182 protein-coding genes, 10 tRNA genes, 6 rRNA genes, 2 pseudogenes and 2 riboswitches (2 of these 202 running past the window's edge) are annotated in these 230,686 nt (G+C 55.0%); of the genes and pseudogenes, 68 read left to right on the forward strand and 132 right to left on the reverse strand.

What is annotated here, in order from left to right:
* Together EM595_RS15550 and EM595_RS15555 are read left to right on the forward strand one after the other, a co-directional pair.
* Window positions 1-1,127, forward strand: partial view of a glucose/quinate/shikimate family membrane-bound PQQ-dependent dehydrogenase gene (locus EM595_RS15550; protein WP_067434117.1) — the 3' portion only. 1,255 nt of this gene lie to the left of the window's left edge; the window shows 1,127 of its 2,382 coding nt (coding positions 1,256-2,382); the start codon falls outside the window, past its left edge; the stop codon is at window positions 1,125-1,127.
* Between the two features lie 320 nt (window positions 1,128-1,447).
* On the forward strand, window positions 1,448-2,314 hold the full coding sequence (locus EM595_RS15555) for a nucleoside-specific channel-forming protein Tsx (RefSeq protein WP_067434119.1): 867 nt from the start codon (window positions 1,448-1,450) through the stop codon (window positions 2,312-2,314).
* Between the two features lie 68 nt (window positions 2,315-2,382).
* Here EM595_RS15555 and yjdN read toward each other — a convergent pair whose 3' ends face one another.
* Both yjdN and EM595_RS15565 read right to left on the reverse strand, forming a co-directional pair.
* Window positions 2,383-2,820, reverse strand: coding sequence for a VOC family metalloprotein YjdN (yjdN, locus tag EM595_RS15560; RefSeq protein ID WP_067434120.1), 438 nt, complete (start codon window positions 2,818-2,820; stop codon window positions 2,383-2,385).
* Window positions 2,821-3,088: 268 nt separating this feature from the next.
* A complete protein-coding gene (locus EM595_RS15565; protein ID WP_067434122.1) occupies window positions 3,089-3,730 on the reverse strand; it encodes an RpiB/LacA/LacB family sugar-phosphate isomerase in 642 nt (213 codons plus the stop codon).
* Window positions 3,731-3,858: 128 nt separating this feature from the next.
* Between EM595_RS15565 and EM595_RS15570 the strand changes: the two genes are divergently transcribed.
* The gene (locus EM595_RS15570; protein ID WP_067434124.1) at window positions 3,859-4,179 is read left to right on the forward strand and encodes a cupin domain-containing protein; all 321 of its coding nucleotides are present in this window, start codon (window positions 3,859-3,861) and stop codon (window positions 4,177-4,179) included.
* A gap of 37 nt (window positions 4,180-4,216) precedes the next feature.
* Here EM595_RS15570 and EM595_RS15575 read toward each other — a convergent pair whose 3' ends face one another.
* From EM595_RS15575 to EM595_RS15585, 3 genes are read right to left on the reverse strand one after another with little or no spacing between them, the layout of a single operon-like run.
* The gene (locus EM595_RS15575; protein ID WP_067434127.1) at window positions 4,217-5,539 is read right to left on the reverse strand and encodes a c-type cytochrome; all 1,323 of its coding nucleotides are present in this window, start codon (window positions 5,537-5,539) and stop codon (window positions 4,217-4,219) included.
* Window positions 5,540-5,550: 11 nt separating this feature from the next.
* Window positions 5,551-7,335 (reverse strand): GMC family oxidoreductase, encoded by a 1,785-nt coding sequence (locus tag EM595_RS15580; RefSeq protein ID WP_067434130.1) that lies wholly within the window; start codon window positions 7,333-7,335, stop codon window positions 5,551-5,553.
* Window positions 7,336-7,337: 2 nt separating this feature from the next.
* Complete coding sequence (locus EM595_RS15585) at window positions 7,338-8,072, reverse strand: gluconate 2-dehydrogenase subunit 3 family protein (protein ID WP_067434132.1); 735 nt, start codon at window positions 8,070-8,072, stop codon at window positions 7,338-7,340.
* Window positions 8,073-8,365: 293 nt separating this feature from the next.
* On the opposite strand from EM595_RS15585, the gene sbmA reads away from it, so the two are divergent.
* Window positions 8,366-9,598 carry a peptide antibiotic transporter SbmA gene (gene sbmA / locus EM595_RS15590; RefSeq protein WP_067434135.1) on the forward strand — a complete coding sequence of 411 codons (1,233 nt, stop codon included), beginning with the start codon at window positions 8,366-8,368 and terminating at the stop codon, window positions 9,596-9,598.
* A 41-nt stretch (window positions 9,599-9,639) separates the two neighbouring features.
* Here sbmA and EM595_RS15595 read toward each other — a convergent pair whose 3' ends face one another.
* From EM595_RS15595 to gltP, 6 genes are all read right to left on the reverse strand, one after another.
* Window positions 9,640-11,277, reverse strand: a complete 1,638-nt coding sequence (locus EM595_RS15595) for a dihydroxyacetone kinase subunit DhaK (protein ID WP_067434138.1) — start codon at window positions 11,275-11,277, stop codon at window positions 9,640-9,642.
* Between the two features lie 128 nt (window positions 11,278-11,405).
* The gene (gene yncE / locus EM595_RS15600) at window positions 11,406-12,464 is read right to left on the reverse strand and encodes a 7-bladed beta-propeller protein YncE (protein WP_067434140.1); all 1,059 of its coding nucleotides are present in this window, start codon (window positions 12,462-12,464) and stop codon (window positions 11,406-11,408) included.
* Between the two features lie 1,030 nt (window positions 12,465-13,494).
* Window positions 13,495-15,039, reverse strand: coding sequence for a methyl-accepting chemotaxis protein (locus tag EM595_RS15610; protein WP_067434146.1), 1,545 nt, complete (start codon window positions 15,037-15,039; stop codon window positions 13,495-13,497).
* Window positions 15,040-15,251: 212 nt separating this feature from the next.
* Complete coding sequence (locus EM595_RS15615) at window positions 15,252-21,323, reverse strand: autotransporter outer membrane beta-barrel domain-containing protein (RefSeq protein WP_067434149.1); 6,072 nt, start codon at window positions 21,321-21,323, stop codon at window positions 15,252-15,254.
* 429 nt (window positions 21,324-21,752) lie between these two features.
* A complete protein-coding gene (gene murQ / locus EM595_RS15620; RefSeq protein WP_067434153.1) occupies window positions 21,753-22,670 on the reverse strand; it encodes an N-acetylmuramic acid 6-phosphate etherase in 918 nt (305 codons plus the stop codon).
* A 106-nt stretch (window positions 22,671-22,776) separates the two neighbouring features.
* On the reverse strand, window positions 22,777-24,078 hold the full coding sequence (gene gltP, locus EM595_RS15625) for a glutamate/aspartate:proton symporter GltP (protein WP_067434156.1): 1,302 nt from the start codon (window positions 24,076-24,078) through the stop codon (window positions 22,777-22,779).
* A 501-nt stretch (window positions 24,079-24,579) separates the two neighbouring features.
* Here gltP and acs point away from each other — a divergent pair.
* The 3 genes from acs (at window position 24,580) to actP (ending at window position 28,690) form a co-directional block, all read left to right on the forward strand.
* Window positions 24,580-26,535: an acetate--CoA ligase gene (acs, locus tag EM595_RS15630; protein ID WP_067434159.1), complete on the forward strand. Its 1,956-nt coding sequence runs from the start codon at window positions 24,580-24,582 to the stop codon at window positions 26,533-26,535.
* Window positions 26,536-26,723: 188 nt separating this feature from the next.
* Complete coding sequence (locus EM595_RS15635; RefSeq protein WP_067434162.1) at window positions 26,724-27,035, forward strand: DUF485 domain-containing protein; 312 nt, start codon at window positions 26,724-26,726, stop codon at window positions 27,033-27,035.
* A 2-nt stretch (window positions 27,036-27,037) separates the two neighbouring features.
* Window positions 27,038-28,690 carry a cation/acetate symporter ActP gene (gene actP / locus EM595_RS15640; protein ID WP_067435564.1) on the forward strand — a complete coding sequence of 551 codons (1,653 nt, stop codon included), beginning with the start codon at window positions 27,038-27,040 and terminating at the stop codon, window positions 28,688-28,690.
* 44 nt (window positions 28,691-28,734) lie between these two features.
* On the opposite strand, the gene EM595_RS15645 is transcribed toward actP, so the two are convergent.
* The 7 genes and pseudogenes from EM595_RS15645 to soxR form a co-directional block, all read right to left on the reverse strand.
* Entirely contained in the window at window positions 28,735-29,280 is a 546-nt protein-coding gene (locus EM595_RS15645; protein ID WP_067434166.1) for a YfaZ family outer membrane protein, read from the reverse strand.
* A 141-nt stretch (window positions 29,281-29,421) separates the two neighbouring features.
* Window positions 29,422-29,964 (reverse strand): YfaZ family outer membrane protein, encoded by a 543-nt coding sequence (locus tag EM595_RS15650; RefSeq protein ID WP_067434168.1) that lies wholly within the window; start codon window positions 29,962-29,964, stop codon window positions 29,422-29,424.
* Window positions 29,965-30,097: 133 nt separating this feature from the next.
* On the reverse strand, window positions 30,098-31,747 hold the full coding sequence (locus tag EM595_RS15655; protein WP_067434170.1) for a Na+/H+ antiporter: 1,650 nt from the start codon (window positions 31,745-31,747) through the stop codon (window positions 30,098-30,100).
* Window positions 31,748-31,924: 177 nt separating this feature from the next.
* The gene (locus tag EM595_RS15660; protein ID WP_067435565.1) at window positions 31,925-33,274 is read right to left on the reverse strand and encodes an NCS2 family permease; all 1,350 of its coding nucleotides are present in this window, start codon (window positions 33,272-33,274) and stop codon (window positions 31,925-31,927) included.
* Between the two features lie 311 nt (window positions 33,275-33,585).
* Window positions 33,586-33,879: a glutathione binding-like protein gene (locus EM595_RS21540; RefSeq protein WP_419190155.1), complete on the reverse strand. Its 294-nt coding sequence runs from the start codon at window positions 33,877-33,879 to the stop codon at window positions 33,586-33,588.
* A 153-nt stretch (window positions 33,880-34,032) separates the two neighbouring features.
* Window positions 34,033-34,254 (reverse strand): annotated as a pseudogene (locus EM595_RS21545) (glutathione S-transferase N-terminal domain-containing protein); the annotation flags it as partial.
* A 48-nt stretch (window positions 34,255-34,302) separates the two neighbouring features.
* Entirely contained in the window at window positions 34,303-34,776 is a 474-nt protein-coding gene (soxR, locus tag EM595_RS15670; protein WP_067434174.1) for a redox-sensitive transcriptional activator SoxR, read from the reverse strand.
* An 84-nt stretch (window positions 34,777-34,860) separates the two neighbouring features.
* Between soxR and soxS the strand changes: the two genes are divergently transcribed.
* A complete protein-coding gene (gene soxS, locus EM595_RS15675) occupies window positions 34,861-35,313 on the forward strand; it encodes a superoxide response transcriptional regulator SoxS (RefSeq protein ID WP_067434177.1) in 453 nt (150 codons plus the stop codon).
* On the opposite strand, the gene dgcN is transcribed toward soxS, so the two are convergent.
* Window positions 35,301-36,587: a diguanylate cyclase DgcN/YfiN gene (dgcN, locus tag EM595_RS15680; protein WP_067434180.1), complete on the reverse strand. Its 1,287-nt coding sequence runs from the start codon at window positions 36,585-36,587 to the stop codon at window positions 35,301-35,303. The genes soxS and dgcN overlap by 13 nt on opposite strands.
* 856 nt (window positions 36,588-37,443) lie before the next feature.
* Between dgcN and EM595_RS15685 the strand changes: the two genes are divergently transcribed.
* Window positions 37,444-37,725 carry a YjcB family protein gene (locus EM595_RS15685; RefSeq protein WP_067434183.1) on the forward strand — a complete coding sequence of 94 codons (282 nt, stop codon included), beginning with the start codon at window positions 37,444-37,446 and terminating at the stop codon, window positions 37,723-37,725.
* Window positions 37,726-37,786: 61 nt separating this feature from the next.
* On the opposite strand, the gene EM595_RS15690 is transcribed toward EM595_RS15685, so the two are convergent.
* Window positions 37,787-38,746, reverse strand: coding sequence for an ATP-grasp fold amidoligase family protein (locus tag EM595_RS15690; protein ID WP_067434186.1), 960 nt, complete (start codon window positions 38,744-38,746; stop codon window positions 37,787-37,789).
* Complete coding sequence (locus EM595_RS15695) at window positions 38,743-39,999, reverse strand: MATE family efflux transporter (protein ID WP_067434189.1); 1,257 nt, start codon at window positions 39,997-39,999, stop codon at window positions 38,743-38,745. Before EM595_RS15695 ends, EM595_RS15690 begins: the two co-directional genes overlap by 4 nt.
* Window positions 40,000-40,528: 529 nt before the next feature.
* Here EM595_RS15695 and EM595_RS15700 point away from each other — a divergent pair.
* Entirely contained in the window at window positions 40,529-40,924 is a 396-nt protein-coding gene (locus EM595_RS15700) for a transposase (RefSeq protein ID WP_067434192.1), read from the forward strand.
* 958 nt (window positions 40,925-41,882) lie between these two features.
* Here the strand turns inward: EM595_RS15700 and EM595_RS15705 are convergent.
* A complete protein-coding gene (locus EM595_RS15705) occupies window positions 41,883-42,839 on the reverse strand; it encodes a DMT family transporter (protein ID WP_067434195.1) in 957 nt (318 codons plus the stop codon).
* A gap of 75 nt (window positions 42,840-42,914) precedes the next feature.
* Entirely contained in the window at window positions 42,915-43,745 is an 831-nt protein-coding gene (locus tag EM595_RS15710; RefSeq protein WP_067434199.1) for an AraC family transcriptional regulator, read from the reverse strand.
* 108 nt (window positions 43,746-43,853) lie between these two features.
* On the opposite strand from EM595_RS15710, the gene EM595_RS15715 reads away from it, so the two are divergent.
* Window positions 43,854-44,378, forward strand: coding sequence for an isochorismatase family protein (locus tag EM595_RS15715; protein ID WP_067434202.1), 525 nt, complete (start codon window positions 43,854-43,856; stop codon window positions 44,376-44,378).
* Between the two features lie 77 nt (window positions 44,379-44,455).
* Here EM595_RS15715 and treS read toward each other — a convergent pair whose 3' ends face one another.
* Both treS and ssb1 read right to left on the reverse strand, forming a co-directional pair.
* Entirely contained in the window at window positions 44,456-46,537 is a 2,082-nt protein-coding gene (gene treS, locus EM595_RS15720) for a maltose alpha-D-glucosyltransferase (protein WP_067434205.1), read from the reverse strand.
* Window positions 46,538-46,833: 296 nt separating this feature from the next.
* The gene (ssb1, locus tag EM595_RS15725; protein WP_067434207.1) at window positions 46,834-47,397 is read right to left on the reverse strand and encodes a single-stranded DNA-binding protein SSB1; all 564 of its coding nucleotides are present in this window, start codon (window positions 47,395-47,397) and stop codon (window positions 46,834-46,836) included.
* Window positions 47,398-47,625: 228 nt separating this feature from the next.
* On the opposite strand from ssb1, the gene uvrA reads away from it, so the two are divergent.
* Window positions 47,626-50,454, forward strand: coding sequence for an excinuclease ABC subunit UvrA (uvrA, locus tag EM595_RS15730; RefSeq protein WP_067434209.1), 2,829 nt, complete (start codon window positions 47,626-47,628; stop codon window positions 50,452-50,454).
* 227 nt (window positions 50,455-50,681) lie between these two features.
* Window positions 50,682-51,746: an NAD(P)-dependent alcohol dehydrogenase gene (locus EM595_RS15735; protein ID WP_067434211.1), complete on the forward strand. Its 1,065-nt coding sequence runs from the start codon at window positions 50,682-50,684 to the stop codon at window positions 51,744-51,746.
* 70 nt (window positions 51,747-51,816) lie between these two features.
* On the opposite strand, the gene EM595_RS15740 is transcribed toward EM595_RS15735, so the two are convergent.
* From EM595_RS15740 to dnaB, 7 genes are all read right to left on the reverse strand, one after another.
* Window positions 51,817-52,146, reverse strand: coding sequence for an MmcQ/YjbR family DNA-binding protein (locus EM595_RS15740; RefSeq protein WP_067434212.1), 330 nt, complete (start codon window positions 52,144-52,146; stop codon window positions 51,817-51,819).
* Between the two features lie 2 nt (window positions 52,147-52,148).
* Complete coding sequence (locus EM595_RS15745) at window positions 52,149-52,562, reverse strand: secondary thiamine-phosphate synthase enzyme YjbQ (RefSeq protein ID WP_067434214.1); 414 nt, start codon at window positions 52,560-52,562, stop codon at window positions 52,149-52,151.
* Between the two features lie 171 nt (window positions 52,563-52,733).
* Window positions 52,734-54,284, reverse strand: a complete 1,551-nt coding sequence (locus EM595_RS15750) for a catalase (RefSeq protein WP_067434216.1) — start codon at window positions 54,282-54,284, stop codon at window positions 52,734-52,736.
* Between the two features lie 158 nt (window positions 54,285-54,442).
* A complete protein-coding gene (locus EM595_RS15755) occupies window positions 54,443-55,636 on the reverse strand; it encodes an amino acid aminotransferase (protein ID WP_067434221.1) in 1,194 nt (397 codons plus the stop codon).
* Between the two features lie 39 nt (window positions 55,637-55,675).
* Window positions 55,676-56,290 (reverse strand): YitT family protein, encoded by a 615-nt coding sequence (locus EM595_RS15760; protein ID WP_067434223.1) that lies wholly within the window; start codon window positions 56,288-56,290, stop codon window positions 55,676-55,678.
* A 227-nt stretch (window positions 56,291-56,517) separates the two neighbouring features.
* Window positions 56,518-57,000, reverse strand: a complete 483-nt coding sequence (locus EM595_RS15765; RefSeq protein ID WP_067434225.1) for an Lrp/AsnC family transcriptional regulator — start codon at window positions 56,998-57,000, stop codon at window positions 56,518-56,520.
* Between the two features lie 105 nt (window positions 57,001-57,105).
* Window positions 57,106-58,512 (reverse strand): replicative DNA helicase, encoded by a 1,407-nt coding sequence (dnaB, locus tag EM595_RS15770; protein ID WP_067434228.1) that lies wholly within the window; start codon window positions 58,510-58,512, stop codon window positions 57,106-57,108.
* 98 nt (window positions 58,513-58,610) lie between these two features.
* Here dnaB and EM595_RS15775 point away from each other — a divergent pair, with 98 nt between their 5' ends.
* Window positions 58,611-59,594: a quinone oxidoreductase gene (locus tag EM595_RS15775; RefSeq protein ID WP_067434231.1), complete on the forward strand. Its 984-nt coding sequence runs from the start codon at window positions 58,611-58,613 to the stop codon at window positions 59,592-59,594.
* A gap of 194 nt (window positions 59,595-59,788) precedes the next feature.
* Here the strand turns inward: EM595_RS15775 and pspG are convergent, their stop codons facing one another.
* From pspG to EM595_RS15790, 3 genes are all read right to left on the reverse strand, one after another.
* Window positions 59,789-60,022, reverse strand: a complete 234-nt coding sequence (pspG, locus tag EM595_RS15780) for an envelope stress response protein PspG (protein WP_067434234.1) — start codon at window positions 60,020-60,022, stop codon at window positions 59,789-59,791.
* A gap of 179 nt (window positions 60,023-60,201) precedes the next feature.
* A complete protein-coding gene (gene dusA / locus EM595_RS15785; RefSeq protein ID WP_067434237.1) occupies window positions 60,202-61,197 on the reverse strand; it encodes a tRNA dihydrouridine(20/20a) synthase DusA in 996 nt (331 codons plus the stop codon).
* Between the two features lie 114 nt (window positions 61,198-61,311).
* A complete protein-coding gene (locus tag EM595_RS15790) occupies window positions 61,312-62,601 on the reverse strand; it encodes a conjugal transfer protein TraF (RefSeq protein ID WP_067434243.1) in 1,290 nt (429 codons plus the stop codon).
* A gap of 449 nt (window positions 62,602-63,050) precedes the next feature.
* Here EM595_RS15790 and zur point away from each other — a divergent pair, with 449 nt between their 5' ends.
* Complete coding sequence (zur, locus tag EM595_RS15795) at window positions 63,051-63,566, forward strand: zinc uptake transcriptional repressor Zur (protein ID WP_067434245.1); 516 nt, start codon at window positions 63,051-63,053, stop codon at window positions 63,564-63,566.
* Between the two features lie 67 nt (window positions 63,567-63,633).
* Here the strand turns inward: zur and EM595_RS15800 are convergent, their stop codons facing one another.
* The 4 genes from EM595_RS15800 to EM595_RS15815 all read right to left on the reverse strand — a co-directional run bounded on the left by EM595_RS15800 (window position 63,634) and on the right by EM595_RS15815 (window position 66,631).
* A complete protein-coding gene (locus EM595_RS15800) occupies window positions 63,634-63,846 on the reverse strand; it encodes a CsbD family protein (RefSeq protein ID WP_067434248.1) in 213 nt (70 codons plus the stop codon).
* 241 nt (window positions 63,847-64,087) lie between these two features.
* Window positions 64,088-65,410 (reverse strand): MATE family efflux transporter DinF, encoded by a 1,323-nt coding sequence (gene dinF, locus EM595_RS15805; protein WP_067434252.1) that lies wholly within the window; start codon window positions 65,408-65,410, stop codon window positions 64,088-64,090.
* Between the two features lie 131 nt (window positions 65,411-65,541).
* Window positions 65,542-66,156, reverse strand: coding sequence for a transcriptional repressor LexA (gene lexA / locus EM595_RS15810; protein ID WP_067434255.1), 615 nt, complete (start codon window positions 66,154-66,156; stop codon window positions 65,542-65,544).
* Between the two features lie 91 nt (window positions 66,157-66,247).
* On the reverse strand, window positions 66,248-66,631 hold the full coding sequence (locus EM595_RS15815; RefSeq protein ID WP_067434258.1) for a diacylglycerol kinase: 384 nt from the start codon (window positions 66,629-66,631) through the stop codon (window positions 66,248-66,250).
* A gap of 128 nt (window positions 66,632-66,759) precedes the next feature.
* Here EM595_RS15815 and plsB point away from each other — a divergent pair, with 128 nt between their 5' ends.
* Window positions 66,760-69,183: a glycerol-3-phosphate 1-O-acyltransferase PlsB gene (gene plsB / locus EM595_RS15820; protein WP_067434261.1), complete on the forward strand. Its 2,424-nt coding sequence runs from the start codon at window positions 66,760-66,762 to the stop codon at window positions 69,181-69,183.
* 145 nt (window positions 69,184-69,328) lie between these two features.
* Here plsB and ubiA read toward each other — a convergent pair whose 3' ends face one another.
* The 5 genes from ubiA to malK all read right to left on the reverse strand — a co-directional run bounded on the left by ubiA (window position 69,329) and on the right by malK (window position 74,362).
* The gene (ubiA, locus tag EM595_RS15825) at window positions 69,329-70,195 is read right to left on the reverse strand and encodes a 4-hydroxybenzoate octaprenyltransferase (RefSeq protein ID WP_222938579.1); all 867 of its coding nucleotides are present in this window, start codon (window positions 70,193-70,195) and stop codon (window positions 69,329-69,331) included.
* 22 nt (window positions 70,196-70,217) lie between these two features.
* Window positions 70,218-70,742, reverse strand: coding sequence for a chorismate lyase (gene ubiC / locus EM595_RS15830; protein WP_067434267.1), 525 nt, complete (start codon window positions 70,740-70,742; stop codon window positions 70,218-70,220).
* Window positions 70,743-70,886: 144 nt separating this feature from the next.
* Window positions 70,887-71,810, reverse strand: coding sequence for a maltose operon protein MalM (gene malM / locus EM595_RS15835; RefSeq protein ID WP_067434269.1), 924 nt, complete (start codon window positions 71,808-71,810; stop codon window positions 70,887-70,889).
* Window positions 71,811-71,897: 87 nt separating this feature from the next.
* Window positions 71,898-73,217, reverse strand: coding sequence for a maltoporin (locus tag EM595_RS15840; RefSeq protein ID WP_067434273.1), 1,320 nt, complete (start codon window positions 73,215-73,217; stop codon window positions 71,898-71,900).
* Entirely contained in the window at window positions 73,214-74,362 is a 1,149-nt protein-coding gene (gene malK, locus EM595_RS15845; RefSeq protein WP_067434280.1) for a maltose/maltodextrin ABC transporter ATP-binding protein MalK, read from the reverse strand. The genes EM595_RS15840 and malK overlap by 4 nt, the downstream gene beginning before the upstream one ends.
* Window positions 74,363-74,699: 337 nt before the next feature.
* On the opposite strand from malK, the gene malE reads away from it, so the two are divergent.
* From malE to malG, 3 genes are all read left to right on the forward strand, one after another.
* Entirely contained in the window at window positions 74,700-75,896 is a 1,197-nt protein-coding gene (gene malE / locus EM595_RS15850) for a maltose/maltodextrin ABC transporter substrate-binding protein MalE (RefSeq protein ID WP_067434283.1), read from the forward strand.
* Between the two features lie 78 nt (window positions 75,897-75,974).
* Window positions 75,975-77,510, forward strand: a complete 1,536-nt coding sequence (gene malF / locus EM595_RS15855; protein ID WP_067434285.1) for a maltose ABC transporter permease MalF — start codon at window positions 75,975-75,977, stop codon at window positions 77,508-77,510.
* Between the two features lie 12 nt (window positions 77,511-77,522).
* Window positions 77,523-78,413 carry a maltose ABC transporter permease MalG gene (gene malG, locus EM595_RS15860; protein WP_067434288.1) on the forward strand — a complete coding sequence of 297 codons (891 nt, stop codon included), beginning with the start codon at window positions 77,523-77,525 and terminating at the stop codon, window positions 78,411-78,413.
* A gap of 88 nt (window positions 78,414-78,501) precedes the next feature.
* On the opposite strand, the gene psiE is transcribed toward malG, so the two are convergent.
* From psiE to yjbE, 5 genes are all read right to left on the reverse strand, one after another.
* Window positions 78,502-78,897 (reverse strand): phosphate-starvation-inducible protein PsiE, encoded by a 396-nt coding sequence (gene psiE / locus EM595_RS15865; protein WP_067434291.1) that lies wholly within the window; start codon window positions 78,895-78,897, stop codon window positions 78,502-78,504.
* 135 nt (window positions 78,898-79,032) lie between these two features.
* On the reverse strand, window positions 79,033-81,123 hold the full coding sequence (locus tag EM595_RS15870; RefSeq protein WP_067434294.1) for a YjbH domain-containing protein: 2,091 nt from the start codon (window positions 81,121-81,123) through the stop codon (window positions 79,033-79,035).
* Window positions 81,123-81,866, reverse strand: coding sequence for a capsule biosynthesis GfcC family protein (locus EM595_RS15875; protein WP_067434299.1), 744 nt, complete (start codon window positions 81,864-81,866; stop codon window positions 81,123-81,125). The genes EM595_RS15870 and EM595_RS15875 overlap by 1 nt, the downstream gene beginning before the upstream one ends.
* Window positions 81,863-82,510, reverse strand: a complete 648-nt coding sequence (locus EM595_RS15880) for a YjbF family lipoprotein (RefSeq protein ID WP_067434302.1) — start codon at window positions 82,508-82,510, stop codon at window positions 81,863-81,865. The genes EM595_RS15875 and EM595_RS15880 overlap by 4 nt, the downstream gene beginning before the upstream one ends.
* 75 nt (window positions 82,511-82,585) lie before the next feature.
* A complete protein-coding gene (gene yjbE, locus EM595_RS15885) occupies window positions 82,586-82,834 on the reverse strand; it encodes an exopolysaccharide production protein YjbE (RefSeq protein ID WP_067434305.1) in 249 nt (82 codons plus the stop codon).
* 876 nt (window positions 82,835-83,710) lie between these two features.
* Between yjbE and treZ the strand changes: the two genes are divergently transcribed.
* The 3 genes from treZ to glgX all read left to right on the forward strand — a co-directional run bounded on the left by treZ (window position 83,711) and on the right by glgX (window position 90,172).
* Window positions 83,711-85,498: a malto-oligosyltrehalose trehalohydrolase gene (treZ, locus tag EM595_RS15890; protein WP_067434310.1), complete on the forward strand. Its 1,788-nt coding sequence runs from the start codon at window positions 83,711-83,713 to the stop codon at window positions 85,496-85,498.
* Window positions 85,495-88,026 carry a malto-oligosyltrehalose synthase gene (gene treY / locus EM595_RS15895; RefSeq protein WP_067434318.1) on the forward strand — a complete coding sequence of 844 codons (2,532 nt, stop codon included), beginning with the start codon at window positions 85,495-85,497 and terminating at the stop codon, window positions 88,024-88,026. Before treZ ends, treY begins: the two co-directional genes overlap by 4 nt.
* Before the next feature lie 70 nt (window positions 88,027-88,096).
* Window positions 88,097-90,172 (forward strand): glycogen debranching protein GlgX, encoded by a 2,076-nt coding sequence (gene glgX, locus EM595_RS15900; protein WP_067434323.1) that lies wholly within the window; start codon window positions 88,097-88,099, stop codon window positions 90,170-90,172.
* Window positions 90,173-90,226: 54 nt separating this feature from the next.
* On the opposite strand, the gene pgi is transcribed toward glgX, so the two are convergent.
* Window positions 90,227-91,873, reverse strand: coding sequence for a glucose-6-phosphate isomerase (gene pgi / locus EM595_RS15905; RefSeq protein WP_067434325.1), 1,647 nt, complete (start codon window positions 91,871-91,873; stop codon window positions 90,227-90,229).
* 218 nt (window positions 91,874-92,091) lie between these two features.
* On the opposite strand from pgi, the gene EM595_RS15910 reads away from it, so the two are divergent.
* From EM595_RS15910 to panS, 4 genes are all read left to right on the forward strand, one after another.
* Complete coding sequence (locus EM595_RS15910; protein WP_067434327.1) at window positions 92,092-93,912, forward strand: cation:proton antiporter; 1,821 nt, start codon at window positions 92,092-92,094, stop codon at window positions 93,910-93,912.
* Between the two features lie 37 nt (window positions 93,913-93,949).
* Window positions 93,950-94,145: riboswitch (Lysine riboswitch) on the forward strand.
* 202 nt (window positions 94,146-94,347) lie between these two features.
* On the forward strand, window positions 94,348-95,703 hold the full coding sequence (lysC, locus tag EM595_RS15915) for a lysine-sensitive aspartokinase 3 (protein WP_067434330.1): 1,356 nt from the start codon (window positions 94,348-94,350) through the stop codon (window positions 95,701-95,703).
* A gap of 197 nt (window positions 95,704-95,900) precedes the next feature.
* On the forward strand, window positions 95,901-96,596 hold the full coding sequence (gene aqpZ / locus EM595_RS15920; RefSeq protein ID WP_067434333.1) for an aquaporin Z: 696 nt from the start codon (window positions 95,901-95,903) through the stop codon (window positions 96,594-96,596).
* A gap of 174 nt (window positions 96,597-96,770) precedes the next feature.
* Window positions 96,771-97,688, forward strand: a complete 918-nt coding sequence (gene panS, locus EM595_RS15925) for a ketopantoate/pantoate/pantothenate transporter PanS (RefSeq protein ID WP_067434336.1) — start codon at window positions 96,771-96,773, stop codon at window positions 97,686-97,688.
* A 39-nt stretch (window positions 97,689-97,727) separates the two neighbouring features.
* Here the strand turns inward: panS and EM595_RS15930 are convergent, their stop codons facing one another.
* From EM595_RS15930 to EM595_RS15955, 6 genes are all read right to left on the reverse strand, one after another.
* Complete coding sequence (locus EM595_RS15930; RefSeq protein WP_067434339.1) at window positions 97,728-99,353, reverse strand: Na/Pi cotransporter family protein; 1,626 nt, start codon at window positions 99,351-99,353, stop codon at window positions 97,728-97,730.
* Window positions 99,354-99,463: 110 nt separating this feature from the next.
* Window positions 99,464-100,456: an ABC transporter ATP-binding protein gene (locus tag EM595_RS15935; RefSeq protein ID WP_067434342.1), complete on the reverse strand. Its 993-nt coding sequence runs from the start codon at window positions 100,454-100,456 to the stop codon at window positions 99,464-99,466.
* 2 nt (window positions 100,457-100,458) lie between these two features.
* Window positions 100,459-101,244, reverse strand: coding sequence for an ABC transporter permease (locus EM595_RS15940; RefSeq protein WP_067434345.1), 786 nt, complete (start codon window positions 101,242-101,244; stop codon window positions 100,459-100,461).
* Between the two features lie 13 nt (window positions 101,245-101,257).
* Window positions 101,258-102,097 (reverse strand): ABC transporter permease, encoded by an 840-nt coding sequence (locus EM595_RS15945; protein ID WP_067434349.1) that lies wholly within the window; start codon window positions 102,095-102,097, stop codon window positions 101,258-101,260.
* The gene (locus EM595_RS15950) at window positions 102,094-102,906 is read right to left on the reverse strand and encodes an alkaline phosphatase family protein (protein ID WP_067434352.1); all 813 of its coding nucleotides are present in this window, start codon (window positions 102,904-102,906) and stop codon (window positions 102,094-102,096) included. Before EM595_RS15950 ends, EM595_RS15945 begins: the two co-directional genes overlap by 4 nt.
* Window positions 102,907-102,915: 9 nt before the next feature.
* Window positions 102,916-103,971 (reverse strand): ABC transporter substrate-binding protein, encoded by a 1,056-nt coding sequence (locus EM595_RS15955; RefSeq protein WP_067434355.1) that lies wholly within the window; start codon window positions 103,969-103,971, stop codon window positions 102,916-102,918.
* A 179-nt stretch (window positions 103,972-104,150) separates the two neighbouring features.
* Between EM595_RS15955 and EM595_RS15960 the strand changes: the two genes are divergently transcribed.
* A complete protein-coding gene (locus EM595_RS15960; RefSeq protein WP_067435568.1) occupies window positions 104,151-104,861 on the forward strand; it encodes a UTRA domain-containing protein in 711 nt (236 codons plus the stop codon).
* Between the two features lie 727 nt (window positions 104,862-105,588).
* Here the strand turns inward: EM595_RS15960 and metH are convergent.
* The 6 genes from metH to EM595_RS15995 form a co-directional block, all read right to left on the reverse strand.
* The gene (gene metH / locus EM595_RS15970; RefSeq protein ID WP_067434358.1) at window positions 105,589-109,272 is read right to left on the reverse strand and encodes a methionine synthase; all 3,684 of its coding nucleotides are present in this window, start codon (window positions 109,270-109,272) and stop codon (window positions 105,589-105,591) included.
* Between the two features lie 120 nt (window positions 109,273-109,392).
* Window positions 109,393-110,322 carry a homoserine O-acetyltransferase MetA gene (gene metA / locus EM595_RS15975; protein WP_067434361.1) on the reverse strand — a complete coding sequence of 310 codons (930 nt, stop codon included), beginning with the start codon at window positions 110,320-110,322 and terminating at the stop codon, window positions 109,393-109,395.
* A 389-nt stretch (window positions 110,323-110,711) separates the two neighbouring features.
* Window positions 110,712-110,827 (reverse strand): 5S ribosomal RNA (gene rrf / locus EM595_RS15980).
* A gap of 98 nt (window positions 110,828-110,925) precedes the next feature.
* Window positions 110,926-113,830 (reverse strand): 23S ribosomal RNA (locus EM595_RS15985).
* Between the two features lie 212 nt (window positions 113,831-114,042).
* Window positions 114,043-114,117: transfer RNA gene (locus EM595_RS15990), tRNA-Glu, on the reverse strand.
* A 90-nt stretch (window positions 114,118-114,207) separates the two neighbouring features.
* Window positions 114,208-115,749 (reverse strand): 16S ribosomal RNA (locus EM595_RS15995).
* Together the 16S, 23S and 5S rRNA genes with 1 tRNA gene alongside form the textbook arrangement of a ribosomal RNA operon.
* 645 nt (window positions 115,750-116,394) lie before the next feature.
* Here EM595_RS15995 and purH point away from each other — a divergent pair.
* The gene (gene purH / locus EM595_RS16005) at window positions 116,395-117,984 is read left to right on the forward strand and encodes a bifunctional phosphoribosylaminoimidazolecarboxamide formyltransferase/IMP cyclohydrolase (protein WP_067434364.1); all 1,590 of its coding nucleotides are present in this window, start codon (window positions 116,395-116,397) and stop codon (window positions 117,982-117,984) included.
* A 19-nt stretch (window positions 117,985-118,003) separates the two neighbouring features.
* Window positions 118,004-119,284, forward strand: a complete 1,281-nt coding sequence (gene purD / locus EM595_RS16010) for a phosphoribosylamine--glycine ligase (RefSeq protein ID WP_067434367.1) — start codon at window positions 118,004-118,006, stop codon at window positions 119,282-119,284.
* Between the two features lie 35 nt (window positions 119,285-119,319).
* Here purD and EM595_RS16015 read toward each other — a convergent pair whose 3' ends face one another.
* The 6 genes from EM595_RS16015 to nudC form a co-directional block, all read right to left on the reverse strand.
* Window positions 119,320-119,967: a DUF1481 domain-containing protein gene (locus EM595_RS16015; protein WP_067434371.1), complete on the reverse strand. Its 648-nt coding sequence runs from the start codon at window positions 119,965-119,967 to the stop codon at window positions 119,320-119,322.
* A gap of 110 nt (window positions 119,968-120,077) precedes the next feature.
* Window positions 120,078-120,350: a nucleoid-associated protein HU-alpha gene (gene hupA / locus EM595_RS16020; RefSeq protein ID WP_067434374.1), complete on the reverse strand. Its 273-nt coding sequence runs from the start codon at window positions 120,348-120,350 to the stop codon at window positions 120,078-120,080.
* Between the two features lie 188 nt (window positions 120,351-120,538).
* Window positions 120,539-121,129, reverse strand: a complete 591-nt coding sequence (locus tag EM595_RS16025; protein ID WP_067434377.1) for a YjaG family protein — start codon at window positions 121,127-121,129, stop codon at window positions 120,539-120,541.
* Between the two features lie 51 nt (window positions 121,130-121,180).
* The gene (gene nfi / locus EM595_RS16030; protein ID WP_067434379.1) at window positions 121,181-121,849 is read right to left on the reverse strand and encodes a deoxyribonuclease V; all 669 of its coding nucleotides are present in this window, start codon (window positions 121,847-121,849) and stop codon (window positions 121,181-121,183) included.
* Between the two features lie 2 nt (window positions 121,850-121,851).
* On the reverse strand, window positions 121,852-122,919 hold the full coding sequence (gene hemE, locus EM595_RS16035) for a uroporphyrinogen decarboxylase (protein ID WP_067434382.1): 1,068 nt from the start codon (window positions 122,917-122,919) through the stop codon (window positions 121,852-121,854).
* 38 nt (window positions 122,920-122,957) lie between these two features.
* Window positions 122,958-123,731: an NAD(+) diphosphatase gene (gene nudC / locus EM595_RS16040; RefSeq protein ID WP_067434385.1), complete on the reverse strand. Its 774-nt coding sequence runs from the start codon at window positions 123,729-123,731 to the stop codon at window positions 122,958-122,960.
* An 88-nt stretch (window positions 123,732-123,819) separates the two neighbouring features.
* Between nudC and EM595_RS16045 the strand changes: the two genes are divergently transcribed.
* From EM595_RS16045 to thiE, 3 genes are all read left to right on the forward strand, one after another.
* Complete coding sequence (locus EM595_RS16045) at window positions 123,820-124,326, forward strand: Rsd/AlgQ family anti-sigma factor (protein ID WP_067434388.1); 507 nt, start codon at window positions 123,820-123,822, stop codon at window positions 124,324-124,326.
* A gap of 99 nt (window positions 124,327-124,425) precedes the next feature.
* Window positions 124,426-124,524, forward strand: a riboswitch (TPP riboswitch).
* Window positions 124,525-124,616: 92 nt separating this feature from the next.
* Window positions 124,617-126,518, forward strand: coding sequence for a phosphomethylpyrimidine synthase ThiC (gene thiC, locus EM595_RS16050; RefSeq protein WP_067434390.1), 1,902 nt, complete (start codon window positions 124,617-124,619; stop codon window positions 126,516-126,518).
* Window positions 126,518-127,147, forward strand: a complete 630-nt coding sequence (gene thiE, locus EM595_RS16055; protein ID WP_067434393.1) for a thiamine phosphate synthase — start codon at window positions 126,518-126,520, stop codon at window positions 127,145-127,147. Before thiC ends, thiE begins: the two co-directional genes overlap by 1 nt.
* A 196-nt stretch (window positions 127,148-127,343) precedes the next feature.
* On the opposite strand, the gene EM595_RS16060 is transcribed toward thiE, so the two are convergent.
* The gene (locus EM595_RS16060; RefSeq protein WP_067434396.1) at window positions 127,344-128,795 is read right to left on the reverse strand and encodes an aminotransferase-like domain-containing protein; all 1,452 of its coding nucleotides are present in this window, start codon (window positions 128,793-128,795) and stop codon (window positions 127,344-127,346) included.
* Window positions 128,796-128,994: 199 nt separating this feature from the next.
* Between EM595_RS16060 and EM595_RS21550 the strand changes: the two genes are divergently transcribed.
* Window positions 128,995-129,150: a DUF1127 domain-containing protein gene (locus EM595_RS21550; RefSeq protein ID WP_419190156.1), complete on the forward strand. Its 156-nt coding sequence runs from the start codon at window positions 128,995-128,997 to the stop codon at window positions 129,148-129,150.
* Between the two features lie 68 nt (window positions 129,151-129,218).
* On the opposite strand, the gene rpoC is transcribed toward EM595_RS21550, so the two are convergent.
* The 13 genes from rpoC to EM595_RS16130 form a co-directional block, all read right to left on the reverse strand.
* A complete protein-coding gene (gene rpoC, locus EM595_RS16070) occupies window positions 129,219-133,439 on the reverse strand; it encodes a DNA-directed RNA polymerase subunit beta' (protein WP_067434401.1) in 4,221 nt (1,406 codons plus the stop codon).
* Window positions 133,440-133,536: 97 nt separating this feature from the next.
* On the reverse strand, window positions 133,537-137,565 hold the full coding sequence (gene rpoB, locus EM595_RS16075; protein ID WP_067434405.1) for a DNA-directed RNA polymerase subunit beta: 4,029 nt from the start codon (window positions 137,563-137,565) through the stop codon (window positions 133,537-133,539).
* Window positions 137,566-137,893: 328 nt separating this feature from the next.
* Window positions 137,894-138,262 carry a 50S ribosomal protein L7/L12 gene (gene rplL / locus EM595_RS16080; RefSeq protein WP_067434408.1) on the reverse strand — a complete coding sequence of 123 codons (369 nt, stop codon included), beginning with the start codon at window positions 138,260-138,262 and terminating at the stop codon, window positions 137,894-137,896.
* Between the two features lie 62 nt (window positions 138,263-138,324).
* A complete protein-coding gene (gene rplJ / locus EM595_RS16085) occupies window positions 138,325-138,828 on the reverse strand; it encodes a 50S ribosomal protein L10 (RefSeq protein WP_067434411.1) in 504 nt (167 codons plus the stop codon).
* Window positions 138,829-139,212: 384 nt separating this feature from the next.
* Window positions 139,213-139,917, reverse strand: coding sequence for a 50S ribosomal protein L1 (rplA, locus tag EM595_RS16090; protein ID WP_067434414.1), 705 nt, complete (start codon window positions 139,915-139,917; stop codon window positions 139,213-139,215).
* A gap of 3 nt (window positions 139,918-139,920) precedes the next feature.
* Window positions 139,921-140,349 carry a 50S ribosomal protein L11 gene (gene rplK / locus EM595_RS16095; protein ID WP_067434417.1) on the reverse strand — a complete coding sequence of 143 codons (429 nt, stop codon included), beginning with the start codon at window positions 140,347-140,349 and terminating at the stop codon, window positions 139,921-139,923.
* Between the two features lie 152 nt (window positions 140,350-140,501).
* Window positions 140,502-141,047 (reverse strand): transcription termination/antitermination protein NusG, encoded by a 546-nt coding sequence (gene nusG, locus EM595_RS16100; protein ID WP_067434420.1) that lies wholly within the window; start codon window positions 141,045-141,047, stop codon window positions 140,502-140,504.
* A gap of 1 nt (window position 141,048) precedes the next feature.
* On the reverse strand, window positions 141,049-141,432 hold the full coding sequence (secE, locus tag EM595_RS16105; RefSeq protein WP_067434422.1) for a preprotein translocase subunit SecE: 384 nt from the start codon (window positions 141,430-141,432) through the stop codon (window positions 141,049-141,051).
* Window positions 141,433-141,658: 226 nt separating this feature from the next.
* Window positions 141,659-142,843, reverse strand: coding sequence for an elongation factor Tu (tuf, locus tag EM595_RS16110; RefSeq protein WP_067434425.1), 1,185 nt, complete (start codon window positions 142,841-142,843; stop codon window positions 141,659-141,661).
* Between the two features lie 111 nt (window positions 142,844-142,954).
* Window positions 142,955-143,030, reverse strand: a tRNA-Thr gene (locus EM595_RS16115).
* 5 nt (window positions 143,031-143,035) lie between these two features.
* Window positions 143,036-143,110: transfer RNA gene (locus EM595_RS16120), tRNA-Gly, on the reverse strand.
* A 195-nt stretch (window positions 143,111-143,305) separates the two neighbouring features.
* A tRNA-Tyr gene (locus EM595_RS16125) sits at window positions 143,306-143,390 on the reverse strand.
* Between the two features lie 10 nt (window positions 143,391-143,400).
* Window positions 143,401-143,476: transfer RNA gene (locus EM595_RS16130), tRNA-Thr, on the reverse strand.
* Between the two features lie 587 nt (window positions 143,477-144,063).
* On the opposite strand from EM595_RS16130, the gene coaA reads away from it, so the two are divergent.
* Window positions 144,064-145,014 (forward strand): type I pantothenate kinase, encoded by a 951-nt coding sequence (gene coaA, locus EM595_RS16135; protein ID WP_067434428.1) that lies wholly within the window; start codon window positions 144,064-144,066, stop codon window positions 145,012-145,014.
* Window positions 145,015-145,051: 37 nt separating this feature from the next.
* On the opposite strand, the gene birA is transcribed toward coaA, so the two are convergent.
* Window positions 145,052-146,011 (reverse strand): bifunctional biotin--[acetyl-CoA-carboxylase] ligase/biotin operon repressor BirA, encoded by a 960-nt coding sequence (birA, locus tag EM595_RS16140; RefSeq protein WP_067434431.1) that lies wholly within the window; start codon window positions 146,009-146,011, stop codon window positions 145,052-145,054.
* The gene (gene murB / locus EM595_RS16145; RefSeq protein ID WP_067435574.1) at window positions 146,008-147,045 is read right to left on the reverse strand and encodes a UDP-N-acetylmuramate dehydrogenase; all 1,038 of its coding nucleotides are present in this window, start codon (window positions 147,043-147,045) and stop codon (window positions 146,008-146,010) included. Before murB ends, birA begins: the two co-directional genes overlap by 4 nt.
* Before the next feature lie 690 nt (window positions 147,046-147,735).
* Between murB and EM595_RS16150 the strand changes: the two genes are divergently transcribed.
* From EM595_RS16150 to EM595_RS16245, 20 genes are all read left to right on the forward strand, one after another.
* Complete coding sequence (locus tag EM595_RS16150; RefSeq protein WP_067434434.1) at window positions 147,736-148,305, forward strand: winged helix-turn-helix domain-containing protein; 570 nt, start codon at window positions 147,736-147,738, stop codon at window positions 148,303-148,305.
* Window positions 148,306-148,451: 146 nt separating this feature from the next.
* Window positions 148,452-148,682, forward strand: a complete 231-nt coding sequence (locus EM595_RS16155) for a Flp family type IVb pilin (RefSeq protein WP_067434437.1) — start codon at window positions 148,452-148,454, stop codon at window positions 148,680-148,682.
* Window positions 148,683-148,782: 100 nt separating this feature from the next.
* Complete coding sequence (locus tag EM595_RS16160) at window positions 148,783-149,220, forward strand: A24 family peptidase (protein WP_067434441.1); 438 nt, start codon at window positions 148,783-148,785, stop codon at window positions 149,218-149,220.
* A 12-nt stretch (window positions 149,221-149,232) separates the two neighbouring features.
* Window positions 149,233-150,057: an SAF domain-containing protein gene (locus EM595_RS16165; RefSeq protein WP_067434444.1), complete on the forward strand. Its 825-nt coding sequence runs from the start codon at window positions 149,233-149,235 to the stop codon at window positions 150,055-150,057.
* 14 nt (window positions 150,058-150,071) lie between these two features.
* Window positions 150,072-151,445, forward strand: coding sequence for a type II and III secretion system protein family protein (locus EM595_RS16170; protein ID WP_071852535.1), 1,374 nt, complete (start codon window positions 150,072-150,074; stop codon window positions 151,443-151,445).
* On the forward strand, window positions 151,442-151,918 hold the full coding sequence (locus EM595_RS16175) for a hypothetical protein (RefSeq protein ID WP_067434447.1): 477 nt from the start codon (window positions 151,442-151,444) through the stop codon (window positions 151,916-151,918). The genes EM595_RS16170 and EM595_RS16175 overlap by 4 nt, the downstream gene beginning before the upstream one ends.
* Window positions 151,919-151,930: 12 nt before the next feature.
* Window positions 151,931-153,031 carry a CpaE/TadZ family protein gene (locus tag EM595_RS16180; RefSeq protein WP_071852536.1) on the forward strand — a complete coding sequence of 367 codons (1,101 nt, stop codon included), beginning with the start codon at window positions 151,931-151,933 and terminating at the stop codon, window positions 153,029-153,031.
* Window positions 153,028-154,308, forward strand: coding sequence for a TadA family conjugal transfer-associated ATPase (locus EM595_RS16185; protein ID WP_067434453.1), 1,281 nt, complete (start codon window positions 153,028-153,030; stop codon window positions 154,306-154,308). The genes EM595_RS16180 and EM595_RS16185 overlap by 4 nt, the downstream gene beginning before the upstream one ends.
* A gap of 3 nt (window positions 154,309-154,311) precedes the next feature.
* Window positions 154,312-155,184, forward strand: a complete 873-nt coding sequence (locus EM595_RS16190; RefSeq protein ID WP_067434456.1) for a type II secretion system F family protein — start codon at window positions 154,312-154,314, stop codon at window positions 155,182-155,184.
* Complete coding sequence (locus EM595_RS16195) at window positions 155,181-156,023, forward strand: type II secretion system F family protein (protein WP_225701267.1); 843 nt, start codon at window positions 155,181-155,183, stop codon at window positions 156,021-156,023. The genes EM595_RS16190 and EM595_RS16195 overlap by 4 nt, the downstream gene beginning before the upstream one ends.
* Window positions 156,010-156,747 (forward strand): tetratricopeptide repeat protein, encoded by a 738-nt coding sequence (locus tag EM595_RS16200; protein WP_067434462.1) that lies wholly within the window; start codon window positions 156,010-156,012, stop codon window positions 156,745-156,747. The genes EM595_RS16195 and EM595_RS16200 overlap by 14 nt, the downstream gene beginning before the upstream one ends.
* On the forward strand, window positions 156,747-157,238 hold the full coding sequence (locus tag EM595_RS16205; protein ID WP_067434465.1) for a TadE/TadG family type IV pilus assembly protein: 492 nt from the start codon (window positions 156,747-156,749) through the stop codon (window positions 157,236-157,238). Before EM595_RS16200 ends, EM595_RS16205 begins: the two co-directional genes overlap by 1 nt.
* A gap of 37 nt (window positions 157,239-157,275) precedes the next feature.
* Window positions 157,276-157,782: a tight adherence pilus pseudopilin TadF gene (tadF, locus tag EM595_RS16210; RefSeq protein WP_231938709.1), complete on the forward strand. Its 507-nt coding sequence runs from the start codon at window positions 157,276-157,278 to the stop codon at window positions 157,780-157,782.
* Window positions 157,783-157,889: 107 nt separating this feature from the next.
* Window positions 157,890-159,137: a vWA domain-containing protein gene (locus EM595_RS16215; RefSeq protein WP_067434468.1), complete on the forward strand. Its 1,248-nt coding sequence runs from the start codon at window positions 157,890-157,892 to the stop codon at window positions 159,135-159,137.
* A 219-nt stretch (window positions 159,138-159,356) separates the two neighbouring features.
* Entirely contained in the window at window positions 159,357-159,893 is a 537-nt protein-coding gene (locus tag EM595_RS16220) for a hypothetical protein (protein ID WP_222938651.1), read from the forward strand.
* Between the two features lie 48 nt (window positions 159,894-159,941).
* Window positions 159,942-160,454, forward strand: a complete 513-nt coding sequence (locus tag EM595_RS16225) for a hypothetical protein (RefSeq protein WP_067434473.1) — start codon at window positions 159,942-159,944, stop codon at window positions 160,452-160,454.
* 103 nt (window positions 160,455-160,557) lie between these two features.
* Window positions 160,558-163,008 carry a TcfC E-set like domain-containing protein gene (locus EM595_RS16230; protein ID WP_225701265.1) on the forward strand — a complete coding sequence of 817 codons (2,451 nt, stop codon included), beginning with the start codon at window positions 160,558-160,560 and terminating at the stop codon, window positions 163,006-163,008.
* Window positions 162,995-163,696 (forward strand): hypothetical protein, encoded by a 702-nt coding sequence (locus EM595_RS16235; protein WP_067434480.1) that lies wholly within the window; start codon window positions 162,995-162,997, stop codon window positions 163,694-163,696. The genes EM595_RS16230 and EM595_RS16235 overlap by 14 nt, the downstream gene beginning before the upstream one ends.
* 4 nt (window positions 163,697-163,700) lie before the next feature.
* A complete protein-coding gene (locus EM595_RS16240) occupies window positions 163,701-164,588 on the forward strand; it encodes a hypothetical protein (RefSeq protein WP_067434483.1) in 888 nt (295 codons plus the stop codon).
* Between the two features lie 6 nt (window positions 164,589-164,594).
* Complete coding sequence (locus tag EM595_RS16245) at window positions 164,595-165,104, forward strand: hypothetical protein (RefSeq protein WP_067434486.1); 510 nt, start codon at window positions 164,595-164,597, stop codon at window positions 165,102-165,104.
* Between the two features lie 518 nt (window positions 165,105-165,622).
* Here EM595_RS16245 and rrf (EM595_RS16250) read toward each other — a convergent pair.
* The 8 genes from rrf (EM595_RS16250) to pepQ form a co-directional block, all read right to left on the reverse strand.
* Window positions 165,623-165,738, reverse strand: a 5S ribosomal RNA gene (rrf, locus tag EM595_RS16250).
* A 98-nt stretch (window positions 165,739-165,836) separates the two neighbouring features.
* Window positions 165,837-168,741: ribosomal RNA gene (locus tag EM595_RS16255) — 23S ribosomal RNA — on the reverse strand.
* Window positions 168,742-168,955: 214 nt separating this feature from the next.
* Window positions 168,956-169,028, reverse strand: a tRNA-Glu gene (locus EM595_RS16260).
* Window positions 169,029-169,118: 90 nt separating this feature from the next.
* Window positions 169,119-170,660, reverse strand: a 16S ribosomal RNA gene (locus EM595_RS16265).
* Window positions 170,661-171,066: 406 nt separating this feature from the next.
* Window positions 171,067-171,603, reverse strand: a complete 537-nt coding sequence (hemG, locus tag EM595_RS16270; RefSeq protein WP_067434489.1) for a menaquinone-dependent protoporphyrinogen IX dehydrogenase — start codon at window positions 171,601-171,603, stop codon at window positions 171,067-171,069.
* A 16-nt stretch (window positions 171,604-171,619) separates the two neighbouring features.
* Window positions 171,620-173,071, reverse strand: coding sequence for a Trk system potassium transporter TrkH (trkH, locus tag EM595_RS16275; RefSeq protein WP_067434492.1), 1,452 nt, complete (start codon window positions 173,069-173,071; stop codon window positions 171,620-171,622).
* A 12-nt stretch (window positions 173,072-173,083) separates the two neighbouring features.
* On the reverse strand, window positions 173,084-173,713 hold the full coding sequence (locus tag EM595_RS16280) for an IMPACT family protein (RefSeq protein ID WP_067434495.1): 630 nt from the start codon (window positions 173,711-173,713) through the stop codon (window positions 173,084-173,086).
* Window positions 173,713-175,044 carry a Xaa-Pro dipeptidase gene (pepQ, locus tag EM595_RS16285; protein ID WP_067434497.1) on the reverse strand — a complete coding sequence of 444 codons (1,332 nt, stop codon included), beginning with the start codon at window positions 175,042-175,044 and terminating at the stop codon, window positions 173,713-173,715. The genes EM595_RS16280 and pepQ overlap by 1 nt, the downstream gene beginning before the upstream one ends.
* Window positions 175,045-175,229: 185 nt before the next feature.
* Between pepQ and fadB the strand changes: the two genes are divergently transcribed.
* Complete coding sequence (fadB, locus tag EM595_RS16290; RefSeq protein ID WP_067434500.1) at window positions 175,230-177,413, forward strand: fatty acid oxidation complex subunit alpha FadB; 2,184 nt, start codon at window positions 175,230-175,232, stop codon at window positions 177,411-177,413.
* 9 nt (window positions 177,414-177,422) lie between these two features.
* Window positions 177,423-178,586, forward strand: a complete 1,164-nt coding sequence (gene fadA, locus EM595_RS16295; protein WP_067434503.1) for an acetyl-CoA C-acyltransferase FadA — start codon at window positions 177,423-177,425, stop codon at window positions 178,584-178,586.
* 49 nt (window positions 178,587-178,635) lie between these two features.
* Here fadA and fre read toward each other — a convergent pair whose 3' ends face one another.
* Both fre and ubiD read right to left on the reverse strand, forming a co-directional pair.
* Window positions 178,636-179,337 carry an NAD(P)H-flavin reductase gene (fre, locus tag EM595_RS16300; RefSeq protein WP_067434506.1) on the reverse strand — a complete coding sequence of 234 codons (702 nt, stop codon included), beginning with the start codon at window positions 179,335-179,337 and terminating at the stop codon, window positions 178,636-178,638.
* A 41-nt stretch (window positions 179,338-179,378) separates the two neighbouring features.
* Window positions 179,379-180,863 carry a 4-hydroxy-3-polyprenylbenzoate decarboxylase gene (ubiD, locus tag EM595_RS16305; RefSeq protein WP_067434510.1) on the reverse strand — a complete coding sequence of 495 codons (1,485 nt, stop codon included), beginning with the start codon at window positions 180,861-180,863 and terminating at the stop codon, window positions 179,379-179,381.
* A 202-nt stretch (window positions 180,864-181,065) separates the two neighbouring features.
* Here ubiD and rfaH point away from each other — a divergent pair, with 202 nt between their 5' ends.
* Complete coding sequence (gene rfaH / locus EM595_RS16310) at window positions 181,066-181,554, forward strand: transcription/translation regulatory transformer protein RfaH (protein ID WP_067434512.1); 489 nt, start codon at window positions 181,066-181,068, stop codon at window positions 181,552-181,554.
* Between the two features lie 27 nt (window positions 181,555-181,581).
* Here rfaH and tatD read toward each other — a convergent pair whose 3' ends face one another.
* From tatD to udp, 10 genes are all read right to left on the reverse strand, one after another.
* Entirely contained in the window at window positions 181,582-182,364 is a 783-nt protein-coding gene (gene tatD / locus EM595_RS16315; RefSeq protein WP_067434515.1) for a 3'-5' ssDNA/RNA exonuclease TatD, read from the reverse strand.
* A gap of 90 nt (window positions 182,365-182,454) precedes the next feature.
* A complete protein-coding gene (tatC, locus tag EM595_RS16320; RefSeq protein ID WP_067434518.1) occupies window positions 182,455-183,207 on the reverse strand; it encodes a Sec-independent protein translocase subunit TatC in 753 nt (250 codons plus the stop codon).
* Window positions 183,197-183,718 carry a Sec-independent protein translocase protein TatB gene (tatB, locus tag EM595_RS16325; protein ID WP_067434521.1) on the reverse strand — a complete coding sequence of 174 codons (522 nt, stop codon included), beginning with the start codon at window positions 183,716-183,718 and terminating at the stop codon, window positions 183,197-183,199. The genes tatC and tatB overlap by 11 nt, the downstream gene beginning before the upstream one ends.
* A 3-nt stretch (window positions 183,719-183,721) precedes the next feature.
* On the reverse strand, window positions 183,722-183,973 hold the full coding sequence (gene tatA, locus EM595_RS16330; RefSeq protein WP_067434524.1) for a Sec-independent protein translocase subunit TatA: 252 nt from the start codon (window positions 183,971-183,973) through the stop codon (window positions 183,722-183,724).
* Window positions 183,974-184,075: 102 nt separating this feature from the next.
* Entirely contained in the window at window positions 184,076-185,713 is a 1,638-nt protein-coding gene (gene ubiB, locus EM595_RS16335; protein ID WP_067434527.1) for a ubiquinone biosynthesis regulatory protein kinase UbiB, read from the reverse strand.
* The gene (gene ubiJ, locus EM595_RS16340; RefSeq protein ID WP_067434530.1) at window positions 185,710-186,315 is read right to left on the reverse strand and encodes a ubiquinone biosynthesis protein UbiJ; all 606 of its coding nucleotides are present in this window, start codon (window positions 186,313-186,315) and stop codon (window positions 185,710-185,712) included. Before ubiJ ends, ubiB begins: the two co-directional genes overlap by 4 nt.
* A gap of 13 nt (window positions 186,316-186,328) precedes the next feature.
* Window positions 186,329-187,084: a bifunctional demethylmenaquinone methyltransferase/2-methoxy-6-polyprenyl-1,4-benzoquinol methylase UbiE gene (gene ubiE, locus EM595_RS16345; protein ID WP_067434533.1), complete on the reverse strand. Its 756-nt coding sequence runs from the start codon at window positions 187,082-187,084 to the stop codon at window positions 186,329-186,331.
* A 73-nt stretch (window positions 187,085-187,157) separates the two neighbouring features.
* Window positions 187,158-188,663: a DNA recombination protein RmuC gene (rmuC, locus tag EM595_RS16350; RefSeq protein ID WP_067434536.1), complete on the reverse strand. Its 1,506-nt coding sequence runs from the start codon at window positions 188,661-188,663 to the stop codon at window positions 187,158-187,160.
* Between the two features lie 82 nt (window positions 188,664-188,745).
* On the reverse strand, window positions 188,746-190,014 hold the full coding sequence (locus tag EM595_RS16355; protein ID WP_067434539.1) for a tetratricopeptide repeat protein: 1,269 nt from the start codon (window positions 190,012-190,014) through the stop codon (window positions 188,746-188,748).
* 108 nt (window positions 190,015-190,122) lie between these two features.
* Entirely contained in the window at window positions 190,123-190,887 is a 765-nt protein-coding gene (gene udp / locus EM595_RS16360; RefSeq protein WP_067434542.1) for a uridine phosphorylase, read from the reverse strand.
* Window positions 190,888-191,167: 280 nt separating this feature from the next.
* On the opposite strand from udp, the gene EM595_RS16365 reads away from it, so the two are divergent.
* A complete protein-coding gene (locus EM595_RS16365; RefSeq protein ID WP_067434545.1) occupies window positions 191,168-191,998 on the forward strand; it encodes a dienelactone hydrolase family protein in 831 nt (276 codons plus the stop codon).
* A 45-nt stretch (window positions 191,999-192,043) separates the two neighbouring features.
* Here the strand turns inward: EM595_RS16365 and metE are convergent, their stop codons facing one another.
* Window positions 192,044-194,311 (reverse strand): 5-methyltetrahydropteroyltriglutamate--homocysteine S-methyltransferase, encoded by a 2,268-nt coding sequence (gene metE / locus EM595_RS16370; RefSeq protein ID WP_067434548.1) that lies wholly within the window; start codon window positions 194,309-194,311, stop codon window positions 192,044-192,046.
* 190 nt (window positions 194,312-194,501) lie between these two features.
* Between metE and metR the strand changes: the two genes are divergently transcribed.
* Together metR and EM595_RS16380 are read left to right on the forward strand one after the other, a co-directional pair.
* On the forward strand, window positions 194,502-195,428 hold the full coding sequence (metR, locus tag EM595_RS16375) for an HTH-type transcriptional regulator MetR (RefSeq protein WP_067434551.1): 927 nt from the start codon (window positions 194,502-194,504) through the stop codon (window positions 195,426-195,428).
* 70 nt (window positions 195,429-195,498) lie between these two features.
* Window positions 195,499-195,957: pseudogene (locus tag EM595_RS16380) on the forward strand (YehS family protein); the annotation flags it as partial.
* A gap of 227 nt (window positions 195,958-196,184) precedes the next feature.
* On the opposite strand, the gene EM595_RS16385 reads toward EM595_RS16380, so the two are convergent.
* On the reverse strand, window positions 196,185-197,042 hold the full coding sequence (locus EM595_RS16385) for a carboxylate/amino acid/amine transporter (RefSeq protein ID WP_067434554.1): 858 nt from the start codon (window positions 197,040-197,042) through the stop codon (window positions 196,185-196,187).
* Between the two features lie 307 nt (window positions 197,043-197,349).
* Here EM595_RS16385 and glpT point away from each other — a divergent pair, with 307 nt between their 5' ends.
* Window positions 197,350-198,693, forward strand: coding sequence for a glycerol-3-phosphate transporter (glpT, locus tag EM595_RS16390; RefSeq protein WP_067434556.1), 1,344 nt, complete (start codon window positions 197,350-197,352; stop codon window positions 198,691-198,693).
* A 38-nt stretch (window positions 198,694-198,731) separates the two neighbouring features.
* Here the strand turns inward: glpT and yigL are convergent, their stop codons facing one another.
* Together yigL and pldB are read right to left on the reverse strand one after the other, a co-directional pair.
* Window positions 198,732-199,532, reverse strand: a complete 801-nt coding sequence (gene yigL, locus EM595_RS16395) for a sugar/pyridoxal phosphate phosphatase YigL (RefSeq protein ID WP_067434559.1) — start codon at window positions 199,530-199,532, stop codon at window positions 198,732-198,734.
* A 63-nt stretch (window positions 199,533-199,595) separates the two neighbouring features.
* Complete coding sequence (gene pldB / locus EM595_RS16400; protein ID WP_067434562.1) at window positions 199,596-200,591, reverse strand: lysophospholipase L2; 996 nt, start codon at window positions 200,589-200,591, stop codon at window positions 199,596-199,598.
* A 103-nt stretch (window positions 200,592-200,694) separates the two neighbouring features.
* On the opposite strand from pldB, the gene rhtB reads away from it, so the two are divergent.
* A complete protein-coding gene (gene rhtB, locus EM595_RS16405) occupies window positions 200,695-201,318 on the forward strand; it encodes a homoserine/homoserine lactone efflux protein (protein ID WP_067434565.1) in 624 nt (207 codons plus the stop codon).
* 230 nt (window positions 201,319-201,548) lie between these two features.
* Here rhtB and rhtC read toward each other — a convergent pair whose 3' ends face one another.
* Genes rhtC through pldA form a run of 3 tightly spaced genes read right to left on the reverse strand, consistent with a single transcriptional unit; the run spans window position 201,549 to window position 204,938 of the window.
* Window positions 201,549-202,172, reverse strand: a complete 624-nt coding sequence (gene rhtC, locus EM595_RS16410) for a threonine export protein RhtC (RefSeq protein WP_067434568.1) — start codon at window positions 202,170-202,172, stop codon at window positions 201,549-201,551.
* A gap of 28 nt (window positions 202,173-202,200) precedes the next feature.
* Entirely contained in the window at window positions 202,201-204,030 is a 1,830-nt protein-coding gene (recQ, locus tag EM595_RS16415) for an ATP-dependent DNA helicase RecQ (RefSeq protein WP_067434571.1), read from the reverse strand.
* A 29-nt stretch (window positions 204,031-204,059) separates the two neighbouring features.
* The gene (gene pldA / locus EM595_RS16420; protein WP_067434574.1) at window positions 204,060-204,938 is read right to left on the reverse strand and encodes a phospholipase A; all 879 of its coding nucleotides are present in this window, start codon (window positions 204,936-204,938) and stop codon (window positions 204,060-204,062) included.
* A 177-nt stretch (window positions 204,939-205,115) separates the two neighbouring features.
* On the opposite strand from pldA, the gene EM595_RS16425 reads away from it, so the two are divergent.
* Both EM595_RS16425 and rarD read left to right on the forward strand, forming a co-directional pair.
* Window positions 205,116-205,583, forward strand: coding sequence for a thioesterase family protein (locus EM595_RS16425; protein ID WP_067434577.1), 468 nt, complete (start codon window positions 205,116-205,118; stop codon window positions 205,581-205,583).
* 63 nt (window positions 205,584-205,646) lie between these two features.
* A complete protein-coding gene (rarD, locus tag EM595_RS16430; protein WP_067434580.1) occupies window positions 205,647-206,540 on the forward strand; it encodes an EamA family transporter RarD in 894 nt (297 codons plus the stop codon).
* Here the strand turns inward: rarD and EM595_RS16435 are convergent.
* From EM595_RS16435 to EM595_RS16475, 9 genes are all read right to left on the reverse strand, one after another.
* Window positions 206,517-207,566 (reverse strand): AbrB family protein, encoded by a 1,050-nt coding sequence (locus EM595_RS16435; protein WP_067434583.1) that lies wholly within the window; start codon window positions 207,564-207,566, stop codon window positions 206,517-206,519. The genes rarD and EM595_RS16435 overlap by 24 nt on opposite strands.
* Window positions 207,567-207,666: 100 nt before the next feature.
* Window positions 207,667-208,620, reverse strand: a complete 954-nt coding sequence (gene corA, locus EM595_RS16440) for a magnesium/cobalt transporter CorA (RefSeq protein ID WP_067434586.1) — start codon at window positions 208,618-208,620, stop codon at window positions 207,667-207,669.
* Window positions 208,621-208,955: 335 nt separating this feature from the next.
* Window positions 208,956-211,118 carry a DNA helicase II gene (gene uvrD, locus EM595_RS16445; protein ID WP_067434589.1) on the reverse strand — a complete coding sequence of 721 codons (2,163 nt, stop codon included), beginning with the start codon at window positions 211,116-211,118 and terminating at the stop codon, window positions 208,956-208,958.
* Between the two features lie 36 nt (window positions 211,119-211,154).
* Complete coding sequence (gene yigB, locus EM595_RS16450; RefSeq protein WP_067434591.1) at window positions 211,155-211,871, reverse strand: 5-amino-6-(5-phospho-D-ribitylamino)uracil phosphatase YigB; 717 nt, start codon at window positions 211,869-211,871, stop codon at window positions 211,155-211,157.
* Window positions 211,871-212,773 (reverse strand): tyrosine recombinase XerC, encoded by a 903-nt coding sequence (gene xerC / locus EM595_RS16455; protein ID WP_067434594.1) that lies wholly within the window; start codon window positions 212,771-212,773, stop codon window positions 211,871-211,873. Before xerC ends, yigB begins: the two co-directional genes overlap by 1 nt.
* Window positions 212,770-213,474, reverse strand: a complete 705-nt coding sequence (locus EM595_RS16460) for a DUF484 domain-containing protein (protein ID WP_067434597.1) — start codon at window positions 213,472-213,474, stop codon at window positions 212,770-212,772. Before EM595_RS16460 ends, xerC begins: the two co-directional genes overlap by 4 nt.
* Window positions 213,471-214,295 carry a diaminopimelate epimerase gene (gene dapF / locus EM595_RS16465; protein WP_067435583.1) on the reverse strand — a complete coding sequence of 275 codons (825 nt, stop codon included), beginning with the start codon at window positions 214,293-214,295 and terminating at the stop codon, window positions 213,471-213,473. The genes EM595_RS16460 and dapF overlap by 4 nt, the downstream gene beginning before the upstream one ends.
* Before the next feature lie 30 nt (window positions 214,296-214,325).
* Window positions 214,326-214,538 carry an LPS translocon maturation chaperone LptM gene (lptM, locus tag EM595_RS16470; RefSeq protein WP_067434601.1) on the reverse strand — a complete coding sequence of 71 codons (213 nt, stop codon included), beginning with the start codon at window positions 214,536-214,538 and terminating at the stop codon, window positions 214,326-214,328.
* A gap of 141 nt (window positions 214,539-214,679) precedes the next feature.
* Window positions 214,680-217,229 (reverse strand): class I adenylate cyclase, encoded by a 2,550-nt coding sequence (locus tag EM595_RS16475; RefSeq protein ID WP_067434604.1) that lies wholly within the window; start codon window positions 217,227-217,229, stop codon window positions 214,680-214,682.
* Window positions 217,230-217,517: 288 nt separating this feature from the next.
* On the opposite strand from EM595_RS16475, the gene hemC reads away from it, so the two are divergent.
* Genes hemC through hemY form a run of 4 tightly spaced genes read left to right on the forward strand, consistent with a single transcriptional unit; the run spans window position 217,518 to window position 221,556 of the window.
* Window positions 217,518-218,459 (forward strand): hydroxymethylbilane synthase, encoded by a 942-nt coding sequence (gene hemC / locus EM595_RS16480; RefSeq protein ID WP_067434606.1) that lies wholly within the window; start codon window positions 217,518-217,520, stop codon window positions 218,457-218,459.
* Entirely contained in the window at window positions 218,456-219,202 is a 747-nt protein-coding gene (gene hemD / locus EM595_RS16485; protein WP_067434609.1) for a uroporphyrinogen-III synthase, read from the forward strand. The genes hemC and hemD overlap by 4 nt, the downstream gene beginning before the upstream one ends.
* An 18-nt stretch (window positions 219,203-219,220) precedes the next feature.
* The gene (hemX, locus tag EM595_RS16490; protein ID WP_067434612.1) at window positions 219,221-220,363 is read left to right on the forward strand and encodes a uroporphyrinogen-III C-methyltransferase; all 1,143 of its coding nucleotides are present in this window, start codon (window positions 219,221-219,223) and stop codon (window positions 220,361-220,363) included.
* A 2-nt stretch (window positions 220,364-220,365) separates the two neighbouring features.
* Complete coding sequence (gene hemY, locus EM595_RS16495) at window positions 220,366-221,556, forward strand: protoheme IX biogenesis protein HemY (protein ID WP_067434615.1); 1,191 nt, start codon at window positions 220,366-220,368, stop codon at window positions 221,554-221,556.
* 666 nt (window positions 221,557-222,222) lie between these two features.
* Here the strand turns inward: hemY and EM595_RS16500 are convergent.
* The 12 genes from EM595_RS16500 to rfbB form a co-directional block, all read right to left on the reverse strand.
* Window positions 222,223-222,299 (reverse strand) — tRNA-Pro (locus EM595_RS16500).
* A 26-nt stretch (window positions 222,300-222,325) separates the two neighbouring features.
* A tRNA-Leu gene (locus tag EM595_RS16505) sits at window positions 222,326-222,412 on the reverse strand.
* Between the two features lie 17 nt (window positions 222,413-222,429).
* Window positions 222,430-222,505 (reverse strand) — tRNA-His (locus EM595_RS16510).
* A 106-nt stretch (window positions 222,506-222,611) separates the two neighbouring features.
* Window positions 222,612-222,688: transfer RNA gene (locus EM595_RS16515), tRNA-Arg, on the reverse strand.
* A gap of 168 nt (window positions 222,689-222,856) precedes the next feature.
* The gene (gene wecG, locus EM595_RS16520; protein WP_067434618.1) at window positions 222,857-223,597 is read right to left on the reverse strand and encodes a lipopolysaccharide N-acetylmannosaminouronosyltransferase; all 741 of its coding nucleotides are present in this window, start codon (window positions 223,595-223,597) and stop codon (window positions 222,857-222,859) included.
* A 24-nt stretch (window positions 223,598-223,621) separates the two neighbouring features.
* Window positions 223,622-224,971, reverse strand: coding sequence for an ECA oligosaccharide polymerase (gene wzyE / locus EM595_RS16525; protein ID WP_067434625.1), 1,350 nt, complete (start codon window positions 224,969-224,971; stop codon window positions 223,622-223,624).
* Window positions 224,968-226,038, reverse strand: coding sequence for a TDP-N-acetylfucosamine:lipid II N-acetylfucosaminyltransferase (gene wecF, locus EM595_RS16530; RefSeq protein WP_067434628.1), 1,071 nt, complete (start codon window positions 226,036-226,038; stop codon window positions 224,968-224,970). Before wecF ends, wzyE begins: the two co-directional genes overlap by 4 nt.
* The gene (gene wzxE / locus EM595_RS16535) at window positions 226,035-227,285 is read right to left on the reverse strand and encodes a lipid III flippase WzxE (RefSeq protein ID WP_067434631.1); all 1,251 of its coding nucleotides are present in this window, start codon (window positions 227,283-227,285) and stop codon (window positions 226,035-226,037) included. The genes wecF and wzxE overlap by 4 nt, the downstream gene beginning before the upstream one ends.
* 1 nt (window position 227,286) lies before the next feature.
* Window positions 227,287-228,417, reverse strand: coding sequence for a dTDP-4-amino-4,6-dideoxygalactose transaminase (rffA, locus tag EM595_RS16540; protein WP_067434634.1), 1,131 nt, complete (start codon window positions 228,415-228,417; stop codon window positions 227,287-227,289).
* Between the two features lie 4 nt (window positions 228,418-228,421).
* A complete protein-coding gene (gene rffC / locus EM595_RS16545) occupies window positions 228,422-229,111 on the reverse strand; it encodes a dTDP-4-amino-4,6-dideoxy-D-galactose acyltransferase (protein ID WP_067434637.1) in 690 nt (229 codons plus the stop codon).
* Window positions 229,089-229,970 carry a glucose-1-phosphate thymidylyltransferase RfbA gene (rfbA, locus tag EM595_RS16550; protein ID WP_067434639.1) on the reverse strand — a complete coding sequence of 294 codons (882 nt, stop codon included), beginning with the start codon at window positions 229,968-229,970 and terminating at the stop codon, window positions 229,089-229,091. Before rfbA ends, rffC begins: the two co-directional genes overlap by 23 nt.
* Before the next feature lie 20 nt (window positions 229,971-229,990).
* On the reverse strand, window positions 229,991-230,686 hold the 3' portion of the coding sequence (rfbB, locus tag EM595_RS16555; protein ID WP_067434642.1) for a dTDP-glucose 4,6-dehydratase. Its footprint extends 378 nt past the window's final position; only the last 696 of its 1,074 coding nucleotides appear in the window; the start codon falls outside the window, past its right edge; it ends in the stop codon at window positions 229,991-229,993.

Here is a 230,686-nt window from a genome sequence, read left to right on the forward strand (position 1 = left end):
CTATGGGCGTGTCTACACCAGATATCTGGGGTGGCAACCGTACGCCAGAGCAAGAGCGTTATGCTAACAGCCTGCTGGCGCTGAATGCATCAACCGGTAAGCTAGTATGGTCTTATCAAACCGTTCACCACGATCTGTGGGATATGGACCTGCCTTCACAGCCAACGCTGGCTGACATCACCGACAAAAATGGCAACACCGTACCGGTGGTTTACGCCCCGGCGAAAACCGGTAACATTTTTGTGCTCGACCGTCGTGATGGCAAGCTGGTTGTACCGGCACCGGAAACGCCAGTACCGCAAGGCCCGGCTAAAGGCGATCGCCTTTCTCCAACCCAGCCTTACTCTGAGCTGACCTACCGTCCGAAGCAGAACCTGAGCGGCAAAGATATGTGGGGCGCCACGATGTTTGACCAGCTGGTCTGCCGTGTGATCTTCCACCGTCTGCGCTATGAAGGTCCGTTCACCCCGCCATCTGAGCAGGGTACGCTGGTCTTCCCTGGCAACCTCGGCATGTTTGAATGGGGCGGTATTGCCGTAGATACCGATCGTCAGATCGCGATTGCTAACCCAATGGCGCTGCCGTTCGTCTCCAAGCTGATTCCACGTGGTCCGGGCAATCCGATTGAGCCACCAGAAGGCAGCAAAGGCGGTTCCGGTACCGAGTCAGGTATTCAGCCACAGTACGGCGTGCCGTTTGGCGTTGAACTGAACCCGTTCCTGTCGCCGTTTGGCCTGCCGTGTAAGCAACCCGCCTGGGGCTATGTCTCTGCGGTTGACCTGAAAACCAATCAGGTTGTCTGGAAAAAACGTATCGGTACCGTTCGCGACAGCGCACCTGTGCCGATGCCGTTTAAACTCGGCATGCCAATGCTGGGTGGCCCGGTAACTACCGCCGGTAACGTCTTCTTTATCGCGGCTACCGCCGATAATTACCTGCGCGCATTCAGCACCAACACCGGTGAACTGCTGTGGCAGGGACGTCTGCCAGCAGGCGGCCAGGCAACGCCGATGACCTATGAAGTGGATGGCAAGCAGTACGTTGTTATCTCTGCTGGCGGTCACGGTTCGTTTGGTACCACCATGGGCGACCACATTATCGCCTACGCACTGCCAGACAATAAGTAACCTTTCCAACGGTAATAAGGGGCGATGATTCGCCCCTTTTTTTTCGCCTGCAATTTGGCTTTGGAGGCAAAAAGGGAAACGTTTGCGTTACTTTTGTGAGTTGAGTCACATTTGAGCGGAATCATCATGAAACAAACTTTGACAATCGTGATCAAAATCTATTTTCTATCGTCTGGATATGGGCACCCTACGTCAGCGCTGGCGTAACTCCCCCTCGGCGGCCAGCGGAAATGGCAGCAGCCTCCTCCCGACTCCCTGGGATTTCTTTTAAAACTGACTCCCGCACCCATAAGCGAGAGCGATAGCAAGTGGTCACTTTCATGAAAAATAAACTGATGATTGCAGGCGCGCTGTTGAGCATGTCATACAGCGGCGTTTCTCTGGCTGCCGGGCCTTCTGACCCGCAGTATGTTTCCGACTGGTGGCATCAGAGCGCCAACGTGGTGGGCAGCTATCACACGCGTTTTGGACCGCAGTTTAATAACGACGTTTATCTGGAATATGAAGCCTTCGCTCACAAAGACTGGTTCGATTTTTACGGCTATCTCGATCTGACCAACTTCTTTGGCGCGGGTAACAGCAACGCCAACGGCGTATTTGACCACGGCTCACCGATGTTTATGGAGATTGAGCCGCGCTTCTCGATCGACAAGCTGACCGGCACCAACCTGGCTTTTGGTCCGTTCAAAGAGTGGTACTTTGCCAACAACTATATTTACGATATGGGTCGCAACAGCGATAACCGCCAGAACACCTGGTATATGGGCCTCGGCACCGATATCGACACCCACAGCGACATTGGCCTCTCCCTGAACGTCTACGCCAAATACCAGTGGGAAAACTACGGCGCGCCAAACGAGAACAGCTGGGATGGCTATCGCTTCAAGGTGAAATACTTTGTGCCGATCACCCAACTGTGGGGCGGTAATCTTGGCTACGTTGGCTTTACCAACTTCGACTGGGGTTCTGACCTCAACGACAACGGCAACTCGACGCGCACCAGCAACTCTATCGCTTCCAGCCACATTCTCTCGCTTGCATACGATCACTGGCACTATTCGGCGGTGGCACGTTATTTCCACAATGGCGGACAGTGGGCAGACGGCAGCGAACTGGCCTTTGCCAACAATCGTGAAGTGAAATCAACCGGCTGGGGTTACTACCTGGTGGTGGGATACAACTTCTGATAAAGCGGCGTTGATGATACAGACTCCTCACCCTTTCCAGTGCGGAAACGGGTGAGGAAAACCACGTCTTACTCTGGTTTCAATACGTTAATGCGCCATGGAATACCGAACTTATCGATAAACATGGCAAAACCGCCTTCGGCCCAGAAGGTTTTCTGCCAGGTCGTGGTCACTTCACCACCGGCCGACAGTTTCTCAAACCAGGCTTTACCCTGCGCTTCATCTTCTGTCGCCAGGCTCACCGCGTAGCCAGCATGTGACGAAGCCGGGCCTTTATCGGTGTTGCCATCGCTCAGCATGATTTCGCCTTCGCCAATGCGCAGACGAGCATGCATGATTTTTTCTGGTGGCTGCGGCGTCGCATCTTTATCGCCAATCTGCTCATCCTGATCCGGCATATCGCCAAAGGTCACTTTGCCCAGCAGCTCACCACCGGTTGCCTGCAGATAAAATTCGATCGCCTCTTCACAACGACCATATAAAAACAGATAAGGACTGACTTTCATCGCCACCTCCGTACGTGGGTTGTGTTAATTGTTTGCCTCGCACAGAGTGTAGACCATGAACGGAAACCGCCGCTTTCAGACGGGCAAAACAGCGTAAAAAGCCGCACTATTGCTTATTTTTCAGCCCACTTCGCAACAAGATGTAAATGGCATTACGCGTTAAATCGCCAGCAGGGAAACCGGGAATCAAGGAGGATAAGCAACGCTGAGAGGGAGAAGAGAATGCAGAAAAGTGCGAGCGGCAGCGCGCCGCCCGCGTCGGTTAGCATCAGGCCGCCAGCACCTCACGCACAAAGGCTTCGATGTTTTTATCCTGACACTGCTCAAAGAAACACTGCTGGAACCGCTGACCGCTGACCGCGGTTTTCACCAGCTCAGGATCGATGGCGCGCAGCGTATCAAGATAGTTATCTTTGATCACCGCGGCTTTCACCTGATTGAGCAGCCCGGCGTTGCGCACCTGCGGCTCTTTACGCTCCGGCGGATAGCCCTGGCCTTTTTCACCGGTAAAGGCTTTTTCAAAGATAAAGCGCAGGTTCAGCTCCGCACCCCAGCCAAAGCCTTTGGCAAACGGCAGCGCCAGCGCATTGCCATTGTTGATCTGCGCAAACAGATAGGCGTCGGCAGGATCGATACAGTAGCCGCAGTTGACGCCCGGATGGATGTTCAACGACATCAGCGCGCCCTGCCCGGTGCCGCAGCCCGCGACAATGAAATCCACCGCCTTGCTGTTCAGCAGCAGGCTGGCGATGATGCCAAGGTGAATGTAAGTAAGGTGGTGATCCTGTTCGTCGCTCATGCCGACGTTAAACACCGCGTGACCCTGCTGATCCGCAACGCCCTGCAACTCTTTCAGCACCACTGCATTTTTAGCGGCCTGGCTGTTTTCCATCATTAAGGCAATTTTCATATCACACCTGTCACTTTTTAATTGAAACGTTGTTTCATTTTAACGAAAAAGTTGTATTGTGCATGGTTTCCAGGCACTAAAAGATGTGAATGCCTTCACAAATTCATCGGATAACAGGCGAGGTAGCGATGTTCATCTATAGAGAGACGACGCAAACAGACGATCTGGGCAACGGCGTGACCCGACGCATTCTGGCGCACGGCGGCACCATGATGGCGGTGGAAGTCAGCTTTGAACAGGGTGCGGTGGGTCCGCTGCATCATCATCCGCATGAGCAGCTTACCTATGTGCTATCCGGTCGCTTTGCCTTTACGATTGATGGTGAGACCAAAGAGGTCAGCGCGGGCGATACGCTGTATAAGCGTCCCGACGTGGTGCATGGCTGTGTCTGTCTTGAGGCGGGCACGCTGCTGGATACGTTTACCCCGCAACGGGAAGATTTTCTCTGAGCAAAAAAAACCGGCGCGTCCTGCGCCGGTTGATTTATTAATGCAGCTGCGGCAGCTTCTCCAGGTTCTTGTTCCCCTGGTTCTCTTTCACGTACTCGAGCTTGCGCACTTCGGCAACATCCTTCGCCGTCACGCTGGTTTTCGCCGTATTGCCCCAGCTGGTACGAATGAAGTTCACCACATCCGCCACCTGCTGATCGTTCAGGCGCCAGCCAAAGCCCGGCATCACGATATCTGAAGGCGCACCTTTCAAGCCTGGCAGCGTGGAACCGGTCAGCACGATGTGGATCAGCGAGGTCGCATCGTCCGCCAGTACCACCGAATTGCCCTGCAGGGCCGGGAACACGCGCTTATAGCCGATGCCGTCTGAGCGGTGACAGGCGTTACAGTTATCGATATACACCGACGCGCCCGGTTTGCTGTCGTCACCGTTCCACAACGCCCGTGCCACGGTGTCATCCTTGCTGAAGGCCACCTGGTTCGGATCTTTCGCGCCCAGCGTCTTCAGATAACGGGCAATCGCCGTGATATCTTCATCGGTCAGGTATTGCAGGCTGTGCTCAACCACGTTGGTCATGCCGCCAAACACCGCAGTGTGATCGTTGCGGCCATAGCGCAGGAACTGCGCTAGATCGCTTTCGCTCCAGCGTCCAAGGCCATCACGGTTGTCGCCGCGCAAACTGGTGGCGGTCCAGCCATCAATCGGTGCGTTACTGCCCGCCAGGAAGTCGGTGCCTTCGCCATTGTTCAGCGCTTTTTCCTGCATGGTGATGCTGCGTGGCGTATGACACGCGCCACAGTGTCCCAATCCTTCCACCAGATACTGGCCGCGAGCCACCACCGCATCCTGCTGCGGAGCGGGCTGGAACGCCTTCACGTCCGGTGCAAAGATGCCGCGCCAGACCGCCAGCGGCCAGCGCATTGAGAGCGGCCAGGGAATATCATTTTTGCGATTGTCCTGCTCCACCGGCTGCACGCCGTGCATGAAATAGGCGTACAGCGCCTTCATGTCTTCATCGTTGACCACGGCATACGACGGATAAGGCATCGCCGGATAGAGCGTATCGCCATTTTTCGCCACGCCATGCCGCACCGCCTGCTGGAAATCGTCATAGCTGTAATCGCCAATGCCGGTTTTCTTATCCGGCGTGATGTTGGTGGTGTAAATGGTGCCGATTGGCGTGTCCATCGACAGACCACCGGCAAACGGCTTACCGCCGGTGGTGGTATGACAGGCGATGCAATCCCCGGCGCGCGCCAGATATTCACCGCGTTTAATCTGCTCGGCACCGCTGTTGTCTTCAGCCAGCGCCGTGAAGGCAACGGTGCTCAGCAGCAGAGCCATTACGCTTTTTTTCATCACCATTTTCCTTATGCCTGCACCATCGGACCGGGGTTTTTCAGGTACTGCTCCCGGATCGCTTTCGCCGCCCAGTAAGTCAGTGCCGCCACCATGCCGGTTGGGTTGTAGCCCAGTCCCTGCGGGAAGGCGGACGCGCCAGGCACAAAGACGTTGTGCACATCCCAGCTCTGCAGATAACGGTTCAGCGCACTGGTTTTTGGATCTTCCCCCATGATCGCGCCGCCGTTAAGGTGCGTGGTCTGATAGGACGTGGTGTCGAAATGGCTGTTGGCATTTTTGGCCGAGCCGGTCATGCCGACCGGATTCATCGCCCGCCCTAACTCCTGCTGACGCGCAAACATAAACTGCGACATCTTGATGTCGTTTGGCTGCCAGTCAAAGGTCATACGCAGCAGCGGCTGACCGTGCGAATCTTTGTAGTTCGGATCGAGATCGAGATAGTTGGCGCGATACGACTGGTGCGCACCGTGCGCATCCATGGAAACGTGGTGCGTATAGTGATCGGCCACCGCAGCTTTCCACTTGCTACCCCAGGCTGGCGTACCGGTTGGCGTCGGCATGCCGGAGATCGGCTTGGTACCGCCCTGATTCACCCAGATCGGTGAACCGCCAACAAAGCCAACCTTCGAGTGATCGAAGTTATCGGCGTTGAATTCATCGATGGCGATGCCCGCGCCGCCGGCACCGATAAAGTTATTGGTGTGCTCGTCGCCTTTTAACAGCACCTTCAGCGTAGAGATATTCTGGTAGGCGAAGTTACGGCCAACGGTGCCCTCGTTGGTGATCGGGTTGTACGGTTTGCCGATGCCGGAAAGCAGCATCAGGTGCACGTTGTGGAACTGGAACGCTGAGAGGATAACGATATCCGCGGGCTGTTCCACTTCACGGCCCTGCGAATCAACGTAGGTCACGCCGGTGGCGCGATTTTTCTCGTCGTTGAGGTTAACCCGCAGTACGTAAGAGTTGTCGCGCAGCTCAAACTTCGGCTCCTGGCGCAGCGCTGGCCAGATGTTGACGTTTGGCGATGCCTTGGAATACATGTAGCAGACATAGCCGCTGCAGTAACCGCAGAAGTTGCACGGGCCCATCTGCGCGCCATAAGGGTTAGTGTAGCGGCCCGAGGTGTTGGCGGAAGGCAGATCGTAAGGATGGTAACCCAATGATTCCGCCGCTTTGGCGAACAACTGGCCGGAATAAGTGCGCTTCTGTGCGGGCAGCGGAAACGGACTGGAGCGATCGGGCGCAAAGCGGTTGCCAAACTTGCCGTCGCCGACCAGCTTGCCCTTCACGGTGTACGGCGTGCCGGAGGTGCCAAACACTTTTTCCGCCTTGTCGAAAAACGGCTCCAGTTCGTCATAGCTGACGCCGAAATCCTGAATGGTCATGCCTTCCGGGATGAACTGCTTGCCGTAGCGCTCTTCATAGTGACTGCGCATTTTCAGCTCAATCGGATCGACGCGAAAATGCACGCCAGACCAGTGCAAACCGGCGCCGCCAGTGCCGTTGCCCGGTAGAAATGCCGCCAGCTGGCGATAAGGCTGAGCGGTTTGCGAGGCATTATGACGAATGGTTACGGTGCTTTTAGAGAGATCCTGAAACAGCTTTTTGCGGATGTTGTAGGTCAGCTCGTCAATCACCTGCGGATAGGATCCATCAGGATACGTATCGCGACGTGGGCCGCGCTCCAGCGCCACCACGTTGAGGCCCGCTTCGGTCAGCTCTTTGGCCATGATCGCGCCAGCCCAGCCGAAGCCAACCACCACCGCGTCTACTTTTTTCATTACGTTTGCCATGATTATGCTCTCTCTCCGCGAATGGAAACTGGCGGCAGAGGATAGCTAACGTCCCGTTCAACCCAGTCCATGAAATCAGCGCGTGCGCCTGGAAAACCGACCAGCTTCCAGCCGACCATATTTTGATTGCCACCGTGTACCGGATCGCAGAAAAAGCCCTCGCGGGTGTTTTGCAGCAGATAGGTGAAAAATGTTGCGGCAGGCACCTGTTTAAATTCAACTTTGCCCGCTTCCATCGCCTGTAGCAGCGCATCCTGCTGGCTGGCGTCGAGCTGCGCAAAAATTTTGCCGTACTGCGCTTTGGCTGCTTCGTCGGTATCGGCAATGCCCAGCCGATAGAGCTGTTGCGGCACCAGCGGCAGTTGATAACCCAGCTCTTTGATCGAATCGGGATGGAACGGTCCCTGCATATACCAGTTCGAGCCGGTGCCCCACGGCGTATTCATCTGGCGATCGATAAATTCCGGCACGCCCGCTTCCACGGCGCCTGGACCCCGATCGTCTTTCGGGATTAAGCGGCCTACCGCGGCGGCAACAAATGCATACTCTTCGGGAGTGAACCAGCTCGGCTGATACGCCCGCGCTTCCTGATCCTCAACCGGACGCACGTCGGCTGCAACGGCTGGCGTAATGGCCAGCGAGCCCACGGCGGAACTGCCGAGCGCCATGGCGGGCGCCAGCGTGATGGTACGCAGCAGGAAATCCCGACGCGAATGGCCCTGTTTCTCTTTTGACATGACATTGCCTTAGCACCACTGCGAAGCGGCACAAAATTGGGTGTTAGCGATTTATCTTTGTTATGAGGGGTAAATTATAGGGTAATCGCAAATGTTACTGGTAACAAAGCGCGATTGTAACACTCTTTTTTCGCAAAAATAGGACGACTTTTTCAAAATCGCACAAATTCATTAACATAATGAGCACATTAGCGCGGAGGCCTGCGCTGGGTTTGTAACCTCCTTTCATAACCTTCTGAAGACGGCAAAGCGGTTTGACGTTATAACAGTGCAGTCGCAACTGTGGAGTGCTTATGTTTACATCTTTTTTTCCGCGTCCGGGCCTGTTTTTCAGCTCCGCCGCTATCTGGAGTTTGCTGGTTATCTTATTCTGGTTCGCCGGTGGCAATGAGATCATTTTTCACCTGCCTGCGCTGGCGGAGTACGCTAACAAGCCGCTGCCGAATAGCGTGCTGCGTTTTGTGCAGCCGTCACAGCTCTGGTTTTATGCCTATTTTGTCATTGCGGTAGCGCTGTTCGCTGGCGTCTGGGCGGTGTGCAGCCCGCACCCGTGGCAGCGCTGGTCGGTGCTTGGCTCCGCGCTGATCATCTTCTTTACCTGGTTTGATGTGCAGGTGAATGTAGCGATTAACGCCTGGTACGCTCCCTTTTACGATCTGATTCAAAAAGCGCTCAACAAAACGGGCTCTGTGCCCATTGAAGATCTCTATCACCAGATGTGGGGATTTTTGGGCATTGCGCTAGTCGCCGTGATCATTGGCATCTTTAACGCTTTTTTTATCAGTCACTGGATTTTCCGTTGGCGTACGGCGATGAATAACTTTTATATGACGCACTGGCAGCGCCTGCGCCATGTGGAAGGCGCCTCGCAGCGTGTGCAGGAAGACACCATGCGCTTTTCCACCACGCTGGAGAGCTGGGGCGTTAACTTAATTCGCGCCGTGATGACGCTGGTGGCATTTTTGCCGGTGCTGATTGTTTTATCAAAACATGTGCCCACCGTGCCTTTGCTTGGCTCAATGCCCTACGCACTGGTGATTATTGCCGTGGCCTGGTCGTTGTTTGGTACCTCGCTGCTGGCGGTAGTAGGGATAAAATTACCGGGGCTGGAATTTCGTAATCAGCGGGTGGAAGCGGCCTACCGTAAAGAGCTGGTGTATGGCGAAGATGATGCCAACCGCGCCACGCCGCCCACGGTGGCCGAGCTGTTCAGTCGTGTGCGTCATAACTATTTTCGTCTCTACTTTCACTATCTCTACTTCAATATGACGCGCATCCTTTATCTGCAGGTGGATAGCCTGTTCGGGCTGTTTGTGCTGTTTCCTGCGATCATTGCTGGCACTATTACGCTGGGATTGCTCAGCCAAATCAGCAACGTGTTTGATCAGGTGCGCAGTTCCTTCCAGTATCTGATCAACTCGTGGTCGACGCTGATTGAACTGATGTCGATCTACAAGCGTCTGCGCAGTTTTGAGCAGATTCTTGACGATGTGCCGCACCACGAAAAGCTGATGGATTCAAAGTAGTTGTGCAGCTTCCGCCCGCTTAAGGGCGGAAGCCACTACGATCAGACGAGGTTAGCAAAAACCTGTTCTACCGCGTACGCCCCCGGATCTTTCACCCCGTGCAGGCTCTCCTGATTAAGATACGATGAGCGACCCGCTTTCGCTGCGTTCATCTGCGTCGTGGCATCAGCGCCCTGCTTCGCCGCCTCTGCCGCTTCTTTCAGGCTTTTCCCTGCGACCAACGCTTCCAGTGCAGGCTGCAACGCGTCGACCAGCGTGCGATCGCCCGGCTGCGCGCCACCGTAATGTTTCATCTGCTCCAGCCCGGCCAGCAGCGCCTGCGGTAACTTTTCGCCCTGCTCAAGCTGTTGTCCGGCAGCGGTAAACAGAATCGACATCAACACGCCGCTTGAGCCGCCCATTACCGTGGCCAGCTGTTCGCCCACCAGCGCCAGCAGCGCTGCCGGTTGGTTCAGCGGCAAACGGTTCGCCTTCAGTTCCTGCTGCACCTTGCGCGCACCGGCCGCAAACGTGGAGCCGGTATCACCGTCACCCACTTTGGCATCGAGATCGTTAAGCGCCTTTTCCAGATCCACCAATGTCTGGCTGACGCTGCTCACCACCGCGCCCACCGCCGCGTTTTCTGATGGCGTGGCGTCCGGCAGACGCGCCACGCGCTCGCCTTTAATCGTCTGCGCCGCGCCAGCGACACGCAGCGGCTGCCAGCCACTGGTTTCTACCGGCGCCTGCAGCGCATCGAGAAAGTCCGCTTCCAGCTGCAGTGTGGTCAGCGAAAAGCCTTTCATATCCAGCGCGCTGACCAGCGTCGCCGGGCCGACCAGATGAGTAATGCGGTCGCCGAGCGCAGAGGCCATCACCTCGCGCGTCAGCACGCCCATCTCCAGCATGGAGAAGCCGCCGAGGTTATTGATCAGTAACAGCACCTTTTTCTCTGCTGGCAGGTTTTCCAGCAGTTTGCCGGTCATGGTGTCGACAATCTCACGGCTGTTCTGCGTCGGCAGCGTGCTGACGCCAGGCTCGCCGTGAATGCCCATGCCTAACTCGCTTTCGCCCGCCTTCACCCGCTCATCACGGTCTTCGCCCGGCAGATGGCAGGTGGCAAATGCCAGCCCGATGCTCGACGTGGCGTTGATGGCGCGATTGGCGATGGCCGTGACGTCGGTCAGCGATTTGCCCGCTTCTGCGGCGGCACCGGCGATTTTGTGAATCAGCGCCGTACCGGCAAGGCCACGTGGCTGCGGATTATCCGGCAGCGCGATATCATCTTTCACCATTACCAGCTCGACCTTGTAACCGAGGTTTTTCGCTTTTTCGGCCGCCAGGCCAAAGTTGAGGCGGTCGCCGGTGTAGTTTTTCACAATCAGCAGGCAGCCAGCCTCACCGGTGACGTTAATGATCGCGCTAAGTACCGCATCGACGCTGGGCGAAGCGAAAATATCGCCGCACACCGCCGCCGTCAGCATGCCTTTACCGACAAAACCAACGTGCGCGGGCTCATGACCGGATCCGCCGCCAGAAATCAGCGCGACCTTGTTCTTATCCCAGTCATTGCGTACCACAACGCGAATCTCTTCGCCCACCTCAAGCCGACTGAGGTTGGCCCACGGCGTGCTCAGCAGTGCGCCTTCGATCGCTTCATTAACCACGTGCTGTTTATCGTTGAAAAAAAACTGGCTCATAACATCCTCTCCGATGGTGTTGAGCGCGCCAGAAATGGCGGCAGAAAGGGTTAAATGTAGTTGATCGTGCGAGGTAAAGTGATGGATGAGTGCGCAAATGCGGGACGGCGTGCCGTCCCGGCCAGGGTTTATTTGAGGGCGATGCGCATCACGCTGTCAGGCGCGGTGGCTTCTTTTTTCGGCGAGCTGGCCTGTTTCACGCTGACATAGAGCGCCTGACCATCGGCCGACAGCGCCAGGCTGTTAGGCATACCCGGTGCGGTAATGGTCTGCAATACGTTGTAGTTGCGCGCATTAATAATGCTGACCGTGCCCGCTTTGCGGTGCGTGACATAAAGCTCCTGACGTTGCGGATTAAACAGTACCGCCAGCGATTCCGGCACGGCAATTTTGTGTACGACCTTGCCGCTGCGGGTGTCCACTACCAGCACCGCCGCCTGTTTTGAATCGGTGATAAAGGCACGATGGGTTGCGGTATCCAGGCTGATATTCAGGAAGAAATGCTCCTGGCCCTCCTCCAGCTTCTGCCGTTTCTCAACCGCGTTGGTACGCGTGTTGACGGTGATCAGTTCACCCTCGCCGTTGGTGACGTAGAGCTTCTGCGCCGCTGCATCCAGCGCCAGACCCGTGCCGCCCTTGCCGGTATCTGGCACGGTGCTGAGCAGCTGCATGGTTTTGCCATCCACCACCCACACCACGCTCGGCGCACCGACGCCGCTGATATAGACGCGGTTGGTGGCCGCATCGACCACCAGCTCACGCGGCTGCAGCGGCTTAACCTCTTTGGATCGTTTACGCGCATCCAGCACCAGCCGACCACGCACTTCACCGCTGCTGGCATCGATCGCGGTCACTGCACCTTCTACCGAGTTACCGACGTACAGCGTGTTGGTCTGCGGATTGATGGCGGCGCCAAAGGGTTTAAGATCGTTGTGGATAATCTGGGTAATCGCCAGCGTTTGTGGATCAAGGCGATAGACCACGCCGCCTTTATCGAGGCTGCGACTTTGCGACGTCGCCAGGAACAGCGCATTGTCGCTGCCGCTAAAAGCGAGCTCGTAAGCGCCCTTCGCCACCGGCTGATTCAGGGTTTCACCGGGCTGCGCTAACGCGGCCGTCGACAGTAATAAGGAAGCGAGCACCAGCGGACGTAGCGCCCACTGAGCTGTTTTTTGCACAGCGTTCATAACTTCTCCATGGCAAAAGCCGCTGCGGGATTGCAGCGCTGCTAATTAACTGACTCCATTGCAACCGCATCAAAGAGAAAAAATAACGACTTTTTTGAGAATAATAATCATTTAGGAGAGAGAATACCAGGGAATTGGGGATGGCGGTGGGGCACCGCCTGGGGAGTATGGCGGCGGCCATTTCGTTCTGCCTTGCAGGCGGGCTTTTAAGGTCAATGTCTTTAAGGTCAACGACCATTTCGTCTGCCTTACAGGCGGGCTTTTAAGGTCAATGTATTTAAGGTCAACGTCTTTAAGGTCAACGTCTTTAAGGTCAACGACCATTTCGTTCTGCCCTTCGGGCCGCCCGAGCAGGGGCGGCATGCGCCCCGCCCCTGCACCCCGGCTATCCGGCAAACACAACCGCCCGCCACCGGCGGGTTCCCTCAGCAAAACCCTTTTCCTGACGGACCGGACGCGATTCGCTCCCAGCTCAACGCGTCCTCTCGCCGCATCCCTGCGGCTCGCCCTGGAAAACGCTTTTGCCTCGGCGTTTGTGATGCCTCCTCAAGGTCAAAACCCTGATCAAAATCAAAAGATTAAGACCTGAATTCAAAAATAAACCCAAAACCAAAATCAAAAAATTTGAACTAGGTTTTGAACTAGGTTTTGACTTGGGTTTTGACCTTGAGGAGGCATCACAACTGCTGAGGAGGTGAACATTTTAGGATGTCCCGCCATGGATGGCGGGACAAGGGAGCGCTGAGCAGGAGCGAATCGCGAGCGGTCCGTGAAGAAATGTGAACCGACGAAGGTACCCGCCTGAGGCGGGCGGTTGTGTTTGCCGGATAGCGCGGGTGCAGGGCCGGGGCGACTGCCGGCCCTGCTCGGGCTGCCTTTAGGCAGAACGAAATGGCCTTTGACTTGGCCCTTGACCTGGCCCTTGACCTGGCTCTTAAAAAGGCCGCCTGCAAGGCAGAACAAAATGGCCGTTGACCTTAAAAAGCAGCCCGCTTTCGGGCAGAAACTCCCGCGCTTTCCGGCGCGCCTCCTACCGGAATACGCTGATCGCCTCTACCAGTCGGTTTGCCTGATGCGCCATGCGGCCTGATGCCTCGGCGCCTTCCTGCACGCGGGCGGCGTTTTGATGCGTAATATCATCCAGATCCTCTACCGCCTTGCTGACCTCACTCAGTGCGGTGGCCTGCTCGGCGGTGGCGCTGCTGATCTGCGCGATCAGCGTGGTCACGTTCTGCACCTGCGACACAATGCTCTGCATGGTGGTGCCCGCTTCATCGACGTGTGCGCTGCCCGATTTCACGCGCACCGCGCTGGTCTCTACCAGATGCTTGATCTCGCTGGCCGCTTTGGCGCTGCGCTGTGCCAGGCTGCGTACCTCACCCGCCACGACCGCAAAGCCTTTACCCTGCTCACCTGCCCGCGCCGCTTCTACCGCCGCGTTGAGTGCCAGAATGTTGGTCTGAAAAGCAATGCCGTCGATCACACTGGTAATATTAGCGATACGCTTTGAACTGTCATTAATTTCGGCCATCATGCCGACCATATCACTCATCACTTTGCCGCCGTTGAGCGCGGCGTCGCTGGTGGCCATCGACAGCTTGTTGACCTGCGCCGCGGTGTCGGTATTGCTCTTCACCGTGGCGGTCATTTCATTCATGGTGGCCGCGGTTTGCTGCACGTTAGCCGCCGCCTGTTCGGTACGGCGGCTCAGTTCGTTGTTGCTGCTGGCAATCGCGTCACTGGCGCTGAGCACGTTGATCGCCTGGCCGCTAACATCATCCACCAGCCAGCGGAACATCAATCCCAGTTGGCCAATCGCACGCAGCGTCATACCAATTTCATCCACCCGATCCAGTTGATCGACCTTGTGGCTTTCGCCAGTAGCAACGCGCAGCGCCTGCTGGCAAACGCGCTCCAGTGGCCGTGAAATCTGTTGCTCAAGCCAGGCGCTGACCAGCGCCAGCAGCAGCGCCATACCGGCGGCAAATATGCCCAGCGCGCCCGCCTGCAGACCCAGCAGCCAGCCGCCCAGCACGGTGGCAGGCAGCAGCGCGATCAGCGGGCTGCGAATGCGCCAGCGCAGCGGCAATGTTTTCAACAGGGAGAAAATCTGCGCCGGGCCGCGGCGCACAATCAGCCCTTTATGAAAGCGGCGGCCTTTGCTGCGGCCTTCGCGAAAATCACGGTATAACGCTTCGGTCTGTTTCACCTCTGCCGCGTTGGGTTTGGTGCGCACCGACATAAAGCCGTGCACCTTGCCGTCGCGCACCACAGGAATAGCGTTGGCGCGTACCCAATAGTGATCGCCATTCTTACGCCGGTTTTTAACCAGCGCGGTCCACGGCTCGCCCTGTTTCAGGGTCGCCCACATATCCGCAAAAGCTTCCGGCGGCATATCGGGATGGCGCACGAGATTATGCGGCTGGCCGTCGATCTCTTCCGCAGAAAAACCACTCGCCTCAATAAACGCATCGTTGGCGTAGGTAATGTGGCTGTTGAGATCGGTGGTGGACATCAGCGTGGCATGATCGTCAAACAGATACTCCTGCTGAGTGATCGGCTGGTTATTACGCATGGGATTCCTTGAAACAGCTGAGTGGTCAAATGACCAATAATAATTTTTTATGTTTTCGGCGAAGATGGTTGAAAGCTTTAGCGCACGGCTTTAATTTTCAGCGTGAAATAACGGATGCAGCGTGGTTTTAAGCGGAAAACGTGATGTAAGCACGGAGGGGAATAAGTTAACAATGTTAATTAATGGTGAGCGGCCTCCCTGCCGCTCTGTGCTCAGAACTGCCAGCGCACGCCAGCGTTGTAACGCCAGCCTTTGGCGCCGTTGCCATCCAGCTCATGGCGATAATCGACTTCAGTATAGAGTGATACCGCATTCTTAAACGTCACCGTGCCACCGGCACCCGCCTCCGCCATCTGACCAAACCCGCCGCTGCCAAAGGTATTGCCGAGCCTGTCGTTATCCGCCGCGCTTATCCGCGTTTTGGCATCTTTACCCCAGCCGCGATAGTAGTTGGCGCGCAGATAAGGCGTGTACTGGCGCAGGCTGTCATCGCTCCAGCTGCGATCCAGCCGCGCCCCCAGCCGACCAATAGTTTGGTTATAACGGTCATAGCTGACTTTGGTATTGGTTTTGTCGGTGAAGTTGCTCATATCAAGCTGCATGACCATCAGCTGCGCCTGCGGTTCCAGCCGCACGCCGTTGGCAAACAGCCACGGATAGCCGCCTTCCAGCGAAGCATTCCAGCCGTGACCTTTTATGTTGGCGACTTCACGCTGCTGCGCAATGTCAGTTTCACCGCGATGGCGATCGAATGAGAGCACACCATCCAGATAAAAGCCGTTGTTGCGCTGCCAGGTGCCGTAAAACGCCAGGCTGTCGCTGTCGAAGGTGGTGCTGCTGAAGCCATCTGCCGCATCCGGGCGCAAACGCGTGTTGCCGCGCGTAAAGGCCACGCCGCCACGCAGGCTATCCTGCTCACCGTCCAGCCGTATCAGATTGCCGCCAATCTGCACCGCGCTGTAATCGATATCCATGTCATAGCCAAAATCACGGAAGCTGCGATCGGTGTTGTAGGTCAGATTGGCCCCGATATAGCGCACAAACAGCTCGCCGCCGTCACCGGCTGGCAGCGTCTGCTGATGGCGCAGTTCGCCCAGACGCTTGTGCAGATCGTCAACGATGGCGGCGCTGTAATAGGCCAGCCCAACCGGTGCGGAAACATAGGCTGGCACCTGTGGGATCACCGCAATGCGCGCGTTGTCGCCCACGCTGAACGCGCCGTTACGCAGCACCGGTGCGCAGCTTTCCTCGCCCTGGCACACATAGCTGTTAGCCAGACGGTAATCCCAAAAGTTGCCGTCGGCCGCACCGCTAATCTGCCGCTGTGCGGCGTCGCTGTTGCCCGGCGAGAAGCTGTAGAGTTCATATTTCCACGGCCCGGCGGCGAGATAGCCATTGCGCAGGGCAAAACTGTCGCTGCGTGCGCTGCCCGCCACCTGCGCCAGCGTAATGCCTTCATCAGCATCGATAGCGCTGTTACGGTTGAGATCGGTGAGATTACCGGTGCTCGCCGCATTCAGTCGCACATCAAGCAACGTGGTGCCCTGGCTGGTATTACCGGCCACCAGCAGCTTATCGCTGAATTGATTAGCAACCGCGCCACCCGCATTAAGCCGCGTGGCGAGCTTCGCCTGGCCGCCCAGCGAATTAAGGTCGCCATTGATAGTCAGCCAGTTGCCGGGCACGCCGCTGCCGTTGGTGAGATCGATGATGCCGGCGTTGTTGACCGCCACGGAACGATCGCTGCCACCAGCAATAGTGGGATTAACGCCGTTGCCTGCATACAGCACCGAGTCACTGCCGATATTGACCACGCTGTGAGCAAGTTGCAGGTTGTCGGTCAGCGTCCAGGCACTGTTGTTAAAGTTGATGGTGCTCCAGCCACCGCCGAGGTTAACCCCTTTGTTGAGATCGTCAGTGACAAAAGAACCGCCGCGCCAGCTCACGTCGCTCAGGGTCAGCGTGTTGCCGGTGGCGCTGCCCGCGGTCAGATGGCGGGTTTTGCTGAGATCGACACCGCGGATATCGGCCACGTTGTTCACGTCATTGCCCATGGTCAGGCTGCCGTCAAGCACGCCGCCGGTCCACTGAAAACGGTCGCTGCCACCGCCGGGATTGATATCACCGCGAATCTCACCGCGGGTCAGCAGCACCACATCACTGGCGTTACTGCCCGCCACCGCCACGCTGTCCGGAGTGGCGGTAATAATGGTGCCAACGTTTTCAAACAGCGTCTGTCCGCCGCGCAAATCCACCACCGGCGATGTCAGGCTGGCAGAAGTAAAGGTACCGGAGTGAATGATGGTGCGCGCCGTGCTGGAGACCAGCGCTGAACCGCCGTCGCGGCTGTTGATATTCACCGTGGCAGCGCTGTTGATGGTGCCGGTGGTATTGGCGCGAATGCCGGTGCCGCCCGCGCCATCGACGTTGAACACATAGCCGGAACCCAGCGACAGATCGCCGCCGGTGACGCCGCCATCCGCGTTGGCGATGGTTAATCCGCTGCCACTGCCGCGGACATTAACGGTAACGGTTGATGCCGGATCAAAGGGCACTGCGGTGCGAATACCGCTGCCGTTTGTGACATCAATGGTGAGATTGTTCAGGCTCACCTGTTGCAGCCCGGCGCGATTCTCAATGCCGTTGCCGCTGCCGGTGACATGTAGCCTGGCGTCGCTGGCGGTAAAACCAGCCGCGCCATTATCCAGCAGCACGCCGTGCGCCGCGCCGCCGCTGGTAATTAGCGTGTCGCTGCCGGTCAGCGCCAGTTGCGCGCCGTTGCTGATACGCACCCCGGCGATGCCGCCGCCGACGTTGATGGTGCCGCCTTTAGCCAGCGTCGTGCCGCCGCCGCTGATATCCATGCCCGTGCCATTGGCAACATTGACCGTGCCGTCGTTAACCAGCGTACTGCCGGATCGCGTGCGGATGCCGATGGTATTGCTGCCGGTTAAATCGACCTGTCCGGTGTTGCGCAGCGTGGCGCCGTTGGCAATGTCAAAAGCGATAACGCCCGTTCCGCCGCCGCCGATCACCGCGTTGTTGATCACGCTGCTGGCCGCCGTGCTGCCATCAAGCGCGTTACTCAAATCGGTACGCAGATTATCGACCAGCACGCCGACGGCGCGTTCGCCATTGAGAATAAGCTGGCTGGCCGCATCCAGCGTGGCGCTGGCACCGCCTTCCACCCGCACGCCGTGACTGTCCGCGCCGTTAACCTGCAATCGGCTGTTGCCGCTGGCCAGCGTGCTGCCGTTGCCGGAGATAATCACGCCGGTGCTGCCGTCAGCGGCGGTCGTCAGCGTATTGGCGCTGCTGAAGCGTAGCGCCGCGCCATCATCAATACGATAGCCGGTTGAGCCCGCACTGGTGATGGTCAACGCATTGCTGGCGCTGTCGATCGCCGAATCGCGGCCTGCGGCGCGATAGGCGATCTGATCGCGGTTATTAAACTGCGGCGTTGACGCGGCTGAGACGTTGACGCGCCCACCGTTGATCGCCTCCGCCCCCAGCGCGCCGACGCCGTTAAGGTTAAAGCTGCCGCCGTTGAGGTTGGCTACGGCGCGCGCGCCGCTGGCCGTGACGCCGCGGCTGCGCGCCGCGCTACTGCCGCCGTTGACATTGATAACGCCGGTGTTGGTTGCCGTGGTAGTCAGCGCAGAGCCATTACTGTCGACGATGATGCCGCTGCCGCCGTTGCCGATCGAAATAGTGCCGCTGTTGGTGCCGCTGGCGCCGCTTTCCACGCGCAGACCGGTGGTGCCCGCACCGGTGAAGGCGATATTGCCGGTGTTGGTCAGGCTGGCGCGGTTGCGGGCGATATATCCCACAATGCCCTCCTGTGCGGAATCCAGCTCCGCCGCTGAACTCAGCGAGGTGGCGGCAGAGGGCGAGCCGCTGTTGCTGCCCGCCAGCGTGTGTTTTTGCCCGTCCGCCAGCGCGCCGATGGCGTTGCGGCCGTTGAGATCGATGCGGGTCGCCTGATCGATGATGCCGCTGGCTCCGCCTTCGATTATCACGCCGGTCGCACCGTTGCCGCTGACATTGATCTCTGCATTTTGCGTATTGATACGCGTGTCGCCCCCGCCGGTGCCGATAACGCCAACCGCGCCCTCGCCGGATACGCCAAGCGTCAGATCGCTGCCGTCAAAATCCGCGCCCTGCTCCAGCCGAAACAGCGTCGAGCCGCGAGTGGTGACGTCGAAAGCGTTGTTATCCGCCACGTTGATGTTTGCATTAGGTCCATAGGCGAAAAAGGCGATCTGATTGCTGCCCTGAGCAAAACGTGGCACCGCGTCGGGCGAAACGGTGACCGTGGCATTGCCGCGCGCGTGAACGCCAATCGCGCCGTCACCGCTCAGGTTGATGGCGCCATCCACTGTCGCCGCCGATTCGCCGCTGCCCTGGCCTTCCACCCAGATGCCAAAATTTCGCGTGCCGCTGCTGGGATCGGCGCCGCCCGCGACGTTGATCACCCCGGTTGAGCTCGCCTGTGAACGGTTGCCCGCAGTGGCGACCACTTTGATGCCGGTACCGTTCACACCGTTGAGATTGATGGTGCCGCTGTTCTCAATATTACCGCCGCTGTTCAACACCGACATGCCAATGTTTTCACGCGGGATACGGCTGGCGGCACCATTGACGTCGATCACGCCCTGATTTTGCAGCGTGGCCGCCGCCGCGCCGCTAACCGACATGCCCGCGCCGTTCTGTACCCGCGAGCCGAGCGTAATGGTGCCCTGATTGATCGCCACGCCATCAGCCACCAGCGCGATGCCGCTGGTCAGGCCGCTCTGATTTAGCGCCGTATCGGCCGCGCTGTCGCTGAGGGTATTTTGCGGGCCGCGGCCCAGATAGATATTGCCTGTGGCGCTATTGGTAAAGGTGGAACTGGCGCGGGTGAGCAGCACGCCTGAGGTGGTGCCGCGCGAGCTGGTGCTGGCAACGCCGACGTTGATGTTACCGCTGTTAGTGGCCTGGCCGTTGTCGCCAAGATTGATGGCCGCCACGCCATTGGGGGCGCTGCTGCCATTGGTCGCGAGGTTAACAATACCGGTGTTATCAAAGCGGCTGCCGCTGTTGACCGTCACCGCATCAGTGCCAAAGCTGGGCGCACCGTTAACCGTGCCCGCCGTGCTGTTAAGAAAGCCGCCGTTAATTACGCCATTGTTGATGCCGAGGCTGCTGTTATCCAGCACCAGCGCCGCGCCGCTGTTAAGAAAGGTGCCCCGGCTGGCCAGCGTGCCGTCGATAATCGCTTCCGCACCGTCGCTGGCATGAATGGCGCCGCCGGTGGCACCGGTAACCTCCAGCGTTTTACCCGCGGCCAGATTAATGCGTGAACCGGCGCCCGCGGCGTTAATCACCCTGCGCAAGCCGATGGGCTGCGTTACCTCATCGGGTGCCGTCGCGGAGACGTTATAAACAATCGTGCCGGTGCGGGTGGTCAGCGCCTTATTGAATTCGGTGAGATAGCTGTTTTTATCCAGAGAGCCTGCTTTCAGCTGGTCGATCAGCCAGTTGTTATACGCCTGTAACTGACTGGCGTTGGTCACGGTGAAGGTTGTGCTGCTGCCATCCAGCGTCTGCACGCTGAAGGTGCCGTTGTAGGTGGCAAGGCTGGTCACATCCCAGGACTGCTGCGCCACGCCGTTGACCAGCGCAGCGGCGCTACCGGTAAAATCGATGCGGTTGTTGGAATTCCAGTTGGCGACCCCGCCATCGGTGACATCAAACAGGGTGGTTTGCTTGGCGGCCATCTGCCAGCTGTTACTGGCGGCTGAAGCAGCGGCGTTGGGTTGACCAAGATTGATATCCAGCACACCGCCGTTGCCGATATTGGCCACGCGCGCGTCAATATATTGCTTATTGTTAACGTTCTGGATATCCGGCACCCGCGTTGCGCCGGTAACCGGGTCCAGCGCAATCAGCCTGGCGGAGTCGTAAACCTGGAAGGTGATCTGCCCGCCGGTCACCGGATCGGGCACCAGCACGGCGGCGTTCTGCGGGCCGGGATTCAGTCGATCCTGATTAAGATAATCACTGCCTGCGGCAATCACCACCTGGCCCAGCGTGGTATTGACGGCGCCGGTTTCACCTGGCGTAAAACGCGGGTTGCCTTCCAGCGTCTCGCTGCGGTTGATGACGTTGATCGCGCCAGCCTGCGCGTCGTTAGCCTCTGGCGTCCAGGCATCAATGGTTGCGGCGTGAGCATAAAAGGTGGAGCAAACGATAATCGGTGCCGCAAGCAGGGCCAACATCACGGGATTGGGTTTAAAACGCATACTTTCTCCGCTGAAAATCAGACTCTAATCTCTAAAAAAGAGGCGATCGGGTCAGGGCGCTTCACAACGTGAGAGAAGTCGCTTCCCAACCAGGCGTTACTTAACAACCTACAGATAAGCTCGGATGAATCAGGCAGGCGAAACGCGCTGCTGCCCGGTTGGAGTTAGGCGAGATAACACAAATACCCGTTCAGCGTAGGAAGTGAACGAACGTAGCGCAAAGCCGCATGGCGGGCGCTGTGTCATCGCAGGGGGGAGAAAAGGGAAATAAGAGGCCATGCATTAATAAAGGAAAAGATGGGGAGAGTTAACGCAGCGGCCAGCGTCTGTAAAAAGCCCAGTTGACGCTGGCCGTAAAAATCTGACATGGACCAATTGGCTAATATGTGACCGCCTTCACAGCCAGCTACACGCCATTCATCAGTGCTGCTAACCGGAAAAGTGCGTTGCGGCCTGCAGCGCCTGACGAATAAAACCCTTGTGTACCGCCAGCAGCGCCTGCGCCGCGGCGGCATTGAGATCGGCCAGCCGCATCAGAATCGCCGTTTTGCAATGCCCGCCGCAGGCGTCCAGCGCCGCGCGCGCCTCGTCAGCGCTACAGTCGCTGGCCTGCATCACAATATCTATCTGCCGCTGCACCAGCTTCTGATTGGTGGCTTCAACATCCACCATCAGGTTGCCGTAGACCTTGCCGCTGCGAATCATCGCGCCGGTGGTCAGCATATTCAGCACGAGCTTTTGCGCCGTTCCCGCTTTCATGCGGGACGAGCCGGTGATCACCTCCGGGCCGACCACCGGCGTCAGGGCGATCTGCGCCAGCTGCGCCATCGGGCTGTGCGGATTGCAGCTCAGCGCAGCGGTGACCGCGCCGGTGGCGTTAGCGTACTCCAGCGCACCCAGTACGTACGGCGTCCGGCCGCTGGCCGCGATGCCCACCAGCACGTCATGACGGCTGAAACCGATATCGATCAGATCCTGCGCGCCCTGCTGCTGATTATCTTCGGCGTTTTCCACCGCCTGTAAAATGGCCTGATGGCCGCCCGCAATCAACCCCACCACCTGCGAGCGCGGCGTACCAAACGTTGGCGGGCATTCGCTGGCATCCAGAATGCCCAGCCGCCCGGAAGTGCCGGCGCCGCAATAGATCAGTCGGCCACCCTGCGCAAAGGCGGCAACGATGGCATCCACCGCGCAGGCGATAGCAGGCAAAATCGCTTCTACCGCCAGCGCGACTTTTTTATCTTCCTGATTAATGACGGTCAGCATCTCCAGCGTGGAGAGGCGATCGATATCGGTGCTGGCGGCGTTACGCCCTTCGGTGGTTAGAGCAGAAAGGTCGATTTTCATCAGTGAAACTCCGGCATCAAAAGCGTTATATCAGCGTAAAGCTATTTTTATTCGGCGGCATCCGCAGGCATAAAAAAACCCGTCTGGCGACGGGTTTCGGAGAGGCTTACTTCGCGCCCTGCGTGCTGAGCTGCAGCTCGTAGTGCTGCGCCTGTTTCTGGTCGAACTGGTTTTCCCATTTGGCAATCACCAGCACCGCCAGCGCGTTGCCCACCACGTTGAGCGCGGTACGCGCCATATCCATGATGCGGTCAACACCGGCAATAAAGGCCAGGCCTTCCAGCGGAATACCCACGCTGCCCAGCGTGGCCAGCAGTACCACAAACGAAACGCCCGGTACGCCAGCGATGCCTTTCGAGGTCACCATCAGCGTCAATACCAGCACAATCTCATCGCCTAACGACAGGTCGATGCCGTACAGCTGGGCGATAAAGATGGCAGCGATGCTTTGATACAGCGTTGAGCCATCGAGATTAAACGAGTAGCCGGTCGGCACCACAAAGCTGGTGATCGCTTTTGGCGCGCCGTAGGCTTCCATCTTCTCCATGATGCGCGGCAGCACCGTTTCCGAACTGGAAGTGGAGTAAGAGAGGATCAGCTCATCTTTCAGGATGCGCATCAGCGTGGTAATACGCAGATTACAGATGCGCGCCACCGTACCCAGCACCACAAAGGCGAAGAACAGAATCGCCACGTATACCAGCAACACCAGCTTGGCCAGCGGCACCAGCGAGGCAAAACCGAAGTTGGCCACGGTGACGGAAATCAGTGCAAACACCCCGATCGGCGCATAGCGCATGATCATGTTGGTGACTTTGAACATGGTTTCCGAGGTTGAGCGGAACAGCTTCAGCAGCGGATCGCGATGCTCTGCGGGCAGCGATGATAATCCCAGGCCAAACAGCACCGAGAAGAAAATGATCGGCAGCATGTCGCCTTTGGCGATGGCGGCAAAAATGTTAGTTGGGATCAGCGACATGATGGTGATCACCAGGCTATGCGCCCCGCTCTGCACCTGTTCGGTTGTCGCTTCATATTTTGAGATATCCACCTTCGATAACGACGACATATCGATGCCGCTGCCAGGCTGGAACACGTTGGCGGCGGTAATACCGACTACGATCGCCACGGTGGTGATTACTTCAAAATAGAGAATGGTTTTCACACCAATCCGACCCAGCTTTTTCGCATCACCGACGCCAGCAATGCCGACAATCAGGGTGGAAATCACAATCGGGACCACAATCATCTTGATAAGATGAATAAAGATGTCGCCAGCTGGACTCAACACGTTGGTGATTAACCATTCGCGATCGTCCGGCTGATTATGCAGCACTGCACCCACGACAATACCCAGCGCCAGCGCAATCAAGATTTGCCAGGCAAGGCTAAGTTTAAAACCTTTCATAATGCTTCATTTCCTTAACAAAACCCCGGGTAGCTGATTTCAGGCAATAGCTTGAAGACGCAAGGGAAATGGGCAAAGGCCCGATAAAATCAGGGGTTATTGGTGATGGATGCCTGAACTTCAGGCGCGAGATAATTACCATTTTCGCCGCTAAAAATGCAACCCTTAGTCGAATCGCGATGTTTGTCACGTGGTAAGCAGTGAAATATCGCAATAAGTAATGAAAAGCCTAACTGGCTGTTATAAAAAGTAATAATTTGAGATTAATTAGCATAGATATGCATTTTTTTTCGTCACCCACTGCGAACCGTTTGCTGCTATTTTGCACAAACCCTTCTCGGTTTGCTGCCCGCTGAAGCGCTGCCTAACCTGGTCATTATTCGACGTTTTACCCGCTTCGCCATTGACGTGATCTGTCGCGCAAAAAAGAAACAAAGCTGTTAGCCCAGCTTTAATTAACCTTTGATTGACATATCATTAACATCTTCAAGGAGAGCAGCCATGAGCCAACATCATAAATATCCCGTACCCGCGAACATCGCGGAACATGCCCTGATCAATGCCGACCAGTATGCAGCGATGTACCAACACTCGGTGCAGGATCCCGATGCCTTCTGGGGTGAACAAGGAAAAATTCTCGACTGGATAACGCCCTTTACCCGCGTTAAAAACAGTTCATTTGCGCCGGGCAATATCTCTATTCGCTGGTACGAAGATGGCACGCTGAATCTGGCGGCCAACTGCCTCGATCGTCATCTTGCTCAGCATGGCGATCGCACCGCCATTATCTGGGAAGGCGATGATGCCAGCGAAAGCCGCAGCCTAAGTTATCGCGAGCTGCACGGCGACGTCTGTCGTTTTGCCAACGTGCTGGAAGCGGTGGGTATTCGTAAAGGCGATGTGGTCGCCATTTATATGCCCATGGTGCCGGAAGCGGCGGTGGCCATGCTCGCCTGCGCGCGTATTGGCGCGGTGCATACCGTGATTTTCGGCGGTTTCTCGCCGGAAGCGGTGGCGGGCCGCATTATCGACTGCGGCGCGAAGCTGGTGATCACCGCTGACGAAGGCGTACGCGCCGGTCGCGCCATCCCACTGAAGAAAAACGTCGATGAAGCGCTGAAAAACCCCGGCGTGACCACCATCAGCAACGTGATTGTGCTGCGCCGTACCGGCAATGCGGTGGCGTGGCAGGAGAACCGCGATCTCTGGTGGCACGATCAGGTTAACGGCGCCAGCGATCAACATCAGCCCGCCGAAGTGGGCGCGGAAGATCCGCTGTTTATCCTTTATACCTCTGGCTCCACCGGCAAGCCGAAAGGCGTGCTGCACAGCACCGGCGGCTATCTGGTTTATGCGGCGACCACCTTTAAATACGTTTTCGATCATCAGCCTGACGATATCTACTGGTGTACCGCCGACGTTGGCTGGATCACCGGCCACAGCTATCTGCTTTACGGACCGCTGGCGTGCGGTGCAACCACGCTGATGTTTGAAGGCGTGCCCAACTGGCCGAAACCGAGCCGCATGGCGGAAGTGGTTGATAAACATAAGGTGACGCTGCTTTATACCGCGCCGACCGCGATTCGTGCCCTGATGGCCGAAGGCGATAAGGCGATCGCCGGCACCCAACGCTCCACGCTGCGTATCATGGGATCGGTAGGCGAACCGATTAACCCGGAAGCCTGGGAATGGTATTACCAGAAGATTGGCGACAGCCGCTGTCCGATCGTCGATACCTGGTGGCAAACCGAAACCGGCGGCTTCATGATCACGCCGCTGCCGGGTGCTACCGAACTGAAGCCTGGCTCCGCCACCCGACCTTTCTTTGGCGTTCAGCCTGCGTTAGTGGATAACGAAGGCGTGCCGCAGGAAGGCGCCTGCGAAGGCAACCTGGTGATTACCGACTCCTGGCCAGGCCAGGCGCGCACGCTGTTTGGCGATCACGATCGCTTTGAACAGACCTACTTCTCCACTTTTAAAAACATGTACTTCAGCGGTGACGGCGCACGCCGTGACGAAGATGGCTATTACTGGATCACCGGCCGTGTGGATGACGTGCTGAACGTTTCCGGCCACCGTCTGGGTACGGCGGAGATCGAGTCGGCACTGGTGTCGCACCCTAAAATTGCTGAAGCCGCAGTGGTCGGCATTCCGCACGGCATCAAAGGCCAGGCGATTTACGCCTACATCACGCTGAACCACGGCGAAGAACCGTCGCCGGAGCTCTACACCGAGGTGCGCAACTGGGTGCGCAAAGAGATTGGCCCAATCGCCACGCCGGATGTGCTGCACTGGACCGATTCGCTGCCAAAAACCCGCTCGGGCAAAATTATGCGCCGCATTCTGCGCAAAATCGCCGCGGGCGATACCAGCAACTTTGGTGATACCTCCACGCTGGCCGATCCGGCCGTGGTTGAAAAACTGCTGGAAGAGAAGCAGTCGATCAAAATGCCGTAACCGCGGCGTCCTGTCTTTTTTCGTCCCACCCTCCTCTCCCGCAAGGGAGAGGAAGCAAAACAGGAGATGTGCTGAGCACGTGTTTTGTTGTCAGGTTACTCACTAAAAAAATTTATAAAAAAAGGGCGTCAGGCACTGTTTGTGGTCAGCCTGCGCGCCCGATCCCCCTTACCTCTGGAGAGTGTGTGATGATCAACAACATCTATCAACAGGTAGAAAGCAGCCCCCGCTTTCAGGAGCTGGTGCGCAAGCGGCAGGCCTTCGCGCTGGTGCTGACCGTCATTATGCTGGTGTTGTACGTCGGCTTTATCCTGCTTATCGCCTTTGCCCCCGGCTGGCTCGGCACGCCGCTGCATGCCGGAACCAGCGTGACACGCGGCATTCCGCTGGGCGTCGGCCTGATTGTGATTTCGTTTCTGCTTACCGGCGTCTATGTCTGGCGCGCCAACGGCGAATTCGATCGCCTGACCAAAGAGATCGTGCGCGAGGTGCAGCCATGAAGATGTTTGCTCGGGTTCTGGCGGCGCTGGGCGCGCTGCCTTTGGGTGCGCAGGCGGCGGATGCCATCAGCGGTGCGGTTGAGCGTCAGCCGACCAACTGGCAGGCGATCATTATGTTTCTGGTGTTCGTCGGCGCGACGCTCGGCATCACCTGGTGGGCGTCCAAACGCACCCGCTCACGCAGCGATTACTACACCGCTGGCGGCAATATTACCGGCTTTCAGAATGGACTGGCGATCGCCGGTGACTTCATGTCCGCCGCGTCGTTTCTGGGTATTTCCGCGCTGGTTTATACCTCGGGCTACGATGGCCTGATCTATTCACTGGGCTTTCTGGTGGGCTGGCCGATCATTCTGTTTCTGATCGCAGAGCGTCTGCGTAACCTCGGCCGCTACACCTTTGCCGATGTCGCTTCCTATCGTTTAAAACAGAAACCGATTCGCACCCTGTCCGCCTGCGGCTCGCTGGTGGTAGTGGCGCTTTACCTGATCGCACAGATGGTTGGTGCCGGTAAGCTGATTCAGCTGCTGTTCGGCCTCAACTACCACGTTGCGGTAGTGCTGGTGGGCATTTTGATGGTGCTCTACGTGCTGTTTGGCGGCATGCTGGCCACCACCTGGGTGCAGATTATCAAAGCGGTACTGCTGCTGTTTGGCGCCTCGTTTATGGCCATTATGGTGATGAAAACGGTGGGCTTCAGCTTCAATAACCTGTTCAGCCAGGCGATGGCGGTGCATCCCAAAGGCGCGGCGATCATGAGCCCTGGCGGGCTGGTGAAAGATCCGATCTCGGCGCTGTCGTTGGGCCTCGGTTTGATGTTTGGTACCGCAGGCCTGCCGCATATCCTGATGCGTTTCTTTACCGTCAGCGATGCTCGCGAAGCGCGTAAAAGCGTGTTCTGGGCCACCGGCTTTATGGGTTACTTCTACTTCCTGACCTTTATTATCGGCTTCGGTGCCATTCTGTTGGTGGGGGCTAACCCGGCGTTTAAAGATGCCGCTGGCGCGCTCATTGGCGGCAACAATATGGCGGCGGTGCATCTGGCCGATGCCGTTGGCGGCAGTACCTTCCTCGGCTTTATCTCCGCTGTGGCCTTTGCCACCATTCTGGCGGTGGTTGCCGGTCTGACGCTGGCCGGTGCCTCGGCGGTGTCGCATGACCTTTACGCCAGCGTCTATCGCAAAGGAGAAGCGAGTGAGAAGGATGAGCTGCGGGTGTCGAAGATTACCGTGCTGATCCTCGGCGTGGTGGCTATCGCGCTGGGCATTTTGTTCGAGAAACAGAACATCGCCTTTATGGTGGGTTTGGCGTTCTCCATCGCCGCCAGCTGTAACTTCCCGATTATCCTGCTGTCGATGTACTGGTCGAAGCTGACCACGCGTGGCGCGATGATTGGCGGCTGGGCTGGCCTGCTGACCGCGGTGATCCTGATGATTCTGGGCCCGACCGTCTGGGTACAGGTTCTCGGTCACAGCGCACCGGTTTTCCCTTACGAATATCCGGCGCTGTTCTCGATGCTGGTGGCGTTTATCGGCATCTGGTTCTTCTCCACCACCGATACGTCTGCGTCTGGCCATCAGGAACGCATGCTGTTCCGCGATCAGTTTGTGCGTTCACAAACCGGTATTGGTATCGATCAGGGCAAGTCCCACTAAACAAAAAAGGCGCCCCGCAGGGCGCCTTTTTTTTCAGCATGAACTCAGAAACGCAGCGAAGCGCCAACATAAGGACCGTCAGCAATGACGTTGTCTTTGCGGCCATCTTTGTTATTCAGCTCAATATACTGATAACCGACGCGCACGTTCAGCAGCGAGATTGGCGTAAAGCTCAGGCCACCGCTGGCCTGCTGATAGCTGTCGATACGATCGGCAAACGCATCTGGCGCATAATAATATTCGCCATACAGGCCAAACATATCGCTGAAGGTGTAGCTTGCACCAGCACCGACCGCCACCGCAAAGCCATCTTTGCCATTTTCCGGATGGGTGTACATCGCTTTGGCCGTTGGCGATACACGCAGCGGACCTGCATCAATGTTATAGCCCAGACCGAGGCCCGATAAACTGCCATCGTGATCGCTACGCAACCAGTTGCCGTTCAGGAACAGGCCCGGTGAGTTGGTGCCCAGACCGACGTTCAGGTTAGTGTAATGCTTGCCCACATCAACGCTGCCTTCAATCGCCTGGGCTGAACCCGCCAGCACCATCATCGCCAGACCACTGCTCAAAAGTACTTTTTTATTCATCGCCAGACTCCGTTTTAAGGCTTTTTTTGGAGCGCGCAGAATAGCGGTGAGAAAAGTGAGACACAATGTATAAGTCGTTACTTTACATTAATGATGCACCGCTATTCTGCCAAAAAGGTAAGCGCTCACTACTTCATGGCCTCAGAACAAATAGCGCGCGCCGATAAACCAGCCGTCAGCCAGGCTGCGATCGGGCTGAATATTTTGCCCATCCAGCTTTACAGCACGGTAGCCCACCTGCATCTGCAGCGACGGCATCAGCGCGGTCCCCACACCCAGCCGCATATCCTGATAGCCGTGCATACGTAACGTCAGCGTATCCGGTGCGTAATGATAATCCGCGAACAGCCACACCGTTCGTAACACCGGCCAGACGATGCTAGCGCCAGGGCTTAACGCATAGCCCGCATCCTGACCGGAGAACGCGACGTAGCTGGTGCGCATCGAAGGAATAACATAGAAAGGCCTGATGGCGAACAGATAGCCCGCCTGCAAGTTAGCGGTATAGAGTACGTCACTTTCGCGCGGTAAAAGCCATTCGCCACCGAGCATCAGGCGATCGCCCTCTGTGATCGTGGTGTGCGCATTCAGGCCGGTGAAGGAGCGTCCGGCATCAACGCCGAGCGAAACGGCCTGCGCCTGCAACGTCAACAGCAGCGCCATAAGGGTAAAAAGTGATTTCATCACATCATTCCTTATCATGGTTGAGGAATGACGAGAGTAGGATTGGCGACGGGAGTGACTCTATAAGGTTTGGCTCAATCGGGGGATGAAAAAGCCAAAAAAAGCCGGGCGCGCAGGCCCGGCTTGACGAGGATTACTCTTCTTTATCGATCAGTACCGCTTCCAGCAGATCGAGATCGCGCAGCAGTTTCTGCATGGTCTCGTTGGAAATCTGCTGAGTGGCACGCAGGTGATAAACTTCCCCGCGCTCGGCGCGCAGCGCGTTAAGCCGGAAACGCCGCTCCAGATTTTCAGCCAGAATCGATTTCTCGAGGTTCTCTTTGCCATCCAGACGGCGACGCAGATTACCCGCCACGCGCGAGCCGACCTCTTTCACCAGCTCTTCATCGAGATTTTCTTCGCTGTCCTTCATCAGCCGCTCTTCCATCTTGTGCAGGCTCTCGATCGCCACGCCAGCCATAATGGCGCGGGCGTTCTGAATTTCGTGACGATGACCGGCATGATCGACGCCGTCGATACCGCGCAGCAGCATCGGCAGCAGGATCACGCCAATCAGCAGCGAAAACAGAATCACGCCGGTGGCGATGAAGATCAGCTCATAACGGGCCGGGAAGGGCTCGCCGCTGGAGAGCAGCAGCGGAATAGAGAGCACACCCGCTAGCGTAATCGCACCGCGGACGCCCGCAAAGGTGGCGATCAGCAGTTCGCGCATTGAGTAGTTGCCGAACTCCAGCGGGCGCTTTTTCAGCAGACGGCGGCTGAAGCGCTGCATGATCCACAGCCAGCTAAAACGCACGCCCATCAGCGCCAGATAGACCAGACCGATATCGGCAAACAGCATCCACAGCTCGACGTTGGGATCGGCGTTGGCCTGCTCAACCGAGGTTTGCAGAATATCGGGCAGCTGCAAACCGAGCATCAGGAACACCATGCCGTTAAAGACAAACTCCAGCATCTGCCAGACGCTGTTTGCGCGCAGACGCATCGCCAGCGGTGCCTGGCGAATAATGCCGGAACGGGTAATGGTCATGCCCGCCGCAACCGCTGCGAGGATACCGGATACGCCCAGATGTTCGGCGATCAGGTAAGAGGCAAACGGCAGCAGCAGCAGCAGCACGGTTTGCGTTGCCGGATCGTCACCGCTCCAGCGGCTCAGCAGGCGCAGCGAACGGCCATAGAGCCAGCAAATCGCCACACCGGCCACCAGCCCGCCGATGGCGACCTTCAGGAACTCAATGCTGGCGCCTGACCAGGTAAACACCATGGTGCCCATCGCAACTGCCACGGCGAATTTCAGCGATACCAGGCCTGATGCGTCGTTCATCAACGCTTCACCCTGCACAATCGACATGATTTTTTTCGGAATGCGGCCTTCGCCCACAATGCCCGAGAGCGCGACGGCATCGGTAGGTGACAGCACCGCCGCCAGCGCAAAGGCCGGAATCAGCGGAATGCCCGGCACCATCCAGTAAATCAGGTAGCCAATACCAATCACCGTAATCAGCACCAGCACCAGCGCTAATCCGAGGATCTCGCGGCCATGATGCAGAAACTCGCTGATCGGCGTTTTCCAGCCGTCGGCAAACAGCAGCGGCGGAATAAACAACACCAAAAACAGTTCAGGGTCGAAATCGACGTGCAGGCCAAAGGTCGGCCATGCCAGCAGCGCACCGGCGGCAATCTGCACCAGCGGCAGCGGTATCTGAAAAGGAATAATGCGAGCCGCAACGCCGGAAAGCGATACCACCAGCGTCATCATTAAAATAGTAAAAAAGATTTCCATGCTGTCCTTAAAGCCTCTTCTTACGCAGGCGTGGAATAACGTTCGGGGAGTGTGTGCCGGGAAAGTGTAAAACAAAACGGCACGGGAAAAAAAACCTCACGTGCGAAAAGCGGAATTATCGCGGTTGATACAAGAGGATCCCGCCATTTTTAGCAAAATGGCGGGAGAGCAGCGAAGTTAAATTGCCCAGCCGCCAGCATAGAACAGCGCCAGTGCGATGGCGATGACCACGGTGCCGACGTTCAGCTTGCGCCATTCACCAGCAAACAGGCGGCCAATCACCAGCGTACCGAAACCGAGCATGATGCCGGTGACGATGTTACAGGTCAGTACAATAAACACTGCGGTGACCAACCCGGCCATCGCATCGACAAAATCACCAAAGTCGATTTTTGCCACGTTGCTCAGCATCAGCAGGCCGACATACATCAACGCTGGCGCGGTGGCGTAAGCCGGAACCAGATAAGCCAGCGGTGACATAAACAGGATCAGCAGAAACAGCAGCCCAACCACGATGGCGGTTAAGCCGGTTTTACCGCCCGCCGCCGTTCCGGCCGCCGACTCGATATACACCGCCGCCGGCGACGCACCCACCAGGCCAGCAAAAATGCTGCTGAAGGAGTCGGTGGTCAGCGCGCGTCCGCCGTTGAGGATCTGGCCATCTTTATCCAGCAGGTTAGCCTGCCCGGCGACCGCACGGATGGTGCCGGTGGCATCGAATACCGCGGTCATCACCAGCGCCAGCACGCTCGGCAGCACCACTGGCTGCAAGGCACCGAGGATATCCAGGCTCAGCAGCGTGGAGTGGCCGCTGGCATCGGTCAGGCTTGGCATGGCGAACAGGCCCTGATAGCTCACCGCCGGGTCGAAAATCAGACCGGCAATGGAAATAGCAATGATGGTCATCAGGATGCCGCCCGGCACGCGACGTTTCTCCAGGCCAAAAATAGCCGCCAGGCCGAGCAGCGTCATGATCACCGGAAACGACGGGAAATGCCCCAGCGCTACCGGCAGGCCTGCACCGCTGTTTTTCACCACCAGCCCGACGCTGTCGGCGGCGATCAACATCAGGAACAGGCCGATGCCGATGCCGGTGCCGTGCGCCACGCCGGTGGGCAAATTACGCAGGATCCAGCCACGAATGCCGGTCACCGAAATCAGCGTAAACAGCACGCCCATCAGAAATACCGCACCCAGCGCCACCGGAATGCTGATCTGCTGCCCCAGCACCAGGCTAAAGGCGGTAAAAGCGGTCAGCGAGATGGCGCAACCAATCGCCAACGGCAGATTGGCCCACAGGCCCATGACGATCGACCCGACGCTGGCCACCAGACAGGTAGCGACAAACACCGCCGTTGGCGGAAAACCCGCTTTGCCCAGCATAACCGGCACCACAATGACGGAATAGACCATGGCAAGAAAGGTGGTCAGCCCGGCAACAATCTCCTGGCGCACGCTTGATCCACGGGCTGAGAGACAAAACCAGGCATCAAGCTTACCGCGAGCGGGACGCGAGTCGGTCGACATAACGAAAAACCTCTGAAGAGTGATAAAAATGCTGCTGTGATCAGACGGCGCTGGGGCCATGTTTTGCCCTGTGCATCACAAGGCAAACGTTTACCTGATCGTTAATAAAAACGCCGCATTAGCGCGGCGGTTAAAAAAGGCAGGGGATTATCCGGTCTTTGCTGGCGCTTTTTCAACTGCTGATTGCGGCTGAACGAGGATAATTACGGCAAGCATGGCGCAAAATCAAAAAAAGCGCGGCAGGAGCCAGCGCTGAAGAGAACCTTTGGCGTTGCGCAATTGCCATAGCATGCCATTGCGCAACAGTGGCGTTACCCGCCGCTGAGATTAAGCTCTCCGCCCTGCTTGATCGCCCGCTGCCAGGCAGCACGCTGGGTAATTTTTTCCAGCCAGCTGCGAATCGCTGGCGCGTTATCAAGGCTGCTGCGCGCCGCCAGGCCCTGCAGCGGAAAACTCATCTGTACGTCAGCGATGCTGAAATGCTGGCCAGCAAACCACGGATGGCGCTGTAAATGTTGCTCAATGAAGTCTCGGTGGGTGGCGACCTGCTTATCGAGCCAGGCTTTTTGCACGCCGTTACCAAAAGCGGCGCCAATCGGACGCATTAGCAGCGGCACCGGCGCTTTGCCCATGCGGCCAAAAATCAGCTTCATCACCACCAGCGGCATCAGTGAGCCTTCGGCGTAGTGCAGCCAGTAGCGCGACTGCAGACGTTCATCATCATCGGTCAGGGTTAGTCGCTGTTCGCTGTCGTATCGCTCGCTGAGATACTCAAGGATGGCGCCCGATTCGGCGATCACCCGGTTGCCGTCGGTAATAATTGGCGCTTTGCCCAGCGGATGGACCTGCTTTAACGCGTCTGGCGCCAGCATGCTCTTTTCACGCTCATAGCGTTTGATTTGATAAGGCGCTTCCAGCTCTTCCAGCAGCCACAACACCCGCTGCGAACGCGAGTTATTCAGATGATGTACGGTGATCATTAGCACTTCCTCTCAGGAGACGTGCAACCAGTATAGTTGAGTCGGCGATCAGCTCCGCTCATCCTGATCCGGATCGAGCAGGATAGCGCCGGTGCCCTGCTCGCCCAGCCGATCGCCTGGGTTGCGCAGTGGGCAGTCACGCATCGATAAACAGCCGCAGCCGATGCAGCCATCGAGATCGTCGCGCAGGCGAGTCAGCGTGGCGATGCGGTTATCCAGCTCGGCGCGCCACTGCTGTGTCAGCTGTTGCCAGGCGCTGTCCGACATCCGCTTATCGCCCGGCAGGTGCGCCAGGCTTTCGCTGACCGTCGCCAGAGGAATGCCGATGCGCTGGGCGATTTTAATAATGGCGACGCGACGTAATACATCACGGCCATAGCGCCGCTGATTGCCGCCGTTGCGCGTGCTGGCGATCAACCCTTTTGCCTCATAAAAATGCAGTGCAGAGACCGCAACACCGCTGCGTTTGGCTACTTCTCCCGGCGTCAGCACCGGTTTTGGCGTATTGCGAACTTTTTTCATCTGGCTCTTTACCTCAAGTTAACTTGAGGAATTATACTCCTTTCCCATTGAAACCGTACACCTCTCGCGAGGAAGGATAAGGCTATGATGCATGAAGAGATAATTCACTCTCTGACTGACTGGATTGATCAGAACCTGGACAAGACGCTGTCGATTGATGAGGTGGCGGCGAAGTCGGGCTATTCGAAATGGCATTTACAGCGGATGTTTCGTAGCGTGACCCGTCAGACCCTGGGTGGCTACATTCGCGAGCGGCGTCTGACCATGGCCGCTGAGGCGCTGTGTCACAGCCAGCGCGCGGTTTACGATATTGCTATGCAGTACGGTTTTGATTCGCAGCAGACGTTTTCGCGCGTGTTCCGGCGGCAGTTCTCACAAACGCCGACCGCCTATCGGCACAGCATGCGCCGCCAGAACCTGCAGCGTGCGCAAAAAATTGGTTTTGACTGTACAGAAAGCGGCAGCTTTGCCCAGCGCACCACCGGCGAATGTTGCCCGCTGCGCCCGGCAGGCCAGGAGCGGGCTCAGGCGGTTTGACGCGTGCGTTCCGCCGACAGCCAGCAATCGGGCGAAACATACCAGCCGCCGCCCGTTTCCTTGATGTGATACATCGCCGCATCAGCCTGGGCCAGCAAGGCGGCAGCGCTGGAGAATTGACAGGCCATCGCGGCGCCAATACTGATTGACTGCACCAGTTGCATACCCTGCGGTAACGTTATCGGCGCCTGCATCACCTCGTTCAGCTGCTGCGCCACTTCGCCTGCATCTTCAATGCAGTGCACATCATGCAAAATCACCGCAAACTCATCGCCACCCAAACGAGCAACGATATCGCCCTGACGTAGCCGCTGGCGCAGTCGGGCGGCCGTGGCCTGCAATACGGCATCGCCTGCCGCATGACCGAAGCGATCGTTAACCTGTTTAAAGCGATCGCTATCGATATAGAGCACCGCCAGCTTGCGGCGCAGCAGAGGCTGATTAAACCGTTCATCAAGCTGGCGCAGAAACGCGGCGCGATTCGGCAAACCGGTCAGCGGATCGTGCGTTGCCTGATGCGTGAGCGAGGCATTCTCCTGATGCATGGTTTTATTCCATCGATCGAGCTCGGCCATCAGGCTGTTCACGTCGTCACTGAGCTTATTCAATTCTGCTATCTCCGAAGCGGGTACACGTTGCGCAAAAGCGCGATGACGGCGGACATATTGCACAACGTCAGTAATGTTTTGCAGGCCGCGCAAAATGCCACGCTGCATGCGATGCGACAGCCAGGCGGCCAGCGCGGCGGTCAGCAACAGGCTGCCCAACACGCAGTAAAATGCCATACGCAGCCAGCCAAGCACCGGCGTGGCGTCGCCATGAATCCAAACCTGACCAATCTCTTTATCGCGATCGATCACCGATGCCATTAGCGGGCGGGGAAAAAGCCAGCGGGCGATATGCCGGTCAAAAGTCCCAAGCGGCGCTGAAGGTGCACGCTGCCAGTGAGCAAGCTGGTGCCCCCGCACATCCACAATCTCGGCGCTGGCGATCTCGCCACCCAGCGCCACCATGCCCAGCATCTCCTGCGCTTTGCGCGTGTCGTGCTGCGCCAGCGCGCCACGAACCCGTTCACTGACCACCGTGGCGGCGAGTTGCAGATTGTTATCCGCATAGCCGCGTAGCGTAGTGAGCGAGATGGCAGAAATGGAAATGCCACTAATTAATAATGTCGCAATAATAATCAACAGATGAATACGCTGTAGCGCCTGACGCAATCCTGGCAGGCGACGCGCAGGCCGTGCGTCCGGCGGGATGATTTTGCTGCTGTTCATAATTCTTCGCCTGGCTTTGGCATGACCGCGGCATGCCAGGTACAAAGGACATGCGGGTCATGCTGAATGACAAATGCGCATGCTATTTTCCGGTGAAATATTTCCCTGAGGGAAAAAGGTGCCGACGCTTTTATTTCAAATAACAGCGACATTTGGCTAAATATTATTTTCTTATTTAACTGCTGTTAAATCCTACAGTCGAACTTTGTTTTATACAATGTGCTGGCCCTTCAGAATGGTCTCAAAGCCGCTTTTTCGGAAAAATTCGGTTTACAGCCTGGTAAAATAATGATGCGAAATGAGCCAAATAATCGCCACTATCCTGTTAATATACAAAGGTTTTAGCAGTTTGTGAGCGCGATCACGTCATAGCGGAATCACCGGCCAGCGCAGCGTACCAAACCAGATTAATAAACCGCCTCGCAAACTGCATAATTAAATAAACAACGCGGAAGCGAATAAAGTCAAATTACGCTTTTACGCCTTATTTGCTCAGGTTGTCCTGCGGATAATTCTTATAAAGGGAAACCGCGAGAGGTTATTATATTGGTTACCGCGTGATGACGCGTATTTAAAAAGTGATAACACTTCTTAGCTGACGTCTCTTACGTCATTACTTTTTCCAGGGTCTTGCTAAATATGCTTCATTTTCCCTTACGCTTTCACTGCGACAGCAAGCACCATTTTTTGCGCGAAAAAGGGTACAAATTTTGTTCAAAATTTAAAATCCGCTGATATAATGTGATCCACATCACACTAAAGCGCCACCGCAGGGGTCCACCCTGACACGCCTTTGCGCCGCGCGTGATACCCGGATCGCTGTTGTCAGGCTTTGTTTTTGCAGGATTTTTCGCACATGGCTACCTTAACCACCAGTTTTCTGATTATGCGTTGGGAACTGTTGAGCGCAGTAATGATGTTTATCGCCAGCACTTTTAAGATTAAATGTCGTCAGACCAGCCATCCGGTGATGGCCTTTCTGTTCAGCGGCATTGGGCTGGGCATGTCTTGTTGGTTCGTAACCGGTCTGCTGGGCATCAGCCTGAGCATGGAGAACCTGCACAGCTTTATGGCGGTAACGCGCGACGTATTTGTCGAAGTGATCAGCCAGGCACCGCCGGACTGGCCAATGCCGTAACGCTTAAACAGCAGACAAAAAAAATGCGAGCCACAGGCTCGCATTTTTTATGGACAACCACTCAGATTTTCTTGAGCATCGCCGGAATTTTTACTTCGTTGACGGCGTCAATCTTTCCCACCAGTCCTGCCCTGTCCTGAATCCACATGTCGCCCATCATCTGGTTCAGACCGCGATCCAGACCGGTTACCAGGCCTGCGCCAGGGGTAAAGGTCAGCTCACCAAAATAGATGCGATCTTCCTGTACATACCAGTCTACACGGACGTAATCGAATTCTGTCGCCAGTTTCTTACTCAGATCCAGCGCATGATTAAGAGAGTTCAGCTGTGGTGTGATATCCAAACCGGTATCACGAATCTTATGGTACGCATCTTGTAAGTTATTTACGTAAAAGTTCATCGACATCGCTGGATTAGAGCGGTTGTAGATCACCTGCAGCACATACTCAAAGCTGCCGTCACGCTTATTAAACATATGGAACTTGTAATCGATCGGGGCCGATTTACCGTCGCCAATATATTGCTCAACCAGAATGCGTGGTTTGATATAACGATAATGGATTTCGCGCGCTTCGCCCGAGAAGTCCGTTTTCAGCCACTCATGGCAGCTCTGGATAATCTGCTGTTTCTTCAGGCTGTCTGGCTCCTGCAGCAGAATTTCCACCATGTTAGAGCCATGGTTTGGCTTGATCACCGTTTTGTCCCATGACGCAAGCGTCAGCAGCGTCGTAGGATCGCTGGTTTCATGCAGCAGCGGAATCAGGTACTCATCGCCAATCGCTTCTGCGATGTACTCACGCACCAGATATTTATCTGACAGCCTGCTGTAGCACTGATGGTCGCCGTGGACGAATTTACGGTACAGCACCTTCTCATTGAATACCTTTGGCTGACGGATGTTCGGCAGCTTGCGGAATTTATGAAAATAGTAAAGACGGTCCTGGTATGACCAAGGCATTTTCTTAATGAAATACAGAACGCTTCTTCTGAGTTCATCTTTAAAGCTCATAACTGACCTCATTTGTAGGTTTTGTAGTTAAGTGAGGAAACCTGAATTTTTTGAATGACGCCGTTTTTAAAGAAGTAATTCATTACGGTTAGAGACAAAAATTCTGAGATTAATACGCTCCACGCTGCGCCCATGATGCCGTGCTGTTGAATCAACCAGTACGACAGCGGCACGCTGAAGATCATCAGGCAGACGACTTTTCTCAGGAGATAATTGAACCCGCCTTCCTTGACCATATATCGGTAAGCGACTGTTCCCATTGCTGAAAAACAGGTGGCTATCGATAACACCGTAACAAGGCTTCCTGACTGTGTGTATTCATGACCATATAAAGCAATGATGACCTTTTCGCCGAACAGCCCAATGACGAGAAGCATCAAAAGTGACACACCCATAACATAACCATTCAGCCTCGCCGTCAGCTTTATGGCCACTTCAGCACGCTCCCTGAAAATTTCAGTGAAGCTTGAAGTGATGATGGCCGCCGGGATAAAAATCCACGACGCCGAAATGGTATTGGCCGCGGCGAACAGCCCGAGGTCACGCGCTGAACCGACGCCTACCAAAAACATCTGCGCCATTTTCACCTGAATCGAGATGAAGACGCTGGAGATGGCCAGCGGCAGTCCGGCATACATCAGGTAGCGCAAATAGGTGCCGCTGCGCTTCTTCGGCGGCGCCACATCCTGAAACTGGCGATAAAACGCAAATCGCTTAATCAGGTAAGGCACCAGCGTCACTGCCACCACCGAAAGACTCAGCAGCAGCGGACTCAATTTGAACCAGGCAATCGCGAAGCTGATGGAGAAGCTCAGCAGCATGCCAACTGAGTTGGCCACGGTGTTCAGCCGCGATGCCAGCCTGGCGTTGTTGAATACGCTAAAGGTGTCCTGCGTAACAAACATCGCCGACAAAAACGACGCGATGGCGAACACCAAAAAGTTCTCTGGCATCGTGTACCAGACGTAGATCAGCACCGGCAGCGAAAGCAGCAGCAACAGCGTCATGCGCATCTTGCGTGCCACGTTCATCAGCCTTACACCCTTGCCTGTGTTCTGGCTGATGTGCTTAAACAGGATGGTTTCACTGCCGAACATGGCGATGGTTTGCACCACCGAAAACAGTGAGGCTGCAAACGCCATCTGGCCAAAAATGGAAGGGCCGAACGATTTTGCTACGTATGATGTGACGAAGATGACACCAAACACGGAGACAATCTTTTCTGACATCATCCAGGCGGCGTTAGACATAACACTGAATTTCATTGACGCATCCTTTGTGTTTCCACTTCATACAACTCGGCAATACATCCATGTCCAAAAATGACCTAACCTGAACAGCTCGGGCGAAATAAATATTCGCTCCAGAACCGGGTGGTCCGAAATTAGATATAATCTGTATTTTTATAGTTAGTTTAATTCCAGGATAAATCTTACTAATATTTATTTATCCGAGTATGTAAACGATTTCAGAGAGTTAGCTTTTTCGATATCAACCTGGCACAGTTTGAGCCAACCGCAAGGATGAGTCACTAAATTTCTGTCTGGCTGCAGAAGATTTTCCGTTTTGGTTGAGACGAATTTATATCAAAATTCAGTTTTGAGAAAGGCGTCTAAAGTCGTGCCGAATAAAATAAGATAAATCCCATGATGATATTTATTCTAAATATTTTAATTTAGCCACTGCAATTCAAATCGCGAACTTAACATACGGTATTAATATCATCCCGGATCAGGACCAGGGATTAATGCAGTATTTCTCATCCATTAATTGATTAGAAAGGTAAGAGCGTTTATGAGAAAGTCACGATATAGCGAAGAGCAAATCACCAGCGCTATTAAAGCTTCTGAATGCGGCGTCAAAGTTAAAGAAATTTGTAATGAACTGGGGATCTCTGAAGCAACCTTTTACAGCTGGAAGAAAAAATTCTCCGGCCTTTCCTCTGAAGAGGGAAGAAAAATCAAGGAGTTAGAAGAAAAGCTACAAAACCTTACCCGCGAAGTGGCGGTACTGAACTCTGATAAAGAGATGCTTCAAAGCGTATTGAAGAACTTTTTCTCCACCAACGACAAGCGTCAGGCGGTGAATTATCTTCAGGATACGTTTGATATCGGCACGCGCCGCAGCTGTCGTTTACTCGATATTAGCCGCAGCGTTTACCATTATCCATCAAGCAGTGACACCCAATAATACTGGGATTTCTTGCGACTGGTTTGAGAATTGTTCTTATTTGCTATCTTATGGAAATCTAATCAGAACGCTCAAGGCATGAAAAATAGCATAATGATTTCTGATAATTAATTTGTCACTTTTAGCCTTTGTTTAATTTATGCAATGCTAGCACCAGATAAATCCTTTTATTTTAAGTCACTTAGTGAAACCCCAATCTCATTGCTATGAGATTGGTTCCCTTTCCTTAATGAAGACTCTCTCATTGAAGCGGCGTTCAGCCGCTCAATTCCTGTTAAGTTTGTGTAAACGCAGCCGCAAAGTTGAATTCTAAAAAACTGCATTTTATACTGGACCTGAAAACCTTTCCGTTCAAAAGAAGACATGGAATCCCTCTGCGACAGGGCTTCAATTGTAAAGGCCTTTACATTTCTCGCACGCTGTTTACCATTTCTTATCTCTGCCCGCGTCTATTGATCACTATATAACCAATTAAGCCAATAAATCATTCACAAAGTTAACCTGTCAACGCGAGTAGAATGCAGCGTTAATTGCCTGCTTTCTCCATTCAACACACCTTTAAGTGGCACCATAGCAGGCTTTCTCAGGGCCAGAATGAGCTCAACCCATGCTGAAGCCGGACTAAATCCAGTGGCAAGCGGCGTTTTACACGGCGATTTGCGCTGCTTTTATGCACGCCGCAGCAACCTGAAGGTGTGACCCAGGGCGATTATTGTTAATAAAGTGATAACTGGCGCGGCAAAGTGACAGAAAACAGGCTATGAAACAGGCATCACACCACCGCCTGACGGTGGAAACGCTCTCACTCGCTGCGCTTATTTACCGTTTCGTCAGATAAAAAAGGCAAAAGCGGGATGCTTTTGCCTTGTATAACAGCTTGTTAATGTAGCGATAATCCTAAATTAGCCCTGACTACCCTGCATAATAAATATTATTTCCTCAGCAATATATTCATGGCCTAATTATTTATCGCGCCAATTTTTGGCTGCGGTTTTATCCGCATCGCCACGATCACGCCCGTGAGCAGACAGCCAATACCACATAAGGTCAGCAAAGGGGGCCAGCTTTGACGCAGCATAAAGCTATAGGCCAGCCCAGCGAGGATCTCGAAAACGATTAGCGGACCAACAATAACTGTGGGCAGCCGCTGACAGGCTTCATTCCAGCAGCGGGTACCCAGCCACGAACAGAGCAGGCCAATCACCAGCATCAGGGAAAGGAAGAGTTCAGGCCGCGGGCCAAAAGGCAGGACGAAGTCAGGCTGCTGGCTGCCCAACATAATAGTAACCAGCAGCCAGGCGATCAGCGCTAAGGGCAGTGTGACTATACCCTGTGCCGTCGCCCAGGTGGCGGGCTTTTTATCGGGGTTGGCGCGCAGCCAGCGAGCATTGCGTAGCGGATACCACGTCCAGCATGCCACTGCGACCACCGCCAGCGCGATGCCGGTGCAATATCGCCAGCCGTCAAAGCTCGGTGCATTGCGCAACTCGGCGGCATTGACGCAGACCAGACCGGCGGCAATTAACAGCAGCGCCGGTGCCAGACTACGCCAGGCGAGCCTGCCCTCTTCGCGGCCATAAAGCAGATTAGCGCTAACGGAAATGACCACCGGCAGCGTGCCGATAATCATGGTGGAGACCGGCGCACCGGTGCGCTGTATGGCAGACGCCAGGCACCAGTAATAAAGCAGGTTACCGATCAGCGTCAGTCGGGTGGCTTCTGCCCAGTCCGCTTTACTCAGCTGGCGTAGACGCCGCCGATCAAACCATGCCAGCGGCAGGGCAATTAAACCAAAGGCAACGTAGCGGCCAGCCGACTGCAACGCGCCCGGATAATCGGGCACGATTTCCGGCCCAACAAAAATCAACCCCCACATCAAGCCTGCGGCAAGGGCAAAAAGTACGCCAGCGAACATAGTGATCTCGTATGCTTATGCAAAAAAGCGAGTCTGTCAGGCTGGCGCGGGAAAATATTGTAGGAGATTGCGCTTTTAGCGCGTCAGCAGCATCTGCTTTTGATAACGCACCGGCGTGATGCCGTAGCGGTGAGCGAAACAGCGTGTCAGATGCGCCTGATCGCTCAAGCCCACCTCCAGCGCCACCTGAGCGGCGGCATGGCCGCACGCCAGCCGCAGCTTCGCTTCGTACAGCCGAAAAGCCATCAGCATCTGATGCGGCGTTACGTGATAATGCTGGCGAAAGGCGCGCTGAAAGTGCCACGGCGACAGCGCTACCAGCTGGGCGAGCTGCTCAAGCGTGACGTTTTCGGCATAGTGCTCGCGCAGATAGTCGCGCACGATATCGAAACGATGACCCGCCTCCCGCCGTAACGGATTGCCGATACGCGCCTGCGGGCGCAGCGCGTCAATCAGCTGCAGCAGCGTGCCCTGCCCGGCCAGCGTCGATTCGCTGTGCCACATCTGTGACACCAGCTGCGCGACCCGCTGAGTCAGTCGGATGTCCTGATGCATGACCTCACTGAACCACCAGCCAGATTCACCGGTTAGCTGCTCCAGCATGGCCGGTTGCAGATAGATCATGCGATAACGCCAGCCCTGATCGCAGGCGGATTCGCCGGTATGCAGTTCGTCCGGGTTCATCATGATCAGGGAATCTGCCGGTGCCAGATAGCTGGTGCCGCGATAGCGAAAGCGCTGTACGCCTGCATCAATAGTGCCGATGCCGAACGCCTCATGCGTATGGGGCTCAAAGGCGTAGCGCGAGATATGCGCGTGATAAAGCTCAACGCCGGACAGTCCCGCCAGCTGACGAAACTGCGCCCGATCTTTTTCACAGGGAAACTGCGCAGGCACCACATTCATGATCCACTCCGGAAAATCTTACTGAGGCAAGTGTGCATCAGGAATAGATTGCCGTCCACGTCCCGCCAGGCGACACTCGTTTTCTTTCTTCTATAAGCAGAGGCAGCAATGGAAACATCGGTGTTGGTAGTGATCGATATGCAACGGGGCGTCTTTGCCCAGCCGCGCTTTGATCAGGCGGGTCGCGTTGAGCGCATCAACCAACTTATCGCTGCGGCGCACCAGACGATTTTCATTCAGCATGTTGAAGGCGAGATGCAGCCCGACAGTGAGGCCTGGCAGCTGCTGCCGGAGATCGAACAACCGGCCAACGCGCTCTACATTAATAAAACCGCCTGCGACAGTTTTTGGCACACCACGCTGGAAGCGCAGCTGACTGCCGGCGCGCACCGTGGCTTTGTGATTTGCGGCTGCGCGACCGACTACTGCGTGGACTGCACGGTGAAAACCGCGGCCACCAAAGGCTTTCGCGTCACGGTTGCCGCTGATGCGCACACCACCGCCGATCGCACCTTTGCCAGCGCCGAACAGCTCATCGGCCAGCACAATGAAGTGTGGGCATCGCTGTCGCTGCCGGGCAACGCTATCCAGGTCGTGGAAAGCGCGGCTATTTTGCAGCAGTGGCGCAGCTGAACCCTGACGTCATGGCATAAAAAAAGGCGCCCAATCCGGCGCCTTTTTGCTGTGCGGCCTGAGAGGCCGCGTCCACATCAGTAAACGTCAGTGTTAATGCTTGGCAGCGCGCTCACGACGCGCAGGCAGAGCCCTTCATAAGGCTCCAGGTTAAACACGAATTCGCCGTTCTCCTGCAGATCGCCTTCCAGCGTTTCATGCAGCATATCGACCACTGCACCCGGCGCCACGTTCTCCAGCACCATCGTCTCCTGAATCGCTACCGCACTGAAATTCAGCGCGGTGATCTGAATGCCGCGGCCAGCCGGCAGTTCATGCACCATCACCAACAGCCCCGGCGACTGCACGTCAGGAATCGCCAGCTGCTTACTGGCGGCAATGCCATAATCCTGACGGATCCGCAGGATCTGCTTCAGCTTATTGGCAAATGAATCGGGATCGTTGAGCTGATGGCTCAGGCTACCGTATAGCGCGGTCGCTTTTGGCAATCCATCTTTTGAGAACGCCGCCTCGGGATCGACATCCGCCAGATCGTAGGCACCACGCTGGATCCAGCGCGTATCACCATCGGCCATACGATCGCTGACCTGATCCGGATTCAGCGGCAGCGCGCCAACCAGATCCCAACCGGACAGAGCGAACACGCCAGGCTGCAGCGCGTTGTACATCGCCAGCAGCAGATGAAGCTGTTTGATGCGTTCGATGTCGTCGCTGTTGATGGTGCTGAGATCGCGGATGCCGAGCGCCGCCGCCGCCACGCTGGCGCTGGTACAGGCGATGCCGTTGGTCACAAAGCGCATGTTGTAAGGCGCATGGGCACCGCACAATTTTTCATACATGGTTTCACGAATGTGCTCACGCAGGATCGCGCCAGGCAGCATCTGACCGTTAAAGGAGAAGTTATCTTCGGCGTGCAGCGTCCAGAAGTGCACCAGCTCGGTGGTCAGCTCATCGTGGTTTTGCAGGGCGTGAATCAGCGAGGCGGGATCGATGCCATATTCATGCACCTTGCGCAGCATCATGCGTAGAAATTCGGTGTCGCCAGTCATCAGCGCATGCTGATAAGCAGGACGCGTGATGAAGTCATACGACAGATCCGAACCGCCTTTCGACATCATGGCAATGTCGTCGATGGCCAGGTTGAGTTCCTGGAAGCTGAAGCCGCCCGCCTTGCGGATCATGCCGCCAAGCAGCTGATTGCCGGTTACCGACAGCGGATGGCTTTCTGACCAGGCCTTGCCGCTCTGACGACGTTCGACGCCAAGGAAGCCGTTGGCATCCAGACGCAGCCCGCGCGCGCCCATCACATCGAGACAATGCAGCGCATCGCCAATGATCAGCTGCTGGGCAGCAAAGCTCGGGTCGAGCCAGTTGAGCGACGGCTGCCCCTCTTTGAAGTAGTGCAGATACACCCAGCGACGCACTTTACCGTCAACGCCGGTAATCGGCAGCGTGGCGCTCCAGTCGGTCTCTTTAATGCCTGGCTCAAAGAAGATCACACGCTGCAGCTGGCCGACGATGTAGCCTTTTTCGCGCAGCAGATCCACGGTATCCGGCATCAGGTTTACCGCATCGCGCCCTTCCGGCACCTGCGGCAGATGCGCCCAGTCCTCTTCTTTGATTTCAACCATATGATACAGGCCGGGATAATCGCCATAAGCCAGTTCCGCCAGCCGGAAATCAGCGCCTTTACCGGTATGCGAAGGAATGACGTCATCAATGACGATGGCATTGTGTACCGATGCCTGACGGCTGATAGCGACATACTCTTCAAGCGTGCCGAAACGTGAATCGATCTCCAGCGAAATACGGTCAAAGTTGCCATCGATTGACGGCGTGGCGTCGTAGCCGCTGAGTCCGCCGCCCATCTTGGTCGGCCCGGTGTGGATCGCCTGAATGCCGATGCTGGCAAACTGCTGCCACAGCTCCGGGCTGCTCAGGGTTTTCAATACGGAGTCCTCGCCAGCGGTGATGATTGACCCCGGATAGGCGGCGAACCACACCGATGCGGTGGCAGACGCGCCGCGCGGCCTCGCTTCCGCATAGGGATTCATCCACATGCGGGCCTGACCGCTATAAAGGCGGGTGCGTTGACGGATCTTTTCCAGCATAGAGTTTTCAAGCAGCCACTGGACATACTCGGCTTTCGGTACGGTCATAATTATCCTCACGTCAGGACTCTCTGCGGAGCCATTAAGAACTTATACCGCGCTGGGGGGCTGAGGTGGGTCGGCCTTTCAGGCCATCCTCGACATGAAGAGCCCGGCTTTATCTGCGTTAGCCCAGGCAGCCAGTAAACGCCTCACCGTTCAGGGTCAGGCAGGCAGCACACAATCAGGAACGTATAGCATAGTGAATCGGCATAAATGATCCACTCTGCGCGGGCAGAGAAAGGCAATAAAAAAGCCTTGCAGAGCAAGGCTTAGGAAAAATCAGAATATCGGCAATCGAAATCTTAGAACGGGATGTCGTCGTCGAAATCGATAGGCGGTTCGTTGTTGTTAGCCGGTGCGCTGTTCTGCTGCTGCGGACGAGACTGCGCGCCGCCGCTGAACTGGTTATTTGCGCCCTGCTGCTGTTGCTGCTGCGGTTGCTGTGGCTGGCCCCAACCGTTGTTGTTGCCCTGACCGCCGCCTGCCGGTGCGCCTGCACCCGCTGCGCCGCCGCTCTGACGGCCGCCAAGCATCTGCATGGTGCCGCCCACGTTTACGACCACTTCGGTGGTGTATTTTTCCTGGCCGCTTTGGTCAGTCCACTTACGCGTCTGCAGTGCGCCTTCGATATAAACTTGGGAACCTTTACGCAGGTATTCGCCCGCGACTTCCGCCAGCTTGCCGAACAGCACAACGCGGTGCCACTCGGTTTTCTCTTTGGTTTCGCCAGTTTGCTTGTCACGCCAGCTCTCAGACGTGGCCAGAGTAATGTTGGCAACGGCGCCACCATTGGGCATGTAGCGAACTTCCGGGTCCTGACCCAGATTCCCTACCAGAATTACTTTATTTACGCCTCTGCTGGCCATGTTGAACTCTCCAAATGTGTATTGACGTACATTTTAATCGATCAATTCTAACACGCCACCGGGATGGCGCATACTCAGGATCACGCTTCCAATTTTCCTCCAGTCGTTACCCAGTTGCAACAGAATACTGGATATCCATTCAGGTTTTTTTATGCCATAATAATACGTTTCGTTCTGGCCATGCCGGGGAGTCAGGCATGGTGACGTCTGTTAATCCGGGAAATGTGAATGGATAAGATTGAAGTCCGTGGGGCGCGTACCCACAATTTGAAAAACATCAACCTGACCATCCCGCGCGACAAGCTGATTGTCGTCACCGGCCTGTCAGGTTCAGGCAAGTCCTCGCTGGCGTTTGATACGCTTTATGCCGAGGGCCAACGCCGTTATGTAGAATCCCTCTCTGCTTATGCCCGTCAGTTCCTGTCGCTGATGGAGAAGCCCGATGTCGATCACATCGAAGGCTTGTCGCCTGCTATTTCCATTGAGCAGAAGTCCACTTCACATAACCCACGATCAACCGTCGGCACCATTACCGAGATTCACGACTACCTGCGCCTGCTGTTTGCACGCGTTGGCGAGCCGCGCTGTCCCGATCACGATGTCACGCTGGCCGCGCAAACCGTCAGTCAGATGGTGGACAACGTGCTGGCACTGCCGGAAGGCAGCCGCCTGATGCTGCTGGCACCGGTGGTGAAAGATCGTAAAGGCGAGCACAGCAAAACGCTGGAGAATCTGGCGGCGCAGGGTTACATCCGTGCACGCATCGATGGCGAAGTGTGCGATCTCTCCGATCCGCCGAAGCTGGAACTGCAGAAGAAGCACACCATCGAAGTGGTTATCGATCGCTTTAAAGTACGCGACGATCTTTCCACTCGCCTGGCTGAATCCTTTGAGACCGCGCTGGAGATGTCCGGCGGCACAGCGATCGTCGCGGACATGGACGACAGCAGTGTTGAAGAGCTGCTGTTCTCGGCCAACTTTGCCTGCCCGATTTGTGGTTACAGCATGAGTGAGCTGGAGCCGCGCCTGTTTTCGTTTAACAACCCGGCGGGCGCCTGCCCTACCTGCGACGGCCTCGGCGTACAGCAATATTTCGATCCCGATCGCGTGGTGCAAAACCCGGAATTGTCACTGGCCGGCGGCGCGATTCGCGGCTGGGATCGCCGTAATTTCTACTATTTCCAGATGCTGCGTTCCCTTGCTGAGCACCTGCAGTTTGATGTGGAAGAGCCGTTCAACACGCTGAGCGAAAAAGCGCAGCAGGTGGTGTTATACGGTTCCGGCAAAGAGAACATCGAATTTAAGTACATCAACGATCGCGGCGATACCTCGGTGCGTCGTCATCCGTTTGAAGGCGTGCTGCATAACATGGAGCGCCGCTATAAAGAAACCGAATCTTCGGCGGTGCGCGAAGATCTGGCGAAGTTCATCAGCAACCGCGCCTGCGCCACCTGCGAAGGCACGCGTCTGCGTCGCGAAGCGCGTCACGTGTACGTTGAAAACACCACGCTGCCGACCATCTCTGACATGAGCATTGGTCATGCGATGGAGTTTTTTCAGAACATGAAGCTCAGCGGTCAGCGGGCACAAATCGCCGAGAAGGTGCTGAAAGAGATTGGCGATCGCCTGCGCTTCCTGGTGAACGTCGGCCTTAACTACCTGTCGATGTCCCGTTCCGCTGAAACGCTCTCCGGCGGTGAAGCGCAGCGTATTCGTCTGGCCAGCCAGATTGGCGCCGGTTTAGTTGGCGTTATGTACGTGCTGGATGAGCCATCAATTGGCCTGCATCAGCGCGATAACGAACGCTTGCTGGAGACGCTGATTCATCTGCGTAACCTCGGCAACACGGTGATCGTGGTTGAGCATGATGAAGATGCGATTCGTGCTGCGGACCATGTGATCGATATCGGTCCCGGCGCGGGCGTGCATGGTGGTCAGGTGGTGGCTGAAGGCACCGTCGATGACATCATGGCGCAGGAAGCGTCGTTGACCGGCCAGTATCTCAGCGGCAAACGCGGTATCCGCGTGCCAGAGCAGCGCGTGCAGGGCGATCCGTCCAAGGTGCTGAAAATCACCGGCGCACGCGGCAACAACCTGAAAGATGTCACGCTGACGCTGCCGGTTGGGCTGTTTACCTGCGTCACCGGCGTATCGGGATCCGGCAAATCCACGCTGATCAACGATACCCTGTTCCCGATCGCTCAGCGCGTGCTCAACGGTGCCACCATCGCCGAGCCAGCGCCTTACCGTGAAGTCAGCGGTATGGATCATTTTGATAAGGTGATCGACATCGATCAAAGCCCGATTGGACGCACACCGCGATCCAACCCGGCCACCTACACCGGCATCTTTACGCCAGTGCGCGAACTGTTTGCTGGCGTGCCGGAAGCGCGTTCACGCGGCTACAATCCGGGCCGCTTCAGCTTTAACGTGCGCGGCGGACGCTGCGAAGCCTGTCAGGGCGATGGCGTGATCAAAGTTGAGATGCACTTCCTGCCGGATATCTATGTGCCGTGCGACCAGTGTAAAGGTAAGCGTTATAACCGTGAAACGCTGGAAGTGAAGTACAAAGGTAAAAGCATTCATGAAGTGCTGGAGATGACCATTGAAGAGGCGCGCGAGTTCTTTGACGCGGTGCCAGCGCTGGCACGTAAGCTGCAAACGCTGATCGATGTGGGCCTCTCTTATATTCGTCTTGGTCAGTCAGCCACTACGTTGTCAGGCGGTGAAGCCCAGCGCGTGAAGCTGGCACGTGAGCTGTCGAAACGCGGCACCGGCCAAACGCTCTATATTCTGGATGAGCCGACCACCGGTCTGCACTTTGCCGATATCCAGCAGCTGCTGGAAGTGCTGCATCAGCTGCGCGACCAGGGCAATACCATCGTAGTGATTGAGCACAATCTCGACGTGATCAAAACCGCTGACTGGATTGTTGATCTGGGTCCGGAAGGCGGCAGCGGCGGCGGCGAGATTCTGGTTTCTGGTACACCGGAAACGGTGGCGGAATGCGAGAAATCACACACTGCTCGCTTCCTGAAACCTCTGTTAACACAATAAATCTTACGGGCCGGCACAAGCTGGCCCGCTTCTCTTCTCTGCCCGTTTCAACGTCATCCTGCAGAATCAGGCAAGATTCAGAGACATTCAGGCATAGGCATACTGCCAATCACTCACTACTCTTAACCTGCCTCTTTCGCGCAGCTTCTTACCGCGCGAAATATTGAGACGATGATGACGTCGTCCCCTTTATTTTTCACATCATTCACGACACGTCGGGAGACACCATGAATATTACGCATGCGTATGCCGCACAGGATGCCAAATCCAAACTAGCGCCTTTTGAATATAAGCCGCGTGAACTGCGCCCTCATGATGTACAGATTGAAGTGTTGTTCTGTGGCGTCTGTCACTCCGATTTACACCAGGCGCGCAACGAGTGGAAAAACACCATTTTCCCTGTGGTGCCAGGTCATGAAATTGTTGGCCGCGTCACGGCGGTGGGTAATCAAACCCATAAATATCAGGTCGGCGATCTGGTCGGCGTTGGCTGTCTGGTCGATTCCTGCCGTAGCTGTCCGAGCTGTCAGGAAGGCCTGGAGCAGTACTGCGAAAACGGCTTTGTTGGCACCTATAACGGCCAGGATCGCGAAACCGGCGATATCACCTACGGCGGTTACTCCACCAGCATCACCGTGACCGAAGACTTTGTGCTGAAAGTGCCGGAGAACCTGGATCTGGCTGGCGTGGCACCGCTGCTGTGCGCGGGCATCACCACCTATTCACCGCTGCGCCACTGGAACGTGGGCCCTGGCCAGAAAGTCGGCATCGTGGGTCTCGGCGGCCTCGGCCACATGGGCGTGAAAATCGCACACGCGATGGGCGCGAAAGTGGTGCTGTTCACCACCTCGCCGTCAAAAGTAGAAGACGGCAAACGCCTGGGCGCGGATGAAGTGGTTATCTCTAAAGATGCCGATCAGATGGCGCAGCACACCAACAGCTTCGATTTCATTCTGAATACCGTGGCAGCGCAGCACGATCTGAACCCGTTCATTAACCTGCTCAAGCGCGACGGCACCATGACGCTGGTCGGCGTACCAGAGCATGACCATCCGGCTCCGCAGGTGGTTAACATGATCTTTAAACGCCGCAGCATCGCCGGTTCTCTGATCGGTGGCATCGCTGAAACGCAGGAGATGCTCGACTTCTGTGGCAAGCACAACATCATTTCTGACATCGAAATGATCAACATGAATCAGATCAATGAAGCCTATGAACGCATGCTGAAAAGCGACGTGAAATACCGCTTCGTGATCGATATCGATTCACTGCGTAAAGAAGCTAACGCGTAAATCGCGACGGCAAGATGATCCAGCGGCCTGCATCTTCAGGCCGCTTTTTTTTGCCCGCGAACAGACGAATTCAGTGGCCTTTGGTTGCCAGTGCCTGCTGCAACGACGCATCCACCAGATAATAAATCTGTGAATCTTTTAGCGTGCCATCAAGAAACAGCGTGCTCCAGTGCGATTTATTAAGCTGCTGGCTGGGAAAAACATCTTCATGCTCTTCGCGCAGCAGGTCGGCCAGCGCAGGCGTCGATTTTAGCGACACCGCCGGGCGATCGTTAACCTGATGAAACATCGCGAACAGCACGCCATCCGCCTGCACCTGCGTGGCCTGCAGCGCCTCATGCTCTTGTTGCTCCGCGCCTGGCTTCGCCATGCAGTAGGAAAGCAGCTCCGATGTGGTCATTGTTATTCTCCTTGCAGCGTGGCGACGATGCGTCGCGATCCGCCATGATTGCGATGTTCGCCCAGCCAGATGCCCTGCCAGGTGCCCAAAAGCAGTTTGCCTTTGCTGACCGGCAGCGTCAGTGAAACGCCGAGTGAAGAAGATTTAATGTGGGCAGGCATATCGTCTGCGCCTTCATAGTCATGCTCATAATCTGCGTTTTCCGGTACCTGACGCAGAAAATGGTTTTCCATATCACTGCGCACGGTGGGATCGCAGTTTTCATTCAACGTCAGGGAAGCGGAGGTGTGCAGCAGCAGCAGATGCAACAGGCCTGTTTTTACCTCGCCTAACGGCAGCTTGCCGACGATCTCATCGGTCACCAGGTGAAAACCGCGCGTTTTGGCACCGAGGGAGAGAGTTTGCTGATACCACATAAAAAAGCTCCTTAACGAAATGGTCCCGTTAAGTGTGCAGCAAATGGCTGAAAGGTAAACCTGTGGCGCGCACAAAGCGAAAAAAAACGGCGGGACGAAGGCCGCCGTAAACTCTCCTACCGCCTGGGAATCTTGCTCAGGCGCGCAGGAGATAAAAACTATCGTGCACCATTACTCGGCCAGCTTATCGGCCAGTGCCTTCACCTTTTGTACGTCATCCCCGGTCACGGCCGCTAGGCGCTCGCCGTAGTTTTTGTCCGCTTTGTAGAAGTAAGCGAGCATCATTTCACGGCTTGCGGCATCGGCACGGCTCAGCGCGCCGCCCAGTGACTGAATTAAGTCACGCTGCGCTTTGGCATCGAATGAACGGAACAGCTCCCCCGCCTGCTTAAAGTTTTGCGTTTTGGCGATTCCCTGCTGTTGGGTCTCACCGCTCAGCGGGCTGTGGCTGTAGCGGGCGCTGGCCACTTCCTCGCGCGGATAAAGACGGCTTGGCTGGTAATTCACGCCCTGATTGTCCTCGATACGGCTGTTCATGGCGCCATCCTGATTACCGTTGCTGACGGCATTGCGCGGACGGTTAACCGGCAGGCTCGTGCCGTTAGCACCCAGGCGATACATCTGCGTATCGGCATAGGAGAACAGGCGGCCCTGCAACAGACGATCTTCTGACGGCTCAATGCCCGGCACCAGATTAGAAGGCGCCATGGCGACTTGCTCGGTTTCATTGAAGAACTGCGTCACGTTGCGGTTGAGTACCATCTGGCCGACACGGGTTTCTGCAATACCTGGCCAGATTTTGGTGGCATCCAGCGGGTTATAGTCGAGCGCGGCGATATCCGCAGGCTTGAGGATTTGCACATAGAGATCCCACTTCGGAAACTCGCCCCTGGCGATGGCGCTGACCAGATCTTCGGTCATATGGCTATATTGGGTACTTTGAATCGCCGCGGCCTGCTGGGGATCGAGATTCTGCTCGCCCTGCAATGATTTCCAGTGAAATTTTACGTAATGCACCTCGTTCTGTGCATTGATAAATTTATAGGCGTGAACGCTGTTGCCATCCATCTGCCGATAGCTGGCGGGCGTGCCCATGTTGGAAAACAGCATGGTCAGCGCATGCGTTGCTTCCGGTACATGCGAGAAGAAATCAAAGGTACGCGCATCGTTATCGAGGTTGGTACGCGGATCGGGTTTGAACGCGTGCACCATATCCGGGAATTTAATCGCATCACGAATAAAGAACACCGGCAGATTATTGCCGACCAGATCCCAGTTGCCCTGCGAGGTGTAAAACTTGGTAGCGAAGCCGCGCGGATCGCGCAGGGTTTCCGGTGAGTGATTGCCGTGTACCACCGATGAGAAGCGAACAAACACCGGCGTGACGGTGCCAGGCTTGAACACCTCGGCGATGGTCAGATCGGACAGATCTTTATCGGCGGTGAACTCACCGTGAGCACCGGTGCCGCGCGCATGCACTACGCGTTCCGGAATCCGCTCGCGATCGAAACGCTGGAGCTTTTGCAGCAGTTGCAAATCCTGCAGCAACACCGCGCCGTCAGTTCCAGCGGTTTGTGAGTGTTGATTGTCACCTACCGGTGCGCCGTTATCGCGGGTTAGCACGGTGGCGTGCGCGGTCAGCGTACTGGTCAGCAGACCGGCAAGACAAAGGGTACGGGTAACTTTTTGAAAAGAGAAACGAAAAGCAGCGTTATTGTTCATTATAATCTTTCTTCAGATAGGTTCAGTGCAGCCATGTCAGTGATACATGGCGGAAGATGATGCGCTGCTGATCCTATGAGAAAGCGATAGAACTTAATTCAAGACTGGTCTCGAAGCGGGGCATGATGGCAGGACAGGCGCCCTGCCATCAGCGAAGGTTACATCACGGCAGCAAAGGCTTTGGCGACCTGATGTACGTTTTTACTGTTGAGGCCTGCCACGCACATGCGGCCGCTGGCGATCAGGTAAACGCCAAACTCCTCGCGCAGACGATCAACCTGCTGCGCGCTCAGTCCGGTGTAGCTGAACATGCCGCGTTGGCGCAGCAGATAGCCAAAGTCTTTGCCCGGCAGCGCGGTGTTGAGCACCGAGACCAGCGTCTGGCGCATTTCGAGAATACGCAGGCGCATCGCCTCAACTTCTGCCAGCCAGCTCGCCTTCAACGCCGGATCGTTCAGCACACAGGAAACCACCTGGGCGCCAAAATTTGGCGGGCTGGAGTAGTTGCGGCGCACGGTCGCCTTCAGCTGGCCGAGCACGCGGCCCGCCTCTTCGGCGCTCTCGCACACCACCGACAAGCCACCGACGCGCTCGCCGTAAAGTGAGAAAATCTTCGAGAAGGAGTTGCTGACCAGCGCCGGTAAACCGGATGCGGCAATGGCACGCATGGCGTAGGCGTCTTCTTCCATGCCCGCGCCGTAACCCTGATAGGCAATATCCAAAAATGGCACCAGCGACTGTGCTTTCAGCACCTCAATGGTTTCATCCCATTGCGCGTTGGTGAGATCGGCACCGGTTGGGTTATGGCAGCAGGGATGCAGCAGCACAATGCTCTGCGGCGGCAGGGTTTTCAGCGCGGCCAGGAAAGCCTCGAATTTCACACCCTGGGTGCTGCTGTCATACCACGGATAGGTATTCACCTCGAAGCCGGCGCCAGAAAAGATCGCCACGTGATTTTCCCAGGTGGGATCGCTGACCCAGACGTTTGACGCCGGAAAGTAACGCTTCAGAAAATCGGCACCGACCTTCAGCGCGCCCGACCCGCCCAGCGTCTGAATCGTGGCCACGCGGCCTTCGGTAATGGCTGCATGATCGGCACCGAACAGCAGCGGCGCGACGGCGTTGCGGTAAGCCGGCAGGCCTTCCATTGGCAGATAAAGTGACGCCACCGCTGGCTGCGCGTTCAGGCGTGCTTCAGCCGCGGCAACCGCCTGCAGCTGAGGAATAATGCCCTGCTCGTCATAATAGAGACCGATGCTCAGGTTTACTTTATCGGCGCGGGGATCCTGTTTGAAGGTTTCCATCAGCGAAAGAATCGGGTCGCCAGCGTAGGCATCGACGTTTTGAAACACGGTGCAGATCTCCTTAATCAGCTAAAAACGGTAACGATATCAGACCGCGTAACGGCCAGGGCGATGGTTCATCGCAATAATCAGGTTGAGGATCAGCGCGCCAGCAATCGACGCCAGCAGCATCGGCCACGAGACCACAAACAGCGATGCCAGCACCACGCAGGTGTCGATGGCCATTTGCAGCTTACCCGCGCGTAAACCGATGCGATCCTGCAGCCACAGCGCCAGAATATTAATGCCGCCGAGGCTCGCTTTGTGGCGGAATAATACTATAAACCCAATCCCCATAATCACGTTACCAAACAGGGTGGCGTAAAAGGGATTCAGCGCAGAAAAATGGATAAACAGCGGATGCAAACGGGTGAAAAGCGACACCATCGCCACCGCGCAAAATGTCTTCAGGGTAAAGGCCTTGCCCATCCGCCGAAACGCCAGCCAGTAAAACGGCAGGTTGATCAGAAAAAAGGCGCTGCCGAACGACAGCGGCGTCACATAACTGATGAGAAACGCAATGCCTGCGGTACTGCCGGTTAAGGCGCCGGCCTGCTTGAGCATCACTACGCCAAAGGAGACCAGCAGCGTGCCAAACAGCAGCGCGAGAAGATCTTCCAGCAGCGTATGCGAGGGTGTTTCAGGTTGAGTAATAGTATCCATGAGCCTGTTTTCACTGAGAATTAGCGCGTTTTCGTTGCAAGAATCGCGCCTGAAAACGCCACGAAAAATCGCCGGCGCAATAACTCAATGATTTCACAGGGCTTAAAATTTGAGAGTTGTGCATGCAGCCTGCATTAATCGCTCAAATCACGCATACTTATCGTCACTGATGCATGTTTTTAGCATGTTACCGCCTGCTGATGCACTATTTTATGGCAGCGTGCACCTTATTGGCGCGTGTTAACCGGTGGGCTCATCATTACGCCGTTCTCTTTCAGGCGATCCAGCACCACGGCGGTTTTAATGTGCGCCACGCTGCGATGCCCCGCGACCAGCTGGCTTATCAGCGCGCTCAGTGAGGCGAGATCGGCAACCGCGACCTTCAGCAGATAATCGGCATCGCCGGTGGTTTTCCAGGCATCGACGATGGCCGACTCCTCCTCCACCATACGGTGAAAGCTGGTGACATATTCGGTGGTGTGGTTAATCAGGCGGACTTCAATCAGGCCAATCATGCTCAGCCCAACCGCATCGGGCGCAAGGCGCGCGTGATAACCCAGAATCAGATTGGCCTGTTCGAGGTTGATACGGCGGCGCGAGCACTGCGACGCGGAAAGGCCAACCAGATCGCTCAGTTCCTGGTTGGTCAGGCGGCCATTGGCCTCCAGCAAGGTCAATATTTTCAGGTCGAAATCGTCGATGTGCGTCATGCGTTTCCCTGCTTAATCAGGCCCATAATGCGCACAGATAACCTCAATTGTTCGCGAGCTGTCCAACACTATTTTCCGATGGCCGCGGGCGAACAATCCGTCAGGTTATTCATCATCGTACTGCGGACCGGCGTAGTTATCGAACCGCGACCACTGGCCGTTGAACGTCAGCCGCACGGTGCCGATCGGGCCGTTACGCTGCTTGCCGAGGATGATCTCCGCGATGCCTTTCATGTCGCTGTTTTCGTGATAAACCTCATCGCGATAGATAAACATGATCAGGTCAGCATCCTGCTCGATAGAGCCCGATTCACGCAGATCGGAGTTGACCGGGCGTTTGTCGGCGCGCTGCTCCAGCGAGCGGTTAAGCTGCGACAGCGCCACCACCGGCACCTGAAGCTCTTTCGCCAGCGCCTTGAGCGAGCGCGAAATTTCAGCAATTTCCAGCGTACGGTTGTCGGACAGCGCTGGCACGCGCATCAGCTGCAGGTAGTCGATCATGATCATGCTCAGGCCGCCATGTTCGCGATAGATACGGCGCGCACGTGAGCGTACTTCGGTGGGCGTCAGGCCGGAAGAGTCATCGATATACATGTTCTTCTTCTCGAGCAGAATACCCATGGTACCGGAGATACGCGCCCAGTCTTCATCGTCCAGCTGGCCGGTACGAATGCGCGTCTGATCGACACGCGACAGCGACGCGAGCATACGCATCATAATCTGCTCCCCGGGCATTTCGAGGCTAAAGATCAGCACCGGTTTTTCCTGCAGCATGGCGGCGTTTTCGCACAGGTTCATGGCGAAGGTGGTTTTACCCATCGACGGACGGGCCGCGACGATAATCAGATCTGAACGCTGCAGGCCAGCGGTCTTCTTGTTCAGATCCTGATAGCCGGTGTCGACGCCGGTCACGCCGTCGTGCGGCGTCTGGAACAAAGATTCGATGCGCGACACCGTGGCTTCGAGAATCTGCTCGATGTTCTTCGGTCCGTCATCTTTATTGGCGCGACTTTCAGCAATTTTAAACACGTTCGATTCTGCAAAATCGAGCAGATCTTCGCTGCTGCGACCCTGCGGATCGTAACCGGCATCGGCGATTTCATTAGCCACTGAAATCATTTCGCGCACCACTGCGCGTTCGCGCACGATGTCAGCATAAGCACTGATGTTCGCTGCACTTGGCGTATTTTTTGACAGCTCGGCCAGATAGGCAAAACCGCCGACCATATCCAGCTGACCCTGGGTTTCCAGTGATTCCGACAGGGTAATCAGGTCAATTGGCTTGCCCGCTTCCAGCAGGCGCTGCATCTCACTGAAGATAAGACGATGGGGTCGGCTGAAGAAGTCATCGGCGACCACGCGTTCAGAAACGTTATCCCAGCGTTCGTTATCCAGCATTAACCCGCCCAACACCGACTGTTCAGCTTCCAAAGAATGCGGCGGCAGCTTCAGGCCTTCAACCTGACGGTCGCGGGTTTCGTTAGGTTTGTTGGTGGGTTTGTTTCCTGCCATAGTAAATGCGATACCGATAAATTGAGGGGACGCGCAATTATACCTTTTTGTCGTCTTGCCGTCCTCCCGACATCTCTGACATTACACAGGAGCGAGGCATGGCAAAGCGTATTCAATTCAGCCAGCACGGCGGACCCAACGTGCTGGAATGGGTCGATGTGGAACCTGGCGATCCCACGGATTTTGAGGTGCAGGTTGAGAATAAAGCGATAGGAATCAACTATATCGATACCTACGTACGCAGCGGACTCTACCCTTCCGCCAGCTTGCCCTCCGGCCTGGGCACCGAAGCAGCAGGAAAAGTCGTTAAGGTAGGCGCTGCTGTCAGCCACTTTAAACCGGGCGATCGCGTGGTCTACGCGCAGGCGCCCATCGGCGCTTACAGTGAAATTCACAATGTGCCGCAGGATCGGCTGGCACACCTGCCAGACGCCATCTCATTTGAACAGGGCGCGGCATCATTTCTCAAAGGGCTGACCGTGCACTATCTGCTGCGTCAGACCTATCACGTTGCGCCAGGCGAAGCCTTCCTGTTTCATGCTGCCGCGGGTGGCGTTGGTCTGATCGCGTGCCAGTGGGCGAAGGCGCTGGGCGCGCATTTGATCGGCACCGTAGGCTCGGCAGAAAAAGCGGCGATTGCGCAGCGCGCCGGTGCCTGGGCTACCATCAACTACCGTGAAGAGAACATTGCAGAGCGGCTAAGCGCGCTGACCGACGGCAAAAAGGTCCGCGTAGTGTACGACTCTGTGGGCAAAGATACCTGGGAAGCGTCGCTGGATTGCCTGCAGCCGCGCGGGCTGATGGTGAGCTTTGGCAACGCCTCCGGCCCGGTTACCGGCATCGATCTGGCGCAGCTGAATAAGAAAGGATCGCTGTATGTGACGCGGCCTTCGCTGTTTGGCTATATTACCAATCGCGCAGAACTCGAACTGGCCAGCAACGAACTGTTTTCAATGATTGCCAGCGGTGCCATCAAGATTGATGTGGCGGAGAAGCAGAAGTTTGCCCTACGCGATGCGCAACAGGCGCATATCGCACTGGAAAACCGAACTACCCAGGGTTCAAGCCTGCTGATTCCCTGATCGTCAGAAATAGAGAGGGCTTCCCGAAGGAAGCCCTTGCTTTCTTATTTTCGTTCTCGCTGGGTGTAGGGTCAGCGGCTATGAATTCAGCAGCACGGATAGTGCCAGAACGCCTCGCTAAAAAACACGCCCTGTACACAATCTTTCCCCACTGCCGTTACGCTTTGTGATCTGTGCTGCAAAATTTCTGGCAATTAAAAGCGCATATAGCGACGGCGCACCAGCACTTTGGGTTTTTTCACCGCGCGATATATCCACGCCACCGCGACCGCCAGCAGCAACCACGGCAGCAGCTTGATCACCATCGCAAACAGTCCACCGACCACCATCAACGCCGTTGCCATGATCAAGGCGGCAATTACACCCACCAGCGAGACGCCGGTGAGCATCAGCATCACAAAGAAGCCAAGTACAAACAGAATTTCCATCGTCATCTCCTGAGCGCGTTAGTTACCTTGTCTTAGCTATTACAAGAAACGTGCCAGTTCTTTTCAAATGTAAATTATTGATTTTAAAGTGATGATAAAAATTACGTCGCGGGATTTTAGCGATATTAACCAGGAAGTGGTGAGATATTAACTAACAGGCCGCCGCAGCGGCCTGACGATTAAACCGCAGCAGGAATTTTATCCGCCACCAATGTCAGCGCGGCTTCCACCACCTGCACATCCGCGCCGGGTTTGTGCGCGTTTTCACTGAGATGACGGCGCCACTGACGCGCACCGGGAATGCCCTGAAACAGGCCAAGCATATGACGCGTAATATGGCCGAGATAAGTGCCCTGCGACAGCTCTTTCTCAATGTAGGGATACATGCTGCGCACCACGGCAATCAAATCGACCGCTGCCTGTGCCTCGCCGAACAGCTCGCTGTCGACCTGCGCCAGAATGCCTGGGTTTTGATAGGCTTCGCGGCCCATCATCACACCATCCAAATGTTGCAAATGCTGCTTTGCCTCATCCAGCGTTTTCACTCCGCCATTAATGGCGAGGGTCAGCTGCGGGAAATCGCGCTTTAGCTGATAAACACGCGGGTAATCCAGCGGAGGGATTTCGCGGTTCTCTTTGGGGCTCAGACCGGAAAGCCACGCCTTGCGCGCATGAATAATAAAGGTATCGCAACCACCTTTATCCGCCACGCGCTCGATAAATTCGCACAGGAAGGCGTAGCTATCGAGTTCATCAATACCGATGCGGGTTTTCACCGTGACCGGAATCGACACCACATCGCGCATCGCCTTGATGCAGTCAGCAACCAGCTGGGCATCGGCCATCAGGCAGGCACCGAAGCGACCATTCTGCACGCGATCGGAAGGACAGCCGACGTTGAGGTTAATTTCATCGTAACCGCGTGCTTCCGCCAGCGCCGCACACTGCGCCAGCGCAGCCGGATCGCTGCCGCCCAGCTGCAAGGCAACCGGATGTTCCTGCTCGCCGAAAGCCAGGTAATCGCCTTTGCCATGAATAATGGCGCCGGTGGTGACCATTTCGGTATAGAGCAGCGTATTGCGCGTTAACTGGCGATGGAAATAACGGCAGTGGCGATCGGTCCAGTCGAGCATGGGCGCGATAGAAAAACGTTGGCTGGGGAATTTTTCGGTCATGAAAAGCGGCGGGTCCGATTGTTAACATGTGCTGATAATGTGCGCGATCATAACATAAAAAACGGGGCCACCCAACGATGGCCCCGCTCTGTCAGTATCATCACGCTATGCACATCAGAAGGTGAAACCGATCTTCGCCATTGCGCCCCAAGTCTTGTCTTCGCCTGCCGAACCGGCCAGATCGAGATGGACACTATTGTTAAATGGCGACAGGCCAAAACCGCCAGTCACGACATTTTTGTCGTTTGATTTCATATCAGCACGGTAACCGCCACGCAGCTGCAGCCAGTCAAACAGGCGATATTCCGCACCCACGCCAGCATACTGACTGTCACCTTCGGTTTTAAATCCTTTGGTCGGCGTCATATCAACATCAAAAGCGGTGGTCAGACGGTCGGTGTGCCATGACACCCCCCCGGTAACCAGCGGACGGATTTGATAGGTATCTTTAAAGCCGTTGACTTCTTTGGTCTCGATATCGCGTGCAATCAGGTTCTGCGCGCTGAGGCCCAGCGTCCAGTTTTCGCCCACGTCGGTGGCAATACCGGCGTCAACGTTGAAACCGGTGTCGTCTTTACGATACTGATTGTTGGTCACGTCATCTTTATCGTAGGTATAAACCGCGGCCTTGTAGTTAAACAGCCAGGACTGCTGAATTTTTGGCGTGACGCCCACAGAAACCGGATGGCCTGCTACGTCAAACTGATGCGCCATGGCGATACCGTAATCGGCTACGATCGCGGCCAGGCCAGTGGCACTGGAAGTCAGACGGTCTTCATCGCCGCGAACGGGAATGCGCTTGCCGTCAGCAATCTGCTGCAAATAATCGATATCACCCTGATTCACATCGGTACTGAGGCTAACGGTGCCATACCCTTTAGCAACAAAGGCGAACGGCAGCGTCTCGTTAGGCACCGTCACTGCCAGCGCGGCACCCGCTTTGCCCTGCGACTTGTTGTTGCGCAGATCGCGCAGCTTGTCCGCCATATCGCCAGCGGCAACCCGCACCTGCGCATTGAGGCGTTGAAGCTCGGCAAGACTTGCCAGGGTAGGTCGTGTGGTGAAACTGGTAGTCGGCAGGCTGTTGATAACGTCCTGATAACGGTCAACGGTATCCACCACGTCATCAATCTTATCAACCATTTTATCTTTATCGCTGATCTGCACACCGGCCGAAGGCAGGATGATGTCAACGTGTGATTCCACCGGCGCTTTGGTCATTAACGCCGGGTTAGCCAGTGCCGCCGTTCCCCAGTTTGATGAGGCAACGCCTGTGCCACCCATGGCATCGTTACGGGCATCGAAATAGTTGCTGGCCGCTAATGTTGTAAACGGAACACAAATTAAGGCATTGAGAAGCGCTACGCGGCAAAACCTGATTTGAGAACCAGAAAATTTTTTCATTGACCTGCTACCACCTGCATAAAAAAGAGAATAAACGGATTTTTTCCTGATGGCATCATGCGCTCAGGACGGTTTTTTATTGCTGTGAATTCAGGGCTATCAGTAGGGTTGTTCGAGTGATTGCTTAATTATCAACCACTTCGATTATTATTGATTAGCTAATCTTCTGTTTGAGCCTGTTTTGCTGGCATTGCGTTAGCTGGCCTGAACATTAGCGTGATCTTTTTAAGCATGCAAATCATAAATTTGGCAGCTACAGCGGTGCTCAGCGGGTTTACTATAAGGGAATCTGTGTAGCCAAATTAACGATTGCAGCGCATCTGACCGTTGATACCATTTATAACCAGAGAATATGGTAAAAAAATGACGGTCTGCCAGGCAGATTCTCTCCGTCGGCTTTAATGCCGTGTTGTGATAACATAACAAGTCATTATTAGCGGAGAACCCACATGAACACCTCGGTAACAGAGCAAATTCTTTCGCAGGCGGAAAAATTGTGCCAACAACGGAGTGTGCGACTGACGCCGCAGCGGCTGGAAGTGTTGCGCCTGATGAGCGAACAAAACGGCGCTATCAGCGCCTATGATCTGCTGGATCAACTACGCATCAGCGAGCCTCAGGCCAAGCCGCCTACTATTTATCGTGCGCTGGATTTTTTACTGGAGCAGGGTTTCATTCACCGTGTGGAATCAACCAACAGCTATCTGGTATGCCATCATTTTGATCATCCGAAGCATACGTCGGTGATGCTGATTTGCGATCGTTGTGCATCAGTCAGCGAGAAGCATGCACACGGCGTGGAAAAGACTATTGAGGAACTGTCTGAAGCGACGGGATTTACGCTGCATCATAGCGTGATTGAAGCGCATGGGCTGTGTACGAACTGTGCGGAAGTGGAATCCTGCGTGCGTCCTGAAGCGTGCGATCACGATCATTCAGTGGTGAGTAAAAAACGCGGAAAGTAGAGAATATTTAGAGGAGAGGCACATCCGTGTGCCAGGGTAGGAGCATCATCCTGAAATGATTGATGGCTTACCAGCGATAATCTTTGTTCTCGCTTTCCCAGGTTGAAACTTCTTTCTCAGCTTCATCCTTCGCATAACCATATTTTTCCTGAATCTTGCCGACCAGCTGATCGCGTTTACCTTCAACGACGGTCATGTCGTCATCGGTCAGCTTGCCCCATTTTTCTTTCATTTTCCCTTTGAACTGTTTCCAGTTACCGCTGGCTTCGTCTTTATTCATAATAGTGCCCTCGACTTAGGTTCTACAGCTGAAAATTAGCGTTTACTTATGCAATAGCTCAAGAAAACGGGATAAAACGCTGCTTAATTGCGTTTCATAAGGTTAATTGTAGCTGAAAGCCGTGAGTTTGCCGTTTGGTTTGTAAAGGAAGGTTTTTTGCGCAGAGTAATGAATAGCTGACTGAAAAAAATGACATTTAATCAGTTAGTTAATATATGCCGCTGAAATATGTCAAAATATTTCAGGAAGGGATCCAGCTGCCTTTTTGCCAGTGTTTGTGCCAGATTAGCCACAGGCTGACACCACGCAATAGCAGGAATACGGTCATCGCCAGCCATAAACCGTGGTTGCCAAGCCAAGGCAATGTGCACAGCGTCAGGCCATAACCGGCAGCAGCGACTGCCATGCTGTTACGCATCTCACGACCGCGCGTCGCCCCGATAAACATCCCGTCCAATAGATAACACCAGACTCCGGCCAGAGGCATAACGACCTGCCAGATAAGATAGTGTCCGGCCAACTCGCGCAGGGATGCCAGTGACGTCAGCATGTTGATAATGGCATTGCCAGCGAGGGCATAAATAACGGCGAAAACCAACGCTACCAGTCCAGCCTGCCGACAGGATGCCTGCCAAACCGCCATCAGTTGTCGGCTATCTCTGGCTCCACACGCTTCGCCGGAATAGGCCTCAACCGCATAGGCAAAGCCATCGAGCGCGTAGGCGGTAAAAGTGATGAACATCAGCAAAATAGCGTTAGTTGCCACGATTTCTGGGCCGAGCCGCGCAGCAAGAATAGTCAGGGAGGCGAAGCAGAGTTGTAGCAGCAGTGAACGCAGCAGGATATCGCGATTCAGGCGTAACAAGCGGCTGATGTCGCCGCGCCAGCCCGCTTTGAGCCATTGCCAGCGCAGACCGCGCAGCCGGGCGACGTGCCAGACCATACCCAGCCCGACCAGAAAGGTAAGATACTCAGCCACGGCCGTCGCCGTTGCGGCTCCCGCCACACCGTAATCCAGCCCGAGCACTAGCCACAGATCCAGCAGGATATTCACCAGATTGCCCACCACCAACAGGATCACCGGCGCACGTGCATATTGCACGCCCAGCAGCCAGCCGAGGATAACCAGATTGGCCAGCATCGCGGGCGCACTCAGCCAGCGGATATGCATAAACAGCGCCGCCTGCTGCTGCACCGCAGGGTCACCGCCGACAATTTGCATGGCAACATGGGTAATCGGCTCGCGCAGCAGGACCAGAATAATGCCGGCAACCAGCGCCATCAGCAACGGCTGTACCAACGCGCGCGCCAGTGCCGGTTTATCACTGGCACCATACGCCTGAGCGGTCAGACCGGTGGTGCTCATCCGCAAAAAGAGCAGCAGCATAAAGACAAAGCTGGTTAGCGTGGTGCCAACCGCAACGCCGCCGAGAAAGATCGGGCTATCGAGATGGCCAATAACGGCGGTATCCACCAAACCCAGCAGCGGCACGGTGATATTAGAGAGGATCATTGGCAGAGCGAGCCGCCAGAGGTTTTTATCAGTTGCGGTAAAAAAGCGCATTGACGTGTTTATCATCCATGGGCGCAGCAGACAAAAAAGCGAAAGGGTAATGAGCGCGCAGATGCGGCCGCATTACTGCATGGCCGCATCATTATGACTGTAATCGCGTTAACGGATTCTGAGAGTCAGAATCAGGACCATTGGCCGTTACGAATAACGCCAACGGCCAGCCCTTCAATCGTGAGCGTTTGTTCTCTCAGATCGATAACGATAGGCTGAAAATCGTTGTTTTCTGGCAGCAGCTGTACGGTGTTGCCCTGTTTCTTCAAACGTTTCACGGTCACTTCATCATCAATGCGCGCCACGACCACCTGGCCATTACGCACATCCTGAGTTTTATGCACGGCTAACAGATCGCCATCCATAATCCCAATATCTTTCATCGACATGCCGGTCACGCGCAGCAGGAAATCCGCGCTTGGCTTGAACAGGTTAGGATCAAGCTGATAACGCCCTTCGATGTGCTCCTGCGCCATAATCGGCTCGCCCGCGGCAACCCGACCAATCAATGGCAGGCCTTCGCTGCTCTCTTCTTCCATCAGCAACCGAATGCCGCGCGAGGCGCCAGAGATAATTTCAATCACGCCTTTACGCGCTAATGCTTTCAAATGCTCTTCAGCCGCATTCGGCGAACGAAACCCAAGCTGGGACGCAATTTCAGCACGCGTTGGTGGCATACCACTTTGATTGATATGGTCGCGAATCAGGTCATAGACCTGCTGCTGCCGTGCTGTTAATGCTTTCATTTCGCCCCCTGGTTGTTTATACAGTCGCTGTGAGTATATACAGGTATATCCTGCTTGCAAACTTATAATTGTGTAAAAAATAGCTATTTAACTAATTTTGGAAAACATTGCGCAAATGAGGCCAAAGCAGCATTACCCAAATAAAAACAGCCAGTAAAATCGTTAGCAGCACGGCCGCGGAACCCATGTCTTTCGCCCGACCTGAAAGCGCATGAAATTCGCTGCCAATACGATCCACTACGGATTCAATGGCGCTATTTAGAATTTCAACAATGATCACCAGCATAACCGACCCAATGAGCAGGACGCGCGTGATGGCATCGACCTCCAGCGAACAGGCGATGGCGATCGCAATCAGACCCGCAACGGCTTCCTGACGAAAAGCCGCTTCGTGTTGCCATGCGGCCTTGATGCCTTTCCATGAATAGCCTGCCGCATTCACGATACGTTTGATTCCGGTAATGTTATTTGCCATGCCGGTGGAACCCTTTTAAATAATTAACGTCAATGTCAGGGTGGCGCACGAATTGCAACACCACAGATCTTCGCTGCGCTTTCTGCTATGCTTGCGGCGCTTTGCTAACAAGAGGCTTCATGTTGTCTATGTCAGGTTGGCGTAACCTTTACTATAAGTTGTTGAACGTACCGCTTTCATTTCTGGTGAAAAGCAAGGCTATTCCTGCCGAGCCTGTGGCTGAATTAGGGTTGGATACATCGCGTCCTATTATGTATGTATTACCCTATGATTCAAAGGCTGACCTGCTGGCATTACGCACGCAGTGTCGCAAGCAGGATCTGCCCGATCCGCTGGAACCGCTGGAAATTGACGGCATGTTGCTACCACGGCACGTCTTTATCTATGACGGCCCGCGCGTTTTCCCCTATTACGCGCCCAGTGTGCAATCCGTTAAAATATTCCATGATTATCTCGACCTGCACCGCAGCAATCCGCACCTTGATGTGCAGATGGTGCCGGTGTCGGTGATGTTTGGCCGTGCGCCAGGCCGGGAAATTCAGGGCGAACCCCGTCCCCATCTGCGCGATCTTAACGGCGTACAGAAATTCTTTGCCGTCTCCTGGCTGGGCCGCGACAGCTTTGTGCGTTTTTCGCCAATGGTCTCGTTACGCCGCATGGCGACCGAGCACGGCACTGACAAGCGCATTGCGCAAAAACTGGCGCGGCTGGCACGCATTCATTTTGCTCGCCAGCGTCATGCGGCAGTGGGTCCAAGCCTGCCTGCCCGTCAGGATCTCTTCAACAAGCTGCTGCAGTCGAAAGCGATAGCCAAAGCGGTTGAAGATGAAGCGCGCAGCAAAAAAGTCTCTCATGAAAAAGCGCAGCAAAATGCCATTGAGCTGATGGAAGAGATTGCCGCTAACTTCTCCTATGAAGCGATTCGGGTAACCGACCGCGTGATGGGCTGGACGTGGAGCAAACTTTATCAGGGCATCAACGTTAACGGCGGCGAACGCGTGCGCCAGCTGGCGCAGGATGGCCATGAAATCGTATATGTGCCCTGCCATCGCAGTCACATGGATTATCTGCTGCTCTCCTATGTGCTTTATCATCAGGGACTGGTGCCGCCGCATATCGCCGCAGGCATCAATCTTAATTTCTGGCCAGCCGGGCCGATTTTCCGTCGCCTGGGCGCTTTCTTTATTCGTCGTACCTTTAAGGGCAATAAGCTCTACGCCACGGTATTCCGTGAATATCTGGGCGAGCTGTTTACCCGCGGCTACTCGGTAGAATATTTTGTCGAGGGCGGACGCTCACGCACCGGCAGATTGCTCGATCCCAAAACCGGCACGCTGGCGATGACCATTCAGGCGATGCTGCGCGGCGGCAACCGCCCTATCACGCTGGTGCCTATCTATATCGGCTATGAGCACGTTATCGAAGTGGGCACCTACGCCAAAGAACTGCGCGGTGCGGCAAAAGAGAAAGAAGGCTTTATGCAGATGCTGCAGGGCCTGCGCAAGCTGCGCAATCTCGGCCAGGGCTACGTGAACTTTGGTGAACCGCTGCCGTTGATCACCTATCTCAACAATCAGGTACCGGAATGGCGCGATTCTATCGATCCGATCGAAGCGCAACGTCCAAGCTGGCTGACGCCAACCGTGAACGATATTGCCCAGAAGGTCATGGTGCGCATCAACAACGCCGGTGCCGCGAATGCGATGAACCTGTGCGTTACCGCGCTGCTGGCGTCGCGTCAGCGCTCACTGACCCGCGAACAGCTGCTTGAACAGCTCGACTGCTATACCCAGCTGTTGCGTAACGTGCCTTACTCAACTGACTCAACCGTGCCGCCGATGACGCCTGACGAGCTGCTGGCCCATGCGCTGAGCATGAATAAGTTTGAGATCGAGCAGGATAACATTGGCGACATCATCATTCTGCCGCGTGAGCAGGCGGTGTTGATGACCTATTACCGCAACAATGTGCATCACATGCTGGTCATGCCTGCGCTGATTGCCGCGATTATTCAGCAGCATCAGCATCTGACGCGCCAGGAACTGCTGCGTCAAATCCAGCTTATCTACCCGATGTTGAAAACCGAGCTTTTCCTGCGCTGGGAACAGGATGAGCTGGCGCCGGTGGTGCAGGATCTCTGCGCTGAAATGGCGCGGCAGGGGCTGATTATTCTGGAAGAGGATGCCATTCGCCTCAGCGCGGGCCGTTTCCGTACCTTACAGCTGCTGGCAGCGGGCGTACGTGAAACCCTGCAGCGTTATGCCATTACGTTCTCAATTCTCAGCGCTAACCCGGCCATTAACCGCGGTTCGCTGGAGAAAGAGAGCCGCACGCTGGCACAGCGCCTGTCGGTGCTGCATGGCATCAACGCGCCGGAGTTCTTTGATAAAGCGGTGTTTTCAACGCTGGTGCTGACGCTGCGTGATGAGGGCTATATCAGCGACAGCGGCGATGCGCAGATTGAACAGACGCATCAGACCTACATGATTCTTGCCGATCTGGTTACCAACGATGTGCGGATGACCATTGAGAATGCTGTGGCCCACAATTAGGCCATGCGGCGACCTGTGACCTTTTGTTGTCACGTGTTGCCATGATGGCTTGCGGTGATCAGCACCCAGCACCCAGCCGCCAATCAGCATGACAAAAAAAGAGCGGGCCGTTTGTGGCCCGCTCTTTTTTTATCGCTGAACAGCGTTAGAACAGATCGATAAACGGCGGCGCATTAAGCGCGATGCCGAGAAAAATCACCAGGCCTACATAATTATTGTTCAGGAAGCCACGGAAGCAGGCGTCGCGCTCGCGAAAGGCAATCAGCCGCTGTTGATAAACAAACAGCGCTGCCGCCGCCAGCAACGACCAGTAAAACCACGCGTTGAGTTGCAGCATCAGTCCAACCACCACCAGCAGTCCCAGCGTCAACAGCTGAAGCAGGCCGATGATCAGCTTGTCGAAACGGCCAAAGAGGATTGCCGTCGATTTAACGCCGATCTTCAGGTCATCGTCACGATCGACCATGGCATATTGCGTATCGTAAGCCACCGTCCACGCCAGATTGGCAAAAAATAGCAGCCAACACACCAGCGGAACCGATTCGCTCACCGCCGCCCATGCCATCGGAATCGACCAGCCAAAGGCCGCCCCCAGCACCACCTGAGGCAGATGGGTATAGCGCTTCATAAACGGATAGATCCACGCCAGCGCCAGTCCACCAAGCGACAACAGAATGGTCATCAGGTTCATGGTTAACACCAGCGCAAACGAGATCAGGCCGAGGATGACAAACAGCCATTTGGCCTCTTTCTCGCTGACCGCACCGCTGGCCAATGGACGCGACTGCGTGCGCTTCACATGGCCATCGATTTTGCGATCGGCATAATCGTTGATCACACAGCCCGCCGCACGCATAAAGAACACACCCAGCACAAACACAATCAGCACCTGCGCCGGCGGCACGGTAACCTGCGCCAGCCAGAGCGCCCATAGCGTCGGCCAGAGCAGCAGCAGTGCGCCAATTGGTTTATCAATACGCATCAGGCGGCAGTACGCCTGCATTTTACTCATCTTTGGCAACGTCTTTTCCAACCTAATCATTTCCCTGTTGATGATCGCCATAAAGCGGCGACGCGGGCAAAAACAGCTCGGTTAACAGCAGCGGCTTACCGGATAAGCGCAGTCGTGAACGTCTTCCCCACAGTCCGTCGACCTGGCCTGGCTCAATAAAATCACGGGTTAAAGTCGACGAGGAGAAAAGATAACGTCCAAGTGGGCGCGTGCCCAGCGTTTGCAGCAACATTTCCGGGCCGCTCAATGTGCTTTCCGGCACCAGTGTGCGGCCAGCCAGCCACGGCTGATTGTCGCCATAGAGGATAATTTCGCGTAACCAGAAGCGCGCATCCGCAGGCAGCATCGCCGCCTCTTCCCCGGCTTCGGCGGCGGTGATAAACCCTTCGCGTACCGGTTGCACGGTGACCTGCTGGCAATGGCGTTCAAAACGACGGGTCATGGAGTCTTCTTCCATCAGCCAGTCAAGCAAAGACGCACTCAGCTCGGGCGAGGAAGAGGGTAACCAGGTTAGCGCACGTAAACGTTGGAGCGCGTGATCCGACATACGGCATCTCCGTAAAAAAGAGGAGACACAGTGTAGCGCAGAGGATGTGACAGAACACGCCACCAGAGAAAAATTGCTGCCGGAGGGGTAAAAAAGGTGCGCCAGAAGCGCACCAACTGTTGCCAACTCAGCAACGCGGGGATGTTATCCCTTGCCTTTCACGCTGCTGACAAAGGTTGCGCGCGCTGAGGAGGAACCAAGACGCTCAGCCTCGTTCATCAGCTTCAGCGCCTTATCGATATCACCCGCTTTGACTGCCTGACGGATGCCGTTGTTAAAATAGCTTTCGGTGTCGTTCAGCATCGGCTCCGCTTTGGCAGCCGGGGCTGGTGCCGGTGCTGGCGTCATCGGCTGGGCGGCGGGCTGCTGGCCTACGCTAACCGGCTTAGGATCGTTATTGCCAAACAGACGGCCAATCATAATGTTGCCGCTGTTCTGCTCGCTTTTCACCTTGAGGTTCAGCGTGCCGGTTGAGGTGTGACGCACGGTGATGTCCGGCACGTCAGGAATAGCGTTATTGGCCCCTTCGGCATAGAGCTTGGCCGGGTTGATCATGGTTGAAGTCTGCGCCAGATCGCGCGTAGTGGTGTAGATCAGCAGGTAGATTTTCTGCTGTCCCGGCACCGGCGTCAGCTTCATGGTGCCTTCCAGGCGGTTACCTGAGGATAATCCCGGCTTCTGGTAGCTGAAATAGCTGCTCGGGAAGAAGGCCGCGGGCTGCATATGATTATCCAGCACCAGCACGTTTGGCGCGTAAACCTCGCGATTCTTCATCAGGCTGGAGAGGTTTACCTCTAACGAGCCCTGATCGGCAGGCAGTTCAATCGCCGCCACGGGTCCGCTGATATCTCCCTGATTCAGGCTCAGCGAAGAGGTGTTCAGCACAATCTCCTGCGAGGCAGGCAGGGAGATCGGCAACCATGAGAGACGTTGTAAGGATGCGGCCGGGATGGCAGGTGCCGTCGCGACGTTAAGCGGGTTTAGGGTGGTGGTAGCGGCGATGCTGGCAGGCAGCAGGCCGTAACTCAGGACTGGAAACAGGCAGAGCGCAAGTAATTGCTTTTTCATTATATTATCCTCAGATCTGGGCCCACCTCCGCGGGCAATGGGAGGTGGGCCAAAAGAGATCGCTAACTCAGGGGTAAAGCGCTTTGCTTACCACCAGGCTTCCATCTGAATACCAAAGGAGACTTCATCGTTGTCGCCGCGGCTGAACGTACGCGCGCTGGTGTCGCTGAAGGCAGTGGCATTCGGCGAGCCGGCAACAAAGTTGTCATTGCCTGCGGTAGAAGAGGAGTAACCCCATTTCTCATCCCATTTCGCATAGGTTGCAAACAGGCGGATAGCCGGACGTGACCAGATGCTGTCGCCAGCCTGCCACTGCTGTGCCAGCGTGACTTTGTACTGGTTGTTGCGATCGCCGGTGCGCTGGCTCTTCACGTTGTCGTAGCCCGCTTCTAACAGCGTGCTCATGATTGGCGTCCATTTGTACATCGGACGAGCACCGATGGTGTACCAGGTGGTGCCGTTGTTGTTGTCGCGGTCGACATCCTGATACATACCGACGTACATCAGGCTCCAGGTATCATTGAAGTCGATGGCGCCGTGGTCAATCACGCGAATCATCGATCCATTGTTATTCTGCGCAGTATTTGGGCGACCGTTACGGTTTTCCGTCATCGCATCAGTGGCGTACTGCACCACAAATTTGTTCAGGCTGGTATCCGCGCCAAAGGTCTGCGTGTGCTCAAGGGTGGCCATCCAGCCGTCGTCCGAAGCGTCCGGATCAGTTTGGCGGAAGCCGTCGGTGTCGTTGGCTTTGCCGTAGTCAAAGCCGAGTTCCAGCGAGCCGCCTGGGTTGGTTTGCATGCCGCCGAGGCGCACGTCAAAAATATCGTTGGCGCGATCTTTGGATTCGCCACGAGTATTACCTGCCATAAAGGAGGATGAACCACCCGCTTCGGTGTTGCGGGTTACAGCAAAAGAGAGCTTACCGAAACCGAGATCGATATCTTCCAGACCGCCGCCAGGACCTGAAACGTCCCAGTAGTAGAAGTCGATCATGTGCACGTCGTGACGTTTGTAGTAGCGTTTACCGGCCCACAGGTTGGCGCCTGGCAAGGCATCAAACAGGTTTTTACCGACCACGTTCATCTGGCGAACAGCAGGCGTGTCAGTTTCAAAATCGTTCTGCTGCGAGACGCCGTAACCGATCATGGTGTCGACGTAGAAACTCTTCTCGCCCTCTTTCCACACTTCCTGTCCAAGCTGGATTTCCGCATAGGTATCGCATTCGTTACCCAGACGGTATTTACTGTTGGCGCCGGTAGCCTGGAAACACTGTTGCTCACCGCCGCTGCCAGTCCAGCCAATGCCGGAACGAGCGTAACCTTTGAAATCCACAGCTCCCGCCTGGGAAGCCATGACCGCTGCGGCCACTGCCACGGCCAGAGGGTATTTGCGCAGCATAATCATCGATGTTCTCCTGTTATATTTAATGATGTGCTTGCATCCACACCCGGCTCTTGATGTAACCGGCGGCAGGCGCGCCCATCTTCACGAAACAGATGGCAGCGTTGCGGCGGCAGGCCGATGGCGTAATGGGCACCTTCTTCTACCAGCACCACATCGTTCTGGCGGTATACCAGGTTCTGACGCAGCGCAGGAATTTGGATATGGATTTGTGTTTCGTGGCCGAGCTGTTCCACCACCTGAACGGTGCCGGAGAGCGTGACGTCAGCGACGTCGCTCGGTTGCAGATGTTCGGGGCGAATGCCGAGTGACATATTGCTACCCGGCAGCACGTCGGTGCTGTCGACCGGCAGCCACACCTGTTGATGATTCGGTAATTCCACCTGCACCTGATCGATGGCGGTTGCCGTCACTTTTACCGGCAGGAAATTCATTTTGGGTGAGCCGATAAACCCGGCCACAAAGCGGTTCGCTGGATAGTGATACAGTTCCAGCGGCTTGCCGACCTGCGCAATATGACCGCCTTCCAGCACCACAATTTTGTCCGCCAGCGTCATCGCTTCGACCTGATCGTGGGTGACGTAAATCATCGTGCGCTGCAGGCGCTTATGCAGACGGGAAATCTCAATACGCATCTGGACACGCAGCGAAGCATCGAGGTTCGATAACGGCTCATCGAGCAGGAAAACCCCCGGCTCTGCCACCAGCGTACGGCCAATCGCCACGCGCTGACGCTGGCCACCGGAGAGCGCCTTCGGCAAACGATCAAGCAGATGGCCGAGCTGCAGCACGTCGGCAACCTGGCTTACACGCTGCTCAATATCGCCCTTAGCCTTACCGGCAAGCTTGAGGCCAAACGACATGTTTTCGGCCACGTTCAGATGGGGATAAAGCGCATAGGACTGAAACACCATGCCGACGCCACGGCCAGCCGGAGGCACCTCGTTCATCCGCCGATCGCCGATCAGTAACTCGCCCGAGGTAATCTCTTCCAGCCCGGCAATCATGCGTAACAGCGTTGACTTGCCGCAGCCTGATGGCCCGACAAACACCACGAATTCGCCCTCAGCGATGGTCAGATTGATATCCCGAGACACCACAACATCGCCCCAGGTTTTGGTGACATCCTTCAGCACCACGCTTGCCATCCCGCTTCCTCTTGTTCAGCGCTTATTCAATGGCAGGCAGTCTGTGGCAAAGCGGCAGCTTCCAACTCCTCCGCCCTGCTTTTTTTTACGGGGGAGGAGACGGGAGGATGAGCCGCGCAGAAAAAGGGTGACGCACGGGGCCAGCGGCAGAATTTCGTGATCGACAAGGCAAAAAAAGGGGGAGTTTTGTGTGCGCTGGCAGGCAAAAACAGGGGGATTAGCTGCGGCGATCACACTTCTGCCACGCAGGGCGTAGAGGCGGGGATGATGAGCCCGCATGGCGTTCTGTGCAGACTGCCTGCGTTACGACAACCGCTCACACTTAGAGGAAAGGGATATGTCAAAGTTCAAATTTGCTTGCCATGCTGTTATCGCCGTTGCGGTTTCCGCCGCGCTGATGCCCGCTGCTGCGCTGGCGAAAATCGAAGAAGGCAAGCTGGTCATCTGGATCAACGGCGATAAAGGCTATAACGGCCTGGCCGAAGTCGGTAAGCAGTTTGAGAAGGACACCGGCATCAAAGTCACCGTGGAGCATCCTGATAAGCTGGAAGAGAAATATCCTCAGGTAGCGGCAACCGGCGACGGCCCGGACATCATTCTCTGGGCACATGACCGCTTTGGCGGCTATGCGCAGTCGGGCTTGCTGGCAGAAGTGACGCCGGACAAAGCGTTTCAGGACAAACTCTATCCCTTCACGTGGGACGCGGTGCGTTTCAACGGCAAGCTGATTGGTTACCCGATTGCCGCCGAGGCGCTGTCGCTGATTTACAACAAAGATTTGCTGCCGAACCCGCCAAAAACCTGGGAAGAGATCCCAGCGCTGGACAAACAGATGCGCGCCAAAGGCAAGAGCGCCATTATGTTTAACCTGCAGGAACCCTACTTCACCTGGCCGATTACCGCAGCCGATGGCGGCTACGCCTTCAAAAAACAGGCTGACGGCAGCTATAACCTCAAAGATGTTGGCGTCGCCAATGCGGGTTCTCAGGCGGGCCTGCAATTCCTGGTCGACCTGATCAAAAACAAGCACCTGAACGCGGATACCGATTACGCCATTGCTGAAGCTGCCTTCAATAAAGGCGAAACGGCGATGACCATAAATGGGCCGTGGGCGTGGAGCAACATCGACAGCGCCAAAGTGAATTATGGCGTGACGCTGCTGCCAACCTTTAAAGGCAAGCCGTCGAAGCCGTTTGTTGGCGTGCTGAGCGCGGGCATCAACGCCGCCAGCCCGAACAAAGAGCTGGCGAAAGAGTTCATTGAAAACTATCTGATCACCGAAGCGGGCCTGGAAAAAGTCAACTCTGACAAGCCGTTAGGCGCAGTTGCGCTGAAATCCTACCAGGAGAAGCTGGCGAAGGATGAGAAAATTGCCGCCACCATGGAAAACTCGCAGAAAGGCGAAGTGATGCCGAACGTGCCGCAAATGGCCGCTTTCTGGTATGCCGAGCGTAACGCGGTGTTGAACGCCATTAACCATCGCCAGAGCGTAAAAGCCGCGCTGGACGATGCGCAAAAACGCCTGACGAAGTAACGGACAGGGCGGGCTTCGGGCAAAAACCGGAGCCCGCTAACACACTATTTCGGCTACGTGCCGCTCAAGGAACTTTTCATGACCAAAACTGCCTGGTCGCCGCATGATGCCCTGAAGTGGTTGGCCCTTGCTGCCAGCGCCCTGCTGGCTGCGTATTTGATCGTTTTGATGTATGTGCAGGGTGAATACCTGTTCGCTATTTTAACGCTGCTGCTGCTCGGTTCTGGCCTGGCGATTTTTGCCCAGCGTCGCGCCTCCGCCTGGCGTTATGTCTGGCCGGGGCTCGCTGGCATGGGCCTGTTTGTGCTTTTTCCGCTCGCCTGTACCATCGGCATCGCTTTTACCAACTACAGCAGCAGCAACCAACTCTCGTTTGAACGGGCGCAGCAGGTGCTGCTCGATCGCCAGTTCCAGTCCGATCTGCGCTATAACTTCAGCCTCTATCCGGCGGAAGAGAAGTGGCAGCTGCTGCTTGAGAGCGGCGACGGCCAGCGCTTTCTTTCCGCCCCCTTCGCGTTTGGCGCGGGTGAACAGACGCTAACGCTGCAACCTGCCACCGCCCTGCCCGCGACCGCCTCAGCAAAGCTGCGTGCCATTACGCAAAATCGCCAGGCGCTTAGCCAGATCACCGCCCGTCTGCCCGACGGCAGCCAGCTGCGCATGAGTTCGCTGCGTCAGTTTGCCGCTACCCAGCCGCGTTATCAGGTGGGCGATCGTCAGCAGTTAACCGATCGCGAAACCCATCAGGTGTGGTGGCCGAATCACGATACCGGCTTCTACCAGACCAAAAACAGTGCCGACCAGTGGAACAGCGACAAGCTCAGTCCCGGCTTTACCGTCACCGTTGGCTGGAAAAACTTCCTGCGCGTCTTTACCGATCAGGGTATCCAGAAGCCGTTCTTCGCTATCTTTCTCTGGACGGTATTCTTCTCCGCCATCAGCGTGCTGTTAACCGTTGCTGTCGGCATGGTGCTGGCCTGTCTGATGCAGTGGGAAGCGCTGCGTGGCCGCGCTACTTACCGTTTACTGCTGATTCTGCCTTATGCGGTGCCGGCGTTTATCTCCATTCTGATTTTCAAAGGCTTGTTTAATCAGAGCTTCGGCGAGATTAACCTGATTCTGGAGAGCCTGTTTGGTATTAAACCGGGCTGGTTCAGCGATCCTACGCTGGCGCGGCTGATGCTAATCATCGTCAACAGCTGGCTGGGTTATCCCTACATGATGATCCTCTGTATGGGCCTGCTGAAGGCGATTCCTGACGACCTTTACGAAGCCTCGGCGCTGGATGGCGCGACGCCCACGCAGAACTTTTTCCGTATTACGCTACCGCTGCTGTTGAAGCCGCTCACGCCGCTGATGATTGCCAGCTTCGCGTTTAACTTTAATAACTTCGTGCTGATTCAGCTGTTGACCAACGGCGGCCCGGATCGCATCGGCACCACCACGCCGGCAGGCTATACCGATCTGCTGGTGAGCTACACCTGGCGCATCGCGTTTGAAGGCGGCGGCGGGCAAGACTTTGGCCTGGCGGCGGCGATTGCCACGCTGATCTTCCTTCTGGTCGGTGGCCTGGCGCTGCTCAACCTGAAAGCCACCCGCATGAAATTTGATTAAGGAGTTCGATTCATGGCGATTGTGCAACCCCGCACGCAAAAAGTACGGCTGGCGCTGACGCATCTGCTGCTGCTTGGTTTTATCGCGCTGATCATGTATCCGCTGCTGATGGTGGTGGCGATCTCGGTGCGCCCGGGAAACTACGCGATCGGCAGCCTGCTGCCGGATCAGATCTCCTGGGATCACTGGAAGCTGGCGCTGGGCTTTGCGGTGACGCATGAGAACGGCAGCGTCACGCCACCGCCGTTCCCGGTGCTGCTCTGGCTGTGGAACTCGATCAAAGTCGCGATCCTGACCGCGGTAGGCATCGTGGCGCTTTCCACGACCTGCGCCTACGCCTTTGCCCGTCTGCGCTTTCGCGGCAAGGCGAGCCTGCTAAAAGGCATGCTGATTTTCCAGATGTTCCCGGCGGTGCTGTCGCTGGTCGCGTTGTATGCCCTGTTTGATCGCATCGGCCAGTACATCCCGTTTCTTGGGCTGAATACCCATGCCGGGCTGGTGTTTGCTTATCTTGGTGGCATCGCCCTGCACGTCTGGACGATAAAAGGCTACTTTGAAACCATCGATGGTTCGCTGGAAGAGGCGGCGGCGCTGGATGGTGCCACGCCGTGGCAGGCTTTCCGCCTGATTTTGCTGCCGTTGTCGGTGCCGATTCTGGCGGTGGTGTTTATTCTGTCGTTTATTGCGGCGGTGACCGAAGTGCCGGTGGCGTCGCTGCTGCTGCGTGACGTTAACAGCTATACGCTGGCGGTCGGGATGCAGCAGTATCTCAATCCGCAAAACTATTTATGGGGTGATTTTGCCGCTGCCGCGGTGCTCTCTGCCCTGCCGATTACGCTGGTGTTCCTGCTGGCACAGCGCTGGCTGGTGAGCGGTCTGACCGCTGGCGGCGTTAAAGGCTAAATTCCTGTTGTCCTTGTTATTTTTGCTGTTGCCACTGTTAGTTATTAGCTGTTCTCTGTGTCTCGGCGGCCTTGATGGCCGCCTTTTTTTATTCCCGGCGCAGACGGTTGCTGTTTGCCAGCCACAGCGTCATCACCAGAATCAGAATCGCCGCGGAGTAACAGAGCGTATCAAACGGATTTTTATGATCGACAATGATCAGCCGAATAATGGCGGTAATGCCGATGTAGATAAAATAGCGCATCGGAAAATGGTAGCCCGACTGAAAGTACTTAATGATCAGCGCAATAAACTCGAAGTAGAGAAAATAGATCACAATCCCTTCGATTAGCAGAAATGAGGATTCCTGCTCGCCCATATTAAGCAGCACATTGGCGAGATGAATGGTCTCTTTGCCGAGAAAGATAATCAGGATAATAGCGAGAATCAGCAGGCCGGTATTCAGCACCCACTGCAGGCCAGTGGCAATATGTTTGCCTGTCATGTCATGCCCTTAGATCATTGAAAATTAGCGCTATCATGATGGGTTGTGAGCTGGATCACAATATGGCACAGAACGAGAAAGTGGAAAAAGCGGGGATGGGATGAAAAAAGGGCGGGAATCCCCGCCCTGTCTGCCTTACTGCCAGCGAATATCGCGATCGCTGGTGAGATTGTAGAGCTGATATTTCCTGCCGAGCATCTGACCGCCGTCGCGCGTCAGCGGCGTCCAGTTGACCTGCGCACGGCCACGGTTCGGCGTGACGGTGAAGAGATCCAGCGGAATCGAAATATAGAAGCCTTTGGTGAAGTCGCCTTCGCCATACTCATCTGCCGAGACGTTGGTTTTGGTCGCGTAAACGCCCACCAACACGCCGCTGTCAAAGCGCTTCGACAGATCGACGGTAACGCCTTTATCCTTCGCCAGATATTGCCCCACGCTCATTTTCAACAGTACGTTATCCACGAATTCAGGCTGCCAGTAACCGGTGATATGGCCGGTTGGTGCCTTGTAATCGTTGAACTTCATCATGTTGTCCCAGTCGCGCTGGCGAACATAGTTGGCGTCTACGCCTACCGCCCAGCGTGAGTCGAGCGGACGATAAAGCACTTCGCCGCCGACGCCGCCATACATGGTTTCCAGATAGCCGCCGTAGAGCTGGCCATAGAAGCCGTTGCCGAGCTGGCCCATGTAGTTCGCCTGCAAATCGTTGACGTAGACATTGTTATCAACGTAATCACGAATATGCGTGCGCACGCGCGGCAGCGAGGAGTCAGATGGCGCGCCGTTATAGTTGAACTTGTCGTAGTTGTTAGCGAGGTTACCGAACAGGCTGCCGCCCACCAGCAGGTGATCGGTAAACCAGTAATCGAGGTTCGCCATCACGCCGACCTGATAGAGATAGAAGCTCTCCGGGCCGCCAACCGACTGATTCAGCACCGGCGACAGGTTGAAGTTCAGGCGCTCTGGCGCGATAAACAGCCCCTGTTCGGTCGCGCCCGGATCAACCGGATCGACGCGTTTCTGCGCCAGCTTCTGCTCATGGCCCAGCGGATAACCGGTCAGCGACTGACGCAGGCTGGCGACGTTAGTCTCGGTGGTCACCTGCGGCAGATTGAAGCGGGTCTGCGTCACGCGAATGGTGTCGATATTTTCCGGCAGGTTATTCATCACGATGCGATTGGCGCGATCCACGCCTTCAACGGTATCGCGATATTTATACTGCTCGCCGCTGACGTACAGCGTGTTGCCTTTAACCTGAACCTTCGGCGCGTCGAGACCGGCATTATATTTCAGATCGGTGAGCTGATCCGCCACCACGGTTGACTGCAACAGCAGCGGCTGAGGATGCGGATCGTAAGCGGGCTTGCTGCTGTCGATGTGGCTTTGACGCAGCTCGTTAAAGTTGGTGCGAATAGTGACGCCGAACATAAAGGTGTTGCCACGCTCATAGCTGGCGTTGACATCGGCCCAGTCGGTAACACGATAAATCGCGCCAACGTTGACCTTGCTGCGCTGCTCCAGCTGACCGGCAAAGTCATTCTGGTAATCGTTGCCTTCATATTCCATTTTCAGGCGCAGCGGCTGCCACGGCGTCTGGTATTCAACGCCGCCAAACAGCGCCGCCGGACCGTGGAACATTTGCGAGCCGTTGATCGACCCGGCGGTGTTATCCCCCCCGCGATTACAGAAGCTGTCGCTGTATTCACAGAACGGGTTTTTAACGTTGCCGCTGTTGCCGATATAGCCCCAGCCGAGGCCAAAGGTGAAATCAAAGGGTCCCCAGGCTTTGCTGGCAACCAGATATTCGCTGTCAAACAGGCCGGTGCCGCCGAGATCGCGCGTGCCCAGCGCCACTTCTGGCAGCCAGTACCCTTCCTGCCACAGGCGCAGTTTGAGATCGAACGCCTTATCTTTGTAGCTCTGTGTGCCGCTGAAACTGTCGACGGCGCTGTAGCGGCGCGTGCGCACATCGGTGTAACGCACGGTGGTTTCCAGCCACGGGAACAGCTGCAGTGATGCCGAGTAGTAACGATACTGATCGTTATCGCGGAAGTTCAGGCTGAACTCGCCCTCTTTCGCCATTCGCGCAGTAGGAACCTGCAGCAGGCCGACGCCGCCAAAGTCAGACTGCGATGGGCCAACGGGTGCTTCCCAGCTCGCCGCCTGCACCTGACAGGCCGCTGCAACAGAGACCGCCGCCAGGCTGAGTAAATAACGTGTTTTCATCAGTCAGGGATCCGCTGCGAGAGAAGGGTCACGATCTGTTGGTTGAGATCGTCATAGGCGCCAGGCAGTGCCCAGCTGGAAAAGCCGCGCCAGATGATACTTCCCGGCATGACTTCAACGTGGCGATGGTTCCAGTAGGCGATCGGCACGCTTTGTGTGTCGCCGTTAGGGGCGATCACCGTGACCACGCTGCGTTCACCGCCCGCCAGACGCTCGTGTCCCTGCAGATAGTCGCGCACGTCCTGGCCCGCCTGCCAGGCAACACGCCCTGGCTGCTGCATCAGGCCAAACAGCAGCACCTGATGAGGTTTGGTCGGCAGCCAGAGATCATATTCACCCAATAAGGTACGGTTGGCTTCCGGACGCAGGCGCACCCAGTCAGCATCCAGATTAACCGGCAGACGTCCGGCAACCTTCAGCGTGCTCAGCTGCTGAATCAAACTGTTGATCGCCGCCGCATCCTCGCCGCTACTGTCGGCGGCCAACGCCCGCAGGGAGGCCATTACCGATTGATAATGCTGGCGGGCAACCGCGCTGCTGGTGCTGTTGGCAATCAGTGCGCCCTGCCACCAGCCACGGCCGTTCAGCGCAGGCGCCGTTGCCAGCTCTGCCACATTGTTGATTTTATCGAGCTGTTGCACCGCATCACTGCCGGCAAAATGAACGTTAACCCGCGCATCCGCCCACGCGGCGGCGGTCAGGCAGAGCGGCAGCGCTGCCAGTATTAAAGAGATTTTTTTCATGATTGCGCCGGCTTCAGAATGGTGGTGGCAACAGGCAGATAATCTGCACCAAGAGACTGTTCCGCTTGCAGCACCTGACCACTGGAATTATTGATCCAGAAACGGTTCTGCCAGCGTTTACCCAGCGCATCGACGCTGACCTCTTCCAGCCAGACGCGGCATGGCACCGCTTCACCTGCCAGCGTCAGCACCTCATCGGTGCCGCGTGAAAAGTGAGACACCGCCGTGGCGGCACGCAGTTGACCGTTTTCGGTCCAGCTCAGCGTGCGCGTCCAGCTGCTCTGTTCGGACAGGTGCAGCGGATCGCGCAGCGGATCGTTTTGCAGATTGTTGATATCCAGCAGGTTGTCACTCAGGCCCAACGTTTTAACCAGCCGACCGTGTTCGGTGACCAGCATCGCTTTATCCTGCGTGACCCACTTTTGCTGGCCCTGCTCGTTGTAGCCCAGCACCACAAAAATGCGCTGCCCGTCGTTCACGCGCAAATACATACTGGCGTAAGGCAGGTCAGCAACCTGACGATCGGTAACGGTGACGTCACCCGGGCCGCTAACGGCATACTCAACGGTATCTTCCAGACCTTTTTGCGTCTGGGTACAGGCCTGCAAAAGCAGGCATAAAACCAGCAATGGAATATGACGCACTGTGTGTTCCTGAAATAAGCTTGCCAGCTAAAAATAACCACACCGCAGTGTGGTTATGGATTAATTGTTATTTAATTAACGTGTCGTACTTGTCGTGGTCGTGGTTGTTGTACCGGTATTTGCACCGTCACCGCCGCCAGAGGCCGCAATGCCGACACCCACCAACGCGCCAAGCGCGCCGATACCCACGGCCGTGGTCGTTCCTGTTGAGATCGTATTCGCCTGCGCGCCAGCGGCAGCGCCCACTTCAACCGGTGCGGCAAACGCATGAGCAGAAAGGCCCAGCGCGCACAGCATGGCGATCGGATATATCACTTTTTTCATAACGTATTTCCCTTCATATGGATGAATGGAGAAGGTGCCCGCGAGTGCGGGCGCGCTCAGTATAAGGCAAGCGAAATAAAGAAATTAGTGGGACGCCTGTTCACGCGTCGAGGTCAACGCAGCGGTTAATCGGCACGAAAGGGAATTTACTGCGGCGAGTTTCGGCCCAATAGCCAGTAAAACGATATATTAATGCGTAAATTGGTGCCTGAATGAGACAAACCACTTTTTTACCTAAATTTACTTTTAATTATTCGCAATAAGAATTTTCTCAGAAAATAGCCGGTATAAATCTTATTTATTTCAATATGTTATAAATTTTTTATTCACAGATTAGGGCCACATATTAATGAAGCTTTTTAGGATTTTTCTTCCATCAATATTTCCCTTAAAACTTCAAAAAGCCCATGCCCGCTATATTTTGCTTATTAATACCCGCTATTTTGCTCCGCTCAGTGCGCTGGATAGCGATACATAGCGCAATCGGGCACGAGGATTATCCCGGTCTGCTGTTCTACGCAAACCCTCTTTTCAGAATACTTCGCCCGCCTCTCTGTTTACCCACTGGCCTGAATTACCCCGACGGCAGCATGGCCCGACCGGCAACGTGCGGGTAACCCGCGCCATTGCCTGATGCACCCTTACTTTGCGCATCTTAGTCTATGATTATTCTTCGTATGCTGCCTGTGTCCAGGACTCTCGCAAACCGTTCCAACACACTCCTCCTGCGGCAACCCTTTCCGGGTTGTGACAGGCGCGTCGATCCTGTGCGGCATTCACATCAGGTTAGCCCGTCAGGGTATTGAACTTGCATCACCGGAGACCGTCCGGCTGGTGCCTTGCATTGCTCACTTTTGGGTTAAACGAGGCCATTGAATGAAGTCCAAATCATTTCTGAAAAGTTGGGGCGCTGAATACGTGTCTGAAGACCGTGTTCGCTTTCGTCTTTGGGCAACAGGCCAGGAAAAGGTAACGCTCAGGCTTGCCGGTAAAGAGACCCCGATGACACCCGCCGATAACGGCTGGTTCGAACTACAGGTTGATAATGTGGCGCCCGGCGCAGAGTACAATTTTGTCCTCGCCGACGGCATGGCGGTGCCCGATCCCGCTTCCCGCGCGCAAAAAGATGAAGTTAACGGCCCATCGCTGGTGATCGATCCCACCGCTTACGCCTGGCGCAACAGCGAATGGCGCGGTCGTCCGTGGGAAGAAGCGGTGGTGTATGAGATGCATTTCGGCACCTTTACGCCGGAAGGCACTTTCCGCGCGGCAATTGAAAAACTGCCCTATCTGGCCGAACTGGGCGTCACCATGCTGGAGGTGTTGCCGCTGTCGCAGTTTGGCGGCACACGCGGCTGGGGCTACGATGGCGTGCTGCTCTATGCACCGCATGCTGCCTACGGTTCGCCTGACGATTTCAAAGCCTTTGTCGATGCCGCGCACGATCACGGCCTGTCGGTGGTGCTGGATATCGTGCTCAACCACTTCGGCCCGGAAGGCAACTATCTGCCGCTGCTGGCGCCCGATTTCTTCCATAAAGAGCGCGAGACGCCATGGGGCGCCGGTATCGCTTACGACGTGGAAGAAGCGCGCCGCTATATCGTTGAGGCGCCGCTGTTCTGGCTGCAGGAATATCACCTCGATGGCCTGCGTTTTGATGCCATCGATCAGATTGAAGATAACTCCAGCAAGCATGTGCTGGTTGATATCGCCGAGCGTATCCGCGCCGAAATTACCGATCGCCCAATTCATCTCACTACCGAAGACAGCCGCAACGTTACCTTCCTGCATCCGCGCGAAGCCGACGGTTCAGTGCCGCTGTTCACCGGCGAGTGGAACGACGATTTTCACAATGCGGTACACGTGTTTGCTACCGGCGAATCGCACGCTTACTACCAGGATTTTGCTGGCGAACCGGAAAAACGCGTCGCCCGCGTGCTGGCGGAAGGCTTTGCCTATCAGGGCGAGATATCGCCGCAGTCGGGTGAAAAACGCGGCGTTGACAGCACCGGCCAGCCGCCGGTCGCCTTCGTCGATTTTATTCAGAACCATGATCAGGTGGGCAACCGTGCGCAGGGCGAACGTCTGATTTCACTGGCGGGCGCCGATCGCACCAAAGTGCTGCTCGCCACGCTGCTGCTTTCTCCGCACATCCCGCTGATGTTTATGGGCGAAGAGTATGGCGAAACGCAGCCTTTCCTGTTCTTCACCGATTTCCACGGCGATCTGGCCAAAGCGGTGCGCGAAGGCCGTGCCCGCGAATTTGAAGGCCATGCCGGACACGAAGGCGAAACGGTGCCCGATCCTAATGACGAATCGACGTTCATGATGTCGAAACTCGACTGGAACAAACTCGACAGCAACGAAGGCAAAGCCTGGCTGGCGATGACCCGCGAGCTGCTGGCGCTGCGTCAGCAGCATATCGTTCCGTTGCTCGCCACCGCCGGTGGCAACAGCGGCAAGGTGATCAAAACCGGCGATGGCGTTGTTGCCGTAAGCTGGACTTTCCCGGCCGGTACGCTATCGATGGCGCTCAATATTGGTGAAACGGCGCAGCCGCTGCCGGACATGCCGGGCGAGACGATTTTTGCCTTGCCTGCCGCCAGCGATACGTTGCCGCAACACTCCCTTATCGTTCGTCTTGCCGCGAGAAATGCACAATGACCATTCCTACCGCAACGTACCGAATTCAGTTCCGCAACGGCATGACCTTTGACCGTGCCGCGGCGCTGGTGCCCTATATGAAACGGCTGGGCATCAGTCATCTGTATGCTTCACCCATTTTTACCGCCACTCGCGAATCGACGCACGGCTATGACGTAACCGATGCCAACGAAATTGAGCCCGCTATCGGCGGTCGCGAAGGCTTTGACCGCATGGCGAACACGCTGAAAGAGGCGGGCTTAGGCCTGATTCTGGATATCGTACCGAACCACATGGCCGCTTCGCTGGAGAATGCCTGGTGGCGCGACGTGGTAGAGCACGGCGAAAAAAGCCGTTATGCCCACCATTTCGATATCAACTGGTCACGTCCGCTGACGCTGCCGTTCCTCGGCGACACTTTTGAAGTGGCGCTGGAAAATGGCGACATCACCGTCAAAGCCGATCCCGAGACCGGCAAGCCCGCCTTCGCCTATTACGAAACCTGCTATCCGCTGAACCCGGAAACCTGGCAAGGCCGCGAACAGGAGATTCTGGCGCTCACCGACAAAGCGGCGATTGCCGAGCTGCACGAACGCCAGTCATGGCGTCTGATGTCGTGGCGCGATGCGCCAACCGATCTCTCCTACCGCCGTTTCTTTGAAATCACCGGTCTGGTCGGCGTGCGCGTCGAAGACCCGGCGGTATTTGATGATTCACATCGCCTGATCCTTGAGCTGGTGCACAGCGGGGCAGTTGACGGTTTGCGCGTCGATCACGTGGATGGCCTGGCCGATCCCAAAGGTTACCTCGAGCGCTTACGCCAGGAAGCGGGTGACGACTGCTATATCACCGTTGAGAAAATCCTCGGTGAAGGCGAGCATCTACCAGAAGACTGGCCGATCTCAGGCACCACCGGTTATGAGTTCATCGCCTCGCTGGCCAATGCGCTGGTGGATGATGAGAAGCTCACTGCGCTGCGCAAAGCCTATGAAGAGTCACGCGGCAGAACGCTGGATATCACCGCCGAGTTAAGCTCAGCCAAGCTGTTGATGGCGGGCCGCAACTTTGCCGGGGAATTCAATACGCTGTTAACCCTTGCGCTGAGCATCGGTGAAAAACAGGGCGACGCAACGGATGAGAAAGAGATCCGCGCGGCGCTGCGCTCGTTGCTGGTGGCTTTCCCGGTCTATCGCACTTACGGCACCGCCGAAGGCATGCCGCCTGCCGACCTTGAACTGCTGCACAAAATTGTTCGCAAGGTGAAACGCAGCAATAACGCGCCCGATAGCGACGCGCTCGATTTCATTGTCACCATTCTTACCGGTGATGTGAGCGCTGAGTCAGCCAGCGATGCCACCAACTTCCGCACTCGCTTCCAGCAGTTGACCGGACCGTTGATGGCCAAATCGGTGGAAGATACGCTGTTTTTCCGTCAGAACATGGCGCTGGCGTTGAACGAAGTGGGTGCCGAACCGGTACCGCGCGCGTTCCCGCAGGATCTGTTCCACGCCGAAATGAAAACGCGCCTTGAACGTCAGCCGGATGCGCTGTCAGGCACCTCAACCCACGACACCAAACGCGGCGAAGATGCCCGTGCGCGACTCTATACGTTGACCGAAGCGCCGCAGCAGTGGGCAAAATGCGTTGAGCGCTGGGGCCAGCTGAACCAGCCCAAAGTGGTGATGCTGGAAGATGGCCCTGCGCCCAAACCGGCCACCGAATGGATGCTGTTTCAGGCGCTGGCCGGTGTCTGGCCGCCAGACTTGCAGCCAGACGATGCCGAAGGCCTGCAGGCGCTGGAAACTCGCTTCCACGACTACGTGGAAAAGGCGCTGCGCGAAGCGAAAGATCGCACCGACTGGGGCGACAGCAATGACGCTTATGAAACCGCGGTGCTGGATTACGCACGCCACCTGCTGTCCGCCGACAATCAGGAGTTTCTGCGCGACTTTACCCAGTCGCTGCAACCGTTTATCCGCGCCGGTCTGGTAAACAGCCTGACGCAAACCGTGATCAAGCTAACCGCGCCTGGCGTGCCGGATATCTATCAGGGCAGCGAAGCGCTGAACTTCAGCCTGGTCGATCCCGATAACCGCCGCGAGCCAGACTATGACGAACTGGAAAAGATGCTCGATGCGCAGGATGTCGACTTCAACAGTGAAGCGGCGTGGATGAATGGCCAGCTGAAGCAGCATACGATCGCCACGGTTTTACGCTTCCGTCAGCAGCAGCCCAACCTGTTCCGTAAAGGCGATTACCTGCCGCTGTCTGCGGTGGGCAAATTTGCCGACAAGATCCTGGCTTACGCCCGCACCGAAGGCGATAAGACCCTGATTGTTATCGCGCCACATCTGGTGTTTGACATGCTGCACGGCACCCTGGCCAGACCGCATATTGAACGCTGGCTCGATACCGATATCGTGCTGCCTGAGCACCTGACCGATCGCCGCTACCGCGATCTGCTCAGCGGAGAAGAGATGCAGTTAGCGGATCGGATTGACCTTGAATCCGTGGATTGTTGTTCGCCACTCATACTCGTCAGTGAATGATGATATTGCCCTGCTTTGCGGTTAGCCGCGGCGGGGCGTAAAAAAATAGCGATGCGAAAAAGAGGCATACATGTCAAACGATCAGCATTTTGAAATCACTGCGGGACACAGTCAGCAACTCGGGGCTAATTTTGATGGTCAGGGCGTTAACTTCGCCCTGTTTTCGGCTAACGCTGAGCGCGTGGAACTCTGCCTGTATGATGAGAGCGGACAGCACGAAATCGGCAGGCTCGACCTGCCGGAATATACTCATGAAGTGTGGCACGGCTACGTGCCCGGCCTGCAGCCCGGCGCGCTCTACGGCTACCGCGTGCACGGTCCGTACGATCCAGAAAACGGCCATCGCTTTAACCCAAACAAGCTGCTGCTCGATCCCTACGCCCGCGAAATCGCCGGTGATATTGAGTGGAACGAGGCGCACTTTGCCTACGACCTGCTGCATGAAGATAAAGATCTGACTTTTGATACGCGCGACAGCGGCCCGTATACGCCGAAAGCGCGCGTTATCGATCCCAATGAATTTGACTGGCAGGATGAGAATCGCCCGTCGATTCCGTGGCCAAAAACGCTGATTTACGAAACCCATGTCAAAGGTTTTACCCAGCTGAACAGCGCAGTGCCGCCAGAACTGCGTGGCACCTATGAAGGTATGGGCCACAAATCGGTGGTGGATTACATCAAGAACCTCGGCGTCACCTCGGTAGAATTGCTGCCGGTGCACTGGTTCCCGGACGATCAGCATCTGCTCGACAAAGGGCTGAAAAACTTCTGGGGCTATAACACGCTGGGCTTCTTTGCGCCGGTTTCCCGCTACTTCGGACCGAACGGTATTCAGGGCTTCCGCGATATGGTGCGCGCCTATCATGACGCCGGGATCGAGGTGATTCTCGACGTGGTCTATAACCACACCGCCGAAGGTAACGAACTCGGTCCCACGCTGTCGTTTAAAGGCATCGATAACTTCTCCTATTATCGCACCATGCCCGATCAGCACCGTTATTACATCAACGACACCGGCACCGGTAACACGGTAAACACCTCGCATCCGCGCGTACTGCAGATGATCCTCGATTCCCTGCGTTACTGGGCAGAATCGATGCATATCGACGGTTTTCGCTTCGATCTCGGCACCATTCTTGGCCGCGAGCCAGAAGGGTTTGATGAGCGCAGCGGCTTCTTTGACGCCATTATGCAGGATCCGGTACTGTCAAAACTGAAGCTGATCGGCGAGCCGTGGGATATCGGTCCTGGCGGTTATCAGGTTGGCGGCTTCCCGCCGGGCTGGGCAGAATGGAACGATAAATACCGCGACACGGTGCGCGAATACTGGAAAGGCAACAACGTGGCGACCGACTTTGCCGCCCGTCTGCTTGGTTCCGGCGACCTGTACGATCAGCGCGGCCGCCGTCCGTGGGCAAGCGTTAATTTTATCACCGCGCACGATGGCTTTACGCTCAACGATCTGGTCTCTTACGACGAGAAGCACAACACCGACAACGGCGAAGATAACAACGACGGCCACAACGACAACCGTTCCTACAACTACGGTGCTGAAGGCCCAACCGACGACGAAGGCATCAACGCGGTGCGTGAGCGCCAGAAGCGCAACTTCCTCGCCACCATTCTCTTCTCGCACGGCACGCCAATGCTGCTGGCCGGTGATGAGTTTGGCCGCAGCCAGTTGGGTAACAACAACGGCTATTGCCAGGACAGTGAAATTTCCTGGGTGCACTGGGATAACCTGCCCGCCAGTGCTGAAGCGCTGCGCGAATTCACCCGCGAAGTCATCAGGCTGCGCGCTGAGCAGCCGCTGCTGCGTCGCGAAAGCTGGCGCGACGGCATGGACATCAAGTGGTTCAACGCTGGCGGCGGTTTCCAGCAGTCTGAGCAGTGGGATGAAGGCTCAACCATCGGCGTCTACATTGGCCGTGCCGACCTAGTGGAGCAGGAAGGCCTCTGGCATGACGTGCTGATGCTGTTCAACCCGTTTGAAGGCAACGTGCCGTTTCGCATTCCGCAGTTTGGTGAAGGCGGCTGGGTGCTGGAGCTCACCACGTCTGATACGGCGAAGCGCGGTCTGGTGATCACCAAAGAGAAGGATTTTGAACTGGAAGGTCGCAGTATCGCCCTGTTCAGACGTCCCTGATTTTTACCCATAAAAAAAGCGGCTGCATAGCCGCTTTTTTTTCGTCTTCAGCGCTTAGCGCCAGGACTTATACAGGTTGATCAGGCCATTGGTAGAGCTGTCATGGCTGCTGATCTGCTCGTCGCCGCCCAGTTCAGGCAGGATACGATTTGCCAGCTGTTTGCCCAGCTCAACGCCCCACTGATCGAAGGTGAAGATGTTGAGAATAGCGCCCTGAGTAAAGATCTTATGCTCATACAGCGCAATCAACGCTCCCAGGCTGAACGGCGTAATGTCACGCAGCAGGATGGAGTTGGTTGGACGGTTGCCTTCGAACACCTTGAACGGCACCACGTGCTCAACGTCAGCCGCTGATTTACCGGCGTCGGTAAACTCTTTTTCCACCGTATCGCGGCTTTTACCAAAGGCCAGCGCTTCGGTCTGTGCAAAGAAGTTAGAGAGCAGCTTTTCATGATGATCCGCCAGCGCGTTATGCGTGGCCGCCGGTGCGATAAAGTCGCACGGCACCAGCTTGGTGCCCTGATGAATCAGCTGATAAAACGCATGCTGACCATTGGTGCCCGGCTCGCCCCAGATGATTGGGCCAGTCTGGTAATCCACCGGATTGCCGTTGCGGTCGACATACTTGCCGTTTGACTCCATGTTGCCCTGCTGGAAGTACGCCGGGAAACGGTGCATGTACTGGTCATACGGTAGAATGGCTTCGGTTTCGGCACCGAAGAAGTTGTTGTACCAGATGCCGATCAGCGCCAGCAGCACCGGCAGGTTCTGTTCTAATGGCGTGGCAGCAAAATGCTGATCCATGGCGTGTGCGCCGCTGAGCAGCTCAACAAAGTTGTCGTAGCCCACGGACAGCACGATCGACAGACCGATGGCTGACCACAGAGAATAACGGCCGCCGACCCAGTCCCAGAACTCAAACATGTTGTTGGTATCGATGCCGAACTCGCCCACCGCTTTGGCGTTGGTTGAGAGCGCGGCGAAGTGCTTGGCCACGTGACTGCTGTCACCGGCGCTTTTCAGGAACCAGTCGCGCGCGCTGTGCGCGTTGGTCATGGTTTCCTGAGTGGTGAAGGTTTTTGAGGCGACCAGGAACAGCGTGGTTTCCGGGTTCACTTTTTTCAGCGTTTCTGCGATGTGCGTGCCATCCACATTGGAGACAAAGTGCATGTTGAGGTGATTTTTATACGGGCGCAGCGCTTCGGTAACCATAAACGGACCGAGGTCGGAGCCGCCAATGCCGATGTTAACCACATCGGTAATCGGCTTGTCGGTATAGCCTTTCCATTCGCCGTTGATAATGCGCTCGGAGAACGCCTTCATCTTCTCCAGCACCGCGTTGACTTCCGGCATCACATCTTTGCCGTCGACCAGGATCGGCGTGTTGCTGCGGTTACGCAATGCAACATGCAGCACGGCGCGATCTTCGGTGCGGTTGATCTTCTCACCGGAAAACATCGATTTAATCGCCTCGGCCAGCTCGGTCTCTTTGGCCAGCGCCTGCAGTTTTTCCAGGGTTTCAGCGGTGATGCGGTTTTTGGAGTAATCCACCAGCATCTGATCGTCAAAGGTGGCGGAGAATTTTGCAAAACGGTCGCCATCCTGCGCAAAGAGATCGGCGATTGTAACATCTTTCATCTGTTCAAAATGCTGCTGCAGGGCCTGCCAGGCAGCGGTTTGTGTCGGATTGATATTTTTCATGGCAATACTCTTTTTTATTTAAGAACCGTAATTCTGACCGGGCGCTATGGTACCTGCTGCTGATAAATGGCTCTTCTTTTGCTGCAACAGGCTACGACGATGATTACGCAGCAAATATCCTGCGTTTCGCCCGGGGCTAATTATAATTCAGGCTGCGACGATGATGTCCGCAATGCGTTTCAGTATGACTACTCTTGCCGTTTAAAGGAAAAAATTTTATGGCGCTCTCCTCGCCTTTGTTGTTGGTTATCATTGGGCTTAGCTCGCTTGCCGCCCAGTGGCTCGCCTGGTTACTGCGCCTGCCTGCCATTTTACCGCTGTTGATTTTCGGCATAATCCTTGGCCCCGTAACGCACGTTTTGCAACCTGATGCGCTGTTTGGCGATCTGCTGTTTCCGCTGGTCTCGCTATCGGTGGCGATCATCCTGTTTGAAGGCGCACTGACGCTGCGTGTTGAGGAGATCCGCGGCCTCGGCGGCGTAGTGCGCAATCTGGTGACCATCGGCATGCTGGTGACCTTTCTGGTGATCAGCCTCGCCTGCTGGGGCCTGCTCGGCTTTCCACCTGAACTGGCTGCGCTGGTCGGTTCGGTGACGGTGGTCACCGGCCCCACGGTGATTGCGCCGCTGATGCGCGTGGTGCGCCCCAATGCGGCGATTAATCAGGTGCTGCGCTGGGAAGGCATCGTCATCGATCCGGTTGGCGCTATTTTCACTCTGCTGGTGTTTGAATTCATTGTGCTACGTCAGCAGGCTGAATCGTTAACGCATCTTTTCTGGACGCTGGGGCTGACCGCTGCGGTGGGTCTGATCGCTGGCGCGCTGTTTGGCTGGCTGGTAGGACTGGCGCTGCGCCGCGTCTGGCTGCCGGGCTACCTGCAAAACTTTGCCGTCCTGGCGATTATGCTGACCGCGTTTGGCCTCTCTAACGCCATTGCCGATGAATCGGGCCTGCTGACAGTCACGGTGATGGGCATCTGGCTGGCAAACATGCGCGAGGTCGATCTCACCGAGATTATCGCGTTCAAAGAGGAGTTGTCGGCGCTGCTGATCTCGGCGCTGTTTATCATCCTCGCCGCACGTCTCGACATTAACGCACTGCTGGCGATGGGCTGGCCGCTGGTTGGCGTGCTGCTGGTGGTGCAGTTTATCGCCCGGCCGCTCTGTATTGCGCTCTCAACCGCCGGATCCAGCCTGCACTGGCGCGATCGTGTGCTGCTGAGCTGGATCGCGCCGCGCGGCATTGTTGCTGCCGCGGTCAGCGCGCTGTTTGCCCTGACGCTGGCGCGCAGCGGTTATCCCGGCGCCGATCGGCTGGTGACGGTGGTGTTTGCCATTATTATCGGCACCGTGGTGGTTCAGAGTCTGACCAGCGCCGCCATGGCACGCTGGCTGCGCGTACAGCAGCAACAGCCGCGCGGCGTGCTGATCATCGGTGCCAACAGCGTGGCGCGGGCGCTAGCTGCCGCGCTGCAAAAGCTTGATATTCCGGTGCTGCTGACCGACAGCAGCTGGGAATATTATCGTCAGGCGCGCATGGACGGCATTCCGGCCTATTACGGCAACGCCTGGTCGGAGCATGCGGAAAACTATCTCGATCTCAGCGAAACCGCGCAGGTGCTGGCGCTGTCGCCTAATCGCCATCAAAACGCGCTGGCGGTTTATCACTTCAGCCATATTTTTGGCGAGAAGAAGGTGGCCGCGGTGCGTTCCGGCGCCGAGCTGCGTGGCCGCGGCAAAGGGGAAAACCCGCGCTTCCGTCGTCATGAGCGGCTGTTTGGTCATGAGCAAACCTATGCGCAGCTCAGCGGCCAGCTGGCCAAAGGCGCAGTGATCAAAGCGACGCGGCTGAATGAGAACTTCGGCTGGCTGGAATATCTGGAGAAAAACCGCAGCGTGGTGCCGCTGTTTATCCAGAAAGAAGATGGCACGCTCTACGCTTTCGACGGTGAAAGCACGCCACCGCTGCCCTGTACGCTGATTGCCATGGTGCAAAATGAGCCGCTTTCGGGCCGCGAACCGTTGACAGCAGCGCCATAGTCCGATATTTGTATGCGCCTACTTGCGCACCCGTGCGCAAGCCAGAAGAGGCGCGTCGCCCAGGTAGTGTGTTAGAGGAGCCGTTTCCGCTGAAAACACATGATGGGGAGCGACGCCGAGGCGGAACAACACGCGGCGTGTTGTTCTGTCGACCACAGGGGCTGAATCCTCTGGGTTGTCACCAGAAACGTGCGGCAGTCGGGCGTTTCGCAAGGTGGGGCGCTTCTGGGTGACCTCGTAGTGACCGCCGATCTACGTCTTCTCCCTTTTCTGTGCCCCCCTTGTGCCAAGGCTGATAAAATACTTACCCAACACGTTTGAGTGGCGCGACTATGGCCATTATCGTGACGCCGGTGCCCTGCGCCGTGACCCACGAAATGTGCACTAAACCGCTTGAAATATCATGGGTGCAACCTGACACGAGGTGTTGTTTACATGTCTCAATCTACCCTTATCGTGGCCAAATTTGGCGGCACCAGCGTCGCAAACTTTGACGCTATGAACCGCAGCGCCGATGTGGTGCTGGCCGACAGCAACGTGCGTCTGGTGGTGCTTTCCGCCTCGGCGGGCATTACCAACCTGCTGGTCTCGCTGGCTGAAGGCCAGCAACCGGAACAGCGTGCCGCGATGCTGGATGAGATCCGTCACATTCAGTACGCCATCATCGATCGCCTGCAGCACGGCGATATCATTCGCGAAGAGATCGACCGCATGCTGGACAATGTCGCCATGCTGTCGGAAGGCGCCGCGCTGGCCACCTCAACCGCGCTCACCGACGAACTGGTCAGCCACGGCGAACTGATGTCGACGCTGCTGTTTGTGGAAGTGCTGCGTGAGCGTCACGTCGCGTCCGAATGGTTTGACGTGCGCAAAGTGATCCGCACCAACGATCGCTTTGGCCGTGCCGAACCGGATATGGCGGCGCTGACCTCGCTGGTCGACCAGCAGCTTAAACCACGTCTGCGCGATGCGCTGGTGATCACCCAGGGCTTTATCGGCAGCGAAAGCAAGGGCCGCACCACCACGCTCGGCCGTGGCGGCAGTGACTACTCCGCCGCCCTGCTCGGCGAAGCGTTACAGGCACAGCGTATTGATATCTGGACCGACGTGCCGGGAATTTACACCACCGATCCGCGCGTGGTGCCGTCAGCCAAGCGTATCGATGAGATCACCTTTGAAGAAGCCGCTGAAATGGCGACCTTTGGCGCCAAGGTGCTGCATCCGGCGACGTTGCTGCCGGCGGTACGCAGCGATATTCCGGTGTTTGTCGGCTCCAGTAAAGACCCCGCTGCGGGCGGCACTATCGTTTGTAACCAGAGTGAAAACCCGCCGCTGTTCCGTGCGCTGGCGTTACGCCGCAAGCAGACGCTGCTCACCCTGCACAGCCTGAACATGCTGCATGCACGCGGCTTTCTGGTGGAAGTGTTTACCATTCTGGCGCGCCATGACATTTCGGTGGATCTGATCACCACCTCTGAAGTGAGCATTGCCCTGACGCTGGATACCACCGGTTCCACCTCAACCGGCGGCAGTCTGTTGACGCAGGCGCTGCTGACCGAGCTGTCATCGCTGTGCCGTGTGGAAGTGGAAGAGAACCTGGCGCTGGTGGCGATCATCGGCAACAAGCTGTCGCAAGCGTGCGGCGTCGGCAAAGAGGTGTTCGGCGTGCTTGAGCCGTTTAACCTGCGCCTGATCTGCTACGGTGCCAGCAGCTATAACCTCTGCTTTCTGGTGCCTGGCGGCGATGCCGAGCAGGTAGTGCGGACGCTGCACCAGAACCTGTTCGAATAAGTACGCTTTTGGGTGCTGATTAAGCCGGACACCGTCCGGCTTTTTTATGGCCGCTGTTCGCTACCGGTACTGAGACGCGTCTCGAATATCCGTAAACCGCCTGGTTTTTAAGCAACTTTTCCCTCTGGCGATTGCCATCGACGTGATTAACCCGATAATCGCGCTCCGCAATTATGCGCATTCAAGGGAAGAACATCATGCAAAAATTCATGGCTGAATTACTCGGCACCTTCGTGCTGGTACTGGGCGGCTGCGGCAGTGCCGTACTGGCGGCGGCGTTCCCGCAGCTGGGCATCGGCTTCGCTGGCGTGGCGCTGGCGTTTGGCCTGACCGTGCTGATCATGGCGTACGCGGTAGGCCATATTTCCGGTGGCCACTTCAATCCGGCGGTGACGCTGGGCCTGATTGCTGGCGGACGTTTTCCTCTGTCACAGGCGCTGCCTTATATCATCGCTCAGCTGGCAGGCGCGACGGCTGCCGCCGCGGTGCTCTATCTGGTCGCTTCCGGCCAACCGGGCTTTGACGTTACCGCCAGCGGCTTCGCCAGCAACGGTTTCGCCGAGCATTCGCCGGGCGGTTACAGCTTGTTGGCCGGTATGGTTATCGAGGTGGTGCTGACCGCCGTGTTCCTGATTGTGATCATGGGCGCGACCGACAAAAGCGCACCGGCAGGCTTTGCCCCGATCGCTATCGGTCTGGCACTGACGCTGATTCACCTGGTGAGCATTCCGGTGACCAATACCTCGGTTAACCCGGCGCGCAGCACCGGCGTGGCCCTGTTTCAGGGCACCTGGGCGCTGTCCCAGCTGTGGATGTTCTGGCTGATGCCGATCGTTGGTGCGGTACTTGGTGGTGTGATCTATCGGAATTTACTGCAAAAAGCAGAGGATTAAGCCTGCCCGTTCGCGGATCGACAGCAGTCGATCCGCATTTTCCTCCCCGCCCGGCCCGCCGCGTTTTTCAGCCAGAGTGAAATGTTATGATTTCGTTCCGATGCGCGTTGCCGCACCGGTTTTTGCTATGGCACATCGTTATTCTGATTCTGATTCTAATAAGGACCTAAGGTTATGCTCGCCACCGTTACCCGCCTGTTCCCGCTGTGGGCAGTGCTGCTCTCCGTTGCTGCTTATTACTCTCCCGGTACCTTTCTGGCAATCGGCCCGTGGGTCAGTTATCTACTGATGCTGATCATGTTTGGTATGGGTGTCACCCTGAATATTGGCGATTTCAAACGCGTGCTGACGCGCCCGGCACCGGTGATTGCCGGCACTTTTCTGCACTATCTGGTGATGCCGCTGGCCGCATGGGGGCTGGCGAAGCTGTTTCATATGCCGCCCGACCTCTCTGCCGGCATGATTCTGGTCGGCAGCGTCGCCAGCGGCACTGCCTCCAACGTGATGATCTATCTGGCAAAAGGCGATGTTGCGCTGTCGGTGACCATCTCGTCGGTTTCCGCGCTGGTCGGGGTTTTCGCTACGCCACTGCTGACCCGTTTTTACGTCGATACCCATATTCAGGTCGATGTGGTGGGCATGCTGCTCAGTATCATAAAAATTGTGCTGATACCGATCACCCTGGGACTGATTATCCATCACACGCTGAATGGCGTGGTGCGGCGCGTCGAGCCCTATCTGCCTGCGTTCTCAATGGTCTGCATCCTGCTGATCATCAGCGCAGTAGTGGCGGGCAGTCAGGGCTTTATTGGTTCGGTGGGTCTGGTGGTTATCGCCGCGGTGATGCTGCATAACGCCATTGGCCTGCTTGGCGGTTACTGGGGCGGTAAGCTGTTTGGCTTTGATGAGTCGACCTGCCGCACGCTGGCGCTGGAAGTGGGCATGCAGAACTCCGGTCTGGCGGCGACGCTGGGCAAGCTCTACTTTTCGCCGCTGGCGGCGCTGCCAGGCGCGCTGTTCTCAGTTTGGCACAACCTCTCCGGCTCCTTGCTGGCGGGCTACTGGTCCGGCAAACCGATTAAGAAAAAGTAATCGGCATGACGTAAAAAGGGCGGCCTGAGCCGCCCTTTTTTATTCCTCTTCGCGCTCTTCCGGCGGCTGCTCCAGCACGCTGTAAGCCACGGCGCAAAACAGCGAGTTCAGGCGGTTCATGTCGCCTAACAGGCCCAGATGCAGCGAACTGGTTTCAATGCTCTGCACGTTCTGCTGGTGCAGGCGATTGACGTGGGCATGGGAATAACGCCGGTTAAGCATGCGGAAGCGGTGCTTGGCGCGGCGCAGTTTTTTTGCACTATTGATATCCTGCGACAGAAATACCGACAGGCTAAGCTGTAGGTTCGCCTTGAGCTTCTCCTGCATCGCTTCCAGCTCCTGCAAGCCTTCCGGCGAGAACGCGCGCTGCGTTGCCAGCGATTTGTCCGCCACGTCGCCGCTCATACGCTCCAGCACATCGCCCGCCTGCTCAAGATTGAGCGCCATTTCAATAATCTCCGCCCAGCGCTTCGCCTCGGTCTCTGGCAGATCCTCTTTTGGCATGCGCGCCAGATAGAGCTTGATGGCGGTATAGAGTACGTCGACATCGTCATCCAGCCGCCGTATAACCCGATCTTCCCGCGGCTGGCCGTGCATCACATTATTGAAGGTGTTCAGCATCTGCTCCAGTACATCGCCCATGCGCAGGGTTTCGCGCGCGGCGTTAACCAGCGCCAGCGCAGGCGTATCCAGTGAGCTACGATCGAGATGCTTCGGCTTGATGCGCGCATCGCTCTCGGTATCGTCGGCAATCAGACGCTGGCACAGGCTGGCCATCGGGCCGGCAAACGGCACCATCACCAGACAGCGAATCAGGTTGTAGAAGACGTGAAAGAAGATCACCAACTCTTCATCGTTGACCGGCAGCCGATCGAGCTGCGGCGCCAGCACGTGGATAAAGGGCAGCACAATAATGCAGCCGATAAACTTAAACAGCAGGCTGCCCAGCGCCACGCGTTTGCCCGCCGCGTTGGAGCCGCTGTTGTTGATCATCGCCAACAGGCCGCTGCCCAGGTTAGCGCCCACCACCAGACAGAGCGCGACCTGAAAGCTAATCACGTTGGTGGCGGTGAGCGTCGCGGTGATCAGCACCGCAGCCAGGCTGGAGTAACTGATAATGGCAAACACCGCACCGATCAGCGCATCCAGCAGGATATCGCCGGTCAGCGAGGAGAAAATGACCTGTACGCCTGACGCCTGGGTAATCGGCCTCGCCGCCTCAACGATCAGCTGTAATGCCAGCAGAATCAGCCCAAGACCAATGCTGGCACGGCCAAGCTGACCGGCACGCGACTGCTTGCGCCCAAGGAAAAAGATCACGCCGAAGAGGATAAACAGCGGCGAAAGCCAGCTGAGATCGAAGGTCAGGATACGCGCCATCAGCGCGGTGCCGACGTCGGCGCCGAGAATGGTGACCAGCGCGGGCGTCAGCCCCATCAGCCCCTGCGCGACAAACGACGTCACCAGCAAGGTGGTGGCATTGCTGCTTTGCACCAGCGCGGTGACGCCGATGCCGGCCAGAAAGGCCATCGGCTTTTTGTCGATGCTGCGGCTGAGCACGCGCCGCAGGTCAGCGCCGAAAACACGCATGATGCCGCTGCGTACAATGTGGGTGCCCCACACCAGCAGCGCCACGGCAGAGAGTAAATTAAGCAGGGTTAACACCGATACGCACTCCTTTGACGTCAGGCTTGACTCGTTACACTCACCTCCCAGCCTGACGTGAAGAGCGGCTCACACGTTATCTTGCTGCGCCATGGACTTTTTCGCATGGGTTAAACCACCTGGCGCACCGTTGATAGCTCTAACTGTAGACCAATTTTTCTGCCGATGGCATGAAGATCGTCGGGCAAGCGGTTGAGGACATCAACTGATAATTCAACGCCCTGCGCGCGCACACGGTAGCGAATGATGTTGCCCAGCAGGCTGTGGCTGAGGATATCCGCCGCAATGCCTTTGTCGGGCGCGCAAAGCTGGATCGACTCTGGTCGAATAGCGATCTGTCCATACCACGGCTGACCGGTCAACTGCGTCGCCTCGGCGGCGCTCAGCAGGTTGTAATTGCCAATAAACCCGGCGGCAAACAGGTTGACCGGCTGGGTGTAGAGCGTTTCGGCATCGCCGTTCTGCACGATTTTGCCGCGGTTCATCAGCACGATACGGTCAGACATGCTCAGCGCCTCTTCCTGATCGTGGGTGACAAACAGCGTGGTAAGCTTAAGCTCCTGCTGAATGCGGCGAATCTGCTCGCGCAGGTGGCGGCGAATACGCGCATCCAGCGCCGACAGCGGCTCATCAAGCAGCAGCAGCCGTGGACGCGTCACCAGCGATCGCGCCAGCGCCACGCGCTGCGACTGGCCCCCCGAAAGCTGATGCGGATAGCGACGGGCAAACTCGTTCAGCTCCACCATCTCCAGCGCCTCGCCGACCCGCTGGCGGATAGTCTCCGTCGACAGCTTCTGCATCTTCAGGCCGAAGGCGACATTTTTCTCCACTGTCATATTGGGAAACAGCGCGTAGCTCTGAAATACCATGCCGATGGTGCGTTTCTGCGGCGGCAGCGGCACAATATTGCTGCCCTGCAGCAGGATCTCTCCGCTGTCGACTTCGGTCAGCCCGGCCAGGCAGCGCAGCAGCGTTGATTTACCGCAGCCGCTTGGGCCGAGCAGCGTTACCAGCTCGCCTTCGCGGGCGCTGAAGTCGATCTGTTCAAAAATTTGCGTCGCGCCGTAGCGCTTGTTCAGCTGTTTGACGGCCAGATAGGTCATTGTTAGCTCCGCTCACGATTAAGCCGGTTTGCCAGCCAGGTCACCAGCAGCACCACGAAGAAATAGGAGATCACCAGCGCGCTGGTAAAATGGCCGCTGCCGTTACGCATGTTGTAGAGATAGACCTGCAGCGTTTCGTAGCGTGAACCGACCAGCATGTTGGCGAAGACAAATTCACCGATCAAAAAAGAGAACGACAGCAGCACGGCGATGGTCGCGCCTTTACGCAGATTAGGCAGTACCACCAGCAGCGCCGCACGCCAGGTGCTGGCACCGAGCAGGCTGGCCGCATCCATCAGTTCACGCAGGTTGATCGCCTGCATGTTGTTGGCGATGGCGCGATAGATAAACGGCAGTGCGATGGTGAAATAGCAGCCGATCAATATCCACGGCGTACCGGCGATCATCAGCGGCTCGCCGGAGTAGAGCTGAAGCAATCCCACCGAGGAGACCACAGGCGGCACGGCAAACGGCAGCAAAATCAGCACGTTCATCAGCGCATCCAGCTTCGGCAGCCACCAGGCGATGGCGAACATCGCGGGCAACACCAGCAGCAGCGAAAACAGCAAGGCGCCCGCGCATATCAGCAGCGAATGCCACAGCGCGGTCAGGAAGCGCGTATCGCTCCAGAGCGCATAGAGCCAGCGCAGCGTGTAGCCACGCGGCAGAATGGTGCCGTTCCAGCTGCTGGAAATCGCATAAAGCAGCGTAGCCAGCAGCGGCAGTGCCAGAATCAGCAGCAGTGCCGCGACCATCAGCCGATGCCATAGTCGTTCTCCTCGCGTCATCGCCCTCTCCCGCCTATTTAGCCTGTAGCCAGCTGCGGCGCAGCAGCCATTGATGAATCAGGGTGATCACCGTCATGATCGCCACCAGCAGCATCGCCAGCGCGCTGCCCATGTTGGGATCGAGTGAAATGTCGCCCGAGACCAGTGCCGCAATGCGCACCGGCACGACGTTGAAGTTGCCGGTAGTCAGCGCGTAGATGGTGGCGTACGCGCCCAGCGCATTCGCCAGCAAAATAACAAAAGTGCCCAGCAGCGCCGGTGAAAGAATCGGCAGGCCGATGTGCCACCAGTAACGCGCGCGGCTGGCGCCAAGCAGCGAAGCCGACTCCTGCCACTCTTTGCGCAGCCCGATAAACGCCGGATAGAGCAGCAGCAGCGCAAGCGGGATCTGAAACCAGGTGTAAACCAGAATCATGCCGTCGCGTGAGTAGAGCCGAAAGCTTGCCGCCATGCCCAGGTTGCGCAGCAGCAGCGTCAGGCAGCCGTTGAGGCCCAGCAAAATCACAAACGCAAAGGCCAACGGCACACCGGCGAAGTTACTGGTCATATTGGTGAAAGAGAGCATAAAGCGGTGCAGTCGCCCTTCGCCCAGCTGGCTGAGCGAGTAACCCGCCACCAGCGCAATCAGCAAGCCATACAGGCTCGACCACAGGGCAATATCCAGCGAGAAGCGAAACGCCTGTTGATAAAATGGCGAGCCGAAAATCTCGCGATAGTTATCAATGCCCCAGCGTTGATCCACATCGATCCAGAACGCGTTGATTGCCATCCAGATCAGCGGGGCGATCTGGAACGCGATGAAGAACAACGCGAACGGCAGCAGGCAGAGCAGCGCGATGCCTTTGCCCTTCACAGGCTGCACTCCGCCAGCAAGCCGCGACAGACCGGCTTATCGTGCGGCACGCCAAGCACGTTGCACAGCGTGCCGCACAGCTCGGTTTGACGCGGCTGCAGCGCCGGTTGCAGAGAGAATGCCTCGCCGAAAACAAACAGCGGCACCTCGGTCTCCTCCGGCAGCGTGCCGCCGTGGCTGCGATCGTCGTTCATACCGTGATCGGCGGTGATCATTACCTGATAACCTGCGGCCAGCCAGCCGGGCAGCCAGAGCGACAGATAGCTGTCGGCCATGCGCGCCCGATTGCGGTACTGTGCCGACAGCAAGCCGTGGCGATGACCGGCATCGTCGATGTTCATGGGATGAATCAGCAGAAAATCAGGTTGATAGCGAAGGCGCAGGCTTTCGGCATCTTCGAACAGGTGCGAATCGGGATAACCATCATCGTGATAAAAGTGCCCGTACTGAATGGGTAATTCAGGCGCCAGCGTATGCCGATCGCGGGCGGCCACGAATGGCGTACGATTATAGAGTTCGCTGACCCAGTGGTACGCCGCCGCCGCGGTGGTTAATCCGGCATCACGCGCACAGTGGAACAGGCTGCGCTCTTTGCTCAGGCGGCTAATGCCGTTATGCACAATGCCGCTGGCCACCGGCGTGATGCCGGTGAGAATGCACTCATAAAGCGGACGCGACAGCGATGGCAGCTCACAGCGCAGGCTGTAATACGCACCGGTTCCCTGCGCGCATTCGGCATGCAGATAGCCCATTGCATGTTGCGCTACCTGATTGCTCAGGCCATCCAGCACCACTAAGATCGCTTTCATGCCGACTCCTTACTGCTGCATATTGATCACAACGTTTTCCTGCCACAGGCGCGGCAGCAGCTTCGAGGTTTTATCCCACGCGGCCTGATCTTTGATCGGACGGGCACTCTTGTACTCGGACTGCGGCAGCAGTTTCGCCTGCACATCAGCGGGCAGCGTCAGATGCTCTGCGCGAATTGGACGGGCATAACCGCGCGCCAGATTGATCTGGCCGGCATCAGAAAAGATGTATTCACGCGCCAGTTTGGCGGCGTTGGGATGCTTCGCATATTTGTTGATAATGGTGGTGTAGCCCGAGGTCACGGAGCCATCGGATGGGATAACCACTTCATAGCGATTTTTATCGATCTGATCGCGATAGTTGAGGCCGTTGAAATCCCAGACCACCGCCATCTGCACTTCGCCTTTTTCGATGTTAGCAATCACCGGATCGGTAACGCCGAGCCGCCCCTGCTTCGCCAGCTCACCAAAAAAGGCCAGCGCTGGTTTGAGATCTTTTTCGTCACCGCCTAACGCATAGTTAGCCGCCAGCACACCGTTAGCCGCCTGCGCTGCCACGCCGACATCGCCAATGGTGACGGTATATTTGCCCTTTTTCAGATCGGCCCAGCTGTGAGGAATATCTTTGATCTGCTGCTTATCCACCAGAAAGGCGATGGTGCCGGTATAGGCCAGCGCCCAATGTCCCTCTTTGTCTTTTGCCCAGTCCGGCACCTGATCCCAGTGGCTCGGCTTATAGGGTTGCGTAACGCCTTTGGCCACCGCGACCGGACCGAATGCCGCGCCAACATCACCGATGTCCGCGCTGGCGTTGCTTTTCTCGGCGGCAAACTTGGCAATCTCCTGGGCAGAAGACATGTCGGTGTCGCTATGTTGTAAACCGTACTTGCTGCTGAGATCGCTCCAGGTCTCTTTCCAGTTGGCCCAGGTATCTGGCATACCAACGCTGTTGACCTGGCCTTCACTTTTGGCCGCTTTTTCCAGCGCCGCGGTATCCGCAGCGTTCGCCGCGGAAAATGCACAGAGAATCGAACTGGCTAACAGAGAGACGAACAAAGGTTTCATAGCTGTTGCTCCAGGTGATAAGTTGGATGGCGTGCTGGTCTAGTCCAGCAAAATCCGAGCCAATCTAGCCTGGCGGTGTGACGCTTTTATTTCAGCGCGGCGACAGCGCGATGATGTGGTGTAATTATGCCGTGCCGGCGCTATTACGGTGCAGCACGCCCTTAAATGAGGCTAAGACGATGGGAAAATTGCTGCTCACCACTGCCGACGCGATCGGTCAGGCGCTGGTTGCAAGGATTGCGGCGGGCGAGTTTCATCAGGGCGATCGCCTGCCTGCGGAACGTGAACTCAGCGAGCATTATCGCACCACGCGGATCACGCTACGCGAGGCGCTGGGCCAGCTTGAACAGCAGGGTAAGATTTACCGCGAGTTACGCCGTGGCTGGTTTGTCGCCCCGCCGCGATTAATTTACAACCCGCTGCATCGCAGCCATTTTCACGCCATGGTCGAGCGTCAGGGCCGCGTCGCCGAGACCGAAGTGCTCGACGCACGGCCGGTGACGCTGGATCATGCATTAGCGCAAACGCTGGCAATGCACCCCGGCGAAGAAGCCTGGCGCATCAGCCGTCTGCGACGCATCGACGGTCGCGCGGTGCTTTACGTCGAACATTATCTGAATCCCATCTGGTTTCCCGGTCTGTTAACCGCTGATTTGACCCGCTCACTCACCGAACTCTATTCACAGCGTTACGGCATCCAATACGGCGGCGTGCGTTTCACCATCCTGCCGGGCCCACTTCCCGCCTTCGCCGCCCCCGCCCTGAAAGTCGCCGCCGGCAGCCCCGGCTTGTTCATTACCCGCATCAACCGCGACCAGCACAACCGCATCATCGACTGCGACCACGAATACTGGCGCTACGACGCCCTCTGCGTCGATGTTGAAGCCTGACATCTCGCCCACCATTTAAGGTTCTTTAAGGCCACATTTTTAGCTTTGGGCTTTGGGCTTTGGGCTTTGGGCTTTGGGCTTTGGGCTTTGGGCTTTGGACTTTGGACTTTGGACTTTGGGTTTTGGGTTTTGGGTTTTGGGTTTTGGGTTTTTGGGGTTTTGGGTTTTGGGTTTTTGGGTTTTGGGTTTTGGGTTTTGGGTTTTGGGTTTTGGGTTTTTAGCTCTGGGCTTTTGCTTTTGCTTTTGCTTTTGCTTTTGCTTTTGCTTTAAAGATGTTGACCTGGCTTTTGACCTTTAGAGGCATCACCACCGCCGAGGCAAAAGCATTTTCCAGGACGAGCCGCAGGGATGCGGCGAGAAGGTGCGTTGAGCAGGAGCGAATCGCGCCTGGTCCGTCAGGAAAAGGGTTTTGGTGAGGGCACCCGCGCAGCGGGCGGTTGTGTTTGCCGGATAGCGCGGGTGCAGGGCCGGGGCGACTGCCGGCCCTGCTCGGGCTGCCTTCAGGCAGAACGAAATGGCCTTTGACCTGGCCCTGCTCGGGCTGCCTTCAGGCAGAACGAAATAGCCTTTGACCTGGCCCTGCCCGGGCTGCCTTCAGGCAGAACGAAATAGCCTTTGACCTCGCCCTGTTCGGGCTGCCTTCAGGCAGAACGAAATGGTTTTTGACCTTAAAACGTTGGCCTCAAGACGTTGACCTTAAAAAGCCCGCCTGCAAGGCAACACACCCTCACTCCGCATCGTAACCCAAATTCGGTGCTAGCCAGCGCTCCACTTCACCTACCGCCATCCCCTTACGCGCCGCGTAATCTTCAATCTGATCGCGCTGCAGCTGAGCAACGGCAAAGTATTTACTGTCAGGATGGCTGAAGTACCAGCCGGAAACCGACGCACCAGGCCACATCGCGAAAGATTCTGTCAGCTGCATGCCGGTATGCGCCTCGACGTCCAGCAGCTGCCAGATAGCCGCTTTCTCAGTATGTTCAGGACAGGCGGGATAACCCGGCGCCGGACGAATACCCTGATAATTTTCGCGAATCAACTCTTCATTGCTGAGATTTTCATTGGCACCAAAGCCCCAGATCACCTTACGCACGCGTTCATGCAGATATTCCGCGAAAGCTTCCGCCAGGCGATCGGCTAACGCCTTCACCATGATCTTGTTGTAATCATCATGCTGGCGATCGTACGCCTCGGCCAGCGCGTCCTCTTCCAGACCGCCGGTAACGGCAAACGCGCCCAGATAATCCGCTTTACCACTTGATTTCGGCGCCACAAAATCAGCCAGACAGTAATTAGCGAAGTCGGTTTTTTGCGTTTGCTGGCGCAGGTGATAGCTCACCTGAATCACCTGTGAACGCGACTCATCGGCATAAACTTCGATGTCGTCGCCAACGCGGTTGGCAGGAAATATGCCGACAACGCCGCGCGGCGTCAGGCTGCGATGCGTTGACAGCGTATCAAGCAAGGCGTTGGCATCGGCAAACAGCCGCTGCGCCTCTTCGCCAACGACCTCATCCTCAAGGATGCGCGGATATTTACCTGCCAGCGACCAGGTCATAAAAAACGGGGTCCAGTCGATATAATTGCGCAGCGTATCAATGCTGGCGCTGACTTCGCTAACGCCGAGACGATGCGCTACCGGCGGCGTGTAACTTTCCCAGTCGATCGGCAACGCATTATCACGCGCTTCCTGCAAGGTCACCGGCGGCGTGCGCGGCTTTTTACGTCCATGCTGAATGCGCACCGTTTCATACTCTTTACGCGTGCGGGCAACAAACTCATCATGTTTGCTGTCGGAAAGCAGCGCAGAAACCACGCCCACGGTGCGTGAAGCGTTTTGCACATAAACCGTTGGGCCGCTGTAGTTCTGCTCAATTTTTACTGCGGTATGGGCTTTTGAGGTGGTGGCACCACCAATCAGCAGCGGGATAGTAAAACCCTGACGCTCCATCTCTTTGGCCACGTTAACCATCTCGTCGAGCGATGGCGTAATTAAGCCGGAAAGCCCAATGATATCGGCGTTGAGCTCTCTGGCAGTGCGCAGGATTTTTTCACCTGGCACCATGACGCCGAGATCGATAATTTCATAGTTATTACACTGCAGCACGACGCCAACGATATTTTTGCCGATGTCATGTACGTCGCCTTTCACCGTGGCCAGTACGATTTTGCCGTTGGTGCTGCCCACCGCTTTACTGGCCTCAATATACGGCTCCAGATAAGCCACCGCTTGTTTCATCACGCGTGCGGATTTCACCACCTGCGGCAGGAACATTTTGCCTTCGCCGAACAGATCGCCAACCACGTTCATGCCGGACATTAACGGGCCTTCAATCACCTCAATCGGGCGCGAGGCGTTCTGGCGCGCTGCTTCGGTATCTTCCTCAATAAATTCGGTAATGCCTTTTACCAGCGCATACTCGAGCCGCTTATCGACCTCCCAACTGCGCCATTCCGCCTGGGGTTTGGTACTATCATCCTCGCTTTTGCTGCCACGGTATTTCTCAGCCAAATCCAACAGGCGTTCGGTGCCATCGTCCCGGCGATTGCGCACCACATCTTCTACCGCTTCACGCAGCTCGGCGGGCAGATCGTCGTAGATTGCCAGCTGACCGGCGTTGACGATGCCCATGTCCATGCCGTTGCGAATGGCGTAATAGAGGAAGACGGCGTGAATCGCTTCGCGAACCGGGTCGTTGCCACGAAAGGAGAATGAGACGTTGGAGACACCGCCGGAAATCATGGCATGCGGCAGTTCGCGTTTGATATCTTCACAGGCGCCGATAAAATCCATCGCATAATTATTATGCTCTTCAATGCCGGTGGCTACGGCAAAGATATTGGGGTCAAAGATGATGTCTTCCGGCGGAAAACCGACCTCTTCAGTCAGAATTTTATAAGCACGACGGCAAATCTCGATTTTGCGCGCGCGGGTATCCGCCTGACCAACCTCATCAAAGGCCATTACGACCATCGCAGCGCCGTAGCGACGCACCAGCCGCGCGTGATGTATAAAGGCGTCAACGCCCTCTTTCATCGAGATGGAGTTGACGATGCCCTTGCCCTGAATGCACTGCAGCCCTTTTTCAATCACCTCCCACTTTGAGGAGTCAATCATGATTGGCACCCGCGCGATGTCTGGCTCACCGGCAATCAAGTTGAGAAAGCGCACCATGGCTGCTTCAGCATCCAGCATGCCTTCATCCATGTTGATATCTATGATTTGCGCGCCGCTTTCTACCTGCTGACGTGCTACATCCAGCGCTTCGTTATATTTCTCTTCTTTGATCAGCCGCTTAAATTTTGCCGAACCCGTAACGTTGGTGCGTTCGCCAACGTTCACAAACAGCGAATCGGCGCCGATATTCAAGGGTTCCAGACCCGACAACCGGCAGGCAACCGGCAACGTTGGCACGGTACGCGGTGCCACACCGTCAACGGCGCGCGCCATGGCGGCAATGTGCTGTGGCGTGGTACCACAGCAGCCGCCAACGATATTCAAAAAGCCCGCCCGTGCCCATTCACCAATCTGTTCTGCCATGATATCGGCATCAAGATCGTATTCACCAAAGGCGTTGGGTAAGCCAGCGTTGGGATGAGCTGTCACATAGCTATCGGCAAGGCGTGACAGATCGGCGACATACTGGCGCAGTTCGTCCGGTCCCAGCGCGCAGTTGAGGCCAAAGGAGAGCGGTTCCGCATGACGCAGGGAGTTATAAAAGGCCTCAGTAGTTTGACCAGACAGCGTACGGCCTGATGCATCAGTGATGGTGCCGGAAATCATCAATGGCAGCGCCACGCCCAACGCTTCCTGTTCGCTCTGAATCGCGAAAATGGCCGCTTTGGCGTTTAACGTGTCAAAAACAGTTTCGATCATAAGGAGATCGGCTCCACCTTCAATCAGCGCGCGTGTTGATTCACGATAGGCGGTTACCAGCTGATTAAACGTGACATTTCGGTAAGCGGGATCGTTAACATCCGGTGAAATGGAACAGGTACGATTGGTTGGACCCAATACGCCTGCCACGTACCGCGGACGATCCGGTGTTTTCGCTGTCCATTCATCAGCACAGGCACGTGCCAGCTTCGCCGCTGTGAAATTTATCTCAGCAGAGAGCGATTCCATATGGTAATCCGCCATCGCAATCGTAGTGGCGTTGAAGGTGTTGGTTTCCAGAATATCAGCGCCCGCGGCCAGATAAGCGTGGTGAATCTCACTGATGATGTCGGGACGCGTCAGAACCAGCAGATCGTTATTGCCCTGCAGGTCGCTTTGCCAGTCAGCAAAACGTGCACCGCGAAAATCCTGTTCTGACAGCTTATAGCTCTGGATCATGGTGCCCATGCCGCCATCAAGCAGCATGATACGTCGGGACAGCTGCTGGCGCAGCGCTTCAATTCTATTGCTCACTGGTAGCCTCACCCGCATCGATCCACTGACAGATCTGTCAGTCAGATATCCTGGCATAATGGTTAATAAGGAGAAAGCGGCAGCACTGTTGACAGACGTTGCCGCTAAAAATAAGCGGATTTACTCCAGGGTAGGATTCATATGGCGCAGATCGTAAGGCGTGATCTGATAAACATAATAGTTGAGCCAGTTGGAGAACAGCAGGTTGCCGTGACTACGCCAGCTGGCACGAGGTGGCAGTTCCGGATTGTCCTGTGGGAAGTAATTCCATGGGATTTCCGGGTGCAGACCCGCCTCATAATCCCGATGATATTCTCCGGAGAGCGTGAGCGCATCATACTCCGGATGACCGGTGACAAACGCCAGGCGCTTGTCTTTGCTGGCAAACAGGTAGGCGCCCGTTTGTTCTGATTCTGCAAAGATCTCCAGATCGGTGTAATCGCGGATCGCGTCAGCGGGAAAATCAGCATAACGCGAATGTGGCGCGAGAAAATTATCATCAAAGCCCCGCGTCAGCAGCGCATGAGGGTGCAATATTTGATGCTCATACACGCCGGAGAGTTTTTTTTCACGCGTCAGTTTGGGAATACCGTAGAGAATATTCAATGCCGCCTGCACCGCCCAACATACAAAGAGTGTTGAGGTGACGTGATCTTTTGCCCAGTGCAATACACGCTGGATCTGCGGCCAGTAAGCGACATCATTGAAATCTACTAACCCCAGCGGGGCGCCGGTCACGATCAGTCCGTCATAGTTATCATGTTGAATATCTTCAAAATTACAGTAGAAATTATTCAGATGCTCGATGGGTGTATTGCGCGATTCGCGACTATCAATCCGCAGCAGTTGAACATCAATCTGCAAAGGCGAGTTAGAGAGCAGGCGTAAGAACTGGTTTTCAGTCTCAATCTTTTTTGGCATCAAATTCAGTACCAGCACCTTCAGCGGGCGGATTTCCTGAAGGCTCGCACGCGACGAAGGCATGACAAAAACATTCTCGTTACGCAGAAAATTAACAGCTGGTAGCTCATCGGGCACCCTGATTGGCATAACCGTTATTCCTCACTCTAACCATTTATACGTTTAGACATCCAGACACCCGAAGATAGCCTGGCGAGAGGTGAAAGTCGAGCGTTCATGCGGTAATTGAAAATGTTTCAGCTTAAAAGAGATAAGCGATGCTACAGGTTCAGTGCTGTTGAGAGTGATGTGAAAGGGTGGGTTTAGGGTTGGGGTTGGGGGTAGGGTCTGGTTCGGGCCCGGGATCCGGGATCGCGCCGCCGGGGCCGCGCAGGCCGGCCGCATTATCGCCGGCCCGCTCCGGCGGGTAAAGCCCCCGCCCGCCGCGGCCGGCCGTCGCCCCGGCAATCCGGAGAGCGCCTTATTTTTTTCCATGGGAAAGGGCCCCGCGCTTTCGCGCGGGGCCCTTCTGGTTTGATGCCTGGCAGTTCCCTACTCTCGCATGGGGAGACCCCACACTACCATCGGCGCTACGGCGTTTCACTTCTGAGTTCGGCATGGGGTCAGGTGGGACCACCGCGCTAGTGCCGCCAGGCAAATTCTGTTCCGGACCCCCCCAAAAAAGGCGGGCCCGATAATCCGGTACGTGCTGAAAATTGAAACCGCGTCACTGCAAAACGCCTGTGGCGTTGTAAGGTTAAGCCTCACGGGTCATTAGTACCGGTTAGCTCAACGCATCGCTGCGCTTACACACCCGGCCTATCAACGTCGTAGTCTTCAACGTCCCTTCAGGAGACTTATAGTCTCAGGGAGAACTCATCTCGGGGCAAGTTTCGCGCTTAGATGCTTTCAGCGCTTATCTTTTCCGCATTTAGCTACCGGGCAGTGCCATTGGCATGACAACCCGAACACCAGTGATGCGTCCACTCCGGTCCTCTCGTACTAGGAGCAGCCCCCCTCAGTTCTCCAGCGCCCACGGCAGATAGGGACCGAACTGTCTCACGACGTTCTAAACCCAGCTCGCGTACCACTTTAAACGGCGAACAGCCGTACCCTTGGGACCTACTTCAGCCCCAGGATGTGATGAGCCGACATCGAGGTGCCAAACACCGCCGTCGATATGAACTCTTGGGCGGTATCAGCCTGTTATCCCCGGAGTACCTTTTATCCGTTGAGCGATGGCCCTTCCATTCAGAACCACCGGATCACTATGACCTGCTTTCGCACCTGCTCGAGCCGTCACTCTCGCAGTCAAGCCAGCTTATGCCATTGCACTAACCTCACGATGTCCGACCGTGATTAGCTGACCTTCGTGCTCCTCCGTTACGCTTTGGGAGGAGACCGCCCCAGTCAAACTACCCACCAGACACTGTCCGCACCCCGGATCACGGGGCCACGTTAGAACATCAAACGTTAAAGGGTGGTATTTCAAGGTTGGCTCCACGCGGACTGGCGTCCGCGCTTCAAAGCCTCCCACCTATCCTACACATCAAGGCTCAATGTTCAGTGTCAAGCTGTAGTAAAGGTTCACGGGGTCTTTCCGTCTTGCCGCGGGTACACTGCATCTTCACAGCGAGTTCAATTTCACTGAGTCTCGGGTGGAGACAGCCTGGCCATCATTACGCCATTCGTGCAGGTCGGAACTTACCCGACAAGGAATTTCGCTACCTTAGGACCGTTATAGTTACGGCCGCCGTTTACCGGGGCTTCGATCAGGAGCTTCTCTTGCGATAACCCCATCAATTAACCTTCCGGCACCGGGCAGGCGTCACACCGTATACGTCCACTTTCGTGTTTGCACAGTGCTGTGTTTTTAATAAACAGTTGCAGCCAGCTGGTATCTTCGACTGGCTTCGGCTCGGGGAGCAAGTCCCTCCACCTACGCGCCAGCGTGCCTTCTCCCGAAGTTACGGCACCATTTTGCCTAGTTCCTTCACCCGAGTTCTCTCAAGCGCCTTGGTATTCTCTACCTGACCACCTGTGTCGGTTTGGGGTACGATTTGATGCTGCCTGATGCTTAGAGGCTTTTCCTGGAAGCAGGGTATCAGTTGCTTCAGCACCGTAGTGCCTCGTCGTCACGCCTCAGTGTTAAAGTGAACCGGATTTGCCTGGAACACACACCTACACGCTTAAACCGGGACAACCGTCGCCCGGCCAACCTAACCTTCTCCGTCCCCCCTTCGCAGCAACACCGAGTACAGGAATATTAACCTGTTTCCCATCGACTACGCCTTTCGGCCTCGCCTTAGGGGTCGACTCACCCTGCTCCGATTAACGTTGAACAGGAACCCTTGGTCTTCCGGCGAGCGGGCTTTTCACCCGCTTTATCGTTACTTATGTCAGCATTCGCACTTCTGATACCTCCAGCAGACCTCACAGTCCACCTTCGACGGCTTACAGAACGCTCCCCTACCCAACAACGCTTGCGCGCCGCTGCCGCAGCTTCGGTGCATGGTTTAGCCCCGTTACATCTTCCGCGCAGGCCGACTCGACCAGTGAGCTATTACGCTTTCTTTAAATGATGGCTGCTTCTAAGCCAACATCCTGGCTGTCTGGGCCTTCCCACATCGTTTCCCACTTAACCATGACTTTGGGACCTTAGCTGGCGGTCTGGGTTGTTTCCCTCTTCACGACGGACGTTAGCACCCGCCGTGTGTCTCCCGTGATAACATTCTTCGGTATTCGCAGTTTGCATCGGGTTGGTAAGCCGGGATGGCCCCCTAGCCGAAACAGTGCTCTACCCCCGAAGATGAGTTCACGAGGCGCTACCTAAATAGCTTTCGGGGAGAACCAGCTATCTCCCGGTTTGATTGGCCTTTCACCCCCAGCCACAGGTCATCCGCTAATTTTTCAACATTAGTCGGTTCGGTCCTCCAGTTAGTGTTACCCAACCTTCAACCTGCCCATGGCTAGATCACCGGGTTTCGGGTCTATACCCTGCAACTTAACGCCCAGTTAAGACTCGGTTTCCCTGCGGCTCCCCTATACGGTTAACCTTGCTACAGAATATAAGTCGCTGACCCATTATACAAAAGGTACGCAGTCACACCACGAAGGTGCTCCCACTGCTTGTACGTACACGGTTTCAGGTTCTGTTTCACTCCCCTCGCCGGGGTTCTTTTCGCCTTTCCCTCACGGTACTGGTTCACTATCGGTCAGTCAGGAGTATTTAGCCTTGGAGGATGGTCCCCCCATATTCAGACAGGATACCACGTGTCCCGCCCTACTCTTCGAACTCACAGCAGGTGCATTTTTGTGTACGGGACTGTCACCCTGTACCGTGCGACTTTCCAGACGCTTCCACTAATGCACAAGCTGATGATGGTTCCGGGCTCCTCCCCGTTCGCTCGCCGCTACTGGGGGAATCTCGGTTGATTTCTTTTCCTCGGGGTACTTAGATGTTTCAGTTCCCCCGGTTCGCCTTGCAGCACTATGTATTCATGCTGCAATGATGCACCTGGGTGCACCGGGTTTCCCCATTCGGGTATCGTCGGCTGTTGCGGTTCATATCACCTTACCGACGCTTATCGCAGATTAGCACGCCCTTCATCGCCTCTGACTGCCTGGGCATCCACCGTGTACGCTTCGTCACTTAACCTCACAACCCACAGGCGTCTCGTAAGACGCTGCGGTCGCAAGCGTGACGCGAACACGCCGCGCTCTGCGCCCCTTATTACGGAGGGACGCGGCGGCGTGTCGTTTCAATTTTCAGCTTGTTCCGGATTGTTAAAGAGCAAATATCACAAAGGACACCCGCGGGCGCACTTCAGGCTATTTTTCAGCGACACCTTTCACCTGTCACCGAGCAGGTGGCGTCCCCTAGGGGATTCGAACCCCTGTTGCCGCCGTGAAAGGGCGGAGTCCTAACCGCTAGACGAAGGGGACACACAAGGTGTCTCGACTTCGCAGCCGTCCTGCTTCTTTACTTTCTATCAGACAATCTGTGTGGACACTGCGCGGGAAGGTATCTTCAGGTAAGGAGGTGATCCAACCGCAGGTTCCCCTACGGTTACCTTGTTACGACTTCACCCCAGTCATGAATCACAAAGTGGTAAGCGCCCTCCCGAAGGTTAAGCTACCTACTTCTTTTGCAACCCACTCCCATGGTGTGACGGGCGGTGTGTACAAGGCCCGGGAACGTATTCACCGTGGCATTCTGATCCACGATTACTAGCGATTCCGACTTCACGGAGTCGAGTTGCAGACTCCGATCCGGACTACGACGCACTTTGTGAGGTCCGCTTGCTCTCGCGAGGTCGCTTCTCTTTGTATGCGCCATTGTAGCACGTGTGTAGCCCTGCTCGTAAGGGCCATGATGACTTGACGTCATCCCCACCTTCCTCCGGTTTATCACCGGCAGTCTCCTTTGAGTTCCCGACCGAATCGCTGGCAACAAAGGATAAGGGTTGCGCTCGTTGCGGGACTTAACCCAACATTTCACAACACGAGCTGACGACAGCCATGCAGCACCTGTCTCACGGTTCCCGAAGGCACTAAGGCATCTCTGCCGAATTCCGTGGATGTCAAGAGCAGGTAAGGTTCTTCGCGTTGCATCGAATTAAACCACATGCTCCACCGCTTGTGCGGGCCCCCGTCAATTCATTTGAGTTTTAACCTTGCGGCCGTACTCCCCAGGCGGTCGACTTAACGCGTTAGCTCCGGAAGCCACGAGTCATGCTCACAGCCTCCAAGTCGACATCGTTTACGGCGTGGACTACCAGGGTATCTAATCCTGTTTGCTCCCCACGCTTTCGCACCTGAGCGTCAGTCTTTGTCCAGGGGGCCGCCTTCGCCACCGGTATTCCTCCAGATCTCTACGCATTTCACCGCTACACCTGGAATTCTACCCCCCTCTACAAGACTCAAGCCTGCCAGTTTCAAATGCAGTTCCCAGGTTAAGCCCGGGGATTTCACATCTGACTTAACAGACCGCCTGCGTGCGCTTTACGCCCAGTAATTCCGATTAACGCTTGCACCCTCCGTATTACCGCGGCTGCTGGCACGGAGTTAGCCGGTGCTTCTTCTGCGGGTAACGTCAATGAACGAGGTTATTAACCTCGTCCCCTTCCTCCCCGCTGAAAGTACTTTACAACCCGAAGGCCTTCTTCATACACGCGGCATGGCTGCATCAGGCTTGCGCCCATTGTGCAATATTCCCCACTGCTGCCTCCCGTAGGAGTCTGGACCGTGTCTCAGTTCCAGTGTGGCTGGTCATCCTCTCAGACCAGCTAGGGATCGTCGCCTAGGTGAGCCGTTACCCCACCTACTAGCTAATCCCATCTGGGTTCATCCGATGGTGTGAGGCCCGAAGGTCCCCCACTTTGGTCTTGCGACGTTATGCGGTATTAGCCACCGTTTCCAGTGGTTATCCCCCTCCATCGGGCAGATCCCCAGACATTACTCACCCGTCCGCCACTCGTCACCCGAAGAGCAAGCTCTTCTGTGCTACCGTTCGACTTGCATGTGTTAGGCCTGCCGCCAGCGTTCAATCTGAGCCATGATCAAACTCTTCAATTAAAAGTTCGATTTGCTTCAACTCGTGAAGCGATGCTCAAGGAAAACGTCGTAATGAATTTCAATACGTGTTCACTCTTAAGACTTGATATTTTTTTGCGTCCGGAGACGCTTGATATCAATCCTGCGAGTGCCCACACAGATTGTCTGATAAATTGTTAAAGAGCAGCGCAACCGGCGGGTTAACCGTCCGTTGCGAGGTGGCGTATATTACGCTTTCCTCCTTCGGAGTCAATCCCTTTTCTCAGGATTTTTTCCGGCGGTTCAGAACTTCCTGAACCTCCCACACACTGGAGAGTTTCCTCATCCTGCACACCGTGCTGTGTAAGCCGTTGTGCCGTGTCGTTGGATGCGCATTATAGGGAGTTCGCGCCGCGCGGCAACCGCTAATTTGCATAAAATCGATCGTTTGCTGCATTCCACAGCAAAAGGCCGCCTTATACGCAGTTATGCACAAATTTATCCACAATGCCCGACGCAGAGTAATTTTGACGAGCATCGCGCAAACGTTTTCGCTACAATGCCCGCGCAAATTGGCCGCCCCTATTGGGGCGTTACCTGAAGCTTTTGTTTCTTTATAGAGAGAAGAAATGCAGGCTTGATGTAACGCTCTTTACTTGCGAACCAAAGCCAAGGGATAAAACCACCATGCAACAACCTCGTCCTGTCCGCCGTGCGCTACTCAGCGTCTCTGATAAAGCCGGTATCCTCGAATTCGCTCAGGCACTTTGCAGCCGCGGTGTTGAACTTCTCTCTACCGGCGGCACTGCTCGCTTGTTGGCTGATGCTGGCCTTCCGGTTACTGAAGTTTCTGACTACACCGGTTTTCCAGAAATGATGGATGGCCGGGTGAAAACGCTGCATCCGAAAGTGCATGGTGGCATTTTGGGCCGTCGCGGCCAGGATGATGCCATCATGGCAGAGCATCAGATTGCGCCAATTGATATGGTTGTCGTCAATCTCTACCCTTTTGCAGAAACCGTTGCACGCGAAGGTTGCTCGCTGGAAGACGCCGTTGAGAATATCGATATTGGCGGGCCAACCATGGTGCGCTCTGCCGCCAAGAATCACAAAGATGTGGCGATCGTAGTGAAGAGCAGTGATTACGAAGCCATCATCGCAGAGATGGATACCAACAATAACTCGCTACAGCTGGTGACGCGTTTTGATTTGGCGATCAAAGCTTTTGAGCACACCGCCGCTTACGACAGCATGATCGCTAACTACTTTGGCAGCATGGTGCCTGCCTATCACGGCGACTCAGCGGAACCTGCGGGTCGCTTCCCGCGCACGCTTAACCTCAACTTCATCAAAAAGCAGGATATGCGTTACGGTGAGAACAGCCATCAGGACGCGGCCTTCTATATAGAAGAGAACGTCACGGAAGCCTCAGTGGCTACCGCACGTCAGGTTCAGGGCAAGGCGCTCTCTTATAACAACATTGCTGACACCGATGCTGCTCTTGAATGTGTGAAAGAATTTGATGAGCCCGCCTGCGTTATCGTTAAACACGCTAACCCCTGCGGCGTAGCCATCGGCGAGAGTCTGCTCAATGCCTATGAGCGTGCATGGAAAACCGATCCTACTTCAGCCTTTGGCGGCATTATCGCGTTCAACCGCGAGCTGGATGAAGCAACAGCCCAGGCAATTGTTAGCCGTCAGTTCGTTGAAGTGATCATTGTGCCAGCGGCCAGTGAAGCTGCTTTAGCCATTACCGCCACCAAGCAGAACGTTCGCGTTCTGATTTGCGGTCAGTGGCAGGCGCGCCAGCATGGCCTCGATTTCAAACGCGTCAACGGCGGTCTGCTGGTTCAGGATCGCGATCTTGGCATGGTGGATGAGAGCCAGCTGCGCGTGGTTAGCCAGCGTCAGCCCACCGAGCAGGAACTGCGTGATGCGCTGTTCTGCTGGAAAGTGGCCAAATTCGTTAAATCCAACGCGATTGTTTACGCGCGCGATAAGATGACCATCGGCATTGGTGCCGGTCAGATGAGCCGCGTGTACTCGGCTAAAATTGCCGGTATCAAAGCCGGCGATGAGGGGCTGGAGGTAAAAGGTTCGGCGATGGCATCTGACGCCTTCTTCCCGTTCCGCGATGGTATTGATGCCGCCGCCGCCGTGGGTATCACCTGTGTGATCCAGCCTGGCGGTTCAATCCGCGATGAAGAGATCATTGCCGCTGCCAACGAACACGGCATCGCGATGATCTTCACCGATATGCGTCACTTCCGTCATTAATCAGCAGGAGAACCGAACGATGAAAATTCTGGTCATTGGCAACGGCGGACGTGAACACGCGCTGGCATGGAAGGCGGCTCAGTCGCCGCTGGCGACAACCGTTTATGTCGCGCCCGGTAATGCCGGTACGGCGCTGGAACCTGCGCTGCAAAATGTGGATATCAGCCCAACCGATATTCATGGCCTGCTGCGATTCGCACAGAGCGAAAATATCGACTTAACGATTGTGGGTCCGGAAGCCCCGCTGGTGATTGGCGTAGTTGACGCCTTTCGCACTGCCGGTCTGAAAATTTTTGGCCCCACGCAGGCCGCTGCACAGCTAGAGGGATCGAAAGCCTTTACCAAAGACTTTCTGGCACGCCATCACATTCCCAGCGCGGAATACCAGAACTTCACTGCGGTTGAACCTGCCCTGGCTTATCTGCGGGAAAAAGGCGCGCCGATTGTGATAAAGGCCGATGGTCTCGCGGCGGGCAAAGGCGTGATTGTGGCGATGACGCTGGAGGAAGCGGAAGCTGCCGTAGAAGATATGCTGGCGGGCAATGCTTTTGGCAATGCGGGCCATCGCATCGTGATTGAAGAGTTTCTGACCGGCGAAGAAGCCAGCTTTATCGTTATGGTGGATGGCGAAAACGTTCTGCCAATGGCCACCAGCCAGGATCATAAACGCGTAGGCGATGGTGATACCGGCCCTAATACCGGCGGCATGGGCGCCTATTCACCTGCTCCGGTCGTCACTGATGAGATTCATCAACGCGTAATGGATCAGGTTATCTGGCCAACGGTGCGCGGCATGGCAGCCGAAGGCAACGTCTATACCGGCTTTCTCTATGCGGGCCTGATGATCGATGATGAGGGGCAACCCAAAGTCATTGAGTTTAACTGCCGCTTTGGCGATCCGGAAACGCAGCCCATTATGTTGCGTATGCAGTCGGATCTGGTTGAGCTGTGCTTGGCGGGCTGCGAAGGCACGCTGGATCAGCAGGATTCACAATGGGATCCGCGTCCGGCATTGGGCATCGTGCTGGCCGCAGGCGGCTATCCCGGCGATTATCAGACCGGTCTGCAGATTCATGGCCTGCCTCTGGAACAGCCAGACGACCGCAAAGTGTTTCATGCCGGCACCAAAATGCAGGGCGATGTGGTGGTTACCAATGGCGGGCGCGTCTTGTGCGTCACGGCGTTAGGTGACGATGTTGCCGATGCGCAGCAGCGTGCTCGCGAACTGGTGAAAGACATTTCATGGACCGGCAGCTTCAGCCGCAGCGATATCGGCTGGCGCGCAATCGATCGTAAGTAGCTTGTATTCGGCAGGGGCACACGGTGTCCCTGCTGTTAAAAGGTTGCCTCTCGCGGTTGCCACTGGCAATCATCGGCCTGCCCCTGCAACAACAATTCATTGCCATCTGGTCCTTCCAGCCACGCTAGCATCGTCGCCTGTTTGTCACGCATCCACATCTGGCTGATACGCTGGCGCGTTGCGGCATCGAAGTCCGGCGTTAAAATAGTCCCTTCACAGCTTTGTACACGGCCATCGCCCAGCCAGTGTCCCTGATGCAACATAATCCGGCCTGCCAGCAGTGCGTCACTGATATCGCGCATCCGACCAGCATCGAACTGATAGAGCGCCACCGTTTCGTCACTGACCGCTTGCCGCTGCCCCGCTAGCTGGCGCTGCATAAAGCTCAGCTTACCCTCGGCGTTAAAGCGCAACGTCACATCATCCGGCTGATCGCCTTTTACCTGGCGCGCAATGCTCATCAGCTTTCCGTCCACCCAGTTGTAATGCGTCACGTCTGCCGTTCCACCGCTAAATGGGGTAAAGACAGTCATCATGTGTACGCTGTCACGATCGCTGTTTTTGCGCCAGATGCGGACAACACCGCGATCGGCAAGATAGCCGCTGGCCGTAAAATCGGGAAGAGAAGAGTGAGAGCTGCAGCCAACAAGCAGAACGCTCAATATGAGGGTGAGGATTTTCATAGGGTCCCGCGGACGAGAGCGATGCTGGATATAAGGAATCAGGTTTATCAGGAGGAGAAAACAAAAGGGCTTTTAAGCCCCTCTGTTTAAACCTTTTACTACTACAAAACTTACTTAACAGCGTCTTTCAGTGCTTTACCAGATACGAACGCTGGTACGTTTGCAGCAGCAATTTTGATTTCATTGCCAGTCTGCGGGTTGCGGCCAGTACGCTCAGCACGATGGTTAACCTTAAAAGTACCAAAACCAACCAGTTGTACAGCATCACCATCTTTAAGAGACTCAGTAATCGCTGCCAAAGTGGATTCCAGAGCTGCTTTAGCCTGGGCTTTTGACAGATCCGCTTTGTCTGCAATTACATCGATCAGTTGAGTCTTGTTCATAAGTTATCCTTACAGTGTATTTATCGCTTGCTAAGCATCAAGTGCGAGGGAAAAGCCAACGGCTGGCACTCTTCAGCCTGCGCGCACCGATAGCCACATTTTTCAGCCCCCCAAATGTAGACCAGACGGGGGGCGAATGTGAAGCCTTTAGGCGCGACAAATCAGGCCTGGAGTCACGTTTTATCGCCTTACTGCTGAATTTTTATACCGATGTTGCTGAATCCGTCTTCCCGCAGGTCTGAACGTAATCCTTTTATCAATTCCACGTCGCGTTCTTCACAGGCGGCAAGCAGGCGAAATATCTCCCATTGCGCGTCCCATTCGTCGATGACGCCTTGATTATCTTTTAACTCATCATCGGACATTTCCTGTCCGGATTGGGTCATTTCCAGCATCGCCACGGTAGTGATTGAGGTCTCGCTGACTTCGATCGCCCGATCCAGCGTGTCGCCACTCAGCAGCGCATGCACCGTTTCACTCAGAGCAACACAGGCATCGATAGCGGGATAAACGCCATACACATCGAAATCATCGCCGTTGGGGATCGCCTCTTCGAATTTCTCCAGCTGGCTGTCGAAATTGATTTTGGCATCTTTTACCGTCAATGACTCCCACACCAGATCGAGCAGACGACGATAAAGCTGAGCATCGGCAAAACCGGTCTGCTGATGAAACGCCCAGTAGTTGGGATACATACGTTCACACAAACAGGCCATAAACGTCATATGCTGCCAGCTTTCTAACTTCTCCAGCCGCAGATGAATTGGGTTACGTAACATGGGGCAATCTCTTGGTGATTTTTCTGCCGGCAGTGTACAGCAAAAGCGGCATTAAGGCTGCTGTTGCCAGCGAACAAAGGCCGGTCGACGTGACGCCACCGCATCTGCCCAGCGCGTCGGTTCGGGCAGGCGATATCCGCCCATGCAGCGTTCAACCCACTCCAGCGCGGTATCGGTGCTAACGCGATGGCCGGTCGAGACAAACAGTGGATTGCAGCGCTTTTTGCTGCGCCATACCCAGGCCAGCTGCTCACCTTTGTCCATCAGCGGCTGGCGAGCGCCAGGCTCTTCCGACAGGTCAGCAAACTTACCGCATAACCGACGCTTCGCCACGCCAATGGTCGGGACATCCACCATCAGACCAAAATGGCTGGCAACCCCGAGTCGACGCGGATGGGAAATGCCATGGCCATCTACAAACAGCAGATCCGGATGCTGATCGAGCTGCTGCCATGCTGCCAGTAAGGCCGGATATTCGCGGAACGAGAGGAAGCCAGGAATGTAGGGCATCGTTGTGGCTACGCGCGCCACCGTGTGCGCCACCAGCTTCATTGAGGGATACTCCAGCAGCACCAGCGCGGCGCGCGTCACGTCGCCTCCCTCTTCAAAACCAACGTCGGCACCGCCGATTAAACGGGGTGGCATAACCTCAAAGTCATCATGCCGCACAACCTGCGCAGCACGTTCAATTTGTTCGGCGCGTAAAGCCTGTATATCCACGGTTACTCCTGATGATATTTTCGCGACAGCTTATGCACTGCCTCGACAAAAACGCCGGCATGTTCTGGTGGTACATCCTGATGAATACCATGGCCCAGGTTAAAGACATGCCCGTTGCCGTTGCCAAATCCCTGCAAAATAGTTTCCACTTCCTGCTCAATCCGTGCAGGCGGTGCATAAAGCATAGAAGGATCCATATTGCCCTGCAGCGCAACCTTGTCGCCTACGCGGCGGCGCGCATCAGCAATATCCATCGTCCAGTCCAGCCCCAGCGCATCACAGCCGGTGGCTGCCATCGCTTCCAGCCATTGATTACCACCTTTGGTGAACAGCGTGACGGGCACACGGCGCCCCTCATTTTCGCGTTGCAGACCATCGACAATTTTGTGCATGTAATGCAGTGAGAACTCAAGGTAGTCACGGCCGGTGAGCACGCCGCCCCAGGTATCGAAAATCATCACCGACTGGGCGCCAGCGCGGATCTGCGCGTTGAGGTAAAGGGTGACGCTGTCAGCCAGCTTGTCGAGCATCGCGTGCAGCGTGGTCGGCTCGGCATACATCATTTTCTTGAGTTTGGTAAACGCCTTGCTGCTCCCGCCTTCCACCATATAGGTAGCCAACGTCCACGGGCTGCCGGAAAAGCCAATCAGCGGCACCTCGCCCTGCAGATTTTTGCGAATGGTGCGCACGGCATTCATGACGTAGCCCAGTTCCTGTTCAGGATCGGGAATCGGCAGTTTATCAACGTCGGCACGACAGGTAATCGGAGAGGAGAAACGCGGGCCTTCACCTGCCTCAAAATAGAGCCCTAATCCCATGGCATCCGGAATCGTCAGGATATCGGAGAACAGAATCGCGGCGTCCAGCGGATAACGCCGCAGCGGCTGCAGCGTCACCTCACAGGCGAGTTCGGCATTTTTACACAGCGACATAAAATCGCCTGCGATGGCGCGCGTCGCTTTATACTCCGGCAAATAGCGGCCTGCCTGGCGCATCATCCAGACCGGCGTGACGTCTACAGGCTGGCGCAACAAGGCGCGCAGATAACGATCGTTCTTCAATTCACTCATGGCTAAAATCTCTTAAAAACAGGCGCGCAGTGTAGCATTCATTCTGCTTCTGCGCGGCACAGGGCAACGGTATCTTCAATGAGCCGACGCGCGACGGTGCCTGCTGGCGGCAACAACGGCAGCTGGTCATAACGGAACCAGTCGGCATCCAGTAACTCTTTTTTATCGGGCTGCAGATCGCCGCTGTCGTAGTCCGCCATAAAGGCCACCATCAATGACTGCGGGAAAGGCCAGGGTTGTGACGTGACATAACGTACGTTTTTCACCTTCACGTTGCTCTCTTCCATCACTTCGCGCGCCACCGTCTGCTCCAGGGTCTCCCCGACTTCGACAAATCCGGCAAGCACGGTATAAATATTGCTGCGATGGCGGGCGTGATGCGCCAGCAGAATGCGATCGCCGCGGCGGATCGCCACGATAATGCAGGGCGCAATCTGCGGATAGTAGCGCTGGCGGCAATGCGGACAGAGTGCCGCAAACTCGCGGGTGCTGAGATTCATTTCATGACCGCAGTAACCACACCAGCGATGTGAGCGATAAAACTCCGCCAGCTGCACTCCGCGCCCGGCCAGCTGGAACAGTCCCACATCCAGATCGATTAGCTGCCTGACCGACATCATGTGCTCGTCGCGGTTTTCACGAATTAGCCACACCGTTTCGCCCTGCCATTCGCCTACTGGCATCGCCTGTGCGCCGACCAGAGCAAATTTTTCCGCCGATCCGTACGGTAATTCGCCATCAGGTAACCAAAGTTTGTTTTCATGGCTGACAATCCACCAGCCTGCGTCTACGCTTGAGATCTCATGTTGCATAAATAATGGTTATCCTTCGCTTTTACTGGCACTCTGAAGAAGTTGCAGGACCAAATGCATTGAAACTATAACTCACACGGAGTCAATTATGCTCAACCAGTTAAATCTCCTGACAGAGCGCGTAGGTGGAAGTAACGAACTGGTAGATTTTTGGCTGAATGCTCGCCGCCAGCTCCTCGTTACGTATTACCAAACGGTAGGGATCAAGCCTGGCAAATCGCCGCTGACCGTACTGGATGAAAAAGCGCTGGATAATTTTTGCCAAAATTTAGTCGATTATCTGTCGACCGGCCATTTCAGCGTATATGAGCGCATTATTGATGACGTTGAAGGCACCAGCCCTCTTAACGCCGCCGCGCAAATCTACCCGGCGCTGCAGCTGAATACTGAACGTCTGATGGCGATTTACGATACGCATCTTGAAAATGCCATCGATGATGATAACTACATCGCTTTCCAACAGGCACTGTCTGAAGTTGGCGAAATCCTCGAAGCTCGTTTTACGCTGGAAGATACGCTGATTCAGTTAGCGTCTGAGACCAATCTTGTTCATGCGCCTGTGGCTAACGACGAAGTTATCGCGCGCCCGGCATAAGGTTGATCTTGTAGTTTGAAAATGGCCTCATTATGCTAATGGGGCTTTTTTGTACCACGCAACTGTGGTTGCGCCGTGATGGCTGAGCATCGCCATTGCTTCTTCTTGTCGGAGTGCCTTAGGGCTGAGACCGTTTATTCGGGATCCGCGGAACCTGATCAGGTTAGAACCTGCGAAGGGAACAAGAGTAAATCTACTCAGAACGGCATTGTGCCGTCTGTACAGACATCGTCTGTTACTCCTTCCGAACTCCGGACAAGCAAATTCCTCATCTGAAATGGAACCTTGCTATGTCTGTTACACCATCCAATCGCCGTGAACAACGCGCGCATGCTCAGCAGTTTATTGACTCCCTGCAGGGCACCGCTTTTCCTAATTCTCGCCGCATCTGGCTGATCGGTAGCCAACCCGATATTCGCGTACCTTTGCGCGAAATTCAGGTCAGTCCTACCTTAATCAGCGGCGACAGCGCGACGCCGCGCTATGAAGCCAACGAAGCCATTCCTGTTTACGATACTGCCGGGCCCTATGGCGATCCACTGGCGGAGATTGATGTGCGCCGCGGTCTGCCGCGCATACGTGACGGTTGGATAGCTCAACGTGACGACAGTGAAACCATTAGTCAGCTCAGCTCGGGTTACACGCAGCAACGTCTGGCCGATGAAGGGCTCGATCATCTGCGCTTTGAGCATCTGCCGCAGCCACGCAGAGCCAAAGCAGGCAAGTGTGTTACCCAGCTTCACTATGCGCGCCAGGGCACCATCACCCCGGAAATGGAGTTTATCGCCCTGCGCGAAAACATGGGCCGCGAACGTATTCGCGGTGATGTGCTGCGCCAGCAGCATGCAGGCAACGCCTTTGGTGCCGAATTGCCGGAAAATATTACCGCCGAATTTGTACGTCAGGAAGTTGCCGCCGGCCGGGCGATTATTCCGGCCAACATTAACCATCCGGAATCAGAGCCGATGATCATTGGCCGTAATTTTCTGGTGAAAATCAACGCCAACATCGGTAACTCTGCGGTGACCTCTTCCATTGAAGAGGAGGTGGAGAAGCTGGTCTGGTCAACGCGCTGGGGGGCCGATACGGTGATGGATCTCTCCACCGGCCGTTATATTCATGAAACGCGCGAATGGATTTTACGCAACAGCCCGGTGCCGATCGGTACCGTGCCGATTTATCAGGCGCTGGAAAAAGTGCATGGCATAGCGGAAAACCTTAACTGGGCGATTTTTCGCGATACGCTACTGGAACAGGCTGAACAAGGCGTCGACTATTTCACTATTCACGCTGGCGTGCTGCTGCGCTATGTGCCGATGACCGCAAAACGGCTTACCGGTATCGTTTCACGTGGCGGCTCAATTATGGCGAAATGGTGCCTGTCTCATCATCAGGAAAGTTTTCTTTATCAACATTTTCGCGACATCTGTGAAATCTGTGCCGCGTACGATATCTCGCTTTCGCTCGGCGACGGGCTGCGCCCCGGCTCGATTCAGGATGCCAATGATGAAGCGCAGTTTGCCGAGTTGCGGACGTTGGGCGAGCTAACCCGTATCGCCTGGGAATATGATGTGCAGGTGATGATTGAAGGCCCGGGACATATTCCAATGCACATGATCCGTCGTAATATGACCGAGCAGCTGGAACATTGCCACGAGGCCCCCTTTTATACGCTGGGCCCGCTGACCACGGATATTGCGCCCGGCTATGATCACTTCACCTCAGGCATTGGCGCGGCGATGATTGGCTGGTTCGGCTGCGCGATGCTCTGCTACGTGACGCCAAAAGAGCACCTCGGCCTGCCCAACAAAGAAGATGTGAAACAGGGTTTGATTACTTACAAGATCGCCGCGCACGCTGCCGATCTGGCTAAAGGGCATCCCGGCGCGCAGATCCGCGACAATGCGATGTCGAAGGCACGCTTTGAATTCCGTTGGGAAGATCAGTTCAATCTTGCGCTTGATCCGCATACCGCGCGTGCTTATCACGATGAAACGCTGCCGCAGGAATCGAACAAAGTCGCGCACTTCTGTTCTATGTGCGGCCCCAAATTCTGCTCAATGAAAATTACGCAGGAAGTGCGTGACTATGCGGCGAAACAGGCAGCCGCCCAGCCGATTGATGTTGGCATAATGCCGCGCGGTGATGACATTCACCCGCCAGTGGGCGCGATTAACGAGGAGAAACTGTGATGCTACCCTTCCCTGCTACCGCGCCGCGCCTCGGCCTCTATCCGGTTGTGGATAGCGTTGAGTGGATCGAGCGCCTGCTTTCAGCTGGCGTACGAACGATCCAGCTACGCATCAAGGATCGTTCGTCGATCGACGTTGAGCCTGCAATCGTTGCCGCTATTGCGCTGGGCAAAAAATATGCAGCCCGCCTGTTCATCAATGATTACTGGCAGCTGGCGATCGAGCATCAAGCTTATGGCGTTCATCTTGGTCAGGAGGATCTTGAGGTTGCCGACCTGCAAGCCATTCAGCAGGCCGGTTTGCGGCTCGGGATCTCCACGCATGATGATGCTGAGCTGGATCGTGCGCTGGCGCTGCGTCCGTCTTACATTGCGTTAGGGCATATTTTTCCTACCCAAACTAAAGCGATGCCCTCAGCGCCGCAAGGCATTAGCGAGCTGCAGCGCCATCTGGCTCGGCTGGGAGAGATGCCAACGGTGGCGATCGGCGGAATATCACTGGCGCGCGCGCCGGAGGTATTGGCGACCGGGGTGGGCAGCATTGCCGTCGTCAGTGCCATCACGCAGGCCGCTGACTGGCGTCTGGCCACCGCCGAACTGCTGGCACTGGCGGAACCGGATCAACGCTGAGATATAGCAAGAACGGAACGCGCCTCGTGCTCTGCCTGTTAGCAGCTGTCACGAGGCGCGGTATTTTTCGACACGCCTCGTAGCAGCAAGGTTTACTGCTCGAACGCCGTATCTCTGACGATTACAGTGCGCCTGTCGAACAAGCCTGTTTGACCAGGGCCAGTTGTTTCTCCTCTCTGGCCCTGCCTTCCCACCGCTATTCTGTCGATAATGCCGGCAATGCATCTACGGCACAGGCTGCCATCGCGTGCTCCACGGCGGCACCCAGAACAGCCAGCGCCTGCTCGGCTCGATGATCCATCGGTAACGCAAAATTAAGGCGCAGGCAGTTACGGTATTTCCCGGAAGCGGAAAATAGCGAGCCCACCGCTACCTGCAATCTTGATTCGCTAAGCGTCCGGTTCAACCGTACAGCATCAAACGGCTCCGGCAATTCAATCCACATCAGGAAGCCACCAGCGGGACGCGAAACACAGATGCCGCAGGGAAAGTAGTGGCGTACCCAACAATTTAGCGTCTCGTAATTGCGCTGGTAGATCTGACGCATACGGCGCAGGTGCGGTAAATAGTGTCCCTGGCGAATAAACTCAGCCACCGCCATTTGCGTCTGCGTGGCAGTAGAGCCGGTGGCGATGTATTTCATATGGATAACGCGATCGCGATAGCGCCCCGGCGCCACCCAGCCTACCCGCAGTCCCGGCGCCAGGGTTTTGGAAATCGAACTGCAAAGCAGCACGCGGCCATCGAGATCCCAGGATTTCAGGCTCCGTGGCCGCGGATACTCCCAGGTCAGTTCGCCATAAACATCGTCTTCGATGATGGCAGCATCGTAGCGTTGCGCCAGCGACAGCAGCGCTTTCTTACGATGCTCCGGCATGATAAAACCCAGCGGATTATTGATATTGGGCACCACAATAATCGCCTTCACCGGCCACTGCTCAAAAGCGAGTTCCAGCGCTTCGAGGCTAATACCGGTGGCGGAATCCGTTGGGATTTCGATAACCCGAATGCCAAAGCCGCGCAGCGTTTGCAGCGTACCGTGAAATGCAGGTGATTCAACGGCGATAATATCGCCTGGCTGGCAAACCGCCCGTACCGATACCGAGAGGGCTTCATGACAGCCGGTGGTGATAACAATGTCGTCTGCGCTGAGCTGACAGCCACTGTCAATGGCGAGGCGTGCAACCTGTTCGCGCAGCGCAGGCAGGCCCTGTAACGTATCGTAGTTAAGCAGACGCGGATCCTGCTTTTGTGCCAGCCGTGCCATGATTTTCCACAGCGGCTTCAATGTCGGCTGGGTGACATCCGGCATGCCACTGCCCATCTGCAAAATATCTTCTTCCTGCCGGCTGTTCAGAAGATCCAGCACGGCATCCCATTGCGTAATTTCTACCGGGCGCTGAGCGGGCCGGGTCATCGCTGGCAGCGGCGGCGTAGCTTTGTGCAGGCTGACAAAGTAACCCGAGCGCGGTTGCGGCGTAATCATCTGCTTCTCCTCCAGCAGATGATAAGCCTGCTGTACGGTGCTGATACTGACGCCATGTTCAGCACTTAATATCCGCACGGACGGTAAGCGCTCACCGCTACGATACAGGCCCTGCTCGATGCGCCGGGCCAACAACGCTGCCAGCGTTTGATAACGTGTCACGATAGATTTCTCCGTTCTTTCGCCAGACCAGTACAGATGGCGCCCGTTTTCATCATTCAGATCTAATTTGGCCCAATCTGTATGTTAATAAAAGGTGTTTTTTGCATCTGTATTGCCAGCGGTGTCGGGATGACAATGTGCTCAGTAACTTACTGAGGAGGCAATAATGGAAGCGGGCGAAAACAGATGTGGCAAACTGATGGGCTTGTGTAGCGTGTTTACCTTGGGAAAGGTAATCGTTAACGGTATACGCAGCAGAATTTTACGTTATCAGACACGGCGAATTCTCAGTCGTCTGACTGACAGTGCGCTAAAAGATATCGGCGTCACGCGCGACGATCTCAGAAAATATTGATGCTGTTTTTCTGGCATAAAAAAACCGCTCCGAAGAGCGGTTTTTATTTATCAGCGTATCAACGATGATTAATCGTCTTTACCGCCAAGGCCTGCGTTCAGCAGCTCTGCCAGGCTGGCAGATGCTTCGTCAGCAGTAACCTGCGGCGCAGCAGGTGCTTCGCCATGCAAACGACGACGCATGCGCTCCTGATGGTAAGCATAACCGGTACCGGCCGGGATCAGACGACCCACGATAACGTTCTCTTTCAGGCCGCGCAGTTCATCGCGCTTGCCTGCTACAGCAGCTTCGGTCAGGACACGCGTGGTCTCCTGGAACGATGCTGCAGAGATGAACGATTCGGTTGCCAGCGACGCTTTGGTAATACCAAGCAGATCGCGTGCAAAGGTCGCGCCGACTTTGCCGTTCGCTTCCAGATCGCGGTTAGCAATCTTGATGCGAGAGAACTCCGCCTGCTCACCGTCGAGGAACTCGGTGCTGCCTGAGCTCACGATGGTCGCTTTACGCAGCATCTGACGTACGATGACTTCGATGTGTTTATCGTTAATCTTAACGCCTTGCAGACGGTAAACTTCCTGCACTTCGTTAGTGATGTAACGGGTCACAGCATGGACGCCACGCAGACGCAGAATGTCATGCGGAGATTCCGGACCGTCGGAAACCACGTCACCGCGTTCCACACGCTCACCTTCAAACACGTTGAGCTGACGCCATTTTGGAATCATCTCTTCGTAAGCTTCGCTGCCGTCAATCGGGGTGATAACCAGACGACGTTTGCCTTTGGTCTCTTTACCGAACGAGATGATCCCGCTGATTTCAGCAAGGATAGCAGGCTCTTTCGGACGACGCGCTTCGAACAGATCGGCAACGCGTGGCAGACCACCGGTAATATCTTTGGTACCGCCAGATTCCTGTGGCACACGCGCCAGCGTATCACCGGAGCTGATTTTCACACCATCTTCCAGCTGAACAATCGCTTTACCTGGCAGGAAGTACTGAGCAGGCATATCGCTGCCTGGGATCAATACATCGTTACCGTTGGCATCAACGATTTTCAGTGCAGGACGCAGATCTTTACCACCTGCGGTACGTTCAGCACTGTCCAGCACCACCAGCGATGACAGACCGGTTAATTCATCAGTCTGACGCGTAATGGTTTGACCGTCGATCATGTCAGTGAAACGGATGAAACCGCTCACTTCGGTGATAACCGGCATGGTATGCGGATCCCAGTTTGCAACGGTTTCGCCCGCGGCAACTTGTTCACCATCACCTTTCGCCATGGCTGCACCGTAAGGAACTTTATAGCTCTCTTTAGTACGGCCAAATTCATCGATCATTTTCAGTTCGACGTTACGCGAGGTGATCACCAGCTTACCGGCCGAGTTCGTTACCGACTTGGCGTTGGTCAGCTTGATGGTACCTTTGTTTTTCACCTGGATGCTGGATTCAGCAGCCGCACGCGATGCCGCACCACCAATGTGGAACGTACGCATGGTCAGCTGCGTACCCGGCTCACCGATGGACTGTGCAGCGATAACGCCGATGGCCTCACCTTTGTTGATGATGTGACCACGTGCCAGATCGCGACCATAGCAGTGAGCACACACACCAAAGTCGGTTTCACAACCTACTACGGAGCGTACTTTCACGCTGTCCACTGAGTTCTCTTCCAGCAGGTCACACATGTGCTCATGCAGCAGCGTGTTGCGTGGAACCAGAATATCAGCGGTGCCGGGTTTCAGCACATCTTCAGCGGTAACACGACCCAGTACGCGCTCGCGCAGTGGTTCTTTAACGTCACCCCCTTCGATTACCGGCGTCATCAGGATACCTTCGTGGGTACCACAGTCGTCTTCGGTAACAACCAGATCCTGTGCAACGTCAACCAGACGACGCGTCAGATAACCGGAGTTCGCCGTTTTTAGTGCGGTATCCGCAAGGCCTTTACGCGCACCGTGCGTCGAGATGAAGTACTGAAGTACGTTCAAACCTTCACGGAAGTTTGCGGTAATTGGCGTCTCGATGATGGAACCATCTGGTTTCGCCATCAGACCACGCATACCGGCCAGCTGACGAATCTGCGCAGCAGAACCACGCGCACCGGAGTCGGCCATCATAAAGATACTGTTGAAGGAAACCTGGCGCTCTTCTACACCGTCACGGTTGATGACCAGTTCAGTAGAGAGGTTTTCCATCATCGCTTTCGCTACGCGTTCGTTAGCGGCAGCCCAGATATCGATAACTTTGTTATAGCGTTCGCCAGCGGTAACCAGACCCGACTGGAACTGCTCCTGAATCTCAGCAACTTCCGCTTCCGCTTCGCTGATGATTTCTACTTTTTTGGCCGGGATAACCATGTCATCGATACCAACAGACGCACCTGAACGGGCCGCATAAGCGAAACCGGTGTACATGGTCTGGTCAGCAAAAATAACGGTCGGCTTCAGGCCCAGAATGCGGTAACAGGTGTTCAGCATTTTGGAGATCGCTTTCTTACCCAGCGCCTGGTTGACGATGGAGTAAGGCAGACCTTTAGGCACGATCATCCACAGAATGGCACGGCCAATCGTGGTATCGATGATGCTGGTTTTAGCAACCCACTCTTCCTGCTCGTTCTTCTCGTGTTCGGTAATACGCACCTTAACGCGAGCGTGCAGAGAAGCCAGGCCAGCGCGGTAAACACGCTCAGCTTCTTTCGGGCCGGTCAGCACCATGCCTTCGCCTTTGGCGTTAACACAGTCACGGGTCATGTAATACAGACCCAGTACAACGTCCTGAGAAGGAACGATGATTGGCTCGCCGTTCGCAGGTGACAGGATGTTGTTGGTAGACATCATCAGCGCACGTGCTTCCAGCTGGGCTTCCAGCGTCAGCGGTACGTGAACAGCCATCTGGTCACCATCGAAGTCGGCGTTGTATGCCGCACAAACCAGCGGATGCAGCTGGATCGCTTTACCTTCGATCAGAACCGGTTCAAAAGCCTGAATACCCAGACGGTGCAGCGTTGGCGCACGGTTCAGCAGAACCGGGTGCTCGCGGATCACTTCGTCAAGGATATCCCAGACAACCGCTTCCTCGCGCTCAACCATTTTCTTCGCAGCTTTGATGGTAGTGGCGAGGCCACGCAGTTCCAGCTTGCCGTAAATGAACGGTTTGAACAGTTCGAGTGCCATTTTTTTCGGCAGACCGCACTGATGCAGACGCAGGTATGGACCAACGGTGATAACCGAACGACCGGAGTAGTCAACACGTTTACCCAGCAGGTTCTGACGGAAACGACCCTGCTTACCTTTGATCATGTCAGCCAGTGACTTCAGCGGACGCTTGTTGGAACCGGTGATCGCACGACCGCGACGGCCGTTATCCAGCAATGCATCCACAGCTTCCTGCAACATACGCTTTTCGTTGCGCACGATGATATCTGGCGCAGCCAGATCCAGTAGGCGCTTCAGGCGGTTGTTACGGTTGATCACACGACGATAAAGGTCGTTAAGATCGGAAGTCGCAAAACGGCCGCCGTCCAGCGGTACCAACGGACGCAGATCCGGTGGCAGTACCGGCAGCACGGTCAGGATCATCCACTCTGGCTTGTTACCAGACTGAACGAACGCTTCCAGCAGCTTGATACGCTTGGTCAGCTTTTTACGTTTGGTTTCGGAGTTAGTTTCGTTCAGCTCTTCGCGCAGCTGCTCGCACTCTTGCTCCAGATCCATGTTTTTCAACAGGGCCTGGATCGCTTCCGCACCCATTTTCGCATCGAATTCGTCGCCAAACTCTTCCAGCGCGTCCAGATACTGCTCTTCAGTCAGGATCTGGCGCTTTTCGAGGTTGGTCATGCCGCCTTCGATCACGACATAAGATTCAAAATAGAGCACGCGCTCGATATCGCGCAGCGGCATGTCTAACAGCAGGCCGATACGTGATGGCAGTGATTTCAGGAACCAAATGTGAGCCGTTGGTGATGCCAGTTCGATATGACCCATGCGCTCACGGCGCACTTTAGTCTGCGTAACTTCAACGCCACACTTCTCACAAATCACGCCACGGTGCTTCAGGCGCTTGTACTTACCGCACAGGCACTCATAGTCTTTGACTGGCCCAAAAATACGGGCGCAGAACAGACCGTCACGCTCAGGTTTGAACGTACGGTAGTTGATGGTTTCTGGCTTTTTAACTTCACCGAAAGACCATGAACGGATCATATCTGGCGAAGCCAGAGCAATTTTGATCGCATCAAACTCTTCAGTTTTAGTTTGCGCTTTTAGAAACTTAAGTAAGTCTTTCACGGATTAGCTCCCGTCGGAGTGAGACTTCTCAGGGACGTCCAGCCTGCGCCGGACGCCCTGTAACCAGTACAAATGCGAGCACTTTCCAATTACGGAGTTATTCGTCTTCAAGCTCGATGTTAATACCCAGCGAGCGAATCTCTTTCAACAGTACGTTGAACGATTCTGGCATGCCCGGTTCCATCTGATGGTTACCGTCAACGATGTTTTTATACATCTTGGTACGGCCATTAACGTCATCAGACTTCACGGTGAGCATTTCCTGCAGCGTATAAGCGGCACCGTATGCTTCCAGTGCCCATACTTCCATCTCACCAAAGCGCTGACCACCGAACTGTGCTTTACCACCCAGCGGCTGCTGAGTAACAAGGCTGTAGGAGCCGGTAGAACGTGCATGCATCTTGTCATCAACCAGGTGGTTGAGTTTCAGCATGTACATGTAGCCAACGGTAACCGGACGCTCAAACTGCTCCCCGGTACGGCCATCAAACAGGGTAATCTGACCAGAAGTTGGCAGATCGGCCAGTTGCAGCAGCTCTTTGATTTCGCTTTCTTTTGCACCATCGAATACTGGCGTTGCGATTGGCATACCTTTTTTCAGGTTCTCTGCCAGACGCAATACTTCGTCATCCGTGAAGGTCGCCAGATCAACTTTCTGACGCACATCAGCGCCCAGATCGTAAGCGCGCTGGATAAAGTCACGTAACTTGCTGACTTCTTCCTGCTTTTTCAACATCGCGTTAATTTTCTCACCGATGCCTTTCGCCGCCATACCCAAGTGGGTTTCGAGGATCTGACCGATGTTCATACGCGATGGAACGCCCAGTGGGTTCAGAACGATGTCAACCGGCGTACCGTTTTCATCGTAAGGCATATCTTCGATCGGGTTGATCTTGGAGATAACACCCTTGTTCCCGTGACGACCCGCCATTTTGTCACCCGGTTGAATCTGACGTTTAACGGCCAGATACACCTTAACGATTTTCAGCACGCCTGGTGCCAGATCGTCGCCTTGGGTGATTTTACGGCGCTTGGCTTCGAGTTTTTTCTCAAACTCGTGCTTCAGCTCGTCATACTGCTCTGCCAGCTGTTCCAGCTGATTTTGCTTTTCTTCGTCAGTCAGGCTCAGTTCAAGCCAGCGCTCGCGCGGCAGCTTGTCCAGTTTTTCCGCTTCAACACCGCCGGAAACCAGCACGTAGTTGATACGGGCAAACAGGCCTGCTTCGAAAATCTGCAGCTCTTCAGTCAGGTCTTTCTTAACCTGCTTCAGCTGCATCTCTTCGATCTCCAGCGCACGCTTATCTTTTTCCACGCCATCGCGGGTAAAGACCTGAACGTCGATAACCGTACCGGAAACACCGTTCGGCACACGCAGAGAGGAATCTTTAACGTCTGACGCTTTCTCACCGAAGATAGCGCGCAACAGTTTCTCTTCTGGCGTCAGCTGGGTTTCCCCTTTCGGCGTTACCTTACCAACCAGAATGTCACCGCCGGTCACTTCCGCACCGATATAAACGATGCCGGACTCATCCAGTTTAGAAAGCGCTGCTTCGCCCACGTTCGGGATATCAGCAGTAATCTCTTCTGGCCCCAGTTTGGTGTCACGCGACACGCAAGCCAGTTCCTGGATGTGAATGGTGGTAAAGCGATCTTCCTGTACTACGCGTTCAGAGACCAAAATGGAGTCTTCGAAGTTGTAGCCGTTCCACGGCATGAACGCCACGCGCATGTTCTGACCCAGCGCCAGCTCACCGAGATCGGTGGACGGGCCATCAGCCAGCACATCACCACGTTCAATCGGCTCGCCCAGAGAAACACATGGCATCTGATTGATACAGGTGTTCTGGTTGGAGCGTGTGTACTTGGTCAGGTTGTAGATATCGATACCCGCTTCACCCGCGTGCATCTCATCTTCGTTGACTTTAATCACGATACGAGAGGCATCAACGTACTGAATGGTACCACCACGTTTCGCTACGGCAGTTACGCCGGAGTCTACCGCTACCGCGCGCTCCATACCGGTACCAACCAGCGGCTTATCAGCACGCAGAGTTGGAACCGCCTGACGTTGCATGTTTGCACCCATCAATGCGCGGTTGGCGTCATCGTGCTCCAGGAACGGGATCAGAGATGCACCGACGGAAACTACCTGCTGGGTAGAAACGTCCATGTAATCAACCTGATCGCGACTGAACAAGCTCGATTCGCCTTTACTACGGCAGGTCACCAGGTCATCAACAAACGCACCCTCTTCAGTGAGGTTGGTGTTGGCCTGAGCGATAACGTAGTTACCCTCTTCAATCGCAGAGAGGTAATGAATTTCATCGGTAACCAGACCTTCGCGTACGCGACGGTATGGGGTTTCAAGGAAACCATACTCGTTGGTCTGTGCATACACAGACAAGGAGTTGATCAGACCGATGTTTGGACCTTCCGGCGTTTCGATTGGACACACACGACCGTAATGCGTCGGGTGAACGTCTCGAACTTCAAAGCCTGCACGCTCACGCGTCAGACCGCCCGGGCCGAGAGCAGAAATACGACGCTTATGCGTGATCTCTGATAACGGGTTGTTCTGGTCCATAAACTGTGAAAGCTGGCTTGAGCCGAAGAACTCTTTAACAGCAGCAGAGATCGGTTTAGCGTTGATCATATCCTGCGGCATCAGCGTATCGAGATCGCCCAGTGAGAGACGCTCTTTAACAGCACGCTCTACACGGACCAGACCGACGCGGAACTGGTTTTCGGCCATTTCGCCAACGGAACGGATACGACGGTTGCCGAGGTGGTCAATATCATCCACTTCGCCAATACCGTTACGGATACCAATGAGCTTTCTCATCACCTGAATGATGTCGTCTTTGCTCAGGATACCGGAACCTTCGATCTCGTCACGCAGCAGAGAACGGTTGAACTTCATGCGGCCAACCGCAGAAAGGTCATAGCGATCTTCGGAGAAGAACAGGTTCTCAAACAGATTTTCTGCAGCTTCACGCGTTGGCGGCTCGCCAGGACGCATCATACGGTAGATTTCTACCAGTGCGCTCAGACGATCGCTGGTTGGATCAACACGCAGCGTTTCAGAAATATAAGGACCGTGGTCGAGGTCGTTGGTGAACAGCGTTTCGATGCGCTTGTGACCCGCCTGGCTCATCTTCGCCAGCAGATCCAGCGACAGCTCCATGTTGGCAGCAATGATCAGCTCACCGGTATTTTCGTCGATGTAATCTTTACCAACGACTTTACCTGCGATGTACTCAACCGGCACTTCAATATGCTGAATGCCATCTTTTTCAAGCTGACGAATGTGGCGCGCGGTAATACGGCGGCCTTTCTCAACGTAAACGCTGCCATTCGCTTCAATATCAAAAGAAGCAGTTTCGCCACGCAGGCGCTCTGGCACCAGTTCCATCTGCAGCTTGTTGTCGCGAATTTCATAGACAACTTTGTCAAAGAACAGGTCAAGAATCTGTTCAGTGGTAAATTGCAGCGCGCGCAGAATGATAGTGGCCGGCAGCTTGCGACGACGGTCAATACGAACAAACAGGTTGTCTTTCGGGTCAAACTCAAAGTCGAGCCATGAACCACGGTAAGGAATAATACGTGCGTTATAGAGCACTTTACCCGATGAGTGGGTTTTACCCTTATCGCTGTCAAAGAAGACGCCCGGGCTACGATGCAGCTGAGAAACAATAACGCGCTCGGTACCATTGATAACAAAGGTACCGTTATCGGTCATGAGCGGAATTTCGCCCATGTACACTTCTTGTTCTTTGATGTCTTTTACGGTGCCTTCAGGCGCTTCACGTTCGTAGATCACCAGACGCAGTTTGACGCGCAGCGGTGCCGAATAGGTCACGCCACGAATCTGACACTCTTTCACGTCGAAGACCGGCTCACCCAGACGGTAGCTGACGTATTGCAGTTCAGAATTACCGCTGTAGCTTTGAATCGGGAATACGGAACGGAACGCCGCTTCCAGACCATATTGGCCTTCGGGATCTTGCTCGATGAACTTCTGGAACGAGTCAAGCTGGATAGAAAGGAGATAAGGAATATCCAAAACTTGTGGACGTTTTCCAAAATCCTTACGAATGCGTTTTTTCTCGGTATAGGAGTAAACCATAGGGTTCCTCAGCTAGCTGACAAGTCGACCCGCGCTGTCCGATTTGAAGGACAGTTCATGCAACACGATTATGATTTTCAGCAAAGGCATGACACCTGCTGCAATACATCTTTCTATCACTCTTAAATCATTTCATCACTGTTGCGACGGCAGGGAACCTTGCAGGACAGCAGTATATTAAGTCGTCGATAGAAAAAGATATTATAGAGACATTCAATGGACAAACTGTGCGAAACCCCATTGAGGTCCCTTAGCGCAAAAAGGCTGGTGACCCAAAAGTCACCAGCCATCAGCCTGATTTTATTCAGACTGCAACCCTAAGGCTGTCTTACTTAATTTCAACTTCAGCGCCAGCGTCTTTCAGAGCAGTTTCAAGTGCAGCTGCGTCGTCTTTGCTGATGCCTTCTTTGATTGCAGCTGGAGCAGCTTCAACCAGGTCTTTAGCTTCTTTCAGGCCCAGACCAGTTGCGCTACGTACAGCTTTGATTACTGCAACTTTGTTCGCGCCAGCAGCTTTCAGGATAACGTCAAATTCAGTTTTCTCTTCAGCAGCTTCAGCGGCAGCAGCAGGACCTGCAGCTACAGCAGCAGCAGCAGAAACGCCGAATTTTTCTTCCATAGCGGAGATCAGTTCAACGATTTCCATTACAGACAGGGCTGCAACGCCTTCGATAATTTGTTCTTTAGTGATTGACATGTCAAATGTTCCTGGAATTCAGATTAGGGATATACGTTAGCAAAAGTACGTAATGAGAAAGATTAAGCTGCTTCAGCTTCTTTCTGATCACGGACTGCAGCCAGAGTGCGAACCAGTTTGCCGGCAGCGGCTTCTTTCATGGTTGCCATCAGGCGTGCGATTGCTTCATCGTAAGTAGGCAGAGTTGCCAGGCGATCGAGCTGATCAGCGCTGATTAACTCACCTTCAAAGGCCGCAGCTTTAACCTCAAATTTTGCATTCGCTTTCGCGAATTCTTTGAACAGACGAGCAGCAGCGCCCGGATGTTCCATAGAATATGCAATCAAGGTTGGACCAACAAACGTGTCTTTCAGGCACTCAAACTGAGTCCCTTCAACGACGCGGCGCAGCAGGGTGTTGCGAACAACACGCATGTAAACGCCAGCTTCACGACCTGCTTTACGCAGTTCGGTCATTTTGTCTACGGTAACGCCGCGAGAATCCGCAACAACCGCAGACAGCGCGCCTTTGGCCACTTCGCTGACTTCAGCAACAATCGCTTGTTTGTCTTGAAGATTTAATGCCATTAGCTTTTGCTCCTGGATTTTAGCCGGAGAAGGATTTCCCCGGAACTCACTTCACTTATTTGCCCGAAGGTGAATAAGCGCTAAATCACGGTGAGCAGAATCCAGTAAAGACTATTCAAAATATTCTTTTCGGCTCTGTCACCGTCTACGCAGGTGATTAAGCGTTTTGGTTCACAGCGCCTTATTTAAAAAGCGCGCTCCCCAGTCAGCCCCTGCGGTCTTGGACGGAGGCCAGGATAAGGCCTGGCTCCAACCTAAAACCTGCTAACACGTTACCGCTTACGCGAGATAACCTGTCAGTAAAAATTCGGGTTCAGCTAAAAATCATTAGCAGAACAACGGGCGTAAGATTCTAGTCGAAAATTTCGCCCGTTTCAACAGCAATTAGTTTGCTGTCGCGTTCAGACCAGCCTGATCGATGGCAACGCCAGCGCCCATGGTGGTAGAAAGGCTAACTTTCTTGATGAACACGCCTTTAGCCTGTGAAGGTTTGGCTTTTTTCAGCGCAACCAGCAGTGACTCAAGGTTTTCTTTCAGTTTTTCAGAATCGAAATCAACTTTACCGATAGTGGTGTGGATGATGCCGTTCTTGTCGTTACGGTAACGAACCTGACCTGCTTTAGCATTCTTAACTGCTTCAGCAACGTTTGGCGTTACGGTACCTACTTTCGGGTTAGGCATCAGACCACGTGGGCCCAGAACCTGGCCCAGCTGGCCAACAACGCGCATTGCATCTGGAGAAGCAATAACAACGTCAAAGTTCATTTCGCCTTTCTTGATCTGGTCAGCCAGATCTTCCATACCTACCAGTTCAGCGCCCGCAGCTTTAGCAGCTTCAGCGTTCGCGCCCTGAGCAAATACGGCAACACGTACGGAACGACCAGTACCGTGTGGCAGTACAGTTGCACCACGTACGTTCTGATCGGACTTACGTGCATCAATGCCGAGGTTGACAGCAACATCAACGCTTTCAACGAATTTGGCAGTAGCCAGTTCTTTCAGCAGAGCAACAGCTTCATTGATGTCGTACTGCTTAGTCACATCAACTTTGTCACGGATAACCTGCATACGCTTGGTCAGCTTAGCCATTTCTTAATCCTCCACTACCAGGCCCATGGAACGAGCGGTACCTTCAATTGAGCGAGTCATCGCTTCAACATCAGCACCAGTCATGTCCGCAGCTTTGGTTTCTGCGATTTCACGTACCTGAGCACGGCTTACTTTACCGACTTTTTCTTTGTTCGGCTTACCAGAACCAGACTTGATGCCCGCTGCTTTTTTCAGCAGAACGGCAGCCGGAGGCGTTTTGGTAACGAAGGTGAAAGAACGGTCTGAATAGACAGTGATAACAACCGGCGTTGGCAGGCCTTTTTCCAGGCTCTCTGTTTTGGCGTTAAACGCTTTACAGAATTCCATGATGTTAACACCCTGCTGACCCAGTGCTGGACCAACCGGTGGACTTGGATTTGCCATACCAGCTGCAACCTGCAGCTTAACGTAGGCTTGTACTTTCTTAGCCATGATAATTCCTCTGTTGGGTTTTAGCGCCCCGGAAGGCTCCCCGTGATAATGGTTTACGCGCTATGACAGCGCATAAATACAAAAGGCGCGAAATTATAGGTTAATTTCGCGCCTCTCGCAAGCTACCCGACGTCAAAAATCGATGCAGGTGCTTAAGCTTTTTCTACCTGACCGAAGTCCAGCTCTACCGGCGTTGCACGACCAAAAATAGAAACAGAAACTTTCAGGCGGCTTTTTTCGTAGTCCACTTCTTCAACCACGCCGTTGAAGTCGGCAAATGGGCCATCGCTTACGCGCACCATCTCACCCGGTTCAAACAGGGTTTTAGGACGTGGCTTATCGCCAACCTGCTGCAGGCGATTCATGATTGCGTCGACTTCTTTGTCGCTAATAGGAGCAGGACGGTCAGATGTGCCGCCGATGAATCCCATTACACGCGGAACGCTGCGCACCAGGTGCCAGCTTGCGTCATTCATTACCATCTGGACTAAGACATAGCCCGGGAAGAATTTACGCTCGCTTTTACGGCGTTGGCCACCACGGATCTCAACCACTTCTTCAGTGGGAACCATGACGTCACCAAACAGCTCTTCCATGTTGTGTAACTTGATATGCTCACGCAGCGATTGTGCTACGCGGCCTTCAAAACCGGAGAACGCCTGAACGACGTACCAGCGCTTCTTTGGAGCTTCAGACATCTTAGAACCTCAGGCCAGTGATAAACGATACCAGACGGACCAGAATACCATCCAGCCCCCACAAAATCAGTGACATCACGGCGGTAACCGCGGCAACGATTAACGTGGTATGCAGCGTTTCCTGACGAGTTGGCCAGATAACCTTACGCATTTCGGTTCTTGCTTCACGCGTAAAAGCCACTGTGGCTTTACCTTTGGTTGTCAGCAATGCAATGCCACCCGCAGCGGCAATCAGAACGACAACGGCCAGTGCGCGTAAGGGCAATGTGACTTCGCGATAATAGTAGTTGCCTACAATGGCCACGATGAGCAAGACTGCAACGCCTGCCCATTTTATCGCTTCCAGGCCGCGCCCGCTCCCTTGAGCTTCGGTATTAGCACTCATAAACCAACCTGCCACAATAAATCAGAAACTCAATAACCCCGCACTGCGAGGCATCCAAACCGGTTTTCGTGCAACATTTACCGGTATCCGACGCCGTGCGACAGAGCCTGTCTCAACAATGATTATGATTGAAAATCACTGATGAGCCAGGTTCTATGTTACAGCGTACAAAAAGGGCATCAAATGATGCCCTCTCTGACTGTGTTGCGTCAAATATTATCAGCGATTAAGCGATAACTTTAGCAACAACGCCCGCGCCAACGGTACGGCCGCCTTCGCGAATTGCGAAGCGCAGACCATCGTCCATAGCGATTGGGTGGATCAGGGTAACAACCATTTTGATGTTGTCGCCTGGCATTACCATCTCAACGCCTTCCGGCAGCTCGATGGTTCCGGTCACGTCAGTTGTACGGAAGTAGAACTGTGGACGGTAGCCCTTGAAGAACGGAGTATGACGGCCGCCTTCGTCTTTCGACAGGATGTACACTTCTGATTCGAACTGGGTGTGTGGCTTGATGGTGCCCGGCTTGGCCAGTACCTGTCCACGCTGGATATCTTCGCGCTTAACGCCGCGCAGCAGGATACCGCAGTTTTCGCCCGCACGGCCTTCGTCCAGCAGCTTACGGAACATCTCAACGCCGGTACAGGTTGATTTCACGGTATCCTTGATACCCACGATTTCAACTTCTTCGCCGACTTTAACGATGCCGCGCTCTACACGACCGGTCACAACGGTACCGCGACCTGAGATTGAGAACACGTCTTCGATTGGCAGCAGGAACGGCTTGTCGATTGCGCGCTCTGGTTCCGGGATGTAGTTATCCAGGTGACCGGCCAGCTCGATGATTTTCGCTTCCCACTCAGCGTCACCTTCCAGTGCTTTCAGCGCTGAACCGTGAACGATTGGCGTGTCGTCGCCCGGGAAGTCGTACTGTGACAGCAGGTCACGTACTTCCATCTCAACCAGTTCCAGCAGCTCTTCATCATCAACCATGTCGCACTTGTTCATGAACACGATGATGTAAGGAACGCCAACCTGGCGACCCAGCAGGATGTGCTCACGGGTCTGCGGCATTGGGCCGTCAGTCGCAGCAACAACCAGGATTGCGCCGTCCATCTGGGCAGCACCGGTGATCATGTTTTTCACATAGTCGGCGTGGCCCGGGCAGTCAACGTGCGCGTAGTGGCGAGTCGGGGTGTCATACTCAACGTGAGACGTGTTGATGGTGATACCACGTGCTTTTTCTTCCGGTGCGTTATCGATCTGATCGAATGCACGAGCAGAACCGCCGTAGGTTTTCGCCAGAACGGTGGTGATAGCGGCAGTCAGGGTAGTTTTACCGTGGTCAACGTGGCCGATAGTACCGACGTTGACGTGCGGTTTTTTACGTTCAAATTTTTCTTTAGACATCGATTGTCCCTCTAAGACACGGATAAATCGGTGATATCACCACATCAACCAGGATAAGCCTGAATGTTGAATTATTGATACAGAGAAGAATCAGGGAAGGAGATAAAGAAGTGGTGCTGATACCCAGAGTCGAACTGGGGACCTCACCCTTACCAAGGGTGCGCTCTACCAACTGAGCCATATCAGCACATCTGGAGCGGGCAGCGGGAATCGAACCCGCATCATCAGCTTGGAAGGCTGAGGTAATAGCCATTATACGATGCCCGCATCCTGGAACTCGGCTACCTGTTCTTTCTGGAGCTTGCGAATAATAAGAGAAGCGCTCTTATTATTCTTACATGTCAGTTTATTGACATGCGTTGACTGCACCTGAGCGCAGTCTGAATTCGTTGGTGGGTTATATTAACCTCACCGGTGCAGATAAACATGGTGCCTATCTGCTTCACTCCCTGAGGAATGAAATGGTGGTGGGAGAAGGATTCGAACCTTCGAAGTCTGTGACGGCAGATTTACAGTCTGCTCCCTTTGGCCGCTCGGGAACCCCACCGGGTACTTGATGGTGCCGGCTACCGGAATCGAACTGGTGACCTACTGATTACAAGTCAGTTGCTCTACCAACTGAGCTAAGCCGGCATCAAGTGACGCGCATTCTAGGAAGACCGGCGGTTCGATGCAACAAAAAAATCGCGAAAAATGTTCTTTCGCTTGTTTTTTGTGCATTTATCCGCAAAACGACCTGCGAACGCTATTTTATTGGGCAAAAATCCAACGAATTTGTCATTTCCCTTCGCTTCATAAGCAATAAGTTTAGTGCCCGTCAGACTCGTTTTTCGTCTGCAAGCAGATAAACAAAGCTTTTATCTTCTTTTTCACACGAGCAGACTGCCATTTTTGCCTCGTACCTGTGGCCGCAACCTCCATTTATCCACACATGGATTTTGTTTTCCGCTGTTGCGCTGTGTATCTATATAGGAAGGGCAAAAGCCGCTGAGCAGTACACAAGAGCCGTTCATCGCCTCAAAGATATTGAAACCGAATAACCGCAGGCAATGCTGCTGGAGTTTGATCATTTTCCTTCTTTTTCTCGTTACAGTGGTGTTAACCTCCTGCCCATTGTTTTTTTCGTTTATCTCAAATCGGCTGGAAATACGTGTTCTTCTGCGTACAATTTCCGAACGTAGCAGATGAGCCAATCAATATTTGCTGGCAGAAGCGTGCTTATGAGCCAAATTAATAATTCGCTTACCACTCCTTACCTGCTGTTCGACAGAAAGCAGTGGGCAGCGCTGCGCAACTCCGTTCCAATGACGTTAACAGAAGATGAAATTGCTCGTCTTAAAGGGATTAATGAAGATTTGTCGCTGGAAGAAGTAGCGGAAATTTATCTGCCGTTATCGCGCCTGCTCAATTTCTATATTAGTTCCAACCTGCGTCGCCAGCGGGCGCTGGAGCAGTTTCTTGGTACCGATGGCCAAAAGATCCCCTATATCATCAGTATCGCTGGCAGCGTCGCCGTCGGCAAAAGCACCACGGCACGTGTTTTACAGGCACTGTTGAGCCGCTGGCCTGAGCATCGCCGCGTTGAATTGATTACCACCGATGGCTTTCTGCACCCTAACGCGGTGTTAAAAGAACGCGGTCTGATGAAGAAAAAGGGCTTTCCGCTCTCTTATGACATGCATCGTCTGGTCAATTTTGTTTCCGACCTTAAATCGGGTGCTCCTCAGGTCACCGCTCCTGTTTATTCTCACCTGACTTATGATGTCATTCCCGATGGCGACAAAGTGGTAGTTCAGCCTGATATTTTGATTCTGGAAGGGCTGAACGTGCTGCAGAGCGGCATGGATTACCCGCACGATCCGCATCATGTCTTTGTCTCTGACTTCGTCGACTTCTCTATCTATGTCGATGCGCCGGAGGCGATGCTGGAAAAGTGGTACATCAACCGCTTTCTCAAATTCCGTCAGGGCGCGTTTACCGATCCCGACTCCTACTTTCACCACTATGCTCAGTTGTCAGAGGAGCAGGCGATTGATGTGGCAACCAGCCTGTGGAAAGAGATTAACTGGCTTAACCTGCGTGAAAATATTCTGCCCACTCGCGAACGCGCCAGCTTGATCATGACCAAAAGCGCTAATCATGCGGTGGATTTGGTCAGGCTACGAAAGTAGCCGCATAAAAAAAGCCTGCGAGAAGCAGGCTTTTTTATTATTGAGGTCGCAATGAGATTTCGCCGCCCATCCAGGATTTGATTTCTCCCTCCTGCTCCAGCAACAACCCACCCTGTTTATCAACACCCCGAGCTATCCCATAGACTTCCCGATCGCCCATGATCAATTTCACCGGCCGATCAATAAAGTTATCCAGCGCAGCCCATCGACCGATAAAGGGCACCAGCCCCTCCTGCTCGAAGAGCGCTAATGCTTCGCGCAGACTGTTGATGAGCGTTGCCGCCAGTTCATTGCGATTAATCGCAATGCCAGCTTCCTGCAGATTAATCCATCCCTGATTAATTTGTGCCGCATCAGCAGAGCGCATTGCCAGATTGATGCCGGCACCCATAACAATCTGCGCAGCATCGCCAGTTTTACCCGTAAGCTCAACCAGGATGCCCGCCAGCTTCCGGTCCTTAAGATAGAGATCGTTGGGCCATTTGACTCTGACATCCGGCGCACCCAGCGCCTGTAACACTTCAGCCATGATAATGCCGATGACCAAACTGAGTCCCATCGCCGCCGCCGGGCCCTGCTCTAATCGCCAATACATCGACATATATAAGTTGGCGCCAAAAGGTGAGAACCATTGCCGCCCGCGCCTTCCGCGCCCGGCCTGTTGATATTCAGCAATACAGGCATCACCCGACTGCAACTCACTCAGACGATCCAGCAGATATTGATTCGTTGAATCAATAACAGGAATGATCGCCAGGTTAGGCTGATGAAGACGGGCAAGAATGGCCGCTTCATCTAATAGCTGGATTGGACCTGGCAGGCTATAACCCTTGCCGGTTACCGTGTAAACATCCAGCCCCCAGCTTTTCAACGTTTGCATATGCTTGTTGATCGCTGCACGGCTCATGCCCAAGGCTTCGCCCAATTGCTCACCAGAATGAAACTCACCGTCAGCAAGCGCAGCAACCAGCTTTAAAGGAATAGTGTGGTCCTTCATGAAATCACCTCAACCGCATTACGTTCGCCGCCGGCGCCGATAAATCGGACTTCAGGCTCCAGCCAGACAGAAAATTTTTCCCCGACACGTTCGCGTACGGTTTTCGCCAGCGCCACGATATCCTGAGCCGTTGCCTGATGCTGATTAATCAATACCAGTGCCTGCTGGCGATGCACTGCGGCACCGCCAATCTGAAACCCTTTCAGTTCGCACTGTTCAATCAGCCAGCCCGCGGCCAGCTTCATTGTCCCTTCCGGCTGTGGATAAACAGGCGCATGAGGATAGGCACGCTGAATCTCTGCTGCCTGCTCGGCCGTGACAACAGGATTTTTAAAAAAGCTTCCTGCATTACCGGTTACATTGGGATCGGGCAATTTACTGCTCCGCATCTGGCATACGCTATCGAAGATTTGCTGCGGCGTAACGTTGTCAGCATCCAGGCGGGTCAAATCGCCATAGGTCATCACCGGCGTCCAGGCTTTCGACAGCACAAAGCCTACTGCAACGATGGCGTAGCCCTGTTGATAATGGTGCTTGAAGATGCTGTCACGATAGCCAAATTGACAACCTTCGGCAGACAAACGCTCTTGCGTTCCCGATGCCAGATGCAGTACATCGACATACTCACAAATCTGCCGAAGCTCAACGCCGTAAGCACCAATATTTTGAATCGGTGCGGATCCAACGCAGCCAGGAATCATGGCGAGATTTTCCAGTCCTGGAATCCCTTTTTTCAGCGCGTACTCAACCAACTGATGCCAGTTTTCACCTGCACCAACATGCAGATGCCAGGCATGTTCCTTTTCTGTTATCTCAATACCCTTAATACGATTGATAATGACTTGTCCGGCAAAGTCCTCCAGGAAAAGCACATTACTGCCCTCGCCTAACAGCAATACAGGCTCCTGTCGGCGCTGACTTGCCTGCCACAGATGCGCCAGCATTTCGCTATTGTCGGCAACGTTAACTGATGCTGCATTTACATCAATATGAAAGGTATTCCAGGATACTAAAGAGGTAGGAGAAAGAGACATCATAACGCCCTGACTGACTGAATTATCTGCCTCGTAGTGTACCCGATCCCTGTCATAGCGGGCAGGAGATTTTGCCGCTGCGTTCCGCGGTCAATGAGTCATACGGGAACAATACTTGTCGCTCATCGTGAGGAAAAACCAGGCAATAAAGACACTGCGCTGATGATTAAAAGACAGGTCTCAAATAATATTCAAGAACGTTCTTAGTGAAATGATAGCAAGTAATAATTAAAAAATATCAAACACAATAAATTGATTTCATATAATGACGATTAAGCCGATAACAGCGCATAAAATGCTTTAACTTGCTGATTTTTTTAATCAACATCGAACTAATGAGATATCTTTCGACGAAATCATAACGTATATTCCTCCATAAACCTGCCCAGGATAAAAATCGAAAAGACACGTGATCATCTAATGAACAATATACAAAATTGGCATACTAAAATTCATTAATAAAATATCTTATTATTTCTTAATTATCTATTATTGGCTTTCTATTACTGTTCTCATCTTGCTCAAAATTTTGCATTGGTAAGCTAAAGAGCTTTAATGAGGTTTAATGAGATGCAATGAAAAACAGCATAATTATAATGTGCACATAGCTACTCGATACGTCTTGCTATGATCACTAAATCAAAACAGGACTAAAACGTGCAACGTATCAGTAATTATTAAGGAAACGTTATGGCAAATGGATCCGAACACAATGAATTAATCTTCTTTCTTGATAACGGCGTACAGTTTCTCCCGGAGAAACGGTTTTTGATCAGCCTGTCAGGGCACGTGGTCAACCTGTCGGAAAACAGTTACCGGTTTCTAATCCTTCTGTTGGATGGAGAGAATGACAAACAAAAAATCATCAACCAGATTTGGCACGAGCAACGTGGTGTCGTCAGTGACAGCAGTTATTACGGACAAATATATGCCCTACGTAAAGCATTTGAGTTGGTAGGTTTGTCAGGCGCGTTGATTAAAACGATTCCTCGTCGGGGAGTGAAATATACCGGAAAGGTCACCGTTAAGCCGCTTGCAGTGAAGGAAGAACAACATCCGGTAATGGCTGTTGAACATGAGGAAGTATCGTTACCAGCGGAACATGAAGCTACGTCAATGGCAAGCATCAAAGCAGTGCCCAAAAAACCGGCTAAAAGTCGCTTTGATCATTTTATTTCAATCATGGCGATATTAGCCGTCTGTTGGCTAACGACACTTACAGTATTGGTTGTGAAATACATCATGCAGATTGATAAATAACAATGAAAAATAAAAAATAATATAATCTCTCCAGGGACAGCGTAGACAATATTTCGTTAAATGCTCATGTCCTCTGCTAACAGGTGAAGGCAGTCGGCACTATGATGTCCAACAAAAGGACAGGCGGAAAATTAAGGAGAAAGAAAATGCAAGATATTATTAACCGTGGTTATATTTTTACTCTGATGAACTTACGTGCATTGACACGTGATAAACGTGGCGTAACAGCAATTGAATATGCACTTATCGGTGTTGCAATTGCTACTCTGCTAAGTCTGGTATTAGGTACTCAAAGTACGGGGTTACTGGGCGAACTGAAGAACGCATTTGATACAATCGGCAGTGCTATTAGAAATATAAGTCAAAAGGCACCATAAGCTGGGCTGCGCTGCTTAGAAAATCATTACGAGCACTCTGCTGTAAAAGCTCATCCTTTGGGTTTTTACAGCTTTTATAAATTTTTTTAAGAGCAGTAACATGGACTGGTGGATTAAGCTGGATTTTTTCTTCGTTTCACTCTTACTGCTGTATATAGCATGGAAAGATATCACAACACGCATCATCAGCCATTTCAGCCTGTTGATGTTGATTTCATTGTTTATTCCACTTTTTATCATGCAGGAGAAAATGCCTAACATCGCCGCGGCTTTTATTGTTTTTATCCTGTGCTTTATTCTTTTTATGTTTCATACCATGGGTGGTGGCGATGTAAAACTGCTAACGATATTGTCTTTAGCCTTTTTCAATTCTTTCTTGCTCACATTTTTGATAACTACACTTTTATTTGGCGGTGTTATTGCCATTGTCGGACTGATTGCATTTCGCAGAAGTACGCTGGATCACGGCGTGCCTTATGCTGTCGCTATGTCGCTGGCCTTTATTTTAATTTATCCAACCACGATTGCAGTACAGTAACGAGGATCGGTCATGAATCACAGAATGCTTTTTTTTACCTCACTGATTGTTATTGCCGTTGGAATAACCGGTATTTTCTTACAGAAAAAAGGAAGCTCACTGCCTTCTGCTGAAAAATTGAACACCTCAAGTGATAAACGTTCAATATTTATTGCTGAGGCTACGCGCGACCTGAATCATTATGAAATATTAAACGCATCCGGATATCGCCTGCGGGAGATTGAGATCGATAAAGATGCGCAAGACATTCGTGAACTACCCTTAAATAACAGCGGAAGACTTAATGGTTCTCTGGTGCGTAATAATATAGCTAAAGGCAGTGCTATCATTCCTGAAATGATAGAATCACCAGAAAGTAAAACCTTTATACAGAATAGTCTGAAGCAAAGTGAATTCCCTTACGCTGTCCATCTCAGCACAGATGATTCTTATCTACTCTCAACGCTTAATATTGGTGAGAAAGTTTCTTTATTTTTAAGAATAGAAGAGGACAACACGGCTAAGACCATTAACTTTAAATTGGGTAACGAAGACAGCAGTACCACAAAAGAGAATAAACGTTACGTTATCAGTAAGCTGATGGACTCCGTCGATGTTATCAATATTAAACAGTATAAGCGTTCAGAAAACCCATCACTCAATGATAATGCACCTATCGGTGAGGTGCTGCTTCGCTTGTCGTTACCACAATTAACCAAACTCAAGGTAGTGGAGAAATCAGGTGAACTGCTTATTTTTCCTTCACAGGGTAATGATGAGAATTTGAATAAAAAGATAACGCTGTCCGAAGTCTTACCGCAGTTTCATGCGGTTCGGGAATTAAGGGGTAATAAGTGAAACGTCATTGTGTCATGGCACCATTCGCAGAATTGCTTTCTGTATCAGGTCGTATTTTTTTTCTGGCCACCAGCATACTGCTTTCTCAAACGGCTATTGCGCAGGAGCTTTATATGGAACCTGGCGATTCCCATATGTTTCAGACCGCAGAACGTATAGCCACGGTGTTTATCACCTCTCCACGCGTTGCTGATTACGAAGTCATTGGTGAAAAAAGCTTGCTTGTCTACGCCCAGGAAAATGGCCGTACCGATTTGAACGTGCTTGATCAGGCCAGTGAGCAACTGTTGCGCGTCACCTTAGTGGTAGATCCGATGCTCGGAGCGGTACAAAAACGTATTGGTGAGGTGGCGCCCGACAGTCGGGTCACGATTCAAAAGTTAGGCAAAACTTATGTATTAAGCGGTACAGCAGCCACGGAGGACGATCGCGACAAAATTTATCAAATTGTCGGAGAAGGCGTTGGCGCGCAACGTATCGTGAATAAAAAGCAGGTAGCTGATGTAGCCGCAGACGCTGGCGGCGGCGGTAACGACAGCTCAAGCTGGCTGGATGAGGTGGTGTATCAGGACGTCATCAATAAGCTGAAACTGCCGGTAACCAACCAAATCAACGTGAAGCTTTCCGTGGTTGAGGTCACTAAAAGCTTTACCGACAACGTCGGAATTGACTGGGGCACCATTGGTAGCGCTAACGGCAGCCTCACGCCGGGCGCATTTCGCTTTGTAAAATTCAGCGCCGACACGCTTAGCAGCATGGTGCAGGCAATTCGCAACGACACCGTAGCTCGTGTGCTGGCTGAGCCTAATCTTTCGGTGATTTCCGGCGAAACGGCTGAGTTTTTAGTAGGTGGCGAGGTGCCGATCGTTTTCAGCTCGGTCAGCGGTACATCAGTGCAGTACAAAGAATTCGGCATAAAACTCAATGTGGGTGCGCGGGTAAGCGACAGCCAGCGTATCCGCGTGACGCTTGGACATGAAGTGAGCAGCGTTGATGGCGCTTACAACATAGATGCCGCACAGTCTTTTCCCGCGTTTCAAACGCGACGAGCCAAAACCACCGTTGAGCTGGCTGACGGCGAAAGCTTTTTACTGGGCGGTTTGCTGAGCCAAAACGAACGTGAAGCGCTTTCTCGCCTGCCTTTCATCGGTGATATTCCACTACTTGGTGCACTGTTTCGTCATGCTCAAACCGAGCGTTCACACAGCGAGCTGATCGTCGTCGCTACGGTCAACCTGGTCAAGCCCGTGACGGCCCGACAAATCACCCTGCCCGATTTCCAGCGTACCTCAACGCTTGCCCGTTTTCTGAACGTCGACGGCATTAGCGATCGCCGTAACCGCCAGCTGGCTGAGCAATTTGTCGAACAAGGAGGGTTTATAAAATGAGATGCGCTTACGTCTGCCTGTTATTTCCACTCTGGATAACAGCCACCAACCCCCATGCCGCCAGCGATCTGCCGCACATCAGCGAACAGTTTGTCAGCGTATTTGAGAGCAGTGAAACCGCGCGCGAAGCCGCACTGAACAACGTACTGGACATAACCGGCGACAACTTCAACGGACAAATTCGCCTGCTCTGGTCAGATCCGGCATTCACTCAGGAAGCAGAAATCTTACGCCAGCGCCTGATTGCGCGCGGCCTGTCGCCCGAGCGCATCAGGTTGCAACTGGAACGCGGCATCTTTCGCTCTCAGCCGCTTGCCGGTATTGAAATACAAATTGAACGTATTCAACTGCGCCTGCCCGAATGCACCTATGCCACGCAGAACTGGCGTTTTGATGCAAGTGATGACCCAGGTTGCGCGCTGAACAATGCGCTGAGCTCATCGTTGGTTAATCCTGAAAAATATTTTTTCTGAGGTGCGAGTCAGATGCTGTTATTTCCCCAAAAAGAGGAGCGCTCCTCCCAGGCTGAAAGAGTGTTTTATGTTATCTCTGCGCAACCTGAAAGGAGTCAGGAGCTGGCCAGCCTGCTTCGGCTGGCAGGCTTCCCGCACATAGAAGTGATAACGCGCCACATTACCACTATCACGCATCTGGATATTCCTGCAGGAACCTATGGCCTGCTGGTGGATATTGAGCAGGACCGTCTGCCAGAGCAAATTATTACTGCCCTGCTGGCACTGGTGCCGCGCAGTATCTGGTGCGGTGTGGTAGGCGACAGTGATTCAATTACGCTGGCACAACGCTTTGCCGATCATGGCATGCGTTACTTCAATCTTTATGCGCAGCGCGATGCTATCACGGAAGCTGCCATCAATGGCCTAACCCTCAGCGTCCGACGCAATGCCATCAGTATCAGCATATTGGGCTGTAAAGGCGGCGCTGGCAGTTCTTATCTGGCGTGGCAGGTAGCCAACCGCATTGCCCAGCTGCGTCAGGTACCGACATTGATGATTCAGGGCGCTGCAGCATCGCAGGATCTCGATTTACTGGCCGGTAAAAAGCTCTCTCAGGAAGTCACCTCCGTAGGCAAGCATCTGCAAGTCATGTTCGCCCGACAATCACAATTACCGGATCTCACCAGCGAAAACTTTCTCAATGTTAACTTTGTTCTGTTTGAACAGGCCATTCATACGCTGACTAAAGAGGTACAGCGCCATATTGCCGAACATTCAGCCTGTTTGGTTTTGGTGCTGGATCGCTCTATGACCTCAATACGTGTTGTACGGCAGGCCATTGAACTGGTTGAGAGCATTAATCGCGCCAGACAGAAATCACGTCGTCTGCTGCTTTGCCTCAATGATGTCCGTCCATGCACGTCAGAGATGCTGAGCCAGGAAGATATTGAAGCGCTGCTTGGCCGGCATATCGACATTCTGATTCCTTATCAGCGCAAACAGGCGATCGCCGCTGCCACACAATCGATCCCGCAGATCGATGTACTGGTGCGGCTGATCCTTGGCGAATCACCGGCAGTCTCCTCTTCTCTGTTGAAGCGTCTGCTACCTATGGCAAGGAGCCGCAAATGAATATGAGCCTGGAGCTACAGGAAACCTTACGTGAAGGCGTCATGGAGAACATCGACGTTAATAAAATTGAGCAGCTGGTACAGGATCGAACGTTGCTGTTGGCTGAGATGAACCGCATCCTTGAGCAGGTTATCCTCAGCCAGAATCTCTATCTCAACAGTCAGGCACAGCATGCCATGGCTGAGATCATGGCGGATGAGATTACCGGCTTTGGACCGCTGCGCGCACTGCTGGAAGATGATGAGATCAGCGATATTCTGGTAAACGGTCCCGGCCAGATCTACATTGAACGTGCCGGCAAACTTGAGCTTTCCAGCGCTCGATTTATCAATAATCAACAGCTGACGGATATTGCCAAACGGCTGGTGCAGCGGGTAGGAAGACGCCTGGATGAGAGTCGTCCGCTGGTCGATGCACGCCTGCCAGATGGCAGCCGCCTTAACGTCGCCATTCAGCCGATTGCGCTCGACGGCACCTCAATTTCAATCCGTAAGTTTGGTAAAAATAACATTGAGCTGACGGATTTGATGCGCTTCGGCGCGCTCAACAGCCAGATGGCTAACTTTCTTATTATTGCTACCCGCTGCCGCGCCAACATCATTATCTCGGGCGGCACCGGCTCCGGTAAAACCACGCTATTGAACGCGCTGTCGAAATATATCGACTCCAGCGAGCGCATCATCACGATGGAAGATGCTGCGGAGTTGCGCCTGATGCAGCCTCATGTACTGCGAATGGAAACGCGCCTGGCCGGACTGGAAAACACCGGCCAAATCACCATGCGTGCTCTGCTGGTTAATGCGTTGAGGATGCGACCGGATCGCATCATCGTCGGCGAATGCCGTGGTGAAGAAACCTTTGAGATGTTGCAGGCGATGAATACCGGTCATGACGGCTCAATGTCCACCCTGCATGCCAATAGCCCACGCGACGCCATTTCACGTCTGGAAAATATGGTGATGATGGCAGGCATGCACATTCCCATGGAATCGGTGCGTCGCAACATTGTTTCCGCTATTAACCTGGTTATTCAGGTCTCGCGCCTCAACGACGGTTCGCGAAAAATCATGCACATCAGTGAAGTCATGGGCATCGAAGGTGAACGAGTCATTCTGCAGGATATTTTCACCTTCGCGACGCATGCCGAGCGCACACCTGAAGGCCGCATCCAGGGTGAATTCTCAAATCACGGCTTGCTGCTGCGCTCGGTGGTCATGCGCAATGCAGCCATGTTCAGCCTGTCCGACGAGCTGAAGCAGCTCTTTGGAATGGAGTAAGTCATGGCTTATTTTATTCTGCTGGCGGGAATCGTGCTGCTGCTGCTCAATTACCGCAGCTGGAACAAATTACGCCACGCCATTATCCCCCGTCATACCAGCAGCACGGTCTTTCCTCCCCTGCGCTATATGCAGGCGCGCTGGCTGGAATGGCAAAGTTATGCGCTGGGTAATCGCACCTTAAAAGAGAGCAAAGGCGCGCTGGCGGCGATTGCCACCCTGTGTGCACTGCTGTTTCTCAACGCCAACTGGCTGCAGTTTCGGCTGTGGCTGTTCATTCCCATGATCCTGCCGCTGCTGTTTATGGCGCAAATCAGCATTGGCCGCACGCTTGAACGCCGCTATTTTGAAAATGCCTTTCCAGAAGTTTTGTCGGTGATCAATGCCTCTATTTCTGCTGGCAACAGTATTCATCAGGCATTGCATCGCTGTGGCGAAAGTATTGAAGGCCCGCTGGGCAACAGCTTTCGCCGTATCGATCGTCGCCTGAATCTCGGCGAAGAGCCTGAGCGTGTGCTCAATGACGCCTGCCGCGAATACCGTTATCGGGAATTTTATTTCTTTGTCGCCGTAATGCTGATTAGCCTGCAACACGGTGGACAGCTGCGCATGCTGATTGGGCGGCTGAATCGCATTGTCACCAACAGCCGCAATATGTCTCGGCGTAAACTGGCGATGACCTCAGAAGCGCGCGCCTCAGCAAAAATTGTGGCGGCTATACCGCTGCTTTTTTTCTGCGGCATGAAGTATCTCAGCCCGGAGAATTTCGATTTTATTATTAATGACCCAACCGGTCAGCTCATCCTCTATTACGTTATTGCCAGTGAATGTATCGGCATGCTGATCATTTGGCTGTTGCTTAGGAGAGCAGTATGACGATGTTCTTTTATCTGCTAATGCTGCTTTCAGGTTTTGTTATCGCCTTCATGGCCTGCCGCCATCATTATCGGCTGCGCCAGCAGCAGCGCATCATTGCTGGCGTGGAGAAAGATCGACAGCACATCCGTCAAAGCACTATCGATGTGGACAATATCCTTATCGATAACAGTAGCTGGCTAAGCCTGTTAAAGCAGCTTGATACTCAACTCAGTGTAAAAATGGGTACGCTGGTGTGTGTAATGGCAATTATTTCGCTCACAGAGCAAATCGGCCTGTTTACGCTGAGTGCGCAGGATTTAGTAATGGTGATGCTGCTGTTATTAGTGTTGATTATTGTGATTCCAGGGCTGCTACAAAAGCCTGCAATTACGCAACGTTATAAGCTAATGATGGACGCACTGCCCTATTTTGTTGACCTGCTGGCGGTCTGCATTCAGGCCGGTATGACGGTAGAAAATGCCATTAAGTTCATTACCCATAACGGCGAAGAAATTGATGCCAATCTTTCCAGCCTGATGCGCCTGTTAACCAAACGGGCAGACGTCAGCGGTATGGAAGAAGCGCTGGGCGAACTCTATCGCATGGTAGATAAAACCGAAATGCGTATGTTTTGCGCCACCCTGCAACAAAGCGTGCATTACGGCACGTCACTCTACGACAACCTGATTGAACTCTCTCGCGATATGCGTGAACTGCAACTGCTGAGCGCTGAGGAAAAAGTCGGCAAGCTCTCAGCGCGCATGAGCATTCCGCTGATCCTGTTCATCATGTTTCCCATTACCATTTTAATTGCCGCGCCTGGTGTTTTGAGGATTATGAAAAATGCACTGTTTTAAAAAAATAAGCCTGCTGTTCTGTGCCCTGCTGCTGGCTGGATGCGCACGCCCCGAAACATTTGATAGCCAGGAGGCAAAGAGCCAGGAAGAGATCCTGCTCAAGGTTAATAACTACAACGGTTTGATTACGCTTTATCGCAGCTGGCTGAGAGAAAAAGACGATCCCGCAATCAGAATGAAGCTGGCACGTAATTACTACTTGTCTGGCGATTATAAAAGCTCACTGCAGACGCTGCAGCCACTGCTGAATAATCCGGATATTCCGCGTTACCTGCTGCAGGCGCAAAACCTGATCGCCCTGGGCGAATACCCGCGAGCGGTACGTGCAACGGAAAAAATAATGCAGCGTGAACCACAACATGCTGAAGCCTGGAATCTTCGTGGCGTCGCGCTGGCATTAAATGGCCAGCTGACAGAAGCGCAGAAATCATTGCAGCGGGCGCGTTCGCTGTTTATCGCTGATGATATTGCGCTGAATAATTTGGCCATGCTCGCCATGATCGATGGTCGCTACCAGGATGCCGTCAACCTGCTATTGCCGCAATATTTACGTGGGCGCAAACACGATCGGCTGATGCGCAACCTGGTGCTGGCGCTGGTCAAAGTCGGTGACAGACGCTATGCACGAGAAATTATTCGCGACGAGAATCTTTCGCCGCAGCCAGAGGCATTAATTAACGCTCTGGCACAAATATCTCCCCCTTCCGGCAGAGGATTTGGCTAATGCGAAGCGTTTATTCATTTATTAAAGATCGCACGGCAACCGCATCGATTGAATTCGCCCTTACGATTATCTTTTTTGTTTTTACCGTCTTCTTTATCGCTGAAGTAGGCCGTCTGGCCTATGTCTCGTCGGTCATCGATCTGGCGGTTTCAGAAGCGGCCAAAGATGCCAAGAATGTGCCATCAAGCACCAGCGGTGATTACCGTACGCGCTTTGAAGATCGCATGCTTCGTCAAACGGGTGCGCTCTGGCGCTTTCTGACCAATTCGGACGCGGTGGATATCTCCATGGGTTATGCCAGCAGCATTGATGAGATGAATAACAGCGGCGGCAGCAGCGGCAATTACCGTAACCAACCCATTGCACGCTATCAGGTTAAATATCGCTATGAACCGATGTTTTTCCTTTTCCCGGGGTTTTGGGCCGACAGCTTATTGAATCGTGAGGTGATCTTTGTACAGGAATATGAACGCTCCAAATTTATGCACTGATCGGCGTGGTGCAATAGCGGTTGAGTTTGTTTTCATCATGATGTTCCTGATCGTTTTTCTGGTGTTTTTTGCCGACTTAATGGTGCGCCAGGCAATGGCAGGCAAACTTGACCGCACTGCTTATTCCGTTGCTGGCGTTCTGCGAGAACGTATTCAGCTTTTTGCAGGAAGAGAAGAACTACAGCAAAACGACGTCACTAAAATTAAGGCGCTGGCGCGGCGCATGCTGCTGGATATGCAAACGTCAGCGGACCTGTCCCGGTTATCGCTGTATGTGGAGGAAGTGCATTTCGTCGATCCCGCCGGGCAAAATGATAACCGTAAAACCGTTCGGCTCTATCGCAAATGGCCTGCGGGTGAGGCCTGCATGCCAAAAGTACCGCTGGATCAGTTAATTGATTTGTCGCCGCGAGGCAGCTATGGCCGCTGGGTGCCGCTTTACCAGGTCACGGTCTGTTTGCCGACGCAGAGTATGTACACACGGCTGACGTCAGAAGAGGAGCATCCGGTGATGTCATCGTTTGCCATCGTCATGGCGCGCTGAAAAGTTTTGACAATGCATTGCGGCATGCTGGCCAGCAATAATATACGGCGCCAGCGTAAAAGGAAAAAGAGGGACTGGCCGTTCTTCTGACACAACAAGGAACCATTATGAACATGCTTAATAAGCCATTACGATCATTGCGTGATTTTCGGAACGATCGGCGAGGCGCCTTTGCCATTGGCTTTGTCATACTGTCCGGCTTCCTGTTTAGTATTTCAATATTAGGCCTCGAGGGATCGCGCTATATAGCAGAGCGCGCCCGTCTGTCGGATGCAATGGAACAGGCCGCGCTGGCGCTTACCGCAGAGAACAACGGCGAAGGCGCTGAGCGCAACTACACGCTGTCTAAAGCCTATTTTGCGGCTTATATGCCGCGTGAAAAAGCGGTGCTGCAGCCAAACGTCGTGGTTAAATATGGCGTCAGCCCCGGCAACCTTTCTTATGTTGAATACCGCGTTAGCGGCCAGACTCAACAAACATCCTGGTTTTCATCAACCTTTTTTCCCACATTTAGCCAGGACATGCTGGTGGGTGGCAACGGCGCAGCACGCAAGTTCCGATCCAGCATAGATGTGATGTTTGTAGTGGATTTTTCAGGATCGATGAATGAACCCTTTGGCACCAGTGGTACCAAACTCAGTGAATTAAAACGCATTGTATTACAGCTGGTTCGAGACCTTTATCAGTATGATGCTGGCAACAAGGCGGGATTAGTTCCGTTCGGCTGGGGAGCCAAAGAGGGCAGCCGCTGCGACTTTCCTTTTGTCCCTTATTATCCTATGCCTGTAGACATACTGGCCTTAAATCCAACGCTGCAATTTCAAAAAAATATTAATGTCGCCGCCACCGTAGCAGCCATTCCCAATAACGTTAACAGCATCAATATTCCACTTTCTGCAGTGAGTGAAGGCAACTGCCTGAAGATGAGTTATAGCTGGAAGGTGCCGTTGACCAGCGATTATGCTCGCATCAACCAAATTCAAAGTATGACCGCCTCGGGTGGCACACTGGTGAGCAGTGGGGTGTTACGTGGCGCTTCTGCGCTTTCTGTCGGAACGGCTCCCCGTAAGGTACTGATTATTGTCTCTGACGGCACAGACGATCCGGAAAAGATTACCCTAACGCAAGAACTGATGAACGCCGGCATGTGCAATCGCATTCGTCAGGCCATCTCCACATCGCAATCCGTCGGTAAAATTGCTTTTGTGGGCATTAATTATCGGCCGACTGCAAACTGGCAAGGTTGCGTAGGCAATAAGAATTTTTATCTCCCCAGCACGGTTGAGCAACTTGAAGAAAGTCTGCATCGCACCGTATTTGAGGAAGTCGGCCATAACATTTTAAAGGATCAATAAAATATAAGATTCCATAAGAAATAAACAACACCAGGGTGGTGAATTTTAAGAGTAAATAAAAAAGCGATAAAGATTAAACCCCCTCTCTCACTGCATTATAAAAGCGTAATCTGTGCCGCAATTTTTTATAAAACGGCTGCATAGCATTATAAGTATGCCTTTTAAAAGATATGCAGAGATATCAAAAGGCCAAATATTATTTGATAAAGGATAATCAAAATGAGATTTAAATTAGCTGCAATCGCCACACTCTTATTACCGCTAGCTGTAACAGCAGCAACACCCGGTAAATATGACACCAAGTTTAACGTAACGGCCAACGTGCCTGACAGTGCAATGATTACCGATCCGGGCGGACGTCCTGTCACCGATATGCTGGTAGAACTAACGCCGGCGGCATCTGGAAAAATGGAAGCGCAAACCACTGCTCTGAGGCTGTGGAATAATGACGTCAGCAAGCTGGAGATGTCGTTAACGCTTGATGATGGCAATGCTGCTACCGGTGGCGCTTTTAACCTGACCAGTACACAGGGCGACGTACTGAATGATCTGACTTACAAGATCACGACCATTAGCGCCAATGGTAATCAGGAGTTTGCCAACTCAGGCGATACCAAAGATTACACGCTGCTGCCTAATGGCAGTCATGGTGAATTACCCGTCGTTTTCCGTTTTGTTTCTGACAGAAACTATGACCAGCTTGGTCAGGGCTCTTATAGCGGTACCGTCTACGCCAACGTCGTAGCTAAACCTTAATTACTGTTAAAGGAACAGGGTCGGCCTGGCCGCCCCTGTCTGTAAACTATGAATTTTTTTTCTGCGACTTTATTACCCGCCACGATTTTACTGTGGGGCAGTGCGGCATCAGCGGATAACGATGCGCAGCTTCTGCTTGATATTTCCGCTGAGTCAGTAGCCAGAGTTTCTCTTTATTATGAGAACAAACCCATTGAAGGCGATAACTTTGATTTTACTCTGCCGGTTAATGGTATTTCTCAAAAATTTGAACGGGAATCGGGTTTCTTTCATATCGTTGGGAATATCGATCAGGCTGATATCGTTTTTGCAGAAACCCATTTCATATTGCCTCAGGTTTCTGGCGGTAACAACTCTATTAATCTCAGCGGCGATTTTATTTTCCGTGGCGAATCTTATCAGGCGCTACAGAATTTAAGAATGCCAGTTATTCGCAACGTAGGCCAAAGTAATGTGCAAAATGGCGTGAAAATTCATTTTTCATCAGAAAAATTAGCAGGAGATTATACCAAAGGGCAGTACGCTAATACTTTCACTCTTTTATTAACGCCGGTTATTTAAAAAAGAGACAGAAATAATGAATTTTACATATATAAAAAATACTCTTATTACAATAATAAGTTTTTTCTGCGCGGCGTCGTTAATCGCCTCAACCGCGGTACCGGTGCCTAAGGGTTTTGAAGATATTTTTAATGCTCGTCAACAAGGCATTTTTGAGGTGCTGTATGGCGATCTTTCTCTGGGTACATTTAGCGTTGATTTTGATCGTCAGGATGTGTTGTTGCTCTCACCGATTGCGGTGGCCGAACAAATTTTTACGGCCGATGCTACCTCGCTTACTCTGTCTCAGGCTGCGCTGTTGTCCGCATTGTCGGCACCTCTGAAGCGGCTTTCTGCAGATGCCGCTGGCGACAGTGATATTGGTGTCATGCTTGATGAGAGCAACGCAACGTTACGTGTGATTCTGCCAGCAAATTTGTTTCGTAGCGATCGCCCGGATAAGGAAAAAAGCTTTATTCCTTATCAGAGCAATCCGGGATTTGTCCATGCACACAACCTTAATTATCTTGCTGATTCGTATGGCGATAACCTGAGCCTGAGCGCCAGCGAAACGCTTAATTTTACCGGAAATACCTATCTACGAAGCGCATGGAGTTACGCACGCGATACGGATTTTAGTCTTGAGGAATTGGCACTTTATCTGGAACATAAGAATCAACGTTTTAAGATGGGCCGGCAGCGCCTTAGCGACAACCTTATTACCGGCACGCCTTCTGCATCCTACAGTTTTTTTAACCCCGTAAGTTTTGATGGTATCGCGCTGGGTTACATGGGCGACAACTATCTTTCTGCTGGCACCGGTGCTGCTTCACCGGTGACGATTTATTTGCCCCAGGCGGGAACCGTTGAGGTCTATCGCCAGGGGCGAATGATCGATATTCAACAGTTTCCGGCAGGGCTACAGCATCTTGATACTGCCAGCTGGCCAGCGGGCGGCTACGACGTACTGCTGGTATCCAGGCTTATTAACGGTGCCAGAGAGGAGAAGAGCCAGCCATTTTTCAAGCGTAACGGCACCTTTCACTCTGGAGAGGTTGAATACATTCTGCAGTTTGGCCGCTATGACCCGCGTCAGGGAGCACTGCTCGCCCGCACAAAAGCCGGCATTAACAGCCGCTATAACATCAGCAATCATCTGGTGAGCAATGTTTCACTTGCCTGGACGTCGCCAACCGCATTTTCCGTCGGCGGCGGCCTGTTAACAGACGACAACCGTCTTTTTGCCAGTAGTAGTCTGGATATACCAATAAACAGCTGGTTTGCCGAGCGTCTGTATGCCGATGGCATTTACGGCGACCAGGGAAGCCGCGGCTATCAGCTCGGCGCGATGAAGAATCTCTACCGTCTCGGGCTTAATTTCAGCTACCGGGACTATCTGTATAAAGGTGATGAAGAGGGCTATCGACGTTTTGGCGTGGTACCCGCATGGGATTTTGAATCATGGCAATTTGGTGCCACGACATTTATTCCGGGGAATATCGGCCTGAGCCTGAGCTATGGATTGAACACGTTTTATCAGCAGTATGGACGTGAGAATAAATCAGCGTTTAAAAGCTGGGATATTAATCTCAATCGCGACTTCTCTCTGGCTGACAGCCTTAACCTGCGCGTTGACGTGGGCTATCACCACGGCATTAATGAATACGTTGGCCGGTATAACTACAACAACACTACCGAAGATCGTATTTATGCTCAGTTAACGCTCGGTATGCGCGAACGAAGTTTTGATCACTATCAGGCATTACATGTGCGGACCCGTCTGAGCGACGATCATAAAAATAATTACGGCGCTGACTATGCGCTCAATCTGGATAATCCGGCCTTTGATCGCGCCAGCCGATATGTTGTCAACGCCAGCGTCAACCGCAGCGCAGATGACAGCAACAACATCGGTGCGGGTGCAAGCATTGATAACCGCTTTGGTTCGACGTCCGTCGGTGTTTCGCAATCTTTCGGCACCTCTGATTATCGTCAACATTATCTTTCACAACGCGGCGGATTCGCCGTCGGTGGCGGCGAGATCGCCTTCGGTAAAATGGAAAATGCTGCGGCGCTAATCGTGGATGCCAGTACGCTGCCAAAAGATCAGTTTTTCGAAGTGCGAAACCGCAGTAATGAACCGGTAATCATTAAAGGTGGACAGAAAACCACGTTGAGTATGACGCCTTATCAAAAGATTGCGCCGAAAGCGGAGCAGTTGTTCACCGTTAAAAATAATGCCTTTTATACGTTAAAAACCACAAGTCCTTCCACCTGGGCTATGCCCGGGCAGGTTTATCACGTCAGGCTCGCCGCAACTCAAAATCTTACCGTCACCGGCCGTCTTTATCTGGCGGGGCGCCCTTTGGCCAATGCCCGCGTGGTTGGCGCCAATGCCATGACCGATGAGGAAGGATTGTTCGTAGGTGATTATCAGCTGGAAAGTCATCAGCAGCTTAACGCGCTTTCAGTACAAAAGGATGGCCAGGCTTACCTGTGCCCGCTCATTGAGCAGGAGATCAAAATGACGCAAGGCGTTATGCAAATTCGTGAGGTGAATTGTGAAATTGAATAAATGGTACACGCTTCCTTTCTGTGTCGTATTAGCGGTGGCCAGCGTGCAGGCTATTGAGGTTTTTCCGGTGGTTAAAGAGATACGTCAGGATACGCCTCGTGAAAACTTTATTTCTGTACGTTCGGCATTACGAGCACAGGATAACGCCACGCCCACTGATAGCGAACGCTATGAATTTGTGACGCTGGAGTTGTTCAGAGTCACTAATCCTGGTGACAACAATGAGAATCGTATCAAAGAGTTGGGTGCAGCGGATCCGACGTTGCTTTTTAGCCCCAGCAAGCTGATTGTCCCTTATGGCGAAGAGCGCAAAGTCAGGATTCTGCCGCTTAAATCGGTGAGTCATGAAACAGTTTATCGGCTGCGAATTCGGCCCAGCTACCCGGAACAGGAGCTGGATAAAGGCAAGGTTCGCTTTGCCGTTGGTTATGACGTCCTATTACGGTATCTGCCTGAGGGCAAGCATGACAGAGGAATTAGCCTGAATTGTAAGGGTAATTCGTGGACAATAACCGCAACCGGCAACGTGCGCAGCGAGTTGCGCAACCTTGTTATTGACGGTCGACAAGATCGGAAATCATTCAATATCTATCCCACGCACCCACGTACGTTAAGCGTCAGCAAACGCCTGGCATTCGAAATGGATGGCAAGCTGCATGTCTATGAGCAATGCCAACATCGGGAGTAAACAGATGATGAAATTACTGCTCTGCAGTGCGCTGCTGTTACCGCTGTACGTCAGCGCGGAAACGGCACTGGTGATTTATGTTCAGCCGGGCGGCGGCTTTAAAATGCTGACGGAGGGTGGCAACACCGGTGGAGCAGGAATAGTGCAATTTCAGCAGGCGGCGGAAAAACCACTGGCTATTCAGCTTCTTCCTGACGGCACGGCGCAGTGTGAAAATGGCATGCTTAGTGTGGCTTCATTTTCACTCTCATTTCGTCATGCAATATCATCCGAAAAACTACTCTGCGGTGCGTCATGGCATCTTGAAAGTGTTTCCCGCCAACGCTGGATAAACCTGCAGCCTGAGATTTCCTTTAAAGGTGAAAGACGGGCATTGATGCAGCTGGCTTCAGCAACACGACTGCAAATTGGTCATCTCCGTGCTCAAACTGCAGGCAATACTGCTTCAACGTCGCCGATCTATCTGGATCTTAGCGCGATCGATTCCGATGCTTCAGTGTTATCTGCACGTTTTGATAAACCTGCACTGGGCTTCGGTGAAGTGGGTGACACACGTGATGCACTGGCCAGTGCGCGTTTGCGCATTACCAAAACAGCCCTCGCTACCAGTAACGCATTGCCCTATCGGCTGGGGTTTGAATCGACACAGCAATCTAATAATCAATGGCAGCTCCGCACGCCTTCTGGGGAAGAAAGTATGCCTTATCACATTATTATTGCAGGTAAGAGTATCGTGCCCAGCGACAGGATCTACGGGCAGCTTCCGGCAGGCGAAGTGACCAGTGAAGAGATCGAGATTCAGTTTCGGCTTGAAGGTAAACAAACTCGAGGTATGGCTGCCGGTACACGTTTAACAGACAGGCTAACTGCTGTCATTACTCCGGAAGGGTAACAAAAAATGATAAAGAAAATAGTTACAAGATTTTTACTGGCATTTGCGGCAGTGCCCGCGGTGCAAGCAGCAACGTCTGTGAAAACATCGATTGATGTTCAGGCTGAGATCAGTACCAGCGTAAGAATATATGTTGATGGGCGAGATGTGACGAACGGTGCAATTAGCCTGGTGCTGGAGAACCAAGGCGGTTATATGACAGCCAGAACACCGGCATTTCATTTCATAGGTAATGCTAATTCTGTTGGCCTGCGGTTCAACGCGTTGAATGATAGCGATCTTATCTCAGAAAATAACGATCGTATGAAAATAAACACAACATGGATTACCCCTGATGGAGCTGAGTCAGCAACCAGCTTTCCCGTATACAATCAGCAAGTTTATCCCAACTTTTCTGACGTACCGGATCCACAACGCGGTGTGAGGGTGAATTTTGTTTCTGCACAACGCAGCGAAACCTATCCTTTAGGACGTTATAGCGGCACGTTCGAAGTACTTGTTACGCCATCCGTTTAGCGCGATGGCTAATCATAATATTGCTACAGGATATTTGGCGTACGTTTTAGTACAGGTTATTTAGTGAAGAGTTCAGCAGGGGCTTACGTAAAGCGTGGGCCCTTTTTTATAGGCCTGCATAATCAAATAAAAATCATTTTGCAGTTAAATGCCAGCAACGTCATTTAGCACAATTATTACAATTGATGCTTTAAAACCAGCCTGTAAAGGAGATTGCAGATGAATGAAGGGCTTCTGATCCGGGTGTATAATGGGCGCAATAAGTAACCTGAAACGGATCGCAGGCTGCGGGAGAAGGAAAATTATATATATCAGAGTGGGTTCTGGGGTAGGGTCTGGTTCGGGCCCGGGATCGCGCCGCCGGGGCCGCGCAGGCCGGCCGCATTATCGCCGGCCCGCTCCGGCGGGTAAAGCCCCCGCTCGCCGCGGCCGGCCGTCGCCCCGGCAATCCGGAGAGCGCCTTATTTTTTCCATGGGAAAGGGCCCCGCGCTTTCGCGCGGGGCCCTTCTGGTTTGATGCCTGGCAGTTCCCTACTCTCGCATGGGGAGACCCCACACTACCATCGGCGCTACGGCGTTTCACTTCTGAGTTCGGCATGGGGTCAGGTGGGACCACCGCGCTAGTGCCGCCAGGCAAATTCTGTTCCGGACCCCCCCAAAAAAGGCGGGCCCGATAATCCGGTACGTGCTGAAAATTGAAACCGCGTCACTGCAAAACGCCTGTGGCGTTGTAAGGTTAAGCCTCACGGGTCATTAGTACCGGTTAGCTCAACGCATCGCTGCGCTTACACACCCGGCCTATCAACGTCGTAGTCTTCAACGTCCCTTCAGGAGACTTATAGTCTCAGGGAGAACTCATCTCGGGGCAAGTTTCGCGCTTAGATGCTTTCAGCGCTTATCTTTTCCGCATTTAGCTACCGGGCAGTGCCATTGGCATGACAACCCGAACACCAGTGATGCGTCCACTCCGGTCCTCTCGTACTAGGAGCAGCCCCCCTCAGTTCTCCAGCGCCCACGGCAGATAGGGACCGAACTGTCTCACGACGTTCTAAACCCAGCTCGCGTACCACTTTAAACGGCGAACAGCCGTACCCTTGGGACCTACTTCAGCCCCAGGATGTGATGAGCCGACATCGAGGTGCCAAACACCGCCGTCGATATGAACTCTTGGGCGGTATCAGCCTGTTATCCCCGGAGTACCTTTTATCCGTTGAGCGATGGCCCTTCCATTCAGAACCACCGGATCACTATGACCTGCTTTCGCACCTGCTCGAGCCGTCACTCTCGCAGTCAAGCCAGCTTATGCCATTGCACTAACCTCACGATGTCCGACCGTGATTAGCTGACCTTCGTGCTCCTCCGTTACGCTTTGGGAGGAGACCGCCCCAGTCAAACTACCCACCAGACACTGTCCGCACCCCGGATCACGGGGCCACGTTAGAACATCAAACGTTAAAGGGTGGTATTTCAAGGTTGGCTCCACGCGGACTGGCGTCCGCGCTTCAAAGCCTCCCACCTATCCTACACATCAAGGCTCAATGTTCAGTGTCAAGCTGTAGTAAAGGTTCACGGGGTCTTTCCGTCTTGCCGCGGGTACACTGCATCTTCACAGCGAGTTCAATTTCACTGAGTCTCGGGTGGAGACAGCCTGGCCATCATTACGCCATTCGTGCAGGTCGGAACTTACCCGACAAGGAATTTCGCTACCTTAGGACCGTTATAGTTACGGCCGCCGTTTACCGGGGCTTCGATCAGGAGCTTCTCTTGCGATAACCCCATCAATTAACCTTCCGGCACCGGGCAGGCGTCACACCGTATACGTCCACTTTCGTGTTTGCACAGTGCTGTGTTTTTAATAAACAGTTGCAGCCAGCTGGTATCTTCGACTGGCTTCGGCTCGGGGAGCAAGTCCCTCCACCTACGCGCCAGCGTGCCTTCTCCCGAAGTTACGGCACCATTTTGCCTAGTTCCTTCACCCGAGTTCTCTCAAGCGCCTTGGTATTCTCTACCTGACCACCTGTGTCGGTTTGGGGTACGATTTGATGCTGCCTGATGCTTAGAGGCTTTTCCTGGAAGCAGGGTATCAGTTGCTTCAGCACCGTAGTGCCTCGTCGTCACGCCTCAGTGTTAAAGTGAACCGGATTTGCCTGGAACACACACCTACACGCTTAAACCGGGACAACCGTCGCCCGGCCAACCTAACCTTCTCCGTCCCCCCTTCGCAGCAACACCGAGTACAGGAATATTAACCTGTTTCCCATCGACTACGCCTTTCGGCCTCGCCTTAGGGGTCGACTCACCCTGCTCCGATTAACGTTGAACAGGAACCCTTGGTCTTCCGGCGAGCGGGCTTTTCACCCGCTTTATCGTTACTTATGTCAGCATTCGCACTTCTGATACCTCCAGCAGACCTCACAGTCCACCTTCGACGGCTTACAGAACGCTCCCCTACCCAACAACGCTTGCGCGCCGCTGCCGCAGCTTCGGTGCATGGTTTAGCCCCGTTACATCTTCCGCGCAGGCCGACTCGACCAGTGAGCTATTACGCTTTCTTTAAATGATGGCTGCTTCTAAGCCAACATCCTGGCTGTCTGGGCCTTCCCACATCGTTTCCCACTTAACCATGACTTTGGGACCTTAGCTGGCGGTCTGGGTTGTTTCCCTCTTCACGACGGACGTTAGCACCCGCCGTGTGTCTCCCGTGATAACATTCTTCGGTATTCGCAGTTTGCATCGGGTTGGTAAGCCGGGATGGCCCCCTAGCCGAAACAGTGCTCTACCCCCGAAGATGAGTTCACGAGGCGCTACCTAAATAGCTTTCGGGGAGAACCAGCTATCTCCCGGTTTGATTGGCCTTTCACCCCCAGCCACAGGTCATCCGCTAATTTTTCAACATTAGTCGGTTCGGTCCTCCAGTTAGTGTTACCCAACCTTCAACCTGCCCATGGCTAGATCACCGGGTTTCGGGTCTATACCCTGCAACTTAACGCCCAGTTAAGACTCGGTTTCCCTGCGGCTCCCCTATACGGTTAACCTTGCTACAGAATATAAGTCGCTGACCCATTATACAAAAGGTACGCAGTCACACCACGAAGGTGCTCCCACTGCTTGTACGTACACGGTTTCAGGTTCTGTTTCACTCCCCTCGCCGGGGTTCTTTTCGCCTTTCCCTCACGGTACTGGTTCACTATCGGTCAGTCAGGAGTATTTAGCCTTGGAGGATGGTCCCCCCATATTCAGACAGGATACCACGTGTCCCGCCCTACTCTTCGAACTCACAGCAGGTGCATTTTTGTGTACGGGACTGTCACCCTGTACCGTGCGACTTTCCAGACGCTTCCACTAATGCACAAGCTGATGATGGTTCCGGGCTCCTCCCCGTTCGCTCGCCGCTACTGGGGGAATCTCGGTTGATTTCTTTTCCTCGGGGTACTTAGATGTTTCAGTTCCCCCGGTTCGCCTTGCAGCACTATGTATTCATGCTGCAATGATGCACCTGAGTGCACCGGGTTTCCCCATTCGGGTATCGTCGGCTGTTGCGGTTCATATCACCTTACCGACGCTTATCGCAGATTAGCACGCCCTTCATCGCCTCTGACTGCCTGGGCATCCACCGTGTACGCTTCGTCACTTAACCTCACAACCCACAGGCGTCTCGTGAGACGCTGCGGTCATAAGCGTGACGCGAACACGCCGCTCTCTGCGCCCCTTATTACGGAGGGACGCGGCGGCGTGTCGTTTTCAATTTTCAGCTTTGTTCCGGATTGTTAAAGAGCAAATATCACAAAGGACACCCGCGGGCGCACTTCAGGCTATTTTTCAGCGACACCTTTCACCTGTCACCGAGCAGGTGGCGTCCCCTAGGGATTCGAACCCCTGTTGCCGCCGTGAAAGGGCGGAGTCCTAACCGCTAGACGAAGGGACACACAAGGTGTCTCGACTTCGCAGCCGTCCTGCTTCTTTACTTTCTATCAGACAATCTGTGTGGACACTGCGCGGGAAGGTATCTTCAGGTAAGGAGGTGATCCAACCGCAGGTTCCCCTACGGTTACCTTGTTACGACTTCACCCCAGTCATGAATCACAAAGTGGTAAGCGCCCTCCCGAAGGTTAAGCTACCTACTTCTTTTGCAACCCACTCCCATGGTGTGACGGGCGGTGTGTACAAGGCCCGGGAACGTATTCACCGTGGCATTCTGATCCACGATTACTAGCGATTCCGACTTCACGGAGTCGAGTTGCAGACTCCGATCCGGACTACGACGCACTTTGTGAGGTCCGCTTGCTCTCGCGAGGTCGCTTCTCTTTGTATGCGCCATTGTAGCACGTGTGTAGCCCTGCTCGTAAGGGCCATGATGACTTGACGTCATCCCCACCTTCCTCCGGTTTATCACCGGCAGTCTCCTTTGAGTTCCCGACCGAATCGCTGGCAACAAAGGATAAGGGTTGCGCTCGTTGCGGGACTTAACCCAACATTTCACAACACGAGCTGACGACAGCCATGCAGCACCTGTCTCACGGTTCCCGAAGGCACTAAGGCATCTCTGCCGAATTCCGTGGATGTCAAGAGCAGGTAAGGTTCTTCGCGTTGCATCGAATTAAACCACATGCTCCACCGCTTGTGCGGGCCCCCGTCAATTCATTTGAGTTTTAACCTTGCGGCCGTACTCCCCAGGCGGTCGACTTAACGCGTTAGCTCCGGAAGCCACGAGTCATGCTCACAGCCTCCAAGTCGACATCGTTTACGGCGTGGACTACCAGGGTATCTAATCCTGTTTGCTCCCCACGCTTTCGCACCTGAGCGTCAGTCTTTGTCCAGGGGGCCGCCTTCGCCACCGGTATTCCTCCAGATCTCTACGCATTTCACCGCTACACCTGGAATTCTACCCCCCTCTACAAGACTCAAGCCTGCCAGTTTCAAATGCAGTTCCCAGGTTAAGCCCGGGGATTTCACATCTGACTTAACAGACCGCCTGCGTGCGCTTTACGCCCAGTAATTCCGATTAACGCTTGCACCCTCCGTATTACCGCGGCTGCTGGCACGGAGTTAGCCGGTGCTTCTTCTGCGGGTAACGTCAATGAACGAGGTTATTAACCTCGTCCCCTTCCTCCCCGCTGAAAGTACTTTACAACCCGAAGGCCTTCTTCATACACGCGGCATGGCTGCATCAGGCTTGCGCCCATTGTGCAATATTCCCCACTGCTGCCTCCCGTAGGAGTCTGGACCGTGTCTCAGTTCCAGTGTGGCTGGTCATCCTCTCAGACCAGCTAGGGATCGTCGCCTAGGTGAGCCGTTACCCCACCTACTAGCTAATCCCATCTGGGTTCATCCGATGGTGTGAGGCCCGAAGGTCCCCCACTTTGGTCTTGCGACGTTATGCGGTATTAGCCACCGTTTCCAGTGGTTATCCCCCTCCATCGGGCAGATCCCCAGACATTACTCACCCGTCCGCCACTCGTCACCCGAAGAGCAAGCTCTTCTGTGCTACCGTTCGACTTGCATGTGTTAGGCCTGCCGCCAGCGTTCAATCTGAGCCATGATCAAACTCTTCAATTAAAAGTTCGATTTGCTTCAACTCGTGAAGCGATGCTCAAGGAAAACGTCGTAATGAATTTCAATACGTGTTCACTCTTAAGACTTGATATTTTTTTGCGTCCGGAGACGCTGATATCAATCCTGCGAGTGCCCACACAGATTGTCTGATAAATTGTTAAAGAGCAGCGCAACCGGCGGGTTAACCGTCCGTTGCGAGGTGGCGTATATTACGCTTTCCTCCTTCGGAGTCAATCCCTTTTCTCAGGATTTTTTCCGGCGGTTCAGCTTCCCGAACCTCCTGACGCGCCGCTGTGTAAGCCGTTGTTCCGTGTCAGTGGAGGCGCATTATAGGGAATTTCTGCAGGCTGACAAGGGCTAATTTTAAAATAAATTCTGACTGCTTTTTTTTCATTCAAAGCGATGCTTTTCACTTCGATTTGACCGGAAAACAGGCAAATTCACGGGCAAAACTGGCAACCTGCTGCCAGTCTGTATACTCCACTTCTTTTGTTTTATCCGTTTCACCGCCGGTCATCTTCATAATCAACTGAATCATCACGCGATCCAGCCAGCCATAACGCGGATAACGCAGCGCACCGGCAAACACCGCACAGCAATCGGGCTGCCACGGCGACGTAAGTAGAAACTTCCGCATATAGGCATTGGTCTGCGGCGTGCGTTTTTCTGGTTTACGCGCGGTAAGGTTAACGCAGAAGAAACCTGATGGCCTTTGCTGCAAAGCTTCCAGGTTCTGCTTCACAAAATTCGCTACTGCCGAATGAAAACGTCCATAACGAATAGAAGCACCGATAAGCACGCGATCGTATTGCGCCCAGTCGACCGTACCGACATGCAGGATATCCATCACGTCACATTCCTGCTGCTCTGATATGCATTTGCCTGCATAAGAGGCAATTTCACGCGTTTGCCCATCACGGCTGGAAAAAAGAATAAGGGCTTTCATTACTGTCCTTCTTTATCTATTCACGCCAGAACGTTGGCGTAAAGAGCACCAACAGCGTGAAAACTTCGAGGCGGCCGAAAAGCATAGTTGAAATCAATATCCATTTTGCGACATCGTTCATGGAGGTAAAGTTATCCGCTACTACGCCTAAACCCGGGCCGAGATTGTTTAATGTGGCTGCGACCGCAGCAAACGCGGAGAAGTCATCCACGCCGGTGGCGATGATTGCCAGCATACTGACCAGAAAAACCAGCGCATAGGCTGAAAAGAATCCCCATACCGCTTCGAGGATGCGTTCCGGCAGCGCGCGATTGCCCAGCTTAATAGAGTAGACCGCGTTCGGGTGAACCAGGCGTTTCAGTTCACGCGAGCCCTGTTTACAGAGCAGCAAAATGCGAATCACTTTTAACCCGCCGCCGGTCGAACCCGCACAGCCGCCAATAAAGGCGGAGCATAAGAGCAGTACAGGCAGGAAAAGTGGCCAGCGTGCAATGCTATCGGTGGTGAAACCCGCCGTAGTGGCCATCGAGACCACCTGAAAAAAGGCCTGATTCAGCGTCTGCAACGTAGTGGGATAAACGTTGTGGAACCACAGTACAATGGTGCAGATCAACACCAGCGTCAGCTGGACACCGATAAAAGTACGAAATTCCGGATCGCGCCAGTAAACGCGCAGGTTACGTCCGCTGAGCAAAGAGAAATGCAGGCCGTAGTTACAGCCTGAAATCAGCAGGAATATGGCAATAATGGTGTTGATCGTTGGGCTGTTAAAATAGCCGATGCTGGCATCGTGAGTGGAAAAGCCACCAATGGCGATAGTGGAGAAGCTGTGACCAATCGCATCGAATAACGGCATACCAGCCAGCCATAACGCCAGGGCACAGGCGATGGTCAGCAATACATAGATCAGCCACAAAGTTTTAGCCGTTTCAGCAATGCGCGGCCGCATCTTATTATCTTTCAGCGGACCGGGCATTTCCGCACGGTAGAGCTGCATGCCGCCGACGCCAAGAATAGGCAGGATCGCCACAGCGAGCACAATAATTCCCATGCCGCCAAACCATTGCAGCATCTGGCGATAGAAGAGGATGGCTTTGGGCAATGAGTCGAGCCCGACCAGCGTGGTCGCGCCGGTTGTGGTTAAGCCAGAGAACGACTCAAAGAAGGCGTCGGTGACCGACAGATTCGGGTGCTCTGAAAAGATAAAAGGCATTGCACCGACGCTGCCCAACACCGTCCAGAACAGCACCACAATCAAAAACCCTTCTCGCGGCTTCAGCTCTTTCTTCTGCTTACGGTTGGGCCACCATAATAATGCACCAATAATCAGCGCCATGATAAAGGTCTGACTGAAGGCGCGTCCGGCACCGTCGCGATAAAGCAACGCCACCAGCCCGGGCACAATCATCGTGCCTGAGAACAAAATGACCAGCAAACCGACGATGCGGGTAATGGCACGAAAATGCATTAAGCCGTTTCCTTAACCTGATAGAGAATGTTCGCTCGCCGTCAGCACCAACGCACCGCGGCTAAAATCGGACAAATTTTGTCGGCACCCTGCCACCTGTGCATAGGGCAAAGCAAGCCAGAGGGTAATTTCCGCCTGGAACTCACTGTGCAACACGTTGCCGGCAAAGCGTTTGATGATTCTTTCTACTTCAGCAAGCTGAGCATATTCACACCGCAGCTGAAAAGTCGCCATCGGCGTTTTAGTCTGCGGTACCAACAGCTTCAGCCCCTGTTGTACGCCGCCGCCATAGGCTTTTACCAGGCCGCCGGTGCCCAGCATGATACCGCCGTAATAGCGCACAACCACCGCGGTGATCTCACCGAGCTGGCTGCCCATCAGCTGAGCAAGCATCGGCTTGCCAGCCGTGCCAGAGGGCTCACCATCATCGGAAAAACCCAACTGCTGTGAATCCTGCGGCGCGCCCGCTACCCATGCCCAGCAATGATGGCGCGCGGCCGGGTGCTCCGCCTTAACGCGCTGGACAAAAGCCCGCGCGTTTTCAACGCCATCAGTATGCGCTAACAGCGTAATAAAGCGGCTCTTCTTGATGGTTTCCTCGCTGACACTGACTGGCTCAGCAGGAATTTCATAAGCATCCATCAGGGCAGGTGCAGATCGCGCGTCATGTTTTCTAAACGATTCGCGTGAATCACCACGTTATCTTCAATGCGGATGCCGCCATAAGGCCTGAGCGCATCGATAGCCGACCAGTCAATATGCTGGCTAAATGCACCGTTGCGCAGCGGCTCCAGCAGGGAATCGATCACATAGAATCCCGGCTCGATGGTCAGCACCATGCGTGGTTCGAGCATACGTGTGCAGCGCAGGAACGGATATTGCGCAGGTGCCGCCAGCGACGTGCCCTGCTCATCCTGCATAAAGCCACCGACATCATGTACCTGCAAGCCTAATGGATGACCCAACCCGTGAGGCATAAACGGCCCGGTAAGGTTTTCCGCTACCATCGCCTCTGCGCTGATGCCTTTTATCAACTCAAACTTCAGCAGCATCCTGGCAATGCGCTCATGCATCTGCTGATGATATTCGGTGTAGCGCACGCCCGCTTTCAGGGTGTCGATCAGCGCCAGCTCCTGGTGGTTCATCTCCTGCACCAGCTGGCCATACAGCGAGTTTTTCTGGGCGGCATAGCTACGGGTGAGATCGGCCGCGTAGCCGTTATATTCCGCACCGGCGTCGATCAAAAAGCTGCGCATCTCTTCCGGCGCACGCGCATCGAGTTTGGTGTAATGGAGCACAGCGGCATGTTCGTTAAGCGCGATGATATTGCCGTAAGGCACATCGGTGTCGCGATGGCCGGTAGCCGATAAATAAGCGAGGTTGATATCAAACTCGCTCATGCCGGAAAGGAAGGCTTCTTTTGCTGCCAGATGCCCCGCCACCGCCAGCTTTTGCGCCTCGCGCATACAGGCCAGCTCATAGTCGGTTTTGTAAGCGCGATGGTAATCAAGGTAATTCATCACCACGGCAGGATTGATGGCATCGGCGCGGATGCCCAGCTGCGTTGCGCGTGCCGGAACCGGGCCAATATAGGCAACATTTTCACGATGTGCTGGCAGCAAACTGCCAATGTCCGCACTGTTTCGCAGCGCAACGATCTCAATCTCATCGGTCCAGAAGCTATGCGGCAGCGGTTCCACGTTGTGCCAGTAGTCTACCGGTGAGTAAAACCACAGTTTGGGTTTATTCACGCCATCGACCCACAGCCAACAGTGGGCGACCTGCGTGACCGGCACCCAGGCTTTGAACTGCGGATTAACCTTGAACGGATAATGATGATCGTCCAGATGCACGGTTAACAGCTCGCCAGAGTGAATCAGCAAAGCGTCATGCTGGCTGTGTGCCAGCGCCTGCTGCGCCCGTTGCTGCAACGTCGCGAGATGATCTTTATACAGGGTGTTCAGTGCGTCCATCTACTTTCCTCCGGTGTATGCGAAATGCCCGCATCTTATCACAGCCGCTGAAAGGATAGCGCACGGCAGCAGCTGTGATCGCCTTAGCAAATCAGTACAGCTGCGTTTGCAAATAATTAACATCAATCTCACACTCTCGATCATCTGGTATGACCAGATCCCTTTTGTGGTCTCAGGAGACAGACATGCTTTATCAAAGCGATACCCTTTCTCTCGACTGGCTTACCGATGGCATCGCCGAGCTGGTTTTCAATGCGCCAGGCTCGGTGAATAAACTCGATACCGCCACGGTAGCTAATCTGGGCGAAGCCCTTACCCTGCTGGAAAATGAACCCGCGCTGCGTGGCCTGCTGGTGAGTTCACGCAAGCCCGCCTTTATTGTTGGCGCCGATATCACCGAGTTTTTGACGCTGTTTTCCGCTCCGGCCAACCAGCTGACTGACTGGCTGAATGACGCCAATGCGATTTTCAACCGACTGGAAGATCTGCCGGTGCCTACGCTGACCGCCGTTAATGGTTATGCGCTGGGCGGCGGTTGCGAATGTGTACTGGCCACCGACTTTCGCGTTGCCACTCCGGATACGCGCATCGGCCTGCCAGAAACCAAGCTTGGCATCATGCCCGGCTTTGGTGGCTCCGTCCGCCTGCCGCGTTTGATCGGTGCGGATAACGCACTGGAAATCATCGCAGCGGGCAAAGAGGTGGATGCCGCCAACGCGCTGTCGCTGGGTCTGGTCGATGCCATTGTCGCGCCGGAGAAGCTGGCTGCGGCGGCGCTGCGCATGCTGCAGGCAGCGATCGAGGAGCAAAGCTGGCGGGCACGCCGTGCGCCCAAACTGCAGCCATTAAAGCTCTCAGCAGTTGAAGCGAAAATGAGCTTTACCACTGCTAAAGCGCTGGTGATGCAGACGGCCGGTAAGCACTACCCTGCGCCCTTGACTGCGGTCAAAACCATTGAAGCAGCGGCGCATCTGGGACGCGACGGCGCGTTGAAGCTGGAAACGGCTGCCTTTGTTCCGCTGGCGCAGTCAAACGAAGCACGCGCGCTGGTCGGCATTTTCCTCAACGATCAGTGGGTCAAAAGCAAAGCCAAAAAGCTCGCACAGTCGGCACGTTCGCCACAACAGGCGGCGGTGCTGGGTGCCGGAATTATGGGCGGCGGCATCGCTTATCAGTCTGCCGCCAAAGGTGTGCCGGTGCGCATGAAAGATATTCGCGAAAATGCGCTGACGCTGGGGATGCAGGAAGCGGGCAAGCTGCTGAACAAGCAGTTGGAACGCGGCAAAATTACTGGCGCACAGCTCACCCGTATCATTGCCAGCATTCAACCAACGCTCAGCTTCGCCGACTTCGATCGGGTTGATATCGTGGTGGAAGCGGTGGTGGAAAATCCAACGGTAAAACGTGCGGTGTTGCAGGAGACCGAAGGTCAGGTACGCAGCGATACCATCATTGCCAGCAATACCTCGACCATTCCAATTGGCGATCTTGCTCAGGCGTTGAAGCGGCCGGAAAATTTTTGCGGCATGCACTTTTTCAACCCGGTGCACCGTATGCCGCTGGTAGAAATTATTCGTGGCGAGAAAACTGCCGACAGCACGCTGGCGCAGGTGATTGGCTGGGCGTTGAAAATGGGTAAAACGCCGGTGGTGGTTAACGACTGTCCCGGATTTTTCGTCAACCGCGTGCTCTTTCCCTATTTTGCTGCCTTTAATCTGCTGTTACGCGACGGCGCTGATTTCCGTCAGATAGATAAGGTGATGGAAAAAACTTTTGGCTGGCCAATGGGGCCATCATGGCTGCTGGACATAGTAGGCATCGACACCGCTCATCATGCCCAGCAGGTGATGGCCGATGGTTTCCCGACGCGCATGAAGACGCCAGAGCAGAATGCCATCGATCTGCTGTTTGCCGCCCAGCGTTACGGTCAGAAAAACGGCAGCGGATTCTGGCGCTGGGAAACAGACAAAAAAGGCAAGGCGGTCAGGCAGCCCGATGCCGAAATCGCTGCGTTGCTACAGCCGATATGTCAGCCGGCGCGTTCCTTCAGCGACGAGGAGATCATCGCCCGCATGATGATTCCTATGCTGAATGAAGTGGTGCGTTGCCTGGAAGAAAATATCATCGCCTCACCAGCGGAAGCGGATATGGCGCTGGTTCATGGTCTTGGCTTCCCGCCGTTTCATGGCGGCGCACTGCGCTATCTCGATACGCTCGGCAACGCGCGGTTTGTTGAGATGGCGCAGCACTATGCCGCGCTTGGCCCGCTCTATACGCCGCCCGCTCTGCTACTGCAAAAAGCGGAGCAGCACGAAAGCTGGTATCCGGCCACGCCCGCGCGTGCTCATCAGCCGCTGAAAAGCGTGTAAGGAGAAATTATGGAACATGTAGTGATCGTAGATGCGGTACGTACGCCTATGGGCCGCTCGAAAGGCGGCGCGTTTCGCCAGGTACGAGCAGAAGACCTCTCTGCTCATCTGATGCGCGCCCTGTTAAGCCGTAACCCGGCGCTGGAAGCGGCGCAGCTGGATGATATTTATTGGGGCTGCGTACAACAAACGCTGGAACAAGGATTTAATATTGCCCGCAACGCGGCGCTGCTGGCGGAAATTCCGCATCGCGTACCGGCAACCACCGTTAACCGGCTGTGTGGCTCCTCAATGCAGGCGCTACACGATGGCGCACGGGCTATTATGGTTGGCGATGCGCACAGCTGCCTGATCGGCGGCGTTGAGCATATGGGCCACGTGCCGATGAGCCACGGCGTCGATTTCCATCCAGGCCTGAGCAAAACCGTGGCGAAGGCAGCTGGCATGATGGGACTGACTGCTGAAATGCTGGCGCAGGTGCACCATATCAGCCGTGAAATGCAGGATGCTTTCGCGGTACGTTCACATCAGCGCGCCTGGCAGGCAACCCAGTCCGGGCAGTTTGCTCATGAGATCGTGCCAACATATGGCCATGATGCCGATGGTGCGCTGCAACGCTTTGATTATGATGAGGTGATTCGTCCGGATACGCACATTGAGGCGCTTGCCGCGCTGAAACCGGCGTTTGATCCCCGCAACGGTACGGTCACCGCAGCCAGCTCTTCCGCGCTCTCCGATGGTGCCGCCGCCATGCTGATCATGAGCGAATCGCGGGCTGCCGCGCTGGGATTAAAACCGCGTGCGCGCATCCGGGCCATGGCGGTAACCGGCTGCGATCCATCATTAATGGGGTTTGGACCGGTGCCCGCCACGGAATTAGCGCTCAAGCGCGCCGGACTCAGTGTGCAGGATATCGATCTGTTTGAATTTAACGAGGCGTTTGCTGCGCAGACGTTACCTTGTCTGAAAGCGCTGCATCTGCTCGATAAGCTGGATGAGAAAGTAAACCTTAACGGTGGAGCTATTGCGCTGGGTCATCCACTGGGCTGCTCTGGTGCGCGTATCAGCACCACGCTGCTTAACCTGATGGAACAGCGTAACGCTGAGTTCGGTCTTGCTACCATGTGCATCGGTTTAGGACAGGGCATCGCTACGGTATTCGAACGCGTGTAGGCAACAATCATCCCGCCGGTCATCGCACGGCGGGATGATTATTTAGACATCAGATAAAGGCAAACGCATCGCCAAACATGTGCGCTTCCAGCGCGCCGCGCTCGGCACAAAAACGTTCACGGGCGATTTTGGCCATTTCAAAGCGGCCAGCGATGTAAATATCGTGCTCGCTGAGCGTACCAAAATCCTGCATCACCGCGGTAAGCACGGTGCCACTGCGCCCTTGCCATCCCGCTTCAGGCTGTTCCACCACCGGAATAACCTGCAGTTGCGGATGCTTCACCGCCAGCGCGTTCAGCTCATCCAAATCGTACAGGTGCTTTAACTCACGGCCGCCCCAGTAAATAGCGATGTCGCGGTCAGGCTGCTGCGCCAGCGCCGTCAGCAAAATAGAACGGGCATAGGAGAAGCCGGTACCGCCCGCGATCAGGATCAACGGACGATCGCCCTCTTCACGCAGCCAGGCGTCGCCATGTGGCAGATCGACGGTGATCTGACGCTCCTGCTGAATACGATCCATTACCGCCATCGCATAAAGATTGTGGTCAGAAGCCCCGATATGCAGCTCAATGATATCCTTTTCCATCGGCGTTGAAGCCAGTGAGAACGGGCGTTTGTCGCGCTCATCCATCACCACCATCAGATACTGCCCCGCCCGAAAGCTAAAATCAGCTTCCGGAATCAGACGTACCCGGAAAACGGTATCGGTGATGGCTTCAACTGAAGTCACTTTACAGCTTAAAGTTGTCATGCGTTCCCTCTGTCGGGTCGTCATTATCGTAGTGGCCGCCATTAACGCTGCGGCGGCTGAGTAAAGATGCCTAACTCATCCCATATCGCGTCAATACGCGCCGTTACCGCCGGATCTTTTTCGATAGGCCGTCCCCATTCTCGCTGCGTCTCTCCCGGCCATTTGTTGGTGGCATCAAGCCCCATTTTGGAGCCGAGACCGGAAACCGGTGAGGCGAAGTCGAGATAGTCAATCGGCGTATTTTCAATCAGCACGGTGTCGCGTGCCGGATCCATGCGTGTCGTAATCGCCCAAATCACGTCGTTCCAGTCGCGCGCATTCACGTCGTCGTCACATACGATAACAAATTTGGTGTACATAAACTGCCGCAGAAATGACCAGACGCCCATCATTACCCGCTTGGCATGGCCGGCGTACTGTTTCTTCATCGTTACCACAGCCAGCCGGTAAGAACAGCCCTCTGGCGGCAGATAGAAATCGACAATTTCCGGAAACTGTTTAATCAGGATGGGCACCAGCACTTCGTTGAGCGCTACGCCCAATACCGCAGGCTCATCCGGCGGCCGACCGGTATAGGTTGAGTGATAGATGGCGTCATGGCGCTGCGTCACATGCGTCACGGTGAACACCGGGAAATCATCTATCTCATTATAGTAGCCGGTATGATCGCCATAGGGGCCTTCCGGCGCCATATCGCCTGGCTCGATATACCCTTCCAGCACAATTTCTGCACTGGCGGGCACGTCCAGATCGTTGGAGATACACTTCACCACTTCAGTTTTGTTGCCGCGCAGCAGACCAGCAAAGGCATATTCTGACAGCGTATCCGGCACCGGCGTGACCGCGCCCAGGATGGTGGCGGGATCGGCGCCCAGCGCCACGGCGACCGGGAAGCGTTCGCCCGGATGCGCTTTGCACCATTCCTGGAAATCCAGCGCGCCGCCGCGATGTGACAACCAGCGCATAATCAGGCGGTTTTTGCCAATCACCTGTTGGCGATAGATACCAAGATTCTGCCGCTCTTTGTGCGGACCGCGCGTTACGGTCAAGCCCCAGGTGATCAGCGGAGCCGCATCTTCCGGCCAGCACTTCATCACCGGAATTTTGCTTAGATCGACCTCATCGCCCTGCATCACCTTTTGCTGACAAGGCGCATTACGCAGCCGCTTGGTCGGCATATGCAGAACCTGCTTGAACTGCGGCATCTTATCGAACAGATCGCGGAAGCCTTTCGGCGGTTCAGGCTCTTTCAGAAACGCCAGCAGTTTGCCCACTTCGCGCAGGGCGCTGACCTCTTCCTGCCCCATGCCCATCGCCACGCGTTTCGGCGTGCCAAACAGGTTGCACAGCACCGGCATGTCATAGCCTTTGGGGTTTTCAAACAGCAAAGCGGGTCCGCCCGCGCGCAAGGTGCGATCGGCGATTTCAGTCATCTCCAGAATCGGATCGATTGACTGGGTAATGCGTTTTAGCTCTCCGCGCTGCTCAAGCAACGCCATGAAGTCGCGTAAGTCCTGATATTTCATGCTGCTTATTGTTCCGGCAAGTGAAGCGGCCATTATAGGATTGATTAGCGCGCTGTGTTGAATTTTGTGTGGCAATCCGCTGCGAATAATTGCCTGCGCTGGCGCTGTTTTTCGCTTATCGCCGCACGTCGGCTCGTGGATGCGCTATAACTCTCAGCACAGTTTTGATATTCTTAACATCCGAAAATTGGAATGTGACGTTATGGAATCCTGGTACCTGCTCTACTGCAAAAGAGGTCAATTGTTACGCGCCAGGGAGCACCTGGAGCGGCAGGCAGTGCATTGTCTCAGCCCCATGATCGCGATGGAAAAGGTGGTACGCGGTAAACGCACCACGGTCAGCGAGCCGCTGTTTCCAAACTATCTGTTTATCGAATTCGATCCAGAAGATATTCATACCACAACCATCAGCTCCACGCGCGGCGTCAGCCATTTTGTCCGTTTTGGCAATCAGCCTGCTACCGTGCCGCACACGGTTATCGCAGCGCTGCAAACCGACACGCCTGTTTCTATGGTTGATCCGGAAACCCCACAGGCCGGCGATGAAGTGCTGATCACCGAAGGCACCTTTGAAGGGCTCAAGGCGATTTTTACCGAACCCGATGGCGAAGCGCGCTCAATGCTGCTGCTCAATATGCTCAACAAGCAGATTATTCGCAGCGTGGAAAATAAGCAGTTTCAAAAGCTCTGACCGGGTGTGCAAACCCGGTCATGACCCTCACGGCAGACGGAACAGACGTCGGCTGTTGCTCTCCAGCTGTGCAGCCAGCACGTCCAGCTCTTCATTTCGCCAGTGCGCGACCTGCTGAACAATATGCGGCAGATAGCAAGGTTCATTGCGGCGTGAGGTAGGGCGCGGCCGCATATCTCGCGGCAGCAAATAGGGTGCGTCAGTTTCCAACAGCAGCCGATCTGCCGGTATTAGCGGCAACAACTCACGCAGCGCCAGGCCGCGTCGCTCATCGCACACCCAGCCGGTAATACCAATCATTAGCCCCATCGCCAGACACGCCTCCAGCTCTTGCTGGTTGCCGGTAAAGCAGTGCACCACCGCGCCCGTTAGCTTATCCGCCCAGGGTGTCAGCAACGCTTCAAAGCGTGTATGTGCATCGCGGCAATGCAGAAAAACCGGCATCTCCAGTTCTGCCGCCAGCGTCAGTTGGGCGGTGAACGCATATTCCTGCTGCTCATGGGCGCTGAAATTGCGGTTAAAATCGAGCCCGCACTCACCAATTGCCACGACTTCATCACTTTCGGCCAGACGGCGCAGCGTAGCGGCCGTTTCCCCTGACCATTCGCTGGCATGGTGCGGATGTATGCCCGCTGTGGACCAGCAGTAGCCCGGGTGACGCCGTGCCAGGCTTTGCGCCTGCTGACTCTCCAGCGCGTTGGTGCCGGTCAACAGCATGCCGGTGACGCCCGCTGCGCGCGCGCGGGCAACCACCTGTTCGCGATCTTTTGCAAACTGCGTGCTGGTCAGGTTTACACCGATATCAAACATCTTTTATCCCGATAGAAAAAAACCGCCCATTGGGCGGTTGAGTGAATGAGTTCTCCGCCAGTGTGCGGGAGAGTGCGTAACCGATCAGGGTTATGACTCTTGCTCGTCAGCCATATCCTGTCGCCTTTTCCCCACATAGAAACGGGAAAAGAATACGCCGACTTCAAACAGACAGTACATCGGAATAGCGAGCAAAGTTTGCGAAAAAACGTCCGGCGGCGTTAATAACATGCCGATGACAAACGCGCCGACCAACATATAGGGCCGTTTCTTTTTCAAGTCTTCCGGGCTGGTTACGCCAGTCCAGCACAGCAGTACAATCGCAATTGGCACTTCAAAGGCCACGCCAAATGCCATAAACAGCGACATGACGAAATCGAGATAGTTACTGATATCTGTGGCTATCTGCACGCCTTCCGGCGCGGTTTTGGCAAAAAAGCCAAAGGCCAGCGGAAAGACAACAAAGTAGGCAAACGCCACGCCAACGTAAAAGAGTACCGAGCTGGAAAACAGCAGCGGCATAACCAGTTTACGTTCATGCCGATAGAGCGCTGGCGCAATAAACGCCCAAACCTGATAGAGAATGACCGGCACCGACAGAAAAATCGAAACGATGATAGTCAGTTTGATCGGCGTAAAAAATGGCGACGCCACGTCGGTGGCGATCATGCTGGCGCCAACCGGCATTTGCGCAATCAGCGGTGAGGCAACGATATGGTAGATATCATTGGCAAACCAGATCAAGACCAGGAAAACGGCCAGGATGGCGCCAATGCAGTAGAGCAGACGCTTACGCAGCTCAATAAGATGGCTGATAAGCGGTTGGGTATCTTCAACGGCCATGAGGAGTGTTTATCGCTTCGTGAGAGGTGGCTGAATCAGCAGGTTTTGTCTCAGTCGCCGCCGCTTTTGGCTCGACTTCCGCGTCGGTCTCAGCGGGTGCCTGAGCAGGCGCGCTGGCCTGCATATCGGCTTCAGCTGGCGTCGCATGCGACATCTCTTCGTTTTTCTTCAGCGGGTTATGAATGGTGTAGGCTTCATCGTCAGCCTTTTCATTATCGCCGGTATAGGAGCGCTTCATCGACTCGGCGCTTTTACGCAGCTCATCCATCGACTCCTTCAGCTCCGGCGATAAAGAGTCGCGGCTGGCCTGCTCCACTTTCTTCAGGCTGTCCTGCAGCTCCTGCAGTTTCAGCTCCTGCGCCAGCTCGTTCTGCACGTTAGCCGCCAGCGAGCGCATCGCGCGGATCCAGCCAACCACCGTTTTCACCGCAACCGGTAAACGCTGCGGGCCGAGCACAATCAGCCCGATGATGAAGACCAATGCCAGTTCACTAAAACCAATGTCGAACACGGTTTACACCTGCTCTTTGTCTTTCTTGGCTTCGTCTTTCGTCGCCTCAGTATGCTGCTTGTCCGCCAGCGTTTTAGCGGTGAAATCAGCGTCCTGATGATCGGTTTCTTTCTTGTCGTCGTCGCTCATCGCCTTTTTGAAGCCTTTGATCGACGATCCTAAATCCGAACCGAGATTACGGAGCTTGTTCGTTCCAAAAAGCAGCACCACAATCACTGCAATAATCAATAAATTCCAGACACTTATACCGCCCATGACATAAACCTCTACTCAATACGTATAATCTGACTAATGACGCCGTACAGACAGGCTGCGGCCCGATCCAGCGACATTAGCGCCTTTAAGATAACCTGACAATCAGTTTGTCTTGCGCCAACCAACCAGCCAGGTAACGATGCCCGCCGCAATCATAATAGCGGGGAGAAAATCGAGTTCCGGCCGTTTTAACACGATGGCCGTTCCACTTAACAACAGCGTGGCGCCGATACCAAACAGAAAACGTGACTGATGGTGGCGAGTGCGCTGCGCCTGCATATCGGTTGCCAGTCTATCGACGCTTTGTTGCAAACGTTTGTGCTGACGCAGGCTGTCGTAAACCAGTTCCGGCAACTCAGGCAGCTTCTCTGCCCAGTAAGGAGCTTTCTCTTTGACGGCACGAATGATGGCCGGAATACCGACCTGATCCTTGATCCAGTCTTCCAGAAACGGCTTGGCGGTCTTCCACAGATCAAGCTGCGGATAGAGCTGGCGCCCTACTCCTTCAATATAGAGCAAGGTTTTTTGCAACAGCACCAGCTGCGGCTGGACTTCCATGTTGAAACGACGCGCGGTATTAAACAGGTTCAGCAGCACGTGACCAAAGGAGATTTCCGCCAGCGGCTTTTCAAAAATCGGCTCGCACACCGTACGAATAGCGAACTCAAAGTCTTCAACGTTGGTATCCGCGGGCACCCAGCCTGAATCAACATGCAGTTCGGCTACCTTGCGATAATCGCGATTAAAGAAGGCGATGAAATTCTCCGCCAGATAGCGCTTATCTTCTTTGTTCAGCGAGCCGACAATCCCGCAGTCAATCGCGATATATTGCGGATCTTCCGGGTGGTCATAGCTGACAAAGATATTCCCGGGATGCATATCGGCGTGGAAGAAACTGTCGCGAAACACCTGCGTAAAGAACACCTGCACGCCGCGTTCGGCCAGCAGCTTCATGTTTACACCATGCTGCTCCAGCGCCACCACATCCGAAATCGGAATACCGTAAATCCGCTCCATCACCATCATGGTTTCACTGCAGTAGTCGGAGAAAACTTCCGGTACGTACAGCAGCGTATTGTTTTCAAAATTGCGGCGCAGTTGAATGGCATTGGCCGATTCGCGCAGCAAATTCAGCTCATCGAGCAGCGTTTTTTCATAATCGCGCACCACTTCCGCAGGGCGCAGACGGCGTCCGTCCGGCAGCAGGCGCGGCAGCCAGCTCGCCAGGCGATAGATCAGACGCATATCCGCCTTGATCACCGGCAGAATATCGGGACGAATCACCTTGATGACCACCTTGCGGCCATTCTCTTTCATCGTCGCGGTATGTACCTGAGCAATCGAAGCTGAAGCCAGTGGCGTGATATCAAAATCATCGAACCAGGTTTCAATCGGGCCGCCCAGTGATTTTTCCATCTGCGCTTTCGCTTTCACACCGTCAAACGGTGCCACGCGATCCTGCAGCATGGCCAGCTGATCGGCAATGTGCGGCGGAAACAGATCGCGACGGGTCGACATCATCTGACCCAGCTTGATCCATACCGGCCCCAGATGCTCCATTGCCAGGCGCAAACGGGCACCGGCAGCGGCTTCTTTATGTTGATTCGGCACCCAAAACAGCGTGCGTCGCCACAGACGAATCGGCAACGTGATCCGCGTTTGCGGTATAAATTCATCCAGTCCGTAAGTGAGAAAGGTTTTTACGATAAACCAGGCTCGACGTATTTCTCCCAGCGTCATTTCGCCTCCAGCTGTGCGATTCGTGCGCTTAGCGCGTCAAGCGAACGCGTCATCGCGTCAACTTCTTCTGCAAACCAGGCGAGCTCCAGCGCGCCCGGCGTCACACGCCACTCTTCGGTGAGCGTCTCCGCCAGGTAAACCTGTTTGCGTTGCAGATCGGTACGGAAAAAAGCGAATGCGCGCCGCGCGGACTGACTCATGCCCTGCGCAACGATGTCACCGACCCACGGGGCCAGATATTCAGCGGGATCGAGTTCAGCCATATCCAGCAGCGCGGAAAAGTTCTGCACGACCTGCAAATCGCCTTCGACGTCCAGCGCGCCGCTACGCAGTAGACGGGTAAGCTGTTGACGATCCCGCAGTTCAGGCAAGGTGCGCAGGGACGTTTTAACCGTGCAGTCGCTGCTGCCCTGCCATTCGCCCAGCACATCAAGCTGCTGCTCACTGAACACCAGCGTCATCGGCTGAGAAAATTCCTGCAGAGAAAGCGACAACACTTTGCCACTCAGGCGCTGCCGCGCGGCTTTCATACTGCGATCGCGGTACAGAATGTGGTTAAGCGCGGTCTCCAGACCTGCGGTTAACAGTGGCGTGAGGATCATGCATTATCCTGATTCAGAACTTAAATCCACGGTGCAAGGCAACAATGCCGCCCGTTAAATTGTAGTACGACGTGTTTTCAAAACCGGCGTCATTCATCATCGCCTTCAGCGTTTCCTGATCGGGATGCATACGGATCGATTCGGCCAGATAGCGATAGCTTTCTGCATCTTTCGCTACCAGCTCACCGATGCGCGGCAGAATGTGAAACGAGTAGGTATCGTAGGCTTTGTTCAGCGGCTCAAGCAGCGGTTTTGAAAACTCCAGCACCAGCAAACGGCCGCCCGGCTTCAGCACGCGGAACATCGATGCCAGCGCCTTCTCTTTTTCGGTCACGTTACGCAGGCCAAAAGAGATGGTAATACAGTCAAAATAGTTATCGGGGAACGGCAGCGCTTCGGCATTCGCCTGCACATAGCTGACGTTGCCCACTACGCCGGTATTGCGCAGCTTTTCACGGCCCATCTTCAGCATGGAGCTGTTGATATCTGCCAGCACAACCTGGCCGGTTTCACCCACCAGACGAGAAAATTTCGCGGTTAAATCACCGGTACCACCGGCCAGATCGAGCACCCGCTGACCGCGACGCACGCCGCTGCAGTCGATGGTAAAACGCTTCCAGATGCGATGAATACCAAACGACATCAGGTCGTTCATCAGATCATATTTGGCCGCAACGGAATGAAAAACATCAGCCACTTTTGCCGCTTTTTCTTCTTTAGCGACGGTCTGAAAACCAAAGTGGGTAGTTTCCTGAGATTCATCTGCCATGTTTTGCCTGCTCCACAATCAAATATCCTCGAAGTGTATCAGAGTCCCGGAAGTCAGGCACGTTAACGCCCGTTTATTCATTGATGCGCTGAAGGGTTTCACTGACTTCCGACAGCGGTGCCAGATCGTCCTCGTCGTCGGCTAACGACTGGGCCACCAGCTGCGGATTCAGTGGCCGTTTGATCTCTACGCCGAGATGGCGAAAGCTCTCGGTTTGGGCGATCAAATTGCCGCGTCCTTCCGCCAGTTTTTTCATCGCCTGACGATAGCTGTCGTGCGCCTTATCGAGGTTTTGGCCGATGCTGCTCATGTCATCCACAAACAGCCGCATTTTGTCATAAAGCCGCGCGGCCCGATCGGCAATACGCTGCGCGTTACGGCTCTGATGTTCGTAACGCCACAGGTTGCTGATGGTACGCAACGCCACCAGTAAGGTGGTCGGGCTGACCAGCATGACGTTCTGCTGCAACGCTTCGCTGATTAGCTCCGGCTGACGATCGATCGCCAGGAGAAACGCCGGCTCAATCGGGATAAACATCAACACATAATCCAGCGATCGTAAACCCGGCAATTGTTGATAATCTTTTCGACTCAGCAGACGCAGATGCCCACGCACGGCGGCGATATGCTCAGTCAGCGCCAGTTCGCGCGTCGCTTCATCGTCGGCGTTAAAGTAGCGCTCATAGGCCACCAGCGTCATTTTGGCATCAATCACCACATCCTTGCCCTGCGGCAGATGCACCACCACATCGGGCTGCATACGTTTCTGCTGATCCAGCTGGATATTGACCTGGGTTTCATACTCGTGGCCTTCGCGCAGGCCGGACGCTTCCAGCACGCGACTGAGCACTACTTCGCCCCAGTTGCCCTGGGTTTTATTGTCGCCTTTCAGCGCTTTAGTGAGGTTAATCGCTTCCTGCGCCATTTGGGCATTCAGCTGTTGTAAACTGCGGATTTCATGGGAAAGGGTGTGTCTTTCGCGCGCTTCCTGGCCAAAGCTTTCCTGCACCTGGCGACGGAAGCCATCAAGCTGCTCCCGCAGCGGCGTAATCAGGGTATTCAGGCTCTGGCGATTTTGCTCATCGACGCGGCGGCCGCTGTTTTCAAAGATGCGGTTGGCAAGGTTTTCGAACTGGGCGCTCAGGCGCTGTTCACTGTTAATCAGCAGACGCTGCTTCTCTTCTGCGGTTAACCGCGACTCTTCAAGACGAATGGTAACTTCACGCAGCTCCGCCTCCTGCGCGCTGTTGATCTCCAGCTGGTTGCGCAGCTCACGGCTCAGCTGCTCGCTCTCGGCTTTCCAGTAATCAAAATGCTGCAGTTTTTCCTGAGAGGCTGAGAGTGCGCCATGCAGCTGACGAAGTGCCTGTGCGTCCTGCTGTTGCAGCTGGCGCTGCTCCGTAAGCTGCTGCTCCAGCTTTTGCTGGGCCTGGTGAGACTGGGCCAGCGACTGTTCCAACAGCCGCTGCTGCGTCAGGGCAGCAGCCTGCTGCTGGCCGGTCCGTAAATGCGCCACCAACCAGCCAAAAAGGATGCCCGCCAGGCCAAGACAGCCCGCTAACAGATAACCCTGCTCCATTGCTTTTTCTCCCCATTACCGCGTGGGGGAAAAGGTAGAGGCGCCCTGTATGAATGTCCACACAAATCGGTGGCGCCGGAGGTTACGCGTCAGTCAGTACGAAACGCAGCTTGCCATTTTGGTAGTCCGTCACCAGGAAGAAAGGCACCGCCAGCGACCATTCACCGTTTTTAACCAGTGCCGGATAAGCGAACTCACCGGCATCGCTGCACAGTTTCACCCATTGCGGCTGGTTGTCTGATACGGAAGCCGGGCCGCCAACACGCGTGTAACCGGCGTTGCTGCCGACATGAAACTCAGCGCCCTGCCAGCGCACCGGCGGATGCGGCGGGAAAGCGTGGGCATCGTGGAAATCAAAAATGTCATCATGGCTGAGCAGGCTTTCGCGCACGGTGGCCCACAGCGCAGTCTTCAGAAATACCTGATCGGTAAAACGCGCGCTGCCGCTGTACTGCGTCATGAAGTCACGAATCTGCTGTTCAATATTGTGAAAAACGCCGTGACAGCCGCCCCACATGCCGGCCAGCAGCAATTCTGTATGCGAGCAATAATCCCGCATATGATGGAACCAAAAAGGAGAGGCTACCCAGGCCTCAACCGCTACCGCTTCGCGCTCAGAGAGCAAGGAGTCAGCGTCACGTACGATAAATCGTTCTACGCTGCTGTCATCCATCACCAGAAAACGCCACAGAGTGGGCATAATGGCTTTTTCATGCGACATATCCACCAGCTGCACGTTTGGCTGCTGTAGCCGGTGCCAGACATGCTGCGGCACGCTGTCATCAAGATAGATACGGCAGGTCCATGCCGGATAAAGCTCTCGTGCAACCTCAACGTTTTTGATCAGCGTTTCGCAATAGCGCGGATGATGGCCATAGAGGCTGAAAGCGATGATATTTTTTTGCGGGTTGTCGAGGTCCAGCGGTTCAGGACCACGCGCCGGAAAGGGATAGCGAACATTCTGCTTATAGATCGCATCGGCTTTGCTCAGCGATTCGTGGCCGTAACGCTTGACCTCCAGCGGCTTGTTCATTAGCCCGCTTAGCTCCGCCAGGCCATCCAGCCAGGTATCGGATGCTCTGTGTCGATGCGGCGACTGATAAATACGCTGGTAAATTTTCCACGCTTTCTGATGCTCACCGAGGCGCATCAGCACCAGCGCGTAATCACTCAGTACCTGCATCTGCTGGGGGATCACTTTCAGCACCTGCTCACAGCAGAGACGCGCCTGCGCAAAATCGAGCTGATCCATTGCCTGACGAAACTGCGCTGCCTGTTGTTCAAAGCGGTCCTGCATCGCAGGCGTGATGACAACCTGGGGACGACGGGGAGAAGGAATAGTTTTACGCATCGGAAACGGCTTAAGGTCATTGAGAATGCGCAGAGTATAAAGAGGCTAAAAAGCCGAACCCTATAAGCCCTGTCTCGAAATTCCCGCTGCCGTTTCCGAAATGTAGCGTTAGTCCAGCAGCAGACGCGCCGCTTCAACCACAATTTTCACCGCATCGCTTTCTGTCTGCTTCATCGCGGCCGCATCCGGAATCTCTTTTTGGGTGCGATTGACGATAACGCCCGCCACCATACCGGCGCGTAAGCCCTGGCTGGCGCACATGGTTAACAGCGTGGCCGATTCCATTTCGTAGTTCAGCACGCCCATCTGCTGCCACTCTTTCATTGAGCCCTGGAACTGGCTCACCACACGGCCTGAGAAGGTGTCGTAGCGTTCCTGGCCCGGATAAAAGGTGTCGGAAGAGGCAGTTACGCCGATATGCGTTTTCGCACCGGCAGCTTTTGCAGCGGCAACCAGCGCAGTGGTACAGGCGAAATCGGCTACCGCCGGAAACGCCATCGGGGCGAAATGCAGGCTGGCACCATCAAGGCGAACGGCGCCGGTGGTCACCAGGACGTCGCCAACGTTGATATCGGGCTGAATCGCACCGGTGGTGCCGACGCGCAGGAAAGTGCGCACGCCCAGCTGTGCCAGCTCTTCTACCGCAATGGAGGTCGACGGGCCGCCAATGCCGGTTGAGCAAACTACAACCGGCTTGCCGTTGAGCTCGGCACGCCAGCTGGTGAATTCGCGATGTGAGGCGAGATGCACAGGATTGTCCATCAACGCCGCGATTTTTTTCACTCGTTCTGGATCGCCAGGCACAATGGCCAGCGTGGCGCCCTGCAGATCAGCGCGGGTGATACCTAAATGAAAAACATCGGACTGGGCCATAACGGACTCCTGAAGTAAATAGTAACAGCCGCGTACTTTACGCCAGCGGTCAGGGAAAAGGTGTGAACGCAATCGTTCAACATTATGAAAGTTGCAGAGATTAATCAAAACAATGTGACTAATCTCACACCTTGCAAGCGTGCTTTCACGTAGTGCTACAGGCTGCTGTGCACGCTGCCACGGTGTAGTGATAAAGAGAGATAACCCGCACTGCCGGGAGTGAAGAAATAATCCTGGCTATAGTTACCTCACTGCGCGAATCGTCTGTACGGAGAGAACAATGAAAACCGAAGAGAATATGGCACAAAAAGCGCGCGGCTTCGCGCCTGCGGTCGGCCCCACCGCAACCACCACCATCATTACCGGAGATCACGCAATTCACAGCGGCGAAACCTCCGTGGCCACCCAGGGCGAAAACATGCCCGCGTTCTTTGCCCGGCCTGAAAATAAAACCGAGGGTTTGCCGGTTGTGCTGGTGGTGCAGGAGATTTTTGGCGTACACGAGCATATTCGTGACATCTGCCGTCGGCTGGCGGCAGAGGGCTATCTGGCCGTTGCGCCGGAACTCTATTTCCGCGAAGGCGATCCTTCAGAATACAGCGATATCCCCACGCTGTTTAAAGAGCTGGTCAACAAGGTGCCGGATGCGCAGGTGCTGGCCGATCTCGATCACGTTGCCAACTGGGCAGCTAAACATGGCGGCGATATGCGCACCATGGCCATTACCGGCTTCTGCTGGGGCGGTCGCATCACCTGGCTTTATGCCGCACACAATCCGCAGCTAAAAGCGGCGGTAGCCTGGTATGGCAAGGTGGTCGGCGAGAAAACCATTAAGCAGCCAACCCAGCCGGTGGATGTAGCCACCGAACTGAGCGCGCCGGTTTTAGGCCTCTATGGCGGCAAGGATGAGAGCATTCCGCAAGAGAGCATTGAGCTGATGCGAAAAGCGGTGCGTGCGGCTAATGCCAACGCGGAGATTGTCGTGTATCCCGAAGCGGGCCACGCCTTTAATGCCGACTATCGTGAAAGCTATCATGAAGCGTCGGCGAAAGATGGCTGGCAGCGCATGCTCGCCTGGTTTACACAGTATGGTGTTGCCCCGGCAAAATAAGTTACAAGGGGCGCCACAAGCGCCCCTGAGTTTAGATCGTCATCGTCATATCCGGGCGCGCAGGTTCTGCGCCGCTGTCACCATATTTGCCAGCGCCTGACGCGTCTCCGTCCAGCCGCGCGTTTTCAGTCCGCAATCGGGATTGACCCACAAACGCTCAACCGGAATACGCCTGGCCGCTTTCAGCAACAGCGCCTCTATCCACTCCACACTCGGCACGTTAGGCGAGTGAATGTCATACACGCCCGGACCAATCTCATTCGGATAAGCAAACTCCTCGAACGACTCCAGCAGTTCCATATCCGAGCGCGAGGTTTCGATGGTAATCACATCGGCATCCAGTGCGGCGATCGACGCCATGATGTCGTTGAATTCGCAATAACACATATGGGTATGAATCTGCGTGTCATCCTGCGCCACTGCGGCATTCAGGCGGAAGGCCTCTACTGCCCATTCAAGGTAGGCCGCCCACTCTGACTGGCGCAACGGCAGCCCTTCGCGCAGTGCCGGTTCATCAATCTGAATGATGCCAATGCCCGCTTTCTCCAGGTCGGCAACCTCATCGCGCAGCGCCAGCGCAATCTGTCGGGCAATGGTTTCGCGGGTCACATCTTCACGCGGGAATGACCAGCAGAGGATCGTAACCGGCCCGGTCAGCATGCCTTTCACCGGCTTGTCGGTCAGCGACTGAGCATATTTCGCCCACTCCACGGTGATCGGCTGCGGACGGCTTACGTCGCCAATAATCACCGGCGGTTTTACACAGCGCGAACCGTAGCTCTGTACCCAACCATTTTGCGTAAAGACAAAGCCCTCGAGATGCTCGCCAAAATATTCCACCATGTCATTGCGCTCGGCCTCGCCGTGCACCAGCACATCCAGCCCCAATTGCTCCTGCTCATTCACCGCCTGCTTAATGTGTTCGGCAATGCCGGTGCGGTAATGATTTCCATCGATGGTGCCTTTTTTAAAATCGAGGCGCAGGCTGCGAATATCGTGGGTTTGCGGGAAAGAACCGATGGTGGTGGTCGGCCACGCCGGTAAATTGAAGCGCTGCCGCTGTGCGGCGGCTCGCGTTTGATAATCGCTGTGACGCTGGCTCTCTTTTGCGGTGATGCCAGCAAGACGTTCGCCAACCGCGGCATTGTGTACCCGGCCTGAATGGCGACGAGCACGTACGGGCGCGCTCCAGGTTTCCAGCGCTGTACCGTCGTTGTTATTCAGCGCGTTGCTCAGCAGCGCGAGCTCGGCGCATTTTTGCAGGGCGAAGGCGAACCAGCTTTTCACCTCTTCATCCAGACGTGTTTCCACGCTGAGGTCGATCGGACTGTGCAGCAGCGAGCAGGAAGAGCCAATCCACAACTGTTTGCGCTGCGCCTGCAGCGGTTGCAGCCTTTCAAACCACTGTGTCAGATCGGCGCGCCAGACGTTACGGCCATTGATCACGCCCAGCGACAGCAGCCAGTCAGCGGGCAACTGCTGGTTCAGCGCGACGATATCATCTCTGCCGTGTATTAGATCGACATGCAGCCCCTGCACCGGCAGCTGACGCACGGTATCAAGGTTATGGCTCACGCTGTCAAAGTAGGTGGTCAGCAGCAGCTTGCATCGCCCGTTCAGCGCGGCATAAGCGGATTTAAACGCCTCGAGCCACGCCTGCGGCAGTTCCAGCACCAGCGCAGGCTCATCAATCTGTACCCACTCTACGCCGCGCTGCGCCAGTGCATCCAGAACCTGCTGATAGACCGGCAGAATATCCTGCAGCAGGCTCAAACGGTCAAAGGATTCACCTTTGACTTTGCCCAGCCAGAGATAGGTCACCGGTCCCAGCAGCACCGGCTTTATCTTGTGTCCGAGCGCCAGCGCCTCATCAACCTCGTCCAGCAGCTGATGCCAGCTCAGACTGAACTGCTGTCCGCGGGTAAATTCCGGCACCATGTAGTGATAGTTAGTGTTGAACCATTTAGTCATTTCAGCGGCCGCGGCGGGTTCGCCGGTTGGCGCCCGGCCACGTGCAATGCGGAACAGCGTGTCCAGATCCACGTTGCCCGCTTTATTCTGATGACGTGCCGGCACGTTGCCCAGCATCAGGCTGGTGGTCAGCACATGATCGTACCAGGCAAAATCACCTACCGGCAGCAGATCGACACCCGCTGCTTGCTGCTGCTGCCAGTGACGGGCGCGCAGCTCACGACCGGTTGCCAGTAGCGCTTCCTGCGTGCTGTTGCCCGCCCAATAGCTCTCCTGCGCCTTTTTCAGTTCGCGACGCAGGCCAATACGGGGAAAACCAAGCGTGTGATTCAGAATCGTCATCAGTGTTGCCTCATAGTGTTAGACGTCGATGCCGGGCGGTGCCGTTTTCGCATCCCTGCTGGCGCAGACGTCAGGATCAGGTTGGGCGGGCCAGTGATGTTTGGCCGTCCAGATGTTTACACCGCTATATTGTGCAGGTAAGGTATGTTCCTCAAGCGCAAATTGTTCACTGTCGATGTGAAGGACTCTCATGATCGAACTCAAACACCTCCGGACACTGCAGGCTCTCAGGAACACTGGCTCGCTGGCCGCCGCCGCCGCACAGCTGCACCAAACGCAATCGGCGCTGTCGCATCAGTTCAGCGATCTGGAGCAGCGGCTGGGGTTCCGGTTGTTTGTGCGTAAAAGCCAGCCGCTGCGTTTTACGCCGCAGGGCACTATTCTGCTGCAGCTGGCCGAGCAGGTGCTGCCGCAAATTCAGCAGGCGTTACAGGCGTGTCATGAGCCGCATCAGGCCACGCTGCGCATCGCTATTGAATGCCACAGCTGCATTCAGTGGCTGACACCTGCGCTGGATAATTTCCGCCTGAGCTGGCCGCAGGTGATGATGGATTTCAAATCAGGCGTCACCTTTGATCCGCAGCCGGCCTTGCAGCAGGGCGAACTGGATGTGGTGCTGACCTCCGATATCCTGCCGCGCAGCGGTCTGCACTATTCGCCAATGTTCGATTTTGAAGTGCGCCTGGTGCTGGCCACGGATCATCCGCTGGCGCAGGCAGCGATCATTACGCCTGAAGATTTAGCCAGCGAAGTGCTGATGATCTACCCGGTGCAGCGACAACGGCTTGATATCTGGCGCCACTTTTTACAGCCAGCGGGCGTCAGCCCGGCGCTGAAAAGCGTTGATAACACCCTGCTGCTGATTCAGATGGTTTCGGCGCGCATGGGCATTGCCGCACTGCCGCACTGGGTGGTGGAGAGTTTTGAACGTCAGGGGCTGGTGGTCACCAAAACGCTGGGCGAAGGATTATGGAGCCGCCTCTATGCGGCGGTGCGCGACGGCGAGCAGCGTCAGCCGGTGGTTGATGCCTTTATCCGCTCCACGCGGCAGCACGCCTGTGAGCACCTGCCGCTGGTGCGTGATGCGTCAAAACCGGGCGTGCTGCAACCGGGATAATGCACGGCGATATAATTACCGGCCGCTCTGCTCTATAATGCGCCGCATTGCCGTAACCATGAGAAAACTAATGACCAATAATGACGTCCTGCGCAGCATCCGCTACATGCTTAAACTGAACGATGAAGCGATGGTCAACATCGCCGCTCTCGCCGACAGCGAAGTTCCGCTGGCGATGATGCAGGCGTACCTGAAAAAGGAAGAAGAAGCGGGCTTTCAGCCTTGCCCGGATGTGCTGATGGGCTATTTCCTGAACGGACTGATCTTCCATCGTCGTGGCAAAAGCGAAGAGCTGCCAGCACCGTCGATTGAGCGCAAGATGAATAACAACATCATCCTGAAAAAACTGCGCATCGCCTTTGATCTGAAAACCACCGATATTCCACAGGTGTTGGCAAAAGCTGATTTTGCGGTAGGCCAGTCAGAAATCGGTGCGATCTTCCGCAAGCCCGATCACAAAAACTATCGCGAATGTGGCGATCAGCTGCTGCGTAACTTCCTGAAGGGATTATCGCTGACCGTGCGTCCACCGATCGTGCCAAAAGCGCCCGCCGAGAAAAAACCGGCCGCTGAGCACAAACCTGCTGGACAGGCCAAATCGGCAACCGCCGGTAAGCCGGCTGGCGGCAAGAGCTGGAGTGGCAACAAGCCCGCCAGCGCGAGTCGTCCTGCTGCTGGCGGCAAACCTGCCGCAGGCAAAAAATCCTGGCCAGGCAAATCCTGATCGACTGAGCCAGGTTCGCCTGGCTCTTCCCTCTATTTTCCGCGACCGATAACCCAGCGCTTGTGCACCCACAATGACGCGCAAATCACCGCAGCACCAATAATGAAGCTTGGCCAGTGCGGCTGTTCCTGCCAAATTGCCAGATTAACCAGCAATCCCGCTGGCACATGCATATTGTTCATGATCCCCAGCGTACCAGCATCAACCTGCGTAGCGCCGTAGTTCCACATAAAATAACCCAGCCCGGAAGCGGCAACGCCCAGCCAGACCAGAATGCCCCACTGCAGGCCGGTTGTCGGCAGCTTGTGCGGATTACCCCACAAACCCCAGGCGACGATCGCCACCAGCACCGCACCGATATAGAACCAGGCAAAAGCGACATGCTGCGGCATCGGCCGCGTCTCCTGCAGGCGCTTATAACCCACCATTCCCGCCGCAAAGCAAAGGTTAGCCAGCTGCACCAGCAGCAGCCCGAACCAGAAATGCTCGCTGACTTTGTCGTAGCGAATAATCGCCGCACCAGCCACCGCCAGCAGGGCGCTGAAGAGATAGCCGATACGCACGCCGCGCCCGCTGATGATGTCGTAAATCAGCGTAACGTAGAGCGGCGTCATCACGGTAAACAGCAGAAACTCTGACACGCTGAGGTAGAGATAGGCCTGAAAGCTGATGAGATACATGATGCCCAGCTGCAGCGTGCCGACCAGCATGTAGAGCGCCAGCGTCGAGGCGCGATAGCCACGCCAGCGCAAAAACGGCAAAAACACCAGCGCTGCCAGCGACAGTCGCATCAGCACTGAAAACCAGCTGTCAACGTGACCGGCCAGATAGACGCCGATCAGGCTAAAAGAAAATGCCCATAAAATGGTGGTAACGATCAGTAAAAACACAATCCTGCCCCTGAAATGAAGAAGCACGCATTGTAACCGCCGTATTTCACAAAGCGTGAAATATCTGGTTTACATGTGATTAATAAAGCACCGCTCGCCCTCTTGGCTGGTAATGCCAGCAGGCGCACATTTCTCACGCCTGACGCAGCAGAAAACGTGCCATCTGTCATAAAAATGTAACATTACCGTCACAGGCGCTCCGCATTCATCGGGCTGGACGCTATCCTTTGCGCGAACCTTATCAGAAGGCGTATAGCCTCTTTCACCTGCTGCAAAGCATTTCAATACACCACTGGAGTCTGGAATCATGCTGAATATCTTCCGTCCCGCCGCGCATCGCCCGCGTGTGGACGATGCTCATGTCGATCCCCTTTATCGCCGCCTGCGCTGGCAAATCTTTTTGGGGATCTTTTTTGGTTATGCCGCCTACTATCTGGTACGAAAAAACTTCGCACTGGCGATGCCTTATCTGGTGGAACAGGGCTTTTCGCGCGGCGATCTCGGTTTCGCCCTGTCCGGTATTTCAATCGCCTACGGCTTTTCAAAATTCATCATGGGCTCGGTATCAGATCGATCTAATCCACGCGTGTTTTTACCTGCGGGCCTGATTCTCGCCGCGGTGGTGATGCTGATCATGGGCTTTGTGCCCTGGGCCACCTCCAGCATCATGATCATGTTTGTGCTGCTGTTTGTCTGCGGCTGGTTTCAGGGCATGGGCTGGCCGCCCTGTGGCCGCACCATGGTGCACTGGTGGTCGCACAAAGAACGTGGCTCGATTGTGTCGGTGTGGAACTGTGCCCACAACGTCGGGGGCGGTTTGCCGCCTTTGCTGTTCCTGCTGGGCATGGCGTGGTTTAACGACTGGAAAGCGGCGCTTTATATGCCGGCGTTTGGCGCGATTCTGGTTGCGGTGATTGCCTTTATGCTGATGCGCGATACGCCGCAGTCATGCGGCCTGCCGCCGATCGAAGCGTACAAAAATGACTATCCGCCAGACTACAACGAACAGTATGAAGAGGAATTAACCGCCAAACAGATCTTCATGCAGTACATTTTGCCTAACAAGCTGCTGTGGTATATCGCGCTGGCCAACGTCTTTGTTTACCTGCTGCGTTACGGCATTCTCGACTGGTCGCCGACCTATCTGAAAGAGGTGAAACACTTCACGCTCGATAAATCGTCGTGGGCCTACTTCCTCTATGAATATGCCGGTATCCCGGGCACGCTGCTGTGCGGCTGGATGTCGGACAAGGTGTTCAAAGGCAACCGCGGCGCAACCGGCGTGTTCTTTATGGTGCTGGTGACCATCGCAACGGTAGTGTACTGGTTGAATCCGGTGGGCAATCCGGGCGTGGATATGGCCTGTATGATTGTGATTGGCTTCCTGATTTATGGTCCGGTAATGCTGATTGGCTTGCATGCGCTGGAACTGGCACCGAAAAAGGCAGCCGGCACCGCAGCAGGCTTTACCGGCCTGTTTGGTTATCTCGGCGGCTCGGTTGCGGCCAGCGCTATCGTGGGTTACACCGTGGATTACTTCGGCTGGAACGGCGGTTTTGCCATCATGATTGGCGGCGGCGTACTGGCGGTATTCCTGCTGATTTTAACCATGCTGAGTGAGAACAAACACAAGCGTCAGTTAAAAGCGTAACGACCTGCGGGCAGGGTGAACGCCCTGCCCGCAGCGCATTACTCCAGAAACAGCTTACGCAGATAACGTGGCACCGCATCCTGCGTATTGCTGCCAATCACTTCCAGTTCCGGCAACAAATCCTTCAGACGCTGGTGGGCATTGCTCATGATGCAGCCCTTACCCGCCATGATCAGCATCTCTTTGTCATTCAAGCCGTCACCAAACGCCACGCACTCTTTTAACGAGTAACCGAGCAATTTGGACACCTCTTCCAGCGCATGCCCTTTGGATACGCCGCCCGCCATCACTTCCAGACAGGTTGGAAACGAGAAGCTGACATTGACCCGATCGCCCCAGCGTGCAATCAGCGCCTGCTCCAGCGGAATAAGCAGCTCTGCATCCTCGCAGGTGAAAAAGACCTTGCTGATGCCGTCGGTGGGCAGCAAACCAGGCTGATAGACCTGATAGTTAAACACCGATTCGCGAAAGTACTTCTGCTCTTCCGGGCGATGACGGCACATATACCACTCATCGTCGCGATAGACGTTGGTCATGATCGCCGGATCGTCATATTTCAGCGCGAACAGATCCTGGGCGATATCCTCGTCAAGGTTATGGCTGAAGATCAGCTCACCGGCGGTGTTGTGCACGCGCGCGCCGTTGGAGGTGATCATGTAGGCGTCGATCTCCAGGTTATCGCGCATCTGACCCACATCAATATGATGACGACCGGTGGCAAAGACAAAATGGATATCCCGCGTGGTGAGCAGCTTCAGCGTCTCTTTGGTGTAGGGCGTCAGTAGATGATCGGGGGAAAGCAGGGTACCGTCGAGATCGGACGCGACAATGTGATACATAAAAACCTCTGATTAGAAAACGTTAACCGGCGTGACTCGCCAGCACAAATCTGAGCGGTGCAGCTAAAGCGAATGCCGTTGAAAAAAGTCGAGGATGGCATCCAGTGCGTCGGCACGCATTTCGTCCTTTTCAAACAGGATCTCATGGCGCGCGCCAGCGATGACGTACGGGCCGCCGCCATCACAAGGATGACCGGCGGCGCTCATGGCGTCACAGAACAGCTGATGCGAGCGGTTATCGACAATTTTGTCTTCACCGGCCTGCAGCAGCAGCAGCGGCGTGGAGATAGACGCCGCCTGATTAATAATATTGTTACCCGCCTGCACACCTTCACGTACCCAGTGCCAGGTCGGTCCGCCGACGCGAATCGCAGGATCGTCGGCATAAAAACGCAGGCTGCGCTTGTAGCGTTCGCGGCTGTGCGTCAGGCGGTTCAGCCCAAACGGATGCGCCCGCCATTTGCCGGTGCCCGGCGCGTAACCGTCGCGAATCAGCGGCCTTTTTTCTGCCCAGTCGAGCAGGCGATTTGCCATCCAGCCAGGCATTGGCAGATAGATGCCGAACATCGGTGCGGCCAGCGCTGCGGCATGAAACGCCCGCGGCTGCTGCGCCAGAAACAGCGCCAGAATCGCGCCGCCCATCGAATGTGCCAGCGCAAAGCGATGACGATAATGGTGCGGCACAATCTCCTTCAGGTAGAGCGTTTCCAGATCTTCGACGTAGTGCTCAAAGCGCGCAACGTGGCCACGATGACGATCGTCCAGCAGACGATCGGAACGTCCCTGACCACGATGATCGATAATGATCACATCGTAGCCGCACTGAAAAAGATCGTAAGCCAGTTCGGGATATTTGACATAGCTTTCTATTCGCCCCGGCACCAGCAACACCACTTTATCGTGGCTGGCATCCCGAAAGCGCACGTAGCGAATAGTGAGGTTTTCCACGCCGACAAACTCGCACTCTTCCCGCTGCCGCCAGAAGTCCAGTAACGGCCCGGTAGCAAAAGCGGCGAATGCTTTTTCGCGGTTTAACCAGAGGGTTTTGTGACTGTTCATCGTGGCTTTTCCTGCTTGCTGACGGCGCTCCCGTGACGCGTAGCGCAACGCGGGATAATGTCGTATTGTGTCATATTCCGCCGCTCGCAGGGAGCCTTACGCTATGACTATCGAATGGTGGTTGACCTATTTGTTGACCACATCTGTACTGAGCCTGTCGCCTGGTTCAGGCGCCATTAATACCATGAGTACCGGGATCAGCCACGGCTATCGCGGCGCGGCGGCCTCAATATGTGGTCTGCAGGTTGGCCTGTCGTTGCATATCATGCTGGTGGGTATCGGACTGGGCGCGCTGTTTTCACAGTCGCTGTTGGCATTTGAAATCGTGAAATGGGCAGGTGCAGCTTATCTGGTCTGGCTCGGGATTCAGCAGTGGCGCTCGGCTGGCTCTCTCGATCTGCAGGCGGTTGCTAAAGCGATGCCGCGTCGTCGGCTGTTCAAACGCGCGGTGCTGGTGAATCTCACCAATCCCAAAAGCATTGTTTTCCTCGCCGCCCTGTTCCCGCAGTTTATTCTGCCGCACCAGCCGCAGGCCGCGCAGTATCTGATCCTTGGTGTCACCACCGTCGTCGTCGATATTATCGTGATGATTGGCTACGCCATGCTGGCTACGCGCATCGCCGGCTGGATCAAAGGCCCAAAACAGATGAAGCTGCTGAACCGCATCTTCGGCAGCCTGTTTATGGCCGTCGGCGCCCTGCTCGCCTCCGCCCGTAAAATGGCCTGAGCACCACCCGCAAAACGCAAAGGTACGCGGTTATTTGAATTTTGAAGGAATGTCAGGTCTTTAACCTTCCAGCGCACTCGCTGCAAGGCCGTCGGCGTCGCAGCGAGTTTGCCGTCGGCCAGCGCGGAAAAACCGGAGCGTACTGAAGTACGTGAGGATTTTGAGCACCGTTCGGCGGCTAAATCACCAGTAAGCCAGGCCGAATATTCACGATAAGCTCTTACCAGAGCTTATCGTGAAATAATGAGATGAATGCCAAACCCGGCAAAGAGCACCCCCGCCATCCCATCCACCCATTTAGCCACGCGCTGATATTTCTGACGCATCCACGGCATCGCAAAGATCGCCGCTACCAGCGCGAACCAGGCAAAGGTCTCACCAATAATCAGCAGGAAAAGTCCCCAGCGTTCACCGGCACCGACATCATCACCGACAAAGAGTGAAAAGACGCTGCCAAAGTAGATCACCGCTTTGGGATTGGAAAGGTTGGTCAGAAAGCCTTTCAGGAAGCTGCGCCCTTTTTTCGGCAACTCAACCGCCACCTCCTCCTGCTGCGGATTTTTATGCTGCTGGCGCGCCGAACGTAGAAGCTGCCAACCCATCCACAGCAGATACAGCCCACCGCCGACCATAATGATCTGATGCAGCCAGGCCATTTTTTGCAGGATCAGATGCAGCCCCATCAGCGCCACGCCCGCCCACACCACAATACCCAGCGTGATGCCCAGCACGCCCATCATTGCCTCTTTGCGCGAGCGGCTGGCCGCAGTTTGCGAGACAAAGAAGAAGTCCGGTCCCGGACTCATTAACGCCACCAGATGGACAACCGCGACGGTTAAAAACAAGGCGAGCATGGTAGTTCCTTATAAGTAAGGAAGACGATCAGGCGTCTTCGTCGTCAATATGATCTTTAATCATCAGCAAAAACGGTTTGCCGAAGCGCTCGAGCTTGCGATGACCCACGCCGTTGACGCTCAACATTTCCGATGCGGTGATCGGCAGCTGCTCCGACATCTCAATCAAGGTGGCATCGTTAAACACTACGTATGGCGGCACGTTGGCCTCATCTGCAATCGCCTTGCGCAGTTTACGCAGCTTGGCGAACAGCTTGCGGTCGTAGTTGCCGCCAAAGGTTTTCTGGCTGTAACTTTTGGCTTTTACCGTGACCAGACGCGGCACCGCCAGCATTAGTGGCACTTCACCGCGCAACAGCGGACGCGCCGCTTCGGTGAGTTGCAGCGCAGAATGCAGCGCAATGTTTTGCGTCACGAAGCCGAGATGGATCAGCTGGCGCAGCACGCTCACCCAGTGCTCATGACTCTGATCTTTGCCGATGCCATACACCGGCAGTTTATCGTGCTGCAGCTCACGAATGCGCTGATTGTTGGCGCCGCGCAGCACATCGACCACATAACCCATACCGAAGCGCTGCCCGACGCGATAGATGCCAGAAAGCGCTTTTTGCGCCTCCACCAGCCCGTCATAACGTTTCGGTGGATCAAGGCAAATGTCGCAGTTGCCGCACGGCTGCTGGCGACCTTCACCAAAATAGTTGAGTAATACCAGGCGACGACAGGTTTGCGCCTCAGCAAACGCGCCCATCGCGTTGAGCTTATGGCGTTCTATATCCTGCAGCTGACCCGGCGCCTTCTCTTCCAGGCACTTACGCAGCCAGGCCATATCAGCCGGATCGTACAGCAGCATCGCTTCGGCAGGCAGGCCGTCACGGCCAGCGCGTCCGGTTTCCTGATAGTAGGATTCGATGTTGCGCGGAATATCGAAGTGCACCACAAAGCGAACGTTGGGTTTATTAATCCCCATGCCAAACGCCACGGTGGCGACCACGATTTGCAGATCATCACGCTGAAAAGCTTCCTGCACGTGGGCGCGCTGTGTCAGCTCCAGCCCGGCGTGATAGGCACCGGCGCTGATGCCGCGGCTCTGCAATCGGGCAGCGGTGTCTTCCACTTTGGCCCGGCTGTTACAGTAGATAATGCCGCTTTTGCCGCGCTGATCCTGCACATAGCGCAGCAGTTGCTCGGTGGGCTTGAACTTTTCCAGCAGGGTATAACGAATGTTAGGACGGTCAAAGCTGCTGATTTGAATCAGCGGATCTTCAAGCCGCAGCAGCTGAACGATGTCGTTCCGTGTGGTTTCATCCGCAGTCGCGGTCAGCGCCATTACCGGCAGCTGGGGAAAACGTTGGCGCAGCTGGCCAAGTGCGCCATATTCTGGCCGGAAATCGTGGCCCCATTGTGAGATACAGTGCGCTTCATCCACCGCCAGCATCGCTGGCTGCCACGCCGACAGCTTCTCCAGGAAGTTGTCCATCATCAGCCGTTCTGGTGCAATGTAGAGCAGCTTAATCTCGCCGCTGCGGCAACCCGCCATCACTTCCTGCTGCGCCTCACGACTTTGTGTAGAGTTCAGGCAGGCCGCAGCCACGCCGTTGGCTAACAGCTGATCGACCTGATCTTTCATCAGAGAGATCAGCGGAGAAACCACCAGCGTCAGTCCCTCGCGCACTAGCGCCGGGATTTGATAACAGAGCGATTTGCCGCCGCCGGTTGGCATGATGACCAGGCAGTCGCGATCCGCCAGCGAAGCCTGAATAATGCTTTGCTGACCCGGACGAAACTGCTGATAACCGAAGATGTCGCGCAGGTACTGTTCTGCCAGCGCGTCCTGATTCATTACTGCCGTTGTTGCCACCGTATTCCCGTTTTACGTCTTTACCAATTTTAGAACAAATCGTTAAGGGTCACGCCCACGCCAAGGCGGGTTTGACGATGATTGTAATCAATCAGCGATTCACCGTAGCCGCTGTAAACCTGCGTGTAGAAACGAACGTGTTCGCTGATCGGATAGCTCCACCCCAGCTCCGCGCCGCCGTAGCCGCTGTTCCAGTTATAGGTGCTTTGCAGGCTAAAGATATTGTCGCCCAGCATATACCCCAATTTCAGGCGGTAATAACCCATATATTTAGTGATATCGGGGTTATCGTCGTCGTTCTCACCTTCCGGCAGACGATACCAGGGTTTCACCTCAACCATAAAGTTGCCGTTCTGCGCCATCAGGCGAGCATACAGGCGATTCCAGCTGCGTGATGTAGGATCGGAACGGCCGTTTGACTGGTGATCGAAGCCGGTTTCAACATCGCGTAACGTCCAGCCGCCCAGGCTGTAATCCGTGGCCCATCCCAGAAAGATTTGCGGTTCGTAATTGGTTTCACGAAACGGCGAAGAGGCACCGCGGTTGGAGAGCTGCCACCAGGAACCTTGCGTATAGGACGCCGCCAGCACCGAGTTATCACCCAGAATGCCGCGCCATAATGGAAACGCCAGGCTGAGCTGGAACTTCACCTCATCTTTCTTCACCTTATCAGACCAGTTATAGCTGGAAATCGCTTCGCGATTCATGTCACTGGTGTAGGTATAAAGCAGATAGTTTTTTTCGTAGGGATAGAGCACGAACGGATTATCGTGCTTCTCCAGTAGGTTAGCGATGATACTGCCACGTACAGCCGGAGCGTCGTGAACTTCTTTAATTGTGGCTTCCTGAGCCTGAACAATAGCAGGAAGGATCATTGCCGCAGCCAGCAAAGCGCGAAGCATACGCATAAAAGTCTCCAGAGAAAGCACTGAGCGAAGGGGTTGTGTAAAAAGCAGGCCATTCTACACGCAAAAATCAGCAAAATCTGCGCTGTTTTTGGAAAGCAGATAGCCCTTTTTGAACAGCACAAACGCGCTGCCCTGGCTATGCTCAGCCGCACTTTTATCGCTTCAGGAAGGGAAACGATGTCACTGCTGCTCTCTCAAAACGATGCGCGCCAGCTGATTGGTGAAATCTTTGTTTATCACATGCCGTTTAATCAGGCGCTGGGCCTGTCGCTGAAGACGCTGGAGGCGGATTATGCGGAGCTGAGCTTCAGTAATCAGGCGATGCTGGTAGGCAACGCGGCGCAGCGTATTCTGCATGGTGGCGTTATTGCATCAGTGCTGGACGTGGCGGCTGGGCTGGTGTGCGTGAGCAGTTCACTGACGCGCCAGGAAACCATCACGGAAGAAGAGCTGCGGCAGAAGCTGGCGAAAATGGGCACCATCGATTTGCGTGTGGATTATCTGCGCCCTGGCCGCGGCGAGCACTTTATCGCCTCCAGTCGGCTGCTACGGGCGGGCAATAAAGTCGCCGTGGCGCGTGTCGAACTGCATAACGACAGCGGCCTGTATATTGCCACCGCGACTGCGACCTATCTTATTGGCTAACGGTTGCTGTTCAGAGCGGCAGAATTCTTTACAATAGCGCTCTTTTTCCACGGGTTACACATCATGGATGCGCAACAAACGCGACAGGGCATCTTCTTTGCCCTTGGTGCCTACTTTATCTGGGGCATCGCGCCGATCTATTTCAAGCTCTTACAGCAGGTGCCGCCTGCCGAGATCATGACCCACCGCGTAATCTGGTCAGCGCTGTTTATGCTGCTGCTGATCAGCGCCAGCCGAAGCTGGCCGCAGGTGCGCGCTATCGTTCGTCAGCCGATAAAAGTCCTGCTGCTGGCGGTTTCAGCGGTGACCATCGGTGGCAACTGGCTGCTGTTTATCTGGTCGGTCAATAACCATCATATGCTGGAAGCGAGCCTCGGTTACTTTATCAATCCGCTGCTGAATGTGGTGGTGGGCATGCTGTTTCTCGGTGAGCGTTTTCGCCGTTTGCAATGGCTGGCGGTGGGGCTGGCAGCCTGCGGCGTGATGGTGCAGCTATGGAAATTTGGTTCGGTGCCGATCATCGCGCTGGGCCTGGCGCTGAGCTTTTCGTTTTATGGTTTGCTGCGCAAGAAGATAGCGGTGGATGCGCAAACCGGCATGCTGATTGAGACGTTATGGTTGCTGCCAATGGCATCGCTTTATCTGTTTGGCATCGCCGACAGCAGTACCAGCCATCTGGGCGATAATGCGGCCAGCCTGAATCTGCTGCTGATTGCCGCGGGCATCATCACCACCATTCCGCTGATGCTGTTTGCGGCGGCCTGTACCCGACTGCGTCTCTCAACGGTAGGCTTCTTTCAGTATCTTGGCCCAACGCTGATGTTCCTGCTGGCGGTGCTGTTCTACGGCGAGCAGCTGACGCAGGACAAAGTCGTCACCTTCGGCTTTATCTGGCTGGCGCTGGCGCTGTTTATCTTTGACGCGCTGCGTAACCTACGTCGCGCGCGCAAAGCGTGAGATAAAACGCGCGATAGCCGGTCCGGTAAACAGGATGGTGAATAGCCGTAAGGTTTGCATCGCCATTACAAAAGCCATATCCACCTTGCTGCCCGCCGCGATGATCGCCACGGTATCCAGCCCGCCAGGGCTGGTTGCCAGATAGGCGGTCAGCAAATCCACTTTGAGCACCCGCGTTAACATCCACGCCATACCCGCACACAACAGCATCAGGCCAAGAATCGACAACAGCATCTGCGGCAGCGTACGCAGCGCCAGCTGGAAAATCGGTCGGGTGAAACGCAGACCCACGCTCCAGCCAATCAGGGCGTAAGCCAGCGCCAGCAGCCATTCCGGCACCTGCAAAGTTAAGGTGCCGCTGGAGTGAAAGGTGGCGCCAATCAGCGCCGGAACCAGCAGCGCGCCGGCAGGAATGCGAAACCGCTGTCCCAGCCAGGCCCCCACCAGCATGACACCCAGCGTGGCGGCAAAACCGCCGTGCAGCGCCGGAAACCACACTGGCGAAGTGGCCTGCTGTGCCGCATCACCCAAACCGATGCGCGCCACAACCGCGGCGGCGGTCGCCACAAACAGCACGCGCAGATATTGCATAAAGGCGACCAGCCGAACATCGGCGCCGTAATCGGCCGCCATGACCACCATGGCTGAAGCACCGCCGGGAGAGGATCCCCATGCGCCGGTCGCGCCGGGCATATCGCTGAAACGCACCAGCAAAAAGCCAGAAAATGCGCTGGCCGCCAGCGTCATTAGCAGCACCGCCAGCACGATCGGCCAGTCCTGCAGCAGCGGAGTCAGAATGGATGGCGACAAGCTTTGCGCAATCATGCAGCCCAGAATCGCCTGCGCAATGACAAAGAAGTGTTTATGAATGCGCAGCGTCGCCCCGCTCAGTCCCATGATCACGCCAACAATCATTGGGCCGAGCAGCAGCGCTGCCGGAACATGAAACAGTTGCAGGATTACGCCAAGCGTAAGCGAGGCTGCGAGCAGCAGCACCCACTGTAACGGAACAGAAAGCCGTTGCATAAGGTGAAGTATTCAGTGAGAAAATAAGAGGTTAAAGGTTACGCCGATTGCGGAGGGTATGCCAGAAACAATTCGGGCCGCCCGCAGGCAGCCCGAAAAATCATAACCAGTTCTTACGTTTAAAGTAGAGATAAGGCGCCAGACCCGCGAGGATCATCAGGCAGATCGCCGCTGGATAGCCAAAGCTCCACTTCAGCTCCGGCATAAACTCAAAGTTCATTCCGTAGCTGGACGCGACCAGCGTAGGCGGCAGGAACACCACCGACACCACCGAGAAGATTTTGATGATGCGGTTCTGTTCGATATTGATGAAGCCCATCGCCGCCTGCATCAGAAAGTTCACCTTCTGAAACAGCGATTCGTTGTGCGGCAGCAGGGATTCGATATCGCGCAGGATTTCACGCGCCTGCTCCAGCTGATTGCCCGGCAGGCGCGCTTTACGCACGAGGAAATTCAGCGCACGCTGGGTATCCATCAGGCACAAACGCACTTTCCAGCCGATATCTTCCAGCTCCGCCAGCGTTGACAGCGCACGATCGAAATCGTCGCCCTGCTGGCCTTCCATGATCACCCGGCTCAGCTTTTCCAGATCGCTGTAGATGTTCTCAATCTCATCCGCCAGCTGCTCGATTTTGGTTTCAAACAGATCGAGCAGCAGTTCGTAGGCGTTGCCGTCAATCATCGTCTGACTGCGCGCCCGCATGCGGTAAAGCCGGAAAGCGGGCAGTTCACGTTCGCGCAGCGTATAGAGGCGGCCATCGCGGATGGTAAACGCCACGGTGGCGTTACCGGCGTGATCTTTGGCGTCTTCATAGAAGAAAAATGAGTGAATGTGCAGGCCATCTTCATCTTCGAAGAAACGGGCGGATGCTTCGATGTCCTCAAGTTCCGGCCGCGTTGCCAGATTCTGTCCCAGCTCGGTATGAACGCGGTCACGCTCGCTCTCTTCAGGCTCGATCAGATCGACCCAGACAGACGAGGTCAGCCGGTCTTCGGTCTCTTCCAGCTCAAGACGAGTGAGGCGGCTTTCATCCAGTTTAAATGCGCTCAGCATAGCAGTATGACTCCCAATTGCGGTCTTTTATGGGACATGGCAATGTTGCCCGCTGGCGCACTGTTGTACGCGCAAACAGGAACAAAACGAATACCTGGACACGGAAATACCGTATAAAAAAGAGTGGGTACTAGCTCAAGCGACGGGAATGGAGCGGTCGCTGACAACCACGAAGGCTATCAGCAAAAGAGGATAGCCTTAGGCGTTGCACCTGCGTAACAGGTTAATGAGCCAGTATCGACTGGGTGCGTCCAAGGCGTATGTCCTCTCAGGATTGTAGTGGGCGCATGTTACGCTGAGACGAAAAAGGCGTCAAGTTACCGTTAGGCTACCATTCAGACCGCTTCCAGTCGGGCATAAGCGGCTACTAACCATTTGATTCCCTGACCGTTAAAGGCGACCTGAACACGACTATGATCGCCGCTGCCTTCAAGATTCACCACGGTGCCTTCGCCAAACTTGGCGTGCCGCACGCGCTGGCCCAGCGTAAAGCCGCTGCTGTTTTGCGTGACTGGCGCACCGGAGCGGGCATGGCTTACCGGGCGGCTGATGCTGGCGCGCAGACGGACTTCTTCGATGCAGGATTCCGGCAGCTCGGAAATAAACCGCGACGGCCGGTGATACACTTCCTTACCATAAAGGCGCCGGGTTTCTGCGTAGGTCAGTGTCAGTTTCTGCATGGCACGCGTCACGCCAACGTAGGCAAGACGACGCTCCTCTTCAAGACGACCGCTCTCATCCAGCGACATCTGGCTGGGAAACATGCCCTCTTCCATGCCGACGATAAACACCTGACTGAACTCCAACCCTTTCGCCGAGTGCATGGTCATCAACTGCGCAGCGTCCTGCCATTTGTCCGCCTGACCTTCGCCCGCTTCCAGGGCAGCATGCGACAAAAATGCCTGCAGCGGCATCAGATCTTCATCTTCGTCCTGATAGCTGTACTGACGCGTGGCGTTAACCAGCTCTTCCATGTTCTCGATGCGCGTCTGACCTTTCTCGCCTTTTTCCTGCTCATACATCTGCCACAGGCCGGAGTCTTTCATTACCCGATCGGTTTGCACATGCAGCGGCATTTCGGCCGTCTCCTGCGCCAGCGAGTCGATCAGTTCGGTAAAGCGTTGCAGTGCTGAAGCGGCGCGACCGGCCAGCGCTTTTTCCTGCAGCAGTTCGCGCGCGGTTTGCCACAGCGTGAGCTGCCGTTCGCGTGATGTCTGTCGCACCACGTCCAGCGTACGATCGCCGATGCCGCGCGTAGGCGTGTTCACCACGCGTTCAAATGCCGCATCATCATTGCGGTTGGCGATCAGGCGCAGATAAGCCAGCGCATCTTTGATCTCCTGACGTTCGAAGAAGCGCATACCGCCATAAATGCGATACGGCAGGCTGGTTTGCAGCAGCGCTTCTTCCAGCACGCGTGACTGGGCGTTGCTGCGGTAAAGAATGGCGCAGTCGCTGAGCGCACCGCCCTGTTCATTCCAGGCTTTGATGCGATTGACGACAAAGCGCGCCTCATCCAGTTCATTGAAGGCGCAATAGATGGAGATCTTTTCGCCGTCGCCATCTTCGGTCCACAGCTCTTTACCCAAACGACCGTTGTTGTTGGCGATCAGGGTGTTAGCCGCGCGTAGAATGTTATTGGTTGAGCGATAGTTCTGTTCCAGGCGGATGGTTTCCGCACCGGGAAAATCATTGAGGAAACGCTGGATATTCTCAACCTGCGCGCCACGCCAGCCATAAATTGACTGATCGTCATCGCCTACGATGATCACCTTGTTGGTTTCGCCCGCCAGCATGCGAATCCACGCATACTGAATGTTGTTGGTATCCTGAAACTCATCCACCAGAATATTAGTGAAACGCTCGCGATAGTGATTGAGAATGTGCGGCTTGTTCAGCCACAGTTCATGCGCGCGCAGCAGCAGTTCGGCGAAATCGACCAGGCCCGCGCGATCGCACGCTTCCTGATAGGCCTGATACACCTTCAGCCAGGTTTGTTCAACCGGATTGCCGTAACTTTCAATGTGTGCAGGCCGTAGGCCCTCATCTTTTTTGCCGTTGATGTACCACATCGCCTGACGCGCTGGCCACTGTTTATCATCCAGGTTCATCGCTTTGATCAGTCGCTTCAGCAGCCGCAGTTGATCTTCGCTGTCGAGGATCTGAAAATCCTGCGGCAGGCGGGCATCAAGGTGATGTGCGCGCAGCAGCCGGTGCGCCAGACCGTGAAAGGTGCCGATCCACATGCCGCCCTGGCTGGTGCCAATCAGCTGTTCAATACGGTGGCGCATCTCCGCCGCGGCTTTGTTGGTAAAGGTCACTGCCATAATGGAATAAGGCGAGCAGTTCTCTACCGCCAGAAGCCAGGCGATGCGGTGAACCAACACGCGCGTTTTGCCGCTGCCCGCGCCCGCCAGCACCAGCAGGTTGCTGCGTGGCGCCGCGACGGCGTCGCGTTGTTTGTCATTCAAACTGTCGAGCAGGTCAGAAACGTCCATAAGCACCGTTGATTCACTGGATATTTAAACAGGATATTACATTAAGGCGGTCAGCGATGCCAGGCGGGTAATTTCCAGATGAGGAAGCAGCCGTGCATCAGCGATGTGCATCAGGTCGCCGCCGCGCAGGTTGATCCAGCAGGCTTGCAGCCCGCAGCGCAGCGAACCGGCAACGTCGGTGGTGAGATCATCGCCGACGTGCAGAATATTTTCCGGCGCAATCGCCAGCCGCTCAGCGGCCAGATGATACATATCCTCGAACGGTTTCGCACGGCCATCGGGACCGGCGCGCAGTGTAAACTGAAAATAGCGATCGAGCCCGAACAGGTGCGGCTCGGCGTTGCCGTTGGTGATGGCCACCAGCGGCATGCGTTCAGCCAGCGCCGCCAGCGTACTGTGCGTCTCCGCCGGCACCTCGATTTTGCTGCGCCAGTGGGCAAAAACCGCCATGGTCTGCGTGGCACCTTCGCGCGCCTGTTCGGCGGTCAATCCCGCCTCCAGCATCGCTAACTCTACCGAGCGACGGCGCCATTCGGTCACATCGTGCCAGATATCGGGCTCTTGCTCACACAGCCGATCGCGCACCTGTTGATAGGCATCAACGCTGAAGTCGCGCAGGCTGGGATGGAACCCCTGCAAAAACGCATGGGATTCCAGTGCAGTTTTGCGGATCACCGGCAGGTTGTCATAGAGCGTATCGTCAAGATCGAAGGTCATGGCTTTAACGGGACGCAGCGGGCGATAAAAATGCATTACGATTTTCCTCGTTTCGCACGGGGATGAGCAGCATCGTAGACCGACGCCAGATGTTGAAAGTCGAGATGGGTATAAATTTGCGTGGTGGAGAGATTCGCGTGTCCCAGCAGCTCCTGCACCGCGCGCAGATCGCCGCTGGATTCCAGCATGTGCGTGGCAAACGAGTGGCGCAGCTTGTGCGGATGAATATGACTGGTGACGCCCTGTTTGACGCCCCACTCGGCAAAACGCTTCTGCACGTTGCGTACCGAAATCCGTTTTCCCTGGCTCGACAAAAACACCGCGTCGTCCTGTGGCGCAAACACGTCGCGCAGCACCAGCCAGTGTTCAATCCACTGCACTGCCATTCTGCCAATCGGCAGCCGCCGCTCCTTGCTGCCTTTACCCACCACCCAAACTTCGCCCGTGGTGAGATCGAGATGGCGGCAATCCATGTTGACCAGTTCGGACAGGCGCAGTCCGGCACCGTACATCACTTCCAGCATGGCGCGATCGCGTACCGCCAGCGGATCGTTAAGGTCAATATCCAGCAGTTGGTTGACCTCATCGACATCGATATTTTTTGGCAAATGGCGTGGCGCGCGCGGCGTGGCGATGCCTTTCGCCGGGTTCGCTTTCAGTGCGCCCTGGCTCACCTGCCAGTCAAGAAAACTGCGGAGCGCCGACAGTCGCAACGCCAGGCTGGCCGGTTGCAGATCGGCACGGCGGCTGCGCGCCGCCAGTGAACGCACCTGCGCCGGTTCCAGCGTCGCCCAGTCGCGGATCTGCATCTCATCGGCGAGCACAATCAGCGCACTCAGCTGATGCGTATAGCTTTTCAGCGTCAGCGGACTGAGCTGCCGCTCCACCTTCAGATAACGCAGAAAGGCATCAACGGCGGGTTGCAGAGGGGAGATCATGCGCGTTCAATCCAGCGTTCCACCAGGCCTGGCAGCATGGTAGCCAGATGCTGCAATAACAGCGTGCCCATGCCGGGCTGATAATGCTGCGTGTCACGGCTGCTGAAGATCACCACGCCAAGGTTGCCCGATTCGCCCATCATTGACATCGCGACCGAGCCAATCGCTTTGGCCTGCGGCAACAGCAGCAGCAGTTCCGGGCCATTCAGGCTGCCGAGATAGTGCTGCTCTTTGCCAAGGCGCTGAATACGCACTGGTTCGAAGGCGGGCCGCGACAGCGCCAGCTGAGTGAAATCAGACGGTGCGCCAATGCGCCATTTATCGCTGAACAAGCGAATATTCGCGCCCGCCAGGCCAAGTTCGCGCGCCCAGCGCTGCAGACGGTTTAACATGTCCATCAGCGACGACGCGGCGGCCAGGTGATTTTGCAGCGCCAGCAGACGATCAAACAGTTGATGGTTGGCGGTGGCCTGCTCCATCAACAGGGTAATTTCCTCTTCCAGGCGGGCGATGTGATTGCGCTGGCGGGACATATGCCACTCAACCAGCGACACGCTACCGCGCACCGCATGCGGCACCGCCATCTGCTCAACCTGACGAGCGTTACGAATAAAGAAATCGGGGTTCTGGCGCAAGAAATCACTGACGCTGTCATCATCAAGCAGCGTGTCGCCTGCAGCCTGTTCGCCAACCTGTTTCATAAGTGAATCAATCCATCATAAACGTGCGTTGCCGGGCCGGTCATATAGAGCGGCGTGCCCGGCCCTTTCCAGGCGATATTCAGGCTGCCGCCGGGTAAATCGACGCGCACCTGTTCGGCCAGCAGCAGTTGCTGAATGCCAACCGCCACCGCCGCACAGGCACCGCTGCCGCACGCCTGGGTTTCACCAGCGCCGCGCTCATAAACGCGCAGGCGAATGTGCTCGCGGTTGACCACTTCCATAAAGCCGACATTCACCCGTTCAGGAAAACGATCGTGGCTTTCCAGCACCGGACCGAGGCTCTCCACCGCGGCGGTGATAACACTCTCCACCTGAATCACGCAGTGCGGATTGCCCATCGATACCACGCCGCACATCACGGTCTGTTCCGCGGCGCGCATCAGGTAAATGCTTTCTGCTTTGTTGGCGCGGAACGGCACCAGCGACGGCTCAAAATTGGGCTCGCCCATGTTGACGCGCACCAGCTCATCCTGCGTGACGCTCAGCACCATGCGGCCGGTTTGCGTGCTGACACGAATTTCGTTTTTATTGGTCAGCCCTTTCAGGCGGACAAAGCGGGCAAAGCAGCGCGCGCCGTTGCCGCACTGCGCCACTTCGCTGCCATCGGCGTTGAAAATACGGTAATGAAAGTCGAGATCCGGATCGTAAGGTGGCTCAACGATCAGAAGCTGATCGAATCCCACGCCATGATGACGATCCGCCAGGCGGCGAATCAGCTCCGGCGAGAAATAGACGTTTTGCGTCACGGCATCAACGACCATAAAGTCGTTTCCGAGGCCGTGCATTTTTGAGAACTGCATTTTCTGCTCCGCCGGATGCGCCATGATCGATTAGTTTGCCTGGGTGCCTGAGGTGGAGGATTTCAGGCTGTCGGCATCGTTATTTTTCTGCACGGTGCTGCCTGGCGTGGTCTGTTTCGTTAAGGGTGGCTGCGGCGCTTTGGGCTGTTCTGATGGCGGAAAGTAGAGCGGACCTTTTAATCCACAGCCTGTCAGGCTCACTAATGCCAGCGCCAGAACCAGCTGGCCTATCACTTTGTTCATTCTGCGTTTGCTCATATTCAGGCGGTTTATGTTGCTTATCATCGCAGGTGAAAAGGAGAAAGCAACAGGAAATCGTTACCGATGCTGACCGGTCAGGGCGACAGGCCAGTGCGTACAGCGCCGCTGCCGAAGCAGCAGCACTTAGTGCATATGATAACGCGGCTGATGGTAATCGTTGCTGCTGTTGTCGGGCGTTGTCGCGCAGATCTGGGTCAGGGTTTGGCTACGAAACGGAATCACCTGCAGACGATCGTCAATGTGCACAATTTGATAGAACTGCGGCAGGTTAAAATTGATGAAGCTGGAGCCGTAGGTAAAGCGATCGTGCGAAGAGGAGTAGAAACGGCTGACGTCGCGCACCAGCTCCTCTTTGCTGCCTTCGCAATGATGATAAATCTCTACGCGGTTGCTCTCATCCAGAATGTAGATATTGAAGCCGCGATCATTCTGCGTGTCTTCAAAGAAGAACTGAATGATGCCTTCGCTGGCGTAGCCATTGACCACAGCAGGCAGGCGCGTCTGATCGGCATCCACCTTAATCGACAAACCGTGCAGCTTGTTATTCGAAATCGCGCCGTAAAACTCTACCGCATTTTCCAGCTTCTGCACCGACACGCTCAGCCGCTCGAAGAACAGGCCCCAGGTCTGGCCGGCTACGCGCAGCGCTTTGAAACGTCCCGGCTCCTGTCGCGTGCTCGAGAGACGCAGGTCGATACATTCTGAAACCAGCTGCTGCACGCGCGTTTTGATCAGGCCGCGCAGATGCTGGCTGTAGCAGAACACATCCACTTCGTCAGGCGGGGCTGCATCCTGATGCATTTTGCCGAGAATGGTTTTCAGCGCTTCGATCATCGCCTGCTCGCCGTTGAAATGCAGCGTGCGCACCTCATTCCACGAGTTGCGATAGAGCAAATCGATGCTGCCGATCAGGCACTGTTGCTGCTGGCCAAAGCTAAAGACATCCAGCTTGCGGAAGTCAAAATGCACCACCTGATTACGAAACGCCGAGGTTGGATCGTATTCAAGGTTGACGATAATCGCCAGATGACGAATTTCGCACGGGCTGTAGAGCGCTTTTGGTGTCGGTGATGGCAAGCGCAGCGGGAAATGGTGTGACACATCGGCCACCAGTTCCTGCAGTCGCGGCAGATCGCACACGTCGTTGCCTTTGATATGGATGCGCGTCTGCGCGGTCAACAACCCGTTGAACCACGCCCAGGCCACCAGCTTGTTCAGGTAACGGTTAAATTCCAGTGGCTGATGGCTGATGATCGAATCCATGTCAGGTGCCTGGTTATAAAGATACCAGCCAGAACGATTGGCGCGGCCAACCGGCACATGAATAAAGGTCAGATGCGGCTCGGAGAGATCCGGCGAAATCTGCGGGTTTAGCAGTGTCACCTTGCCCGGCAGCGCCTCAAAGGCGGCGTACAGCTTACGCGTCAGCACGCCGATATCCTGCGGGCTGGCACTGACGCTTAAGTTGTTACGGCGGGCAAAGCGAATCAGGTTGCGATAGCTTTGCATCATCGCATCCAACAGTTCGTTATGGGCTTCGCGTACCTGCTCAATTTTCCACTCGGCGCGGTTGTCCAGCATCTGCAGACGCGCGTCGTCCCAGCCCCACTCTTTGATCAGTTGGGTCAGAATTTCGCGGCGCCAGCCGTTGCGACCTGGCTGCGCTTCGGTGAGCTTTTCACACACTTTCAGATAGAAACAGCGACGCACCAGATCCAGCCGCGCATGATCGTCAATGCTGGTAAGATAATGGGTCACGCGCTCCAGCATCATGCAATAGGCATCAAGGCCGAAGGAGACGATTTCGCCGTCATGTAGCCGCTGTTTGATATCCATCGCCAGCAGCTGAGTGTTGGGGTATTCCCAGGAATAGGCTTCCAGCAGCAGCGTTTTCAGCACGGCTTTATAAGGCGAATCGATGCTTTTATAGAGCTGCCACAGGCTGGCACCAAAATACTCTTCCGCCGAGAGCGTGCCGAGGCCGCCAAGATCAAGCCATTCATTAGGTGTCAGCACGCCCTGAGAATAGAGCGTCATCACATAGTCGTCGTAATGTGACTCTTCTTCACCCGGCACCATATTCCACAGAATACGTTTGCCCGCCATGCGCACCGCGGTGCGATAGAACTCATCCAGCAGCAGGATATGTTGCGTGGAACCGCAATCTTCACTGCCTAAGCTGCCGCTTTCATTATGGCGGAACCGGTTTTCATCAATCAGGAAAAAGCTCGCTTCCACGCCCATGGAAACGCACCACTTTTGTAGCTGGTTGCACTTTTTCTGCAGGGCAAGCCGTTCATTGTTATCCAGCCAGGATTGATGGCAGACCCAGATATCGAGATCGGAGGTGCCATTCTGACCAACAGACGAGGTACTGCCCATGGAATACACGCCGGTAATTGGCATTTCGCCCGGCTTGTTGGCATCTTGCGCGTCTGGCGTCAGCTCGCGCAGCCATTTTTGTTGATTTTCATCAGGCGTGTAGAAACTGATGCCGTGTGGAACGTTACCTTCAAGGTAACCGGGCATCAAAGGGTGATGATAATGTAATAAGGTTGGCAGCAGACTGTATACCTGCTGGAAAGCAGGGCCCATCGCAGCCAGAGCGCGGTCAACACGCAGCTGGTTAATGGCATCCAATCTCTGTTTCAGTGTCTCAATGTAGAGGTACAAGACGATTCGCCTGATTATAACAGTGCTTACAAAAAACCCCGTTTCCGAAATTTGCTGCTTGATTTAAACATTGTTGAGCAAATTATTGCTGGAAACGTGATCAATCTAACACCAGTCAGATTGACCGTAAAGAAAGTTGCACTACACAACAGTTGACTCTCTTTTGCGGTCCGCCCTTTTTTCACATCGCTTTCAGCCGTTTCGCGAGGCTTTTTGACCGCGTGGAAACTGTCAGCAATGCTGTATCAATGATAGGATAATCGGTGAACGATCAAAACGGTAACCAGCATGTTAGACAAAATTTTAAGAATTGCTACCAGACAAAGTCCTCTGGCTTTATGGCAAGCACAGTATGTGCAACAACGGCTCATGGCGTGCCATCCCGGCCTGCGCGTGGAGCTTGTGCCGATGGTGACGCGCGGTGACATTATTCTTGATACGCCACTGGCAAAAGTGGGCGGCAAAGGCTTGTTCGTAAAAGAACTGGAACTGGCGATGCTGGAGAACCGCGCCGATATCGCGGTGCATTCCATGAAAGATGTGCCGGTGGGCTTTCCGCCTGGCCTTGGTTTAGTGACGATTTGCGAGCGTGAAGATCCGCTTGATGCTTTTGTTTCTCTCAATTATGACACCGTCGACGCGTTACCAGCCGGTGCCGTGGTTGGCACCTCCAGCTTACGCCGTCAGTGCCAGCTCAGCGCCCGTCGTCCCGATTTGGTGATTCGCTCACTGCGTGGCAACGTCGGCACGCGGCTCTCCAAACTCGATGCTGGCGAATATGATGCAATTATTCTTGCCTGCGCCGGTTTAAAACGCCTCGGGCTGGAAAGCCGCATTCGCCACGCGATGCCAGCAGAAGAATCCCTGCCTGCGGTTGGGCAAGGCGCGGTGGGAATTGAATGCCGTCTCGATGACAGCGAAACCATTATGCTGCTGGCGGCGCTGAATCATGACGATACCGCGACACGTATAAAAGCAGAGCGCGCAATGAATACCCGTCTCGAAGGCGGCTGTCAGGTGCCGATTGGCAGCTATGCCGTGCTGGAAGGCGATCAGCTCTGGCTGCGCGGACTGGTCGGTTCGCCTGATGGCAAAGTCACGGTGCGCGGCGAACGTCGTGGACCACGCGAAGATGCCGAGAGCATGGGCATTTCACTGGCAGAAGAGCTATTAAGCAACGGCGCGCGGGAAATCCTGCACGAGGTCTATCAGGGGCAGCCGCCGAGATGACTATTCTGGTGACGCGCCCTTCCCCCGCCGCCGAAGCGCTGGTTGAGCGGCTTCAACGTGCCGGACGCGTCGCCTGGAGCCTGCCGCTGATCGAATTCACGCCCGGGCAGGATCTTGCGCTGCTGCCACAGCAGCTTGCTGCACTGCATCCCGGCGATCTGGTGTTTATCGTGTCGCAGCATGCCATTCACTATGCGGCAGCGCATTTGCGTCAGGCCGGTTTCACATGGCCCGCTACAGTAAACTACTATGCTATAGGCCGGAGCAGCGCGCTGGCACTGCACGCCGCCAGCGGCCACGCCGCAGCCTATCCGCGCGAGCGGGAAACCAGCGAAACGCTGCTGCAGTTCCGCGATCTGCATCGGCTCACCGGCAAACGCGCGCTGATTTTACGCGGCAACGGTGGCCGCGAACTGCTGGCGGATACGCTGGCGCAGCGCGGTGCGACGGTCACGCTCAGCGAATGTTATCAGCGCTGCGCTAAATATTACGAAGGTGCCCTTGAGGGCCGACGCTGGCGCGATCGCGGCATCAATACGATCGTGGTTACCAGCGGTGAAATGCTGCAACAACTTTACAGCCTGTTCCCCGCCATCGATCGCGAGGAATGGCTGTTGCACTGTCGGCTCATCGTCGTCAGTGAACGTTTGGCTACTTTAGCCAGGGAATGCGGCTGGCGGGAAATCACCGTCGCCGATGGAGCCGATAACGACGCGCTGATGCGGGCGTTACAACAAACTTAATAGATGGGATGTGCCACAATGACGGAACAAAAAAACTCCTCCGCCATGGTTGAAGAGACCACCCCAGCGGTTGAAACAGCGAATAACAGCTCGCCAACGCCACCGCAGAAAGGAAGAAACGGTGCCATGGCGCTGGGTGCAGTGGCAATTGTCATTGCGCTGGCGATTGGCGCGGGACTCTACCTCAATGCTAAACATCAGTCTGAACAGCAGGCAGCGGCGACGCAGAGCCTGAACGATCAGCTAATCGCGCTGCAACAGCAGGCGAAGCAGGATAAACAGCAGCTGAGCCAACAGCTCACCGCCACTACTGCCGCGCTGGATAATGCTCAGCAACAACAGGCCGCGACTGCAAAACAGCTGGACGAGCTGCGTGGAAAAGTGGCTGCTATCTCTGGTAACGATGCGCGCACCTGGTTGCTGGCGCAGGCGGATTATCTGGTGAAGCTCGCCGGTCGTAAACTGTGGAGCGATCAGGATGTCACCACCGCTGCTGCGCTGCTGAAAAGCGCCGACGCCAGCCTGGCTGATATGAATGATCCCAGCCTGATCGACGTTCGTCGCGCACTCACTGAAGATATCAGCAGCCTTTCTGAGGTTAGCCAGGTCGATTATGACGGGGTGATTCTCAAACTGAATCAGCTCTCTAACGGCGTGGACAATTTGCGCCTTGCCGATAACGACAGCGACGATGCACCGATGGACAGCGACAGCAATGAACTCTCCACCTCGCTGCGCGAATGGCGGCAAAACCTGGTTAAAAGCTGGCACAACTTTATGGATGATTTCATCACCATCCGTCGCCGCGATAACACCGCACAGCCGCTGCTGGCGCCCAATCAGGACGTTTATCTGCGTGAGAACATTCGTTCCCGTCTGCTGATTGCCGCTCAAGCCGTGCCGCGCCATCAGGATGAGATTTTCAAACAGTCTATCGATACGGTCTCCACCTGGGTGCGCGCCTGGTTCGACACCAACGATGCGGCGACCAAAGCGTTTCTCGCGCAGCTTGATGAGCTAAGCCAGCAGAGCGTATCAATGGACGTGCCGGAATCGCTGGAAAGCCAGCCGATGCTGGATAAACTGATGCAGACGCGCGTGCGCAACCTGTTGGCGCAGCCTTCCATGCCAGCGAACGCTCAGCCGCAGCAGGGAGAATAAGCATGCTTAAAGTATTAGTGCTGTTCCTGCTGCTGATCGCGGGCATTGTGGTCGGTCCGATGATCGCCGGCCATCAGGGCTATGTGTTGATTCAAACCGACAACTGGAATGTTGAAACCAGCGTCACCGGTCTTGCCATTATCCTGATCGTTGCGCTGCTGGTTATTCTGGCACTTGAATGGCTGCTGCGTCGTCTGTTCCGTACCGGCGCTAAAACCCGTGGCTGGTTTGTGGGCCGTAAGCGCCGTCGCGCGCATCGTCAGACGCAGTCTGCGCTGATGAAGCTGGCGGAAGGCGACCATAAACAGGTTGAGAAACTGCTTTCGCGCAATGCCGATCACGCCGAGCAGCCGGTAGTGAACTACCTGCTAGCGGCAGAAGCGGCACAGCAGCGCGGCGATGAAGCACGTGCCAATCAGCATCTTGAACGTGCCGCCGAGCTAACTGAAAACGACCCCATTCCACTGGAAATTACCCGCGCGCGCATTCAGCTGGCTCGCAATGAGGATCATGCGGCACGTCATACCATCGATCGTCTGTTGGAAGTGGCGCCGCGTCATCCTGAAGTGCTGCGTCTGGCGGAGCAGGCTTATGTGCGCACCGGCGCATGGGCCGCACTGCTGGATATTCTGCCCGCCATGGAGAAATCGCAGGTCAGTGATGAAAATCATCGCGCCGCATTGCAGCTACAAGGCTGGCTGGGCCTGATGAATCAGGCTATGGCTGAGCAAGGCAGCGACGGGCTCAAGCGCTGGTGGCAGAACCTGAGCCGTAAAACGCGTCAGGAACCGGCTCTGCAGGTGGCGATGGCTGACCATCTGATCGAGTGTAACGATCCCGATACCGCTCAGCAAATCGTGCTCGACGGCCTGAAACGCCAGTATGATGAGCGGCTGGTGCTGTTGATGCCACGCCTGAAGAGCGGCAATCCGGAGCAGCTGGAGAAAGCACTGCGCCAGCAGATTAAGCAGCACGGCGCGACGCCGCTGCTGCACAGCACGCTCGGTCAGCTGTTAATGCAGCATGGTGAATGGCAGCAGGCCAGCGAGGCATTTCGTGAAGCGCTGAAGCAGCGCCCGGATGCCTATGATTATGCCTGGCTGGCTGACGCGCTGGATCGTTTGCACCATCCTGAAGAAGCGGCAAAAATGCGCCGTGATGGCTTGCTGCTGACGCTTAAAAACAACAAATAGCGCCAGCTGGCGTCACAATATACAAAGCCGGGCTAGCGCCCGGCTTTTTTATGACCGCAAAAAAAAACACCTGCATAAGCAGGTGTAAAGTTCAGATCGATAAAACAACTGGACGGTATCAGACTCAACGTAATGTCCGGTAAGCCCATCGCGGGCTTGTGGACAACAGATACCAGAATGGCTTTGCGTCATTCCCGGGATTATGTCGTTAAACGTACATAACAAATGGAATGAGCATCTACGCATTTACCTTTGCATAGCCCGTGCCAAAGCACGATGTTTTTCACAAATCATCGCCATCCCACTGTAAATTAAAGACTTATTTAATGAGCAAAAGCAGATTACTGCTCTGCGCTCAGCGCCAACGCGTATGCAACCTGTCGCAATATCGCGACAACCTGACTTAAAGATAAGAATCTGCTTACTTTTCAGCAGGATAAATGTCACCGCATAGCGACAGCCCGGTGGAAAAAGGCGACAGTGATCAAAAGCGCCTCTCTGACGGCAAACATGATGCATTTAGCAGGAGAAAGGAAAGTGAGCGGGCCGAGTGTCGTCAAGCCGTTAAAGCAGATTTGTTTACGGCTGCGCTCTGATTCGGCAGCGTGGATTTACCCAGGCAACAGACGTAAAAAAGCCCGCTTTTTCAAGCGGGCTTCTTAAATGTGGTCGGCGAGAGAGGATTCGAACCTCCGACCCACTGGTCCCAAACCAGTTGCGCTACCAAGCTGCGCTACTCGCCGATATACTGCTTTTTCTTGATTCTGCCTGGTGCGAAGAGAGGGACTTGAACCCTCACGTCCGTTAAGACACTAACACCTGAAGCTAGCGCGTCTACCAATTCCGCCACCTTCGCATATGTCCAGCAAAATCTGGGGTGGCTAATGGGACTCGAACCCACGACAACTGGAATCACAATCCAGGGCTCTACCAACTGAGCTATAGCCACCACTGTACAACGTTGGATGACATCTTACGATGCTCTCCGACTCTTTCGAGCCAATTCTTAACGCGGCAAGTTAACTTCACCACCGCAGCTCTCGCACGTAACCTAATGGTGCGCCCGACAGGATTCGAACCTGAGACCTCTGCCTCCGGAGGGCAGCGCTCTATCCAGCTGAGCTACGGGCGCTTAGCGCCGTTGCGGATGTGCATACTACGTATTTGGTGCCATGCTGTCTAGTGCTTATTTAATAAAAAAGTGCGTTTGCTTACGCTTTGTGCGTTTCGTCGATTAAAGCGGCATTTTCACACCATAAGCCGTTGAAAACCGCCGGTGCGCCGCCTTTTTAGCTATTTTTTATAACTCACCGCGGAAGTGATACCCGAGATATTTCATCAGCCTGAGCTGACGCCGCCAGCGGGAAGGCTGAACAATCAGCCGATAAAGCCATTCCAGCCCCATGCGCTGCCAGATCGCCGGTGCCCGCTTTACATGCCCGGTAAACACATCATAGGTGCCGCCCACGCCCATATAAAGCGCCTGAGGATAGTGTGCCTTGCAGTCGCGCATCAGCTTCTCCTGCTTCGGCGAGCCAAGCGCCACGGTAACAATTTTCGCGCCGCTGGCAGCCACACGGGCAAACAGCGCCTCGCGATCGGCAGGCGCAAAATAGCCATCCTGCACGCCGACAATATTGACGTTCCACTGACGGCGCAGCTTCTCTTCCGTTTGTCCCAGCACCGATTGTTTGCCACCGATCAGAAACACCGGCGTGCCTTCCCGTCCGGCACGCTCCATCATCGCTTCCCACAGGTCAGCGCCAGCGATACGGTTCAGGCGTGCCTGCGGATATTTTTTGCGAACAGAGCGCACAATACTGATGCCATCGGGGTATTTATACTCTGCGGCATCCAGCAGCGAGCGCAGTTCGCTGTCCTGCTCAGCTGTTAACACTTTTTCCGCATTGATCGCGATCAGCGTGCCCTGCCGAACAGCGCCATCGGCAAACAAAAAATCGAGAAACTCTGCCTTATGACCAAAGCCATACAGCGAAATACCGCGGATTTCATAACGCGGTGCCTGCTCGCTCACTGCCATCTCCTTTTTAACTCCGGATTATTATCATTGTGATGCGGTCTGGACAGGTCCGCGCGGCGATCGGGAACGGATAAGTCCTGCCCGATCAAAAAACAGAAATAGCAGCTTTGCCACCAGCAAGCAGAGGCCGAAAATCAGGCAGAAGAAGACCACTCTGGAGACAAACGCATCGAGGCCTTCACGTGCCAGCACAATCATGTTAAATACCGCGCCAAAGCAGAATGCCTGTAGTACGGCGGCGCGATAGCGACTGCTGGCATCGCGCCCCAGCCGGTAGAGCCAGTCGAACCATTTCATAATCAGTCCTACTGCAATGGCACCGAGCGGAATAAAGGCTGCGCCACCCATCACCAGCAGCGATCCAATTAACGTCGGCGAAATGGCTAGCCCGGAATGGTTATTCAGCACTTCCCAGGTAAAATAATTGGCGCTATTAAGCACTATGGCGGGCTTGTCCGGCCACAGCCAGTGCGGAATAAACACATAGAAATCACGCACTATCGGCGCCAGCCCCTGAAATTCAATCTTGTCGTAATTTTGCAGCAGCAACGCGAGGTTTTCCCACGGAGAGAAAGTGTCGCGCGTTAAATAGAGGAAAGTGTAGAAGGCTTCGTCACCGCTGACGTCGAGATTATAACGTCGCAGCGCCAGACCAAACATGCCAACAATCGCCAGCACGCCCGCTGCGGCCAGCATCCATAACGATATCCAGCCACGAATAATGCCAATAAACAGAAACAGCGCAAAGGCGATGATGATATTAGCGCGTGTGCCGCCGACAATAGCGTAGGTCAACAGACCAAACCCCACCGTGGCCGCCAGAAACAGGAACCAGTTACGTACGCCAGGCCGTAAAAAATAGACCAGCAGCATCGCCGGGATGAAAAAATAGAAGAAGCGTTTGAGCGCCACGCCGGAGACATCCGCCGAGAAAATCTGGTTGTACGCCTTTAATTTGAACAGCAAAAAGCCGTTATGCATAAAGAAGATGGAGACGGTGATTAGCGCTGTCAGCGCCAGCAGCCAGCCGAAAAGATGCGTTTCCACGCGGTTCATCTGGAGAAACTCGCGCGGCGGCGCGGCGCTGACCGCCCGCAGGCGGGTTTTGTAGCTGACATAATAAATGGCGTAAAAGCAGCTGGCGGCGAGCAGCGCCTGCAGCAGATAGCTCGGAGGCACCACAGTCACATCAAAGCGGAACACCAGCAGGCTGGTCAGCGGGAAACCAAAATAGAAGGTCAGAACGAACAGCAGCGAAAAGAAGATGTTGAAGTTGAAGCGCTCACGGCGAAACTCCCGCCATGTCAGGCCGGACACCAGCATCACCGACAGCAACCAGACCACAAACAGCCCACCAAATTGCGCAAGATTCATTGGCCCTCTCCTTCTGCCAGCGCTAATGCCTGCTGCCAGCTGTGCAGATACGCGGGATCGAGAAAATCGACGCTGCATTTGTCCAGCTGCACCAGCTGCTGGCGGGCATTCGCGATAGCGTCTCTGTCCAGAGGTTCGTCACTGAACAGCACCGGCACGCGCTGCTCCTGCAGATCGCGCCAGAACGGGTTTTCACGCGCCAGCACAAAGGGAATATTTGCCTGAATCAGCAGGCAAAGCGTCCCAATGCCCTGCTGCCGTTTAAAACTGAACCAGCCTAGCTGACAGCGGGCAATCAGCTGCAAATAGGCGGAAAATTCGAGCTTTTCGGTAAGCAGTTCCACGTTGCCTGCCGGGAACAGACGATTTGCCACCTGGCGCACGTCGTCGATATAACGCTCGTTGTTGGCCGGATAACCGAGCGGCACCATGATTTTCACCCGATCGTCAAACTGCTGACGCAACGCGACCAGGGCTTCGCGGTGACGGTTGCTGGGGTCGCCAGAATTGCCCAACAGCACGGTAAAAGGTTCTGCCGGTTGTGCTGGCGGAACCGTTGCGGTCATCCGCGTGGGAAAATAGAGCAACGAGGTCGGCACATCGCGATGACGCTGCTGATAATGTTCAATATCGCCGCGGGTGGCAAACAGGTGGGCGATACGGCCCTGCGCGCGACGCCGCAGCAGATAGAAAAGGCGAAACTTCAGGCTGCGGGAATCTTCATACAGATCTGCACCCCAGACGTGCCAGTAAAGCTGATGCGGCTTAAGCGCGCCGCGCAGCAGCGCCAGCCAAAGTAGCGCGTTAAACTGGCCGTGACAGAAAAAGCGCTGCTGGCGATCGGCACCGCGAGCAATCACCGCCTGCGCCAGCTGTTTCTTGCTGGCAAAACACTCAACGCGCAGCGCGCTGAACGTGGCCATGGCGGCCGTATCGTCGCTGACTACCATAAAATGACGCGGCGCGGCGACAGGCTGAACCTTGCTCAACACATCGTTGAAATAGCGCAAAATGGTCAGATTATGGTGGGGAACAGGCGATCCCAGCAGATGAATCAAGGTTGTCATACTTTCCGGCAGTAAATAATGAAGGCGCCACAGCAGAGCGCGAAATAGAGCATGTAGGTGGCCATGTAAGCCTGCGCAGCGCCGGTTGCGCCATAAAGCGGAATCAGCCAGTGCGAGAATATAAGCAGCAACAGGAACTGGCTGACTTCGGTAAGAATATAGAAGCGCAGTGACGCTTTGGCGATCACCAGATATCCGAAAACGTAGGCGCCGACTTTACAGACGTCGCCGATCAGCTGCCAAACAAACAGATCACGCATCGCTGCAAACTGGCTGGAGAACAGCAGCGAAATCGCAACATCGCGCAGTAGCCAGACGCAGAAGCTGGCGGCGGCAACGGCGGGCAGCACAAAGCGCAGCGCGCGGCTAATCTCGCGACGAATCTGCTGTTTATGTTCCAGGCGCGCCAGTGTCGGCAACAACCAGACGCTGAAGGTGGCAGTAATAAACTGCAGGTAGGCGTCGGAAATGCTGCTTACCGCCTGCCATAATCCCACCTGTTCCCAGCCGCTGTGGGCAGCCAGCAGATTACGCATCATGACCCACGCCACCGGAATAGTTACCGCTGTGATCATCGCCATCAGCGTGTAAGTCGCCAGCTGACGCGCACGCGCACTGTGCCACTGTGGCAGCAGATAATGCAAAGGCAGGTGCTCGCGACTAGCCAGCAGCCACAGCGCTGGCAGAGCCACCAGCGCCGGCACCAGCGCCAGCCCGACCAGTGCGCCACTGTAGCCGCCCAACCGCCAGCAGGCAGCGTAAGCAATGACGCCCGCCACGCTGCCACCGATCAACGCCAGCGCGTTGCCTTTGGCATCGCGAAATCCCTTGATGACAGAAAGAATCAAGTTGGCCCAGGCGATGCCAATCTGTAAAAACGCCACGATGCGCACTACGTTTTGATAGCGATCGTGACCAAACAGCGCCTGGCTTATTGGCGCGGCAGCGAGCAGAAACACCACCGCCAGCAGCAGGGAAAAACCCAGAACTATCGCCGATGCGGTGCCGGTTACTGCGCGCAGATCCGCTGGCTGGAGGCGGTTTTCCGCCACATATTTGGTAACGCCGTTGAAAATCCCGGCACCGGCCAGCACGCCCAGTACGGTAATCAATTGACGAAAGTTGCCCGCCTGCCCTACGCCAGCTGGGCCATAACTTACCGCCAATAATTTTACGATCAGCAAACCTGCCGCAATTTTAACCAGCGTGGACGTGGCGGTCCACACCGAGGCTTTTGCCAGCGACATATCAGGAAAAATAGCTCAGCAGCGAGTTGATTACCGTGCCCTGATTGTTATCAGAGAGGTTATAAAACAGCGGCAGGCGCAACAGCCGCTCGCTTTCGCGGGTGGTAAAGCGATCTTCGCCGCTAAACCGGCCAAAGCGCAGGCCCGCGGGCGAACTGTGTAGCGGAATGTAATGAAACACGGCAAGAATGTCGGCTTCTTTGAGCCAACCGATCAGTTCGCTGCGCGCATCACTGTCGTGAAGTTTGATGTAGAACATATGGGCATTATGCTCTGCTGATGCGGGCAGAGCCGGCAGTTCGATACGGCCACTCGCCGCTATCGGTTGCAGCGCATCGTAATAGCGCTGCCACAGCTTCAGTCGTTGTGCATTAATCTGGTTTGCCTGCTCCAGCTGCGCCCATAAATAGGCCGCCTGCAAATCGGCCATCAGATAACTTGAGCCGATATCGCGCCAGGTGTATTTATCCACCTGGCCGCGGAAGAACTGGCTGCGATTGGTGCCTTTTTCACGAATGATTTCTGCCCGATCCACCAGTGCCTTATCGTTAATCAGGGTGGCACCGCCTTCGCCGCCCGCGGTGTAGTTTTTCGTTTCGTGAAAACTAAAGCAGCCAATGTGGCCGATCGATCCCGCCGCGCGGCCTTTGTAGGTCGACATCACCGCCTGCGCTGCATCTTCAATCACGTAAAGCTGATATTTCTCCGCCAGCGCCATGATGGCATCCATCTCGCATACCACGCCCGCGTAATGCACCGGCACAATGGCGCGCGTCTGCGGTGTGATCGCTGCCTCGATCAGGCGCTCATCCATGTTCATTGTGTCCGGGCGAACATCGACAAAGACGATAGTGGCGCCGCGCAGCACAAAGGCGTTGGCGGTGGAAACAAAGGTGTAGCTCGGCATGATCACTTCATCGCCAGGCTGTATATCGATCAGCAAGGCGGCCATTTCCAGCGATGCGGTGCAGGACGGCGTTAATAACGCACGACTGCAGCCAAAACGCTGCTCCATCCATTGCTGACAGCGGCGGGTAAAACCGCCATCGCCGCACAGCTTGCCGCTGCTCATAGCTGAGCGCATATAGTCGATTTCGGTGCCAACCACCGGCGGAGCATTAAATGGAATCATGACATTACCTGTATAGCCAATATGCGGTGCTTTCCAGCTGCGCACCGCTACGAAAATAGAGCCGCATCGCGGCAAGATTGCTTAATTGTGTGGCCACGCGCAGACGTTTCAGGCCGCGCACACGCGTCCAGTCGGCTGCGGCCGCCATCAGACGTCGCCCGACGCCGCTGCGCTGCGCCGTTGGCAGCACGGCCAACAGGCCCACGCGCGCGTCATCGGACAGCTCGCGCAGAGTGACAAAGCCTTGGAGTTCGCCTTGCTCATCCACCGCCAGCAGACACTGATGATCAAACGTGCCGCGCACCGCATTTTCCAGCCATCGGGCATAAAAGCGGGCGCTGGCGTCGGCAGGGAACCAGGGTTCACGGAAGCGGCTGAAGGTAAAAGCGGCGGCGGCGGCATCGCGCAGCAGCGGAATCTGGCTTTCACGCGCGATGCGCATGCCAGGCTGGCGGGTGGTCCGTTCCACGCTCAGAACAAAATCGGCTTCGCCTTCAACCACGCGAAAACCCGCCAGCTGCAGCGCATCCAGCCGATCGATATCTTCAGCGCTGACCTTAGCCTGTAACAGCGAAAATGGGCTCGATGCCGAAGCATCCAGCGGGGTGGGCGTGCTGAAATCAAGCAGGCCGGTTGAGAGCGAAAAGAAGTCACTCTCCCACTGCAACGGCTTAATACTGGCGAGGACGGGCATGCAGGATATCCAGTAAGTATTGGCCGTAGCCCGTTTTGGTCAACGCTTCGGCTGAATGTCGTACGTCATCGTCGCTCAACCAGCCGTTTCGCCAGCCGATCTCCTCGAGACAGGCAATTTTAAAACCCTGCCGTTTTTCAACGGTTTGCACAAAGGTGCTGGCTTCGATCAAACTGTCATGCGTGCCGGTGTCCAGCCAGGCAAAACCGCGCCCGAGCAGCTCAACCGTCAGGGCATCGCGTTCCATATACATTTGATTGATTGAGGTAATTTCCAGTTCACCGCGTGTCGACGGCTTAACCTGACGCGCAAACTCAACCACCTGATTATCATAAAAATAAAGGCCGGTAACCGCCCAGCGAGATTTCGGCTGTGCCGGTTTTTCCTCCAGCGACAGCGCCCGGAAGTTATCATCAAATTCCACGACGCCGAATCGCTCTGGATCCATGACCTGATAGCCGAAAATGGTTGCGCCCTGCGTTCTTTCCGCCACCTTACGCAGCTTGGGACTGAAACCCTGACCAAACCAAATATTATCACCCAGCACCAGACAACAGTTGTCGCCGCCAATAAAGGATTCGCCAATGAGAAATGCCTGAGCCAACCCCTCCGGACGTGGCTGAACCGCATACTGCAGCCTTACCCCAAATTCACTTCCATCGCCTAACAGACGCTGAAAATGGGGTACATCATCTGGCGTGGAAATAATCAGGATATCGCGAATACCTGCCAGCATCAGAACCGACAATGGATAGTAGATCATCGGTTTATCGTAGATCGGCAGCAGCTGCTTTGAGATGCCACGCGTGATGGGATGCAAACGCGTTCCTGAGCCGCCAGCCAGCACAATACCTTTCATATTATCTCCGATGCGGGAATTTAGCGGCCATCGTTCAGGCCCAGTCGCTCAAGTCGGTAACTACCGTCGAGGATAGCCTGCCACCAGGTGCGATGCGTCAAAAACCAGCTGACCGTTTTTCGCATACCGCTTTCAAAACTTTCCTGTGGACGCCAACCCAGCTCGCGCTCAATTTTGCTGGCATCAATGGCGTAACGCTGATCGTGGCCTGGGCGATCGGCAACGGACGTGATGAGATCACGATAATGGGCAATACCTGCGGGTTTTTGCGGTGCCAGTTCTTCCAGCAGCGCACAAATAGCAAGCACAACATCGATGTTGCGTTGCTCGTTATGCCCACCAATATTGTAGGTTTCACCCACTTTACCTTTACTGACTACGCAATAAAGTGCCCGGGCGTGATCGTCAACATATAGCCAATCGCGAATCTGTCCGCCATCGCCATAGATGGGCAGCGGCTTACCGGCGAGAGCATTAATAATCATCAGCGGAATCAGTTTTTCGGGAAAATGATAAGGCCCATAATTATTCGAACAGTTAGTGACGACCACCGGCAAACCGTAGGTTCTGTGCCAGGCGCGCACCAGGTGATCGCTGCCGGCTTTGGTCGCAGAATAGGGGCTGCTTGGCGCGTAAGGCGTGGATTCGGTAAAAAAGGCCTGGCTGTCCGGCAAGTCGCCGAATACTTCATCCGTCGAGATATGATGAAAAATAAA

It is taken from the genome of Duffyella gerundensis, assembly GCF_001517405.1.
In the GTDB taxonomy this organism is placed as follows: Bacteria; Pseudomonadota; Gammaproteobacteria; order Enterobacterales; family Enterobacteriaceae; genus Duffyella; species Duffyella gerundensis.

Coding starts and splice junctions, on each gene's coding strand:
- lexA (WP_067434255.1), bottom strand. CDS start 66,156: ATGAAAGCATTAACAGCACGGCAGCAGCAGGTCTATGACCTGATTCGC.
- malM (WP_067434269.1), bottom strand. CDS start 71,810: ATGAAAAAGCAATTACTTGCGCTCTGCCTGTTTCCAGTCCTGAGTTAC.
- pgi (WP_067434325.1), bottom strand. CDS start 91,873: ATGAAAAATATCAATCCGACACAAACCGCTGCCTGGCAGGCCCTGCAG.
- EM595_RS15735 (WP_067434211.1), top strand. CDS start 50,682: ATGAATATTACGCATGCGTATGCCGCACAGGATGCCAAATCCAAACTA.
- EM595_RS16180 (WP_071852536.1), top strand. CDS start 151,931: ATGCTGTTATTTCCCCAAAAAGAGGAGCGCTCCTCCCAGGCTGAAAGA.
- uvrA (WP_067434209.1), top strand. CDS start 47,626: ATGGATAAGATTGAAGTCCGTGGGGCGCGTACCCACAATTTGAAAAAC.
- dapF (WP_067435583.1), bottom strand. CDS start 214,295: ATGCAGTTCTCAAAAATGCACGGCCTCGGAAACGACTTTATGGTCGTT.
- EM595_RS15655 (WP_067434170.1), bottom strand. CDS start 31,747: ATGGAAATCTTTTTTACTATTTTAATGATGACGCTGGTGGTATCGCTT.
- EM595_RS16435 (WP_067434583.1), bottom strand. CDS start 207,566: ATGCAACGGCTTTCTGTTCCGTTACAGTGGGTGCTGCTGCTCGCAGCC.
- yigL (WP_067434559.1), bottom strand. CDS start 199,532: ATGTATCACATTGTCGCGTCCGATCTCGACGGTACCCTGCTTTCCCCC.
- EM595_RS15710 (WP_067434199.1), bottom strand. CDS start 43,745: ATGAATGTGGTGCCTGCGCAGTTTCCCTGTGAAAAAGATCGGGCGCAG.
- EM595_RS16170 (WP_071852535.1), top strand. CDS start 150,072: ATGGCACCATTCGCAGAATTGCTTTCTGTATCAGGTCGTATTTTTTTT.
- EM595_RS15660 (WP_067435565.1), bottom strand. CDS start 33,274: ATGTCGACCGACTCGCGTCCCGCTCGCGGTAAGCTTGATGCCTGGTTT.
- uvrD (WP_067434589.1), bottom strand. CDS start 211,118: ATGGACGTTTCTGACCTGCTCGACAGTTTGAATGACAAACAACGCGAC.
- pldB (WP_067434562.1), bottom strand. CDS start 200,591: ATGAACAGTCACAAAACCCTCTGGTTAAACCGCGAAAAAGCATTCGCC.
- EM595_RS16205 (WP_067434465.1), top strand. CDS start 156,747: ATGCGAAGCGTTTATTCATTTATTAAAGATCGCACGGCAACCGCATCG.
- dinF (WP_067434252.1), bottom strand. CDS start 65,410: ATGCGCTTTTTTACCGCAACTGATAAAAACCTCTGGCGGCTCGCTCTG.
- metE (WP_067434548.1), bottom strand. CDS start 194,311: ATGACGATTCTGAATCACACGCTTGGTTTTCCCCGTATTGGCCTGCGT.
- ubiD (WP_067434510.1), bottom strand. CDS start 180,863: ATGAAATATCAGGACTTACGCGACTTCATGGCGTTGCTTGAGCAGCGC.
- thiE (WP_067434393.1), top strand. CDS start 126,518: ATGCTACCCTTCCCTGCTACCGCGCCGCGCCTCGGCCTCTATCCGGTT.
- birA (WP_067434431.1), bottom strand. CDS start 146,011: ATGAAGGACCACACTATTCCTTTAAAGCTGGTTGCTGCGCTTGCTGAC.
- EM595_RS15570 (WP_067434124.1), top strand. CDS start 3,859: ATGTTCATCTATAGAGAGACGACGCAAACAGACGATCTGGGCAACGGC.
- EM595_RS16190 (WP_067434456.1), top strand. CDS start 154,312: ATGGCTTATTTTATTCTGCTGGCGGGAATCGTGCTGCTGCTGCTCAAT.
- EM595_RS16160 (WP_067434441.1), top strand. CDS start 148,783: ATGGACTGGTGGATTAAGCTGGATTTTTTCTTCGTTTCACTCTTACTG.
- EM595_RS16365 (WP_067434545.1), top strand. CDS start 191,168: ATGAAAACCGAAGAGAATATGGCACAAAAAGCGCGCGGCTTCGCGCCT.
- EM595_RS16425 (WP_067434577.1), top strand. CDS start 205,116: ATGTCACTGCTGCTCTCTCAAAACGATGCGCGCCAGCTGATTGGTGAA.
- hemX (WP_067434612.1), top strand. CDS start 219,221: ATGACGGAACAAAAAAACTCCTCCGCCATGGTTGAAGAGACCACCCCA.
- rmuC (WP_067434536.1), bottom strand. CDS start 188,663: ATGGAGCAGGGTTATCTGTTAGCGGGCTGTCTTGGCCTGGCGGGCATC.
- EM595_RS15910 (WP_067434327.1), top strand. CDS start 92,092: ATGGCGCTCTCCTCGCCTTTGTTGTTGGTTATCATTGGGCTTAGCTCG.
- murQ (WP_067434153.1), bottom strand. CDS start 22,670: ATGAAAATCGACCTTTCTGCTCTAACCACCGAAGGGCGTAACGCCGCC.
- rfbA (WP_067434639.1), bottom strand. CDS start 229,970: ATGAAAGGTATTGTGCTGGCTGGCGGCTCAGGAACGCGTTTGCATCCC.
- pspG (WP_067434234.1), bottom strand. CDS start 60,022: ATGGAAATTCTGTTTGTACTTGGCTTCTTTGTGATGCTGATGCTCACC.
- EM595_RS16155 (WP_067434437.1), top strand. CDS start 148,452: ATGCAAGATATTATTAACCGTGGTTATATTTTTACTCTGATGAACTTA.
- dusA (WP_067434237.1), bottom strand. CDS start 61,197: ATGACCGAAAAATTCCCCAGCCAACGTTTTTCTATCGCGCCCATGCTC.
- EM595_RS15960 (WP_067435568.1), top strand. CDS start 104,151: ATGGGAAAATTGCTGCTCACCACTGCCGACGCGATCGGTCAGGCGCTG.
- wzyE (WP_067434625.1), bottom strand. CDS start 224,971: ATGAATCTTGCGCAATTTGGTGGGCTGTTTGTGGTCTGGTTGCTGTCG.
- sbmA (WP_067434135.1), top strand. CDS start 8,366: ATGTTTACATCTTTTTTTCCGCGTCCGGGCCTGTTTTTCAGCTCCGCC.
- EM595_RS16460 (WP_067434597.1), bottom strand. CDS start 213,474: ATGAAACAGGTTGGCGAACAGGCTGCAGGCGACACGCTGCTTGATGAT.
- EM595_RS16225 (WP_067434473.1), top strand. CDS start 159,942: ATGAATTTTTTTTCTGCGACTTTATTACCCGCCACGATTTTACTGTGG.
- EM595_RS21540 (WP_419190155.1), bottom strand. CDS start 33,879: ATGCGTCCGATTGGCGCCGCTTTTGGTAACGGCGTGCAAAAAGCCTGG.
- EM595_RS15790 (WP_067434243.1), bottom strand. CDS start 62,601: ATGAAAAAATTTTCTGGTTCTCAAATCAGGTTTTGCCGCGTAGCGCTT.
- EM595_RS15745 (WP_067434214.1), bottom strand. CDS start 52,562: ATGTGGTATCAGCAAACTCTCTCCCTCGGTGCCAAAACGCGCGGTTTT.
- EM595_RS15800 (WP_067434248.1), bottom strand. CDS start 63,846: ATGAATAAAGACGAAGCCAGCGGTAACTGGAAACAGTTCAAAGGGAAA.
- aqpZ (WP_067434333.1), top strand. CDS start 95,901: ATGCAAAAATTCATGGCTGAATTACTCGGCACCTTCGTGCTGGTACTG.
- ubiJ (WP_067434530.1), bottom strand. CDS start 186,315: ATGATCCTCACGCCACTGTTAACCGCAGGTCTGGAGACCGCGCTTAAC.
- EM595_RS15705 (WP_067434195.1), bottom strand. CDS start 42,839: ATGTTCGCTGGCGTACTTTTTGCCCTTGCCGCAGGCTTGATGTGGGGG.
- wecF (WP_067434628.1), bottom strand. CDS start 226,038: ATGACAACCTTGATTCATCTGCTGGGATCGCCTGTTCCCCACCATAAT.
- fre (WP_067434506.1), bottom strand. CDS start 179,337: ATGACAACTTTAAGCTGTAAAGTGACTTCAGTTGAAGCCATCACCGAT.
- udp (WP_067434542.1), bottom strand. CDS start 190,887: ATGGCCCAGTCCGATGTTTTTCATTTAGGTATCACCCGCGCTGATCTG.
- wecG (WP_067434618.1), bottom strand. CDS start 223,597: ATGGCAGTGAGCGAGCAGGCACCGCGTTATGAAATCCGCGGTATTTCG.
- thiC (WP_067434390.1), top strand. CDS start 124,617: ATGTCTGTTACACCATCCAATCGCCGTGAACAACGCGCGCATGCTCAG.
- panS (WP_067434336.1), top strand. CDS start 96,771: ATGCTCGCCACCGTTACCCGCCTGTTCCCGCTGTGGGCAGTGCTGCTC.
- malK (WP_067434280.1), bottom strand. CDS start 74,362: ATGGCAAGCGTGGTGCTGAAGGATGTCACCAAAACCTGGGGCGATGTT.
- EM595_RS21550 (WP_419190156.1), top strand. CDS start 128,995: ATGGGCTTGTGTAGCGTGTTTACCTTGGGAAAGGTAATCGTTAACGGT.
- tuf (WP_067434425.1), bottom strand. CDS start 142,843: ATGTCTAAAGAAAAATTTGAACGTAAAAAACCGCACGTCAACGTCGGT.
- malG (WP_067434288.1), top strand. CDS start 77,523: ATGGCGATTGTGCAACCCCGCACGCAAAAAGTACGGCTGGCGCTGACG.
- EM595_RS16015 (WP_067434371.1), bottom strand. CDS start 119,967: ATGAAAATCCTCACCCTCATATTGAGCGTTCTGCTTGTTGGCTGCAGC.
- malF (WP_067434285.1), top strand. CDS start 75,975: ATGACCAAAACTGCCTGGTCGCCGCATGATGCCCTGAAGTGGTTGGCC.
- malE (WP_067434283.1), top strand. CDS start 74,700: ATGTCAAAGTTCAAATTTGCTTGCCATGCTGTTATCGCCGTTGCGGTT.
- EM595_RS16025 (WP_067434377.1), bottom strand. CDS start 121,129: ATGTTACGTAACCCAATTCATCTGCGGCTGGAGAAGTTAGAAAGCTGG.
- soxS (WP_067434177.1), top strand. CDS start 34,861: ATGATGCATGAAGAGATAATTCACTCTCTGACTGACTGGATTGATCAG.
- EM595_RS16165 (WP_067434444.1), top strand. CDS start 149,233: ATGAATCACAGAATGCTTTTTTTTACCTCACTGATTGTTATTGCCGTT.
- dnaB (WP_067434228.1), bottom strand. CDS start 58,512: ATGGCAGGAAACAAACCCACCAACAAACCTAACGAAACCCGCGACCGT.
- rplJ (WP_067434411.1), bottom strand. CDS start 138,828: ATGGCATTAAATCTTCAAGACAAACAAGCGATTGTTGCTGAAGTCAGC.
- zur (WP_067434245.1), top strand. CDS start 63,051: ATGAACACCTCGGTAACAGAGCAAATTCTTTCGCAGGCGGAAAAATTG.
- yigB (WP_067434591.1), bottom strand. CDS start 211,871: ATGCATTTTTATCGCCCGCTGCGTCCCGTTAAAGCCATGACCTTCGAT.
- EM595_RS16280 (WP_067434495.1), bottom strand. CDS start 173,713: ATGGATGCTTATGAAATTCCTGCTGAGCCAGTCAGTGTCAGCGAGGAA.
- tatC (WP_067434518.1), bottom strand. CDS start 183,207: ATGGCCGTTGAAGATACCCAACCGCTTATCAGCCATCTTATTGAGCTG.
- EM595_RS16240 (WP_067434483.1), top strand. CDS start 163,701: ATGATGAAATTACTGCTCTGCAGTGCGCTGCTGTTACCGCTGTACGTC.
- coaA (WP_067434428.1), top strand. CDS start 144,064: ATGAGCCAAATTAATAATTCGCTTACCACTCCTTACCTGCTGTTCGAC.
- gltP (WP_067434156.1), bottom strand. CDS start 24,078: ATGAAAGGTTTTAAACTTAGCCTTGCCTGGCAAATCTTGATTGCGCTG.
- metR (WP_067434551.1), top strand. CDS start 194,502: ATGATCGAACTCAAACACCTCCGGACACTGCAGGCTCTCAGGAACACT.
- EM595_RS15955 (WP_067434355.1), bottom strand. CDS start 103,971: ATGAAACCTTTGTTCGTCTCTCTGTTAGCCAGTTCGATTCTCTGTGCA.
- EM595_RS16355 (WP_067434539.1), bottom strand. CDS start 190,014: ATGCGTAAAACTATTCCTTCTCCCCGTCGTCCCCAGGTTGTCATCACG.
- hemY (WP_067434615.1), top strand. CDS start 220,366: ATGCTTAAAGTATTAGTGCTGTTCCTGCTGCTGATCGCGGGCATTGTG.
- psiE (WP_067434291.1), bottom strand. CDS start 78,897: ATGACAGGCAAACATATTGCCACTGGCCTGCAGTGGGTGCTGAATACC.
- EM595_RS15645 (WP_067434166.1), bottom strand. CDS start 29,280: ATGAATAAAAAAGTACTTTTGAGCAGTGGTCTGGCGATGATGGTGCTG.
- fadA (WP_067434503.1), top strand. CDS start 177,423: ATGGAACATGTAGTGATCGTAGATGCGGTACGTACGCCTATGGGCCGC.
- rplK (WP_067434417.1), bottom strand. CDS start 140,349: ATGGCTAAGAAAGTACAAGCCTACGTTAAGCTGCAGGTTGCAGCTGGT.
- rhtC (WP_067434568.1), bottom strand. CDS start 202,172: ATGCTCGCCTTGTTTTTAACCGTCGCGGTTGTCCATCTGGTGGCGTTA.
- trkH (WP_067434492.1), bottom strand. CDS start 173,071: ATGCATTTTCGTGCCATTACCCGCATCGTCGGTTTGCTGGTCATTTTG.
- EM595_RS15715 (WP_067434202.1), top strand. CDS start 43,854: ATGGAAACATCGGTGTTGGTAGTGATCGATATGCAACGGGGCGTCTTT.
- wzxE (WP_067434631.1), bottom strand. CDS start 227,285: ATGTCGCTGGCAAAAGCCTCGGTGTGGACCGCCACGTCCACGCTGGTT.
- EM595_RS15575 (WP_067434127.1), bottom strand. CDS start 5,539: ATGAAAAAAAGCGTAATGGCTCTGCTGCTGAGCACCGTTGCCTTCACG.
- EM595_RS15610 (WP_067434146.1), bottom strand. CDS start 15,039: ATGCGTAATAACCAGCCGATCACTCAGCAGGAGTATCTGTTTGACGAT.
- glpT (WP_067434556.1), top strand. CDS start 197,350: ATGCTGAATATCTTCCGTCCCGCCGCGCATCGCCCGCGTGTGGACGAT.
- EM595_RS15635 (WP_067434162.1), top strand. CDS start 26,724: ATGATCAACAACATCTATCAACAGGTAGAAAGCAGCCCCCGCTTTCAG.
- tatD (WP_067434515.1), bottom strand. CDS start 182,364: ATGTTTGATATCGGTGTAAACCTGACCAGCACGCAGTTTGCAAAAGAT.
- EM595_RS15815 (WP_067434258.1), bottom strand. CDS start 66,631: ATGGCAAATAACATTACCGGAATCAAACGTATCGTGAATGCGGCAGGC.
- rfaH (WP_067434512.1), top strand. CDS start 181,066: ATGGAATCCTGGTACCTGCTCTACTGCAAAAGAGGTCAATTGTTACGC.
- ubiE (WP_067434533.1), bottom strand. CDS start 187,084: ATGGCAGATGAATCTCAGGAAACTACCCACTTTGGTTTTCAGACCGTC.
- yncE (WP_067434140.1), bottom strand. CDS start 12,464: ATGAACGCTGTGCAAAAAACAGCTCAGTGGGCGCTACGTCCGCTGGTG.
- murB (WP_067435574.1), bottom strand. CDS start 147,045: ATGTCTCTTTCTCCTACCTCTTTAGTATCCTGGAATACCTTTCATATT.
- nudC (WP_067434385.1), bottom strand. CDS start 123,731: ATGCAACATGAGATCTCAAGCGTAGACGCAGGCTGGTGGATTGTCAGC.
- EM595_RS15595 (WP_067434138.1), bottom strand. CDS start 11,277: ATGAGCCAGTTTTTTTTCAACGATAAACAGCACGTGGTTAATGAAGCG.
- pldA (WP_067434574.1), bottom strand. CDS start 204,938: ATGCGTATGCTTCGCGCTTTGCTGGCTGCGGCAATGATCCTTCCTGCT.
- EM595_RS15695 (WP_067434189.1), bottom strand. CDS start 39,999: ATGAAATTCAGTGTTATGTCTAACGCCGCCTGGATGATGTCAGAAAAG.
- nusG (WP_067434420.1), bottom strand. CDS start 141,047: ATGTCTGAAGCTCCAAAGAAGCGCTGGTACGTCGTTCAGGCGTTCTCC.
- xerC (WP_067434594.1), bottom strand. CDS start 212,773: ATGATCTCCCCTCTGCAACCCGCCGTTGATGCCTTTCTGCGTTATCTG.
- purD (WP_067434367.1), top strand. CDS start 118,004: ATGAAAATTCTGGTCATTGGCAACGGCGGACGTGAACACGCGCTGGCA.
- rffC (WP_067434637.1), bottom strand. CDS start 229,111: ATGCCCGTCCTCGCCAGTATTAAGCCGTTGCAGTGGGAGAGTGACTTC.
- lptM (WP_067434601.1), bottom strand. CDS start 214,538: ATGAACAAAGTGATAGGCCAGCTGGTTCTGGCGCTGGCATTAGTGAGC.
- EM595_RS15690 (WP_067434186.1), bottom strand. CDS start 38,746: ATGAGGTCAGTTATGAGCTTTAAAGATGAACTCAGAAGAAGCGTTCTG.
- glgX (WP_067434323.1), top strand. CDS start 88,097: ATGTCAAACGATCAGCATTTTGAAATCACTGCGGGACACAGTCAGCAA.
- dgcN (WP_067434180.1), bottom strand. CDS start 36,587: ATGAACAGCAGCAAAATCATCCCGCCGGACGCACGGCCTGCGCGTCGC.
- treS (WP_067434205.1), bottom strand. CDS start 46,537: ATGACCGTACCGAAAGCCGAGTATGTCCAGTGGCTGCTTGAAAACTCT.
- yjbE (WP_067434305.1), bottom strand. CDS start 82,834: ATGAAAAAAGTGATATATCCGATCGCCATGCTGTGCGCGCTGGGCCTT.
- soxR (WP_067434174.1), bottom strand. CDS start 34,776: ATGAAAAAAGTTCGCAATACGCCAAAACCGGTGCTGACGCCGGGAGAA.
- EM595_RS16045 (WP_067434388.1), top strand. CDS start 123,820: ATGCTCAACCAGTTAAATCTCCTGACAGAGCGCGTAGGTGGAAGTAAC.
- rplA (WP_067434414.1), bottom strand. CDS start 139,917: ATGGCTAAGCTGACCAAGCGTATGCAGGTTATCCGTGACAAAGTTGAT.
- EM595_RS16245 (WP_067434486.1), top strand. CDS start 164,595: ATGATAAAGAAAATAGTTACAAGATTTTTACTGGCATTTGCGGCAGTG.
- EM595_RS15935 (WP_067434342.1), bottom strand. CDS start 100,456: ATGACCTATCTGGCCGTCAAACAGCTGAACAAGCGCTACGGCGCGACG.
- treY (WP_067434318.1), top strand. CDS start 85,495: ATGACCATTCCTACCGCAACGTACCGAATTCAGTTCCGCAACGGCATG.
- EM595_RS16150 (WP_067434434.1), top strand. CDS start 147,736: ATGGCAAATGGATCCGAACACAATGAATTAATCTTCTTTCTTGATAAC.
- EM595_RS15580 (WP_067434130.1), bottom strand. CDS start 7,335: ATGGCAAACGTAATGAAAAAAGTAGACGCGGTGGTGGTTGGCTTCGGC.
- lysC (WP_067434330.1), top strand. CDS start 94,348: ATGTCTCAATCTACCCTTATCGTGGCCAAATTTGGCGGCACCAGCGTC.
- ssb1 (WP_067434207.1), bottom strand. CDS start 47,397: ATGGCCAGCAGAGGCGTAAATAAAGTAATTCTGGTAGGGAATCTGGGT.
- acs (WP_067434159.1), top strand. CDS start 24,580: ATGAGCCAACATCATAAATATCCCGTACCCGCGAACATCGCGGAACAT.
- hemC (WP_067434606.1), top strand. CDS start 217,518: ATGTTAGACAAAATTTTAAGAATTGCTACCAGACAAAGTCCTCTGGCT.
- EM595_RS15750 (WP_067434216.1), bottom strand. CDS start 54,284: ATGAACAATAACGCTGCTTTTCGTTTCTCTTTTCAAAAAGTTACCCGT.
- yjdN (WP_067434120.1), bottom strand. CDS start 2,820: ATGAAAGTCAGTCCTTATCTGTTTTTATATGGTCGTTGTGAAGAGGCG.
- EM595_RS15760 (WP_067434223.1), bottom strand. CDS start 56,290: ATGGATACTATTACTCAACCTGAAACACCCTCGCATACGCTGCTGGAA.
- ubiA (WP_222938579.1), bottom strand. CDS start 70,195: ATGAGTAAAATGCAGGCGTACTGCCGCCTGATGCGTATTGATAAACCA.
- metA (WP_067434361.1), bottom strand. CDS start 110,322: ATGCCAATCAGGGTGCCCGATGAGCTACCAGCTGTTAATTTTCTGCGT.
- hemE (WP_067434382.1), bottom strand. CDS start 122,919: ATGAGTGAATTGAAGAACGATCGTTATCTGCGCGCCTTGTTGCGCCAG.
- EM595_RS15775 (WP_067434231.1), top strand. CDS start 58,611: ATGGCAAAGCGTATTCAATTCAGCCAGCACGGCGGACCCAACGTGCTG.
- purH (WP_067434364.1), top strand. CDS start 116,395: ATGCAACAACCTCGTCCTGTCCGCCGTGCGCTACTCAGCGTCTCTGAT.
- EM595_RS15700 (WP_067434192.1), top strand. CDS start 40,529: ATGAGAAAGTCACGATATAGCGAAGAGCAAATCACCAGCGCTATTAAA.
- EM595_RS15870 (WP_067434294.1), bottom strand. CDS start 81,123: ATGAAAACACGTTATTTACTCAGCCTGGCGGCGGTCTCTGTTGCAGCG.
- EM595_RS15875 (WP_067434299.1), bottom strand. CDS start 81,866: ATGAAAAAAATCTCTTTAATACTGGCAGCGCTGCCGCTCTGCCTGACC.
- fadB (WP_067434500.1), top strand. CDS start 175,230: ATGCTTTATCAAAGCGATACCCTTTCTCTCGACTGGCTTACCGATGGC.
- treZ (WP_067434310.1), top strand. CDS start 83,711: ATGAAGTCCAAATCATTTCTGAAAAGTTGGGGCGCTGAATACGTGTCT.
- hemG (WP_067434489.1), bottom strand. CDS start 171,603: ATGAAAGCCCTTATTCTTTTTTCCAGCCGTGATGGGCAAACGCGTGAA.
- rplL (WP_067434408.1), bottom strand. CDS start 138,262: ATGTCAATCACTAAAGAACAAATTATCGAAGGCGTTGCAGCCCTGTCT.
- secE (WP_067434422.1), bottom strand. CDS start 141,432: ATGAGTGCTAATACCGAAGCTCAAGGGAGCGGGCGCGGCCTGGAAGCG.
- hupA (WP_067434374.1), bottom strand. CDS start 120,350: ATGAACAAGACTCAACTGATCGATGTAATTGCAGACAAAGCGGATCTG.
- EM595_RS16175 (WP_067434447.1), top strand. CDS start 151,442: ATGAGATGCGCTTACGTCTGCCTGTTATTTCCACTCTGGATAACAGCC.
- rhtB (WP_067434565.1), top strand. CDS start 200,695: ATGACTATCGAATGGTGGTTGACCTATTTGTTGACCACATCTGTACTG.
- hemD (WP_067434609.1), top strand. CDS start 218,456: ATGACTATTCTGGTGACGCGCCCTTCCCCCGCCGCCGAAGCGCTGGTT.
- EM595_RS15585 (WP_067434132.1), bottom strand. CDS start 8,072: ATGTCAAAAGAGAAACAGGGCCATTCGCGTCGGGATTTCCTGCTGCGT.
- EM595_RS16220 (WP_222938651.1), top strand. CDS start 159,357: ATGAGATTTAAATTAGCTGCAATCGCCACACTCTTATTACCGCTAGCT.
- corA (WP_067434586.1), bottom strand. CDS start 208,620: ATGCTGAGCGCATTTAAACTGGATGAAAGCCGCCTCACTCGTCTTGAG.
- EM595_RS16195 (WP_225701267.1), top strand. CDS start 155,181: ATGACGATGTTCTTTTATCTGCTAATGCTGCTTTCAGGTTTTGTTATC.
- ubiC (WP_067434267.1), bottom strand. CDS start 70,742: ATGTCGGATCACGCGCTCCAACGTTTACGTGCGCTAACCTGGTTACCC.
- EM595_RS16200 (WP_067434462.1), top strand. CDS start 156,010: ATGCACTGTTTTAAAAAAATAAGCCTGCTGTTCTGTGCCCTGCTGCTG.
- EM595_RS15740 (WP_067434212.1), bottom strand. CDS start 52,146: ATGACCACATCGGAGCTGCTTTCCTACTGCATGGCGAAGCCAGGCGCG.
- EM595_RS15765 (WP_067434225.1), bottom strand. CDS start 57,000: ATGACGCACATCGACGATTTCGACCTGAAAATATTGACCTTGCTGGAG.
- rffA (WP_067434634.1), bottom strand. CDS start 228,417: ATGATTCCATTTAATGCTCCGCCGGTGGTTGGCACCGAAATCGACTAT.
- EM595_RS15650 (WP_067434168.1), bottom strand. CDS start 29,964: ATGAAATCACTTTTTACCCTTATGGCGCTGCTGTTGACGTTGCAGGCG.
- EM595_RS15940 (WP_067434345.1), bottom strand. CDS start 101,244: ATGACGCGAGGAGAACGACTATGGCATCGGCTGATGGTCGCGGCACTG.
- actP (WP_067435564.1), top strand. CDS start 27,038: ATGTTTGCTCGGGTTCTGGCGGCGCTGGGCGCGCTGCCTTTGGGTGCG.
- EM595_RS15840 (WP_067434273.1), bottom strand. CDS start 73,217: ATGATTATGCTGCGCAAATACCCTCTGGCCGTGGCAGTGGCCGCAGCG.
- rpoB (WP_067434405.1), bottom strand. CDS start 137,565: ATGGTTTACTCCTATACCGAGAAAAAACGCATTCGTAAGGATTTTGGA.
- pepQ (WP_067434497.1), bottom strand. CDS start 175,044: ATGGACGCACTGAACACCCTGTATAAAGATCATCTCGCGACGTTGCAG.
- EM595_RS16215 (WP_067434468.1), top strand. CDS start 157,890: ATGAACATGCTTAATAAGCCATTACGATCATTGCGTGATTTTCGGAAC.
- plsB (WP_067434261.1), top strand. CDS start 66,760: ATGTCAGGTTGGCGTAACCTTTACTATAAGTTGTTGAACGTACCGCTT.
- EM595_RS15555 (WP_067434119.1), top strand. CDS start 1,448: ATGAAAAATAAACTGATGATTGCAGGCGCGCTGTTGAGCATGTCATAC.
- rarD (WP_067434580.1), top strand. CDS start 205,647: ATGGATGCGCAACAAACGCGACAGGGCATCTTCTTTGCCCTTGGTGCC.
- EM595_RS15685 (WP_067434183.1), top strand. CDS start 37,444: ATGGCTACCTTAACCACCAGTTTTCTGATTATGCGTTGGGAACTGTTG.
- tatA (WP_067434524.1), bottom strand. CDS start 183,973: ATGGGCGGTATAAGTGTCTGGAATTTATTGATTATTGCAGTGATTGTG.
- EM595_RS15565 (WP_067434122.1), bottom strand. CDS start 3,730: ATGAAAATTGCCTTAATGATGGAAAACAGCCAGGCCGCTAAAAATGCA.
- ubiB (WP_067434527.1), bottom strand. CDS start 185,713: ATGACGCTGGGAGAAATACGTCGAGCCTGGTTTATCGTAAAAACCTTT.
- EM595_RS15615 (WP_067434149.1), bottom strand. CDS start 21,323: ATGCGTTTTAAACCCAATCCCGTGATGTTGGCCCTGCTTGCGGCACCG.
- EM595_RS16185 (WP_067434453.1), top strand. CDS start 153,028: ATGAATATGAGCCTGGAGCTACAGGAAACCTTACGTGAAGGCGTCATG.
- tadF (WP_231938709.1), top strand. CDS start 157,276: ATGATGTTCCTGATCGTTTTTCTGGTGTTTTTTGCCGACTTAATGGTG.
- EM595_RS15950 (WP_067434352.1), bottom strand. CDS start 102,906: ATGAAAGCGATCTTAGTGGTGCTGGATGGCCTGAGCAATCAGGTAGCG.